This window comes from Pseudoalteromonas sp. C12FD-1 (genome assembly GCF_037414265.1).
Lineage (GTDB): Bacteria > Pseudomonadota > Gammaproteobacteria > Enterobacterales > Alteromonadaceae > Pseudoalteromonas.
Genome location: NZ_JBBEVD010000052.1, coordinates 57,672 through 270,751 on the forward strand (window position 1 = coordinate 57,672; position 213,080 = coordinate 270,751).

The window sequence follows — 213,080 nt, forward strand, 5'->3', positions numbered from 1 at the left end:
GGTGCGACCTCTTCACCTAAAAATTCTTTATTAAATGCAATTACCGCGGTTTCATAAGTAAAGCCAAACACTTCATTGCGCCATTTAGCCCATGCGGGGAGTTTCTTTGTTTGCTCAGAGCTGTAAGGCTGTGCGTAGCCATCGTTAACTAGCTTTACTTGTAAATTCATTGCTGAACTTAATAAAACGTCGGGCGGGTTATTAACGTCGGCTAAAAATTCGCTATACACTTCGAAGGTACTCAGCTCATAATAATCAACTTGTACAAATGGGTACTTTTTTTGAAAGGCCGATAAAAAAGGGGCAATTTCCATTTTATCGGCGCCGCCATATATTTTTAGTACTGACTTGTTTTCGCTTTGTGCAGGAAATACTAAAGGAGTTTTTGCAGCAACGAATGGCGAGCCTACAAAGCACGTAAAAACAACGGCAATATAAATCAGCGATAAAAATTTCAATGTTCGTCCTCTGTTAGCATGAGCGGAAAGTTTATTTCAAAAATAAGCCCTGACGGGGTGTTATCAAGCAGTTTAATCTCTGCTTTATGATGTTCTGCCACCTCCTTTGCAATACTTAATCCCAAACCACTGCCAGCACGTGGGTCGCCTTTACTTTTGTAAAAGCGTTCAAACACATGTTGTTTTTGCGCATCGGGTACACCTACACCTTGATCAGCCACACATAAACGGGCTATGTAACCACTATCTGTACTATGAAGCTCGGTAGACACATTTACTTCTTTATTTTGCGGGCTAAATTTAATCGCGTTTTCTAAAATGTTGCGTAGCATTTGGCTAAGTGCAAACGAATCGCCACTAATCATTAAGTTATCATCACCCTGATATGTGATGATCACGCCACGTTGAATCGCCGATACCGCAACATCTCTACACACAGACTTTACCAGCTCCGGCAACGAAAGCGTTATTAATGGCTGGCTATGAAAACGATGCGCAAGGGTTGCTTGGTTTAACAGTTGGGTCACGGTGCTGTCGAGTAAATCTGTTGAGTATAAAACACGATTTAACTGCTCTGTTCTTATTTTTTCATCGCTTTCTTCAATGGCATTTTGCGCTTGGCTTTTAAGGCCTGCAAGGGGCGTTCTTATTTGATGGGCCACTTCGCCGGTAAAGCGTTTTAAATGATTAAGCGAGACTTCTAATTGTGATATAAAATGGTTAATGGTTGACACTAAATCGGCCATTTCTTTAGGAACTGACATGTCAATCGGGCGTAAGTCAGTAGGCGAACGTTTGCGTATTTTTTTATTTATACTGTAAATAGGGCGCAAAATTTGATTCACTCCCAGCAATATAAGCACTATTGCGATTGCGAAAGTCAAAATAACCATTTGTATAACATTTAAATTCATTTCATAGGCGAGCTGATCGCGCGCTTGGGTTGTTTGGCCTATTAAAATATTTACATCGAACGATTCACCCACTTCATAAAGCTTATCTGAGAGTAAAATAAAGCGATAGTTTTCGCCTTTGTAATCACCTTCCCAAAATTGTATCAGTAGGTTATCTCGCGGGTCATACTCTGTACGTTGCCACTGAGTGTTGGCTTTTTGCAAAATGTGTTGGTATAAGCCTTTGTAGCCGGTTAAGTGCTCCCCTTGATTTTGCGTTATTTGATACACCAATCTGTCATTTGAGGCCATCGAAAGAGTTTCGAATGTAGCGCTGGGTAAATCAACAATAATTTCGTGGTAATCAATGTGGGTATTTTCAAATATTTGTAAAGCAGCACTGGCAAGTAGCCTATCGTATGAAATTTGGGCGGCGTTTTTACTGTAATTATTAGCCATAAAATAGGTAATAAGTGTGATTATAACCATTAGAGTAATGGTTATTGTAAGTAGCTGTCGGCGAATAGAGGGGAGGGTTTTGCTATTCATTACACTGTGCTAAAAGGTAGCCTAAACCGCGCAGTGTTTTTATATCGACACTGCTATTTACCAGCTTTTTACGAAGCCTTGCTACGTAGGTTTCTATGGCGTTAGGGCTAGGTGAGTCGTCAAACGAATATAAGTGATCGAGTAACTCATCTTTATTAAGCACTTTACCTTGATGAGTTAAAAATATTTCGAGTAATCTAAATTCGCGTTGCTTTAAATCAATAAGCTCTTTAGCAATAGTGACCGTGCATGATTTTCGGTCAAAATCGAGATTGCCATAACTAATAATGTCTTTACCTAAGCCTTGGTTACGCCTAAGTAGAGCGCGGCAACGGGCTTCTAATTCGCCAAAATCAAAGGGTTTTGTCAGGTAGTCGTCGGCGCCTAAGTCGAGTAATTCTATACGGTGCTCAACTTGGGCACGCGCCGTTAAAATTAATACAGGCGTATTTGATGAGCGAGCCCTGAGCTTTTTTAAAATTTGTTCACCGTTTAAATTGGGTAAGTTTAAATCAAGCAAAATAAGGTCGTACTTATGGCGTTTTAACAGCGAATTAGCCACATCACCACTGGTTACAAGATCTATACCTTGGCCCATTTTAGTGAAACGTTGGCAAATTGCTTCTCCTAATACTTCGTCATCTTCAACTGCTAAAATTCTCATTAAGCACACCTGCAAAGTCGCAATTAAAAAAATATCATTTTAAGTTGTGCAGACACTAAACAATTACTGCTAAGTTTACAATACGCAAATACCTTCCTTTATAACAAGATAAGCTATAGTTTTAGCTTAATAGCTAAAAAATACAATTGCCTAAAATGTAATTATCTTGTGACAGGTTTGTGACAGGTTTGCCCTGTAGATTGCAACATGAATACGCTGATACGCACTACACACAACTATAAATTTAATTAAACAAGGTAGCGGAGATAACTATGGCTCAACGGTTCTCTAAAATATTTGCAGTAACAGGCGCAATGTTAACTTGTGTTTCACTTCCTTCGTATGCTTCTTTTAATGGGCTTACAGAGCAAGACGAATTTAATATTAAGCTAAGGTCAATTTTCTTTGACCGCGATTACGACAACGACGCCAGTGACGACTCAACCTTTGCACAAGGTATAGAGCTCAATTATCAATCGGGCTATTTTAATGACTTAATTAGCATGGGTGTCTCTAATTATACTGTACTTAATTACAACTCAACCGGCAGCGCACAAAATAATATTTTACCTGCAGGGGATGAAAAAGGCGGCGTTGACGATAGCTTTTCTAAATTTGGTCAATATTTTATCGACGTTAAACTTGGCAATAATGGCCATGTAAAAATAGGCGGGCAAAAAACCAAAAGCATGCTGTTAAAAAGCTCGGGTAGCCGCGCAATTCCAAATACGTTTAGAGGAGTATTTGGTGACTACAAGTTTGGTAATACCAAAGTATATGGTTACGCCTACGATAAGTGGAGCCGCCGCCACGATGACAAATGGGAAGATTTTTCTACCGATCAGTCAGACAAAGGCGCGATTAGTGTAATTTGGGGGGTGGGCGCAAGCTACAAAAAAGAGGCGCTAAAAATAGACGCGGAGTATTTAAATTCTCACGATTACTTATCAAAGTTTGGGCTTAAAGGCAGCTACGCTATTAAGCTCGATCAAAGTAAGTTAACCCTTTCAAGCGGCGTATTTACCTCACAAGACGATGGTGATTTATTTGTAACCGGCGCAGAGGGGGGCGATTTAGATGATGAAGATGCACTCGGTGCGGTTTCAGGCGTTACTAAAAGTGAAAACGATGGCTTTGCCTACTACCTAGATGCGAATTGGAAAAAAGATATTTGGACACTAGGCGCCGCATTTACCAAGGTGAACGATGCCTGGATTGAAGATAATTTTAGTGGCGATCACGGGACTAACCCGTTTCCCACTCGTTCATTAATTGGCGCAGATTTAACAAACCAAAATGAGTCAACCTGGCAGGCTCGCTTAGGCGTTGACCTAAAAGCAGTGGCACCAGGTTTAACCACAAAATTTTATTACACCAGCGGCAGCGATGCAGAAAATTCGGCCCTTGGTAAGGCTGGTGGTACAGCCGATGAAAAGTACTGGGCAATTGATACACGCTATAAAGTAGCCACAATTAAGGGCTTAAGCCTACGCTGGTTATTTTTAGATTACACCACAGATGAAACTGGCAGTGTTGATGGTGTAAAAGGCGATAGAGCCGATCACCGTGTTTATGTAGATTACACCATTAAGTTTTAAATAACCCTTCGACAGGTTTTAGCGCGCACCATGCAAATGGTGCGCGCTTTTTAGTTTTTATAATAGTTACTTTTTTAATCAATTTTCAATTCGTGACAGGTTAGTGACAGTTTGGCTCCTTATTCTTAAAAAAAGGGCAACGTTTTTATAACGGCGTTACGTGTTTTTTATTGCATTGATAGGGCGAAATTATGAATTCATCACTTACTACATCTCAGTTAAAACCGATGCCGAGAGCGGTTCACTTTCGTGCTAATAGCAATCAAGTGACAGCAGCTACAGGGACTGCAAGTAATACTAATTTTGCCCCTCAATCTTTGCAAAGCAAACAAGAGCAAGTGCAAGAGTGCGTGGTTATTTTAAGTAATAACTAACCCATTTCTGCTCATTTAAATTGAATTAGAAGCTGGATTATTATGACTATTCAAAAAAAAATACCTTGTGTCATTATGCGTGGCGGAACGTCTCGCGGGACTTATTTTTTAGCCAACGATTTACCTAGAGAGTGGGAAAAACGCAAAGAAATTTTAACGGCAGCAATGGGCTCAGGCGACCCGCTACAAGTAAATGGTGTAGGTGGTGGTAATTCGCTTACCAGTAAGGCGGCTATTATTTCGCGCTCAACCGACCCTGATGCCGATATTGACTACTTATTTGCGCAAGTCTCAATTGAGCAAAATGAAGTAGATATAACGCCTTCGTGCGGTAATATTTTATCCGGTGCTGCGCCTTTAGCTATTGAGTACGGTCTAGTAACAGCAAATGATGGCGAAACAAGAGTAAGAGTAAAAAACGTAAATACAAACACGCTTATTGAGGTTGTAGTACAAACGCCTAACGGTTTTGTTGAGTACGAAGGCGATGCCACCATTGATGGCGTGCCAGGCTCGGGTGCCCCTATTTTGCTGAAGTTTTTTGATGTGTGTGGCACAAAAACAGGCGAGCTTTTGCCTACAGGCTCTGCCCGCGATACCTTTGATGGCGTAGAGGTTAGTTGTGTAGATGCTGCCATGCCAATGGTACTAATACCGGCGCAATCACTGGGTGTAAAAGGCTCTGAAACTAAACAAGAGCTTGATGCAAACAGCGAGTTACTGCAAAAAATTGAAAGCATTCGTTTGCAAGCTTCATTAAAAATGGGCCTAGGGGATGCCACCGGAAAAGTGATTCCAAAAGTCGGTTTACTGTCGGTTCCACAATTTGGCGGTACAATTACCTCGCGCTATTTTGTGCCGCAAAATTGCCATACCAGCCATTCGGTAACTGGTGCAATTTGTGTGAGTGTAAGTTGTATGTTGCCAGGTAGTGTGGCGTACGATTTGATCACCCCACAAACCTCAAATCAGCAAAGTATTGTGGTTGAACACCCCAGCGGTAAAATTGATTTACTCCTAGAGGGTAGCTTTGAGAACAATACACTCGATATAAAATCGGCAGGGTTAATGCGCACTGCCAGAATGTTATTTAAAGGCGAAGTACACATACCTGCAAAAGTATGGGATGAAAGTAAAATTGCTTAACTTATACCAACCTAAAAATAGCTCATTTAACTAAGCTAAATTGGTATAGAGCCTTAGTGCACCAACCTTAAATGCGATAACAGATTGTCTGTTATCGCATTTTTTATACCCTTATTAAAAATAATTAAAAGTAAATGCATTTAAAAACAATAGCTTATAAATAATTTTAAATTAATGGATAGTTTGGCATCGATGACAGGTAGATGACAGTTTCGGCTATTAGTCTAGCTGTTGTTAACTTCTTTTAACGAAATACTTTCATCTACGTAATAGATGCAATGACGTTATTAGGACCTATTTAAATAATTGCAGCGAATAACAGAGGTCAAATTATGAAGATTACATTTGGTACTTTTGCACCTAATCGACTAAAAGCAATGCTTGTTGTGTTAGCAGCAAGCACTTGTATCAGCTCAGCTTATGCAAACAATAACGACGAAGTAAGCTTTGATGGTGAGCGAGTAGAGTGGGTTGTGCCTTTTAAAGAAGGTGGCGGCTCTGACACATGGGCTCGTTTTTTTGGCCCGCGTTTTTCTCAGCACTTAAATGGCAAGCCTGTGGTTGTGGTTAAAAATATTCCAGGTGGTGGCTCAACTAAAGGCGCTAACCGGTTTGAGCGCCGAGGTAAGGCTAATGGTTTAAATGTATTTAGTACTTCTGCCTCTACGCAAATTCCTTACTTACTAGGTGACTCGCGCGTTAGATACGATGTAAAACGCTGGAATTTCATTATGGCCACACCGACGGGGGCGGTAGTATATGTGCGCCCAGAGCTTGGTATTAAAAACGCATCAGAGCTTGCAAAATTACAAGGTCAAAAACTTAAATTTGGTAGCCAACGTGCAGCATCAATGGACTTAGTGGGTTTATTAGCCTTCGACATGCTTGATTTAGACATACACGCCATTTTTGGTATGAAAGGCCGTGGCAGCGCCCGTTTATCGTTTGAACGTGGCGAGGTGGATATCGACTTTCAAACTACCTCTGCCTACTTAAAAAAAGTACAACCACTCGTTGATGAAGGCAAAGCCATTCCACTTATGTCGTTTGGTGTACTTAATAAAGAAGGCAAAATTGTTCGCGACCCAACATTTCCTGACTTACCACACGTAGGCGAAGTATACGAAATGATCCACGGCAAAAAGCCAACGGGCGTGGAATACAACGTATGGAAAACCTTTTTTGTAGCGGGCTTTGCAGCGCAAAAAGGCCTGTTTTTACCAAAAGGCACACCTGATGACGTTATTGCATCTTGGCGCAGTGCAGCTCAACGCGTAATTGATCAAGACAACTTTCAAGAAGAGTCTGAGCTAGTACTTGGCCAATACCCGCAACTTGTACACGAAGATGCGGTAAACACACTTAATTCAGCACTTACAATTTCTGAAACTGACAAGCAATGGGTAAGAAATTACCTTACAGAAAACTACAACGCGCGCTTTTAATAAGCCTTGTTGATTTGTTGTACACAAAGTGGCTCGCATTCGTGAGCCACTTTTTTAACCTAAGGAGAGCAGTATGTTAGATGCATTTTTAATTGCGCTACAAACTATTCTTACCCCAACACACTTAATGTATTTATGCGGCGGCGTTTTTTTAGGCTTGCTGATTGGTATTTTTCCGGGTTTAGGCGGCATAGCGGGTTTATCGTTATTACTGCCATTTTTATATGGTATGGACCCCATTTCAGCACTTGCGATGCTTATTGGCTTAGTCGCTGTTATTCCCACCTCTGACACCTTCACCTCGGTATTAATGGGCATCCCAGGCTCAAGTGGCTCTCAGGCAACCGTGCTTGACGGCTTTCCTCTTTCTAAAAAGGGCCAAGCAGCACGCGCGCTTTCAGCGGCGTTTGCCTCATCGTTATTTGGTGGCCTTTTTGGCGCAATTATTTTAACGCTGTTTGTACTGATTGCCCGTCCCGTTATTTTAGCATTTGGCTCGGCCGAATTATTTATGCTGACTTTGCTAGGTTTAAGCATGGTAGGCGTACTTGCGGGTAATAGCCTGGTAAAAGGCTTAAGCGCCTGTGGTTTAGGGTTATGTTTAGGGTCTCTTGGCGGCGCACCTGCAACAGGTGAATACCGTATGGTATTTGATAACGGTTATTTAATGGATGGAATTCCGTTAGTGGTTGTTGGTTTAGGTATTTTTGCATTACCAGAAATTATTGATTTACTGCGTCAAAATCGCTCTATTTCAGAAGCCTCTGAGCTAGGTAGCGGTTGGTTTGAAGGCGTAAAAGATGTTGTTAAAAATAAATGGTTAGCAACACGTTGTGCTGCTATTGGCTGTGTTGTTGGCGCATTACCAGGCCTTGGTGGCAGTGTGGTAGATTGGATCTCTTATGGTCATGCAGTGCAAACCTCTAAAGACACCGAAAACTTTGGTAAAGGCGATATTCGCGGTGTTATTGCGCCTGAGTCATCTAATAATGCTAAAGAAGGCGGAGGCTTAATTCCTACCTTACTATTTGGTATTCCCGGCTCTGGCAGCATGGCTGTATTTTTAGGTGGCATGGTGCTTATTGGTCTAGAGCCTGGCCCTGCGATGATCACCACCGACCTTGATGTTACCTACACAATTGTGTGGTCACTTGCACTTGCTAATGTAATTGGCGCGGGCGCGTGCTTACTTATCTCTAAATGGGTTGCAAAAGTAACCACTATTCCTTATACGCTAATGGCCCCTTTTATGGTGATGGTGATCTTTTTTGCAGCGTTTCAGGCAACGCGCGATTTAGGCGATTTAGTAGCACTTATAGGCATTGGTATTTTAGGTGTTTTAATGAAACGTTTTGGCTGGCCACGACCTGCATTTTTAATTGGTTTTGTACTAGCAAGCGGCATGGAAACTTACCTTTATCAAGCTATTCAGTTTGACGGCATAGAGTTTTTATTAAAACCGGGCGTTATTATTATTGGTGCTTTAACTGTGCTTTCTATTTTCTTTGCAGCGCGTCACTCAATCAAGGCCGCTAAAAAAGAAAAAGCCAATAAAAATACGGCTAGTGCCGAGGTAAAACCAACTAACCTAAAACCACAAATTGCGTTTTCTGGCTTGATTTGTTTGGTGTTTGCATACGGTTTGTATGACTCGTTCCAACGCTCATTTTTAGGTGGCATCTTCCCCGCGGTGGTGTGCTCGTTCATGTTAATACTCTCAGGTGTTGTGCTTATAACGCTTTTGCTAAATAAAGTAGATGACGCGGTAAATTACGATAACGAAGTATCCGCAGGGTATGTAAACGACTCAAGCGTAACCGGCCTTTGGCATTATGTATTTTGGCTCTGTGGTTTACTTGCTGGGTGTTTTTTAGTTGGTTATGTGATTTCTATAGCGCTGTTTTTTATTATATTTTTACTGGTAAAAGCGCGCATTTCGATTGTTAGAACATTAACGCTTACCACCTGCGCGTTAGCATTTTTACTGACCCTATCGCACTTTATGGTATTAGACTTACCCACAGGCTACTTGCAAGAAGTGGCAAGCTTTACAGCGCTTTGAAGGTTGACGTGTTGGGCATTAATGCTCAACACGTTTTTTAACTTGGCACCCTAAAAGCCGCTTAAGAAGGACATAGTTATGATTTCACCTAAGCTTATTTTAATGCCACTTTCTACAAGTGGACACGTTACAGAGCGTTTAAAAGGAGGCTTAGCTATTGCTAAGTATTTTAATGCGCACCTTGATGTTTTTCACACGCACCTAGACCCAAAACGTTTTTTACCAACAGGGCAGCTTGGTTTACCCTCTGAATTAGTACAAGAGCTAGACTCTGTAGCCGGGCGCTTCGCGACAACCGAATCGGCGAATTTAAAAGCTGAATTTGTTGATTTATGCACACAGCTACACGTTAAATACAGCAATGATAGCGCCGAGCATCCCATGCACCCAAGCGCAACATGGCATATTAACTTAGGCTTGCGTAGCGAGGTAATTGCAGAGCAAGGTAAGGTTGCTGATCTAATTATTATTCCGCAGTCTAAAAGTGGTAAATCAACCTCGACCTTTGAAGCATCGGTTATGCGAAGTGGTAAACCTATATTGCTGGTACCTAGGCAAATGACCCACTTTGATATAAAAACAGTGGTGATTGGTTGGAACGCAAGTACAGAGGCGTCGCGTGCGCTTAACTACAGCCTACCATTGTTGAAACAAGCAGAAAAAGTGGTTATTTGTACCAGTGCCAGCAGTGCCGATAAAATGCCAAACGGCCATGAAGTGGTTAAATATTTAGCCCAGCACAATATTAAAAGTGAGTTTGTAACTTTTAATAATGGCAGGCAATCAACCGCTAAAGCGTTTATGTCAGTAGCGCAAATGCATAATGCTGATTTAGTGGTAATGGGGGCATTTACGCATAGGCGTATTCACGAACAAATTTTTGGTGGTATGACTAACTACATGCTTGCAAACTCCACACTTCCAATATTTATGGCGCGTTAGTACTTTAAATTGATGAATTAAATTTTACCCAAAAGCCGATATTTATGTTCAATATCGGCTTTTTATTTTTAGTGACACTTAAGCTCACTGTGATAAAACTAACCATTACAATAATAAAAGTAATGGGGTGCAGGCTATGTATACGCTTTCGCAGTGGCAAACAAACGGGCAGTTTATTGATATAAATGCCAATCAAATTTTTACTAAAACAGCGGGGGATGCAAATAACCCCGCGCTACTTTTAATTCACGGCTTTCCAAGTGCAAGCTGGGACTGGGAAGGCATGTGGGATGAGCTAATAAAACACTACTTTTTAGTAACACTTGATATGCTGGGTTTTGGGCTTTCGGATAAACCAATAAACGCGACTTATAAAATTACAGAGCAGGCTGATTTATACACGCAATTTTTAAAGCGTTTAAATATTACCGATGTACACATACTAGCCCACGATTATGGTGATACCGTGGCGCAAGAGCTATTAGCAAGGCAAGTTGCTGCTCAAAGTGAAATACGTATACACAGTGTATGCTATTTAAATGGTGGGCTATTTCCACAAGTACACAAACCCTTATTTATACAAAAGCTGCTACTTTCAAAACTTGGTTGGCTAGTACCTAAGCTAATGAGCAAACAAAAGTTTGCTAAAAATTTAATCACTATTTTTGGCAAAAATACACCACCAGCCCCTATGGTAATTAATACCTTCTGGGCGTTGTTAATTTATAACAATGGTTTACGAGTGATGCCCAAGCTAATTAAATATATTACACAGCGACAACAAAACGAACAGCGCTGGGTTGGGGCAATGATTAATAGCGATATACCGATTACGTTTATTGCAGGTGAGCAAGACCCTATATCGGGTAAACACATGCTTGAGCACTATAAAAAAACAATACCTAATGCGCGCGTACAAGGGTTTGTTGAGCTTGGGCACTACCCACAAATAGAAGATGCCAAGGCTATAACCGAGGCTTATTTAAATTTTAGAAAGCAGATATAAAAAACGCGGCTATTTTAGGCCGCGTTTATAAATTAAAAAACGTGATACTGGCTACTTAGTACTTTCTCTTTTTAGGGATTTTTAACTGGCTTTCAAATTCATCAGGAAAAAGCACTGTACCGTCGTCATCTTCGGTAGGGAACACCGCAATCAGTAAGTCGTCTTCTTCAAGGCCGGGTGTCCAGCGGCTAAACCAATCTTTAGTCGGAATGGCCTTTGGTGTACAGCCTTCCCATTCGCCCGTGGCCCAAGCTTGTGCAAAATCGCGGGTTGGCCACACGGGTACACAGTCGTCATCTTCGTTGGCAAGCATTACGCAGCCATCATCGTCGTTTAAAATCCATACTTGTTTGTATTGCTGTACGGTTTCAAACATAAAAGCGAGTCGTTTTTTTGCCCCTAGCCCTAAAATTAGGGTTTGTTCTTCAGTCGCATTTGCAGTTGTCATACTTGGCTCACTCTTTATTACTTTAGTTTTACTGTTACCAGTATATCGAGTTATATGACAGAGTGTTGAAAAGTTATTATTTAATTTCACCCTTGCAGATCTAATTTTAAGATTGAACAGTATAAGCTCTCATAAATTTGAGCGATCATTCAAAATAACTCTTGAATGTTATTGAAAAGGCCGCATCTCATACACATACTTTAAAGAAGGATTGAAAAGAATGACCACAGATTTACTTTCACCGTTTAAACTAAACGACACACTCGAGCTTCAAAACCGTGTACTTATGGCGCCCTTAACCCGTTGTATGGCTGACGACAATTTAGTACCGACGCAAGATATGGTTGAATATTATGCGCGCCGTGCCGATGCCGGTTTAATTATTAGTGAAGCCACGATTATTCGCCCAGATGCACAAGGCTACCCAAATACACCGGGACTATTTACCAGTGAGCAGATTCAAGGTTGGAAAAAAGTAACCGACGCTGTGCATGCAAACGGCGGAAAAATGTTTGCCCAGCTTTGGCATGTTGGCCGTGTTGCTCACCCTCACTTTTTTGACGGCGACGTACTAGCGCCATCGGCAATTGGTGTTGAAGGCTCTGTACCACGTATGCGTGAGCTAACCTACATTACCCCAAAAGCGGCCACAAAGGATGATATTAATTCACTGATAGCCGACTTTGCTAAAGCGGCCGAAAACGCCATTGAAGCGGGCTTTGATGGGGTAGAAATTCATGGTGCTAATGGCTATTTAATTGATCAGTTTTTACATTACGCTGCGAATGAACGCACAGATGAATACGGGCAAACACCTGAAAATATGGCGCGTTTTGCAATAGAAGTGACCGATGCGGTTATTAATGCAGTAGGTAACGAGCGTACTGCAATTAGGTTATCGCCAGGGGCTTATTTTAATATGGAAGAAGATAAGCGTGATAAAGCGGTATTTGATTATTTATTACCGCAGCTAGATGAGAAAAAACTGGCCTATATTCATGGTGGTATTTTTGATGACAGCACCCAGTTTGATTCTTTAGAAGGTAAAACAACCTCGCAGTATTTGCGCGCAAACACTAAAACCAACTTAGTGGGTGTAGGCAGCTACAGTTTTGATGATGCAAAACAAGCAATAAACAACGATAAGTTTGATTTAATTGCGATTGGTCGCCCATTTATTGCCAACCCTGATTACATTAGCAAAGTGGCCAATAATGAAGAGCTTGTTGCTTATAGTGATGAAATGTTAGCTAAACTCTTCTAATAATTTAATATTTATATATAAATCAGCCTAGGTATTTATGCTTAGGCTGACTTACAAATGACATAACAAAGCCATAAAAGTCCCACAATTTTTTAACACCTCTGTCAATAAACTTCATTTTTGTTGTAATAATACGAAACCATACTGTGCCCGCTTTCATAATTACTTTAGATAATTAAAACCAAACGGGACAACAATGTACGCTTTAACAAATAAATCGATTTTGAGCATAGCAATTGCTATGGCTGTATCAACGTCAGCTTATGCAAATGACAACGAAATAGAAGAAATAACCGTTACTGCTAAACCAACCAGTTACGCAAATAATGTGATTGAGCCTGCAATGCTTGATCAACAAACAACGGTGTCGAGTGTGTTATCGGTTATTGATAACTTACCTGGCATTAGCATAAATGAAGGCGATGCATTTGGTGGCGATGACTGGTCTACCACTATTACTATGCGTGGTTTTAGTATTGACTCAAACCAACAGCAATTAGGGATGACCGTTGATGGTATTCCTAACGGTGGCTCAAACTATGGCGGGGGCGCTAAAGCAAACCGTTACCTAGATACCGAAAACCTAGCCACAGTAGAAGTAGGCCAAGGCACCTCAGATATTAAATCGGCCTCACTTGAAGCGCTAGGCGGTACATTTAATTTTGTAAGTAAAGCGCCAAGCCTTGATAGCAGCACCACTTTTGCTTACACCTCAGGTAGCCACGATGCGACCCGTTATTACGTTAAGCATGAAACCGGTACTATTTTTGATAATACACAAGCGTATGTAAGTTATTCACAAACCGATACTAGCCGTTGGATTGGCTCGGGTAGCAACGGCGGAAAAGATAACCAACACGCAGAGCTTAAATTTGTGACAACGCTTACAGATTTAACCATTACAGGGCGTTTATCTTACGATGATGTAAGCGAGACAAATTATAATAGTGTAAGCCTTGCGCAATTTGAGCAAACGCCAGAGTGGGATCAGCTAACGTGGGACTGGACCGGCATTCCACATTACGACCAAATGTTTGCCGAGGGCTGGGGTACACTGCGTGAAAATACGTTAGCGTATTTAAAATTTGAATATGCACTTTCGCCAACATCACTTATTACAGTGAGCCCTTATTATCATAAAAACTCGGGCCGTGGCGATTGGATCCCACCGTATTTAACAACCCCAGTAGATGAAAACGGCAACCCAACTACAGAGGGCGGCACTAATGCGCTCTCTTACGGCTTTGTTGATAGCGATGGAAATGCACTGGCACCAAACGAAGGCTGTACAGCAAGCTTAAGCTGGCCGTGGGAGTCGGGCCCGGGTTTAAACCCGGCGTGTTACGACGACACCGCAATACCTGTTATGTCGTATCGTCATACGCATTACAAAAAAGACCGCTTAGGGGTTACTGCCAACTACCAAGCTACGTTTGGTATGCACGACATAGAAGCCGGTTTTTGGTATGAGCAAAGCGACCGTGATGAGTCTCGTGATTGGCACAAAGTCATTAATGCCAGTATTTATCATCACTTTGATAGCACACCATACTGGACTCAGTATAAAAACACCTTTGAAACCGACACCCTAAAATGGTACGCGCAAGATTCAATGGCACTTGGCGATTTTACGCTTAACTTAGGTGTTAAAAAGTACCTTGTTGATATTGAAAAGTACGACCACTATCAAAATGCGACAACCGCTAAAGTAAATAGTGATTCTGATGTGTTGTTCAGTGGCGGTATTTTGTATCAGCTAAATAACTCAACTGAGCTATTTACTAGCTACAGCGAAAATTTTGCAGCTATTAAAGACGGTGTACTTGAGCGCGATAGTTCTGATTTATCAGCCATAGAGCCAGAAACTGCGGAAAACATTGATTTAGGTGTACGTTATCAAAATAACGCTTTAAAACTTACCGCAACAGCATACTCAATAGAGTTTGATAACCGTATAACCTTTATTGCCCCTGGCAGTGATACCGGCGGTATTGATTACACTATTGGTACAAATGGCTCTTACTTAAATGTAGGAGGCATTGAATCACAAGGTTTAGAGCTTTCGGCAAGTTATATGCTAAGCCCACAATGGAGCATATACAGCTCTTACACAAATAATGACTCACAGTACAAAGGCGATGCTCCCGGGTTTGAAGCCGGTGAAAAAGTAATAGACTCAGTAGATGACTTATTTGTGTTATCGACCGATTACTTTAGCGGCGATTTCCGCTTTGGTTTATCGGCTAAATATACCGGTGAGCGCGGCGAAGTTGATGGCTATACTGTGGTTGATTTAAACGCAGGTTACGCAAGTGATATAAACGCAGGGCCATTTAAAGCGATTGATGTTGCCTTTGTTGTTTATAACGTTACCGATAAAAGTTATTTAGCCGGTGGTACGGGTAATGGCAGCACTTACTTTATTGGTGCGCCACGTACAGCAGCACTGACATTATCGGCTACGTTTTAAGCTAATAAACCCGTTTTAAGCCCATCAATGATGGGCTTTTTTTATTAATAGCCATAGGTTAAAACTAATGTATGGCTGAAACGAGATTTTAAAATGAAGCAGTTAGTAAAACCTATTACACACGCCGTATTAGCATTCGGGGTAGCGTTTAGCGCAAACACTATGGCAGCCCCTTCAAAAATTTTATTTGGCTCGTGTGGGCATCAAGATAAAGACATTCCAATATTTGACACCATTAATAAAGAGCAGGGCGATTTATTTATATTTTTAGGTGACAATATTTACGGCGACACCAACGATATGACGGTACTTGCCAATAAGTACCAAAAATTAGGTGCAAAACCAGGCTTTAAAACATTAAAAGCGAATACCCCAATCATTGCGATGTGGGACGATCACGACTTTGGTCAAAACGATATTGGTAAAGACTATCCACATAAAGAGCAATCTCGCCAAATTATGCTCGATTTTTGGGGCGAGCCTAAACGCTCACCCAGGCGCACTCGCACGGACGGCATTTACACTTCGTATATGTATGGTGAAGATGAGCAAACCGTACACGTAATAATGCCCGATTTACGCTGGAACCGTGATGCGCTTAACCACGTAAGCGAGCTTGAATATTACACTAAGCGCAAGCTTAATAACCAAGGCCCGTATAGCCCAACAGAGGTGAAAGGTGCCTCAATGTTAGGAGAGGCGCAGTGGCAATGGCTTGAGCAAGAGCTTAAAAAGCCTGCGGCTATAAAGCTAATTGCCTCAAGCTTACAGTTATTACCCGATTTCACAGGGTGGGAATCGTGGGCTAACTTCCCAGAGGATCGTAACCGTTTATTTGCGTTAATTAAAAAACACCAAGTGAATGGGGTTATTATCATCAGTGGCGATACTCACTGGGGTGAAATATCAAAGTATCAGCAAAACCTTGATTACCCTTTAATAGAAATGACCAGCTCAGGTCTTACTGAAAAGTGGAAAGACGTCAGCCCAAATAAACACCGCGTTGGCGATTACACCCACAATGTGAATTACGGCGATTTAAGCATAGATTGGCAGCAAGCCGACCCCGCTATTTCACTTAAGCTTAAAGGGATAGATGGTAAAGTGATTATGCAAAGCGCATTTAGCTTATCAAGCATTAGCCCTTATAAATAAAATGGCCTGATAAATAAAACACACAGTGATTAAAATTAACGCTGTGTGTTTAATCCACCTGCTAACTCGCTGATTTATTAGTGCCAATTGACTGATTGCGCTACCCCTATAAATGAAAATATCTTAAACTGGTTTTACTTCAAGTAAGGACTCCAGTTGTATGCTCAATATTATTCAATCAAACCGTATGGAAGCGCTGCAGGCTCAATTTAATCAGCTGTTAAAAGTAAACCCGCTGCAAAGCCCATTCGATAAAGAAGTGGTATTAGTGCAATCGCCGGGTATGTCACAGTGGCTAAAAATTGGTTTAAGCGAAAACCTAGGCATAGCCGCGCAGGTTGATTTTCCGCTGCCATCGAGCTTTATATGGCAGTTGTACCAACAGTTATTGCCCAATGTGCCTAAAGAGTCGGCATTTAATAAGCCAAACCTTGCTTGGAAATTATTTACAATACTGCCCAGCTGTATAAATGAGCCGCTTTATTTGCCGTTAAAAACGTATTTAGAGGGCGACCTAGACGGGCAAAAAACCTTTGCGTTGTGTGAAAAAATTGCCGATGTATACGACCAATATTTAATGTACCGCCCACATTGGATTGCTACCTGGGATAGCGGCAAAGATGAACTTGACGATGTTGATGTAAGCATTGCCCCGTGGCAAAGCGATTTATGGCGAAAGCTGGTGGCGCACAGTAAAGCACTTGGTCAAAGCCAATTTCATCGTGCCAACATGCAAGGGCAGTTACTTGCAGCCCTTGAGAATATGGATAATAGCTTACTACCTAAGCGCATTAGTTTATTTGGCATATCGGCCATTGCCAGCTCACAACTTGAGGTGTTTGAAGCGCTGAGCAAAAAAACAGAGGTATTTTTGTTCTTTTTTAACCCAAGTGAGCACTATTGGGGTGATGTGGTTGATGAAAAAACAGCAGCCAAAATAAAGGCTAAATACGCCAAAATGCCACTTTTAGAAGCGCAGCAAAAAAAACAAACTAACCCTGACGAAGAATACTACTTTATAGGTAACCCGCTGTTATCGTCGTGGGGAAAACTAGGGCGCGATTACTTTGAGCAACTCGTACAACTTGATGCGCGCTGGATTGATGGCTTTATAGATGCGTTTGACGATAGTTTACTAGGGCAAATTCAAAGTGAGATTTACCAACTGGCATTTAAAGGCGAATCACTTACCGATAATAAAGAGTGGTTTATAAATAATGAGGGTAAACTGCCTATTAGCGACACCGACACCAGTATTACGCTAAGTGATTGCCATACACCGCTTAGAGAAGTTGAGCGCTTACACGATTATTTACTTACTTTGTTTAATCAAAACCCATCGCTCACCCCTAAAGATATTATTGTAATGATGCCCGATGTGGGTACGTACAGCCCGTATATTGAAGCGGTATTTGGCGGCGCGCAAAACACCAGCCGCTTTATTCCTTATGCTTTGGCCGATTTAGCCATAGAGCAAGAAAAACCTGTGCTTAGCTCGTTTGCCAGCTTGGCCAATTTGCCGTTTTCGCGTTTTGGTGTATCGGATATTCTCGACTTACTGCAAGTAACACAAATTGCCGAAAAATTTGGCCTTGAAGCGCACGAGTACGAGCAAATTCAATATTGGCTTGAGCGGGTAGGCGTAAAGTGGGGTATAAATGCTGAGCACAAAAGTAGCTTTGATTTACCCGCAATAGATTTAAATACCTGGCAGCATGGTTTAAATCGCTTACTGCTAGGCATAGCCCAGCGCGACGAGCAATGCCCGTTTAACGGCATTTACAGTGCCGATGAAGTAGAGGGCATGGCGCTTGATACCCTTAATAAGCTAGTGCATTTTATTGATGTACTGCAGCGCTTTAAAGATGAGCTAACCCCTGATGATACGCTTAGTAATAAAGCGGATATTTTATCTGAGCTCATAAATGCTATTTATTACAACGAAGGCGACGACAGTTGGGACTTACTGGTACTGCAAACTGTTTTAGAGGAACTTAAAAAACACCATGATAATGGCGATTACGACCAAGCTGTTTCGCAGCGTATTGTAAGCTACCTGATAAAACAAGGCATTCAAGAAAAAGGCGTAGGGCAGCGCTTTTTAGTGGGGCAAGTTAACTTTTGTACACTAATGCCTATGCGCGCCGTGCCGTTTAAAGTGGTGTGTATGCTTGGCTTAAACGATGCCGACTACCCACGTACAGTGCAGCCAATAGGGTTTGACTTAGTGCCGTATTCTAAAAAACAAAAAGGTGACCGTTCACGTAAATTAGATGACCGTTACTTGTTTTTAGAAGCTTTATTGAGTGCCCGTGAGAATTTATACATAAGTTACATTGGCCGTTCGTGTTATGACAACCAACCGCGTATGCCCTCGACCTTAGTAAGCGAGCTTTTAGAGTACATAGGTCGCAGCTTTGTGCTTACAAAAGACAGCGAAAAAACGTTGCCTGAGTGTTTAATTAATCAACAGCACTTACAGCCTTTTAATCGTGCGTATTACGCAGCAGACACTGAAGCCGATACAAAGCTGAGTAACCACAGTTTTAATCCTATTTGGCTGCCAAGCGAGCGCATTGACGCGCAGCCACTAACAGCCATTGATGTAACAGCGCCCGTGCAATTAGAGCTTGATGTATTTATTCGCAGTGTGTGCAACGCACAAGAGAGCTTTTACCAGCAAACATTAGGTTTACGCCTACCCGAATTTAGCGAAGTAGCAAAAGATGAAGAGCCTTTTAGTCTAGATGCGCTGCGCCGTTATTTTTACCTTGATGAAATACTTGAGGCCAACATTAATGAGCAACCTTTAAGTACAGAGCAAATATTGCAACGAGGGGAGCTGCCTCAAGCCAATGTGGGCAATTTAGTGTATGAGAGCATGGCGCACCGAGTAGATGCATTAGCCGGGCAAGTAAAAGAGCATATTAAAAGCGGCAAAACCGACCCGCTTGAGGTGTCTTTACGCATAGAAAATACTACTATTGAGGGCTGGCTTAATCATATTTACCTTCAAAAACAAGTGTTTTACCGAAGTGCCAGCATAAAGGCCAAAGATTTAATTAAAGGCTTTATATATCACCTTGTTGCACAAAGTATGGAGCAAAATGTAGAAACCTTATTACTGGGGCTCGATAAGCAAATTAGCTTTGCACCGTTGAGTAAAAATGAGGCCGATGCCTTACTCAGTGATTGGTTTGAACTATATAAAGCGTTGCGCAAAGAGCCGGTGGCATTTTATCCGGTAAGTGGCTATGAATATGTTAAAAGTGGTGGCGATATTGGTAAAGCCATTAGCAAGTTTAATCCACAATACATAGGGCGCGGCGAGGGCGAAAATCCGTATATTCGTTTAACGGTACAATCGCTCAATGACTGCCAAGAAGAATTTATTAAGTGGAGCGAAAAATTACTCTCCCCATTACATGCCCATGCAAAGGAGAGTGACCATGCAAGCGCTTAATCCGCTAACAATGCCGTTAAAAGGGCAAAGTTTAATAGAAGCCAGTGCGGGAACAGGTAAAACCTACACCATTACCGGGCTTTATTTACGTTATTTATTAGGCTTGCAAATACCAGGGCAGATAAACACCCCGTTAAGTGTTGAGCAAATACTTGTAGTTACCTTTACCGATGCTGCAACACAAGAAATTAAAGACCGCGTGCGCAGCCGTATTATTGCTGCGCGCGATGCATTACTTGGTCAAAGCCCAAACGATGAATTAATAGAAGGTGTAATAGCCGCAGTAGATGATAAACACCGTGCCTTTGATTTACTCGATGCCGCGGCTAAATCTATGGACGAAGCCGCTATATTTACCATTCATGGCTTTTGCCAACGCATGTTAAAGCAACATGCGTTTGAATCAGGCGTTGCCTTTAACCTTGAGTTTATTTTAGATGAGCGCGATATCCTACTCGACACAATTAAGGATTTTTGGCGCGCCTTTGTATACCCCCTCAGTAAAGAACGCACCGATGCTATTTTAGAGGTGTTTGCAGCCCCAGAATCGCTATTTAGCCAAGTCAGTAGTGTGCTAAATAAAGCCAATGCGAACATAGTGCCGCAAATAAACTTAGATGATGTATTTAAAGCTCGCGATGAGTACATTGCTAAAGTGCCGGCATTTAAAAAAGCGGTGCTAGAGCAAGAGTTTATAGCTGCAATAAAGGGCTCGGGCTTAAGTGGTTCTAAAACACCTGGGCGAAAAGGCAGTTTAGCGGCACTGGAAGCGTTTTGTTTAGGCGATGAGTTATTTTTTGAATTTGGCACCAATAAATACTCGTTTGAGGTATGGAGCAGCGAAAACTTAAGTGATGCCAGTAATTATAAAAAAAATCAGCCGTTATTTAGCCACCCTCTGCTTAGCCTGTTTGATGAGCTTGGCGCACTTAATACTAAAATTAATCAGGGCCTTAAAATTGCCGTTGTACAAACAGCAGCTCGATGGGTTAAACAGGCAATTGTAAAACGCAAGCAAGAGCAAAGTGTGATCACCCCAGATGATTTACTGACGAATTTACACAGTGCTTTAAATGCAGAGCAGGGCGAGGCTTTATCGCAAAAAATAGCGCAGTTATTTCCTGTTGCCATGATTGATGAGTTTCAAGATACCGATCCGATTCAGTATGGCATTTTTAGTAAAATATACGGCCAAGAAAACACCACACTGGCCATGATAGGTGACCCAAAACAGGCTATTTATGGCTTTAGGGGGGCAGATATTTTTACCTATATTGGCGCAAAAGAGTCGGTAGAGCCTGAGCAGCAATTTACTTTAGGTACTAATTTTCGCTCAAGCACCGATATAGTAAGCAGTGTAAACAGTTTGTTTTCTAAACATGCCAATAGCTTTATTTATAACGATGCCATACCGTTTAACGCAGTAGCAGCAAAAGGCAAAAAAGCCGATGAAACATTTACAATAGATGGCAAACCTGCCACCGCGTTTGAATTTAATGTATTTGTAGATGAAGCCGCAGATGAAAAAAGCAAACCCACCAGCAAAGGCGTTGGGCAAGGGCATTTGGCCAGCTATTTTGCCAATAAAATAGTGACACTGCTTGAACAAGCCGCGCAAGGGCGAGCGTGCATTGGTGAGCATAAAGTGACAGCTGCCGATATTTGTATATTGGTGCGCGACCGTGTAGAAGCGCAAATAATGAAAAAAGCACTGAGCAATGCCAATATTGCTAGCGTGTATTTATCACGCGATAGCGTGTTTAGCCAAGAGCTTAGCCATCATTTACTTAACTTTTTAACGGCACTGCATGGCCAATATAACGAGTCGTTATTGCGCGGCGTATTAGCAGGGCCATTATTTTGTTTAAGCTATAACGAAATTTACGCCCTTGCTGATGATGAAAATAAATGGCAAGAGCACTTAAACTTTTTTGCGCAACTTAGCCATATTTGGAACAAGCAAGGCGCAATGGCCATGCTTGAGCGCTTGTTAAGTCATAATCAGCTGAGCGCTAAGTGGCAAGGCCTTGGCTATAACGTTGAGCGTTGGTTAACCGACTTTAGACACTTAGGTGAAATACTGCAGCAAAAGCAAATAGAGCTAGAGGGCACGTTACGTTTACTGCGTTGGTTTGCACAAAAGGTTAGCCAGCAAGACGGCGAAGCTGTGCAAGTACGCCTAGAGAGTGACGCCAACTTAGTTAAGATTGTGACTATGCATGCCTCAAAAGGGCTTGAATATCCGCTGGTATTTATGCCTTTCGCCAGTGGTTATCGCGAAACTAAAGACGCGCTTTATCATCAAAACGGCCAGTTAGTTTACGATTTAAGTAACAACGAAGACGCCTTAGCACAAGCCGAGCAAGAACGCTTAGCTGAAGACTTACGCTTACTTTATGTTGCGCTTACCCGCGCGGTACATTTTTGTGCACTTGGGGTGTATAACATAGGGCAAGGGCAAAGCAGCCGCTTGGCTATACAAAGTAGTGCATTAGGGCATGTGCTATTTGCAGGGCTTGAGCTTACAAGTAGCCAAACGTGGCGCACCCACTTAAATGAATTTTGCGACGCTCACACCGAAATGCATTACCAGCAATTTACGGCTGAGCAATTGGCCGAGCAAGGCCAGTTAACACTTAATAACGCAGTGCAGCAAAGCCAAACGTTAAAGGTTAATACGGTTACAGCTAACATAGAGCGAGATTGGCGAGCAACCAGCTTTAGCGCGCTGAGCTTTAAAAAGCACACCGATCATATTGAGCCTGGGCGCAGCGATGAAGATCACGAAAAGGATGAATTTGCTAACAGCCAAGATGAAATACCCTCACCTTATAGTTTTCCAAAGGGGGCAAAGCCTGGTAGTTGCTTACATGAAATTTTTGAACAAATAGACTTTACCAGCGCGCAAGTACACCCTACAAATCCAGAGCAAAATTTAGCAGAGGTAGTTAAACAGGCGCTTGATAAATATCATATTAGCGAAAGCTGGCAACACGTGACCGAGCAATGGGTGCTTGATTCGTTAACCTGCCCCTTGAACAATGAGGGATTAAGCTTAAGCCAATTAGCCCCAGCAGATTGCCTAGTCGAAATGGAATTTAATTTACCATTAGATAGTTTAAGCGCGCCAAAGCTTAATGAGATACTGGTTAAACATTTTGGTTTTACCCAGAGCAAACTCGAGTTTTCTCATGTAAAAGGCCTGCTAAAGGGATTTATAGATTTAATTTTTTGCTATCAAGGGAAGTATTATATTTTAGATTATAAGTCTAACTACTTAGGTAATACGCCCGCGGACTATGAAAGCGACCTACTAGAGCAAGCCATGAATAGCCATCAGTATCATTTACAGTATTTAATTTATACTGTTGCGCTGCACCGTTTACTCAAACAACGCATTAGTGATTATGCAATAGAAACCCATTTAGGCGGGGTTTATTATACTTTTTTACGCGGCATGCCGGCGGGCAAAGGGGTGTATTTTAATAAGCTTACGGCAGAGCAAATCACACTATTAGATGGCTTATTTAGCCAAGGAGCCATGTTATGAGCGACTACCCTATGCAGCAAAGCCTGTTTGATGAGCCGCCAACACCGGTACAGCCGTTAAATACGGTGGAGTTGCTTGACTACTTAGTAGATGAAAAACGCATAAGAATGGTAGATGTAAAGCTTGCCTTAATGCTGTGTGACAATCAGCAAAACAACGTGTTTTATATAGTGTTATTGCTGTGTTTAGCACAGCAAAGCCAGCATAGCTGTTTAACATTAAAAGAAGTCGACTGGCAAAACCCGTTTAATTTACGCCAAAGCGACTTCACTAAAACTGAGGGCAATATACCAAATATTACATCGCCTTTTAACGAAGCCTTTAGCTACCTCGATGCGCTTAGCTGTTTAAGCGCCCATAACAGTGTGGGCGAGGGCAAGCCCTTACAGTTATTTAACGAACGGCTCTATTTTGCGCGCCTTGCTGAGTACGAACATACTTTAGCTACGCGTTTACTCGCGATGAGTGAGCGCCATTTAAATATAAATACACAGTTACTCAGCCAACTATTAAGTGACTACTTTAAAGATAACTCAGCGCTTGCCGTAGATTGGCAAAAAGTGGCCTGTGCAATTGCCGCAACAAAAGGCTTTAGCGTTATAACAGGCGGGCCAGGGACCGGTAAAACCACCACAGTAACAAAGCTGTTGGCAATTTTGCAGTCGCTTTATAAAAGCGCGCCTTTAAGTATTAAGCTGGTGGCGCCTACAGGTAAAGCCGCAGCACGTTTAAGTGAATCAATTTTAGGGGCTAAACAAAAGCTTGAAATTATTCCTGAGGATATAAAGGCCTTAATACCCGATAGTGCGCAAACTATTCACCGGCTTTTAGGGGTTAAACCCTTTACCAATAAATTCAAGCATAACCGCACTAACCCACTGCATTTAGATGTACTGATTATTGATGAAGCCAGCATGGTTGATTTATCACTCATGGCTAAATTAATAGAAGCACTGCCTGAGCATGCGCGTTTAATATTACTTGGCGATAAAGACCAACTTGCCTCGGTAGATACCGGCAGTGTAATGAGTGATTTATGCCAAGGGTTAGCACTAGGTGAAACGCCTAACTACTCGCAAGCGCGATGTGATGAGCTCAATGCATTATGTTTTAAAGGAGAGGCCAAATTAGCGGCACACGGGCATAGCGAATTTAAGCTGGCCGATTGCATTGCGTTTTTACAACACAGTTACCGGTTTGATGCACAAAGTGGTATTGGTCAACTTGCCCTTGCAGTTAATACTAACCACAACGGTATTTTAAACTATGTTGAGCAAGAAAGCGTACAAGGGCGCTTTAACGATGTGATTTTAGATTACGACTTTATAGCAAAACCCATAGAAAAATTAATAAACAGAGCCGCTAAACATTACGCTCATTATTTAAATTTAGTTGCTCAAGGGGCCGGTGTTGCTGATGTGCATGCCGCATTTTCTCAATATCAATTATTGGCGGCGGTGCGAGAGGGCGATTACGGCGTAAATAGTTTAAATAACCGCATTGAGCGCACGCTTGTGCAGCAAGGGTTAATATCGGTGAGCCCAAATCAACGCCATTACAGCGGCATGCCCATTATGGTGACCCAAAACGATTATCAACTTAAGTTATTTAATGGAGACATTGGTATTTTAATGCCCGATGACAATGGGCAATTAAAAGCAGTGTTTATTGATGAGCAAAACAATGTACGGGCATTTTCGCCTGCACGCCTACCTGCTCACGATAAAGTGTATGTAATGACCATACATAAATCGCAGGGCTCGGAGTTTAGTTATACCGCTATGGTTTTACCGCCACTTAAACACGCAAGTATGGGCGTAAATAGGCAGCTGGTATATACAGGCATAACACGCGCAAAAAATACCTTTGAGCTGGTGGCCGATAAAAAAGTACTGCAATTAGCCATGAGCAAAAGCGTATCAAGAGCCTCAGGATTGTATGAGCGTTTAAAATACTAATACCTGCTTATATTTAAAGGTTGAACTAATTACTAAAAACCTAACGTATTTCTATGCGTTAGGTTTTTTAGCTTCAGAACTGCCTAGTCTTTACTTAGCATGTGTAAATAATACTAAATATTGCAATTATTCAGATTTAAGTAGTTGAATATACAAATAATATAGTTTTAGATGAATTTAAATGATAATAAATTGTTGCATTTTTAAGCGTTGTTCCTAATACTGGTCAATGCATGTGCGCCTGCACATGTGTAAATGAATACCTTAAGTACATAGGCATAAAAATAAAACACTGAACACATTAAGGATTTATATGAACAACAATAAACGCACACACACGCTTAAATACTTACTTTGCGCCAGTTTAGCCGCATTAATGAGTTTTTCGGCAGCAAGTAAAGATCACAAAATTATACTTATTCACGGCTTGCAGGTATCGCAAATAACCAATAAGTCGGGCAGCGATGTAATAAACGACGGTGAAACCTATTGGCAAAGTTATTGGAATAATCGTGCCGATGAACGTATTGATTGGCCTGCCTATGAGCGCATTGAAGGTAAAATTGCAACTGATTGGGTATGGCCTAAATTAAAGCAAATGTCGCGTGCTAACTTATGTGCAGATGGCTGTGTGCTAGTAACGCACTCTACAGGTGATTTAGTTGCGCGCCATATTATAGATAACCAAGCCAATTGGCTTGAAAATGCGGGCCTTACACCACTTAATATTGTGGCAACCTTTGATTTGGCGGGAGCAGGGGGCGGCAGTGAGCTTGCCGATATTGCTGTAAGTGCTTTAACTGGTGCCGCATGGAACTTTGCAGTAGATGCTGCACTCAAATGGTGGTTAGGTAGTGATGTAACAGAAGCGGTGGGCGTATTACACGATTTAAAAGTAAATAACGCACGTAAAATTTCGCCGTTTCCAGATGCCCGTACGCCGCGATTACGCTTTGTAGCCGATGGTAATGCTTATCTAGGGTTAACAGGTGGGTTTTTAAAAGGCAATGATGATTCGGTAGTGGCTTCGCATTCATCGTGTGGGGCAAGCGCGGCTAAGTCATTTGGCAGTTGTAGCAGCAGTATTGATACAAATGGTCAGTTAAAATCGCAAGGTGATGCCGTTAATAGCTTTATGCCGCACCATTACCCAATGATGATGAGCGACAGCTATAGCCACAACGAAATTCATAACGCGCAGCGCAAAGGCAATGTCACGATTGCGATGAACAATATAAATGTAGATGGTCAAAATGTGGGCTTTAATACATTTGATAAAACAACGGGTACTTGGTTTTGGAAAAAACACTACCGCTATATTAAGGATTCAAACACGCAAAGTGCCTCGGCACTTATTTATAACGTGATCCCTTGATAAGTACCTAAATTTATAAGCGCGTTAGGTATTAAACGCTAGAGCGTGTAGTTATTTACTGCACGCTTTTAAAGGATTGATGCAACATGAAAAAGTTTTACATTGGTGCCGCTGTAGTCAGTATTGGGGTATTTTTACTCTGGTATACAAATAAAAATGCCGTTAAAACACTTGAGCCTCCCGCTGCACTGGCAATAAAAAAGAAGTCAGAGCCAGCAAGCCCAGATAAAAGCACCGTAATAACCATTGATGTGCCAAAACAAAAACAGGCTAAAAGCCCTCCCAAAATACATTATGATCAGAACTTAGCCAGTGCCGCTGAGCATGTGGCAATGCAATACCAAAATGCACTAAAATACCCGCCTTATTCGCAGCCCTTGAGCGCACTTGATGAAGACCGCTTAAAGCCTAATCAGTTTTACCCAGTTACAAGTCCCATTGACGATGCGGGTAATGCCCTCGTAGTTAGTTTAGATAAATACCGGTTTGTATATCCGCAAGAAATAACCGTTAATATTGCTGCGCAAAACCTAGCAGAGGTAAATGTAGCGCTTAGCAATACCGATACCAAAGCGTCAATTAGTGCAAAAACGACTACAGCACAACAAGGCGAAGCGACGGTGAGCTTTAAAGCCAGTGAAGACTACCCGCGTAATTTGCAGCTATTTGTAGAGGCGAATGTTGCTGGTAAAAAGGTGCCTGCTGTAGCGCAAATACAATATATGCCACCAAGTGCCACGCTGATTGATTTTGATAACGCTTATGCACAAAACGAAAACATGATAGCCACAGCGCATTTAAAGGTGATCAAAAGTGGCTTATATAGAATTAGAGCTAATTTATACAGTGATACGAGCCCACTTGCACATTTGGTGACTAAAAAGAAACTTTCACAAGGCAGTCAAACGGTGGATTTAAAGGCGCATTGGTCGGTATTACCACAAGGGGTAGTGAATATGCGTTTAAGTGACTTTGTGATAGAGCGAATGTCGCCAAGCCCAGGTGAACGTAATAGTTTTGGTAGCAGTGATATTGCTGAGTTTGAAATTACTGATTTTGCCTACGATAGTTTGCAACAACTGCCTTATCAAGCAAATGAACAAGAACGAATGAGTCTAGAGTTTTTAAAAGGATTAGCTGATAAAGGTTAATGGTAATAAATAAGGGGCATAAAGCCCCTTAACTGTATTTTTTAACCGTTAGCTTAGGTTAATAGTAACCACATCAGCTTGCTGATCTTGGGTTTCATCCTCATCGCTTACAGGCGCTTTTGGAATGTCTGGTTTATCCAGTGCTATATCGCCGCCATCAATAACATCGCCGGTTTTTAGGTTTTCAAAGTCAAATAGTTCTGTATCGGCTAGATGCGAAGGCACCACATTTTGCATTGCTGTAAAAATACTTTCGATACGTCCTGGGTGCTCTTTATTCCACTGCGCTAACATATTTTTAGTGTGTTTACGTTGCAGGTTTTCTTGCGAGCCACATAGATTACACGGAATAATAGGGTAACCTTGGCTAAATGCATATTTACTTATATCGGCTTCTTTACAATAAGCGAGGGGACGAATAACCATGTGCTCGCCGTTATCGCTCATTAATTTAGCCGGCATGCTTTTAAGTTTACCGCCGTAAAACATGTTTAAGAAGAGTGTTTCGATCATGTCGTCGCGGTGATGGCCAAGGGCAATTTTAGTTGCGCCCATTTCTTTGGCTGTACGGTACAAAATACCACGGCGTAGGCGTGAACACAGCGAACATGTTGTTTTACCTTCAGGGATGATATCGGTAACAATGCTGTAGGTGTCTTCTTCTACAATTTTGTATTCAATATCTTGTTTATCAAGGTACTCAGGTAAAACGTGTTCAGGAAACCCTGGTTGTTTTTGATCAAGGTTAACAACAAATAAATCAAATTTAATGGGTGCCACACGCTTTAAATGCTTAAGCATATCAAGCATGGTGTAACTGTCTTTACCACCCGATAGGCATACCATTATACGGTCGCCTTCTTCTATCATGTTAAAGTCCATGACGGCTTGGCCAGTAAGACGGCGTAAACGCTTTTGTAGCTTATTTAAGTTGTATTGAGCTTTGGCTTGAGCTGAGTGAGACACTACGCCCCCTTATAAAACAATGCGGCAAATTATTTGCTGAAAATAAAGGGGCGTATTATATACCCAAGTACTAGGGGTATTAAAGCGCTAGTTAAGGCTTTGTTTAACTTTTGGCAAGTGGGCTTACGTAGCCATCGGGTTTTAAAGCAAGTACATCACAGTCTAGGCTATCAATTACGTGCTCGGCAGTGTTACCTACTAACGCAGCGCTTAACCCTGTACGACCCACAGTGCCAATCACCACTAACTCGCTATTTAAGCGATTCGCTACATCGGGGATGACATCTTCCGGTAAGCCTTCTTCTATAAAACATTGCTCGCTAGTTAAATTAAACTCCTTAGCCAGTTCGTTAGTGGATTCTATGTGGTGTTTTTTTACGGATTCGTTATAAAGCCCTGGATTAAATTCAGGTATCTCTATGGCAATATTAATGGGTGTAGCGGGATAGGCATTGACTAAGTTAAGCTTGGCGTTGGCAAGTTCACATAAAAATTGTGCATCTTTAATAATGCGTTTATTAAGGGCTACATGCTCATCGTTTTCACTAACCGCATTCACTGCGGCTAAAATATTTCCTTGCTCAGGCCAGGCCATTTCTTTTACAAATAACACCGGTGTTGGGCATTTACGTACTAAGTGCCAATCTGTAGGGGTAAAAATAACCGATTTGAGCGCACCATGCTGATGGGTACTTTTAACCACTAAATCGTATTCTTGTTCAATAACGGTATTAATAATGGCTTCAAACGGCCGGTTATGCCAAACCACTTGGGTGGTGATGTTTATATCTGGGTAGGTGGAAATTATATCTTTAAGCCATAACTCTCTATCAGTTATAACGGCTTTTCGCATTGCTTCACGCTCTTCAAACGACAGCATAGTGGTCATTTCGTAAGAAAAGTCGTAAACAGTCATAAAGGCGGTAATACTGGCGCCTGACTTTTTGGCTAAATCAATCGAGCGAGCTAAACCGTGGTGATCATCCTTAGTGGGGTCAATAACGGCTAAAATACGTTTTATAGTGTTCATATGCTACTCCCTTTTTTAACTTACTTTCAGTGTAACGTAAATACACAGCAGTTAAAGGGGTAGCACACAAATTGTTGTTCTAAATCAAAGTAACAGCGGGTGTAAGCTTAGCAAGGCTTAACTATCGCAGCGGTTTTAGCGAGTGCATTGCTGTCTAAAATAGTAATAAATTTGCCTTCTACTTTTATTAAATTCGCTTTTTGAAAGCGGCTTAATAAGCGGCTGATAGTTTCAACGGTTAGGCCTAAATAATTACCTATTTCACCACGTGTCATGGTAAATCTAAACTCTTTGCGCGAAAACCCGCGCTCACCAAAGCGCTCTGAAAGGTTATAAATAAAGCTAGCTAGGCGTTCTTCTGCTGATTTTTTATTAAGTAATAACAGCATTTCCTGATCGTAGGTAATTTCACTACTCATCAAACGCATTATTTGCTGGCGAAGCTTAGGTAATTTGCCCGCTAGTTCGTCAAGGGTGTCAAACGGGATTTCGCATACCATTGATGTTTCTAGTGCTTGCGAAAAGCTCTGATGAGCCATTTTGCTAATAGCATCAAAGCCCACTAAATCGCCGGCTAAGTGAAAACCGGTAATTTGTTCATCCCCTTGCTCTGAGAGCGTATAAGATTTAAATGAGCCAGAACGTACCGCATAAATAGCATTAAGAGGAGCGCCGGATTCAAACAAGTAGTCACCTTTGTGAAGAGGTTTTTTACGTTCAATGATTTCGTCAAGTTTATCCATTTCTTGGCCATTTAACGAAAACGGCAAACACAATTGGCTGATGCTGCAGTTGTTACAGCTAATTGCACAATTATTTTTAGCGCGACTTTGAGAGAAATCCATAATTTAATCCGTTTTAATTTTTATACACAGTACTGAAAATAAACCGAGTGGCTTAATACCGCGGCGATTAATGTACTAGTTTATCGGTGGCAATGATCAATAGGTACATACCATACCAAATTATAATACTGCCTAACACAATACGCGTCCATGGGTGGTTAATAACACTATTAAGTTTTTGGGCGGCTAGGCCTAGGGTGATCATGGCCGGAAAGGTGCCAAGTGCAAAGCAAAGCATCACTAGGGCCCCGTCAAACGCACTAGGGCTGGTCATTGCCCATGTGAGCGCTGAATAAACCAAACCACAGGGTAGCCACCCCCACAAAGCGCCGTAACCCAATGCTTTAGCCGTTGAGTCTACTGGCATTAGATATTTATTAAGCTTAACTATATGCTGCCAAATAAGTGTTTTGCCTATTTTTTCAAGCCATTGCAAAGTGGGGCCTAAGCGCATTATATACACGCCTACTAGCAGCATAAAAATAGCCGCAATAAATGAAAGCGTAACGGAAAAAAACGTGTTTTGCTTTGCAAATTGGCTACTTATACCCGCAACAAGTGCGCCAGCCAGCATGTAACTACACGCTCGGCCAAGGTTATAAGCAAATGAATAAATAACAGATTGGCGCTTGTTACTGGCCAATTGTAAGGAGCTGGCAATACCGCCGCACATGGCAAGGCAATGCCCGCTACCAATTAAGCCCATTAAAAATGCGCTGGTGTAAAGTGGGTCAATCATTACTTTTGTTGTGTTGTTCTTTATCATCTTCAAACAAAATGCTATGCCCTTGTTTGTTCAAATCAGAGAATTGCTCGCTTTTTACGGCCCAAAAAAACACGCCAATGGCAATAATCACAAATAATATGGCTATGGGGATTAAAATATAAATTATGCTCATAACTTTAAAAGCCTTAGTGAATTACTAATCACAATAATTGAGCTGGCAGACATACCAATAACGGCCATCCACGGGGCAACAAGCCCAAGCGCTGCAAGTGGTAAAATAGAGGCATTATACACCAAAGACAGCGTAAGATTTTGCTTAATGATTCTTCTCGTTTGCTTAGCAACATTGAGTAGATGTGCAATAGAGGCTAAATCACTATTTAACAGCACTACATCGGCACTGTTTTTAGAAATGTCGGCACCGGTTTCCATTGCAATGGATAAATGAGCGCTTGCAAATACAGGGCTGTCGTTAATACCATCACCAACCATGGCAACTACTTCGTTTTGTGATGACCAATGCTCCACGGCGGTTTGTTTATCTTTAGGTGACAAAGCGCTTTGAGCACTGTTGAGCTTTAATTGCTTTGCTATTTTTTGTCCTGCATCTGATGCATCCCCAGTCAGCATATGACAGCTTAAGTTTTGTGCTTGTAAAGCACTGATAAGCTCACTAGCACCAGGTTTTACTTTATCTATAAAGTAAAAACGAGCAACCACGCGTTTATTAATGAATAGGCTTGCTTGGGCATTTGTTTTTTTAGTATCAAACCAGCCGCTTTTACCAACAGCATAATGTTCAGCACCGCTTTGCGCACTAATGCCCATTCCTGGATGTACGGTTATGTTTGTAAGGGTAAGCTCGGTGGTGGCGTACTTATTAAAAGCGCTGGCTATGGGGTGCTCTGAATAACGCTCTAGCTGAGCGGCAATATTAAGTGCTTGCTCTTTAGAAATACTGTCATCGAGTATATCAATGGCGTCTAAGCTAAATTTGCCTTGCGTAAGCGTGCCTGTTTTATCAAAGGCAAACAGTGTTAATTGTGAGAGTGTTTCGAGCACATGCGCTTGTTTAATTAACACCCCTTTACGGGTGAGGGTGGCTACCGAGCACGTTAATGCGGTAGGAATTGCAAGGCTAAGTGCGCAGGGGCAAGTGGCAACCAATACAGAAATCGTGATCCAAAAAGCGTGTTCTGGGTCAATTTGATACCAGCCAATAGCCGTTATAGAAGCAAATATAAGCAAGCAGGCTATAAACCACTGGGCTACTTTATCGGTTATTTCTACTAGTTTAGGGCGCTTAGTGAGCGCAGTGTGTTGTAAATGTATAATTTGGTTTAGTAAGGTATTTTGGCCAATTTTATTTATTTTTATTTCTATTACACCATCATGATTAACACAACCGGCATACACATTGTGACCAATAAACTTATTAACGGGTTGGTGCTCTCCGGTCATCATGGACTCATCAACACTCGTTTGCCCCTTGATAAGCTCTCCGTCGGCAGGAATAGTTTCACCCGCTTTTATCAATACCACATCGTTCAGCTTAAGTTTTTTAGCGGCAATAATGTGCTCTTGGCCGTTATCATCAATGGTGCGGGCAGTTAAAGGCAGTAACTTTTGTAAGTTGGCGGTAAACTCACTGGCTTTTAGTCGGGCTCTAAATTCGAGGTACTTACCTAATAATAATAAAAAGGTAAACATACATACTGATTCAAAATATACCTCGCCTACGTGCATAAACGTGGCATAACAGCTGGCGCTATAAGCCCCAAAAATAGCCAGTGAAACAGGTAAGTCCATATTTAACTGTTTTGCTTTTAAGCCATTAATAGCATTAGTTAAAAAGGGTAATGCGCTGTACAAAATAACGGGGGAGGCAAGCACTAGGCTTATCCACCTAAAGTATTGCTCAAAGTTATTATCCATACCCGAGAACATGCCAAAGTACATGGCAAAGGCAAACATCATCACTTGCATGGTCATCAGCCCTGCAACACCTAAGCGGCGTATATAGGCTTTTGCTGTTTGTTGCTTTTGTTGGGCTTCGTCATCGGCTTGAAACGGGTAAGCTTTATAGCCAATTTTGGCTAAGGAAGTAATAATTTCGCTCAGCGGGGTTTGGGTTTTATCCCATTGGATCATGGCACGGTTAGTTGAGGTATTAACATCAACGCGCTTTACCGTTTTTAAGCTAAGTAATTGCTTTTCTATAAGCCATGCACACGCTGCGCAGGTAATGCCTTCAACACTTAAAAGTACTTGGGATAAGTTATCGGTTGTGGCTATAAACTCATCTTGTATGTCTTCGTTGTCGTAGCTTTTAATAAACGCGAGTTGCTCAGGGACTAACTGCTCTACTTTACCAGCGCGTACGGTGCGGTATTTGTAATAGTCGGTCATACCTTGGTTTACAATATTTTGCGCAACAGCTTGGCAGCCAATACAGCACATAGGCTGTGGTGTATTATCTATTGTTACGGTTGCGCTAAATCCATTTGGCACACTTTCAAGGCAATGAAAGCAAGAAACGCTCATAGTGATGACTACTTATAATTTGGGGTAACTAATAAAGGTTGCTCGGTAGGAAGAGTAATATTTTCTTTTAACTTCCAACTACCATCCACCGGCTCTATAAATACAGAGTAAGTACCTGGTGTGTAGTTATCTAAAAGGGCAGTAAATTCTTTATTTGCATTAGGGGTAAGCGTAGCTTCAAAGTCATGCGCCTTAATGGTGCGATGATAAAAAGACAGCTTTAAAGCGTGTACGTTACTATAATCGCCTTTGGTAAAGGCAAAACTGGCACGCTCGTTTGTAACATTAAGCTTGCCATGTAAAAACAGTGCTTTGGCTTTTTCAAACTTAGTAAGTTCTAAGTTTATTGCTTTGCCTTTTTTATAGTAATCATCAACCACCATATCTGGGCCGTTGCCCACAGCAGTAATAATTAAGGTTATGCACCCAATAATGGCCGCTAGCGGAAAAAAGATTAAAAACCAAGGCCAAAAATTTTTATACCACGGAGTAGGTTGCATAGTTGCTCTAAAATTAGTTTAGGTCGGGCTATTTTATAGCAAATATTTGTAAAAGACTAAAAAAAAGCCTCCGACTGGAGGCTTTTTTGATCTGGATTAATCTGTTGAAATAAAAAGATTAATTAATAGTTAACTCGGTGTTTATTTATCTTGCGATAAACTGTAAACATAGGCAGTTAACAGGTGAATTTTATCTTCACCTAAAATGTCTTTCCATGCTGGCATTACACCGGCGCGGCCATGGTTAAGGGTTTCTTCAACAGCGCGTTGAGAGCCACCGTATAACCAAATGTTATCTGTAAGATTTGGTGCACCAAACGGTAAGTTATGTGCAACAGAGCCTTTACCATCTGCACCGTGACACGCGGCACACATCGCAAACTTAGCGGCACCCGCAGCGGCATCTTTTTGGTTAACAGTACGACCAGACAAGCTAAGTACGTGCGCTGTCATTTCTTTAACGCCTTGCTCACCAAGTGCTGCACTCCAAGAAGGCATTGCTGCTACACGACCATAAAGAAGCGTTTCTTTAATTTTGTCTGGTGAGCCACCGTATAACCAATCTTTATCAGTTAGGTTAGGGAAGCCAGTTGCACCACGTGCATCTGAACCATGACATTGCGCACAGTTTTGCGAGAATAAACGCTGACCAATTTCAAGTGCTAACTGGCCGTCAGTTTGTTCATGCTTTTCGCCATTTTCAAGGGCTACTTGCTGCGCTGCATCACCTTCAAATTTAGAATTAACTAAATCTAATACTGGTACTTGTGCAAGCTTGTTAAAAATAGGACCAAAGCGCTCTTGTGCTGCTTCGTATTCTTTATCAAGCTTTACATAGCGGCCTTCTTCTTTAGCTTTAGCCGTGGCTTCTTTAGATTCAGCTAAAGAAGTAATACCTTGGTTAGAGCTTGTCCATTTACCTAAGCCTTCCCAGTTACCTAAACCTGGATAAGCTGCTAAGTAATATACCGACCAAATAAATGTTGCGAAGAACATGTACGTCCACCATTTTGGTAGTGGATTATTTAGTTCGGTAATGCCGTCATATTCATGTCCGCAGTCTTCACCTTCTTTTACGCCCGCATAGTTTTTAAGGTTCCAAACTAATAAGCTAAAAATGATGATTAAGCAGGCTAGGGTTAATACAATAACCCAAATACTCCAAAAGCTAGTCATTTTTCAGACTCCTTTTCCTCGTTAGAGAGTGTGTTGTTATGTTTTTTTTCATCTTCGAAAATGGCATTAGCAGCGTCATCAAAACGATTTTTGCTACGCTTGCTGTATGCCCATACAACAATCACAATAAACAATACTAAAATTACCAGAGTCAAAATGCCTCTGTATGTTCCGTAATCCATAATAATTACTTCAAGTGGGTGCCAAGTTGCTGTAAATACGCGATTAGGGCTTGCATTTCTGTTGCGCCTTCGCCGTTATTCATAGCGTTAACTTTATCAACATCTGCTTGTAGCTCTTCGTCGCTGCCATAACCTAAACCCGGGTGTTTAGGGTTTTCTGGGTTAATAGCAAAAGTATCACGGAAAATTTGTAGTTTTTTCAGAGTCAGGCTGGTATCAACCTTAGTCTCTGCTAACCAAGGAAAACCTGGCATGTTCGACTCAGGAACCACGGCGCGTGGATCAACTAAGTGTGCATAATGCCAATCGTCCGAGTAACGGTTACCTACACGTGCAAGGTCAGGACCAGTACGTTTAGAACCCCATTGGAAAGGGTGATCCCATACTGATTCGCCCGCTACAGAGTAGTGACCGTAACGCTCAACTTCATCACGAAAAGGACGAATCATTTGTGAGTGACAGTTATAACAACCTTCACGTACATAAATGTCACGACCTTCCATTTCAAGCGCGTTAAGTGGGCGCAAACCTTCTACAGGTTTTGTTGTATCGTCTTGGAACATTAGCGGAGTAATTTCAACTAATGCACCAAAACTAATAGCAAAAACAGTCAGAATAGCCATTAGGCCAACGTTCTTTTCTACTATTTCATGTTTGTTTTGTGAATTTTTATTGCTCATCATCTCACTCCGTTATGCTAATTGTGCTTGCGCGTCTAACTTCAGTGATTCTTTCTCAGCTGAAATTGTACGCAGAACGTTATAAGCCATAACTAACATACCTGTTACGATGAATACACCGCCTACAAAGCGCATAATATAGAATGGGTGTGATGCTTCTAATGACTGTACAAAGCTGTACATTAATGTGCCGTCAGAGTTAACTGCACGCCACATTAGGCCTTGCATAACACCTGAGATCCACATTGCAACAATGTAAAGTACAACACCTACCGTATGTAACCAGAAGTGGGTGTTAACCAATTTAACGCTGTACATACGACCTTGTGCGAATAACGCAGGGATAAGGTGGTAAATAGCACCAATTGAAATCATCGCAACCCAACCTAGTGCACCTGAGTGTACGTGGCCGATAGTCCAATCTGTGTAGTGAGATAATGCATTTACAGATTTAATTGCCATCATTGGGCCTTCAAACGTAGACATACCGTAGAAAGACAATGAAACAACTAAGAAACGAAGTACTGGGTCAGTACGTAACTTATGCCAAGCGCCAGAAAGCGTCATAATACCGTTAATCATACCACCCCAAGATGGTACAAACAGGATAATAGACATAACCATACCTAAACTTTGCGTCCAATCAGGTAGCGCTGTGTAGTGAAGGTGGTGAGGACCAGCCCAAATGTAAAGTGAAATAAGTGCCCAAAAGTGAACTACCGATAAACGGTAAGAGTAAACTGGGCGACCTGCTTGCTTTGGTACAAAGTAATACATCATACCTAAGAAACCAGCAGTTAATAGGAAACCTACAGCGTTATGACCGTACCACCACTGAACCATTGCATCTACCGCACCTGCGTAGATTGAGTATGATTTAGTTAACGACACAGGCACTGCCATGCTGTTTACAATGTGTAGCACTGCAACAGTAATAATAAAGCCAGCGTAAAACCAGTTAGCAACGTATATATGAGATACTTTGCGTTTAATCAGCGTACCAAAAAATACCACTGCGTAAACTATCCATACTACCGCGATTAAAATATCGATTGGCCACTCAAGCTCTGCATATTCTTTAGAGCTAGTAATACCTAGCGGTAATGTAATTACGGCTAATACAATAACAAGCTGCCAACCCCAAAAAGAGAAAGCGGCGAGTTTGTCTGAGAAAAGGCGCGTTTGACAAGTACGTTGAACGACGTAATAAGACGTCGCAAAAAGTGCACTGGTACCAAATGCGAAAATTACTGCGTTCGTGTGTAACGGACGTAGTCGAGAGTATGTTAACCATGGTGTATCAAAGTTAAGTGCTGGCCAAGCTAATTGGGCAGCAATCAGAACCCCAATACTCATGCCAACGATGCCCCAAATCACTGTCATAATAGCGAATTGGCGTACAACTTTATAGTTATACTCAGTTTGTGATGCTACTGTTTGGCTCATTTTCTGGCTTCCGCTGCAATAAATGCGTTTAGAAATGAATTACCCACCGTTTAAAGTGGGGCCTACTATTTTCCCCAAGCGTATTACCTAAAACGTTCAAAGCCTGAATGCTTCAGAAAACAAACTCGAGAAACCCTTATTTTTTGCGGGTGAAATGATAAATTTTTTGGCCTAAAAAAGATAGGTCAATTACATAAAATTATGACATCAATCAAAGTTTGTGAGTTTGTTGTTTATTTTTTGATACAGATTGTACCTATATTAACCAAACATCACACTAGCTATTGTTATTTCAAAGCATGCTAATTAAGATTTGTTTTTATTTAGCGCGGATTTGTTATGCATATATATAGATTTACTTTGTTTTTAATGCTTATTTTTGTATTAACAGGCTGTGACAATACCAATCAAAAAGATCAAAAAGCACTGCTAAAAACAAATTGCGACGCTAATCAGCACTGTATTTATAATACCGGTGTTAAAGTATGGTTAAGTGATAAAAATATCACTCCCGAAACCCCCTTTAGTATTTACCTTGATTTACCCGCCCACCTAAAAATAGATAGCGCTAAGCTTGAAAGTATCACCATGTATATGGGTTTTATTCCGCAAAAGTTCACTAAAGAAGCAACTATTTATAAAAGTGACACTATGGTGGGCATCTGCTCTGAGAAAAATATGCTGTGGCAATTAGTGCTTAATTTAAGCAACCTTCAAACTGGCGAGCCAATCACACATTTTTATAATTTTTACGTTACGTATTAAACTAGCATTATTTTTACACTTTTATTTCCAAAGCGTAGCAAGTAATAAAATACCGTATTAAATAATATGCTTTTAGAGCTTACTTAGTTTCATAACCTGTTTTATGTTGTGTAATTGTGCCTGAAAAGCGAAAAGCGAAAAGCGAAAAGCGAAAAGCGAAAAGCGAAAAGCGAAAAGCCTCACTTCGTTAAAAATACCCCCCGATCTGAGCAGACGTTGAAGTCTCGCTGAACAAAAAATATTACCCAAAAAACTAAATAAATAGCTTAATAAGACTATTTAAGCGGTAAATCTGCATATTTATGGTTATTAATTTTATTACAGCTTTACGGTTTTACTAATGCGCTGTGATCAATATGTTAATTTTTCCAAAAAGGGTATTTTTATTCATTAATTACATTTGATTGCAATCTGCATAACTTTGATTTCAGATGTGTTTTAATTGCTTTGAATTTATTTTATCTCATTGATTTAAGTTTGTTTTTTTTGGTTAACACTGCAACAAGTTATAACCTTTGTACCTTTTTTAGTTATTCTTTTTTTGGTGTTGTATATATAACAATCCTTCATTAAGTTTTTGCTCAGTTAACTCGGCCTAAGTTGCCCCCCTGACTCACAATTCTTATAAAAAGTGAGCATTACCAATCAAGGTAAATTTCCAACAAGTAGGGTTTATTCATGAAAAAATCAACTCTTGGTTTAGCTGTAATCGCAGCAATCCCAATGTTCTCAAGTATGCAAGTAGTAGCGGCCGAAGATGGCGCAAACGCTATTGAAAAAATTCAAGTAACGGGTTCTCGCATAAACCGTACGGACATGGAAACGGCTAGTCCAATTACAATCATCGGTGATGATTTTATTGCTAAAAGTGGTTACACATCAGTTGCTGATGTGCTTTCAAACCAACCATCAGCTGCTGGTATGAGTTTAGGTGGATCAAGCAATAATGGTTCAGGCGGTTCTGCTACTGTAAATTTACGTGGTATGGGTTCTCAACGTACACTAGTACTTCTAAATGGCCGTCGTATGGTTTCATCGGGTACTGGTGCGGACTCTTCTGTTGATTTAAACACCATTCCAGTGGCGATGATCAAATCTATCGAAATCTTAAAAGACGGCGCCTCAGCGGTTTATGGCTCTGATGCCATCGCTGGTGTTGTAAATATTATTACAAAGAAAGATTTTGAAGGTACTGAGCTTAATGTTGAAGGTAGCAGAACTACCAAAGCAGATGGCAATAACTACGGTTTTAGCTTACTACATGGAATGCAAGTTGCTGATGGTAACTTAGTTGTCGGTGCACAATTTTCAAGTCGTGGGGAAGTAATTCAATCTGATAGAAGCTTTGTTGAGCCTGGTCAATCTTCTTTTATCCCTGAAGGGACTTTAGGTGGTAAAACTTACGAAGGTAATGGTGTTTTTGAAGATAGAACCACTTCATATGACTTTACTACATCAAGCTATGCGCAAACACCTAATGACTTATATAGTGTTTTTACGAGCTACGATACTGAATTAGATTCTGACACAACTTTAAATGTGGATTTAATGTATACACGTCGTGAATCTTCACAGCAATTAGCACCACAGCCTGCAAGTGTAGATCTTCAAACCGCAAATTTAGATACTGAATATACTTCTGCATTTGTTGAAGATGGTGCTTTAGCTGATACGTTAGAATACAGACGTAGAATGGTTGATGCTGGTCCTCGTATTTATGAGCAAGAAACAGATACTTACCGTGCTTCTGTAGCTTTACAAGGTACTTTAGACAACGATGCAAGCTGGGATATCAGTGCAACATATGGTCGAAATGATTCTAAAGATACGGTTCAAAACTCTATAAATGCAAGTCGTGTTGAAGAAAGTATCTACGCTAATCAAGCTTTATGGTTCAGTGGTGACTCATTAGAGCGTAGTTTCTTGACTGCAAATGACTCTATTTATACTGAGCAAAATGAGGGCGGAAATGAGCAGTTTATCCTTTCAGCTGGATACAGCAACGTAACTGAAAATGATATAGGCTATGCAATCGGTGTTGAAAATCGTTATGAAAGTGGTTTTTATACGCCTGATTTAATTACACAGCTAGGTGAGAGTACGGCAGCTCAACAAGACCCAACAGAAGGTGATTACTCTGTACAGTCAGTTTACTTTGAGACATCCGTCCCTGTTTTAGAGAGTGTAACTTTAGAGGGTGCAGCTCGCTATGATAATTACTCTACTTTTGGTGGTGAAACAACTTGGAAATTGGGTGCTACATGGAATGTTACTGATACGTTCATGGTGCGCTCAGTACTTGCAACAGGTTTCAGAGCACCAAATGTAGCTGAGTTATTTGGTGGTAACTCAGGATCATATGATTACCTTGCAGATCCATGGGGCAATGAGCAAGATGCTCAGATTTTGGTTAACTACACAAGTGATCCAGATCTTCAGGCAGAAGAGAGCCGCTCATTTACGTTTGGTACTGTATGGGAAATAACAGATGGTTTATCAACGACTCTAGATTACTGGAAGTTTGATATTACTAATGCTATTACCCGTCTTGATGTTCAAAATGAAATGAACAACTGTTTTGCAGGTGATGCAGAGTCTTGTGCTTCAGTAAATATTACATCATCGGGTGATTTATCTGACTTAAGCTCAGCACTTACAAATGTAGGCGCACAAGAGACGTCAGGTGTTGACTGGAATATTAGCTACTCAGCCGATAATTACCGTATTAACTTAGATACGACCTACCTTATCGAGTTTGAGCAAGATGATATTGACTACACAGGCACTATTGATGGTAATGTTGGTGGCTACTCTAAGATAAAGTCTAACCTTTCTGTAAGCTATGATATTACCGATGCATTTAATGTTCTTTATAATGCACGCTTTATACGTGGTATGGATGGTGATTACTACGGTGAGTCATTTAGCACTGATAACGTTATATATCATGATATCTCAATGAGTTATAACATTAATGATGCACTTCGTGTTACTGGTGGTATGAACAATATCTTTGACAAAGAGCCAGAAGAAGTACTAGGTGGTAATGATATGGGCACTGTTCCAGAAATTTATGACGTAGTGGGTTCTCGTGTGTTTGCCAGTGTTAACTACAAGTTTTAATTAGCACATTAATCGTATTAAGGCTCAGTGTTTACTGGGCCTTTTTTATTGAACAAAATTAAGGAGACCAGTACACTTATACACTCAATAAAAGGAGAGTTGTTTGATAAAACAAGACGAAAATTTATCTTTTGTCATAGAGCCAGAGCTTACCCCTCGCTCTGAGCAGCGTATCGACCTGTATTTTTCTATCCCCAATGAAATGGGTATAAACGTACAAACCCTCAGTGAAGAGTCTTATTTTAATAACCACTTTAAATCGCACTTAGCTTATAACGCTAACAACATACACTTACCCTTAGTGCGTAGCCGCTTTGTTAGTAAAAACAAAGGTGAGCAACAAGATTACCGCCAAAACCTAAATTTGTACTGTTATCAGGTGCGCTTAGCGCTTGATGCTGATATTAAAGATGCGTTAAAAATTCAAGAGGTAGAGGCTTTTTACGCCCGCGCACAAGAGCTGTTTGAGCAAAGTGAAGGGCTGTTAAAAAAGCTGCGCAGATATACCCCCGATGATGAAAAGCTGGTGCCGTTTTACACCAATGCCGATAACTATTTAAGTTGGCATGTTGAGCAGTCGTTTTTAAAACTACTAGATGAAGGCCCACGCAGTAGTGACTTTGCTAAAGAGCGCAACGACTTACTGCAATTTTGTAAAAACGAAAATACATACCGGTTTGAGCAAAATTACAATTCAGAAACCACGTTGCAAGATGGGAACCGAATCACGAATAAAATGCGCTTACTGCAGCGCCTTATAGAGCACGGCGTTATTTTGCATCGTAATACACGTTACTTAAATAGTTACCTAAAACGTTTAGTTAAAGGCACGGTAACAGCGGTAATTATGGCATTTGTGATGGTGGTTATACTAAATGCGCGCTCAACCTTTACCGAAGTTACCGCCACGCTTATTTTAATATTAGGGGTAATTTACGGGCTACGTGAAATATTTAAAGAAGACATTACACGGGTAATTTGGCGCGCTATTGTGCGGGGGCGCCCTAAATGGCGGTTTGTATTTAAAAACAGCATTACTAAAGACCGCGTTGCAAGTCAGTTTGTGTGGCTTGAGTACATGCGTTTTAAAAAAATTCCTAGCGAAGTAAAAACAATATTTTCAAAAAGGCGTCAGCAAAATAAGCTAGCCGCGCAGTGGCTTCACTTTGCTAGTGAAACGCGTGTGTCTGCTAAAGAATTTTTACCTGGCTACGACACGCTTCAACAAAGTATGCGTTTTAATTTGGCGCCCTTTGCACGGTATTTAAAACGTGGTGAAGGTAAGTTGTATCATTTAGATGGCAATAAAATATCTAAGCAAGCGGTCGAAAGGCGCTATCAGCTTAATTTGGTGATGGTATTAAAAGACGAAGAGAGAACCTTATACCAGCGTTACAAAATAACCCTCAATCGCAGTAAAATAGTGAATATTGAACTCATTTACTCTAAAAAATAAAAAGGGATGGCAACGGCTATCCCTTTTTAAAAACGTAAATATAGGCGTTAGCGTTATTGTGTAATACCGTGCTTAGAATAAATAGTTACCTTGTCTGAAACGAGTGTAATTTCAATGTTTTTAGACTCATCGCCCCATACACAATTAGTATGCAGCGTTTTTTCTACACAGTTATCAGCCGAGCCTAAAATAGCTTCAACTTCAGCTTTATCCATGCCAACTTCAATTTTTTCGTAGTTTTCTAGGCTTACTTTTGAACAAGCTGCCAGGCTTAACGTTGCTGCGATGATCAGGAGTTTTTTCATTGTTATGTCCTATTGATTTAGTGTTTATACTTTCGTATTTGTACAATCATGCCCATACGAGGATGATCAAAGTAATGGATTTCACCACTAATTACACGTTTAAATTGTGAAAAGCGGGCTGATTCAATATCCCCATTGGGTAGTTTTTCGTTTACATCAAAGTCCGCGGTGATGTATAGGTAGTGGCGTAAATGTATTTTAAATAAACCATCTAGTTCCCAATAGCTTAGGGGTTGTTCAGAGGTCTCAAACAGTTGTGGTTTACTTTGAACAAGGCTAATAAAGTCGGGGTTTGCATAATTTGGCGTGGTGTTAACATCGCGCTTTATATGCTCCCCAGAAATTAAGTGTACGCTTGGCGCGCGCGATTTACTTGCCCCTTCAAAACGCCAGCCTGTGTGCAGCAGGGGTGATAAACCTTTGCGGTCAAGCTCTCGGCGTTGAGCGTTAAATTGTAATTGTTCGGGAGCCAGTAGGTAAGGCTCATCCATTGTATCTTGCGGCGGTGCTAATGGCGTTACAGGTAGCTCGTCGTAACTTTGCATAAAGTCGATACTGTTATCACACACACCCGATTGCGGGTTGGCATTAACTAAAGAATCGGTAAAGGTGCGTTTTTGAAAACGACTATCGCCATCTATACACGCTTGCATTGCTTGCTCTGTGTATAAAGGAGTAAGTAACTCTAAGGTATTTTTAGCCTTAATGGGTTCGTGTTTTAAGCTAAAGTCTTCTTGTAAATAGGGTGCAGGGCGCTGTTTAAATATCAGCACTTCTACTTCAAACCAACGTTCTGCAAGTGCGGTGCTGCTAAATAAGCAACATAGCACGATAAGCGATTTTTTTAGCAACATTAATGGCTAACCTTTTTTTCGAAATCTGCAATCATTGCAGTGACCATTTTTAAGCGTTCACGAGGGTTTACCTCATTAATTGCAAAGCGCAATTTGTTTGCGCCATCCATTTTGTACACATGGGGTGCACTTTGTATCAAGCCTATGATGAAGCTAGGATTAACCTTGGTATTTTGACTAAACTCAAAGTAGCCTCCTTTAGGGTTTGCCTCTATTTTTGTAATGCCTAAATCGCTGGCACGCATTTTTAGTCGCTGCAAACTGAATAGGTTTTTAGTGGCATCAGGTAATAAACCAAATCGGTCTATTAGCTCTACTTGTAATTCGTCCATATCGGCAAGGTTAGCACAACTTGCTATGCGCTTGTACATACCTAAACGCGCATTAACATCATGTATGTAATCATCAGGTAATAAAGCAGGGAGTTTTAAATCAACGTCTGTTTGTTGCTGCAGCAAGTTCTCAAGCGTTGGCTCTTTGCCATTTTTAAGGGCATTAACTGCCTGCTCTAGCATTTCCATATACAAACTAAAGCCAATGGTTTGCATTTGCCCTGATTGATCATCGCCTAATAGTTCACCCGCACCACGTATTTCTAAATCATGTGTTGCAAGAGCAAAACCTGCGCCTAAATCTTCAAGTGACTCAATGGCTTGTAAGCGTTTAGTGGCATCTTTAGAAAGTGCTTTAGCATCACCAGTTAATAGATACGCATACGCTTGATGGTGGCTTCGTCCAACACGGCCGCGTAATTGGTGTAATTGCGCAAGACCAAGTTTATCGGCCCTGTCCATAATAATTGTATTAGCGGTAGGCACATCAATACCAGTTTCAATAATGGTGGTACATACCAATACATTGTATTTTTGATGATAAAAATCAGTCATTATTTGCTCAAGCTCTTGCTCGCGCATTTGCCCATGAGCAGAGGTGACACTGGCCTCAGGCACCCATTCGCTGATCTCTTGTGATACTCGCTCAATTGTCTCAACATTGTTATGCAAAAAGTACACTTGGCCGCCGCGTTTAATTTCACGCAGTATCGCTTCACGTATTAAGTCGCTGTCGCGCTGGCGTACAAAGGTTTTAACTGCTAAACGCTTAGCCGGTGGGGTGGCAATAATAGATAAATCACGCATACCGCTCATCGCCATGTTTAATGTACGCGGAATAGGCGTTGCAGTCAGTGTTAAAATATCTACATCAGCGCGCAATGATTTTATTTTTTCTTTTTGGCGCACGCCAAAGCGATGCTCTTCATCAACAATCAGTAAACCTAAGTCGTTAAACTTAATATCTTGCTGAATTAATTTATGCGTGCCAATAACGATATCTAGCTTACCGTCGGCCATTTTTTCGAGCGTGTCTTTTTGCTCTTTAGTTGAATTAAAACGCGACAACACACCCACTTCAATTGGGAAGTCGGCAAAACGGTCTTTAAAGTTTTCATAGTGTTGCTGAGCAAGTAATGTGGTTGGTACCAGCACAGCGACTTGTTTGTTGTCGTTAACCGCTACAAATGCGGCGCGCATAGCTACTTCTGTTTTACCAAAACCAACATCACCACACACTAAACGGTCCATAGCAAGTTTTGATTGCATATCGCCAAGAACGGCTTCAATAGCATTACGCTGATCGTCCGTTTCTTCAAATGGGAAGCTGTCGCTAAATTGGCGATAACTTTGCCCATCGAGTGCAAATTTATTACCTGGTTTTGCTTGGCGCTGTGCGTAAATATCTAATAGCTCTGCGGCCACGTCGCGTACTTTTTCGGCGGCGCGTTTTTTGGCTTTTTCCCAGGCATCTGAGCCAAGTTTGTGAAGCGGGGCGCTTGCTTCTTCACCGCCAGAATAACGGCTTAGCATATGCAGTGCCGATACCGGCACATACAGCTTTGCCTCACCAGCATAGGTGATGGTAACAAACTCAGTGATTACACCTGCTGCGTCAATTGTTTGCAGGCCTTGATAGCGGCCAACACCGTGATCAAGGTGAACAATTGGTTGGCCCTCTTTAAGCTCGGCTAAGTTGCGAATTAGCGCATCTTGGCTTGCTTCGTATTTATGTTTACGGCGCCTACGTTGCGACACCTTAATACCTAATAGCTCTTGCTCGGTAATAATAGAAAGGCTAGGTTTTGTACCCAGTACAACACTTTGCTCAAGAGGGCTTACAATTAAGCCTACATCGCTTTGGCTTTGTGTAAATTGCTGTAAGCTTTCAAATTCTTTAAACTTTAACCCACTTGGCTTAAGTACGCTTAATAAAGACTCGCGGCGACCATCAGACTCAACACTTAATAAAATGCGGCTTTTTTTCTTTTTTTGCTCTGCCACATAGTTAATAAATGCCCCGTAGGGTTCGTGTTGTTTATGATCGATTCTTACTGCGGGAAGCTCGCTCACATTTAAGTTTTTATTACCCGCTTTAGTGGATAATTTAGCTTGCGATAAACGTATTCGTGCAAACTTACCTAAATTAGAAAACAACTCATTAATAGGTTGATACAACTCGCTCGGCGCCAGCAGTGGGCGCAGCGGATCTACTCTACGGTTTTCGTAGCGTACGTTTACATCGTGCCAAAAGGTATCTGCGGCGTGTTCTAAATCACCTAATTGCATAACCGTAGTGGTGTTTGGCAAGTAATCAAAAATGGTGGCCAGCTTTTCAAAAAACAGCGGCATGTAGTATTCAATACCGGCAGGCCACGTACCTTTGCTTACTTGCATATAAACAGAGTCTTGCTCTGAGCTGGCACCAAATTTATCGCGATAATTTATTCTAAAACGCTCAACGTCTGCTTCGTTGGTTGGAAATTCATGCGCGGGAAGTAACTCAATCTTATCTACTTTTTCATCTGATCGCTGGGTTTCAACGTCAAATAAGCGAATAGAGTCGAGTTCATCATCAAAAAAGTCGAGCCTAAAGGGGTGTACACTGCCCATCGGGTACAAATCAACAATAGAGCCACGTATCGCGTATTCGCCGTGTTCCATTACCTGCTGTACGTTTAAGTAGCCTGCTTGTTCTAAATTACTACGCAAGTTATGAGTGTCGAGCTTATCGCCTACTTTAAAATTAAGGGTAGAGCCATAAATAAACGATGCGGGCGCAGTACGTAACATTAAGGTAGATACAGGCACTATAAGCACGCTTTGTTGCTCGTTTTTTAACGTATTAAGTGTGGCTAAACGGGCTGAAATAATATCTTGGTGTGGAGAAAAATGGTCATACGGTAAGGTTTCCCAATCAGGAAATACCATTACCGGGTTATCGGGGAGTAAGTATTCGAGTTCGGTTTCAAGTCGTAATGCGCTTGGCGTATCTGGTGTTACTATAAGCACTAAATCGTTTTGCTGTTTTACACCTTCTGCAATGGCTATACTTAATGCACTGCCAGTTAACTGCCCCCATTGAATTTTATCTTTTTGAGATTTTACCCACGGCAAGGCTGCCCATTGCTCAAACGCCATTTAGTGCTCCATTTTTTAGTGGCGTTTGCTCACAAACGCCATGCAGTTATTTAGTCTCGGTAAATTTTTGTTAAGTCTTGATAGTGATCAATTCTGCGGTCGCGTAAGTATGGCCATATACGTCTTACGTTTTCTGAGGCTTTTTGATCAAGTTCTACGACTAAAATTTGCTCATCGGAATTGTTTGCCTCTGAGAGCATTTCGCCTTGTGGGCCGGCAATAAATGAGTTACCCCAAAATTGTATACCTTTACTTTGTCCGCTCGGGTCATTTTCGTGGCCTACACGGTTACAGCTAATAACGGGTACGCCGTTGGCAACCGCATGCGCACGTTGGCTTATTACCCACGCGTCTTTTTGGCGTGTTTGCTCTGCGTTATCATCACGTGGATCCCAGCCAATTGCGGTTGGGTAAATTAATATCTCAGCGCCGGCCATAGCCATTAAACGCGCCGCCTCTGGGAACCATTGATCCCAGCATACTAATACACCTAATTTACCTACTGAGGTTTGAATTGGCTCAAAACCTAAATCGCCTGGGGTAAAGTAAAATTTTTCGTAAAAGCCTGGGTCATCAGGAATATGCATTTTACGGTACTTACCCGCAATGGTGCCGTCTTTTTCAAGTACAACCGCAGTATTGTGATAAAGCCCAGTGGCACGTTTTTCAAATAGTGAAGCCACAATAACGATACCAAGCTCCTTGGCAAGCTCACCCAATGTATTTGAGCTTGGGCCCGGAATTGTTTCGGCTAGGTCAAATACATCAACATCTTCTGTTTGGCAAAAGTACAGACTACGATGCAGCTCTTGTAAAACCACAAGTTGTGCGCCTTGCTTAGCAGCATCACGAATGCCAGCAATCGACTTAGCCATATTTTGCTCGGCATTATCACTGTTAGTTTGTTGCACTAGGGCAACGGTTAATTTTGCAGGGCTTGTCATTGTGCTGCTCCAGCTAAAAATCCACGAGGTAATTGCATAGTAATGCAATGCAAACTACCAAATTGTTCAATAATAGGTAGGCAATTAACGCCAATAATAGTGTGCGTTGGGTACGCTTTTTGAACTTGCGCTAGTGCTAGTGCGTCATTGTCATCGTTATACGTAGGAACTAAAACCGTATTATTGATAATCAAGTAATTTGCGTACGTTGCCGGTAATCGGGTGTTATCATCATCAAACACCGGTTTTGGCCACGGCAAATCAATTAATGTATATGGGGTATTATTTTGCGTTTTAAAGCTTTGCAGCTGTTTTTCCATCGCATCTAATGCGTTAAAGTGCTCATCTTCTTTCGTATCGCACTTAACATATACAAGTGTATTATTTGGCGCAAAGCGTACCAGTGTGTCAATGTGGCTGTCGGTATCATCACCGGCTAGATAGCCATGATCTACCCATAAAAAGTCAGTTGCGCCTAAATGCGTTTTTAAAATTGACTCAATATCGCCTGATGATAAATCTGGGTTACGATTTTTATTCAGTAAACATTCGCTGGTTGTAAGCAATACACCGTGTTCGTTAATTTCAATACCGCCGCCTTCAAGTACTATATCAAGGGCTTGGTACTCAGTGTTTGAATTACTCAGCTTGTTTACCAGTACTGCGTTAATTTTATTATCGAGGGTACTTTCGAACTTATTACCCCAGCCATTAAAGGTAAAATCGTAAATTTTAAGTTGCCGAGAGTCGTTAATATTTGCACAGGTAATAGGGCCGTGATCGCGCGCCCACGTATCGTTTGTTGGCGTAACAACAAAGTACACTTTGCTTAAGTTTATATTCGCTTTTGTTAGCAAGGCAGTAATGTGGCTTTTAAGTGCCGTGTTATGAGCAACAATAACAAGTTGTTGCACGGCTGTGATATGCGTTGCAAGCTCAACATAAACAGGCTCTACGCGTTCAAGCGTATCAGCCCAGTCAGTTTGTGCATGGGGCCAGGTTAGCATAACGGCGTCTTGCTCAGCCCATTCAGGTAAAAGTCTAAAGTTCATGAAGTTTTGATACAAATTACGGTGGCGCTAGTTTAGCATTTTACATGCATATGTCAGCTATTTATCGCTGCTTGTATCATCGCCAATTTGTTCAAGTTCTTGGCGTTTTTTTAGCTGGCGTGTTTGTGCGTGCAAGCTGGCTCTTACAACTAATTCTTGGTCTGTGGTTCTTATTGCAGTAAACAGTAATGTGTATTGGTAATGTTCGTTGTCTTGTTTTTCAATGGCAACAACTTCTGTATAGCAGTAAACGGCTGAGGCTTCGTGGTGCAAAAATAGCTTTGTTCTAAATGATTGGCCTATTGCGTATACATCCGGCGAAGTAAAGCGTATGCCGCCTCCACCGTAGCTATCACACTGGATGGCGTTATCTTGAGCTTGCTCTGAGGCTAAAATGTGGCTCATTATTAAATCAATTTTACGAGACTGTGCTTGTAAAAAAGCCGCCAGCTCTTGTGCTAAATCGCCTAAGTTTCTCAGGGGCCTTAAAGATGCCTGTTCAAGCTCACTGACTTCGTTAGCTAGCTTAAATAGAGGAGGTATGTCGTCTTCAAGCGCGAGTTCAGATTGCGGCACTAACTGATTTTCTACAGCAAATAAGTTTACTCGAATACTTTCATTTATTTGAAAGTATTCTTCAAATTCGCTTAATCTTTGACTGTTCATAATTATCTCCACTGCGTATTCATTAAATAGTAGCGTTGTGGGGAGTAAATTGCTAGCAGATAAAAATGCTAAATACTTTGTTTATACGTGGTTTTTAGTAATAAAAAAGCGGCCAACGTCATCCTGACATTGTCCGCTTGGGTATTGATTAATTAGCGCTGGGCGTGCTTATTTAAGTAGAGCGGCTAATTCATGTAAATCTTTCACAACATGGTCTGGTTTTTTAGCCAGTGGGTAAAGTGTTTTACCTGGGCGGGCTATAAAGGTTGTTTGTAAGCCGGCTTCTTTTGCACCTGCTACATCCCAACCGTGCGCCGCGACCATCATTGCTTCATTTGCTTTTACATTTAATTTAGTTAACACCCACTCGTAGGCACGTAAGTCTGGTTTATAAATTTTAATATCTTCAATGCTGTAGCGCTCATCAAAGAACGACATTAATCCAGCGCTCTCAAACTGGGCTTTAACGCCTTTGTTTGAAGAATTTGTCAGACTTACTAACTTATAGCCCTGTGCTTTGAGTTTTGCCAGTCCTTCTTTCACATCTTTATGAGGTGGCAGGGTTAAAAGCGGGGTAACAATGGCTGTTTTTGCTTGTTCGCTGGTTATATCAATATTGTTATTCTTAGCGACCATAAGTAACGAAGCAACCCCTATTTGACCAAAATCATGGTAATTGCCACTTACAGTATCAACGAGTGAATGATGCAACATGGTCGAGAACCACAGTGGTAATAAATCTTCACGCCCACCCAGCGCTTTACCAATAGAAGTGCGCATTGAGGTTAAATCAAGGAGTGTTTCGTTTACATCAAAAATAAGTACTTTAGGTTTTACCTGTGTAGGTTTTTCATCAGCTTGTGCTAAACCAGAAACTACACTGCTACCTATAAGTAGTGATAGGGTAAGTGTTTTTAACGATTTTAAAATAGACATTATTTGTGCTCCGATTCAAGGGCGGCCATTACATCTGCAGGCTCTGCGCGTAGGGTGTAGTCTTCGTTTAAAAAGGCATAAGTAATTATGCCTTTTTGGTTAATTACATAGGTTGCTGGTAAAGGTAATTTATAGCTTTTATCGCCGTAATATTTTTCAAAATCAATACCAAATTGCGTATAAAGTGCTTGAATACGCTCATCTAGTGTAAACAGTAAGCCAAATTGATCAGCCACTTTATTACTTACATCCGAGAGTACATCAAATTCAAGAGCATTTTTTTGCGCAGTAGAAAGTGTTTCGTCAGGTAGTTGTGGCGATATAGCAATGAGCTGAGCACTTTGTGTTTTAAATTGTGGCAAGTAGTTATTTAGTGCTTTTAGCTCTAAGTTACAATATGGGCACCACCCGCCGCGGTAAAAACTAATAATTACTGGGCCTTTATTTAGTAAGTCAGTAAGCTCAATAGTTTCGCCGTTATGGTTACTTAAATTAAAGTTACTTACTTTAGCGCCTACTTGTAAGGCGTTATTTTTAATGTGCTGAGCAATAAGCTCTTCATTCGTTTTGTCCATTAAGGCTAAAACATCAGCCGGTAATTTGGCTTCTTTTTGCACATTATATGCATCAATCTGCGCTTTTAAACTCATTGATAAATCCCGAATATAACTTTACGACGATTATGAGTGTTCTAGTTATTTAAATATATATTGCAAAAGTGAAAGCTTCATTCGAAAATATTAAACATTAAAAATTATTTAACCTACTGTATGTATAATTTAAGTGATCTAGAAACATTTATTGCCGTGGTAGAAAATAAAGGGGTACTTGCTGCTGCGCGTGAGCAACGATTATCGCCTGCTACAGTTAGCCACAGATTAAGCAAGTTAGAGCGCGAGCTCTCCACCGTATTAGTGTTTAGAGATAGCCGGCGAGTAAGGTTATCGCCTGCCGGAGAGCTATTTTATCAACGCGTAGGGGCAATTATAGAAGCGCTGCACGATGCAGAGCATAGCATTGGCGCACGAAGCTCATCGGTCAGCGGGTTATTACGTGTGACAATGCCACCGTGGGTTTTTTCAAAGTATGTTATGCCAAAACTGACCGAGTTTGAAAGCCAATACCCAGAACTAAAACTCGACTTTTTAATTACCGATCATTTTGTCAATGTGGTTGATGATGCACAAGATGTGGCAATTAGAGTAGGGCAATTAACCGACTCTGGCCTACTTTCTCGTAAGATTGTAAATAACTCTCGTATTTTATGTGCAGCGCCAAGTTATATAAAAAAGCATGGTATGCCTAGTACACTAAGCGAACTGAGCGCACACTACTGGGTGTGTTTGCCCTGGCAAAGGCAGTTAAAGCTGTATGATGAAAATAAAAAAATACACACGTTTAATGCTAAAACGCGCTTTACTATTTCCAATTCCGATAACATGACGCAGGCAGCGATTGCAGGGCATGGCATAGCCATTAAATCCAAAATAGCCATAAACGATGAACTAAATGCGGGTAATTTAGTAGAGGTTATGCCCAAAGTAATGGCACAAAGCGACGCACCCGTGTGGTTTTTACGCCCTCAAAATAGCTTAACAACCCGTAAAACCGAGGTGTTTTATGAGTTTATGAAGTCTTTATTTGCCAGTTATGAATAAGCGGGTATACCCGCGCTTAATAATGAACAAGGTTACAAAGCCAATAAACTCAGCAAAAATTGCAATAATAATGGCGCAAACAAGCGCTGCTATTATGGAGTCCTTTTTTAACACTATTTGCCCTTCAAAGCGTTGCCATACTTGCTTTTTAATGGTGAGAAAATCACTGGTTAAAGTAAATATATAGGGTGATTGGTTAAACTTATTAACTGCCGCTTGTAAGGATTGCTGCCGATTTTTTAGGGTGCTAATGTGATCAGCGCCTTTACCAATAATAGCATCGCCACTGTTTTCATAGTGTGTAATTAGCTTGTTTAAATCGTTATTAAAGTAGTTTTGAGCATCTTTTTGAAACGGGGCTAATGCGGTATTCGCTTCAATTAAATGTGCCTGCAAAGCGTGGCCGTAATCGCTGACTAATGCGGGTATTTGTACCCCTAATAGTAAACCAGCTGCAAAAAAGCTGAGCCTTATATAATCTAATAATTTACTCATTTGAACTCCTGTTTACTCAAAACCTACCTAAACAACGGCAAATTAACATTTACGCTTGTTTTTATGCCAAAAACTCGTAATCTATCGGTAATAAAAACAACAATAGGCCTATGTTAAGGATGACTACCAAAGTAAATATGACATCAACGTTTGTTGATATCACTAAGCAGTTAAAACGCTTTGTGTCGCGTATTGTACAGCCCGATGACGTAGAAGACATTGTGCAAGAAACCTTTATTAAAAGCTACGAAGCTGATTTAAAACAAGATATTCAGTTTAGGCGCAGCTACATGCTTAAAACAGCAAAACACTTAGCGCTTAATCATATAGCCAAGTGGGATAACAAGTTTAGTGACTCGTTAGAGCACGATGCAGAATTACCCCCGCTGCTTAAATCCTCACAGCTTGAGGATGAATACACTTCAAAAGAGCGTTTTTTACTTTTTTGTAGAGCAACGGATCAACTAAATTCTTCTACCCGTAAATGTTTTATATTTAAAAAAGTTTACGGTATGAGCCAAAAAGAAATCGCCCAGCACATGCAATTAAGCGAAAGCACAGTAGAAAAACACATTGCCAAAGGTTTATTACAAACCATGTTATACATGAAAGAACATGAACAAAATCATAATCAATCTTCGGCAAAAAATTCTGCCTGTAATCCGGCTCTATCTATTGAGAGGGCGGCAAAATGAGTAATGTTCATCAATTTACCTCAAAAGATTTAATTTTAGAAAAAGCTTGCCAGTGGATCAGCGCAATTGACAGAGGCTTAAGCGAAAATGAAAAAGAGCAATTTAAGCTGTGGATGATGCAAAGTACCGCCCATCAAGATGCCATATACGAACTTGCGCAACTGTGGGATGAATTGGCCGTACTGAACGAATTAAGCAGTTTGTTTCCACATAAAAATACTAAACCGCAGAAAAAACATTGGGCGTTTTCAAGTGCTATTGCCGCAAGCTTATTTGCAGCATTAATGGTGTGTAGTTACTTATTAATTAACCTAGAAAACGGCTACAACGAAGAGCTGGCTAAAATAAATTACACCAAAATTTATACTACCAAGGTGGGCGAGCAAGCCACGTATGTGCTACCAGACGGCACTATTGTGCAATTAAACACCAATAGCCTGTTAGAGGTAGCTTACAGTAAAGGTCGCCGGCAGTTGTTGCTTAGCAAAGGCGAAGGGCGTTTTAATGTAGCAAAAGATCCATCGCGTCCATTTAGTGTAATGGCTGGCGATAAAAGCTTTACCGCCTTGGGCACTGTATTTAATGTGCAGCGTAATACTTCCTCTGATTTAGAGCTGGTAGTAACTGAAGGCAAAGTGATGATCACCGACCCAAGTGTTGCAGTCAGTGCTAACGATTTTAAAGACTACCAATTGGCCGACAATAACGCTAAAAAAATACGAAATATTAATGCTAATATTGTTATCTCAGGCGAAAAAGCAATTATAGAACAAAGTATTACCAAGCCTATTACGCAGCTTTCAGTGGATGACGTACAGCGTGATTTAGCATGGCAAAATGGCATGTTAATTTTTAATGGTGAGCATTTAAGTGATGCGTTAAATGAAGTGAGCCGCTACACCTCTACACGTTTTGAGCTTTCAAGCGCTGGCCTTGCCAACATAAAAGTGGCAGGTGTGTTTAAAGCAGGTGACGTTGAAGGGCTGCTTGAGAGTCTACAAACTAATTTTGCAATTGAGCATAAGCGTTTAGGTGAACATATTGTAAGCCTAACACAGCAAACTAAATCATAAGAAATGTTATGCATATCAAACAAATGTTAGGTGAAGTTGCATCATTAAATGTTATTAGTAAAAAAAACTTTAAAAAAAAGATAAAAAACTATAGAGGAATTTTGTTTGTCAGCTGTTTATATAAATTGCGCAGTAACCAAACGCACTTAATAAGTGGTTTAAGTGTACTTGCTCCAGCTATTTTTAGCATGAGTGTGCAAGGGGCAACACAGACCACTGGGCAAATGGTGCAATTTGATATTCAAGCGCAGCGAGCAGACAAAGCCTTAATAGAATTTGCTAAACAAACAGAGCAAACTGTGATGTTTTCTTATGAGTTGGCAAAAAATTATCAAGCAAATTCGGTTTATGGTTTTTATACCCAACTAGATGCACTGCAAGCATTATTAACTGGGACCGAGCTCGATGCGGTTGTTGATCAAAATGGTTTACTGAGTATAAAACTCAAACAAATCAATAGGAAAGATAACAACATGATGAAGCTTTCAGGGGTTAGTGCAGCTGTATTACCAGCATTACTTGCAGCAAATTCACACGGTGTGAATGCAGCAGAGGATGTTGCACAAGAGAAAATAGAAAAAATTGCTATTGTAGGTAGCCGCGTAGCAGGGCGCTCAGTAGAAGACTTACCCGTACCCGTTGATATTTTAAGTGCTGAAGCACTTGAAAACACAGGCCAGACTGAAGTTGGCCGTATGTTGCAATCTATTGCGCCTTCATTTAACTTTTCAAGCTCGTCAATCAGTGATGGCACTGATGCCTTACGACCTGCAACACTGCGTGGCTTAGGGCCTGACCAAACATTAGTGCTAATTAATGGTAAGCGCCGCCATCAGGCAAGTATTATTCATATCAATACCTCAGTAGGACGTGGTACCGCAGGTACCGATATGAACGCTATTCCAGCCTCTGCTATTAAACGTATAGAAGTATTACGAGACGGTGCAGCAGCGCAATACGGCTCAGATGCAATTGCCGGTGTTATTAATATTGTACTAAAAGATGGCAGCGAAGGCGGCAAGGCTGCAATTAATTACGGCGAGTACTCAGAGGGCGATGGCGAAACCGTAAATGTAGATTTTAATAAAGGATTTGCCCTAGGCGATAGCGGCTACTTAAATGCCACACTTAACTACCGCGATCGCTCGCCTACTAACCGCGCAGGTTTGCACGGCTCGTGTCAGTTTTATGGCTGTACGGAGCTTAGCGACGGTACATTATTAGCAGGCGATCCACGTGAACTGACCGCAGATAGAGATACCTTTAGAATTGGTGATGCTGACTCGCAGCAGTTTGGCTTAACTGTTAATACCGGTTATGAATTGGGTGATGGCGAGCTTTACGGCTTTATTACATATTCAACGCGCGATAACGAATCAGCAGCGTTTTTCCGCCATAATGCAAATGCAGGTGGTAACCCGGTTTTACAAGATAACGATGCAACTATCCCGCTGGGCTTTTTACCTAAAATTAATACCACCATTGATGATATTTCTTACAACTTTGGCTACAAAACCGATTTTGATAACGACGCGAGCTTAGATGTATCGTACACCTACGGTGAAAACAGCATTGATTACACAACAAGCGATACTATTAACGCCTCGTACGCTAACTTTTTACGTTACGAGCAAGGTTTAAGTGCCGCTGATATTCGCAGCACCATCCCGCGTGAAGCTTATGCCTATGGCATGGAGCTATCACTGCAAACTATTAATATCGACTTTACCCAAAACTTTGATGACTACTCACTGGCTATGGGCGCCGAAATTCGTACCGATGAATACCGCATTTTAGAGGGCAGCGAATATGCTTATCGTGATTACGACACCCTTGATGGGGTAAGTATTTATAGTGGTTTAAGTGGCGGTGTAGGCTCTGAAGATGCCTCCGGCGGCACGCAAGGTTTTGGTGGTTCTTCACCGGCGTCATCGGTTGATGAGTCGCGCGATGTAATTTCGTTTTACCTTGATGCAGAAACCTACCTAATTGAAGATGTCATTTTATCAGGCGCACTGCGTTACGATAATTACAAAGGCTTTGGCGATACGGTAAACTTTAAGCTTGCGGGTAACTGGGCAATTACTGATGATGTGTCACTGCGTGGTGCATTAAGCTCAGGCTTTAGAGCACCTTCTATGCAGCAACTATACTTTAACAACATTAGTACACAGTTCGTTGTAGCTGAAGACGGCTCGCTTGTTGCCGAAGAGGTAGGCACATTCAGAAACGATTCAACCCTTGCGCAAAGTTTAGGTATTCCAAAACTTAAAGAAGAAAAATCGCAAAACCGCAGCTTAGGTATTGTCTACAACGTAACAGACAACATTAATGTAACGGTAGATTACTATTCAATTGATATTGACGACCGCATAGTAATTAGTAACCGTTTAGGCAAAGGGCTTTCTTCAAGCCTAGATGCTGCATTAATCAGCTCAGGCGCTGGTGCTGGTCAGTTTTTCTTAAATGGTGCTGATACCGAAACTTCAGGTATTGATTTTGTAGCTACTTGGAATACCGAGGGCTTAGGCGGCACGCTTGATTTTACTTTAGCAGCTAACTTTACAGAAACTGAGGTGGTGTCGTTATTTACGCCATCGGGCTCAGGGCTTGAAACCGTGCCGGTAGAAGATGTTTTTTCTGATCAAGAAATTTCAATTATTGAAGAGTGGCAACCAGAAGATCGTATTAATTTAAGTGCGCTTTACCAGCGTGGCGATTGGACTGTAAACCTTTCACTTAACCGCTTTGGTGAATACACAGTAGAAGATGGCGGGCGCCAAACCTACGGAGCAGAAATTTTAACTGACGTTAAGGTTAACTACTTTGTTACTGAAGATTTATCCGTAAACATTGGTGCAAATAACTTATTTGACGTATACCCAGATAAAAACACCATTGGTAACTCACGTTCGGGCACTATTGTAGATGCTAACGGTAATACAATTGTAAGCAGCGGTGGTGTATTTGAATACTCTCGCCGCTCTGCACCATTTGGTTTTAACGGTGCATACTACTACGTAGGTGCAGAATATCGCTTTTAATAAATAACACTCCCTTATGTTATTTAAGTTCAAAGGGCCGTGAGGCCCTTTTTTTGGTCTACCATCAATGTATATAACTACGTTATTCAGATATTAAGCTAATAGTGTAATCTTCATACTCTTTAATATTATCCATTACTCTCATTAATGTATTATGTTTACTGTTTTCGTGAGCCTTAATAAGTACAGCGCTTACTTTGTATTTAGCAGCAAACATAGCAAGATTGTTGGTAATTTGTTCTAAATCTATTAACCTGCCAGAAAAATACACCGCATTATGTTCATCAATACTAAAAGTAGCACTTTTAGTTTGTTTATTGATGGTGGGTTTATCAAGAGGTCGTTGTATTTCAATGGCTATAGGTTTAATAAATGATGTAGTTACAATAAAAAATATCAATAAAATGAATGCGATATCTAACATTGGTGTCATATCTACATCTGCATTATTTTGAGCTGTTTTATTTTTCATATTGGACCTTATGTTAATTAAATGCAGCGGCGCCACAGCAAGGAATCAGGTACCTATTACTAAAACTAGCACAGTAAAAATAGTGTGTGGTTAAATAAATATTCTATTAAAGTTAATTATTTGTATTGTTAATGTGTTTTTTAGGGAGTGAATGGGCTAATAGTTGCTTCAACATGATCAGAATAAGTAGAAGCTGAGTAAGGGGCCGTGTTTTGCTCACAACATGACTTATATTTGAATAGTCAATAAAAAACCCAGCTAAAAAGCTGGGTTGTAGTTTAAGCTGTTACGTTTAATGCTTTTGCATGCGGCTCATTTCTGTATGGCAACTTTGCATGGTTAGCAAAGTTTTAGCTAATGCAGCTTCACAATCTGCTGGCTGTGGTTTATCCATGGCTGCTTTAATTTCTTCAAGAGTTTTATCTTCTACTTCTTCAAGCTCTTTAACGTATGTTTTATCGTTATCAGAGCTAAACGTAGTGAGTAGCGCTGTGTAAGCTCTGCGCGCTTCTACAGCAAAAGACGAGCCGTCTTCACGCTCACCTTTTTCGTTAACTGCATAAGGCTGTAAGCGCTCAACACTTACTTTTCGTGCGTCAATCATGCGTTGAAATAATGCGCCAATGGCTGGGTCTGCAACTTTCTCTTGCGCTTTTTGATAAAAATCAATGCCACTGTTCATTACTTGGATGATGTCAGTAATATGAGTTGCTTCGGTTCCTTGATGGGTATTCATAATGACCTCTCTATACATGAATTTAAATTTCATAGTAAATAGAGCAAAGGCCATTCCAGTTTTATTTTTAATATTAAGCTATTGAAATTATTTAGTTTTGTATTATTTCTCAAGCTGCAAGGCTATTTAAAGTAAAATAACCTCGCAAATTTTACATGGCTTTTGTAATAAGGTTATTTAAGCTCATCCGCCACCTCGGCTACTTTTTGACGCAACCAAATATGACTTGCATCGCGATGTAGTAAAGGGCTCCAAATCATATCAAGCTCAAAAGGCGGTATAGGAAATGGCGGCTCTAAAATTTTAAGGCCTGCATCATCTAAGTAAATATTGGCAGCCTTTGAGGGTAAGGTTGCCACTAAATTTTGCTCTTTGGCTAAATGAATGGCTACGTGGTAATTACGGGTAAACGTGGCAATATTTCGGTGTTTACCAAAATGGGCAAGTGCTTCATCAACCCAACCTAGCTTTTGTACATCTTTAGGGTCCATACCTACGCCAACCCCAAAGCCGGTTTTACTTACCCATATATGGCGGGCTTTTAAATAGCTATCTAGGCTAAAGTTTTCAATAATTGGGTTGTCGGCTTTTACTAAGCAACAAAAGCTGTCTTTCCAAATACGTTTATGATGAAAAGATTGCGGTAAATTTTCAAAGCGGTTAATGGCCATATCCACTTTACCATTTTCAACATCATGAAACGTTACATCACTTGGCGTGAGAATATCTAAGGTTGTATCGGGCGCTTCTTCATGAAGTTTACTTAAAAGCTTTGGCGCTAAGGTACTGGCTGCGTAGTCACTGGCCATTATTCTAAATACACGTTTACTTTGGCTTGCCTCAAATTCGCGATTTGGCGCAAGGGTTTCTTCTAGGGTCATTAAAATACCGCGAATAACAGGTTGTAGCTCTATAGCGCGCTCGGTAGGCACCATACCTTCACTGGTGCGTACCAAAATTGGATCGTTAAACAAGTTTCTTAAACGCTTAAGGCCGTTACTCATAGCTGGTTGAGTAATGCTTAACTGGTTAGCGGCGCGGGTTACGTTACACTCCCGTAATAGGGTGTCGAGGTAAACCAGCAAATTTAAATCTATTTTACTTATGTTCATTGTGTGTCCTTTAACGCTTACCAGTGGTGAATAAAGCGTTGTGCTGTCGGGTATGGGTATATGTGACTAACATGACCCTTTTTTATATTTTGCTGAGCTTGCTTCCAATAGTTAACATCAACAAGCTCGGGATGTGTACTGAGCAAAAACTGTTTGTATTTTGGGTTTGGCATAACAAAGGTACACAGTTGCTCAGGAAAAACATCTTGCGGTGCAACCGAGTAGCTTTGTTCATCAGTTAAGTAATCGTCATAGCTTTTGGCCTTAGGTAAGGCCCTAAAGTTCATATCTGTTAGGTATTGAACTTCATCGTAATCATAAAAAATAATGCGTTTGTGTTTGCTTACCCCAAAGTTTTTAAGCAGCATATCGCCTGGGAATATATTTACCGCAATCATTTCTTTAAGTGCTTGGCCGTACTCTTCTATTGCATCGGCAGCACTTTCTTCACTGGCGTTTTCTAAAAATAAATTTAGCGGTGTCATGCGCCTTTCAATGTATAAGTGCTTAATAATAAGCCAGTCGCCTTCAATAACCATCGATGAGCCAATGGTTTTATGTAGCTGCGCCAGTAAATTACTATCAAAGCGTGCCAAAGGAAACACAACGTTAGAGTACTCTATGGTGTCGGCCATGCGGCCAACCCGATCATGGCTTTTTACTAGTTGATAACGTTTCAGTACGGTATCGCGGCCAAACGGTTTACTTTCGCCAAATTTATCTTTAATGATTTTAAATACATAGCCAAAAGAGGGCAGCGTAAATACCATCATCACCATACCTGGTGTGCCTGGCGCTATGATAAAGTCATCGTCTGAGTGAGACAAGTGATGCAAAAATTCACGGTAAAACTCAGTCTTACCTTGTTTATGAAACCCGATGGCATTGTATAGCTCTGCGAGTGTTTTATTTGGCATAAGTTGATTTAAAAATCGAACCATAGCTGAAGGGGCGTGGGTTTCAACCATAAAATAAGCGCGTGCAAAGCCAAAAATAACCCGCATTTGCGATGATTTTGTTAATAGTGCATCGAGGTATAACCCTTTATCTTCATGGTGTAATACGGCAATAATAAAGGGCTGCACACCACTTTGAGAGACCACTCGGCCGACTATGTAAGCTGCTTTATTACGATAAAAAGGCGCGTGCAAAATATCAAAGCGCATTTGCCAAGGCTGGTGATGAGTATCGGGCGCTTGCTTGTAAAATGCTTTCACGAGCAAACGTATATCGCGCTCTAAATTTACAAACGGGGCTTTAAAATCAAAATGCTCAATAATGCGCTTTATAGTGGGCTTTAAACCATCAACAACAGGAAAGTAGCTACGGTACTCTGCCTCAACAGGAATAGCAGGGGCATCTTTTAATGTGGCTTGTACAAATATAAAGTCGTTATGAAAATAGCGCCTGTGGTACAAACGGCAAAATACTGAGTTATAAAACGTTTCGGCAAGTTCAGCTTGGGGATGAAAGCATAAAAAACGTTGGTACAGTTTTTTCACTTCAAGCCAAAGCTGCTCATTTAGTTGTTCGGTTAGCTGTGCGTGCTTTAATGCTTTAGTGGTTTCGTTTACTCTGTCATCGTAATAACTAATACGCAGTTTACTAATTTCATTAATATGCTGCCAATCGCGGTTTGCAAAAGCAAGCGGTGCTTTTGCTGTGGTTTTTTGAAACAGCTGATAATGCTTTTTAAAACCCGTTAAAATTAATTCAGCTATATGGCGCGGTTGCATAAACACTCCTTAAAAAAGTGCATATAACGTTTTAGTACCAATCCGCATAATTAAGTGATCTATTTTGAGGATGGAAAAGCGTGTTGATAGCAAGGCAAAAAATTCGCTATTTAGTTGTTCTAAATGAGAATTTTTTAACACAGATAGCGACACGTTTAGCCCCTAAAAATGATTAAGTATTATTGCGGATTGGTATAATACAGCGGTTTTATATTTGTTGTGGTGCTGATACGTTATACACGTTAGAGCTCAAACTCTATAGTTGTTAAGGTTATGTTATTTTTAGATTAAAACCAAGATAAATATTCTCAGTTTTTATACTTTGAGCTTAATGCATAATTGCGTGTGATGGCAAAAGCCAGGTTATTGGTAAGAGGCTATTTTTTTCTCTAACTTTTTAATGCGCTTTTCAATTTCGGTGGTTTGCTTTTTATGATCTTTATTTATTATTTTTAATTGCTTGGTAATATCTTTGCTAATTAACTTTTTGTCCTCGTCATCTAAAATGCGATTAAGGCGCTGTTGCTGGTTGTATTCTGCGCGGTCTTTTTTACGTTTTATAATCGCTAATTTATTCGTATTACTTCTCAGCTCAGCTTGCAGATCAAGCACAATCCGTTCACGCTCTAATGCGTTTAGCTCTTTTGTGTAATTTTGCGCCGGTGCAGTATTAATTCCAGATACTGTATTAATTGTGTAGGCGGTAGCGTTATCGTTACAAGGGAATTGCGAAAAGGTAGTGCCGTTTTGTGTAACGCATTTATAGTAAGTTGTGGCATTTTGCGCATGCAAAGAAAGCGAACATACCATTAAAGCGCATAAAAAAAGTGTGTGTTTTTGCATTGTGTTCATCCCTGAGCGTTTACTGTGGTTTAGTAAATATAACCTAGCTTGGTGTTATAGCAAGCTAGGTTAAGGGATAGAGCTATTGTGTGTAGGTTTTTAGCTTTTTAATACTTTGTACTAAAAACGGGATATCGAGACTTTGCTCAATAGAAAAACCTTCAGCGGCAGATATGTTTTTATAGTTACCGTCTGAATCTATTAGTGTAATTCTATCTTTTTTGTAAGCAATAACTACGCCTTGAGAGTAATTCACGCCAGTGTCTGTTTTTTTCTTATACAGGTTTTCACCTAGCATGGTTTGTTTAACCACAGACTTACAGTTTAAGTATTGGCCTACACTGGTTGCAATAATGTCACTGGGTTGAATAAGTCCATCTACCTTGGCTATTCGCTTATCAGAGCTGTATAACACCGATGATGTAACTACTTCCGAACTATTATTAGCTAAGCTAAACGCAAAAATATGGGTGTCGTCACTGCGAGGAGACGGGTTATCTTCACCTTTAAAGATTTTGATTGCACTGTTTGAATGCGCTTGATCGTTTATAAAGTTTAGCTTTTCAATGCCAGCAAGTTCTATACTTCTGCGCTGACTTTGCCACGCAGGTAAGGTTTGCTCTGATAAAATAGCCATTTTATAAAAAGAAGGTAAGCCATACACTAAACTAAATAAGCTATCGCCATGGTGTGTTGGCTGTAAAAACTGATCTGTTTTATGTAAGTTTTTATGCTTAGCAACAAAACGACTTAACTGCTCGTTGGTATCAAATACAAAAATGTCTACTTGCTGCTCAGTGTAATCTTCACATTTTTGTAGCGGCGCAGGTATTTGATAATTAACGTTTTGGTTATTAATTCTAACATTGTGAGCTTGCTTATAGCTTTCAATATCGAGCAAATCATTTTTTGCTAATAAGCTTTTAGCGGTCGTAGGGTACGACAATGGTAAAACGTTATCTTGCTTTGTTATATCAAATTTTAAATTTGCATCTGCCCAAATGTGAATACTGTGGCTAAGTGCAAAACAAAGCACTAAAAACGAGCTGGCAAAACGGGCAAATTTAAGTTGTTTTAAACGTGCTAAGTGCTGCCAAGTATAGTTACTTACAACTAGCTGAAAGCCTAAAATGAGTAAAACAATCCCCCCAGCTAACAATGTAGTGAGGGCCGGCGAGCTAGTAAGGCGATGCCACAATAAGGAAATAATTTCCGGTAGCGCAGAAGAGCTTAAGTGATAGCCCAAATTAACGTATACATATGCATCAAGCGTTAAAATAGACGCCCCAAGTGTTGCAATAACAGCAGCCATACCGCGGATATGACGAGGATAAGGAAACACTAAGCTTAAAGGAAATACCGTCAGCACAAATGCTAAAAAAGCGATAAAGCTCGTATGGCTTAACCATGTCACTAACATATAGGTAATGCCCATAAAGCTAGTAGGCGGTGAATCTGCAAATAAAAAGCTTAGGCTAATAAAAAGCGCTAAACCAATATTTGCAAAAGTGAACCAGTGGCCCCAACTTAATAACTGACTCGCTTTAGACGAAAACTGATTGTGCTGCGATAAATTCATATAATTTATTTAACCGACTGAGCAAGTGCTTTAGCAAAGTTCTCAGTTACGGCTTGTCTTTTCCCTGCAGGTACATGCTCTTTTAGGATATGCGTGATAGAATTTCCTAAACACATAAGGCTTAAATCAACCGGCGCATTATGTTGCGTTAGCACATCAATGAGCTGATCGACGATTTGTTCTACTTCTTCATTAGAGTATTTTGATAAGATTGGCATCAGTTGGTTCAATAAAAGAGTTATATTCTCGTATTTTAACACCAGAGGCGTGAAAAACAAAGATGACAACAGACGTTAAAAAATTAGTCGTTCATTATGTAGACAAAAAAGACGACGATACGCAAATTCACCTACGAAACGATGAAATGGTGATAAACGATAAAGTCGCTGTTTTTATCGAACAACTGCATCATGCATACAATGGTAAGCCAGGCAAAGGCTACTGTGCATTCAGTGGTGATAAAAACAGTGTTGTCGCATCGGCAATGCAAAGCTATCGCAATGACGAGCTAGGCTTTTGGCACATGACCGAGCAAGCATCCACTGTTTTAAAAGAAGAGTTAGACAAATACGCCTTTAGCGAAACGGGTTACTTAGTATTTTGTCATTATCAGTATGTGGCTACTGATTACATGCTAATTGCCATGATCAACATAAAAGAGCACTACAGCATGACCTCTGAGCTTGATTTAGCAGCGTCGCGCCACTTAGATATATCGCGCATGCAATTAGCAGCTCGTATTGATTTAACCGCATGGGACACACAAGCTGACGATAACCGCTATATCTCGTTTATTAAAGGGCGAGCAGGGCGAAAAGTAGCAGACTTTTTCTTAGACTTTCTAGGGTGTGAAGAGGGCATAGACCCTAAACAACAAAGCCAAGTGATGCTTAGCGCTGTTGAAGATTATTTATCTGAGCAGGAATTTGATAAAACAGAAAAAGACGAACTACGTAAGCAAGTATTTGATTACTGTAACGACTGCGTAACCACGGGTGAAGATGCAAGCGTAAGTGAGCTTTCGGCAACACTCACTCAGGGCGATGACAGTCCGTTCGATAGTTTTTGTAAAGAGCAAAGCTATGACTTAGAAGAGTCCTTCCCGGTCGATAAAAAAACGGTGACCAGTATGGTTAAGTTTTCAGGCTTAGGAGGCGGTGTAAGTGTCAGTTTTGAACGTAAACATTTAGGTGAGCGTGTAACTTACAATGAAGCGACCGATACACTGGTTATTAAAGGCGTTCCGCCTAACTTAAAAGATCAATTACAACGCTTTATGGAAGATAAAAGCGAGTAAACTTATTTGATCTAAAGCAGATTTAAGAGCGCGATATTTATATCGCGCTTTTTTATTGCCTGTAATTTAGTTTTATTAATGCTCGAAAGCACAGTGTCTCTTATCCTCTTCGAGGATAACCTTTATTACAGGCTTTGCCCGGCACGCTAACAAGTTATGCGTCCACACGATAGAGTTTATACTGGTGCTAATGTAGCTGTAGGCGTGAAGCTTGCTCACGCTGGTGCTAATGTAGCTGTAGGCGTGAAGCTTGCTCACGCGAGAAGCAACGGAGCTGTTTATTTTTGCTAGTAAAGATCTACCGCACAAAGAGAAGAGAAAGAGGAGCAATTGAGAAAATACATTTCAGGACAAGCCAGGTATTAAAACAAAAAAGCCGCGCTATTTTTACATAGCGCGGCTTTTTAATAAGGCTAAGGGTTACTCAGCGCTCATTGTTTTAGTCATTGCAGAGCTCGCACGACCAGCTGGTTTAATTGAACCTGCACGTAAGCCACTATCAGGCACTAGCTCACGCTTATCGTGTGCCATAGCAACTGATGTATGCTTTACGTCGCTATCAGCAACTGGAGTCGGTTGTGCCATTGGTGCACTTGCCGCGCCTTTGGTGATAACCGTTTTTGCATTGGCATCTTTTGCAGGTGCACTTACAGTCTCAACTTGCTCAGCTACTTCAGGTTCTGCCTTTACAGACTCTGGAGCTACTGTTTGCTCAGCTACTTCAGGTTCTGCTTTTACAGGCTCTGGAGTTGCTGGTTGCTCAGCTACTTCAGGTTCTGATTTAACAGGTTCAGGTGCTGAAATAGGTTGTTCAGTAACAACAACTGGCTCTTCCGCTGTTTCTGGGTCAACAGTTTGCACTGCATCGTCATTTGCTGTTGTTTGCTCTGCTTTAGGAGCAGCTTCAACTTTAGCTAAGTCTTCTACAGCTAACGCTTGCTCAACATTTTCTGAAGCATCGTTTGAGGTTGGCTGTTCAGCTTTTGCTTTTAGCTCGGCCTCGTACTCTGCCGCAGCTTGGTCAGCTACTGGTACAAATACAGGTGCTTCATCTGACTTTTCTTCTGTAGCTTCACCTTGCTCAGGGCGGCGACGACGCTGACCCGAAGCGCGAAGGTGGCGAGGAGAACGGCGCGAACGCGTACGTGTTTGTCCTTGCTCATCTTCAGAGTTTGCTTGGTCGGTTGACGCTGCAGCTGCTGGCTTTTCTTCTTGCTCAGCTTGTGCCTTTGGTGCTTGCACTTTTACCGGTTCAGGTTTTGTTTGCTCAGACTTTTGCTCATTTGTAGCTTGCTTTGCCGTAGGCGCTTGTTCTTGCGCTTTAGGTTGCTCTACTTTTGCTGTTTCAGTGCTTTGCTGCGCTTGCTCAGGCGTATCAGATGCTTTTACTTGCTCAGTATTTTCATCTTGAATACGTACTTTTTTACGAACATTACGACGTTGACGGCGAACCTTTGGTTTTTGCTCTTTAGGCTCAGTACTTTGTTTTGCCTCAGTTTCATTCGCTTTAGCGTCTGTTTTAACTTGCTCTTTGTCTGCATTACGATTGTCGTTATTACGGTTATCGTTGCGCTTACGCGAGTTAGGATTACGACGACGCTTGTTGCGGTTCTCGTTTTTCTCTTGGCTTTCGTTCGCGGTAGAATCAGTTTTCACTTCTTCTTCACTAGGGCGTTCACCACGAGGTTTTGAGCGTGAGTTATTACGGCGACGTTGGTTGTTATTACGGCGGCGATTGTCACTGTTACCACGGTGATTGTTATTACGCGTTTGTTGTTGCTTTTCTTGCTCAGCTTTTTCTTTTGCTTGCTTTTCTTCTTCGCTTTCACCAGCAAATAAAGACTTAAACCAATTACCAATAGCAGCCAATAGGCCACCTTCAACCTTAGGTACAGCTACTGGCGCTGCTGGTTTGTCTACTTTAGCTTGTGGCGCTGGCGTTGAAGGCATAACAACACCTTTAAGCATCGGCTCTTCACGTACAGGCGCAGCTGCTGGTTTAGCCATTTCGAACGACTCTGGCTCAGGTGCAACTACTTGATCGTAACTTACTGTTTCCAGTGTTTCGTCTTTACGTAAACGCATTACTTCGTAGTGAGGTGTTTCCATGTGCTGATTAGGAATAATCACAACATCACATTTGTGGTGCTTTTCAATACGATGAACACTTCTGCGCTGCTCATTTAATAAATAAGCGGCAACAGCAACTGGCACTTGGGCATTTACTTGTGCAGTGTTGTCTTTAATTGCTTCTTCTTCAATTAAACGCAGAATAGAAAGGGCGATTGACTCGTTAGAGCGAATAGTACCTTGGCCGCTACAACGTGGGCATGGGCCTTGACTTGCTTCACCTAGTGATGGGCGCAAACGCTGGCGCGACATTTCAAGTAAACCAAAACGAGAGATTTTACCAATTTGTACGCGCGCACGATCTGGGCGAGCCGCATCTTTTAAGCGGTTTTCTACTTCACGTTGATGGCGCGGCGGTGTCATATCGATAAAGTCGATAACTATTAAGCCACCTAAGTCACGAAGACGTAATTGACGGGCAATCTCGTCTGCAGCTTCTAAGTTGGTATTTAGTGCTGTTTCTTCAATATCACCGCCTTTAGTTGCTTTAGACGAGTTGATATCAATAGAGGTAAGCGCTTCTGTTGGGTCAATTACAATTGAACCACCTGAAGGCAAACGCACTTCACGTTGGAACGCAGACTCAATTTGGCTTTCAATTTGGTAATGCGTAAACAATGGCGTGTCGCCTTGATACAGCTTCACACGGCTCATAAAGTCAGGGCGAAAACGCTCAATGTGCGCTTTAGCTTCTTCAAATACACGTGGTTTATCAATTAAGATTTCGCCAATGTCACGACGTAAATAATCGCGAATTGCGCGGAAAATTACGTTGCTTTCTTGGTGAATCAAAAACGGTGCTTTAGCACTGTCGGCTGCTTGTTGAATTGCATCCCAATGAACTAAAAGCGCTTTTAAATCGTAATTTAATTCTTCAAATGATTTGCCAACACCTGCGGTACGAACAATTAGCCCCATGCCTTTAGGTAACTCTAAGCGGCTTAACGCCTCTTTAAGGTCGGTACGCTCATCACCCTCAATACGACGAGAAATGCCGCCTGCACGAGGGTTATTTGGCATAAGCACTAAGTAACTACCCGCTACGCTGATAAAAGTAGTAAGGGCTGCGCCTTTTTGGCCGCGCTCTTCTTTATCTACTTGTACAATTACTTCTTGACCTTCTTTAATCACGTCGCGAATGTTAGGGCGACCATGAAAAGTGTAACCTTGTGGGAAGTAAGTACGGGCAATTTCTTTTAAAGGAAGGAAACCATGGCGATCGGCGCCGTAATCTACAAATGCCGCTTCTAAAGAGGGTTCAATGCGTGTGATTTTGCCTTTGTAAATATTGGCTTTTTTCTGTTCGTGACCTGGGCTTTCTATATCTAAATCATATAGGCGCTGGCCGTCAACCAGTGCTACGCGCATTTCTTCTTGCTGCGTCGCATTGATTAGCATACGTTTCATATTGTTACTCTACTTATTTATGTCGCTGACATGACGAAACGTGTTCGCCTGTTCAGTTGTTCCTTTTTTAGAATGTGCAGCCTCACGACTGGGTCTGTAACGGAACGCTCTGTAATGTGTACGCAGTATTTTTTAAATGCTGGCTAACAATAACGTACGCTTACGTTATTAAATTCTTTGTGGTGCTAAAACTGTCGGCTATTAAGCTCGTTTACAAGTTTTACCCAGAAGTTGGCCTGTCATATCAATCTTTTTAGTACGTTTATGTTAGGCGCGTAGGGCTCGTTAAGTTGCTTAAATACGATGAGTATTTTTTTATACACTTACGAGCAAAGTTCGCTGCCGAATGTTAATAAACGCTTATTTGCTAGATTTTTAGTTCTAAATAAGCTGCTGTACGGTACTACATGTGAGCAAATGCTGAACAACGTATTTACGTCGTCACTATCAAACAAATTATTTGTTCATTGCTTTTATTTTTACATTAAATGTCAATTCATGTTCAAACTTAATCAGTAATATATTACGCGCATTACTGTTAGTTGAGCGCACGTGTTAACTGAGTAGGCATAAAAGCTTTGGAAAACTTAACTCGGATCTGTATGATCGGCTACCCAGAATGTGCATCACGAATGTTTTAATGTGTTAAAAAGCACCGTTGTTATTTTGCAAATACTAAATATTTGCGCTGCTGATTATCCCACTATTATAACCGTGTTAGCAACTAAATTATTTTACTTAAATCAGTGATTAGGCAATGTCAGAAAAAACCGGCTTACAAGTAACTTTTGTCACAATCAACGAAGACCATTTGGGTCAGCGTATTGATAACTTTCTTATTACCCATTTAAAAGGGGTGCCTAAAAGCGCTGTTTATAAAATTTTACGCAAAGGCGAGGTCCGCGTTAATAAAAAGCGTATTAAGCCAGTTTACAAATTACAGCTTGATGATGTCGTGCGTATTCCGCCCATAAAAGTAGCAGAGCGCGAAGAGTTTGTGCCTAAAAAGCTAGATAAAGTAAAACAGTTAGAAGACGCAATTCTATTTGAAGATAAGTACCTTATTGTTATTAATAAACCCTCTGGTATGGCCGTACACGGCGGCAGCGGCTTAAGCTATGGCTTAATAGAGGCATTGCGCGTATTACGCCCAGAAGAGCGTAATTTAGAACTAGTACATAGGCTTGATAGAGATACATCAGGTTGTTTATTAATTTCAAAGCGTCGCTCAGTGCTCACCGCGCTACATGAACAACTACGCGAAAAAACCATGGAAAAAAACTACTGGGCATTGGTAACAGGGCAGTGGGATTCATCGGTTAAAAATGTGACCGAAGAGCTGCGTAAAAACACGCTCAAGTCGGGCGAGCGCGTGGTGCGTGTAGACAATAACGAAGGTAAACCTTCACATACTCGCTTTAGAGTACTGGAACGTTTTAACGCGTGTTCATTAGTGCAAGCTTCTCCTGTAACAGGACGCACTCACCAAATTCGTGTTCATACGCAGTGTAAAGGTCATCCTATTGCGTGCGATGATAAATACGGCGACCAAGGTTTTGATGAATCAATGCGAAAAATTGGTTTAAATCGCTTATTTTTACACGCTCACGATTTAAGCTTTTATCACCCTAAAAACGAAACCACCATGCGTGTAGAAGCACCGCTTGATAACGCACTCAAAAATTGTATTTTAAAATTAAGAGATGCTAAAGCGTAATGACCACCGCTGAATTAAAAAAGTATAAACTGGTTATTTTTGATTGGGATGGCACTGTTATGGACTCAATTAGCAAAATTGTTAATTGCATTCGTCACAGTGCGCTGGCGCTTAATATTGTGCCGCCTAGCGACACAGCAATTAAAAATATTATTGGTATGTCGCTTGAACTTGCTATTGAGGTACTATTTCCTGACGACGTAGCGCAGCATCCCGCATTAATTAACGGCTATAAACAACAATACCGTATTGATACTACCCCAACACCTGTATTTGATAATGTAGAAAATGTACTAAGTACATTAAAAGCACAAGGTGTGATTTTAGCGATTGCCACCGGTAAAGGGCGCGCGGGGTTAGAGCGTTTGCTTGATAAAAGCCAGTTGCGCGAATTTTTTAGTGCAAGCCGTACCAGCTGTGAAGCGCAGTCTAAGCCATCTCCCGACATGCTCTACCAACTTTTAGATGAGTTGAAAATTAATGTAGATGATGCGCTTATGATTGGCGATACAAAAATAGACATGGCAATGGCAAAAGCTGCGGGTATGGATAGGTTAGGTGTTACCATGGGTGTCCATAATGCGCAGCAGTTAAACGAATTTACCCCTGTTGCAACCGTTAATAATTACCAACAGTTGCAACGTATTTTAGTTGGTTAAGCTGTTGGTTGCTCGCCAAGTATATCAAGATTAAACTCAGCTAATAGCTGGCTGAGTTTAATCAGCGGCAAGCCTATTAAACTATTTGGATCGTCCCCGTTTAATTTTTCAAATAAACAAATTCCTAACCCCTCACTTTTAAAGCTCCCTGCACAGTTATAGGGCTGCTCCGCATCGCAATAGGCTTCAATTTGCTCTAGAGTAAGCGTTCTAAATACCACTTCAAATGGTTCGATTAATGTTTTTGCTTTATCGCTAACAATATCGTAAACACATAGGCCGGTTAAAAACGTAACTGTTTGACCACTAAATAGGGAAAGCTGTTTTATGGCGTTTTCTTTATTATGAGGTTTACCAAGTATTTGCCCGTTAAACACAGCAACTTGATCAGAGCCAATAGCTAAACCTAGGTCAAAATGTTTACGTGCGGCGCGTGCTTTGTTTTCGCTTAAGCGCTTTACTAGTTGCTCAGGGGTTTCGTTTAATAAGGCGGTTTCGTCAATATCTGGCGAAAAAGTACTAAAGGGCAGATTAAATTTTTGCAATAAAGACTGCCTAAATGGTGAGCTTGAGGCTAATATAAGCGGGTGCTTCATAAATTATTATCCTAATTAAAATTAGTTTGAGTTAGGATAAATCAGATCCGTAATGAAAACACGTGAAAAACCATGTAAAAATGCTTTTTTGCTTTGACTAACCAATTAACTATCTATATGATGCAGCCCCTATGCAAAAGGTAAAAATTCCCATCACTCTTCATCCTGGGAAAGCAGCGCAACACCGTTTATCTTACGATGGTATTGTACCGCTTGAAAAACTTGCTCGTTTACGAGGTGTTGTACAGGAAGAAGTAGGTGAAATAGCGGTAAAAATTCAGTGCAAAACTGATGAGCAAGGTTTAGTTGTGATTAGCGGCAATTTGTCCACACACGTAACTGTAACTTGTCAACGTTGTAATGATGATTTAGGGTTGGATTTGGATCAAGACTTTATGTATTCGCCAGTTGGTTTGGATGCTGAGTCAGATGATCTTCCTGAAGTTTACGATGAAGTAGAACTTGATGAAAACGGCGAAATTAACGTATTTGAGTTAATCGAAGACGAGCTAATTTTAGCAGTGCCATTAGTGCCTACCCACAACGAAGCTTCATGCAATTACTCATCAAAGCCTGCTAGCTTTGGAGTGTTAAAAGCGGAAGATGATAAACCAAATCCATTTGATATTTTGAAACAACTTAAGAAAGATTCTTAGGAGAAGACTAATGGCTGTACAAAAAAGCAAAAAGTCTCGTGCAAGACGCGGCATGCGCCGTTCACACGATGCGATCAACGGTCCAACTTTAACAGTTGACCAAACTTCAGGTGAGACTCATCGTCGTCACCACGTAACTGCTGACGGTTACTACAAAGGCGTTCAAGTAATTTCTAACTAAGAGATTGCTTTATGCTGACTAATCTAACCATAGCGTTAGATATGATGGGGGGCGATTATGGCCCCCGTTCATCTATCCCCGCTGCCGTTTGCGCAGTAAATGCTCATGCCAATTTAACGCTCATTTTATGCGGCAACGAGCAAGTAATTGCAAATCAATTAGAATCCCTCGATTCACTTTCACACCCACGATTAATTATTCGCCATTGCAGTGAAGTTGTTACTAATGCTTGCGAACCCGCGTTAGCCGTGCGCTCTAAAAAAGATTCTTCAATGCGCGTTGCCCTTGATTTAGTTAAATCGGGTGAGGCACAGGCTTGTGTAAGTTCGGGTAACACAGGCGCCTTATTTTTTATGGCTCACTATGTATTAAAAATGTTACCCGGCGTTAAACGCCCTGCATTAATATCAGCTGTGCCAACAGAGCGAAAAACGCCAGTATACCTGCTTGATTTAGGCGCTAATGTACATTGCGATTGTGAAATACTTTATCAATTTGGCATTATGGGCTCGGTAGTTGCGGGGCAAGCGCTCGGCTGTGATAACCCTAAAGTGAGTTTACTTAATATTGGCTCAGAAGATATAAAAGGCCACGAAGGCATAAAGCAAGCAGCGCAACTTATGCAGCAAAGCCCTTATATTAATTACACCGGTTACAGTGAGGGCAGTGATATATTTTCGGGTAAGGCTGATGTTATTGTGTGTGAAGGGTTTGTTGGCAACGTTGCATTAAAAACCTGCGAAGGCATTGCTAAACTGATCATAAAAAAATTTACGAGTGCACTTGAAAAGCACTTAATTTACAAATGCATGGCGTTTATATTAAGTCCTATCATAAAAAAACTCTATAATCGGGTGAACCCCGACCAGTATAACGGTGCTTCTCTGGTAGGATTGCGCGGTATTGTCGTTAAAAGCCATGGAAATGCATCAGCAAAAGCATTTCAAGCAGCAATCGATGAAGCGGTAAAAGAAGTTGAACGTCAACTTCCAGATAAAATAGCCGCTATTTTCGAAAAAACACATTCTAAAAACTCGGCGGCCGAATAAATTTTAGGTGCCGTAGTTACACTAAATTTTTGTTTAATTAAAAAGAGCAAAGTATGGCACAAAAAATTGCACTTCTATTTCCTGGTCAGGGCTCACAAAGCGTTGGCATGTTAAGCGAGCTACTAGAGAGCTCTGACATTGTAAAAACAACCTTTAGTGAAGCGTCAAGCGCACTTGGCTACGATTTAGCAGCGCTTGTACTAAATGGTCCAGAAGAAGAACTTAATCAAACTCACCGCACTCAACCTGCTTTATTAACAGCAAGCGTGGCAATTTACCGTCATTGGTTAGCCCAAAACCTAGATACAGACGTTGTAATGGCCGGTCACAGCTTAGGTGAATACTCTGCACTAGTATGTAGTGGTGTTATTAGCCTAGGTGAAGCGGTAAAACTTGTAGAAAACCGTGGCTTATATATGCAAGAAGCTGTACCTGCTGGTGTGGGCTCTATGGCGGCTATTATTGGTTTAGGTGATGAAGAAATAAAAACCGCGTGTAAAGAGTCTGCACAAGGTGAGGTTGTTTCACCTGTAAATTATAATTCGCCAGGCCAAGTTGTTATTGCAGGACATAAAGCTGCTGTAGATAGAGCCTCACAAGCGTGTAAAGATGCAGGTGCAAAACGTGCCTTACCACTGAGTGTAAGCGTGCCTTCACATTGTGAATTAATGAAGCCAGCGGCTGAAAAACTTGCCAGCGATTTAGCGGCTTTAACATTTAATACACCTAAGTGTGATGTAATTAATAATGTTGATGTAAAAGCACAAAGCTCAGCTGATGCAATTAAAGATGCATTAGTGCGCCAACTATACAGCCCAGTTCGTTGGACAGAAACAGTACAAGCGCTCGTTGCTCAAGGCATTACGCAAAGCTACGAATTTGGCCCAGGTAAAGTATTAACTGGCCTTGCAAAACGAATTGATAAAGCAATGGTATGTGGCTCAGTAAATGACGCTGCTGGCATTGAAGCTGCAAAATAAGAGTATATAAAATGACTAATTTATTTTCATTAGAGGGCAAAGTTGTCCTAATTACAGGCGCAAGCCGTGGTATTGGTAAAGCAATTGCAAACACCTTAGTAGCGCAAGGCGCAAAAGTAGCAGGTACTGCTACAAGTGAGTCAGGTGCAGCTAAAATTAGCGATTACTTAGGTGATAACGGTAAGGGTTATGCTTTAAACGTAACCGATCCTGCATCGATTGAGGCAACACTTGCTGCAATAAAAGCCGACTTAGGTGATGTAGACGTACTTGTAAATAACGCGGGTATCACCCGTGATAATTTATTAATGCGCATGAAAGACGGTGAGTGGGACGATATTATCGATACCAACTTAAGCTCTATTTTCCGTTTATCTAAAGCGGTATTACGCCCAATGATGAAGAAAAAGAACGGCCGTATTATTAATATTGGCTCAGTTGTGGGCACTATGGGGAATGCGGGTCAAGCTAACTACGCTGCAGCTAAAGCGGGTGTGATTGGCTTTTCTAAATCGCTTGCTCGTGAAGTTGCATCACGCGGCATTACTGTAAATGTGGTAGCGCCTGGTTTTATTCAAACCGATATGACCGATGAGCTAACTGAAGATCAAAAAGCAGCTACCCTTGCTAATGTACCAGCAGGTCGACTAGGTCAGCCTGACGAAATAGCAGCGGCAGTGTGTTATTTAGCATCTGACGCGGCTGCGTATGTATCTGGCGAGACTTTGCATGTAAATGGCGCGATGTACATGGTTTAATCACCATTGTAATAAGCAAACGCTAAAAATAACTTAAGTAAGTGACCTCAAAAACATTGAAATTTTTGTGATCTTGCTTTAAACATACTTGAAATCGCTGTGAAAATAAGCGATAAAAGACAAAACAAACACTCAGAGGTTTGACCAGACAATTATTTATGGTCAAATCATTGAATCAGAGAATTATGCGGCGTAAACTACGCCGCAATCTGAAAATAACGCATTGGCGTTTTTAATAAAGGAAAGAAGAATGAGCGATATCCAAGAACGCGTAAAAAAAATTATCATCGAACAACTAGGTGTTAAAGAAGAAGAAGTTAAAAACGAAGCTTCTTTCGTAGACGACCTAGGTGCAGATTCTCTTGATACTGTTGAACTAGTTATGGCTCTTGAAGAAGAGTTTGATACTGAGATCCCAGATGAAGAAGCTGAAAAGATCACTACAGTACAATCTGCAATCGATTACGTATCAGCTCACGCTGAGTAATTAATCGCAAATTAAAGGCAGCATTCGCTGCCTTTAATCTATATATCCAAACCACCTCAAAGTTCATGATTCAAATTCACCCGCTTTTACTCTCTACTGCATTCATTTGTAATAGCACATACTTAACTGAATTTGAGACTCGCACTTTGAGGTCGCTTGGGTATGAATTCCCTTTGTAATGCCAATAGATTTAAGCTTAGTAAGTTAAACGCCTTACTAAACTAATAATATATTAATCAATTGGTTTAAATATCCCTTATTGGAGGCAAACCGTGGCTAAACGTCGAGTCGTCGTAACTGGCTTAGGAATGTTGACGCCGTTAGGTAATGATGTGCAATCTACCTGGCAAGGCTTATTAGATGGTAAAAGTGGCATACAAAATATAACCCACTTTGATACATCAAAATTTGGTACTAAATTCGCTGGACTCATTAATGACTTTGATGCAACTGCATATATGTCGGCGAAAGATACTAAAAAAATGGACTTATTTATTCAGTATGGCATTGCAGCGGGTGTTCAAGCCTTACAAGATTCAGGTCTTGAAGTTACTGAACAAAACGCAACACGTATCGGTGTTGCAGTAGGTTCAGGCATTGGTGGACTAACCTTAATTGAAGAAAACCACATAAAGCTACTTAACAGTGGCCCACGTAAGCTTTCTCCTTTTTATGTACCATCAACCATTATTAATATGATCTCGGGCCATTTATCAATGATGCATGGTTTACGTGGTCCTAATATTTCTATTGTGACGGCATGTACAACAGGCCTGCATAATATTGGCCATGCCGCCCGTATGATTGCCTACGGCGATGCTGATGCTATGGTAGCCGGTGGCGCAGAAAAAGCCTGTACACCTATTGGTATGGGTGGCTTTAATGCTGCACGTGCGCTTTCTACACGTAATGATGATCCACAAGCGGCATCTCGCCCTTGGGATAAAGACCGCGATGGTTTTGTATTATCTGATGGTGCAGGGGTTGTTGTAGTAGAAGAATATGAGCACGCTAAAGCCCGTGGCGCTAAAATTTACGCTGAGCTGGTTGGCTTTGGCATGAGCGGTGATGCGTACCACATGACCTCGCCACCGGAAGACGGTGCAGGTGCGGCACTTGCCATGCAAAATGCATTAAATGATGCGCAAGTAAATGCAGACCAAGTAGGCTACATTAACGCACACGGTACATCGACCAATGCTGGCGACAAAGCCGAAACGCAAGCGGTTAAAACTATTTTTGGCAGTGCAGCTAATAATGTAATGGTAGGCTCGTCTAAGTCTATGATGGGGCATCTATTAGGTGCAGCGGGTTCAGTAGAGTCTATTATTTCTATTTTATCGCTGGCCGATCAAAAAGTATCGCCAACAATTAACCTTGATAACCCAGATGAAGGCTGTGACTTAGATTACATAGCTCACACTGCACGAGATGCAAAACTCGACTTTGCATTGTGTAACTCATTTGGTTTTGGTGGGACTAATGGCTCGTTGCTATTTAAAAAGGTATAATCTTTTTTAACAACGAACCAAATTATAAGAGCTCAGTTGTTTAACTGGGCTTTTTTTATGCAAGCCATTTAATATGCAAACAATAATAACAACCGGTGATACAAGCACGATCAATACGCGTGATAGAGGCCTTAACTATGGTGATGGCTTTTTTACCACTGCCAAAGTAGTTGCAGGGCAGGTAGAGCATTGGCATTACCATAAAGCACGCTTAGTAGAATGCGCTGAGCGCTTAGCGTTTCCGGCAATTAACTTTACTGAGCTTGAGCAACATATTGCAAAGGCGATTGCTGGCTGCCAATTAAATGTGCTTAAAATAGTTATTACCCGCGGAGAAGGTGGGCGAGGTTATGGATTACCACAACACACCCATTTAACCATTATAATTACAGTATCAGCGTTTCCACAAAACTACCCAGCATTAGCTAAAAGTGGGGTAAGTTTAGCACTAAGCCCAATAAAATTAGCATCCCAACCATTACTTGCGGGGTTAAAAACACTTAACCGTTTAGAGCAAGTGCTTATTAAAAATGCCATGGCAAGCCAACAGTGCGACGATGTTTTAGTGCTCGATCATCAAAACAATGTAATCGAAGCCTCTGCAGCTAATATTTTTGCTATTAGCGATAATAAACTATATACGCCAAGCCTTGAGCAATGCGGTATAAAGGGGGTTTATCTACAATCGTTATGTGATAAATTAGCGGTTGAATTTAAGCAAGTAAGCCTAAATGAATTAACCCAAGCACGCGCTGTATTTATATGTAATAGCCTAATGGGCGCTGTGCCCGTTAATCGTATAGAACAACATACATTTAATGTTGAGCAAAGCATGCATTTATTAAATGAATTACTAGCCAAGGAGGCTAAGTGTTAAAAGTTATTTTATCGGTATTATTGTTAGCTTTAGTGACAACGCTAGTAGGGTATCAACAATTACAAGCAACAATAGCAAGCCCGCTAAATATAACAACGGCTACGCAGTTTGAAGTTAAAAAAGGCATGGGATTTAACCAGCTATGTAAACAATGGCAAGCTAATAATTGGTTAAAAAGCTGCTGGCGATACCAAATAATTGCAAAGCTTGACCCAACACTAACCGACTTAAAAGCCGGTTTATACGAGCTAACAAATACAAGCGTTATTAATAATATAAAAAAAATAAACAACGGTGAGCAAATTAGTTTTAGCTTTACCATTATTGAAGGGCAAAACTTACGCGAAGTAATAGCAGCCATTAGTAGTGCGCCGCATTTAACTAATAATTTAAATGTAGAGCAACTAGCCCAACAAATAGTGGGCGAAAAAGGCCATTTAGAGGGATGGCTATTTCCAGATACATACCATTTCCACAGCGGTGATACTGCCAGTAGTTTATTAAAACGTGCGGCCGTTAAAATGCAGCAAACACTTGAACAAGCATGGCCAAAGCGTGCACAAAACCTACCGTATAAAAACGCATATGATGCACTGATCATGGCCTCTATTATCGAAAAAGAAACCGGCCTTGCTAGTGAACGCCCGCTAATAGCCGCTGTATTTATAAATAGATTAAACGCAAATATGCGCCTACAAACAGACCCAACCGTAATATATGGCTTAGGGGCGAATTTTGACGGTGATATTAAGCGAAAAGATTTGCGCGATTACACACCCTACAACACGTATCGCATTAAAGGGCTGCCGCCAACACCCATAGCTATGCCTTCAAAAGCCGCTATTTTAGCAGCGCTTAATCCACCACAAACAGAGTATGTGTACTTTGTGGCTAAGGGCGATGGAAGCCATCAATTTTCAACCACGTTAAAGCAACACAACGCGGCAGTAAAAACGTATATATTAAATAAAACGAATTAAACTTTATATGAAACCAAAATTTATTGTTATTGAAGGCCTTGAAGGCGCAGGAAAATCAACGGCTATTTCTTTATGCCAAGACTTTTTAAATAAAAAACAAATAGACTTTATTAACGTACGAGAGCCAGGGGGCACGCCGCTTGCTGAGTCTTTACGAACGCTTGTTAAAGCTGAGCATGAAGAAGACATAGCCTTCGAAACCGAGCTACTTATTATGTATGCGGCGCGCTCGCAGCTAATGCATAATGTAATTAACCCAGCACTTGATAAAGGGCAGTGGGTATTGGCCGATCGCCACGACTTATCGTCTCAAGCTTACCAAGGGGGCGGCCGCGGTATTAGTGCTAATACCTTATCGTCTTTGTCGTCTATGGTATTAAAAGGGTTAAAACCTGATTTAACCATTTACCTAGATATAGACCCAGTAATAGGCCTTGAGCGTGCTAAAGGCCGTGGTGAACTTGATAGAATTGAGCAAGAAGCCATTGAGTTTTTTCAGCGCACGCGTATGCGTTATGTCGAGCTGGCAAATGACGATAGCTCAATAAAAACGGTTGATGCTAATCAAAGTATCGATAAAGTACACCGCGATATAACCAATGTATTACGTACCTTTTTTGAAGGGTTAAAATAACATGGCTTTGCCATGGCTTAATAACGTAGAGCAACAGCTTGCGCAAAGCTATAAAGCGCAGCGTTTTCATCATGCGCAGTTATTATGTGGGCCTATAGGCGTAGGTAAGTTTGAGCTAAGTGAGCAATTAGCTAATAGCTTGTTATGCCAAAATATTAATACCCACATGCAGAGCGAAAACAGTAAGCTAGCCCCGTGTGGAAAGTGTAAAAGTTGCGCATTAACGCATGCGGGTAACCACCCCGACAAACGTGTAACGCAAGTTGAAGGGCAAAGCATAGGCGTGGACGATATTCGCGCTATAAGCGATTTTATGAACCACTCTGCTGCACAAAATGGCAATAAAGTAGCAATAATCGAAAACTGCGAAAAAATGACTACCGCAGCAGCAAACGCGTTATTAAAAACCTTAGAAGAGCCCAGTAATAGCCGCTTTTTAATTTTAACCACAAGCCATACTGCGCAGTTACCTGCCACTATTTTAAGCCGCTGTGCCAAAACAGATATAAAAGTTGCTAACTCAGAAGCAGCCAAAACCTGGTTAGCCGATTTAAATATTGGTGACTATGTGTGGTTGCCTTTGTTTTATACACAACCACTGTTAATTAAACAGTGGCAAGCGCAAGAGCAGCTGCAACACATTGATACTTTATATAAATTTGCAACTGAGTTTAAACAAAGCCATAATTTTAGTCCGCTTGTTAATATTATAAATAAACAACCTGAGCTAATACGCATTTTTACATTATTTTTAAGCGAGCAATTAAAACAGCAGCTTATAAAGGGTTTAAGTTTTGACGCGTACCAAAGTGCGCAGCAAGCGGTGAATGAATTTTTACAAAATAGCACCGAGGTACTTGGGCTTAATTTACCTCTAGCAGTGTCGCGTTTAGCGCATGCCCTGCGTCACATTTAATAGGAATACATATGCAAGAACTTTTAGTTGATGTAGACAACCTTGACGAGCTTTATCGCTGCTACATGCCATATTTAAAAAAAGGTGGCCTATTTGTGCGTACCAACATGCGCTACGAAATTGGCTTCTCTTTAGCACTAAGAGTGACGTTACCAGATGCACTAGAAGATGACGTTGTAACGGGCAAAGTTGCCTGGATCACACCACAAGGCGCACAAAGCTCGAACCCGCCAGGTATTGGCATAAGTTTTTTAGATGATAAAACAAACCTAAATGCTAAAATCGAAAAGCTATTAGGCACTATGTTAAACTCTGGTAACCCTACATATACCATGTAGCTCAATGGGCTATTTTGATCGTAAATTTGTAATACATACTTTGTGATCAAATATTATTGCAAATTGGTATAATTTAATTTTTTAAAACAATACAGGCCGTATAGTGATTGTAGATTCTCATTGCCATTTAGATCGTCTTGATTTTGACAAACTAGATTTAAACTTAGATCAAGTACTCAACAACGCTCGTGCAAAGCAAGTAGAGCATTTTTTATGTGTAAGTGTCACGCTTGATCAATTCCCAAGCATGCTTGAAAAAATTAAACATTACGACGATGTATCGGCATCGTGTGGCGTGCATCCGCTTGATCAAAAAGATGCTCTTAATAAACAGCAGCTTATTGATTTAGCATCGCATAAAAAAGTGGTCGCAATAGGCGAAACAGGCCTCGATTACTATTATTCAAAAGACACGCACGCAGTGCAGCAAGCCAGTTTTGTAGGGCATATAGAAGTAGCAAACGAATTACAAAAACCACTTATTATTCATACCCGCGACGCCCGAGCCGACACCATAAATTTAATGCGTGAGCACAAAGCAGAAAATTGCGGTGGCGTATTGCATTGCTTTACCGAAGATTGGGATATGGCCAAAAAAGCGATTGATATGGGATTTTATATCTCTATTTCAGGCATTGTTACCTTTAAAAATGCCGTAGAGCTTAAAGAAGTAGTAAAACAAATCCCACTCGATAGGCTACTTATTGAGACTGATTCGCCGTATTTGGCACCTGTACCGTACCGTGGTAAAACAAACCAGCCGGCGTATGTAGAAGATGTTGCCTACTACATTAGCGAACTTAAAGGCATTAGCTTTAACGAGCTTGCAAAAGCCACCACAGATAATTTTTACTCACTTTTTAAATTAGCAGCAAAAGGCTAACACATGACCACTCAATCGGCGCAACTCCCGCTTTTATTAATGGGGCCTATGGTGCGCCGAGCTGAGCAACGTAGTATATGTATTCAATTTGCTACATCGCGGCCTGGCAATTGCCAAATTACACTTGAAAACCAACAAAGCTACAGCGAGCAGCAAAGCATTGCACTAGGTAAACACCTTTACCTGCATTTTATAATTATAAAACCCGTTGATAACCAGTTTCCGCTCGATACCTTATTAGCGTATACACTTCACATAAACGAGCAGCAAATTGATTTATCGCCTTGGTGTTTTAAAGGGCAAACAGCGCCTTCGTTTGTAATTGCAAATAAGCTAACGCATATTTTACATGGCTCGTGCCGCAACGCACATCACCCTGCAAAAGACAGCTTAGTATCGGCCAGCGAGTGGCAAAATACACAACGCAGCAATAAGTTGCAGGGCGCACAACTTTTACTCCTTAGCGGGGATCAAGTTTACGCCGATGATGTAGCCGGCCCCATGTTACTAGCTATTCATCAGTTAATAGATGTATTAGGACTTTATAAAGAGCAGCCGCTTGCACTCAATTTACCAACAGATATAAATGACCAGCTTTTTAACCGCCATCATTACTTACCTAAAACGCCATGGAAAAAACGTTCTAAATTAGGTGTAGGGTATTGGCTAAAAAAAGACGAGCCTCATTTTTCTAGCGTAAAAGCGCATAATCATTTAATTCACTTTGAAGAATTTATAGCGCTTTACCTACTCAACTTTAGTGCCGCCGCGTGGCAATGCGTTGATATACAAAATATGCATTACACGCAAGGTAATGAAAAAAACAACGCCATTTTTAACGCCGAAAAAAAAGCGTTAATAGACTACGCTAAAGGCTTAAATAGCGTAGAACGTTTATTTGCTAATGTATCTACCTTGATGATGTTTGACGATCATGATGTTACAGATGATTGGAACCTAACAGCAGGGTGGGAGCAAGCAATAAATCAAAACCCAAGCAGTAAACGCATTATTAATAACGGGCTGATAAGTTATTGGCTATTCCAAGGGCTCGGTAACGACGCGCTACATAAAACAGGTGCACTAATAAACGACTTTAAACAAAGCCGCAGCGCTAATAATAGTTGGCAGTTTAAAGGCTTTGATAAACCCTTAAACGAATTTAACTATTGGCATTATGAGCTTACCACCACGCCTAAAGTGGTCGTGCTTGATACCCGCACGCACCGCTGGCGTAACGAAAGTAACTTTAATGAACCTTCAGGCTTACTTGACTGGGAACGCTTAACAGAGCTTGAAGAAAGCCTGCTGAGTCACAGCAAAGTAATTATTGTATCGCCAGCCCCCGTATTTGGCGTTAAATCAATAGAGGCAATACAAGCGGCGTTTAATATGTGTGGCCAGCCACTTATGGTTGATGTAGAAAACTGGATGGCACACGAAGGCTCAGCTAAAAAGCTACTCGATACCTTTAGGCGTACAGATACCCCAAACGAAACGCTTATTTTATCGGGCGATGTACATTATTCATTTTGTTTTTCGGTGCAAAAGCGTTTTGGCGATCACCCTAATAGAATATGGCAACTCACCGCCAGCGGAATTAAAAACGAATTTCCGCGTAAGCTCATTAATGTACTCGATAAGCTCGACTCAATATTATACGGCCCCAAAAGCCCACTTAACTTTTTCACCAAACGCTGGCACATGGAAGTAGATAAACACCAAACCAAAGGTGAAGGCCAAAAATACCTAGTAAGCGACTCCGCCATTAGTTTAATTACATTAGAACAGGGCGACTTAGCCCGCTATCAACTAATCCACGGCGACGGCCATTTAACTGAGTTTGATTTAGAGCATAAATAAAGCACATTATTGGTTTTGTAGACGTAGAGCTTGCTCACGTTAGAAGCGCAGCTTCTTGTAAAAGATCAATTGCACAAAGAGAAGCGAATGAGGAGTAAATGAGAAGACAAAGTTAATACAGCGTTTTATAAATTTAGTGTTTTAATTACTTCTCTAAAGCGGAGCGTCTCTTAAACTCTTTGTGAGTATTTGTTTTTAAAGATTAAAGTTTAGCTATCAAAGCCAGCAAATTAGTCATCTACGGGATGAAATTATGTATTTATTCGTAGACGTTGAGCTTGCTCACGTTAGAAGCGCAGCTTCTTGTAAAAGATCAATTGCACAAAGAGAAGAAAATGAGGAATAAATGAGAAGACATAACCAATCCTGGCATTTTATTTATCACGACTCTAAAGCGCAGCGTCTCTAAACCTCTTTGTGCAAATATTTTTAAAAATAGCTATTTAAAATCACGCCCTCGCTTAACAACTATTTTATTACTTAAAATAGCCAAACATAAAATAGCCATAAACAGCATTGAGTTGGCACCCGCTTGGAGCGAATAATCTACCGACGAATGAAGTAGCATATCTACAATAGCGATAGCACACCCAAAAGCAACACCCTGAAACAACGCTGTTTTACGTTTACGCATGGTTTGTACACACAACCATAAGCAATACAATATAAGTGCCCCTAAAGCTGACGTTACAGGAATGCCTAGCTCTACAGCAAATTGAATGTAATCGTTATGAGCATTATCGTAATAGCCAGAATACGGCTCAGACTGATACGCAGGGAAGGCTGTATAAAACGTACCACCACCAGAACCTAATAAAGGCTTGTCGAGTATTAACGGGATTGAATCACGAACCACTTCATCACGTGTTTCTGATTGAATACTGGTTTCGCTAATGCGTTGCTTTACTTTTTCAACATCAAATATTGCACCAATAATGATCAAATCAATTATAAAAAAACTAATAATAAGTAACTTAAACGCTTTAGGTTTTTTATTGTAAACAAACAAAGCTAATAAACTAACAGCCATCAGTGCTATAAAAAAGGCAGAGTTACCCATGCGGCTGCGCGTTAAAATTAGCGCAATAATTATAATAATTAACGATATACGCAAAATTATTTTTGAGCTTAATAGTATTTCTGTCCAAGCGCGTAAAGTTTGTTTAAATGTAAGAGCACTTGCATGACTACCACGCTTTAGCTCACTGACTAATACACCTATACCTAAACATAAGCATAGTGCTAAATAGTTAGCTAAAAAATTAGAGTAAGTAAATGTGCCTATAGCACGTTGTGTATGCTTATACCCAAAAATAGGGCTGAGCATATCAGGCGAGAGGTTTAGATAAGTTGCATACAAAGCTTGAAAAACCCCTGCTGCAATAATGGTATAAATAAGCTTTTTTATACGTTCACTATTGTTGCAATAAATAAAAATAAGCCAGCAAAAAAGTAGCATAAAGCTTGTTTTTAACAGCATTTGCTTTGTTTGAAAGGGGTCTAAACTTACGGTGTAAAATTGTAAAACACACACAGCACACACTAGCAACAAAGCTAAAAAAACAGGGAGTGAATAACGCTCGGGGTAAAGTTTTTGGTTATTAATAACACTATTAATTAAATGCATTAAAAAGGCGATACAAATTAAAATGCCCATAGCCATAATGGCCCAGGGTCGGTAGCTACCTAAAGGAAGGGGCAGCAAAAAAACAATTGCACATAGCAAAAAGAATATAAAACGGTTCACAGCTTTCTCAAAATCGAGCTAAAAATTAAACAACGTATTTAAACAAAGTGTTTAAAGTAAAAACGCAGCCATTAGGCTGCGTTTGTATTTAAAATTAATGATTGTTTAGTTGCCAACTTCAGAAATACCAGCATCACCACCGGTACCGCCAGCACCTTGTGGTACAGTTGTAGTAGGCAGAGTTACAATTACTGGGCCAGCAGGGGCTGTAGGCTCAGTAGGGCCGGCAGCGGTTGCTTCTGATGCTACAGTTGCATCAACCCCAGCAGTAATTGCTGCAAGCGTAACTGCATCGCTATCAACACCTGCTGCAACAAGTGCAGCTAAAAAATCAGCAATGAGCGGGCTGTCTGCACCTATTGCATCTACAACTACAGTCATCATAGAGTCAACTTGTGTAGGCGTACAGTCGGTACATACACCGTTGATGGCAGAAACTAAGTCAGCTTTTAATTGTTCTGGCGCAGTTTCTGGAGTGGCATCATTTAAAACGTTAACTAAATTTGCCATGCCTTCAGTTTGAACTACCGCATCTGTGTCCGTTTGTGCATAAGCAGGTAAAACTGTAAGTGCTGATGCGCTAGCAACTAAACTAGCTAAAATAAGTGATTTCATCTCTGATCCCTTGGTTGAATATCTAATTACAAAATTTTAGCGTATCGGCACAAAAAGTAAACTCTTTATTTGCGCCACTATTATTAGCTTTAATAACTTTAGAAGGCGGCATAATTAAATTACCTTGTACGCCATCACACCCTAAGTTTTCAAGTACTTTTAATGTCTCAGGTTTTTCTATTAAACAAGCCAAAACTTTAATGCCAAAGCCATGGCAAATATTATTAACCGTTTGAATAAAAAATTGGCTTTGTGTGTTATCAAGCAGGTCTTGAATATAGCTGCCGTCTATTTTTACGTACTCAATATCTAGCCCTTGTAAATATCTAAACGAGGTAAGGCTGGTACCAAAATGTTCAATACACACATTTATACCAATATCTTTAATTATATCTATGTGTTGTGAGGCAATATGTACATTGTAAAGCAAACTAATTTCGTGTAACTCAAATAATAAGTTAGTTTTAATAACAGGCTTGGTATGCGAATAAAGCGTTAACCATTCAATAAAATCAGTCGAATATAAAGACGCTTTACTTAAATTAAGTGCAAACACATCGTTTGGGTGTTGCTCTTTAACATTCACAAAATTACGTATTATTTTTTTATCTAGCTCTTCGGTTAAGTTAAGTTTTTCGGCCATAGCAAATAAATGCCCGTTATTAACTTTTTCGCCTTCAAAAATAAAGTGAGCAAATACCTCAAAATAACATTGTTTATTTTGTGAATTAGCACGCTTTACAGGTTGCACCGAAAAACTCACCTCACCCGATGCTAAAATAGATTGAATAAGCGATCGCCACTGGTTAACACTAAATAAAGTGTTTTTATCTACCTTGTTATTTGTATCGCCAATTGTACAGCCAGTATCTAAAGCCGATAGTACGTTACCAACAGGCATACCTTTTTCTACACTTACTAACGCAAAGTTAGCAAAACCATTTACGTGTAAGCTGTTTTTGTGTTGGCTAAAAGCATCGGTAATTTCTAGGCGCGTTCTATTTAAAAACTCACTATCGTAAGGAGCAAGGGCAATAAAAGTACTGCCATTTAATCTAAATACTTTTGCGTTTGTTAGCTCACCAAAAATAGTTTTAAGAATATTAGCTACTTCGTTTACGTGTTCATCGCCATCTTGATAGCTCACCGTTTTATTTATGTTTGCAAGTGAGGGCAGGGTAATCATCATGGCCGTAATAGGTGTTTCATCGCTAATAGAGTCGACGACCGAATTAAAATGGTTATCAAACGACTTACGGTTACCCAAACCAGTTAAAGGGTCTATGTAAACTTCTTCAGTAAGGGCTTGTGTTTGCTTAGTGAGCGAATCAAACGTACTTTGCAGGTTCATAACCATATTGTTAATCGCTTTAGTAACGGTGCGTAGCTCCCGAGCAACCGGTATTTCGTTGTTTAATGTAAAGCGCTTACGGGTCACTAAATGTGCTTGGTTTTCTACCGCTTTTAATGGTTTAAACACTGCTCGCAGTATTAAAAACGCCACTGCCAGCGACGCTGCTAATAATAAAAACGATCCATAAAAGCTACGTTTAGTGTGCTCCCAAAGCGTTAAATACGATTGCCCAACATGGCTTGTTACTTCAAGCCTACCGGCCATTATCCAACCATTATTTAACTCAGATTGCATAGTTGGTGCATTTAGCTTAACTGCACTTATAAACCAATTAGGCACCGACTCAACACGTTTAGGGTTTATAAGGTCAAAAACAACCTCGTTTTGAGCATTAGTAAATTTTATTTGCTTATAATAACCAGAGTCAAAAATAGCCGTAGCCATTGTTTGCGCAATCATAATGCTATCGTCTTCAAGGTAGGGCGAAATAGAAAGCCCTAAACTCGTGCCGGTGTCTTGGGCATGGCTAGCCATTTGCGTTTGTAAGTATTGGCGAGTGGTATCTACATCGGTAATTATTCGTACAAAAAACGAGATAACCGAAATAACAATAATCAGTCCATAAACTTGGGTTTTTAAGCTCAAGCCATTTTTAAAAAAAGACGACATAACTAATAGTTCCTTTAACGTTATTCTAAATGGGAGCAAGCTCACCTTGTTCAATTCGCTCTAGCATAGTGTTCCAAGCAGATACACCGCGGCTATTTTTTACTTTATTACCTAAGCCTTTCGATTTAGCTAACCACAAACCTTGGCCATTAAAACTATAAATAGGGGTTAAATCGCGGCGTTTATTAGCAGGCAGAAGTTTAGTATTAAAATTACCTAAAACATAAGGAATTTGATTTGGGTTTTCAATGTATATAAGCACCATATGCGGCTGATTAACCGTTTTTTGCCTAACATACATTAACCGTATTTTATCCTCAGGAACGCCCAAAGCCATTAAAGTAAAATACTTAGCAATTACGTAGTCTTCGCAGTCACCCATGCCAATACCTAAACTTTCGAGCGGGGTCGCCCAGTAGTCTTTTTGATTCCATAGGTCTTCGTCGGTTTTATATTTAATATGCTTATTAAAAAAATCATTAACTAAATGAATTTTTTGCCATTCACTTTTATCAGCAGACTCATCTATAAAACTTAACCAGTTTTTTATGCGTGCATGGCCTTCGCTACCATATTGTTTTTGCGCACGAGCAATTATATCGCTATTACGTAAATACATAAGCATATCTTGCGCGCATACAAAAAACGAAACCACTAATACTATGCAAAGCCCTAAACGCACACACGTTCCTTTAAGTTAGTATTCCCTAATAATAAAACAAGCCTAGTATAGTATTGTTAGCATTAAAAAGGTAGATCATATAAAAGCATGAGAAGCACTAAAACAGTGCGCTGCAGGCAAATTTGGTGCAACATAAATTTAACAAAAAAACAATATTAAAGGACGCTTTTTTTATTGAGTACATTGTTGTGGTGTGTATAATAATAACCTCACACGGCATGTGATACACGTAAAAAGGAATTTAGCTTTTAAACTAGCCTTTTTCGTTGTTTACAAAAAATAATGAAAGGAATTAAAGTGAAAGTTTTAAAAGCAGTATTACCTGTTGCTGGCTTAGGTACGCGCATGTTACCAGCCACAAAAGCCATTCCTAAAGAAATGCTGCCTTTGGTAGATAAACCACTTATTCAATACGTAGTTAACGAAGCCGTAGCCGCGGGTATTAAAGAAATAGTACTCGTTACTCACGCCTCTAAAAATTCAATAGAAAACCATTTTGATACCAGCTTTGAGCTAGAAGCCACCCTAGAGGCACGCGTTAAGCGCAGCCTGTTAGAAGAAGTGCGCTCTATAGTACCAAAAGACGTTACCGTAATTTCTGTTCGCCAATCAGCACCACTGGGTTTAGGGCACGCAGTATTAGCAGCGCGGCCAATAGTTGGTAATAACCCGTTTGCCGTAATGCTTCCCGATGTAATTATCGATAAATACAAATCAAACTTAAAAACCGATAACTTAAGTGAAATGATCAGCCGTTTTGATCAAACAGGCTACAACCAAGTAATGGTAGAACCCGTACCACAAGAATTAGTACATCAATACGGTGTGGCCGATTTAGCGGGTAAACAAATTAACGCTGGCGAAAACGCGACCATCAAAAACATGGTTGAAAAACCAAATAACGATGAAGCACCAAGTAACTTAGCAATTACAGGCCGCTATGTTGTATCGCCCACTATTTGGGACTTATTAGAATACACTCCACCAGGTACGGGCGGTGAAATACAGCTTACCGATGCCTTACTACAACTACGCCACCTTGAAACGCTCGAGGCTTATCACCTTAAGGGTAAATCTCACGACTGTGGCTCTAAACTAGGTTATATGCTCGCAAATGTAGAGTATGCAATGCAATCAAGCCTAATGGGTGAAGAATTTACCAAGCGCGTTAAGCAATTAATGGCGTAGATTAATTATTACTGTCTAAATGTGTTAATTAAAAACAACCGTATGGGAATATAAGTGAAGGGACAAAAAATTCAAAGTTTAGAGACCTTAAGAGGACTTGCGTGCCTTTTTCTAGTGCTTAATCACTTAGTGGGTACACCAATGGTTTCGGGTTTAAAGCTTCCGGAAGGTAATAGCTACTTTTTATTTAATACAATGCTTGAAAATGTCAGGATGCCTTTATTTGCTTTTTTAAGTGGCATCATATTCTCTTTTAGGGGCATAGTACCAAGTCAATTTAACATGCTCCTGAAGGGGAAGTTTTTTCGTCTTTTGGTGCCCTTAATAACATTAGGGCCCATATACCTAATCATTCAGGCTAACGCCCCAGGGGCGAATCAAACTGTAGAAGTGACTAGTTATTTCTATTATATTTCAGTTTTGTGGGAATCTAAATTCCATTTTTGGTTTTTACAATCGATGTTTTTAATTTTTGTACTTTACGGCATGATGTCTTTCGTAAAGGTTTCCGTAAAAACAGCCTATATATTATTACTTTGCCTTGGCATCGCTTTGTCTTTGTTGATGCCTACTAATATTTTGTTTTTCTCTTTGTCAGGTTTTTTCTTTCTACTTCCATATTTCGCATTAGGTACATTAATAGGTTTACGAGAAACACATAGTGAAAAGCTTAATTTCACTTTAATTGGAGTGTTAGCTTGTATATTTATTGGTTCATTAGTGTTCAAGTATTTAAGTATTAAAGAAGGTAATGATTTTGATAGAACAAGTATATTTGGCTTACTTATAGGATTTGTTGGCTGTTCGTTTTTTTACTTCAGTAAAATTAAAGTGAAAGCACTTGTCTACATAGGAAGTTTTTCATTTACTATCTATTTGTATCACGTGTATTTTTTAGTTTTTTCGCGTTTATTACTAAATCATTTTGGAGTACAGAGCGTTATTATTAATGTGTTGGTTGGTTTAGTATTAGGCCTATTTGGCCCCGTGTTGCTGGATTACTTACTCTCTAGCCATGATTTATTATCTAGACTGTTTTTAGGGAGAAAAGTAAAACAGCCAAAGATGGTCCAAGGATAATTTTATTACTTCATATTTGTAATTAATCAGAGCGAGCAATAAAGGTAGTTTTTATGTTTTTTACGGCTAATTGGTAAATCAATGTATAAGCAATTGATTAAAAAAGTAAATAACAATCAGATGTTTATGTTTAGTCTGTTGTTTTTTTCTTTTTTTTTACATTTACAATTAAGAACACCCTTAAATGGGATGTTGTTATATATATTACTCTCACTTTTTAGCGCTTTACTCTTAGCAAATGCAAAAAGTCTAAAGCAGTCATTTCGGAAAAATAGCAACTTAAACTATTTATTATTATTAAATGTTTGGGCTTTTTTATCAATTTCCTGGTCAGAAATAAGTGTGTTGTCTCTATATAGATTTTATTATCAATTTTTGATGTTACTTTCTGTAGCGCATATTTTAAATTGCCTTAGTTATAAAAAGCGAGAAAAGGTATTACTGGTATTTTTTTATGTGTTGCTAGTTATTGATCTATTTACAATATTATTCATACCGTCTCTTGGGCAGATGGGGAATGGTATATCTGGGCTTCACTATCATAAAAACCAATTAGGTGGGATTTTAGCTATTATTTCAGTTTTTTCTTATTTTAGTAGTCAATCAACTATTAAGGAAAAATTCTTTTCACTGATATTAATTGTTATTTGTTTCTTTATTGGTGCCAAAACAGCTTTTTTTACAGCGTCTATATGTATTTTAATGCCATTGCTTTTAAAACATGTGATGTATTACTTTAAGTTTAATTCACTGTTATATGTTGTTAAGTTCCTTTCTGTTTTATTGCTTTTTATCGTATTTATATTAGTGCCATTTTATATTGAAAATATATTAGATTATTTTGTTTATGATTTACCGCCTGAAATATTGACAGGCAGAGGCGCAATTTGGAGCTTGGCATTATCGTCTTTAGATTCCTTTTATGTGGGTGAGGGTTTTTCTTCTTTTTGGCAAGTAGATGAGTCAGTATCCGTTGTCGCAGAAAGTGCTGTTGATAATGAAACTATGTGGTTTTTGAAAATAGAGCAAGCTCATAATGGCTATATTGATATGTTGCTATCTTTAGGTGCAGTAGGCGTGTTTTTTTTAATGCTTTTAATCTACAAAACGTTAATCAATAGTTTAATAACCTTCAAGTATGGAAATTTACAACCGTTGTCAATTTGGCTTTTGACCATTTTATTCAATTTTACTGAAACCAGCTTTATGTATTATTTTTCTCCTGTTTGGTTTGTTTTTTTACTGTATACAATTCCAGCTTATAAAAAGTTAGACAAGGATAATTTACATGTTTAGCTATAAATCTTCGTTAGCTATATTTTTAGCCAAAATACTCTCTATGGCAGCAATATTTATATTTGGAGCATTTGTTGCAAGGTTTTATGGCGTAGAGAAATTTGCAAGCTTTGTATTTATACAATCGTTAATGTTCTTTTTATCTTTTATTTACCATATGGGAATAGATCAGCTTATATACAGAGAGCTTTCGCTTCATAGAAGCCCAGAAAATGTAAATTACTTAAACTTGGTATTTAAATATAAGTTAATTTCATTTTTAGCTTATGTATCAATTATTTGGTTAATATTATTTATATTGGATGAGACCCATTATGAGAGCATCTTCTTATCATTGATGTTCTATCATTTCTCTAAAGGAGTTATTATATTTAGGCAATCTCTTGAGACGAAGGCGTTGGGAATAATTATATTAGCTACTGATGTGCTTTCTTCGATATTTGCTATCCTGATATGTTGGTTTTTATATACTTATCAAGTCGCTAACTTCTTATGGTACTTTTGGCCCGTATACGTTCTTTTGAGTACTTATTTTCAATATATTTATATAAACCATGAAAAAGTTAACTATATATATGAAAAGAGATTTTTTGACCTAAAGCCTATTTTTAAAGAAGCATCTCCATTACTTTTTGCCGTTTTGCTAAGTGCTATTTTTATGCAATCTGATGTAATAATGTTGAAGTATTTTGGCTCACATCTAGATGTGGGAACATATGGTGTTGCTATGTCACTTATTCAGCCTTTTCTAATTATCCCTACAATTTTAATGACTGTCTTATTTTCAAAATTAACTTATTTTTATATGCGGGAAAAGCAAACGTTTTGGATAATGATGAAAAGCATTACAAATATTATGTTCTTCTTGGCTCTCGCAACGGTTACAGGGTTCTATTTATTGTCAGAGCTTGTAGTTCATACTTTTTTTGGTAAGGAATTTGATGCATCTGTTGAAGTCTTGCGCTTATTATCTATTAACTTTTTATTTACTTTTCCTGCAGCGGTCTATTCTCGCTATTTAATTTTAGAAAGAGAGACTAGGCATGAACTCAGAAAGACACTTCTTGCCGCGATGTTAAATATTATTTTAAATTACTTACTAATACCTCAATATGGCGTTAAAGGAGCTGTTGTGTCCTCATTGGTTGCTTATTTCATTTCTGATTTTGCGTATTATTTGCTTTTTTACAGAGATATTAGGCTTATTCGTATTTTGGTGAACTCTATGAACATCTTTTTAGTTTACTTTTCGTTAAATAGCCTAAGGAGTGCATTGAGTAATAAGTAAGTTAGCAAGTTTTATAATTTTGGCTTACTAGCTGAAGTTGTAAGCATAACTTTTTGATTTTTCCAATAAGTACTGAGAGGCTTAGTATGTATAAATTTGCCGTAGTAATAACAGCTTATAATATTGAAAATTACATTGATGAAGCGATTCGAAGTGTTCTCAATGCTGTTAAGTTATTTTCAAATGTACAAATAATTGTAGTTGATGATGGAAGCACAGATTCTACACTGAGTAAAATTAGAATGTATGAAGACTCCGATTTCTTCACCTTAATTTCTAAAGATAACGGTGGCCAATCTTCAGCTCGAAATGCCGCGTTAGATGTTATAAATTCAGAATTCGTAATGTTCTTAGATGGCGATGATTATATAGAAGAAAATATTTTTCTTAGTATTGATAAAATAATTACAACTCTATCACCTGATATTATAACTTTTGATGCTAAAGAGTTTTTAGATGATGGTTATGTTGATACGATTAGACCCCCAAGCTTTTCTAGACCTGAAAATTGTTATGGAAAAATTTTAAATAGCGTTGAGTATTTCAATCATTGTATTCAAGAAAATAAGTATAACGTTTCGCCTTGCATGTATTTTTTTAGAGTAGAGCTCTTAGATTTTGCATCTTTCCACGAAGGCATAATGTTTGAAGACAATCTCTTTACTACAGATTTATTATTGGGAAAGCGCAATTCAAAAGTATATTGTCTGAATGAACCATTATACTGCCGACGGTTAAGACCTAGCTCTGTTATGACTACGTTAAATTATGATTATTGGTTTACTAGTTTGAAAACAGTTTTGCTAACTTTAATTCGACAAAAGCCATCTAGGTTAGATGTGAGAGGTTATAGGCAATTTACTTCGAATATATTAACTACAGCATGCTTTACATTTTGGATGCAAGCTAACTCAGTAAAAAAATTTAAAGACTTTTCATCTTTATTAACTAATGTCCTGTTTAAATGGCCTGCCATATTTCTATCTTTCCGTTTCATTGCATCTTTAATTCTTGGAAAGAAATATATGGCTTTAGCTAGTTTTATAAAAGGAAGACTTTAAAGTGGATAAGAAGTTTTTTCATAAATTGCACAGTGATTCAAAAATAAAAAAAATACTACATTGGACTATTTATCGAATAGGGAAATTTAGAGCCCACAGTTTTGATGCCGGAATAGAGTGTCGATTTGGATTTCCGCTTTGGTTAGATGGTGCAAAAATTAAAGTTGGTGATTATTCATATTTGGGGCCAAGAGCCAATATTAATTCAGAGATAGTAATAGGATCAGGAGTGCTAATTTCTTCTGATTTTAGACTTGCTGGTAATGATCACGATTATAGAAAAGTTGGACAGCCTTTGAGAGTTGCTCCAGCAAACAAAATGATCAAAACAACTATTGAAGATGATGTTTGGATTGGTTCACGTGTCACATTAAAAGCAGGTATAAAAATTGGCAAGGGTGCTGTTGTAGCCACAAATTCATTTGTAAATAGGGATGTACCTGCATACTCTATTGTCGGAGGTGTCCCTGCAAAAGAGATATCTAAAAGATTCAATGAGAAAGAAATAATTACTCATGAGAAAACTATATATGGTGAAACACGGTGAACTGTAAAAATTTGACGATTATTGTCTTAACATTTAATGAAGAACTCCATATAAAAAGATGTATTGAATCATTTTCAAGTCTTGGTGCTAGGGTAATTATAGTTGATAGTTTTTCAAACGATAAAACTTGCCTAATAGCTAAAAGTTATGGCGCAGAAGTATTTACAAATCCATTTATTAACCAAGCACAACAATTTCAATGGGCGATGGATAACTGTAATGTTTCAACTGATTGGGTATTGAGATTAGATGCCGATGAAACAGTTGACAAAGTTTTAGTTGAAAATATTAATTCATTTATCTTAAACGATGGACATGGAAATAATGGCGCTATTTTCAATCGTAAACACATTTTTTTAGGTAAATGGGTAAAATATGGAGGACGGTATCCATTACCGATGCTGCGCTTATTTAGACGAGGTACAGCACACATTGAGCAACGCTGGATGGATGAGCATATCGTCTTAGATGAAGGAACCTCTTGTGTCTTAAATGGAGGCTTTGCTGATGATAACCTAAATTCGGTATCTTGGTTTATTGATAAGCATAATAAGTATGCTTCACGTGAGGTAGTAGATATCATGCTAAAGCGACTACTACCAAACTCGGATAGTAAAATAAATGCAGCTACTGGACTTTCTATTAAGCTTAAACGTTTTTTTAAGCAGTCTGTTTATATGAAACTTCCTTATTTTGTGAGACCTTTTCTATATTTTAACTTTCGATATTTTTTACAATTAGGTTTTCTAGATGGGGCAAGAGGTTTTGCATATCATTTTATGCAAGCATTTTGGTACCGTACTTTGGTTGACCTAAAGTGTATGGAAATCGAGAAAGAATGGATTAATGTCAGTACTAACGATGAAAAATTAGTGATTCTTGAGAGTATAAGCGGTTTTTGCTTGGAGAATTATAAATGAAGTTAATTTTACAAAGCTTGAATTATTCGCCAGAGCTAACTGGGATTGGCAAATATAATGGCGAAATGTGTCCTGAGCTAGTAAAGCGCGGTTTAATGGTAACAGCAATTGTTGCACCACCTTATTATCCAGAATGGCAGGTGCATGAAGGTTTCAAAAAATTTAGCTACCAGAGCGATGACATTAATGGGGTTAATGTTGTGCGTTGCCCACTTTATGTACCAAAAAATGTAACTACCATAAAGCGTGTTGCTCACTTAGCTACGTTTGCTGTTTCATCATTTTTTGCCCTAATTAGCCAATTATTTAAAAAGCCTGATGTAATTATGCTGGTACAACCCACCTTATTTTGCGCACCATTTACGCTGTTTTACGCAAAACTTACAGGCGCCAAAGCGGTAATGCATATACAAGACTATGAGGTAGACGCATTATTTGGCTTAGGTCTAATGGGCGAAGGTAAAGTTTCACGCTTTGTTAAACGCGTTGAAAGTTGGTTAATGAAGCGCTTTGATGCGGTATCGACCATATCGTACTCAATGATTGAGAACGCTAAACGAAAAGGCGTAGACGAAAGTAAAATTATTCATTTTCCAAATTGGTCCGATACTGACTTTGTAACCCCGCAAACATGTGGTGCGGCACTTAAACAAGAGTGGGGCTTTAAACCTACCGATAAAATAGTGTTGTATGCAGGTAATATTGGTAATAAGCAAGGCCTTGAGGTAGTGCTTGACGCTGCTAAGCATTGCCAATTGCAACCTAATGTTAAGTTTGTATTAGTAGGTGCTGGCGCATATGTAGATACATTAAAAGCAAATGCTAACCAATTAAGCTTAAGTAATATTGTGTTTATGCCATTACAACCATGGGAAAAAGTGCCGCAAATGCTGGCAATGGCTGATGTACATTTAGTGGTACAGAAAAAAGGCGCGGCCGATGCTGTGCTTCCATCAAAATTAACTAACATTTTATCGGCCGGTGGGCATGCATTAGTTACCGCAGAGCCGCATACGGAGCTTGGCCAAATAGCTAATAAGCATAACGGTATTTACGACTGTGTAGAGCCCGAAAACACAGCTGCTTTTATTGAGGGGCTTGAGCTAATTTTAAACCGAGATTTAACTACGCATAATTTAGTTGCTCGCCAATTTGCAGAAACTTATTTAGCAAAAAACAAAATACTTGCTCAGTTTGTTACAGATCTAAACAAACTAACAAACAACAATTTATAATATTTAACAGCTTAGAAAATTTAAAAGGAAATAACATGTCAAAAAAAATTGCGTTAATAACCGGTGTTACAGGCCAAGATGGCTCTTACTTAGCTGAGTTGTTACTTGAAAAGGGTTACGAAGTACATGGTATTAAACGTCGTGCATCTAGCTTTAATACAGAACGAGTGGATCATATTTACCAAGATCGCCACGAAAGTGACCCACAGTTTTTTCTGCATTACGGCGATTTAACGGATACGTCAAATCTTACGCGTATTTTAAAAGAAGTCCAGCCAGACGAAGTGTATAACTTGGGCGCACAAAGTCATGTAGCTGTTAGTTTTGAGGCACCAGAGTACACTGCAGATGTAGATGCAATAGGCACATTGCGTTTGCTTGAGGCAATTCGCTTTTTAGGGCTTGAAAAGAGAACCAAATTTTACCAAGCGTCTACCTCTGAGCTATATGGGGAAGTACAAGAAATACCGCAAAAAGAAACAACGCCGTTTCACCCGCGTTCACCTTACGCAGTTGCAAAAATGTATGCTTACTGGATTGTAGTGAATTATCGAGAGTCTTATGGTATGTATGCGTGTAATGGCATTTTATTTAATCACGAGTCGCCACGTCGTGGTGAAACATTCGTAACCCGTAAAATTACTCGTGCTCTAGCTAATATTTCTCAAGGTTTAGAAAAGTGTTTGTATTTAGGTAATATGGACGCATTACGTGATTGGGGCCATGCTAAAGATTACGTACGCATGCAATGGATGATGCTACAACAAGATGTTGCTGAAGACTTTGTTATTGCTACAGGTAAACAAATTTCGGTACGCGATTTTGTACGCTTGTCGGCTAAAGAGCTAGGTGTAACACTCGAGTTTAGTGGCGAAGGCGTAAATGAAATTGCAACGGTAGCCGCAATTGAGGGCGATAACGCCGCAGCATTAAATGTAGGCGACGTAATAGTAAAAGTTGACCCGCGTTATTTCCGCCCAGCGGAAGTTGAAACACTTCTAGGCGACCCTTCTAAAGCAAAGGCTAAACTAGGTTGGCAGCCAGAGATTACAGTAGAAGAAATGTGTGCCGAAATGGTGCAAAATGATTTAGGTAAAGCCAAACAACACGCCATTTTAAAAACGCATGGTTACAACATTAGTGTGTGTGTTGAGTAACATTTAAGTATTAATGCTGCACCTAACTGTGCAGCACACTTTACATGGATTTATTATGAAAACTATTTTTGTAGCGGGCCATAAAGGCATGGTGGGCTCGGCTATTGTTCGTCAGTTAGCGTTAAACCCCAATATAAATGTAATTACTCAAGACCGTAGCGAATTAAATTTACTTGATCAAACAGCGGTTAAACATTTTTTTGAAACCAATAAAATTGACCAAGTATATTTAGCGGCGGCTAAAGTAGGCGGTATTGTTGCTAACAATACATACCCAGCCGAATTTATTTACCAAAACCTAACTATACAAAATAATATAATACACAGCGCACATTTAGCGGGCGTTAACGACTTATTGTTTTTAGGTTCGTCGTGCATTTACCCAAAATTTGCCACTCAGCCCATGACCGAACAGGCTTTATTAACAGGCACGTTAGAGCCAACCAACGAGCCTTATGCTATTGCTAAAATTGCCGGTATAAAAATGTGCGAGTCGTACAATAGGCAATATGGCCGTAATTACCGCTCGGTAATGCCAACTAATTTATATGGTGAAAACGATAATTTTCACCCAGAAAACTCTCATGTTATACCTGCATTGTTACGCCGTTTTCACGAAGCTAAGCTTAATGGCGACAGCAAAGTGGTTGCGTGGGGCTCGGGTAAGCCTATGCGTGAGTTTTTACACGTAGACGACATGGCAGCAGCCTCTATTTACGTTATGAACCTAAATAACGAAACCTACCAAGCCAACACGCAAGACATGCTAAGCCATATAAACGTGGGTACAGGCGTAGATTGCACTATACGTGAATTAGTTGAAACCGTAGCACAAGTAGTGGGCTTTACGGGCACTATTGAGTTTGATGCAACCAAGCCCGATGGCGCACCACGTAAGTTAATGAATGTAGCGCGCTTAAAAGACTTAGGTTGGCAATACAGTATTGACCTTAAACAAGGCCTTACTAGTACTTACGATTGGTTTTTAGCTAACCAAAACAACTTTAGAAAATAAGGTTGTTACATGTTTTTAGATAAACAAACGTTTAGCACGGTTATAAAAAGTAGCCCGCTTGTATCTATTGATTTAGTGGTAATTAACCCCGACGGGAAAGCTCTTTTAGGGCAGCGATTAAACCGCCCCGCAAAAGGGTTGTGGTTTGTACCCGGCGGGCGAATTTTAAAAAACGAAAGCTTAGCTAATGCATTTAAACGCTTAACCCTTGACGAGTTAGGTACTGAGTTTGCTATTGAACAAGCAACGTTGCAAGGCCCGTATGACCATTTTTACGACGACAATGTATTTGGTAACGAGTTTACTACCCATTACGTGGCTATTTCGTTTGTTATAAAACTGACACAACCTCTTAGTAACCTACCAATTGATGTTCAGCATAATGGTTACAAATGGTTTGAAATTAACGATTTACTTAACGACACCGCAGTACATAAACATACTAAATGGTATTTTGAGTCATTAAGCAACAATAGCAGTGATTGCAAACTGTAAAATATACAAAGGAATAATTATGATTTTACCTGTTATTATGGCCGGTGGTTCTGGTACACGTTTATGGCCGCTTTCGCGTGGTAATTACCCAAAACAGTTTTTAGCGCTTGATGGCTCTAACCACACTATGTTGCAACAAACCATTAGCCGTTTAAGTGGTATTGAGCACGCACCCGCCATGCTTATTTGCAACGAAGAACACCGCTTTATAGCCGCAGAGCAAGTTAGGCAATTAAATGTTGAGCATTCGGGTATTTTTTTAGAGCCAGTAGGGCGCAATACTGCACCGGCTATTGCCTTAGCTGCATTTAAAGCCATCGAAAACAAGCAAGACCCGCTATTACTTGTGCTTGCTGCCGACCATGTTATTGAAAACACAGCGGCATTTCAGCAAAGTGTTACCCAAGCAGCCGCACTTGCTGAGCAGGGTAAGTTAGTTACTTTTGGTATTGTGGGTAATAAGCCCGAAACAGGTTATGGCTACATTAAACGTGGCGAACAATACCAAGCAGGTTTTGTGGTTGACCGTTTTGTTGAAAAGCCCAATTTAGCGACCGCGAATACCTATATTGAAAGTGGCGACTACTACTGGAACAGCGGTATGTTTTTACTTAAAGCAAGCCGTTACTTGCAAGAGCTAAAAGCCTTTAGGCCCGATATTTACAACGCGTGCGAACACGCCATGCAAGTACAAAACGACGACATGGACTTTGTACGAGTAGACAAAGCCGCATTTGAACTATGCCCCGACGAGTCGATTGATTACGCAGTAATGGAACACACAAAAGATGCCGTTGTAGTGCCTATGGATGCCGGTTGGAACGACGTAGGCGGTTTTGAAGCATTGTGGGAAGTATCGCAACAAGACGAAAACGGCAATGCGTTTAAAGGCGATGTAAAAGCGGTTGATACTAAAAATACTTTAGTATTTGGTGAAGACAAACTGGTTGCCACCGTAGGTGTAGAAAACTTAGTTATTGTAAACACTAAAGACGCCGTTTTAGTTGCCCATAAAAACGAATCGCAAAAAGTAAAAGCCATTGTACAACAACTTAAAAATGAGCAACGCCCAGAGGTTAAGTTTCATCGTGAAGTATACCGCCCTTGGGGTAAGTATGACTCGGTTGATTGCGGTGAGCGTTTTCAGGTTAAGCGCATTACGGTTAAACCCGGTGCTAAGTTGTCGGTACAAATGCACCATCACCGTGCTGAACACTGGATTGTGGTTTCGGGTACTGCCAAAGTACATTTAGATGGACAAGAGCAATATTTAACCGAGAACGAATCGGTTTATATACCTATTACTGCAGTTCATGCGCTCGAAAATCCAGGCAAAGTAGACCTAGAGCTAATAGAGGTTCAGTCGGGCTCTTACTTAGGTGAAGACGACATTGTCCGTTTTGAAGACCGCTATGGTCGTTCTTAACATACAAGAAATAGTATTTAGGTTAAGAGGATATAATGGATAGTTCTATAATTATTAAACAAAGCGGCATTGAGTTTGGCACGTCAGGTGCTAGAGGCTTAGTTATAAGCTTTACTAATGAGGTCTGTTTTGCATTTACATTGGCTTTCATCAATACGCAAGAAGACGTTAAACGCATAGCTATTGCTATAGATAACCGCCCTAGTAGTGCAGCCATGGCGGGAGCTTGTATAAGTGCAGCTAAATCGGTAGGCGTTGAGGTAGAGTATTATGGGGTATTGCCAACACCTGCATTAGCTTTTTCAGCTCAATGCGCAAAAATACCTGCGATAATGGTAACCGGTAGTCACATTCCTTTTGATAGGAACGGGCTTAAATTTTATACAAAGCAGGGTGAAATAACTAAACAAGATGAGGCTGCAATTTTAGCTAGCTCAGCCGAAGTGGGTGAGATTGATTTACAACCATTACCTTTGGTAGATCAAGCTGCTTTTGATAGTTACATTAATCGATACCTAAGTGTTTTTCCAAGTAATTTATTGAGCAATAAGCGCATTGGTATTTACCAACACTCAAGTGCTGGTAGAGAGTTATACCCTCAGTTATTTAGTGAGTTAGGCGCTGAGGTAGTGTGCCTTGGTTATAGCGATGAGTTTGTGCCAATAGACACAGAGGCCGTAGCTGAACCTGATAGAGAGCAAGCAAAAAAGTGGGCTGTTGAATTTAATTTAGACGCTATTTTTTCTACAGACGGTGACGGTGACCGCCCTCTTTTAGCTGATGAAAATGGTGTTTACTTTACTGGTGATATTTTATGTATGTTAGCAGCCAGAAGCCTAGGTGTAGAAGCTGTAGCTGTTCCTGTAAGTTGCACAACCAGTATAGAGGCAACGCATTCTTTCAAAAAGGTAACACGAACTAAAATTGGTTCACCATATGTTATTGAAGCATTTGGTGAACTTACTAGAGAATTTAATGCTGTAGCTGGCTTTGAGGCGAATGGTGGGTTTTTACTTGCTTCATCTATTTTTATTGATGGAAATGAACTATTAGCTTTACCCACACGGGATGCTCTATTGCCTGTACTAGCTGTGCTTAAATTAGCTGAAAGTATACCGCTTTCTAAATTATATAAAGGTTTGCCTTCACGAGTTACGTTTAGTGATAGATTAAAGAATATAGAGAGAGCAGTAAGTAATTCAATTATTGAAAATGGTAAATTAAACCCAAATAAATTAATCGAGGAACTAAGCTTAACGTTTTTAAATTTAGATTCATATGATGAAACTGATGGTTTACGGCTTACCTTTACCAGTAAAGATGTTGTTCACTTAAGGCCATCCGGAAATGCACCAGAACTGCGTTGCTACACAGAAAGTACTACTTTAGCTAAAGCCAAGCAATTATGTGAAATTACTTTAGGCTCAATTTCTTCGCGTATCACATAATATATACCAATAGTCGGGAGTTGATACGGTGGCTAAAATAACCAGTAAACTGCTGTACGCAGTTTACTCAACATAATGCATGAGGAAGTACAAAAAGCTTTAGTGAAGAGCAATTAGTTCACCTAAAAATTGCTATAGAAGCTAGGCAGTGGGACGCCATTCCATAGGCTCTAGAGGTGTTGTTGAATTCTTAAATAAGGAATTACTTTGTATTTTTAGCCGGTAGAAATAAGCGTGAACTGAGAAAGAAAAAAAGGTAGCCACTGTATCTCAATTAATTACTGTATCACTATTTAGTTTTATTTTTTTTAGTATATTACTATTGGTTGCTTATTTAGTTAAATCGGCTTTAGGAGTTAATATATTTAGTAACTACTCATTTGTCGTGTGGTCGTGGTTTAAGGGACTGTTTAAATAAAAGTAAGGTTAAAATATTGTTTATTAATGTTTACCTATGTTTTTAAAGTTTATATTTGTTTTGTTTTATGCAACACCCTCGCCACTTGAAAATATTTTGCATAATATTGTTATATATTAAACCAGACTTAATATTGAATACGTAAGTATGATGCTGTAACATTTCCCGCACAGTTTTGTGGAGCTTAGTTCACTTATTAAGATATCTATAGGGATACATAGTATGACATCTTCAAGGACGTTTAAACCTAATGGCTCGTCTGATGCTAATTTTTATCGATTATTCGATATTTTTGCATTGTTTTTGGCCTTTCAATGTTCTGCTGTTTTTTATAGCTTTGAACTCTCACCTACTTACATGGTTGCTGCATTAACCGTTGCGTTAAGCTTTTTGTATTGCGCTGAAATATTTTCGGCTTATCGCTCTTGGCGAGCTGGTAAATTTAGGACCATGGTTTTATGTGCTTGGGGCTCTTTATTTGTAGCCTTTGCAGTTTTATTTTGTGTGTCGTTTGCGTTTAAGTTCACAGAAGATCTCTCGCGCATTGGTTTAGGTTTGTGGTTTTTATTGAGCTTTGCTTTTATGTATGGCTGGCGATTAGGCGCGCATATGTTTAAGCGTAATAAGCGCAAGCTTGGTATGAACTTACGTAATGTTGCCATTGTTGGTGCAACAGAGTCGGCCGTGCATTTGTATAATGAAATTACTAAAAATGACGAGCTAGGTTTCAAGTTTTTAGGTTTTTATGACGACCGACAACCAGAACGTTTATTTGAAAATGCAACAAAGCATGATGTAGCAGGTAAAATTCAAGATGCGGTTGATGCTGCACGTAATGCTGAAATAAGTGTTTTATATATTGCCCTACCTATGAAAGCAGATAAACGCATAGCTGATATACTGCTGCAATTAGGTGATACCACAGTTGATGTACATATAATTCCTGACTTTTTAGTATCTAACCTTATACACGCCCGAATAGAGCATGTGGGAGAACTTGATACATTAAGCGTGTTTGAATCGCCATTTATTGGAGCGCGAGAATTTATAAAGCGTACCGAGGATGTAATAGTTGCTAGTATCATTTTACTGTTGATCTCGCCTATTTTAATTGCCATTGCATTTGCTGTTAAATTTACATCTAAAGGGCCTGTTATTTTTAAACAAGACAGGTATGGCCTTGATGGGCGAAAAATTAAGGTATGGAAGTTTCGCTCAATGACGGTTACCGAAAATAGTAATGTGGTAACACAAGCTAAAAAGAATGATGCGCGTATTACTCCGCTTGGAGGCTTTTTACGCCGCACTAGCCTTGATGAGCTACCACAGTTTATAAATGTGCTAAAAGGCGATATGTCGATAGTAGGGCCAAGGCCGCACGCTGTTGCCCATAATGAGGAATACCGTAAAAAAGTAGAGTTTTATATGTTACGCCATAAAGCTAAACCCGGTATTACTGGTTGGGCGCAAATTAATGGCTGGCGCGGCGAAACCGACACATTAGACAAAATGGAAAAACGTGTAGAGTTTGACTTGCACTATATTAAACATTGGTCACTATGGTTTGATGTAAAAATTATTTTTATGACAATTTTTAAGGGATTTAAAAATGCAAATGCATACTAAAAAACTTGTACCGCTTAGCGCTTTACTAAGTGTTGTAATAGCAGCGCCCGCGGCTGCTAATTTAAAACCGGGTAGCGTTATGACTAAAGATGGGGCCGAAATTACCCCCACGTTACAAACTGGTATTAGTAGTAACAATAACTTTTTTAGCACCCCGAATGATGAAGAGTCACGCTTAATTTGGACTATAACACCTAATGTAAAAGCGGTTATTGAAGATGGGCCAGATAGCTATAGCCTAGACTTAGGCACTAGCAGCTCGTTACATAATAAAGATACTGCCGACAACTTTACCCAAGTAAATATAGGTGCGGGCGTACATAAAGAGTTTACCAGCCAGCACCGCTTAGATATTAACGGCGATGCTGATTGGTTGTATGAGCCTCGTGGCAGTGGTTTAACCGAAGGCTTAGGCGATGCAGTAAACGAACTTGTAAAGTACCAACAACAAAATGTTTTAGCGCGTTATGAGTACGGTGCACAAAGCTCAAAAGCACAAGTAGCATTAAGTGCCGGTTTTTTTAGTAAAAAGTACCAAAATTTTAGAGAAGTATCGCAGTACCGTGACTACGATAAATCGTTATTAGGTGTTACTGGTTATTATAATACCCAAGCAGCTACACGCACCTTTGTAGAGATTAAACAAGAAAACTACCGTTACGATGTTTTAGCAAGTAGTGGCATATCGCGTGACAGTGATGACATAAAAGTACTTGCAGGTATGGAGTGGGAGGCAACTGCTGTTACTTCTGGCTCGTTTAAAGTAGGTTATCAGAATAAAGATTTTGACTCGAGTGAGCGTGAAAACTTTAGTGGCTTAAGTTGGGAGGCAGCCATTAACTGGCAGCCACTTACTTACTCTACCGTGCAGTTTATGACCAGTCGCGCAGCAAAAGACCCACTAGTACAAGGCGATTACATTAAAGAAAGCGTTTATGGTGTAAATTGGACTCACAACTGGAGTGATTATTTAAGTTCGCTTGCAAGCGTTAATTATATTGACGAGCAATATACAGGCGATGTTGGCCGTAAAGATAAAACTAAAAACTTACGCTTAGGTTTAAATTATGTAGCTAGCAACTTTGGCATGGTTTCTACCTATGTAGATTTTATGGATAAAAACTCTACGGTAAATACTATCGAGTTTGACCGTGTAATTGTAGGTATTAACTTTACATTTGCGTTAAAGGCTAATTAATGAAGTATTTTATTAGTTTAATGCTGCTTGTATTTAGCAGCATTTGTTTTGCTCAACCTGCGCAAAATTATGTATTAGGTGCAGGTGATAAGGTTGAAATTAAAGTATTTGGCCAGCCAGATTTAGAAGTTACTGCATTATTAGGTAATAGCGGTGAGGTTAATTATCCATTTTTAGGTAAGGTTAAACTTGCAGGTTTAAACACCTCAGAGGTTGAGCAAGTTATAACCGAAGGGTTAAAGCCAGATTACCTAGTAAACCCGAATGTGTATGTTCAAGTTGTAGAGTACCGGCCTTTTTACATACATGGCGAGGTTGAAAACCCAGGCGCTTACCCTTACCAACCCGCGATGACAGTTAACCAAGCAATAGCCCTTGCTGGCGGATTAACCGAGCGAGCATCTACCGATAAAATTTATATTTTTAAAGAACAAACTAAACAGCAGCAACAAAAAGGTAGTTTAAATAGCCAAATTGCAGCGGGCGATACTATAAAAATTGAACAACGCTTGTTTTAAGCAGTTTACAAGGCAGTAATTAATGAACCACACACCCGAAAATTTAAACAGTAATGAAGAGATTATTGATTTAGGTGCATATATTAACGTAATTAAGCGCGCCAAGTGGCGAATTTTAGGCTTTGCGACTGTAGTTACTTTATTAACTATTATGGTGGCACTTACTTTAGTACCTAAGTATGTTGCAACTGCCACATTACTCATTGAAGCAGAGCAAGCTAAAGCGGTTAGCTTTGAAGAAATATACGGTTTGGACTCAAATCAAAAAGAGTATTACCTAACTCAGTTTGAGGTTATTAAATCTGACAGTATAGCTCGTGAAGTTATTACAAAGCTTGATTTAAAAAACCATAAAGACTTTATTGCTAAGTCCACGGTAATTATTGAAGTTAAAGAGGCTATAAAATCGTACCTGCCTTTTTTAAATAAAAAAGAAGCAACTGTATATTCTGCTGAAGAGGCTGCTGAGCGTGAAATGTTAGGCTTACTAGCTGCGTTTAAGTCTAGGCTTTCTGTTTCACCCATTCGTAAAACTCAATTAGTTAAAGTGAGCTTTGAGTCGAGCGACCCAAAGTTGGCGGCACTTGTAGCGAATACAGTGGGTGAAGTTTACATAGAAAGCCAAATGCGTGCAAAAATGGGTATTACTCAACAAGCATCTAGCTGGCTAAACACGCGTTTATCGCAACTTCGTATTCAGTTAGATGACTCTGAAGTGCGCCTACAGGCTTACCGAGAGCAGCAAAAATTAGTTGATATTGAAGGGATAGCGGGTCTTGCAACGCAAGAGCTTGAGCAGATATCGCAACAATTAGTAGTAGCGCGTAACGAAAAAAATAACCTTGAAAGCATTAACCGTGTAATAAGTGAGTATGGTAATAATAACTTAGAGTTATTAGGCAGCATGCCAGAAATTACCTCACATAAAGTAATACAAGATGTAAAGCGTGAGGTTATATTAGTTGAGCGTAAGCTTAGTGATTTAAGCGAAGTATATGGCCCTAAACACCCTAAAATAATTTCTGCTAAGGCTGAACTTGCTACTGTAAAAAATAACTTAAATAAACAAATTAAAGGCCTTATTACTGGCATAGAAAAAGAGTTAAACCGCGTAACACGAACTGTTAGTGCGCTTGAGCGTGATTTGGCTAAAATACGCGCTGAGTACCAAGATATTACCCGCAAGGAAACACAATATAATCAGTTAAAACGTGAGGTTGAGACTAACCGTAATATATTTAATACGTTTTTATCTCGCTCAAAAGAAACCGAGGTAACAAGTGACTTTAGTTCGGCTGCTGCACGCTTTACCGACCGTGCCTACGCACCAAAAGACCCTGCTAAGCCAAATAAAAAACTTATTGTGGTTTTGGCTTTTGTTGCAAGTTTTGGTTTTGCAGTTGTAATGAGCTTTATATTTGATGCGTTAAACGATACCGTTAAAACTAAAAACGATGTTGAGGGTAAACTTGCGCAGCGTATGTTAGGTTTATTACCTAATGTACCTATGCCTAAAAAGAGCGTATTCCCAATACATGCATACCTTGACGACAACTACAGGCGTTTTGCAGAGTCTGTTCGTACGTTCCGTACTAGCTTATTGCTAACTCAGTTAGAGCGCGACCATAAAGTTATTGCTGTTACATCTAGCTCGCCAGGAGAAGGTAAAACAACTACGTCAGCTAATTTAGCTATGTCGCTCGCTCAAATGGGTAAAGTATTACTTATTGATGCCGATTTGCGAAAACCAAGTATAGCAAAACGGTTTGATATACCGGTGTTTCACCCAGGGTTAAGTAATTTGATTGTGGGAACTGAGCAGTTTAGTGAATGTGTACATGTTGATGGGCAGTCGGGTGTGGCTATTATGCCTAGTGGGCAAATACCTGGTAACCCGTTAGAGCTTTTATCTAGCTCGCGTTTTAACGAAGTGCTTGATGTATTAAAAACTAAGTACGATCATATAATTATTGATACACCGCCTACGCAAGCAGTGAGTGATGCACTTGTGATTTCGCAAAGTGCTGACTCGGTAATTTATGTAGTTAAATCGGATGTTACCCGTATTAAACCTATAAAAGCTGGAATAGAGCGACTGTTTGAATCTAAAGCGCATGTTGCGGGTATTGTGCTTAATAAAGTTGATATGAGTAAAAATAAAGATGAGCATAGCCACGGTTATTATGATTATTACGATTACTCACAAAAGCCTGAGCAACCAACTTCATAGTTGCTAATATTGTATGTTTGATATTCATTCGCACATTTTGCCTAATATTGATGATGGCGCTAAAGATTTAAGCGAATCTTTAGCGCTATTAAAAATGGCGCAAAATGATGGAATAACACATATGGTGGCAACTCCGCATATTCATATAGGCCGATTTAATAACTCAGCAAAAAATTTATACAGTGACATTGATGTTTTAAAGCAAGAGGCTTTAAATGCAGGTATTAATTTAAAACTTGCAGTAGCTGCCGAGGTTAGGCTCGACATTGAATTAATGGGTCTTGTTATGGCGGGGCAGTTACCTTTTATTGGTAAGGTAGATTCAGTTAATTATTTGTTGTTAGAGCTACCTCATTCGCATGTACCGCAAGGTTACGATAAGTTTATAAATTGGCTAGCTAAGCAAAATATAAAAGCGATAATTCCTCATCCCGAACGCAACAGAGATATTCAATCAAACCCATTTTACATTGAGCGTTTAAAACAGTTAGGTTGTGATTTTCAATTAACGGCCTCAAGCATAGAAGGGGCGTGGGGCGATACTGCTAAAGCAATTAGTCTTGATATGCTACAAAAAGGCTTGGTTAGTTATGTAGCCTCTGATGCTCACTCAGTTAAACGCAGGCCTCCACTATTGAGTAATACAAAAAAGCTCGTTAGCGATTTAATAGGTGACTTTGAGGCGCAAAATTTGTTTATTAACAACCCTAAGCGCTTAACAGAGTGTTTGTTTGATGAGTGATTTAAAAAAGCTAACTCAAATTACATTACTTGTAATTGTTACGTTATTGATAACTTTTGAGAGCATACAAAGCATGCGCGCCAATGCATGGTACTTTAATGCTTTAAATACGCTAAAGCAGCCTCGTGATTTAATAACACCTCAAGAGCTTAACCTCGCAAACGATGCAATAACACTCGCAACACAGCTAGAGCCATTACAAGCGCATTATTGGCAGCTAAGTGCTTATATAAAAATGCTTAGCTTAACTGATAAAAACGTTAACATTGGCAACCCTCCTAAAATATATGATCAAGTAGAGTTGGCGCTTTTAAATTCTTTAAAGTACAGAACGTCGTGGGCAGAAACATGGATGGAGCTAGCTAAAGTCACTAGCTATAAAGAGGGCCCAAGCGATCGTGTGTTTGGTTATATTCAGCAGGCTAAAAAAGCAGGCCCTTATAAAATAGATGTTCACTTAGGTGTGATTGAAATAGCGCTAGCTAACTGGCAGCAACTCCCTCCAAAGTATAAAGCTTTGTATGTTAACGAGCTTATGCTTGCAGCAAAGCACGGCTATAAATTTTCCAGTGCTTTTGATATTGCTAAGCAGAGAGATGCATTACCTATCTTATGTTTGTCACTTCAGTTTGGCGCGCAGTTTGAGTCAGCTAGAAATAGCTGGATGTTTAAAAAACATTGTAAATAGGTTTCTTGTTTAGGAAATATTTCAGATATTAGTTATTTAACCTCACCACCGAGAGTAAAGTAAGATTAGGTGTATTTACTTGTAGGCGTTGCATCTCACGTTAAAAGCATAGCTTCTTTTAAAAAGATCATTCGCGCAAAAAGAAGCAAATGAGGAGTAAATATGAAGACATTAGCCAAGCTGCTTAATAGCTTTGTTCGTCAACCCTCTAAAGCGAAGCGTCTCATGACCTCTTTGTGAATAATTTTACTGTAGGCGCCTTGCTTGCTGGCGCTTTAATTTTTTGAAAGCAGTTTGCTTTAAACAATTTTTGCGTGAGCAAGCTTCACGCCTACGAGGAATATGTTTAAGCTGATTATGTAGACGTTGAGCTTGCTCACGTTAGAAGTGCAGCTTCTTGTTAAAAGAGTATTTGCATTGAGAGAAGTAAATGAGAATATATAAAAAATTGATATATTTGAATTTTTGGCCAATCCTCCAAAGCTGTGCGTCTCTAAACTTCTTTTGAAAAATCACAAAATCTAACCACATAAAAAACCCAGAGCCATTGTTATTAGCTCTGGGCTACAAATGGCTCTTAGTTGAGCCTTGCGCTAACTAAATACACTTTCGTAATTCTTAGGGAGAAGAAGAAAGTACTTTCAAGTGTAGTCAACTAATTTGCAAAACTCTAAATTTTGTTCATTAATTAATCGTAAATAATAACAAAGGCTTAATAAAATTATGCACAGGTTAACCTTTGTGTTGAGTGGTTTATGCCCAGTTTATTAACTGGGTATTTTGCACAAGATCGCGTGGTAGAGAATTTTTGATCTTATTTTTTTGCCATTTACCCAGCCCGATTGGGCAGCCACATAAGGTTAATACTACTTCGCCGGTGGCTTTTGTAACGTCTTCTAAGCGTATGTCTTTACCATTAAAGTAGTCGTTTGCTTGCTCGTTTGTTAAAGCATACGTATTGCTTTTGCATTCATTACCAAACACGGTAGCAAACTCGTGGGTAAGCCTTACGCCATTTTTATGAATAATACCCAGCTGAATACCTAAACGTGCGTATTTAATTTTATTTTGCACGGCTTCAAAGCCATCTGGAAATAACCACAGTTCTTTATCACGTTGCATTAATTTACCTGGCAGCGTCTTTAAACCAAACTGCTTTTTAAGCTCGCTCATAAATAACGTGGTTTGTTTTTTATCAAACTCGTTAAACGGAAACGCGCCTTTTTTTACCGTTTGATTTGGATTACTACAGCCTGCTAGTTTTTTAAATTTAGCAATAAAAAAGCCTTCACTGTCGTACGTTTGCGGCCACACATGTAAGTAACCGTCAGTGGTTGTTGCTTTTTCTGCGCCTTCAAATAAATCGCTTAGTGGTTGCGGCTCAATGTAGTCGCCAAATTCACTCAGTAGGTAGTCGCACACGTTTTGGTTTTCGAGCGGGGTTAGCGTACAGGTAGAATACACCAGTGTACCGCCTGGTTTTAATGCGTAAAATGCACTTTTAATTAAGTCTTTTTGTACTTGGGCAATCTCAATATTTGATTCTATTGACCAGTTTTTGAGTGCGTCGGCATCTTTTCGTACTGTCCCTTCGCCTGAGCAAGGCGCATCGAGTAATATGCTATCAAAGCATTCAAACATGTAGTTACCAAATATGATGCCATCAAAGTGCGAAAGCGCACAGTTACCTACGCCCATACGTTTTAGCGTAGCGCTCAGTACTTTTAATCGTGATGACGAAAGCTCGTTGGCAATCAACACGCCTTGGTTGTTCATTATTGCGGCAAGTTGCGAGGTTTTAGAGCCAGGGGCTGATGCCATATCAAGCACATAGTTATTATTTTCGTCTGAGTTTTTAATACTGTGCTTTAGTGCCATAGGCGGTAGCATTGAGCTTGCTTCTTGCACATACATTGCACCGCTTAGGTGTAGGTCGGTATTGCCCAGCGCTAAATTTTGCTCCTCTTCGCTTGGGCGCTCTAGCCAAAAACCCTCGCTACACCAAGGTATAGGGGTAAGCTGCCAGTTTTTTTGTTCTGCGCGCTTTAAAAACTCTTCAACCGAAATTTTTAACGTATTAACACGAATAGACTTTCTGAGCGGGCGACGACACGCGTTTATAAAATCGTCTAAATTGAGGTGCGCTGGTAAATAGGTTTTTACGTCGTCAATAAAGTGCTCAGGAATATAAGTGTTGGCGTTCACGCGTTGGCTCGTATTAAAAAAATAAAGCGTGATATTAGCACTTTTAAGGCGCTATTTCAGCGTTAAATAGCGGTTTTATAACTTGCGAGTATGTCGACATATTGTGTTTTTAGTTTAATTTTAAAGCAGTTTTATACGACTTTAGATTAACTGTGTCGACAATGGATGTGTTTTTTGCTCATTTAGGTTGGGTTAAGGGTTGACATGTTTTTTTATTAAGCACATAGTTAGCACATTAATTGTCGACAATTTACTTATAAGCCATGACACAACCTTTTTTAATCGATACACCTATTACTACAGCTTCTGATCAAGTGTTTGTAGATATGCGCCGTGAAATAGTAGAGGGCAGTATAGAGCAAGGTAGTAAAATATCTGAGCCTGAACTTGCAAAGCGTTACGGTGTAAGCCGTGCCACCCTCAGAGAAGCATTAAATCGTTTAGAAAGCTGTTACTTAGTAGAGCGTAAAGCAAACGTGGGCTGCCGTGTAGTGGCACTCACTGCAGAGCGCTTAATTGAAGTATACCAAGTGCGAAGCTCTCTTGAAGGGTTGGCATGTAGGCTAGCTGCCGACAATATGGCCGCTGACGAGGTTAAAAGCCTAAAGCAATTACTCAATCAGCATTTACAAACGCAGCGTGTTAAAGAAGGCGAGTCGTACTATCAAGAAGCAGGCGATTTAGACTTTCATTATCGCATTATTAAAGGCAGTAAAAACGCGCACCTTATACATTTGTTATGTAATGGACTTTATCAGTTAATTCGTATGTACCGTGTGCAAATGGGTATGGTGGGGCCGCGCGTATCTAAAGCGTTTGACGAGCATTTAGCCATTATTAACGCAATAGAAAACCACGATGGTGAACTTGCAGAAATGCTGATGAAGCGACACATAAGTGCATCGCAAGCCAATATTCAAACCAAATTTGATGTATACCAATCAATATGAGTATTCGAACAATTTAACTGATTAAATCGCTCTATAACGTCGTTAAGAATTTTTTATTTAGAACCACTAAACATAAAAATTATTGCCTAGTTACAGAACGATTTTCTTAGCGTTAAATAGACCTCATACACATACAGATTGGTATTTGTCATAAACAAAAACTTTATAAAAGTTAAAAGTTAAAAGTTAAAAGTTAAAAGTTAAAAGTTAAAAGTTAAAAGTTAAAAGTTAAAGGTTAAAGGTTAAAGGTTAAAGGTTAAGGTTAAAGGCTAAGGCTAAAGGTTAAGGTTAAAGGCTAAGGCTAAAGGTTAAGGTTAAAGGCTAAGGTTAAAGGCTAAGGTTAAAGGTTGAAAGCTAATAGCTAACAGCTAACAGCTAAAAGTTAAAGGTTAAGGCTAAAGGCTAAAAGCTAAAAGCTAACAGCTAACAGCTAAAAGATAAAACAGTCACAATTTAAGATTAAAAATATAAGTTACTCCAAGTAGCAACCGTTCAAAGTGAGGAGAAAGTAATGTCAGCAGGATTAAAATTTAAACAGGCTATTGCTAATAACCGTCCATTGCAGGTGGTAGGTACTATAAATGCCTATACAGCCATGATGGCGGAAAAAATGGGCCACCAAGCTATTTATCTCTCTGGTGCCGGTGTAGCAAACGCGTCTTACGGTATGCCCGATTTAGGTATGACTAGCCTTGATAACGTGCTTGAAGATATTCGCCGTATTACTGGTGCAAGCGATTTGCCACTACTAGTAGATGCCGATACAGGCTGGGGCGGTGCGTTTAATATTGCCCGTACCGTTAAAGAAATGACCAAAGCAGGCGCAGCGGGTTTTCATATTGAAGACCAAGTAGCGCAAAAGCGTTGCGGCCATCGTCCTAATAAAGAAATTGTAAGCCAAGGTGAAATGGTTGACCGTATTAAAGCGGCGGTTGATGCGAAAACCGATAGCGACTTTTACATTATGGCCCGCACCGATGCGTTTCAAAAAGAAGGCTTAAATGCCGCAATTGACCGTGCAGCTGCCTGTGTTGAGGCTGGTGCAGACGCAATTTTTGCTGAAGCCGTGCACGACCTTGCCGATTATCAAGCGTTTTCTGACGCGTTAAACGTGCCTATTTTGGCTAACATTACTGAGTTTGGCCAAACACCTATTTACACCAAAGAACAGTTAAGTGAGGTCGGTGTTGAAATGGTGCTTTACCCACTTAGTGCGTTTAGAGCTATGAATAAAGCAGCGCTTAATGTGTACTCTGCGATTTTAAATGAAGGCTCTCAGCAAAGCGAAATTGAGAACATGCAAACACGCGCCGAGCTTTACGACTTTTTAGATTACCACACATACGAAAATACACTCGATAACCTTTTTTCATCAAAATCTGACAAATAATAACTATTAAAATAGATAACACACACAAATTTAAGATAGGAGAAGATCATGGTAGATAAAGCATTAGGCGGTGCAGGCTTACGTGGCCAAGTAGCAGGGCAAACAGCATTATGTACAGTAGGGCAAACAGGCTCTGGTTTAACGTATTGTGGTTACGATATTAGCGAACTTGCCGAAAAAGCACAGTTTGAAGAAGTGTCATTTTTACTTTCGCGCGGCGAGTTACCAACAGCCAGTGAACTAGCTGAATATAAAGCTAAACTAAAAAGCTTACGTGGTCTGCCAGATGCGCTAAAAACCGTGCTTGAAAATATTCCTAAAGACGCGCACCCAATGGATGTTATGCGTACCGGTTGCTCTATGTTAGGTAACCTAGAAATGGAACTTGATTTTAGCCAAGCAAACGATGCCATAGACCGCATGGTTGCGCTCTTCCCAAGTATTATTTGTTATTGGTACCGCTTTACACACGATGGCGTTCGTATTGAAACCCAAACTGATGACGACTCAGTAGGCGCGCACTTTTTAAATTTATTACACGACAAAGCACCGAGTGAGCTTTTTGCACAAGTAATGAATGTGTCGCTAATTTTGTACGCAGAGCATGAATTTAACGCCTCCACCTTTACGGGGCGTGTTTGTGCTTCGACCTTATCGGATATTCACTCGTGTGTAACAGGTGCTATTGGCACGCTACGCGGGCCACTACATGGTGGTGCAAACGAAGCCGCTATGGATATGATTCAAAACTTTACAAATGCGGATCACGCAGAGCAAGAAATTATGGGTATGCTAGAGCGTAAAGATAAAATTATGGGCTTTGGCCACGCTATTTACCGTGAGTCAGACCCACGTAACGTTATTATTAAAAAGTTCTCTGAAAAGCTAGCGGCTGAGGTGGGCGATGATGTGCTTTACCCAGTGTCGGTTAGGTGTGAAGAGGTTATGTGGCGCGAGAAAAAACTATTTTGTAATGCCGATTTTTTCCATGCATCGGCATATCACTTTATGGATATTCCAACCAAATTGTTTACGCCAATATTTGTTATGAGCCGTGTTACAGGCTGGACTGCACATGTTAAAGAGCAGCGTGCTAATAACCGTATTATTCGTCCAAGTGCAGATTATACAGGGCCAGAGGCGCGCAGCTACACGCCAATTGAATCAAGAGGCTGATTAGTTACGCATAATACCAATCCGTAATAATACTTAATTAAGCGCATTGGTATAGGGTGAGCAACACGCTCACCTTTTTGTCTTTTATTTCCCGTCACCTATTAGCGAACAGATATTATGACCATAATTAACAACACCCAATACCGAAAACCCTTACCCGGCTCAAATGTAGACTACTACGACACGCAAGCTGCGGTAGATGCAATAAAGCCAGGTGCCTACGCTACATTGCCTTACACATCACGTGTACTTGCCGAAAACTTAGTACGCCGCTGTGAGCCCGATATGCTAACCGATGCGCTTAATCAACTTATTGAGCGTAAACAAGATTTAGATTTTCCGTGGTATCCGGCGCGCGTGGTGTGCCACGATATTTTAGGCCAAACCGCTTTAGTTGATTTAGCTGGCCTGCGCGATGCCATTGCTGCCAAAGGCGGGGATCCGGCTAAAGTGAATCCGGTAGTGCCAACACAGCTTATTGTTGATCACTCATTAGCGGTTGAGCATGCCGGTTTTGAGCCCGACGCATTTGAAAAAAACCGCGCCATAGAAGATAGACGCAACGATGACCGTTTTCACTTTATAAACTGGACTAAAACCGCTTTTAAAAATATTGATGTTATTCCGCCTGGTAACGGCATTATGCATCAAATTAACCTTGAAAAAATGTCGCCTGTTATTCAAAACCGCGATGGCATTGCATTCCCCGATACCTTAGTAGGCACTGATAGCCACACCCCGCATGTTGATGCACTTGGCGTAATTGCTGTAGGTGTAGGTGGGCTTGAAGCCGAAAGCGTAATGCTTGGCCGTGCCTCGTACATGCGCTTGCCTGACATTGTAGGTGTTGAGCTTACAGGTACTCGCCAGCCAGGTATTACTGCAACCGATATAGTATTAGCTATTACTGAATTTTTACGCGCTAAGCGTGTGGTTTCGACCTATTTAGAATTTTACGGCGAAGGTGCCGATGCACTAACCCTTGGTGACAGAGCAACCATTTCAAACATGACGCCAGAATTTGGCGCAACTGCGGCCATGTTTTATATAGACGATAAAACAATAGACTATTTACGTTTAACAGGTCGCGATGAAGAGCAAATAGCGCTTGTAGAAAACTACGCTAAAACGGCAGGCCTTTGGAGCGATAGTTTAAAAACAGCAAAATACGAGCGGGTGCTTAAGTTTGATTTATCGAGTGTTGGGCGCAATATTGCTGGGCCTTCGAACCCACACCGCCGTGTATCAACGAGCGATTTAGCAAAAGAAGGTATATCAGGTATCGTTGAAAACAATGAAGGCTTAATGCCAGATGGTGCATGTATTATTGCCGCTATTACCAGCTGTACTAACACCAGTAATCCGCGCAACGTAATTGCTGCAGGCCTTATTGCGCGCAACGCAAATGCCAAAGGCTTGATGCGTAAACCATGGGTTAAAACCTCACTCGCGCCCGGTTCTAAAGCGGTGCAATCATACCTTGAAGAGGCAAACTTACTTCCAGAACTTGAAAAGCTTGGTTTTGGTATTGTGGGTTTTGCCTGTACTACTTGTAACGGCATGAGCGGCGCGCTTGACCCCGTAATTCAACAAGAAGTAATCGATCGCGATTTATACGCAACAGCGGTGCTTTCGGGCAATCGTAACTTTGATGGGCGTATTCATCCCTATGCTAAGCAAGCGTTTTTAGCGTCACCGCCATTAGTTGTAGCTTATGCTATTGCCGGTACTATTCGTTTTGATATTGAAAAAGATAGTTTAGGGCAAGATCAACACGGCAACAATATAACGCTAAAAGATTTATGGCCAAGCGATGAAGAAATAGATGAAGTAATAAAACAAAGCGTTAAGCCAGAGCAATTTAAAAAAGTGTACGAGCCTATGTTTGATTTAACCGTAGATTACGGTGAAGACAACGACCCACTATATGACTGGCGCGAGCAAAGTACGTATATTCGCCGACCGCCATATTGGGAAGGCGCCCTTGCAGGTGAGCGCACCATGACCGGCATGCGCGCTCTTGCTGTACTTGGCGATAACATTACAACAGATCATTTATCGCCATCAAACGCAATTATGGCAAGCAGTGCTGCGGGTGAATACTTAACTAAAATGAATGTCCCTGAAGAGGATTTTAACTCGTATGCAACCCACCGCGGGGATCACTTAACCGCGCAGCGCGCCACGTTTGCAAACCCTAAATTGTTAAACGAAATGGTACGTGATGAAAACGGGGAAGTTAAACAAGGTTCATACGCGCGTTTAGAGCCTCAAGGCACTAATACCCGCATGTGGGAAGCAATTGAAGCTTATATGCAGCGTAAACAGCCGCTAATAATTGTAGCGGGTGCCGATTATGGCCAAGGCTCGTCTCGCGATTGGGCTGCAAAAGGCGTAAGGCTTGCAGGCGTTGAAGTGATAGCCGCAGAAGGCTTTGAGCGCATACACCGTACTAACTTAATTGGTATGGGGGTATTACCCCTTGAATTTAAACCAGGCACTACCCGCAAAACCCTTAACATTGATGGCAGCGAAAGCTTTGATGTAAAAGGCGAGCCAACGCCTGGTGCTACCATTGATTTAGTAATCACGCGTAAAAATGGTGAGGTGCTAACTGTACCTATGAAGTGCCGACTTGATACCCAAGAGGAGCTTTCTATTTATGCTGCTGGTGGTGTATTACAGCGTTTTGCACAAGACTTTTTAGAAGCAACGCAATCAGCATAAGGGGTGTGCATTATGTTTAAACCACAAATTAAAGTACCAGCAACTTACATGCGTGGCGGCACCAGTAAAGGCGTGTTTTTTAAATTAACCGATTTACCAAAATCGGCGCAAGAGGCAGGTGAGGCGCGCGATAACTTACTGTTACGCATAATTGGCAGCCCCGATCCTTACGGTAAACAAACCGATGGCATGGGCGGTGCTACATCAAGTACCAGTAAAACGGTTATTTTAAGTAAAAGCGAGCAACCTAATCACGATGTAGACTATTTATTTGGCCAAGTGGCAATAGATAAACCCTTTATAGATTGGAGCGGTAACTGCGGTAACTTAACCTCAGCCGTAGGCGCATTTGCAATAACGAATGGCTTAGTCGACAAAAGTAAAGTGCCCGACAACGGCGTTGCTATTGTGCGTGTGTGGCAAGCTAATATTAAAAAAAGTATTTTAGTTCATGTGCCTATTACCAATGGTGAAGTACAAGAAACCGGTGATTTTGAACTCGACGGTGTTACCTTTGCTGCCGCTGAGGTAAAACTTGAGTTTTTGAACCCAGCAGACGGCGAAGGCGCATTATTTCCTACAGGCAATGTAGTGGATGACTTAGAAGTACCAGGAGTTGGTACTTTAAAAGCTACTATGATAAACGCGGGTATTCCTACTGTGTTTATTAATGCAAGCGATATTGGCTACACCGGCGCTGAGCTACAAAATGACATAAATAATGATACTGCCGCACTTAAAAAACTTGAAACAATACGTGCTTACGGCGCAGTAAAAATGGGGTTAATAGCTAATATTAACGAAGCGCAAACACGCCAACATACGCCTAAAGTGGCCTTTGTGGCAGCGCCATTAGATTATAACGCGTCAAGTGGTAAGTTTATTGAAGCTACAACAATTGATTTATTAGTACGCGCTATGTCTATGGGCAAGCTTCATCACGCCATGATGGGCACAGCCGCAGTGGCTATTGGCGCAGCCGCGGCTATTGAAGGGACGCTTGTTAATATGGCCGCAGGTGGCGGGGCATTGAACGAAATTAACTTTGGCCACCCCTCTGGCACGCTAAAAGTAGGCGCAGAAGCTAAAAAAATAGATGGTGATTGGCAAGTAACCAAAGCTAGTATGAGCCGAAGTGCTCGTGTACTTATGGAAGGGGTTGTAAGGGTTCCTCAATAGTCTACATTTTAATTAACGGCAACAAACGTTGCCGTTAATGTGTACCTCAAATTATGGATAAATATTTATATTTATTCATCATGTTCTAAACTTTATGTTTAGGCTCTCTTCAACAAAAATTTAGCTTCAAAGTCTAATGATTTTTCATTACATACTGCTGAATGAGCTTTTTTTATGTGTATACGCCGCATTTACTTGAAGAATATTATTAACAAACTAAATTAAATGTAATATTCACTTAATATTGTGAATATATTGTACGTTAGAGCGATGCTTCTTAATATTTTTAACATAGGTTATTGAAAGATAGTAAAGGTTATGAAGAAGCGTCGTTTAATTTGTGGTAAAAACATTCACTTTAAATGTATAAAGATGTAGCAAAAACTTATTACTTAATGTTACTTTAATCTATAAGTAACAAAGGTTGTTATTGTGTGTCAGTTTTTCTGTAAACTTTCACATGCATATTAACAAAATAATTTCTAATACTCATTGCAGGCTATCAAGGAGAAATAAATGGCACAGCGTATGACTAAAATTACCCCAATCGCAGCTTCTGTTGCACTAACATTAGGTTTAGCAGGTTGTGGCTCAGACAACGATAGAAACACTTATGTTCCTCCCGTTGAATCGGTAATATCATCTGATGACGCGCAATTTAACGTAGAAATAACAGGTAAAGCTGTTAAAGGCGCGATGAAAGGTGCCGTTGTTAGCGTGATGACACTTGATGAAACTGGGCAAAGTGTTCCAGTTGCATTTAGATTAGAAGCATCAGCAGAAGCAGAAACATTCACTGGAGAAGCAACGTCGCAAGATACGGCAGATGCGGCAGTGGAAGCAAGTAAAATTGCAGGTAACCCTGATGCGCTAGTAACTGGCGATAATGGCAGCTACAGCATTTACCTTGAAGATGACTTTACAGGCCCTGTATATATTACAGTTGCTACAGCTGAAGAAGGTGATGAGAGTTATTTACGTTGTGATGCTTACGTTGGTTGTGGAACTTACGATGAAGCGCCTGACGCTGACGATGTAAACGATGGTGATACTAACATTGAGTTTGGTGAATGGTATAAAGCAGACCTAGAGCTTTCGGTTGTTAAATATATTGCAGCAGCAGAAGCTGATGCGTCTGGTGCAAGTGGTGCAGCAGGTGATGCAAACGTTGCACGTTCGTTTAAAGCAAATGTTACCTTTTTAACGACGCTAGTTGCTCAAGCACTACTTGAAGCTGGTGACGATGTTGATGCCGATGCTATTGCATCAACAAGCTTAAACACGGTGATCCAAGTTTTGGGGCCAGATGCCGCGGTATTATTATCAGCGCTTATTGGTGACTTATCAAACGGTGGTGCAGTAGATTTAAGTGATGTTGATGGTGAAGAAGCGCTTTCGCAAGGCGTATTAATGATTGCGCAGCTGTCATCTTCGGTTCAAGGTTTACCATCAATTTCTGATGCTATAGCAAGCATTACAGCCGGTATTGCAGCAGGCACTTTAAGTACTACTGACATTGCAGCAACCTTACAAACAGCTGTTTCTAGCACTGCAAGCATATTTGTCGCTATTGCAACGGGTGATGAAGATGCTATTAAAGCGGCATTAGATGCAGCCTATTTAGCTAATAACCCGAATGCGTCAACTGAAGATATTGCTGCATTTGCACAAAATTCTGCAGGCATTGCAACTAAAGCAAAAGAAGCAAAAGACAACGCAGTTAAAAACGGCGCAGCCAGTGACGCTGAATTAGCAGAGCTTGCAGGTACTGTGCAAGAAGCCCTAGAAGAGCTTGGTTGTACGGGCGATGAGTGTGTTGCAGGCGATGACTTTTTTGTTGATTTAGCGGTTGCTCTATCAGCACAAATTGATGCATCTTCTACTGAGCTTACAGAGCTACAAGCATCGGTAGATGCTGCTGAGGCAATGCTTGCTGATGTTCAAGCGCTAGGTGGTGATGCAGTTACTGATGCAGCTTCTGCGATTGAATTTGCTAATTCTGTTGCAGCACTTGAAAATCAGGCTGAAGCAGCGGGTTTATCAACACTAGTAAACGTTTTATACGCAAAAGCACAAGACTATGTTAGCACTGCGGCTTTACTTGTAGAGCAAAGCTCTGATTATCAAGGCATACTAGATTCTGCAACTGATTTACAAGACGCAGCTTTAGTAGAAGTAGAAAATGTAAGCGCATATGATGCAGCAATTGCGCAGTTAGTAATTGATGCGCAAGACGCTATTACTGAGTACGAGGTTGAAGTAGCAGCCGCTAAAGAAGTTGCTATGAACACTGCCGATGTTGCAGGTGAAAAGAAAACAGCTGCTAATACTGCAGAAGCTGCTTCAACAAGTGCGCTTGATGCTGCACAAGCTGCTGTTGACTCGGGTGACGATGCTCAAGCAACGGTTGCTTTTGTTGATGCTGCGGTTACTGCTGCTTCTGATTTTTCTGCTGCTGTAGATGCGCTTGAACTTGCGATTGAACAAGCTTTAGAAGCAGCAACTGAATATAAAGCTGTAGCAGTGACTGAAGCTGATACGGCTGAAGCTGATGACTTAATTGCAAGCGCAAATACGATGGCTGAAGCAGCACAAATACAAGCTGATCTTGCAAACGAGCAACTTGTAACAGCACTTAGCTTACAAGCAGAAGCAGACCTTGCAGTAGCTACAGCATCTGTTAAAGAAACGTCAATGTCACTTTCTACAATGACGGTATTAACAAGCACGGGTAGCGATGCACTTTACGATACAGCTGAAGTGTTATTTGATGTGTTTGAAGAGCTTGCCGACATGGGGAATTCTGGTGAAGGTACGTCAACAACTCACCCTGAGTGGGACTACGATTACAGCCTAGACGACTTAACGCTAATGCTTATAAACTCAACAACTGGTAGCGAGATCACTGCATCAGCAGCGTATCAAGATGACCAGCTTGTTGTTGCTTGGGGTGGCAAGCTAGAAACCGACAGCGATGCAACAGTAGAGCTTGTAACAGGTGAGGCTGCAGCTGCACTTGAAGAGTGTCAAGCATTTGCTGATGGTACTATTACCGATTCAACACAAATTGATTCGTGTTTAGTATTTACCTTTGACGGTGCTGTAACCGCAGATACGATTGACGATGCTGAGCTGACTATGGCGCAAGCATGGAACCGTGTTGAGATTATGGACGGTGACTCAGGCTTTATGGGTACGCTAAACCTTAGCGGTATGGAAGAAACCGATTTTGCAATGTTAGAACTAGCAGGTATGTCTGGCGACTTAGACTTTAGCGTAATGTCTGAAGTGGATAGCAGTGGTGATGAAGATATGACCATGCTTGAAATAAAAGTTAATGGAGACGCTGCAATGGGTTACACGCTATCTATGTCGGGTACTGAGTCAGCTGGTTACATGGGCGACGTTAAAGCAATGTACGACGGCATGATGATGACCTTTGGTACAGCAACTAAAGTTACAAATGGTGTTTCGATTACTTACATTGATGATGAAGTAATTGAGTACACAGATGTGACTTTAATTGACTCATCTAACTAATACTTAAACTATAAAAGGGAAAAGCGCTGCGCTTTTCCCTTTTTTTATAGAAAGCGATTAAATTATGAAAAAAAAAATTCTCTTGTTAGGATTTTCAACTGTTCTACTTTCACCTCTAGCTTCTGCAAATAATCAATTTCAAATATTTACTCACTTTGACGCCGAAATTTACACTGAGGCACAGCCAGTACAAGCATTTGTAGATGATTTTGACGAGCCTATTAAATCTGGCGATAGTGCATTTACTTATAATATTTTTGAAATTGGGGTAGGTTACAACAACTTTAAAGTTGGTCTGCAAAGCCGCTATGACTATGTACTTAACTTTGATCCAGACACTGCACTTTATACATATTTAGAAAAAAACGATTTACCCTTTGAAGAGCGATTTTACACGTACCAATTAGATGCAAAACAAGTTACCTCTAATGGGGTATTTGTTTCATACGATTTTAAGTTTTTAGATAAAAACGCGTTAACTATCACACCTAAAGTGTCTGTGTTTGCTAGTACACATTTTCAAGATGCCTCTGTAGATGGGCGAATATTTAGTGACGATGTTGAAGGTAGCATTACAGCTGATTATAATTTTTCGAAAGATATTTTATTTAAAAAATTTACCCCCTCTGAAAACCCAGAAGGCTTAGGTTATAGCTTAGATATTTTTGCTGATTGGCAAGTAAATGACGATTTAAAAGTAGGCCTAAGTGTAAAAGATCTACTTTATAAAACTGATTTTGATGATACCGGCTCGGTAAAAGGGCAAACAACAGAAATTCCTTTTAGTGAAGATGAGAATGGGAGTGTTGTATCAACACCTACTGTGTCACTACAAACATCTGCTTTTGGTAATACCCAGTCGCACACACTTGATATGGAAATGCGTATTACCGCTTTTGCTGACTACAGAATTAACTCTCGATATTCAACTGCGCTAACAATAAAACAATATGACGAAGATACGTTTAGCCAGCTAAAAGGACGTATTCACTTTTGGGATCATTGGAAAGTACAAGCTGGCTATGAAACAAAAAGTGAAGCGTTTTTAGTCGGAATTGAAAACGAGTACTTTGGCCTTAATTTACAAACCGACAGCTTAGATTTAGATAAAGCTTATTATGCGAATGTAAATTGGTACATGAACATTAAGTTTTAAGGAATGAAGATGTTAAAAAAACTTTTACCTTTGTCAGTTGCTGTAGCGCTTAGTGGCTGTGGCGGCTCTTCAAATGATAGTAATGACGAAGTGGTTGAAATAAGCGTTGCATCTACTGCTACCGTAAACTTTTATGTGCCTCAGTGGCAATCAGCTAAAGGTACACTTAATCAATTAGACAGCCAAGGCAATGTCGTTGAATCTGTTGCAGTTGAAAATATAAATACCGCTAGCGTGAGCGTATCGCCTCTTAATTTTTATACATTTGAATTTATACCTGACGATAGTGCTTTGCCATGCCCACGCTTTACAGGCTGCGGCAGAACGTTGCGCGGCGATGTAAACGATATAAACGAGAACCGTTTAATTGATTTTGAAGAGATAACCGGTGTTAATTTAAATTATGCCGCCCGTGCTTATGTTGCGCCTGGCGTTAATGAGGTGTTTTTCTCGCCTTTAAGTACTGTAATTAATGAAGCTAATATTGATGCTACTCTTGCTAGTTTATCGGCAAGCCCGTTTTATCAACTCACACACAGTAACTTAAGTAATACCTTAGAGGCTGAAATTGTTGCTAATGCATTTACCTATGGTGCAATTGTAGCTGGCGTGGCTGTTGATGACTTTGATTTAGCTACTGCATTTAATGATTTTATTACCGAGCAGGATGACACCAGTGCTTGGCAAACCTACAGTAATTTAGCTGATCAATACATTGCAGATAACCTTTACAGTGAACAAGGCAATGGTTTAATTCAAAGTGTAGCTGGTCAAGTTAAGCAAACTATTGCCAGTGTGACTAGTTACACCAATTGGCAACAAAAAGTCGAATCTGAGCAACTACTAGAGTCACGCGAATTACTTGAAAATGTAAGAGATGTACTTGGTGTTGTTCGTTTACAAGACACAACCTACGCTGACGATTTAGACGTAAAACTTGAGCAATTAGAAAGTGCACTTGATGATGATACTCAAAAAGCGATTACTGTACTTGCTGAAGTAATTAATGAAGTACTCATTAATTACTCGCCGCTTGCGGAAGTTTCAGCAAGCGAAGGGCAGTACACGTTACGCAATCTTGATATTAGTTACTCTACATCACCCTACGAATGGCTAATTACAGGTACTTATGACGGTTTGCCTGTAAATATAGAGATGTCTATTCCTACCTTTAGAGTCAGTGGCGTACTGGGTGATAAAGTGGAAGGGGTAATGAGTGCTTTTGTTGTTAACGGCGATACGCGTTTAGATGTTGATGTAAGTGAGTTGCTGGTTGAATTTGATGGGACAAGTGAGCAAAGTGAATTATTACCCGATGCGCAAACAGGTATCGCTAATATTACAACTGATGTTGTTATTGCTAAGCAATCTGGTGAGCTTACAGGTGAGTTATCATTAGATCTAAATCGATTTGTTACTGCTTTTGCACAGGAAGTGACCTCTTTATCTGCATTTGATTTTGAAGGGCAGTTTCAAAGTGATATTCAAACGACACCTTTTCATATTACGGCATTAGAAGCATCGCCACTCACTGGTGAGGAAAACGATGATTTAATGTTTGGCTTAGAGCTAGCTTTGCCGTTGGGTGGTGCGAGTGATTTTAGCTTAGCGTATGTAGGAGATGTTATTGATTTATCGCAGCTTACCAGTAGTGATGTTTTTATTAGCGTAAAACAAAAAGCCTTAGATTTGCGTATTAGAGAAGTAAATAGCAACATTAGTTTAACTGCAAAAGGTGAAAACGGTCGCTGGCTAGATGTTAAACAAGCGGGCAGCAATTACCGCGGTGGCTTGTATTTAGGCGATACAAAAATTGCAGATGTAACCGCAGTACGTGGTATTCCAGGGGTATTATTTCCTAACGGTGACTTTGAGTCGTTATTTTAATAGCGGTTTAAACCTAAACTCAAGCCCAGCAGGTTGCACATACTTGCTGGGTTTTTTATTACTCGTGCTTATATACTGCTAACTAAGCAAATTTGCATAAGCTATAACAGCTCTATTTCTACGGTTTCGTCTTTCGCAATATTGCCACTTTCGGCTGGTACCACAATAAGGCAATTTGCTTGACTAAGCGATGAAAGCACCCCCGAACCTTGTTTGTTTATAGGCGTTACCAGCAGATTATTGTTTTCGTCGGTGCTGGCTACACCGCGTTGAAAGTCGGTACGGCCAGGGCGCTTTTTGATCAGCGCTGTGGTAGTTGCTTTTAAGCGTAATTTAGCGGTATGTTCATTACCTGAAAGTTTTGTAAGAGCGGGTTTTACAAGTCGCTCAAGCGTAACGGCTGCCGATACGGGGTTACCTGGTAAACCAAAAAAGTAGCTGTTAGGTAATTTACCAAACGCAAAGGGTTTGCCCGGTTTCATGGCAATTTTCCAAAAGTGTATATCGCCAATTTCATTTAGTACTTCTTTGGTAAAATCGGCTTCACCAACTGATACACCACCAGAGCTAATTACAGCATCTGCCTGCTCATTTGCTTTTAAAAATGTATTTTTAATCAAGTTTTTATCATCAGCGATAATGCCAAAATCAATTACTTCTATATTGCTATCTTGCAGCTCACTTAAAATAACTGCTCGATTACTTTCATAAATAGCGCCAGCGGGAAGCGCATCGCCGGGCTCTATAAGTTCATCCCCTGTAGAAAACACCGCAACTTTAAGTGTTTCATATACGCTTACTTGGCTAATGCCAATAGAGGCAAGTAAGCCTACATCGACTGCTTTTAGTTTTCTGCCCGCTTTAAAAACAATGCTGTTTATTGCAATATCTTCGCCGGCAAAGCGTACATTATTATTGAGCTCAATATTACCCGTAAATGTTATTTTGTCGTTATCCGCAGTGGCGTTTTCTTGCATCACGACTGCATTAGCGCCAGAGGGCAGTGCCGCGCCGGTCATTATTCTAACGCATTGCCCGGCAGATAAAGTGCCTTCAAAGGTTTGCCCTGCAAACACGCTGCCTACTTGTTGATAGGTGGTTAGCCCTTCACTTAGGCATAGTGCATACCCATCCATTGCCGAATTATCGTGAGCAGGCACATTAATACTAGATTTAATATCACTTGCTAAAACACGGCCAGCGCTGCGCATAATAGAAATGGTTTCTGCTGCTTTATTGAAGCTAATAGCGCTTAGCATGTTACTTATTGCGGTTTCTACTGGTAATAAACCAGGTGCATTGCATACATCGTTCATATATATTGTTTTTTATAATGTGACTGATTTTTAAAACAATACTTATAATGTTAAAGCTTTACAATACATGGTGTGGTTATTTGTTATTACTGTTAGTGGTATTTAGCAAGCCTCTTAACGCAAAAGAAACACTGCATATCGCAGTGGCGAGCAATTTTAAACCTGTGCTGCAAACGCTGGTAACTAACCCAGCCCTGAAAAATATTAATATTAAAATATCAGCTGCTTCTAGCGGCGTATTACACTCACAAATTATGCACGGTGCACCGTACGATATATTTTTATCAGCCGATGCGATGCGTCCACAAGCACTGATCAAAGATGGCTTTGCGATTAAAGATAGCTTAACCACCTATGCAATAGGTTTATTAGCGCTTTGGCAGCCAAGCAACTCAATTATTAATAATAAATTGGCTATTGCTAACCCTCGGTTTTCGCCTTATGGGCAATCATCAGCACACTATGCTAAAAACTATATAAAAACACCTTATGAGTTTGTGTATGCAAATAATATTACCCATGCGTTTCAGTTTGTAGAAACAGGTAATGCTGCTAAGGGCTTGGTCGCGTTATCTACGTTAAAGTCTGCGTATCGTAAAACTAAAAATAAAAAATACTTAAATTACTCGCTTATCGACACTGCAAAATATCCTCAAATAACACAGCAAGGCGTAATTATTAGCGCTTCTAAGCATTTAACAACAGCGAAAAAGTTTATGGCTTTTTTAAATGATCCCTCAACCGCAAAAACATTATTAGAACTAGGCTACAAAGCAAAGGAAAGTGATGTTAGCAAGTGATATTACGGCGCTGTGGCTTACAATTAAACTCGCCTTTATAACGGCCGCTATTTTGTTGATTATATGCATTCCGCTTGCATGGCAGTTGGCCAGTTATAAAGGTAAGTTAAAACCTATATTAGAAGCGCTTATAGCAATGCCTTTGGTGCTACCGCCTACGCTAATGGGGTTTTATTTATTGGTGTTGTTTTCACCTACTCATGCATTTGGTCAGTTTTGGTTTTGGTTAACGGGGACGCAACTTGCGTTTAGTTTTCAGGGGGTGGTTATTGGCTCACTCTTTTATTCACTTCCTTTTGTGATGCAGCCTTTACTGGCTGGTTTTAAACAAATAAATACCACCTACAATCAAGCTGCAGTTGCTTTGGGTATTAGCCCATTTAAACGATTTATGTATTTAACTTTACCGCTATTAAAGCCAAGTATAGGCAGTGCCTTTGCGTTGGGTTTTGCCCATACATTAGGGGAATTTGGTCTAGTGCTTATGATTGGTGGCAATATACAAGGCGAAACCCAAGTGGTGTCTATTGCGTTGTACGACCATGTAGAGTCACTTAATTATGGGGCAGCTCATCAATTGTCATTGGTATTATTGGCCATTTCGTTTGCGTGTTTAGTGTTGTTGTTTAAATTTAATAAAACCGTGATAAACGGAGCTGCTAATCGTGCTTAAAATAAAATGTCATCAACGTTTGGATGATTTTGAACTAAATATTGATTTAACTATAAATCAATTTGATATTTTAGGGGTGTTTGGCCCTTCGGGCTCAGGTAAGTCGAGTTTATTGCAAGCTATAGCGGGTTTATCTGACTCGCAAAATGTGTGTATAAATGATCACAACATTACTCATTTAAACCCTGATAAACGCCTTCTTACTTTGCAGTTGCAGTCGTGTCCGTTATTTCCACATTTAAATGTGATGGGCAATTTATTGTTTACTCACAAGCATTGTAAAAATAAAAGCAACAACCTAACCCCTGAGTTGGTGATTGATTTATTAGCGCTTAAGCCATTGCTAAATCGTGATGTGGCGGGGTTGTCGGGCGGAGAGCGTCAGCGCGTAACTTTTGCAAGAACACTGCTAAGTGGGCAATCTGTAATTTTACTTGATGAGGCCTTTAGTGCACTCGATTGGTCAACGCGTTTTACTATGTTGGGGGTAGTGCAACAACTCAATAAATCCCATGGTATTAAATTTATTATTGTTAGCCACTCTTTAAAAGAGCTGCTTTATTGTAGCGATACATTAATACATATAACGAAAGGCAAAGTGCTCAAGTTTGGGGCAACACAACAAGTGGTGCAAAGTATTTATACAAATAAGAGCCAAACGCCACTGAGTATACTTAGCTACAGCAAGGCTGAGTTTAATGATGCTTTTGGCCTATACCAGCTTACTCTTAGCAATAGCTTACAGCATTTATATGTATTGCCTTCGCTTGTAAAACAAAGTCATAAATTAATTATAGAAAGCAGCCAAATTACCTACAGTAAGGCAAAGCCGGCCAGCGAGAGTAGTGCAAACGTACTAACAGGGCTTCTCGAAAATGCTCAGCAGCTCGATGAGCAGTGGTTACTTACTGTAAATGTAGATAAGCAATTGTTATATTGCGCGGTCTCTAAAAGGCAATGGCAGCAAAGCACTGTGCAACTTAGTGAGCAGGTTTATTTGACAATAAATAATTTAGAAACGCTAAGTTAGGCTTATAACAGCAGTCATGAATTTTAAATGTATTAAATCAGGCATTGCAAACTGAACAATGCTTATTTTTAACAATGTTAAAACGGTTAAATTCCATACTTAAACCATCTACAAGTAATAACTGCTCAGTGAGCTTACTGTTAAGCCCTGCAATAATTTTAAGGGCTTCAGTTGCTTGAATACTGCCAATAAGGCCTACAATAGGGGAGAGCACGCCTGACTCTGAGCAGCTTTGAGTTTGTTCGCCAAAGAGTTGTGACACGCACCCGTAACAATGGCTATTGGGGGCCATTGTAAAACAAGCAACTTGCCCCTCAAACCTAATAGCAGAGCCAGAAACCAAAGGCGTACTAGTATTATAGCAAGCACTGTTGAGTAAATTACGTGTTGCTAAGTTATCAGAGCAGTCAATAACAACATCTACTTTGCTAAATAAGTGCTCAAGGTGCGAGCTTTCATCTAAAAACTCATCAATTGTGTGTATTTCTATTTCATTATTTAAAAGAGTTAATTGCTTTTTTGCACTGTGGGTTTTCAAGAACCCTACATCGCTTGGCTTATAAAGCACTTGCCTTTGCAAGTTAGTTGCTTCAACCACATCGTTATCTACAAGCGTTAAACGCCCTACGCCAGATGCCGCTAAATACTGCGCAACTGGACAGCCTAATCCACCTAATCCCACTATAAGAACATGACTTTGCCATATTTTTTCTTGTCCATCGATATCCAGCTGAGGAAGCATAATATGGCGTGAATAGCGTAATTGCTGCTGATAGGTTAAAGGCGGTTTTTGCATTTATTTTTTCTCATAATTTTTTTAAACAATACCAATTAGTTAAAAGCTAGAGCAAGTAAAGCTTAAAAATTCTTTGCACTGTTTACGCTCATTGCGACTGCTTAAATAGTGCAAAGCAAAATAAATAACATTTCCAAAAAATCTAAGCCCTTGAAAAACATAACTAATAATTATTGGCTTAGTAATTGCTGAAAGCGGTTAACGTTAATTTAACAATAGTCGCAGTGTTATTACTACTAAAGTTGTACCCGCTGCTTAAAACAATAATCGTTACAAGGAAAAAATTATGCAACCGAATACTGGGTTTAATCTCATATCGTTTAGCGGAAAAATGAAAATACTACATTTAAGCTGGATGGTGTTCTTTATCTCTTTTTTTGTATGGTTTAACCATGCGCCATTACTAGGTGCCATAGCGGGCTCGTTAGGCATAACGATGGCACAGGTAAAAACGCTATTAATTTTAAATGTAGCTTTAACTATTCCCGCGCGTGTTGTTGTAGGCATGCTAACAGATAAATTTGGCCCCCGTATTGTTTATGCCGCCTTACTGATTTTATGTAGCATTCCGTGTTTTATGTTTGCAATGGCCAGCACATTTGAACAAGCCGCTATCGCGCGTTTTGCAATGGGCTTTATTGGTGCGGGCTTTGTAGTGGGCATTCGTATGGTGAGCGAATGGTTTCCGGCTAATGAACTTGGCACAGCTGAGGGTATTTACGGCGGCTGGGGTAATTTTGGCTCGGCAGCAGCGGCAATGTTACTGCCAGTGTTAGCACTTATGTTTGGTGGTGATGATGGCTGGCGCTACGCGATTGGCTTAACAGGTGTATTAAGTGTAATTTTTGGTGTTATTTGGTATTTAAATGTATCGGACACACCTAAAGGTGGCACGTACTTTAAGCCTAAAAAAGTCGGCGCAATGGAAGTTACAAGTAAAGGTGACTTTGTATTATTACTAATTATGAAACTGCCTATGTACGGCGCATTAGCGTTACTTACATGGAAATTATCACCATCGGGTGCAAGTTTACTCTCAGAAAACTTTGTCATTGGCACATATGCATTTTTAGTACTGCTTTACCTTTATGAAGTTTATAAAACTTATGACATTAATGGCCATATTTTTAAACAACCCGTGCCAGAATCGCACCGTTACGAGTTTAAGCAAGTTGCTGTGTTAAATATTCTCTACTTTACTACTTTTGGTTCAGAGCTGGCTGTAGTCTCAATGTTACCGTTATTTTTTAGTGAAGTATTTGGCCTTGATATGGTGTACGCGGGTTTACTTGCATCTGCTTATGCATTTATGAACCTAGCCTCGCGCCCTGGTGGTGGTTGGATCTCAGATAGAATGGGCCGCCGTAAAACACTTATTGTACTTACTTCAGGTTTAGCTGTTGGTTACTTTGTAATGGGTTTAGTTGATGCTAGCTGGCCACTTTGGCTTGCGGTAGCAGCTGCTATGGCATGTTCGTTCTTTGTACAAGCGGGCGAAGGCGCTGTTTTTGCTGCTGTGCCACTAATTAAACGCCGTTTAACAGGGCAAATTGCTGGTATGACCGGTGCATACGGTAACGTAGGGGCGGTTGTGTATTTAACGGCGCTATCATTAGTTGATTATCAAACCTTCTTTATGATTATCGCTGCAAGTGCATTGTTAGGTTTAGCTGCATTATTTTTTATGAAAGAACCAGATGGCCACATGACAGAAGTAAACGAAGATGGCTCTGTTGAACTAATCTCAGTTACTTAAGGTAGCGTTTACAATGTTTGATGAAACCCAACATGCTAAAGTGCGCAAAAATACGCTGGATGTTTCTTTTGGTGGTCATAGTGCCGCGGGTATAAAAGATGAAAATCAAGATGCGTTTGCGGCTTTAAATACTGAGCACGAACAAAAAGAAACAAAAGGAGCTGTTGCTTGCCTAGCAGATGGGTGTTCATCGGCAAAAAATGCCAAACAGGCATCGCAGCTTAGTGTTACTCATTTCATAAATGAGTATTTAAATACACCCGACAGCTGGGCTGTTAAAAAATCAGTGTCTAAGGTATTGGCTAGTTTAAATCAGTGGTTATATTCGCAATCAAGAAACTATAACTATTTAGGGCAACGTCAAGCTGATTGGATGACCACCTTTACAGCGCTTATTTTAAAATCGGCTACGGGGTATATATTTCATTTAGGGGATACACGTATTACGCGTTTACGTGATAATCAAATAGAGGCGATAACGCGCGACCATAAAGTAAATGATACGCTTACTCGTGCTTTAGGCGCTCAGCCACATCAAGAAATTGATGTTTACGAAGTTGAGTTAAAAGCCGATGATATTTACGTACTTACTTGCGATGGTGTACACGATGTATTGCCTTACAGTGAAATAGTTAACGAAATAAACGCCCACAGCAATTTAGAGCTTGCTGCTAAAGCTATAACCTCACGTGCCATAGCACAAGGAAGCGATGATAACGTGAGCTGTTTACTAGTAAAAGTAAACAGTATTGCGCAGCAGAATCTAGATGAGCTTTATCAAACGTTAACGCAGCGAAAAATTCCACCCGCGTTAAACGTTGGACAAGTAATTGATGGATACACGGTAATTCGTAAAATCAACGAAAGTAGCCGATCTCACATTTACTTAGTGCAACAAGCGCCGAATACGCCACCGGTTGTATTAAAGGCACCGTCGGTAAATTTTGAAGACGATGTACACTATCTTCAAGGTTTTATACGCGAAGGGTGGGTAGGGCAACGTATTGATCATCCAAATGTTATGAAGGTTTTAAATACGCAGTCGCAAAGCCGATTTTTATATCATATTTGCGAGTACATGGACGGGCAAACCCTCAGTGATTATAAACACGATGTACCGTATTTAGAAATAGCTAAAGTACGCAGTATTGTTGAACAAATAGTGCATGCGCTAAGGGCTTTTCAGCGATTAGATATGGTGCACCGTGATTTAAAACTCGATAACATTATGATAGATACACACGGTAAAGTAACGTTAATCGATTACGGTACCGCAAGTGTTGCTGCTATGGATGAATCGGTTAAGCAAATAGCCGATGAGTGCCCGCAAGGTACGGTAGATTACACGGCTCCTGAAACACTTATTTCGCTGCATGCTGATTTTAAAAGCGATATGTTTTCGCTTGGGGTGATTGCTTACGAGCTATTGTGCTCAAAGCTGCCTTACAAAACATTGCCAATAAATCATACCCCCATTGATTACAGCCATTGGCAATACACAAGTATTCGCAAGTACCGAGCAGATATACCTTTTTGGTTAGATCAGGCTTTAATGAAAGCACTTGCGCCAAAGCCAGAGCTCAGATACCACGCATTTTCTGAGTTTTTAACAGATATTACTAAACCTAATCCACAATTACAGAGTTCAGCCAACAAAATTTCAATAATGAAACGCGATCCAGTATTAGTCTGGAAGAGCATTTCGATGTGTTTATTTATCATTTTATTGTGCGTGCTCATAATTAAAAACTAAGAGACCAACATGTTAAATTATAAAAATAACTTACCTATTATTTTAATGATAGGGTGCATTGCTGCGCCTTCAATTAGTGTTGCAGCGCAAACCGACCTTAATTTTAGACTGCGTTTTGAGAGTGCTGAGCAAGATAACGCATTAAAAGATGCAAGTAGCCTAACGCTGCGCACCCGACTTACGCATAAAACTGACGAGGTAAATGGTTTTTCTGCTTTATTAGAGGTAGAAGATAGCCGAAGCCTGTTAGGTGTAGACGATTACAACAATACCTTGGGCAAAAATACTAATTATTCAGTAATAGCCGACCCAGAAACCACAGAGGTCGATCAGGCTTTTGTTAAGTACGCTAAAGATGCGTTATCAGTTAAAGTTGGTAGGCAAGTAATAGCGCTTGATGGACAACGATTTGTGGGACACGTTGGCTTTAGGCAAGACAGGCAGACCTTTGATGCGGCAACAGTCAATTACACATTTAATGATATTAACTTGCACTATAGCTACATAAGCAAGCGCAACCGTATATTTGCCGATAGCAAAGATATTGATTCATCCGATCACCTTATTAATGCAAGCTTTAAAACAAGCGTAGGTAAAGTGGTTTTATACAGTTACTTACTGAGTAACGACGCAGTAGATGATGACAGCTTAGATACTTATGGTGTTTCATTTAAGGGTAATAAAACACTCAGCGATACTAAGGTTTATTATAAGGCAGAATATGCAACGCAATCTGCCTCAACTAACGTGAGTGATTTTGACACCGATTACTATGCGCTTGAAGGCGGTATTGATTTAGCCGGTTTAGGCATTGAAACTGTTACATTAAAAGCCGGTATTGAGTCACTGGGTTCTGATAATGGCGATTATGGTTTTGCTACGCCGCTTGCCACAATGCATAAATTTAATGGTTGGGCAGATACATTTTTAGCAACACCTGCACAAGGACTTGATGATATTTATGTAAGTTTAAGTGGTAAAGCCTTTGACGGTAAATGGTTAGTGGCGTATCACAACTTTGATGCAAACGACAGCGTCAATGGAGTTGATGATTTAGGCTCAGAGCTAAACGTGCAATACGTTAAGCCTATTAATAACACCTATGCCGTTGGCGCTAAATTTGCCGATTATTCTGCAGGCGATAGCGCTGCAGGCAAAGTTGACACCCAAAAGCTTTGGGTTTGGCTAAGCGCTAAGTTTTAAGTCTTTAACCTGAACTCTGGATAATAAATCTATCTCAAGCAGCTATTTCCAGCGCTAACTACGTTGAATTTACTTGCAATAGGCTAGCTATTGACGCGTAATTTCGCCTTGTTTTCACTGTAAATCTCTGGCTAGAGAAAATAAACATAAATATCACTTTTGATTCAATACGTTAGTAAATCTCTTAACCAGAGTTCAGGTTATTTAACCTAAACTCTGGTTATGTAATCTAACGCGGTACAAGTTGGTGCAATAGCGCCAGCTTGTGGTGCTTTCACCTCATCTTCACTGCACTAATTTGGTTAAGTTACTGAAAGTTAAGGCTTATATATCTGGCTTGCATATTGCTATAACAAATACATAACAAATTATACGTTTGAAGTATTAATTTATGCATTGATACTTTAAACAAAACAGGTGAATTTAATGCCAAGCAAGCAGCGTGTTGTCGTCGTCGGAAATGGAATGGTGGGGCATCATTTTGTACAACAGCTAGTATCACAACAAGGTGATAGCAAAAATGTTGATATTACCGTGCTCAGCGGTGAAGACCGCCTCGCTTATGACCGTGTTCAGCTTTCATCATTTTTTAAAGGTAAAACCGAAGACGATTTAGCTCTTACTTGCAGTAAAACCTATCAAGATTGGCAAGTGTGTTTTCATACCCATTCAAAAGTGGTTGATATAAACCGTGAAGCAAAAACGGTTACTACCTCCAAAGGCAAAACATTTGCGTACGATAAGTTAATACTGGCAACGGGGTCATTTGCATTTGTGCCACCGATTCCAGGTAAAGATCGTGAGCATTGCCTAGTTTACAGAACCATTAATGATTTACACGCCATAAAAAAATCAGCACATGCCAGCAAAGTGGGCGTGGTAATTGGTGGCGGTTTATTAGGGCTAGAAGCAGCCAACGCTTTAAAACAGCTTGGTTTGCAAACCCATGTAATAGAATTTGCGCCACAACTTATGGGCGTTCAAATAGACGCTGCTGGTGGGCGGTTACTGAAAAATAAAATTACTGAGCTCGGCGTTACCGTTTATACCTCGGTGGCGACAGAGCAAATTATTGAGGGTGAAAGCAGCCGCTATAAAATGTGCTTTAAGGGGGGGCAAAGCCTAGAAACCGATATGATTGTTTTTTCGGCCGGTATTCGCCCATATGATAATTTAGCCCGCGAGTTTAATTTAGAAATAGGTGAGCGCGGCGGCATTGTTATTAATAACCATTGCCAAACGAGTGATAAAAACATATACGCCATAGGCGAGTGCGCCCTTTGGAATAACTTTATTTTTGGCCTTGTAGCACCGGGCTACGCTATGGCAAAAGTAGCGGCGGGGCATGTTTTAAAACAGCTTTCTTCAAGTACAGCTTCAAACACACCTTTAAGCAACTATTCAAACAATACGGATGAATTTAGCGGCGCGGATATGAGCACCAAGCTTAAATTAATGGGTGTTGAAGTGGGCTCAATTGGTGATGCCCACGCACGCACTGAAGGCGCAGTTAGCTATTATTTTGAAGATCAGCCAAACGGTATTTACAAAAAAGTAGTCACTAATGAGCAAGGCAACAAACTTATAGGTGCTGTGCTGGTTGGCGATACCAGCGAATACGATAACTTATTGCAGTTCCACTTAAATAGTATAGAGCTTAGTGTGCCTGCAGAGTCGTTAATAATGCCGCTTGCAGGTGAAACGGGTGAACTAAGCGCTGATGATTTACCAAGCGATGCCATTATTTGTGCATGCCACAAAGTTACAAAACACACTATTGAACAAGCTGTAATACAAGGCTGTAGCGATTTAAACAAGGTGCAACAAGCTACTAAAGCAAGTACAGGCTGTGGAGGCTGTGAAAAATTAGTGCAAAGCGTTATTAGTCGTGCACTTAATAACAAAATTGCCACCCTTATCCCTGTCGATGAACCTGTATCACAGAGCGCTTAACGCCAACAATAAGAGAGTAGTATGGAATCTTTAAACACATGTTCAAATAAGCCTTTGCTTAAACAAACTACCTGCGCTTATTGTGGTGTAGGCTGTGGGGTTGATATTTCATTATTAAATAATACGCCAACAAAACTTGAGGGCACGCGTGAGCACCCCGCTAATTTTGGCCGCTTGTGTGTTAAAGGCACGCATTTGCTTGACACCACCGGCACTGATAACCGCTTAACATTGCCCCTTATTGATAACAAACCTGCTAGCTGGGATGCAGCAACACAACACGTTGCTAATAAATTTAGCGCTATTATTAAAGAGCATGGGCCGGATTCGGTTGCGTTTTATGTATCGGGGCAGTTACTCACAGAGGATTACTACGTTGCTAATAAACTAATGAAAGGCTACATAGGTTCAGGCAATATAGATACAAACTCAAGGCTGTGTATGTCATCGGCGGTTGCCGGTTATAAACGAGCGTTTGGTGAGGACGTAGTGCCATGTACCTACGAAGATTTAGAGCAAACTGAGCTACTTATTTTAATTGGCTCAAATGCAGCATGGACACACCCGGTGCTATACCAGCGTATGGAGCGCGCAAAAAAACTTAATCCAAACATGAAAGTAGTGGTTATCGACCCGCGAAAAACCGATACAGCCGAACTTGCCGATACCTTTTTAAATATAAAACCAGGTAGCGACGCAGCACTTTATAACGGCTTACTTAATTATTTAAGTGAACAAAACTATTTAGATACGCAATTTATTAATGAGCATACAAACGGCTTTGATAGTGCGCTTGCAGAGGCGAAAAAGTGGAGTGTAAAAGCGGTAAGTGACTATTGTGATATCGACGCGCAGCTAGTCAGTGACTTTTACGCCTTATTTGCAAAAAGCCCAACCGCCATTAGTTTTTATTCAATGGGTATTAACCAATCAAGCTCAGGGGTTGATAAGTGTAATGCGATTATAAATGCGCACTTAGCGTCGGGTAAATTGCTAAAACCTGGCTGTGGCCCGTTTTCAATAACTGGGCAGCCTAACGCAATGGGGGGGCGTGAAGTAGGGGGCTTGGCAAATCAATTAGCAGCACATTTAGACATTGAAAACGACGCGCACCAACAGTTAGTGCAGCGTTTTTGGCAATCACCAACAATAGCTAAAAAAGCAGGGTGTAATGCGATTGATATGTTTGATGAAATAGCCAAAGGGAAAATAAAAGCTATTTGGGTAATGGCAACCAACCCTATGGTGAGCCTACCTAATAACGCAGCAATACAAAAAGCACTTGAGCAATGTGAGCTGGTGGTTGTGTCTGACTGTATTGCCAAAAGTGATACGCTAAAATTTGCTAATGTGGCGTTTCCATCGACCGGATGGGGCGAAAAAAACGGCACAGTGACTAACTCAGAACGCAGAATATCAAGGCAACGCCCGCTAGTTAAGCCTTTCTCCGGAGCTAAAAACGATTGGCAAATAATGTGCTTAGTTGCACAAAAAATGGGTTTTGAAGGTTTTGATTTTACAGACCCAAGCGGCATTTTTGAAGAATGGGCACAACTGACTGATTTTGAAAATAACGGCAGTCGATTATTAAACCTTTCTGGCTTAGTTGGGCTCACAAAAGCGCAATACGATAACTTAAAACCCGTTATGTGGCCCGTACTAAAAAATGAGCCATATAAAAACGGGCAGGTTTTTACTAATAATCAATTTAGCACTGCAGATAAAAAAGCCCGCTTTATACCTATAACGCCCAAACTTCCTGTGCAGCAAACATCAAGCGATTACCCTTTTGTAATGAACTCAGGGCGAATACGCGACCAATGGCATACAATGAGCCGCACCGGAAAAAGTACAGCGCTTTCTACTCATATAACCCGGCCATACATTGAAATAAACCCCATTGATGCCGGCAGATTAAATATAAAAGCAAACGATTTAATAATTGCCAATGCTAAAACTGGGCAGGTTACAGCGCATGCCAAAGTAACGGATGCCGTGCGTAAAGGTGAGTGTTTTATGCCTATTCACTGGAACAAACAATTTGCCTCATCCGCTACAGTAAGTGGGCTTTATCAATCGGTTGTAGACCCTATTTCGGGCCAAGCTGAATGTAAACATGGTGCCGTTGATTTAGTTAAAGCGCAGTTTGCTCAGTACATGCAACTTTTTAGTAAAACAGAGCTTAAAATAACCAGTGATTTTTGGCTTAAAGTTAACGCAAGTAATTGTGTAAATTACCAATTAGCACTTAATGAACCAGAAAATGACTTACTATATTATTGCCAAACCCTTACAGGGTTACAAGGGCAGTGGTCGGCAATGGGCAGTGAAAAAGCAATGCATGTTCAATGTATTCAAAACGAGCAGCTAGTGTTTGTTGCGGTTATTTCACCTGCTCAAAAAGACATATCACTTGAGTGGATAAATCATTTATTTGCAGAGCCTGTAATAACCTTTAGCCAATTACAGTCATTGCTGTACGCCACGCCCGATGAAGAGTTTACCCAAGGCGCGCAAGTATGTAGTTGCTTTAAAGTACGTGAGCAGCCCATTATAAACGCCATTAAAAGTGGTGAAAATACAGTAGATAAATTGGGGGCTAAACTAAAATGCGGTACAAATTGTGGTTCGTGTAAAACCCAGTTAAGCCAATTAATAAAGCAACATGGTACACAAAACGCTAACAGTATTGATGTTGCAGTTGAAATGTAAATAAACAAGGAAGCATATGCTTAATGATCAATTTGGTCGGCAGTTTAACTATTTGCGCCTCTCAATTACCGATGTGTGTAACTTTAGTTGCACCTATTGTTTACCGAATGGGTATCAGTGCGATACCCCGCGTAACTTTTTAAATAAAAGCGAAATAAACACCTTAGTAAATGCGTTTGCGCAACTTGGCACAAAAAAAGTGCGTATTACCGGCGGTGAGCCGTGTTTACGCAGTGATTTAACCGACATTATAAAGCAATGTAAACACACCCCAGGCATAGAAAAAGTCGCCATAACAACCAATGGTTTTAACTTATTTAATAAAATTGATGAGTTTTACAGTGCTGGCTTAGATGCGCTAAATATTAGTATTGATAGCTTAAACCCGAGCATGTTTAAATTAATTACAGGACACGACAAGCTAACCCATATTTTAAAAGGGATAGACCGGGCAATTGAGCTGGGCATAAAAGACATAAAAATAAATGCCGTGCTGGCTAAGCAGTTTAATAAAAACCAATTGAATGATTTTTTAGACTGGGTAAAACATAAAAAAGTAACGGTACGCTTTATCGAATTAATGGAAACAGGTAATGGTGCCACCTTTTTTGAACAAAACCATTTAAGCGGGCAAAGTGTTAAAACGCAGCTTTTAGCAAAAGGTTGGTTACAGGTAGTGAGAGGTAAATTAAACGGCCCTGCAGAGGAGTTTTGTCATCCCGATTTTGAGGGGCGCATAGGCTTAATTATGCCCTACAGTAAAGATTTCTGTAAAAGCTGTAACCGATTAAGAGTATCGTCATTAGGCAAATTACATTTGTGCTTATTTGCCGAGCAAGGTATAGATTTACGAGCGCATTTAAATGCGCAAGATACGCCAGCCACTGTAAAAGCAATACAAGCAGCAATGGGCAATAAAGCCATTAGCCATGAGCTTGATAAACGCTTAACGGGCGCCACAACCCATTTAGCTATGTTGGGCGGCTAAAATGAGTAATAAAGCCGTGTTTACGGGAGTTGTACTCGCCGGAGGGCAATCTTCAAGAATGGGCAGCGATAAAGCCAATCTCATTTTAAAAAATAAAACATTACTACAAAATGCATGTGAATTATTAACAGCAGCAGGAGCTAGTAATGTACTTATAAGTCGTAATGTAAAAAGTGCTAATGGGCAATATATACCTGACATATACCCAGATTCTGGCCCGCTTGGGGGGATTTATTCAACCTTAATGGCAACAGAGCAAGATATACTTGTAACTGCTGTTGATATGCCGTTGCTTACTTGCACGTTATTATCGCAAATTGTATCTGCAGGAAGCGATAATTCCTACTTTCAAACAAATCAGCCACAAATACATGCGTGGCACTTTGAAAATGAACCGTTACCCCTGTATATTCGTAACACCCAAAGCGTTAAACGTCATTTAAAACAATTACTCATAAACGCAAATAGTCATAAATCAATTAAACAGTTTACCCTTAGTATTGGTGTGAAAACGCTAAAATGTAATACAGCGCACGCACTTGTTAATACCAATACACCGGCGCAATTTAGAGCTGTTAATGAACAATTTGACCAACATAAACCTAATTTATTGAGAAGAACCCTATGAGCCATACCACTGAGTCACAAATCGCACTAAACATTGCCGTAATGACAGTAAGCGATACACGCGATGAAATTACGGATACCTCAGGCCATTATTTAATTAAAGCGCTAACTGAGGCGGGTCATCACTTAGCGGATAAAGACATCGTTAAAGATGATGTTTATCAAATGCGTGCCGTTGCCTCGCAGTGGATTGCCGATGACACCATTCACGCTATTTTAGTCACCGGTGGTACGGGCTTTACTGAGCGCGACTCAACACCAGAGGCATTTGCACCGCTGTTTGATAAAAGCGTAGATGGATTTGGTGAACTATTTAGACATATTTCGTACGGCGAAATTGGTAACTCAACTATTCAATCGCGTGCGTTGGCAGGCCTTGCCAATAACACCGTTATTTTTTGTATGCCAGGCTCTACAGGCGCATGTAAAACAGCCTGGACAGGTATTATAAAAGATCAGTTAGACTCAATGCACAAACCATGTAACTTTGCCCCGCATATTACGATTGGTAAAAAATGCGAATCGCGAGAGCAATAATATGCTGAGCCACGTAGACGAAAACGGCCAAGCAAACATGGTTGATGTATCGCTAAAAGAGGTTACTCTGCGCGATGCATCTGCCGAGGCCTACATTAAAATGAGCAAACAGGCTTTTGAGCAAGTGTTGCTTAATCAAAATAAAAAAGGTGACGTGCTAGGCGTAGCCCGAATTGCGGGTATTCAGGGCGCTAAAAAGTGTGCCGATTTAATTCCGCTTTGTCACCCGCTTGCACTGAGTAAAGTGGCTGTTGATTTTGAACTTGATGAAGCAAATAGCCAAATTAAAGTTACCAGCTACTGTAAACTAGCAGGTAAAACGGGCGTTGAAATGGAAGCGCTCACCGCCGTATCTGTGGCTAGCCTTACACTATTTGATATGTGTAAAGCCGCCGATCCGCTTATGGAAATACACGGTATGCGTGTAACGCAAAAAGCAGGAGGCAAGCATGGCAGTTGGCAGCGAGATTAATTTAAATAATACTAATGTAGCTGCAGGGCATGTAAACGTACTGTTTTTTGGCCAACTTAAAGAACGCCTAAAGTGCGATAAGTTAACCGTTGATATAGCGCACACCCTTAGCATTACAGCGTTTAAACACATGCTGGTTGAGCAAAACCCGCATTGGCAGGCATGGCTTGAAGAGCGTGATGTATTGTGTGCGCTTAATCAAACTATGTCATCAAGCGATAAGCTTGTAAAAGCAGGGGATGAACTTGCTTTTTTCCCACCCGTGACAGGTGGCTAATGAGTATAAACATTAAAGTACAAACGCAGGACTTTTCAGTAGGCGAGCAACATGGCGCACTTTGTAGTAATAACAAAAGTGATGGTGCAGTAGTTACTTTTACAGGGCTTGTGCGAGAATTTAGTAGCGGCGATAACGTAATCGCCCTTGAGCTTGAACACTACCCAGGTATGACTGAGCAACTACTGCAATCGATTGCCGAGCAAGCGCAAACACGCTGGCAACTTGCCCGCATAAGCATTATTCACCGAGTCGGTTATTTAGCCCTTGGTGAGCAAATTGTATTTGTTGGCGTAACCAGTCGTCACCGCCAAGCCGCCTTTGAAGGCGCACAATTTATAATGGATTACTTAAAAAACCAGGCTACGTTTTGGAAAAAAGAACATTTTAAAGACTCATCAAACTGGGTTGAGTTTAAACAAAGCGACAAGCAAGCGTTAAACAAGTGGGAAAAGTAGGTCTGTGTAAGCTTAAATAAATGCGTTTATAAAACATTAATGAAAAAATTCATCTCAAAAAGAGAATCAATAGAGTCAGCTTACCTTTGGATAGCGGCTCTACTTATTTTTATAATTATGCTAGAACTATTAACTGGCTGGTCAATAGGGTCCAAAAGCTCGCCGAGTCAATCGTTAAACATTAATCCGGAACAGTTTTGGTTTGAAATAAAACTTCACTGCAGTTTAGTTTCATGGGCAATTTTTAGAGCTTTTATTACATTCCCACTTTTTAGATCGACTTACAATGGCATGCTTCGCTTTAGAGAGAAACACAAAGCCATAGCAAATATCCTTTTCTATGTGCTTACCCCTGTATTTGTAGTGTTTCTTATTTTAACGTTGTTATATATTTTTGACTTATAATCTTACTTTGTTGATCATCAAGGATGAATGATGAAAATTTACACTCTGTTACTATTGGCTATTTTTTTACAACCGTTCTGTATTTACTTTGCGTTGTACGCAAAAGCCAAATATTCATCAGAAAATAAGTCAATTAACCAACTTGTATTGGGGGTTACGCCGAGTCTTGCATATCTATCGGCAGACGATTTTTGGGGTTCATTCGTTTTACTATTTATAATTACGGTAGTGTCACTTTTTTATCGTTATCACTAAACTTTAAATATGTGATGACAAGAAAAATAAATACGAGCACTATCCTAACTTCAATTGTTTCATTTCTTTTAGCATTTGGGTTCTTTTATTGGTTAATTGGTCATTTTATAGTTGAAAACTGGTATGAAACATTTTGGCCCTCATTTTATTTTTTTGGACTACTTGTTAGTGTTTTTATTATAAAAATCATCGAAAAGAAGCGACAAATTAAAGACGGACTGAGCAATATGCTCGTGCTAGCTTTATGCATTGCTGCGTCAGTTATTTCAGCATTTGGGGATGCATTTATTTTATGCACATTTATTAATATATTATTACTTATTCCAATAGGCGGAGCTATTGTGAGTAGTGGTGTTGATAAAACTTCTGCTGGGGGTATCGCCTTTTTTTATGGTTATGTTTTTATTTTGAGCTTGCCTCTTTCTGGGCTACTGTATATTGCACTTAGCTCTAGTTAATGCCTGTTAATATAGGTTATTGATAATAATATAATTTAGTTGGCGTCTATTTAAAGTTTTAATCACAGGTTTTATATGAAAATAATTTCTACCAATATATCTAAAATAAAAACGGTTATTCATAACGGCAAAGAGGTTAAAACTGGTATTTTTAAAACACCAATCAATGAACCTGTGGTTATTGAAAAGCTTACAATAGCGGGTGATGAGCAAGCTGATTTAGTTAACCATGGCGGGGTAGATAAGGCGGTTTATGCGTTTTCTCATAATCATTACGATTACTGGAGACAAACTCTAAACAATAATGATTTATCTGCTGGTGCCTTTGGTGAGAACTTTACTATTTCAGATCTAGATGAAGCTAATATTCATATAGGCGATCGTATTCGCGTTGGCAGCGCACTGCTTGAAGTAAGCCAACCGCGTGTGCCGTGCTTTAAATTGGCTATTGCACTGAACAATAAACAAAGCCTAAAATTGTTTACTCAGTATTACCATACCGGTGTTTATTTTAAAGTGCTGGAGCAAGGTGTTGCTAAAACGGGTGATGCAGTTACTATTGAGCAAAAGGCCACCCATAATATTACTGTTAAAGCGTTGTTTCAGGCTTTTTACGATAAAAAATACCCAGATTATGAAAGCGTATTACTAGCCGCACTTGAACTACCCGAACTTGCGCTTGAGTGGCAAACTAAAATCAAAAAGAAATTGGGGCATTAAAAGAGCGTTTTAAAGCAGTATTACGCTTAATAAAAGCTCACTTTTAGCTGTATTATTTAGTTTGTTAAGTGAGCGAGCGCTGATATGTATTTGCACACCAATTGGTTTATTGTGTCGTATTGCTGTTTGTTACTTACCGGCTTACTAAAATCGCTACTTACCGCCACAGCGCATGCCCCCGCTGCAAACCAATGTGTTAGGTTCTCTAAATTAATGCCGCCTACGGGCATTAATGGCACATCAGAAAAAGGCCCCGTTAGCGCTTTAAAGTAATTAACTCCCATACTGCCAGCAGGAAAAACCTTAATAATATCGGCGTTATACTCTATGGCATTGGCAACATCGGTAGGAGTGAGTGCACCCATTAATACAGGTAAACCATGGCGATGGGCAAGCTCTACAACGGCTTGATTAGTATTTGGTGTAACTATAAATTGTGCACCTGCATCAATCGCTTGTTGCGCAAGGGCAGTGTTAATTATTGTGCCAGCGCCAATGAGTGTATTTTTATAAGCTGCGCGTGCTTTTGCTATTTCTTGCTCAAAGCTAGGTGTATTTGATGTGATTTCTAGCGTGCTAATGCCTGCATTAACTAAGCAATTAATTAAAGGGGCTACATCGCTTTGTTGCTTTAAGCGAAGTATAGCAACTAACTTATGTTGCTTTATTTGGTTGCTTATTTTTATTCTGTTGGCATTTAAAATTTTATTCATAATGTTACTGCACTTTATTTAATCCAGAGCCGCACGTATAACAGCAATCCATAATAATACTTAATCATTTAGGGGTAAAACGTGTTGCTACCTGCGTAACAAAGTCCTCATTTTGAAAAACTAAATAGCGAATTTTTTACCCAACTATTAACACGTTTTTCCATCATCAAAATAGATAACTTAATTAAGCGAATTGGTATAAACGTTTCTTTTCTCATAAAAAAAACCGCTGAAATATCAGCGGTTTTTTATAAGTAATAAATTACATTACACGCATACCTGGCTCTGAGCCATCGTCTGGGTTAAGAATGTAAATTTCTTTACCGCCAGGGCCTGCAGCTAATACCATACCCTCTGACATACCAAAGCGCATTTTACGTGGTTTAAGGTTTGCAACCATTACAGTAAGTTTGCCCTCAATGTCTTCTGGTGCGTAGGCCGATTTAATCCCCGCAAACACTTGGCGTGTTTCGCCACCTAAATCAAGTGTAAGTTTAAGTAGTTTATCGGCACCTTCAACGTGTTCTGCTTTAGCAATTTTAGCTACGCGTAAGTCTACTTTTGCAAAGTCATCAAACTCAATTTCGTCGCTAATTGGCTCTTTTGCAAGAGGGCTATTTGGGTCAATTGTTACTTTTGATTCTAGACTTTCTTTTGATTCTTCAACCATTTTGTTCACTTTATCCATTTCTACACGTTGCATTAACGGCTTAAACTTATTAATAGGGTGGTTTATTAGTGCATTTTGAACACCATCCCACGCTAAGTCGTCATTTAAAAAGGCTTCTACGTTTGCAGCCATACCAGGCAATACAGGTTTTAAATAGGTAATTAAAACGCGGAACAAGTTAAGACCAAGCGAGCATACGTCGTGCGCTTCTTGCTGTTTTGTCTCGTCTTTAATAAGTACCCAAGGTGCTGCGGCATCAATAAATTGGTTTGCTTTGTCGGCAAGCGCCATAATTTCACGAATCGCGCGGCTGTATTCACGGTTTTCATAATGAGCAGTAATGCTTGGAGCAGCAGCTTGAAATTCAGCTAAAAGCTCAGGCTGCATAATGGTGCTACTTAGCTTGCCATCAAACTTTTTAGTAATAAAGCCTGCACAGCGGCTCGCTATGTTTACTACTTTACCTACTAGGTCTGAATTTACACGCTGTGCAAAGTCTTCTAGGTTTAAATCAAGGTCAATAATGCCGCTGTTTAATTTAGCTGCGTAGTAATAACGTAAATATTCTGGGTCTAAGTTATCAAGGTAAGTACGTGCTTTTATAAACGTACCCTTAGATTTAGACATTTTCTCGCCATTTACAGTTACAAAGCCATGTGCAAACACGTTAGTTGGCTTTCTAAAATTAGCGCCCTCTAGCATGGCTGGCCAAAATAAGCTGTGGAAGTAAATAATGTCTTTACCAATAAAGTGGTATAGCTCAGCATCAGAGCCTTCAGCCCAAAATGCATCAAAGTCTAGGCCTTTTTCGTCACATAGGTTTTTAAAGCTTGCCATGTAGCCAATCGGCGCATCAAGCCATACGTAGAAGTATTTACCTGGTGCATTTGGAATTTCAAAGCCAAAGTATGGGGCATCACGGCTAATATCCCACTGCTGCAAGCCATCGGTAAACCACTCATCTAACTTGTTAGCCATTTCTTGTTGAATAGAGCCTGAGTGTAACCACTCTTTTAGCATGCCTTCAAATGCTGGAAGGTCAAAAAAGTAATGCTCAGAATCTTTAAGTACAGGCTCAGCACCTGACATTACAGAGCGCGGATTAATAAGTTCGGTTGGGCTGTAAGTTGCGCCACACGAATCACAGCTATCGCCATTTTGGTTTTCAGACTTACACGTAGGGCAAGTGCCTGTTACAAAGCGGTCGGGTAAAAATATGCCTTTTTCAGGGTCGAATAACTGTGAAATGGTGTGCTTTTTAATATGGCCTGCATCATTAAGGCGATTATAAATAAGCTCACTCAACTCTTTATTTTCTGCGCTATGGGTGCTGTGATATTTATCAAACTTAATGTTAAAGTCGGCAAAGTCGCGTTGGCGTTCAATGCTTACATTTTTAACCATTTCTTCAGGCGTGATCCCTTGCTTTTGCGCATTAAGCATAATTGGCGTGCCGTGAGCATCGTCGGCGCAAACATAATACGCTTCGTGGCCTTGTAGTTTTTGAAAACGTGACCAAATATCAGTTTGAATATATTCCAATAAATGGCCTAAGTGAGTAGGGCCATTTGCATAAGGTAATGCGCTGGTAATGAGGATCTTTCGCTGCGTCATAATCATTCCGAATTGAGGATAAATCACCATTTTTACTACAAAAACGGCGGTTATCATTAATTTATCCATAAGCTTTGGACTAACGGTACGCGCAGCTTATGGATTTTTGTTAATTGACTGGTGTTAATGCCCTGAATGTTACATAATTCTGGGGCACTTTTCATCAAAGAAACGCTATTTAATTGCTATGTTTGGACTGTCAAAACTATTCTCCTCTAAATCGGTGCAAAAACAACCGATTATTACTGCCTTAGCGGCGTATCGAAGTGCGGCATTTGCCGTAGGTATTGATGAAAGTTTTATTGAGACCATTTCACAAAATGACGATAAATCAATACACATTAAAATAACGCTACCATTTGCGGCTCAATCAGAAATGCCGTTAGTTGAGCAGCACGTTAGTGAAAGTATAAATACACCGGTTACCATAGACTCTGTGGTGGCTATAAAAGAGCCTGCAAAATTTAAAGCCATTAAACATATTGTGCTTATTGCCTCGGGTAAAGGCGGTGTGGGTAAATCAACCACCGCGGTTAATTTAGCAGGCGCGCTTAAAAATGAAGGCGCAAAAGTAGGCATTTTAGATGCTGATATTTATGGGCCGTCTATCCCAATGCTTTTAGGGCTTGTAGGTGCAGAGCCACAAACCAAAGATAACAAACTACTACAGCCGTTTAACGCTAATGGGATCCAAGCGCAATCAATCGGTTTTTTAGTACCAAGTGATGATGCAACAGTATGGCGGGGCCCAATGGCATCGGGTGCGCTCAATCAGTTATTAAACGAAACTGATTGGGGCGAACTTGATTATTTAATTGTTGATATGCCACCGGGTACGGGCGATATACAACTTACAATGAGCCAAAAAGTGCCTGCCAGCGGTACGGTTATTGTGACTACGCCACAAGACTTAGCTTTAGCCGATGCACAAAAGGGTATTGCTATGTTTAATAAAGTAAACGTACCTGTGCTTGGTTTAATTGAAAATATGAGCCATTACATTTGTACTCACTGCGGTGAAGCAAACCATGTATTTGGTAAAGACGGCGCTGAAAAACTTGCCCATAAACACGGCGTACCGGTGCTAAGCCATATTCCACTTGCTATAGATATTCGTGAATATTCAGAGCAGGGTAAACTTATTGCCAGCGATAACACCGCGGCTATTAGCAATACATACAGTGCAGCGGCAAGACTGATTGCCAGCACGCTTTTTTATCAGCAGCACCAAAACAGTGTTGAAATTGTGATTACAGAAGATTAATTAAAATGAGACTTTCAGACACACATATTAAAGAATACTTAAATGATGGCCGCATTGTGATTGAGCCTGCGCCAACGAGCGAAATGATTTCAGGCGTGACTGCCGATTTGCGCTTAGGCAACAAATTTAGAACCTTTAACGCGCATAATGCAGCGTATGTAGATTTAAGTGGCCCTAAAGATCAGTTAAATAAAGCCATGGAATCAATAATGAGTGAAGAGATTGAGCTTGCCGACGGGGAAGCTTTCTTTTTGCACCCAGGTGAACTTGCACTGGCAATTACCCATGAAAAAGTGACATTACCTGCTGATATAGTAGGCTGGTTAGATGGGCGTTCATCACTTGCCCGCTTAGGTTTAATGGTGCATGTAACAGCACACAGAATTGACCCAGGTTGGAGCGGTAATATTGTTTTAGAATTTTATAACTCAGGTAAGTTACCACTGGCGCTACGCCCATTAATGAAAATTGGTGCAATGAGCTTTGAAATGCTTTCTGGCCCGTGCGAAAACCCATACAACATTCGTAAAGATGCAAAATATAAAGATCAAAGCAGTGCGGTAGCAAGCCGTATTAGTGACGATAACTTATAACAATATATAACTATTAAGCGTTTAAATGCCCGCTGTGTTGGCTAGCTTAAACGCTTAATTATTTAACTGGGCGAACTGATATTAAAAACTTTTTTTATTTCTGGCTTTATAAACAAGTAAAAGCTCTACTACAATAGATAGTAAAATTACAATAATTACAATACCTTGAATAGTATGTAGCCTTTTAACTCGATCAACACTTTCTTTTTCGTACTGCATAACCACCGTATTAAATGCTTTTAAAAGTGGCTCTTTTGCTAAAGAAAAAAAGCTTTCTTGGACTGTATCTAAATTAAGTGTTTGTGTTTTTATCTTCAGTACCTCTTCAACTCTATCTGAAAACATCCTTAATTTTTTATCAACATTAATTGGCTCTTTAAAATACATTGCTAACAACTCGTCTGATAACGGGCTTTCATCGCCTAATACCTGTGCTCCATAGTGCTCACTTAATAAGTATTTATGATTGTTTTTTAAAGAGTTTAAAGCATTAATGGCCAGTAATTTAGAATCCTGCGAGCCATACATTAAGTACTCTAAAGTAAACATGCTGACTCGCTGTGAAAGCATTCTTTGTTGACCACTTACATTGACTATTTTTCCTGTATCAGATTGTGCTTCAATTACTTCATCAAGCATAAAGTGAATACAGATCGATAAAATAGCTATAACAGTTAAGGGCGCAATATAAATAAAAGAGAAAGCGCTGCGCTTTTTATATGTAGAATCAGTATTTACCATTTAAATGCTACTTATTTAAAATTATTAATGCTTTAGGATAGGATAGATTAAATATAAGATTTTTCACGTAAATAAAGATTTATATCAATGCGCAAAATGATTGAGTACTATTGCGAATTGGTATTACAAGGTAGTTTATGAGTTATTTTGAGTTATGAAGCGCATAGCCCAGTAGTTCAAAATACTTATTAAGCGCTTTATTTGCTTTATCAATATGCTCTTTATCTGGGTAAATTAAATTACTGTTTTTTAAGCCACTAACTAAAAAGCTATTTTGAATCGTGCTGTTAGCTTCTATACAGGCTTCAAAGCAGCGGGCTGCTAGTTCCTCAGGCATGCTCATGTAATTCATATTATGTGCTTGGTCGTGCTTTATACACGCTTGTACAAATTCATTTGCGTCATGCCCGCCTTCATCTAAAAACACCTCTTTGTAAAAATTATTAAGCGCATTATTAAGCGGGTGAACTAAGTTAGGTATGTTTGAAAGCCACAGTTTTGAAGCAAACCCAAAGCGAGGTTTTGCGTTAAATAAATGCTCGCTTATGTGATGATCAAATGCGTGAAACCATTCGTGGGCTAGTGCGCCACCGCCGGCATTTTTAGCAAGGGCAAGCGTTTGTGAGGCTGCGTTATAATGCGCTTGTACGCCTTTTTGACCGCCATGCCCAAAGGCAAAATTTAGTTTGCCGCGCAGGCCAATGGCTTTGGGCGGTAAATGTAATATTTGAGCAAGGTCGGCGAGAGCATCGTAAATTAAGTTTGCACTAATGAAATGCTCTTCTTTGGTTACCCATTTACCTACAACCATAGATCTAAAGCCAAAGGTATCTCTAATATCGCTAAAGTCAACTTGGTCGTCAAAGCGGTAGTCAGGTCCTTTTCGATTGAATCCGCGTTTTAATCTGTTTGGGTAATTACGCATTTAAGTTTAATTATGGCTAATTTAAGTAACGTGCTTTTACGTGCTTTGGCATGTGTTGGGTTTGTTTTTGTATTAATTCATCTAATAAATTGTAAAGTGGCGCAGGGTTTAGTTGCTCTATTAACCACAAACTATGTGCAACAGCTTCAAGTGTAGAGAGGCTATCGGCTCTGGGGGCTTTTCGAATAGCGTAACGGCTTTGCGGTAAGTGCTTAAAGCTCACTGTGTTAAATTTAGTGAGTAGTGGGGTGAGCTGTAAAATTTTATAAGCTTTTTTCCAAGTGCCATCAATAACGATTAAGTGCGTAATGTTACTTAATGCCGGCTTTGAGTTTGCATCATCTAAGTTGGTGGCGTGCTCATTAGGGTAGAGCAGTACAGTGGACTCTACAGGTAAAGAGTTGAGCAGGGCAAAGTCGGTGTTATTTTCCCCTTTGATTATTTTGCAGTCAGTTAGGCTCAAGTTAAGCAATTTTGCCGTGTTTTTCGCTATTTTTTCTTCACTGGGGTGTTGTAAAATAACCACACTAACTTTATTTGTTAAATGTTTAATGGCCCCGCATATACAGGTAGAGGGCGTAAACAAACAGCGTTCACAAACTTGGCGAGTCATTAATTAAACTTTTTATTGTGAGTATATTTTGATAATTATACATTTATAAACTAATTAAGTTGGATTTTTTTACGCATAGATATACAGTAATACTATTAATTATAAAATGACACGGAATGTTTAGAAGGGCTTAAAATATGACAGAAGTACAAATAGATAAGGCTGCTTTAGAAAGCATGCAGTCGTTACTTGGTGAGCAGTTTAAAGATACACTTGAATTTTGCTGCAGTGAATTTGAGCGCCTTGGTAATGAAGTTATTGCAACCATTGGTAACGATAAAGAAGCGGCGATTCGTCATGCTCATAGTTTAAAATCGAACGCGGCTCAGTTTGGTGCTACGAGCTTATCTGATGTAGCCCGTGATGTTGAACTTAACCTAAATCAAGATAACTTAGCGCAAGCCGTAACGGCATCTAATGATTTATTAGCGCAAGTAAGTGGTTCACAGGCCGAATTAAGAGCGTGGGTAGAATCTAATTAATTTGATTTGTTAACGTGAATTTATTTCAGTATTAAGCAATTAATTAGGCTAGTATTTTGCGCCTTTAATAGGTTAATCTATGCCTTAACTAGGGCGTGTTTGGCCTTTCGGGAATAATTTTTTCAAAGTGTTTAATTTTTAAATTACCTAAAGCACATGTGTTGTTAATGTATAAAACAATAACAACACATAAAACTATATTTAAGGGCTGTTTAAGCCACTTTCTCCCTCGAATTACCAAACCAAATCAGGTTATATCTCACGCGCTGCGAAAACCCCTCCCTAGATTTAACAAATTTTGATTTAATAAAGCCACTACGCCCAAAGAGGTAGCAATGTCAGATATAAAAAAGAGTCACAAATTAGAAGGTGTATGTTATGACATTCGTGGGCCGGTTTTAGCGCAAGCTAAAAAAATGGAAGACGAAGGTCAAAAGGTTCTTAAATTAAATATTGGTAATCCGGCTGCATTTGGCTTTGATATGCCAGAAGATATGCACCGTGATATTATTCGAAATTTGTATTCGGCCCAAGGTTATTGCGACTCTAAAGGGTTATATTCAGCCCGTGTAGCGGTTTATCAGCATTATCAGCAGCGCGGTTTACATAATCTAGATGTAGATAATATTTATATTGGTAATGGGGTGAGTGAGCTTATTCAAATGATCACTCAAGCGTTATTAAATAACGATGATGAAGTACTAATACCTGCCCCAGATTACCCACTGTGGACTGCATCAGTTAAATTAGCAGGGGGTAACCCTGTTCATTATTTATGTGATGAAGAGCAAGATTGGTTTCCGGATATTGCTGATATAAAAAGTAAAATTACTTCAAAAACAAAAGCACTCGTACTAATTAACCCTAATAACCCAACCGGCGCGGTTTATAGTGACGATTTACTGTTAGAGTTAATTAATCTGGCGCGCGAGCACAAGTTGTTATTACTTAGCGATGAAATCTACGAAAAGATTTTATACGATGGCATAACCCATACCTCGATTGGTGCACTATGCGACGATGTGCCCATTATTACCTTTAATGGCTTAGCTAAAACCTACCGTGCGGCGGGTATGCGAATGGGCTGGATGGTGCTAAGCGGGCGCACCTCGGCAATGGAAGATTTACGTAAAGGGCTAGATATTTTATCATCCATGCGCTTGTGTGCGAATGTACCCGCGCAATATGCAATTCAACAAGCATTAGGTGGCGTGCAATCAATAGATAGCTTAATAGATCCAGGCGGGCGATTATATGTTCAGCGCGATATTGCTTGGCGTGGGCTTAATGCCATTGAAGGGATAAGCTGTAAAAAACCAAAAGGGGCGCTTTACGCGTTTGCTAAAGTAGACACGGCTCATTTTAATGTCACTGATGATGAAAAAATGATGTTTGATTTGCTAAAAGCAGAAAAAATATTATTAGTGCATGGGCGTGCCTTTAACTGGCCAGAGCCTGATCACTTTAGGTTAGTGTTTTTACCTAACAAAGACGATTTATCGAGTGCGATGCTTAAAATGCAGCGCTTTTTTAAAGACTATCGCCAAGTTTAGTCAATACCAATTGACGTGTTATGAAATATAAAAAACGAGCTCAATTAGCTCGTTTTTTATTAAAGCGTTAGTGCTTATATAGCTCGTTAATACGCGCGGTCAACTCTTACGGTATTATCACTTAAATACACTAACCGTACGTTATCACCTTTACTAAAGCGCATTGACTGGTCTTGATCTTGTACCACCATGTATTGATCGCCATTTTCTACCTGGATCAATAACTCGACTAGGTGGGTTTGCTTATAATAGCTTTTTTGCTGATTATTATGAGCAACGCTTCCGCCAATGACTGAGCCCAAAATAGTAGCAACGGTACGACCGCTCCCACCACCAAATTGATTACCTACAACACCGCCAAGCAGAGCGCCGCCAAAGGTTTTCCAGCCATTGTTTTTGTCTTGAACAAGCTCTTGTTCGGTAATTTTGCGTACCGATTTTACATCACCAAATAAAACCTGTTGCACAGGCACGGCTTTGTTTCGCTCATAGTTTGCAAAACTGGGTGCACTGAGCGTAAGCAAAGCGCACATTGCTATGGTTAAGGCTTTCATAGATGTCTCCTGTTGGTGCTACGCAAAGGCAATTTTTTGCCTTCGCGTGATAATTAATTACCAACCAAATGTCGATTTTTCTTTCGTTTTACGAATTTCAGTTTCATCTGCCCACTCTACTAGGCCACTTTCCATATCCATTAAGCGCATTGTAAATTTGTAATACACATCAGATTTATCAGCATTTGACTTAACAATGCTCGAAAGGTTGCCATATAACATGTATTGCGCACCAATTTGTTTACCAAAGGCAACGGCAGTTGCAGGGTTTACAAGGGCATCTTCGTTTTGAAAGTTAAGCTGCTCACGCACTGATTCAACACGGGTCATATCAACAAAACGAAACTTACCGCTGCGCAGAAGTTGAGTAGAGATTGAGTCGGTAATAGATTCAGTGTCTATGTGCTCGCTGGTTTTATTTTTAATGCGCTCAACAAATACCACAGGGCGTTTGTTTTGCGTCATTGTGCCTACAACTGGCGAGCTAAGTAATGAGTCGGTCATTTGGCTGGCTACTTTTTGCAAATCGGTAGAGCCGAAGTTTATATCGGTTGTTTCTACTGCTTGCGCGTCTCCATAACTAACTACGGCTTTATTAGCACAACCGCTTAAAATGAGCGCGCTAAGGCCAATAACTGCATAACTTGATAATGTTTTAAATTGCGTAGTGATCATCTTTATAACCCTTATTCTTTAAATTCTTGTGCGTCGGTAGACACTTCTCTTACAGCGAGAGAAAAGGTAACCGCATCTGGTGTTGGCGCTAAGCCGGGTAATTGTGTTTTAGAAAAACCAAACAGTGTTAAGGCTTGCCAAGGTGAATGGTTTCCTTCAATTACAAACCCGTCTTTGTCGTACCAGTTAAACTGATACTGCAAATATTGCGACTTTTTATATTGGCTGCTTAGTGTTACTACCACGTCGGTTAACTGGTTTGTTTGGCGTGTTTTAACATCGGTAATGGCAAGCTTTTTACCTAGAGCAGGATTATCAACATGTAACTGCTCGTTAAATGTATTTTTGCTTTGCTCAACCGAAATGCCTGATGTGTCCGGTTGGCTTGCACATGCACCAAGCATTAATGCGGCCATTAATGGCAAAGTATATTTCATGATGACTCCTAAAGTTGAACCACATGGTAGTTAAAATAGTTATTAATAGAGGTTAGGTAAATTAAGGTTAACCCTTGCTTACTAACGGTAAAATTAATAGGCGTATGGTTACCTATTAAAAGAGTATGCGATCCTGCATTTAAACTGCTTCGTGCCACGCTTATTTGATTAGGTAAAGTAAGCCAGCTACGTGTATCTGCTTGCTCAGACGCCAAGTTATAAATATTAGCAATAATATTACCTACATCGCCTGTACTGCGAGCAAGCTCTTCGCGAACTTTTTCTTTGGCTACTAAGCGTAATACTTGTCTAGATACGCGAGCCGGTATTTGTTGCTCTAATGTTTTAGCGGCGAGTGCCTCTATGTGTACCAATGGGTTTAGCTGTAAATTTTGCGAACCTACCTGTACACCAGTAAGATGAGATATAAACGCATTATCTTTATAAACCGGCATCGCTAAACTGTAAAAACGCGCATCGCCACCTGAGGTATAAATAGGCAAACGTAATTTAAACTCATCTTGCTTGGGCACTAAGCCTTGTTCAACCAATATAACTACTTCACCGTGTTTGGCGGATAAAGGTTGTAATGGACTAAAGCGGCGCTCAAACTCTTCTAAATCTTGGTTAAAGCCTTGCTTTTTAGCTAAACGCATAACATCTTGCTGTAAGTAGTGATTGTCAGGCTGAATCTCTAGTGCTTTTTTATAATCAATGTAAGCATCATCATATTGTTTATCACTTTGGTACAACAGCGCAGATAAATAAAACGTAAAGGCATTCTGAAAGCCATTTTTAATACCGCGCGTTACATTACTCATACTTGGGTAATGCTGTTGTGCTTGCTCTATTGTGTCGTTTATTTGTGCTTGATTATCAGCAAGTGCATCTACTTGCACTTTGTTAGCGCGGCGTATTTCAACTAAGGCGCTTTCTAAATCACTGCTGTATACATAATTAAGTGCTTTGTAGCTATGTAGCATGCTCATTTCGTATGCTGGTGGTACATAAGTAATGGCAGAGTCGTTAGTAAATAAGGCATTACTTTGTTCAAGCCCTGCACTTAATTGAATTTTTGCAGCTTCTCGTTTTGTTTGTACCTGGGTATATACGTTTTCAAATTGTTGTTGTGAAACACTTTGCTCGTTAGCAAGGTCTTTTAAACGGGCTTGCTCTAATTGGTTAAGTAAATAGCTACTGTGTAATTTACTGTTATTTGCAATAAGTGATTTGGCCTGTTCAATATTGTTATTTTGAATTGCGTTTCTTACAGGCGTCATTTGGCTTGCATAGTCGTTAAATAAATCATTAAAGCCTATGGTGCTGCATCCACTTAATATAAAACAAACACTTAAAATTATACTTTGGCGCACTGAGCACTCCTATATAGTTAGGTTTTAAAGATTAACATACTCTGGTTTTAGATTTGTGTGAAATAGTGTAAAAAAGCGTAGCCTACTTAAGGGCATATAAAACAGTGAGGATTGAAAATTATTCTCCCTAAGGTCAGCCCTAGTTACGTGTATTTAAGGTAGGCAAATCATCATGAATAGCCTGTGAATAGCCTGTGAATAGCAGAGAATAGCTGCGTAATTACAGCAATTGAGCAGTATAGAAAGTTATAATGCATCGATTAAAAGTATAGTAAATACAATAATGCGGCTTTACAGCTAAATGGCTCAGCTGCTTAAATACACTGCTGGCTAAGCAAGCCAATTTAAAGCATTTCATTATAAGGTTTTTTTGCTAAGGAGCGATTTTGAAAGCCACTTTATACACCCTAGTTGCATTAGTAGCCTTTGCAGCAAACTCTTTACTTTGCCGTATGGCGCTCGCGCAAGGGTATATTGATGCGTGGAATTTTACAATAATTAGGCTACTGAGCGGAGCCGTTTGTTTAGGCTTAATTATGGCTGTATATACGTATAACCTAAAACGTAAGGGCGTACTTAATAACGCTATTTTAAGCGACACGGGAAGTTGGCGTAGCAGCATTAGTTTATTGATATATGCACTTTGTTTTTCTATTGCTTATATAGAGCTAGATACAGGCACCGGTGCGCTCATTTTATTTTCGGCGGTGCAACTGACCATGATTGGTTGGGGCATATATAAAAAAGAGCAGCTGAGTAAGTTGCAGTGGGGAGCTTTTTTTGTCGCGTTAGCTGGATTTGTTTATTTAATGTTGCCCTCTGCGGCAGTGCCTTCTTTGTTAGGGGCATCACTTATGGCGTTAAGTGGCGTTGCATGGGGTGTTTATAGTATACGTGGTAAAGCGTGTGTATCGCCTCTGCGTACCACCGCCTTTAATTTTATAAGAAGTTTAGTGGCTATTCCTGTTTTATTACTTGTAGCAATAGGATATTTAAAAACAGTGAGTATAGAAGGAGTGCTACTGGCGTGTGCTTCGGGCGCTATTGCATCAGGCATTGGCTACAGCATTTGGTATGTGGCCATGCCACTACTGAAAAGTACACAAGCGGCGGTTGTACAGTTATGTGTGCCTGTACTTGCAGCATTTGCTGGGGTTATATTTTTATCTGAGCAGCTTACTTTTGAGTTTTTAATAGCAAGCTCACTGATTTTAGGTGCTGTTTTGGTCTTTATTTTAAATAAAAAATAAGCCCTATTATGGCGGGCTTACATTTGTTATGAAGCGTTTATAGAGCGTGGGCAAATTATTTAAAATAGCTGACTTACCCTCTAAATCGCTGTTGCTTATACATTCGTAAAGCATCGCTTCGCTCAATGTATTTACTAACTTTTGAGATTGCTTAATATGGCTAATGTGCCAAAGCTCAGGTGCTACACCGCCTAAATCCTGTTTGTAGGGGCGATAAAAACCATATTTTGCTAAGTTATTATCAAGCCACTGGCTAAGTGGCGCAAATGGCCCTCCTTGTTGATATTCATCAGGGGTCAGTTGCAGTTTATAATCATCGCTAATTGCGGCGCTATCATACACATCAAGGTCAGTGCCTAAATGATGCCGACTAGCACCTGGCAAGGCAGAATAGAGCATAATAGCCGTGCATTTTTCCAGCTCATTTAGCTGGCTTAAATCAATTTCCTGCTGCTGTTTATTAAAAACAGGGCGTAGGCCTAAAAACTTATTATTCCAAATCATAGCTTGGCGATCAAAATCGCGAAAACTAGAGGCAATAGTTAGCTCAAACCCAGCTTTTTTAGCGCCATTTTGCAATGCTAAAAAGTCATCAATAATATCAGTATGTAACCGATGCGATTGAATCGTGGTGAGATGTGTATCACTTTGCCCAGTGATACACATTGCTAGTGTATTAGTAACGAGTGCCATTAGGTTAACAATTGCTCTAAAATTTGCTCGTAAATATCAGCCAAAGCAATTAAATCATCGGTGCTTACACATTCATCAACTTTATGTATAGTGGCGTTGCGCGGGCCTAGTTCAATAACTTTTGCGCCTGTTTGCGCTATAAAGCGCCCATCTGACGTACCTCCGGTCGTTTCGAGGTTAGTGGTTAACCCCGTGACAGATTTAATCGCATTTACGGTGGCATCAACTAACGGGCCGTGCTCGGTTATAAACGGCAAGCCATTTACTATCCAGCTTAATTCGTAGTTTAAGTCATGCGTTTTTAAAATAGCATTAACACGTTCTTGCAGCTGTTGATGAGTTACTTCGGTACTAAATCTAAAATTAAATTGCACCTCAAGCTCGCCTGGTATGACATTACCGGCACCTGTACCACCGTTTATATTTGATACCTGAAAGCTGGTTGCAGGAAAAAATTCATTGCCTTTATCCCACACTGTTTGGCTAAGTTCAGTGATGGCGGGTGCAGCCAAATGAATTGGGTTTTGTGCTAAATGCGGGTAGGCTACATGGCCTTGAACACCTTTGACTTTTAAAAAGCCTGTAAGTGATCCACGGCGCCCATTTTTTACTACATCGCCAAGTATATCTCGCGATGAAGGCTCACCTACTAAGCACATGTCAATTTTTTCACCGCGTGCTTCAAGTGTGTCTATTACTTTGGTTGTACCGTTGATAAATGGGCCTTCTTCATCAGAGGTGATTAAAAATGAAATAGAGCCTTTATGGTTAGGGTTTTTAGCAACAAAGCGCTCAGTAGCAACAAGCATTGCCGCAAGAGAGCCCTTCATATCAGCTGCGCCTCGGCCATGTAGTAAACCATCTTCAATTAAGCCTGAAAATGGCGGATGTTGCCAGTTTTGTGCAGGGCCTGTGGGGACCACATCGGTATGGCCTGCAAAACAAAAGTGCGGCGACTCGTTACCTTTTCGGGCCCATGTGTTGAGCGTATCGGTAAAAAATAACGACTCAATATTAAAGCCTAGAGCTTCTAAACGTTCGTTCATCATTTGTTGGCAACCCGCATCTTCAGGGGTAACCGACTCGCGCTGAATAAGCGCTTGTGCAAGTGCAATTACGTCATTTGTCATTACTTAAATATCTCATCGTATTGCGCAGCTTTAAAGCCTAAGTGGTAGCTGTTGTCATTAACAAGCACAGGGCGCTTGATCATAGCTGGTTGCTCTACAAGTAATGTAATAGCAGTGTCTTTGTTTAGGCTTTGCTTTTGCTCGTCAGAGAGTGCGCGATAGGTTGTGCCACGCTTATTAACTAATTGCTCCCAGTCAATATGCTCAGCAAATTCGCTGACAAGCTGCTCGTTTACACCGTCTTTTCGGTAATCGTGAAAGGTAAAGTCTATGTTGTTATCGGCGAGGTATTTTTTGGCTTTTTTAATGGTGTCGCAATTACTAATGCCGTAAAGAGTGATCATAGGTTTAATTCTTCTTAATAATAGTTAAAAGGGGGTCTACACCCGCATTTACTTGCGTGTGTGAATAATGAAATGTGCCTAAATTATGGCCATTCAAAAGCACCAAGCTGGCCAGTAAGGGCGATTTAAGTTCGCGTAAATCAAAATAAGCTAAGCGCTGGCCTTTGCTTATTTTGCTGCCATTGAGCTGTGCAATATGTGTGTGTGTAATAGGCTGCTGCGCCGGTAGTGACAAGTTAATAAGAACCTTTAACCCGTTATTTGCTTGAAGAATAAATTCACATCCTGCATTTTTAACCTGCACTAAAGTGCCATCAAAGGGCGCTAAAATTTTATGATTACTTAATGCAACCAACACGGTTGGTCCGAGGGTAGAAAATTTAAAAAAGGGCTCAGGGTGCTGGTTTAATTCAATAACTTTGCCGCTAAAGGGGCTAGTAATTTTTAATGCGCTGGTGGGTAGCTTATTTTGCGCTAAAAACTCGATAGAGGCCGCTCTCATTATTGATCTACTACTAAATTGTAGCCATCGTTTTTAAGTGCAGTGATGGCTTGTTGCGCGGTGTGTTTTTTTACCAAAATATAATCTGTGTCGTAGGTTGAAATAGAAAAAATAGAAATATTAGCCTTTGCAAGTACGCCAGATATATTGGCCATAATCCCCGTTAAAGAAAACCCCAACGGACCTACGACTTCAAGTGCTTGCCAATCAGGCTCAGTATCTAAACAGTTAATAGTAAAATCACTAGGGCAAACAATAGAAAGCTCATCGTGAGTTTTAGAAATAAAAAATAGGGGTAACTTTAATAGCGCTACAGGAATGTCTGCATCCACTTCTAAACTATGAATTGACAACAGCGTGCTGTGTAATTGTAATGTTTGTTTTGACATTAATAACCTGCAAACAGCGTATATAGTCAGTTAATAGTATAGATTATTGGCTTTAAATTAAAGGTGCAACAGACACTAAAATAAGAGTTGGTTAGCTTTTGTGATAGAGATTTAAAACTTACCCACAATTTCTGTGGATAAGTGTGGGAATTGGTAGGTATAAATAGCCTAACCAACTAATTAATAAGTAAATATTAGTTAGGCTATAAAAAGCACTAGTTTAATTTACGCTTTTTCGAGCGCTTCAACTTGAGCTGCTTGAATAGCAGTAAGTGCGATGGTATACACTATGTCATCGACTAAAGCGCCACGGCTTAAATCGTTAACAGGCTTTCGCATACCTTGTAGCATAGGCCCTATGCTGATTAAATCGGCACTACGCTGTACGGCTTTGTAGGTTGTGTTACCGGTATTTAGATCAGGAAAAATAAATACCGTAGCCTTACCTGCGACTGGACTATTTGGTGCTTTTTTAAGAGCAACATTTTCCATAATTGCAGCGTCGTATTGCAATGGCCCATCAATAATTAAATCTGGACGTTTTTGTTGAGCAATTTGCGTGGCTTCACGCACTTTTTCTACATCAGCGCCAGAGCCTGAAGTACCTGTACTGTAGCTGATCATGGCAACACGTGGCTCTATGCCAAACGCGGCAGCAGAGTCGGCTGACTGAATAGCGATATCTGCTAACTGTTCTGCATTAGGGTCGGGGTTAATTGCACAGTCGCCGTATACCAGTACTTGGTCAGGCAGCAGCATAAAAAATACAGACGATACAAGTGATGACCCTGGTGCGGTTTTAATCAGCTGTAGCGGTGGGCGAATTGTATTAGCTGTTGTGTTTACAGCGCCAGATACTAAGCCATCAACTTTACCTTGCTCAAGCATCATAGTGCCAAGGACAACATTATCTTGTAATTGCTCTTGTGCAACAACTTCTGTTAAGCCTTTACTTTTACGAATTTCGACCATAGGTGCAACATAGTCGTTAATTATCGATTTTGGCTCAACAATACTTACGTGCTCGTTAAGTTCAATACCTTGTTGCTCGGCAATACGCATAATCTCATCACGGTCGCCAAGTAATACTGTTTTTGCAATACCACGTTGTCCACAAATAGCCGCGGCTTTAATAGTACGCGGCTCATTTCCTTCAGGAAGTACCACTGTTTTAGCCGCCTTACGGGCTTTATCAGTAAGTAAATAACGAAACGCAGGAGGAGAGAGCTTACGTGTTTTGCCAACATTTTTTGCAAGCGTGTCGAGCCAATCAGAATCGATATACTCTGCGTTATGATCTTTTACTTTCTCAATACGTTGGTCATCATCGCTTGGGACTTCCATATTAAAATTATGTAGCAGTAATGAGGTACGCCATGTATCGGCCTCTGTGGCTAAAATAGGCAAGCCTGTTTGCATTGCTTGTTCACATAGCGCCATTATACGCGGCTCTGGCTCAAAACCACCGGTAAGTAAAATGGCGCCAATTTTAGTGCCATTCATCGCAGATAAACACGCAGCGACCAAAATATCTGAACGATCGCCTGGGGTGACTAATAATGCACCTGGAGTAAAGTGGTTCAAAATGTTTGATACGGTACGCGCACAAAATGTAATACGGCGTAAGCGACGGTGTAGCATGTCGCCTTCGTTTATAATGGTGGCTTTTAAATACGCGCTTAAATCTTTAACGCGCGGCGCAACTAAATCAAAGTCCCACGGGATGGCGCCTAATAGCATAAATGGATTTTTTCTAAAAATAGGTAAAGACGCTAAACGATTTAATTCGTTATCGAGCTCTTCAGGCTTGTATGAATCCACCAAATCTGCGCGAGCACGGCCTTCTTCATCAAGGGGAGCATTTACTTTGTTAAAAATACAGCCTAAAACGCGCGGGTGATCAATTCCACCATAATACCCAGCAGCAATTTCTAAACGGTCTTCAATTTGTGTAATAGTGTAATTACCAGGGGTTAATACAAATACAATATCGGCACCGAGTGTTTGGGCTATTTCGCGGTTTACACGACCTGCATAAGGTTGGCGGCGCGTAGGCACCATACCTTCAATAATAGCAACTTCATCATCGTTAATTTTACTTTCAAAACGCTCGACTATTTCTTCAAGTAAATCATCGCCTTTACCATCACCAATCATTTGTTCTGCATAGTTTAATGCAAAAGGAATAGGAGGCGTAATTGATGAGCCTTGCATAATAATTTGAGTCGACTTTTCAGGCCCTGTTTCACCCGTACGTGGCTGGGCAATTGGCTTGAAAAAGTTTACTTTCACGGTTTTTTGCTCAAGCGCACGTACTAACCCGACAGAAACAGATGTTAAACCAACACCAGTAGAAACCGGGATTAACATAATACGACGTGCCATAATTAAAGCTCCTTCACAATGTTAGCAGCATCAAGGGCGATTACCCATTCTTCATTAGTTGGCATGACAACCGCTTTAGTTGCAGCACTAGCCGAGCTAATAACGCCTTCATTACCAAATCGCGCATCTAGATTAGCTTGTTTATCGCAATCTAAGCCTAAAAACGCCAGTTGTGTAATTACTTTTTCACGGATAATGTCTGAGTTTTCCCCTATACCGCCGGTAAAAATAAGTGCATCTAATTGCTGTAATGGCACCATGTAGGCGGCAATCTGTTTCGCAAGGCGGTAGCAAAAAATATCAAGCGCAAGGGCGGCTTGTTCATGGCCTGCTAAAGCGGCTTCTTCAATGGTTCTACAGTCGTTAGACAGTTCACTAATACCTAATAATCCGCTTTCTTTATTAAGTAAGTTGTCGATTTGTTTTGCATCGTAACTAAGTTGTGTCGTTAAAAAGTTAAACAAACCAGGGTCGATATCACCACTGCGGGTGCCCATTACTAACCCCGCAAGAGGAGTTAAACCCATGCTAGTATCTACACTTTTACCGCCTTTAATTGCACACACAGAGCAACCATTACCTAAATGCGCACTAATAAAATTACTTTGCTCAACAGGCTTATTAATTAATTTAGCGGTTTGCCCAGCTACATAATAGTGGCTTGTGCCATGCATACCGTAACGGCGAACACCATGCTCTGTGTATAGCTTGTAAGGGAGTGCATATAAGTAGGCTACTTTATCCATGGTTTGATGAAATGCCGTGTCAAACACAGCAACCTGTGGCAAACCAGCAAACGAAGCCTGCGCTGATGAAATACCGAGTAAGTTTGCATGACCATGTAAAGGGGCAAGGCTTGAAGCATCTGAAATACCCGCAATGACTTTTTCATCCACTAATGCAGATTGAGTAAAGTGCTCACCACCGTGTACAACACGATGGCCTACGGCAATTAAATGCTCATCTAAGTGGTGATCTTTAATTAGATTCACAAGCGTATTAATTGCTTCACCATGCGCTTGATTAGCAGCTAAGGTAATAACGGTTTTATCACCTTGGTATTTATATTTAATAGATGGATTTTCTGAACCTAGGCGTTCAGCTAAGCCCGAAATAATTTCATGCCCGTTATCAGCATCAATAATGGCAAATTTTAAACTCGAACTACCACAGTTTAATACTAAAACGTGTTGTGATTTAGAGGGCGTAGTTGGCATAGATACAGTTTCCATAAACAATAAATTTAGTAAGTGTACGTTAAGACATGAGCAATACACTTAAGGTGCAAATTAAAGGTAAACTTAGCCACCATATAGATGATAAAAAAGCGACTAAAGTCTAATTTTTAAAGTAACTATTTTAACCCAGTTAATATATTTAGTTTAGTGTTTAGTTGCTTATATATACAAAAACAATAACTTTTATTGCTAAAGTGCGAAGCTAATTATTTGTGTTACACTTACAGGCAGTGGCAAGCAGGCGCTACGGGTTTAAAAGTTTAGATGTGAGGAGTCATGATGCAAAAAAGTGTGATGTCACAATTACAAACGGGTAGAGTATATGCAAAAAAATGGCCTATGCGTAAAGAGTTAGCACCGTTGTTTAATGAATTTAAAGTCATTAAGGCAACCGAGCTGGCCATTACTGTTATGCCAATATTAGCCATGCTTACGTTATTTTTTCAGCTTAACTATTTAGGTCCCGATTTTTTACCGCAAGCGATTGCCAGCGCATTGTTTTTTTTGTCATTACCGTTGCAAGGGCTGTTTTGGTTAGGTAAGCGTGCCGAAACACAATTAGAGCCGAGCATGCAAAAATGGTATAACGAGTTATATACCAAAATGGTGGCAAATGGCTATCAAGCCCAATTAAGTGAAAACAAGCCCCGTTATATGGAGCTTGCACACTTATTAAATGACATGTTTGATAAAATGGATAAAGCGTTTACGAAAGAGCAATTTTAGAGCGCATCTATTGAAAATTGTATGAGCAGAGCGCACGCTTTGCTCAATTTATTTATAACGTTCCCTCTGGATATGAGCTAACTCAATATAGCCAGTCAGTAATTTCCTCTTATACCAATGCGCATAATTAAATGATCTATTTTGAGGATGGAAAAGCGTGTTGATAGCAAGGCAAAAATTCGCTATTTAGTTGTTCTTGGCAATTGCTCCTGCATTGCTCTACCTTCTGCATTCATACAGTCGTAAATGAGATTTTTTTAACGCATATAGCGACACGTTTAGCCCCTAAAAATGATTAAATATTATTGCAAATTGGTATTACACTCGTTATTAAAACATCAATCGGCTTTACTAAACTCGGTAATGTAAAACGATAGGGTAACGCTTTGGGCGCCTTTTTCTTCAAGAGCTTGCCAATGTTCAGGTCTAAATTTCCATGCAAACGGTGTCATCATTATTAAATTTTTAATATCTGAAAAATTAAGCGTAACCTGCTCTGTAATAAGCTTTTGAGCTGCTTTTATAAAGCCGCTTGGCGTATCAATTTCAGTGTGTTTTGCTACATCTGCATATATATATTCTTTAAGCTCTTTTAAATGCCATGGCCCTGGGCTTGCAACTACTAATGTGCCATTAGGCGCTGCTAAACGCGCCAGCTCTTGTTCAAATAAAGGCGCAAAAACACTAAGTAACACATCTGCCGTGCCTGATTTAAAAGGCGCTTGGCTAATTGATGCAACGCTAAATTGACATTGTGGATAACGCTTTGCTGCATATTTTACGGCTGATTTAGAAATATCGACGCCGTATACCTGAGCCTCTATTTTGTCGGCAATGGCATGAGTGTAAAACCCTTCACCGCAGCCTAAATCTATTAGCACTTTGGGTTTGCGCTCACTAATTATATTACTTAATGCGCGCTGTAAAAATGCATAAAAGCCTTGTTCTAAAAAAGCACGCCTTGCTTGTACCATTTCGAGCGAATCCCCCGGTTGCTTTGAGTTTTTGTGTTGCACCGGTAATAAATTTACATAGCCTTCTTTAGCAAAATCGAAGGTGTGATTATTGTCACATCGAAGTGATGAATTGTGTTTTGAAAGTGCGTGGTTACATAAAGGGCATTGGTATTGCAGACTCATGAGTCTAGGTAGTCCTTATCATAAAAAGTTTTGACCCAGTGTGGCCGATAAGTGATCAAAAGCGTAATGGCCATACCGTTGAGCATTGCCTCAGGAAACCAAATGATAGCACTTAGGTATACGTAATTATCCGCCAATTCTTGCCAATTATATTGCCCTATGAGCAAATAAAACAAAGCCCCTAAGCTTATTTTTAAACATGCAATAAAGCCTGCCAATATAAAAGAGCAGACAAAAATATAAACAAAAAAATGGCGCGGTAAATACTGATAACTCATTATAAAGCCAAGGTAGCTTAATAATGTAGGAATAAATGCACCAAACAGTATTTGCATGGGCAGAAGATTGATATCAATGTTTGCAAAAGCCGCTAATAGGGCAATGGCTAGCAGGCTACTTAAAATAGTAAGGCGCCACCCTAAAATAAGCGTTGCGGCAGTGACACCTAAAATGTGTAAATCAAGACCGCTTAAAATACCCGCTTTAATTTGCCATAACATTGCAAATACTAACGCACACGCAAGTACCCCTATTTGTCGTGCAGGCGTATTATAAAGTGCTTTATAGGTAGTTTTTTCTACGCTAATAAAAGTAATAATGATAACAAGGGCCCAAAGTGGCCCTTGTATTTCAAGCGTTAACATGGCAATTATTTAAAAGTTGACCAAATTGGTGCATGGTCAGAGGGCTTTTCTATGCCGCGTAATTCGTAATCTATACCGGTATCAATACAGCGCTCAGCTAGGGCATGAGTAGCAAGTACAACATCAATGCGTAAACCACGATTATCCACAAACCCTTTAGAGCGATAATCAAACCATGAGTATTTGTCGCTTGTTTCAGGGTTTTGCTCCCTGAAAGTATCTTTAAAGCCCCAATTCAATAATTTAGCAAGCCATTCACGCTCTTCTGGTTGAAACGAGCACTTACCTGTTTTAAGCCAGCGTTTAGCGTTTACATCACCAATACCAATATCTAAGTCGGTAGGTGAAATATTGATATCGCCCATAACAATGACGTCTCCATCTGGCGTATGGTTTGTTTCTAAATGGGTCATTAAATCTTTGTAAAACTGGCGCTTATAAGGGAATTTTGTTTCGTGATTTATATTATCGCCTTGCGGAAAATAACCATTCATTACCGTTAGGTCGCGGCCATTTTCTTGCTCAACTGTCACACTTATCATGCGTTTTTGTGCTTCTTCAGTGTCGCTGGCAAAACCTTTTAAGACCGATTTAGGCTCATTTTTGCATAACATTGCCACACCGTAGTGTGCCTTTTGACCATGAAAATAAACGTGGTAACCCATTTTTTGTACGTCCTCGAGAGGGAACGCCTCATCATGAACTTTAATTTCTTGCAAACCAATAATGTCTGGCTGGTGTTTATCTATAATTGCTTGTAACTGGTGTAAGCGTGCTCGCAGACCATTGATATTGAAAGAAATAACCTTCATAAAATATACCTTTAATTAGACTCTGTTTTTATAACTAAATTGTATCAGTAAATAAGCCTACATAACACGCTCGAAATGAGAAAATAGCTGCGCAAATGTTGATCAATTGGTGCGTAAGGTTTAAACATTGTAAATGCTTTATTAATTATTTAAATAAATAAAAAATTCAATTGATCTCGTAATTATTGAATATATAATGCGCAAAAATTACTTGTTTAGTCGTTCAAATAGGATCTCTCTCATGAAAACACAATTACTTTTAGCTACTGCTTTATTAGCCTCTGCGTCTGTATCAGCAAAAAGCAACACTTACTTCAGTCAAGATAACAAACTTGAATCTAAATTATGTGTATTAAGTGCAAATGAAGGCTTTAGCGCAGCACGCAAAGAAGCAGCACAGCACGGTGTATACTTATCGCGTTTTTCTAAAAGTGTTTTATGTAATGGTCAGGATATTCGCGACATTGCTAAAAAAGTAACGTCTAACCAAGCTGCTGAATCAAAAGTTGAAGTGTTTGCAAAAGATGCACAACAAGAAACACAGTTATGTATCACTGCGTTAAAGAAAGGTCTTGCGCCTGTTCGCCAAAAAATTGGTAACTTAAACTCATTAAAGTGTAACGGCCAAAATGTCACTGAATTTGTAAAGCGTTATCAAAACGCGGCAATCTAATTGCGCAGTAACATATAGATTAAAATAATACCCAGTTTGTACTGGGTATTTTTTTGCAAAAATTACAAGGTAGGCAGCAATCATTGCAAAGCTAAGTAATTGATTAGTGTATATAAAATAAACTAAACCTACATAACTTATTGATTATTGGTGGCTTGCGTACTTTGGCACTGGACTTGTATTAGTTAAAGTGACATTTACTAACTACAAGGATACGTCTTATGAAAAAGTTAACACTCGCAACAACTATTTTAGCTTCGTTAAGTTTAGCCGCTTGTGCCTCAAACCAAGGCCTTGAAAAAATCGATAGCGATTTTGCAAGTTTAGATAACGACAGTGATGGTTATATTTCAAAAGTAGAAGCAGATGACGATAGCATCTGGGGTCACTTTTCAAATATTGATACCAATATGGATAATGAGATCAGTCGTAAAGAATTTAACACTTACATGCAGTTAAATACCGGTAAGGTAGCGACTGACAGCGAAGTAAGTGAGTCGGCATTTAAAGCTAAAATAGCTAAATTTGATAAAATTGAAAATGATTTTAGAAGTTTAGATAACGACAAAAATGGTTACATCTCAGTAGAAGAAGCTGATGATGATGATATTTCTAACCATTTTGGTTATATGGATGGCAACAATGATAAACGCATCAGTAAAGGTGAGTTTAAAGGCTACATTAACAAATACGGTAAAGCCGTTGCTGAAGATGATGCACTAAAGCATTATAAAAACAGCTAATGTTAGTTAAATACGCTACATACAATAGCCAGCATTAATTGCTGGCTTTTTTGTGCATTTAATTTGTTTTAAAAGCAGATATATTTTCCCCCTTTTGCGATGTTCTGTCATAATAGATGGCTAAGTATTTTAAAGGGCAAAGCAAAATATTATGGCGGGTCGTCGAATTAGTGATGAACAATTAATTGAGATCATTGAAGCGGCTATATTTGTCTCAGACAAACCTGTTAGCAAACGCCACTTAAAAGATACAGTACTGGCTGATTTAGCTATTTCTATGTCACGAATTAACACTGCAATTGACGCTATTTATACTCACTATCAAACACGTGGCATTAAGCTCGTTGAAGTAGGCAGTGGTTATCGTTTTCAAGCGTGTAGTAGTTTAAGTCCTTGGCTTAGTAATTTATGGCAAGAACGGGCACCTAAATATTCTCGCGCACTATTAGAAACATTGTCGTTAATTGCTTACAGGCAACCAATAACGCGTGGTGAAATAGAGCAAGTAAGAGGTGTAACAACCGGATCGGCAATTATTAAAACCCTCCTTGAGCGAGAGTGGGTTAAAGTAGTAGGGCACAAAGAGGTACCTGGTAAACCAGCACTTTATGCAACTACAAAATTATTTTTAGATTATTTTTCGTTAACCGGTTTAGAGCAACTCCCTGCATTGCCAGCAAAGCAAGAAAGCAAAATAAACCAGTTATTAAGTGATCCTTCTGTGAGAGAACCATCCGAATGAGTATTCAAGGTGAAAAGTTACAAAAAGTCCTAGCCCGTGCCGGGGTAGGCTCACGACGTGAAATGGAAAAATACATTGATGCAAACCGCGTTAGTGTTAATGGTAAAGTGGCTAAATTAGGTGACCGTGTTGAGGAAACCGACTTAATACGAGTTGATGGCCACACAGTTAAAATTGAAGAAAAAGCAGACCGCATTTGTCGTGTAATTATGTACAACAAGCCAGAAGGTGAGTTAAGTACACGTAAAGACCCGGAAGGTCGCCGTACTGTTTTTGACCGTTTACCTCGCATAGACGGTGAACGTTGGATTGCGGTTGGTCGATTAGATATTAATACGGCGGGTTTAATGTTATTTACTAACGATGGTGAGTTAGCTAATCGATTAATGCATCCAAGTTATGAAGTTGAGCGTGAATATTCAGCCCGTGTATTTGGTGAAGTAACCAATGAAACCATTAAAAACTTAACACGTGGCGTAGAGCTTGAAGATGGACCTGCTAAATTTTTAACAGTTAAATCACTGGGCGGCGAAGGTATTAACCGCTGGTACAATGTAACGCTAAACGAAGGACGTAACCGCGAAGTTCGCCGTTTATGGCAATCGCAGGATGTAGAAGTGTCTCGTCTTATTCGTATTCGTTACGGAAAATTAGAGTTAGATAAACGCCTACCTCAAGGTGGCTGGGCTGAACTTGATTTAGAAACCGTTAACTATTTACGTAAAACGGTTAAATTAGGCCGTGAAACACAAACTAAATTGTCGGTAATGCCTGAAAAACGCAAAGATAAGCGTGCTAAAATCAACCAAATTCGCAAAGCAGTTAAAAAGCATAACCAACGTGTTAAGCAAACAAAGCGAAAATAGCTTTTACAATTAGTAACTAAAAAGCCGCAATTTATTGCGGCTTTTTAATGAGAAAAATAAAATTTTACTTTTTAGTTTGTGCGTCGAGTGACTCGCCATTCACCTTACTTGAATCATCACTCATAAGGTATAAATACGTTGGCATTATATCTTCAGGGGTTGCCAGCTTATCACGATCTTCTCCCGGGTAGGCCGCTGCACGCATAGAGGTACGCGTTGCACCAGGGTTTATACAATTTACACGGATATTGGTTTTCCCCACTTCACAAGCCCAAGTTTGCATCATACCTTCAACGGCAAACTTAGATATTGCATATGGTCCCCAAAATTCGCGCCCTTTACGCCCCACACTTGATGAAGTGAAAACAATAGAGGCATTATCTGACTTACGCAATACAGGAAATAGTGCTTTGGTGATCATTGCTTGTGCGGTCACATTCACTTTCATGATGTTTTCAAACGTAGAAGAGCAAAAGTGCTCAAGAGGGCCGAGCGACCCTAAAATACCCGCATTATTCAATAAGCCGTCTAATCGGCCAAATTGACTTTCGATTGTGGCTGCTAAATCGCGGTAGTTTTGCTTTGTCGCGCCTTTTAAATCCATTGGCACAATAGCCGGCTGTGGGTAACCAGCATTAACAATCTCATCGTAAACGCATTCTAACTTATTTGTAGTTTTACCCAGTAAAATAACTGTTGCGCCATGCTTTGCATAGGTAATAGCAGCTACGCGGCCAATACCATCGCCGGCACCTGTAATTAATATTACTTTATTTTGAAGTGCATTTTGAGTTGCTAGATAAGTTTGCATATAAATACCAATTTATAAAATTTTTTTGATTTTAACATAGCAAATCGTCAAGTAATCGAATTTATTGAAAATTTAGGTGGCGGAATTATAAACTTTACGTTAAGTTTAACTGGTCTAATGTCTCATTAATAAACTGATTACATTGTTTTAACTTTACTACACTGATTAAACACACTTACTTTGAATGAACACACTATAAAAATAAAGATATGTGCGGAGCTAAAAATATGAAAAAAATGCTACTCTCACTCTCAGTTACAGCTGCATTAGCAGGTTGTGGCGGCGGAGAAACATTAGAAGATGTCAAAAACGATACTGCAACCATAATACCTAATGCTACGGTGACCTTTGACCCTGCTAATGGGGTTTTATCTGTCCCTAACGATTTATTAATGAGTGGCACTCAAGATGGCACAATTAATATTCCAGGTGAATTAGACGACGATAACGTTTCTGTGCCCCGCACTGCTTATGCAGATCCGCAGTTAGCGTTAGGTGCTTTAGATGGCTGGTCATCACAAGTACCTTACAAAATTGATTTAACTTTCCCGACTGGTGTATCGCTTGATGAAGCTTCTGCGGCGTCGCCTGGTACGGTAAGAATTTTTGAAGTTGTGATGGGCGCAAGCCTTACGGATGCAGAATGTTCTGTAGTTACCGCTGGTACAGCCTGTAAATTGGTTGGCGAATTAACCTACGGCGTAGATTTTATTTCCCAAGCCTCTGGCGATGCTGTGGCTATTATTCCATTAAAGCCATTCACACCGGGTAGTTCATATATAAATGTATTAACTACAGGTTTAAAGGATTCTCAAGGTCGCTCTATTCAGCCTTCTTCTACTTACGCATTAGTGAGCGAAGAAGCGCCACTAATAACAGATGCTCAGCTGGGCCTTCAAGCGGCTGTAAATAGTTATGAAAATGTAGTGGTAAGTTCAGGAGATATCACTAAAGATGACATTATATTTTCTGCGGCAATGACCATTCAATCAGCAGGGCCTGTGCTCGGTACAATTAAAAACTTACTGGCTGCTAGCTTACAAAACGACGCATTACCAACCCCAATGGTCAGTGTACCTGAACAAGCTATGGTTAATGTACAGCAAGTATTTGCAGCTGCGGGTGTGAGCGTTTCGGATGCATTTTCAGGTGTGCAATACTTAAAAGGTAGCGTCATGCTGCCCATGTATTTAGGGACGCCAACCGGCACTGAAATAAGTGATTTAAATGATACATATTGGCAAGGTATGTGCGACAACGCGGTGGCTATTTTAGGTTACAAAGCGGCCGCAGGCGAAGCGTTTCCGGCAGATCCAATTAGTGAAAATGATGCACTTTGTGCTGCGCTAAGTAACGGGCAGTTACGTGATTTAGGGCTAGACTCTACGCGTCATTTAACTAAGTATAACTCTATCCCTAAAGTACAAAGCATGGCGAATGTGCCAGTGCAAATAACTAAACCGATTTTACCGGTTATTAATTTTATACGAGATTCACAAGGCCTTGACCCCATTGAAATGCCTGAAGCTGGCTGGCCAGTTGTTATTATGCAACACGGTATAACAACAGACAAAGAAAGCATGTTGGCGCTAACAGCACAACTTTCAATTCAAGGTTTTGCTACCGCTGCAATTGATCACCCTCGCCATGGCGAACGGGGTGTAGATGTTGATGCAGATGGTACAGATGACTTTAATGCTACAACAGGCTCAGTGCTTAGTTACATGAATTTAAACTCGCTATTAGTTGCGCGTGATAGCTTACGCCAATCATCAGCAGATTTATTAGGCTTACGTTTAGGTTTAAACTTTATTAATGATGCGACTATTAACGCGCAAGATGTAACCTACGTTGGTCACTCGTTAGGTTCTATTGTTGCACCTGCATTTATAGCACAGGCTAATAGCCCGCTTGCAGACACAGTTGACCCGTTATTTAAGGTCAACACTGTAGCACTTGCCAGTGGCGGTGGTGGTATAGCAAGCTTTTTACTTGAGTCGGCTGCGTTTGGGCCATTTATACAAGGTTCTGTATTATCTCAAGCAGGTACTGCTGAGTCACAAGAGTTTAACGAGTTTCTTCAAGCAGATGCTATTTCAAACTGTGGTACATTCCTACCAGATATGGAAGCGTTTTTAACCTGTGGCTATCAGGCGTATGTAACATCACTTACTACGGCAGGCGAAACTACAAAACTTGCAAACATTCAAGGGGTAATGACCGAGTTTGCTTTTGCTGCGCAAACAGCACTTGATAGTGGTGACCCAACAAATTACGCGGCAGCGGTAAACGCATTAGGTACACCTGTATACACCAATGTAGTTGTAGGCGATGACGTAGATAACAAACCTGACCAAGTTATTCCACCTGCAGCAGCGAATAACCCAATTTCAGGAACGATTCCATTAGCAAACTTTATGGGGCTTGAAACAGTAAGCACTTCACAGCCATTAAGTGAAACAGCGGGAAGCTACTTAGTTAAATTTACTAAAGGACATCATGGCTCTATTTTAACACCAGCCCAAGATGAAGCCCAAGCGGCTACAGTTGAAGGCAGTGCTGCCGCAAATGCTGAAATGCAGCTGCAAGTAGCAACGTATTTAGCTGCACGCGGACGCATGTTACTAGTTAGCAACTCAGAGGTGGTGACTGATTAATCAGCAAATACCTTATTAACCTTGAAAAGCCACTGTTTAGTGGCTTTTTTTTGTTATAAAGCATGATAAATTAGCTTAAATTTATAAATGGAGAAACCAGTTGGAATTTTTATACGAATACGGTTTGTTTTTTGCTAAAACGGTTACCTTTGTTATTGCCATTGCAATTATTTTAACGCTTATTGTTGGCTCAGCGGTCAAGCCAAAAACTAAAAAAGGGGCGATAGAAATAGACGATTTATCTGAGCAATTAGATGATTTAAAAGATAGTTTTTTAGAAAATACGTTAACTAAAAAAGAGTTAAAAGCGCACCTTAAAGCGCAAAAAGTCGAGTCTAAAAAAACAGCAAATGATGAGCCAAAGCCACGCCTATATGTTATTGACTTTATAGGTAGTATGGATGCACACGAAGTTGAAAGCCTACGCGAAGAAGTGACTGCAATTATTGCCATTGCTAACCCTGAAAAAGATAAAGTATTAGTTCGCTTAGAAAGTGGGGGCGGAGTGGTGCATGGCTATGGTTTAGCTGCATCGCAATTACAGCGTTTTAAAACAGCAGGGATTAAACTATCTGTATCAATAGATAAAGTTGCAGCTAGTGGCGGTTACATGATGGCCTGTGTGGCCGATGAAATATTAGCCGCTCCTTTTGCTATTGTTGGCTCTATTGGTGTAATTGCACAAATACCTAATTTTAATAAAATTTTAAAGAAAAACGATGTGGAGTTTGAGCAAATTACCGCAGGCGAATTTAAACGTACGTTAACCTTGTTCGGCGAAAACACAGATAAAGCCCGCGAAAAGTTTCGTGACGAAATAGAGCAAACACATGGTTTGTTTAAAGAGTTTGTAAGCAGCCAACGGCCAACACTTAATATTGATAATGTGGCAACGGGTGAGCACTGGTTTGCAACACAAGCAATTGAAAAAGGCTTAGTTGATGTCATTAAAACCAGTGATGATGCGTTATTAGAGCAACAAGCTGAGCGTCAAATATACAAAGTAAAATACAAAATTAAGAAAGGATTAAGTGATAAGTTAGCAATTGGGCTTAGTAGTTCTATCAATAAAGCAGGGGTTAATTTAATGTCGCGCTTTAAAGCAATGAACCCATAAAGCGTTATTATATCCATCCTCAAAATAGATCACTTAATTATGCGGATTGGTATTTAAGGTAATAAAAAACCCTTGCATAGCAAGGGTTTTTTTATGGGCTTGAATAATTACTCAGTAGATTTGTGGTAATCTTCTAAATCTTTAGCGGCGTTCGGGTCGTTAAATATTTTTTCATCTAATTGACCTTCTGATTTAGCAACCACACAAGTTACCATACAGTCGCCTGTTATATTAACTGCTGTGCGCGTCATATCGAGAAGCCTGTCAACACCAATGATAATGGCAATACCTTCTACTGGTAAACCTACTTGGTTAAGTACCATGGCAAGCATAATTAAACCCACACCAGGCACACCCGCGGTGCCTACCGAGGCAAGCGTAGCGGTTAAAATAACCATTAAGTAATCAGATATTGTTAAATCAACAGCAAACACTTGTGCAATAAATACCGTTGCAACACCTTGCATAATGGCTGTGCCGTCCATGTTAATGGTGGCACCAAGCGGAATAGTAAAAGAGGCAACTGAGTTGTTTGCACCCAGTTTTTTGGTCGCAGTTTCAAGTGTAATAGGCATTGTCGCGCTTGAACTTGAAGTACTAAAGCCAAATAAACATGCGTGCTTCATTTTAGCTAAGAAAATTAGTGGGTTAAGGCCTGTAAGAGCTTTCAAAATAATACTGTAGTTAATAAAAGCATGAATCAATAATGCCGCCACTACCACTAAAAAGTATTTAGCAAGGCTGACTATTAATCCCATTTCGATAGTAGTAAAAAGTTTGGCCATTAAAAAGAACACGCCGTAAGGTGCAATGTTCATTAGCAGTGTAACAAGTTTTAAAATAACCGTGTTTAAATCTTCAAATACGGCAGCTACACGTTTACCTGCTTTACCACTTAGTGCCATTGCAACACCAAATAAAAGTGCAAACACAATAACTTGCAGCATGTTGCCTTTAGCCATTGCTTCAAATGGGTTAGTAGGAAACATATCGATAATAACGCGAGCCAGTGTAGGGGCTTCTTTTGCGTTAAAGCTTGCATCTGATGGCAGTGCAATACCTTGGCCTGGGTTAAATAATAACGCCAATGAAATAGCTACCGTGATAGCCACGGCAGTAGTCACTAAATATAAGCCAATAGATTTACCGCCTAAACGGCCTAATTTTTTAGGATCGCTTAAGCTACACGTACCACATACAAGCGAGACGAATACCAGCGGTACAACCAACATTTTTAAGCTGGCAATAAAAATTTGTCCGCCAACATGGAAAAGGCCATCTACAAAAAAAGCTTTAATTGGCAAAGAGAATAACCCAAGAGGAATTAGATAATCGTCTTCACCAGCTAATATAGCTTGAAATAAAAAGCCTACTGCAATACCTAGCCCCATACCTATCATGATACGGGTAGTTAAACTCATTGAACGTATTTTAGACATATTCCCTAATCTATTTTTTCAAATTTGCCATAGACTACCAGCAAGGAAATATTTACTACAGAAAAAAATAACCTTTGCGGAATTTTTTACATAAAAAAGTGATAAAAAACTGTGATATTAGACTAAGTTATAGGTTAATATTAGGTAAACAACTATTAGTAAATAATAACAACGCTAGGGAGAGGTCCATGCCTTTAACGCGACTACTCAGCATTACACTATTTAGCATCATGCTTTGCGCTTGTGGTGGTGGTGGAACAATCGAAAAAGACGGCACCATCGGAGATGATGACGATTCTACAACAGAAACATCCACTTTTACGGTAACCTTAAAAGGTTATTTACAATCTAGCGACACTGAGTCAAACGCAGTTACAGCCAGTGCTCCTTTAGAACTTAGAGCTACTTTAGAAGATAATGATGGCGATGCGGTTTCGGGCGAGCGAATTACTTTTACCCTTGCAGACTCAATAGGTGAATTAAATCCTACAGCAGGCACTGCGTTAACTCAATCAAATGGTATTGCGACAATAGAGCTTACCGCAGGTGAAAATGCGGGAGCTGGTGAAGTAACTGCAACCTATACAGTTGATGGCGTAAGTTACACAGACACATTTGCATTTGAGTCAGATGGCGCTCAATCAACAGATCCACAATTAAGCGTCTCGCTTGTTGATTCATCAGGTGGAGCAACTCGAAGTGTTGACTATTTAAACCCCGCCACTGCTCAAGTTGAACTATTAATTAATAATGAGCCAGCTGCTTATGAATTAATTGAATTCGTGCTTACTGGTTTAGGCACTATAAACCCTACTAATGGTACTGCTTTAACAAATGAACAAGGTATTGCCACAATTAGCTTGCTAGCAGGGACTGAAGCGGGTGCTGGCTCAATTGTTGCCACTTACACAGATAATGAAAATACAGTTTTTAGCTCGGACGGTTATACGTTCACGACTGAAGGCGATGCGCCCATTCAAGGTGAGTCGCTAGACTTTTCTATCGGTTTAAGCCTTACCTCTTCAACGACTTTATCAGAAATTAGTACAATCAGCGCAGCTGACAGTGCGGTAGTTAAAGCAACTATATTAGACGGTGATGGTGTTGAAGTTGAAGGGGCGGTTGTAAACTTCTCATCAACATTAGGAAACTTAATTCCAAGTATTGGTACAGCACTAACAAATGGCAGCGGTGTTGCATCAATTAATTTAACGTCGGGGACTGTAGAAGGGGCAGGTGTTATAACAGCTCAATATGAAGGTGTTGAACAAACTTTGGGTTTTTATACAAAAGGCGATGCTGTAAATCCAGACCAAAGTACTGCCGATATTAGCTTTTCTATTTTACAAAATTGTCCAGCAGACTTTAAATCACAAAGAGATGCAAGCCAATGTGACACAGTGACGAGTATTTCTGGTGATTCAACTGCGATTCTTTATGTACAAGTAACAAATGAAAATTCGACAACACCACTTTCACAAACTTTGGTAACAGCAAGCACAACAATTGGCTCAATTACACCTTCAACTGGTACAGCAATTACCGATGCAAACGGTATTGCACTTTTAGATATAGTGCCAGGTCAAGATGTAGGCGCTGGTGAGATTACTGTGTCAGTGCTTGATAGCGATTTAACCAAGGCATTTCAAATTGCTGCTGTAGATGTTGAAATTGCTATTAGCAGCTCGATTGCTGACGATGAGCTATTAGCTGCAGGTGCGACAGCACTCATCTCAATAGAAATTTCAAAAGACGGTGAGCTTTATACCACACCACTTACTGTTGAGTTTTCATCTGGTTGTGTTGGCTCTGGTCAAGCACTTATAGATGAAACAGTAACCAGTATTGGCGGCTTTGCGCGCTCTACATACCGCCCACTTACTTGTGTGGGTGGCGATATAATTACAGCCACGGTGATCACCGGTGGCGATACGGTTTCTGCGAGCACGACTATAAATGTATCACCAGCCAATATTGGCTTTTTACAATTTGTAGAAGTGACCGAGCCAGTAATTGCATTAAAGGGCACAGGTGGAGCTGATAGAACAGAAATATCTGAAGTAACATTTAAACTTATCGATTCAAATGGCAATGATTTAGCTTCAAGAACGGTTAACTTTGAACTGTCTACGGCCGTTGGTGGTATAACGTTAGGCACCGCCAGCGCAATCACTAATGCCAGTGGTGAAGTAACGACTTCAGTACAATCGGGCTCAATAGCCACGCCTGTACGTGTCATTGCATCGAGTGAAGAAGAGGTTGATGGCAACACTGTTATTGTCACCGCGCCTTCAGATACCCTAGTTGTTAGCACAGGTATTGCTGATCAAAACAGCTTCTCGTTGTCGCGTTCCATTTTCAACCCGCACGCATTAAATGTTGATGGTAATACGGTATCGGTTAACGCTCGTTTAGCTGATCACTTTAACAACCCTGTGCCAGATGGAACTGCAGTTAGCTTTATCACAGAAGGGGGCGTAATAGAGCCAAGTTGTACCACAACTAATGGTGCGTGTAGCGTAACATGGACAAGTAGTAACCCACGTCCATTTACTGACTCTATGTATGAAAATACTATTACACAGAAGTGTGATGGCGGCTTACCATGCCCGTTAGGTATTTTAAATAATGACTTAACGGTAGATTTACCCCTAGGCGGACGCGCAACGGTACATGCTTATGCGATTGGTGAAGAAACCTTTTCTGATTTAAATGGTAACGGTTACTTCGATAGCGAAGACTTTTTTGATGATTTATTTGATATTCCAGAAGCCTTTATCGATAACAATGAAGATGGCACTTATGGTGGCAAAGACTGTAATGATGGTACAGATCCATGTTCACGTGATAACTCTACTGGTGACGAGTTTGAAGAGTTTGTTGATTTTGATGGTAATGGTACATGGACCACTGAGAATGGGCTTTACAACGGTTTACTGTGCCGTGAAGAAGAGGAACTTGCAGGTATTTGTAGCCGTCAAATGGTTAACGTGTTTCAAAATCAAGAAATCGTGATGTCTGGTGATACTGCTTTCTTTAGACTCGTTACGTACGCTGATGATTGCTCTGCTATTGTGGGTGCAACTGCTTCAGAGGTTCGTGTAAACAGCGACCCTGCAAGCCCACTTGTACGCCGTGTACAAAACGATCCAACCAGCGCGTTAATGTGCCAGGTTGATGCAATAGACTTAACCCAAACTACGGGTGCATCAAGTCTAAACCTTACGGTATTTATTGCTGACCTTTATAACAACCCAATGCCTGCGGAAACTACTATTTCTATTGATACAGACAATGGTATTTTAACGGGTAGTGATAACTACACTTACCCAAATACGACAAGTATTGTGCCTGTAGGCCTTTCGTTTGGTATTACACGTGAGGATTTAGATGGTGGTAATGAGCAATTTAGCGGTATTTTAACTGTCACAGCTGAGGCGCCTTCTGGGCTTGAAAGTACTCTTTCTGTTAGCGTCAGTGACGATTTATAATAGATAGAATGTAAAAAAAGCCAACCTTTAAGGTTGGCTTTTTTATTTGTGTTCTATATATTCCTCAGCAATTATTCTAAAAACACTAGTTTGTATAATTTAACAACAAAAATTGTTTGTTTATTCAGTAAATACTGAAAAGTTTGTATTAAAAGCTTGTAACAATAGGTGTTTGTAGATATACCTATAAATATTCGCGCCGTTTATGTCGGCAAAACACATTTAAATATTTGGTTAGAAATAGGCAACTATGGGCAAATCGCTAGTAATTGTAGAGTCACCTGCTAAGGCTAAAACAATTAATAAATACTTAGGTAAAGACTTCATCGTAAAGTCCAGTATTGGACATGTGCGTGATTTACCTACTTCAGGTTCGAGCAAGGCTAAAGTACCGGCGACTAAAACGCCAGCTGAAGTTCGTAAAATGGAGCCTGAAGAAAAGGCAGCGTATAAACAGCAACGAGATTACACTAATTTAGTTGCACGTATGGGTATTGATCCTGAAAAAGGGTGGGAGCCACATTACGAAATTTTGCCGGGTAAAGAGAAAGTAGTTCAAGAGTTAAAAAAGCTGGCCGAAAATGCAGACCAAGTTTATCTCGCAACGGATTTGGATAGAGAAGGGGAAGCAATTGCTTGGCACCTTCAAGAAATTATTGGCGGTGAGCCTGAAAAATATAAACGCGTTGTATTTAACGAAATTACAAAAAATGCGATTCAACAAGCGTTTGAAACACCCGGCGAGCTAAATACCGACATGGTATATGCACAGCAAACACGCCGCTTTTTAGACCGTGTAGTTGGCTTTATGGTATCGCCATTATTATGGGCTAAAGTAGCGCGCGGGCTTTCTGCTGGGCGTGTGCAATCGGTTGCGGTACGCTTATTAGTAGAGCGCGAGCGTGAAATTAAAGCGTTTATTCCAGAAGAGTTTTGGGATATCCACGCCGATGTTAAAAATACTGAGTCACAATTACGCTTAGAAGTCACCAAACAAGCAGACAAGCCATTTAAGCCCGTAAATGAGGCTGAGGCTACAGCCGCAGTTAAACGCCTTGAGAGCGCAGAATATAAAGTAATTAGTGTTGAAGAAAAACCAAGTAAAAGCCGCCCAAGTGCACCTTTTATTACTTCAACTATGCAACAAGCCGCCAGTACCCGTTTAGGCTATGGCGTTAAAAAAACCATGATGCTTGCACAGCGCCTTTACGAAGGCGGTTACATTACTTATATGCGTACCGACTCAACTAACCTGTCAAAAGATGCGGTTGAAATGTGTCGTGATTATGTAACTCAAGAGTTTGGTGCAAAATACTTACCTAAAGAGCCAATTAGCTACAGCTCAAAAGGTAACGCACAAGAAGCGCACGAAGCGATTCGTCCTTCAAGCGTAACAGTACTTTCTGGACATGTAGAAGGCGTTGATGCGGACGCTAAAAAGCTGTACGAATTAATTTGGCGTCAGTTTGTAGCCTGTCAAATGGTGCCTGCAGAGTACGATTTAACAACGCTTACTGTGGCCGCTGATGAGTTTCAACTAAAAGCAAAAGGGCGAGTACTTCGTTTTGATGGTTGGACAAAAGTGCAACCTGCGGTACGTAAAAAGAATGAAGAAGATCAATCGCTGCCAGCAGTAAAAGAAGGCGAAGTACTTAGTTTAATTGAGCTTGATCCTAAGCAGCACTTTACTAAACCGCCAGCGCGCTTTAGTGAAGCAAGTTTAGTAAAAGAGCTTGAAAAACGTGGTATTGGTCGTCCATCTACGTATGCATCAATTATTTCAACAATTCAAGATCGTGGTTATGTACGGGTAGAAAACCGTCGTTTCTTCGCTGAAAAAATGGGCGAAATAGTTACCGACCGTTTGGTTGAGAACTTCACCGATTTAATGAACTTTGACTTTACGGCTAAAATGGAAGGTCGTTTAGATGATATCGCCGAAGGCGAGCGTGTATGGACTCAGGTGCTTGATAAGTTTTATGCTGATTTTTCTACGCAATTAAACATAGCCAAAGATGAGCCAGAGCAAGGCGGAATGCGCCTTAATCAAATGGTCGAAACCGATATTGACTGCCCTACATGTGGCAGAAAAATGGGTATCCGCACAGCATCTACAGGGGTATTTTTAGGGTGTACAGGTTATAACTTACCGCCTAAAGAGCGTTGTACAACCACGATGAACTTAGTTTCAGGGGATGAAGCGGTTGCCGCAGATGTTGAGGACATTGAAACTGAAACATTAATGCAAATGAAGCGCTGTCCAATCTGTGAAACGGCTATGGACTCTTACCTAATAGACGAAACCCGTAAATTACATGTTTGTGGTAATAACCCTGCTTGTGAAGGGTACATCGTTGAGCAAGGTACCTTTAAGATTAAAGGGTATGATGGCCCTATTATCGAATGTGATAAATGTGGCTCAGACATGGAGCTTAAATCAGGCCGTTTTGGTAAGTATTTTGGTTGTAACAACGAAGAGTGTAAAAATACGCGTAAGTTACTTAAAAACGGTGAAGCTGCGCCACCAAAAGAAGACCCAGTACACATACCAGAACTTGAATGTGAAAAGTCAGAAGCTTATTTTGTTTTACGTGATGGGGCTGCAGGTATTTTCTTGGCGGCTAACACTTTCCCTAAATCACGCGAGACGCGCGCGCCTAAAGTGGCTGAGCTAAAGCGTTTTAGAGACCGTATTTCACCTAAGTTTTATTACTTAGCTGATGCGCCAGAAAAAGATCCTGAGGGTAATTTAGCGGTAGTACGTTATAGCCGTAAAAATAAAGCGCAATACGTGATGACTGAAGTGGACGGAAAAGCCACAGGCTGGACTGCTCACTTTGAAGCAGGTAAGTGGGTAGAAGAAGCAAAGAAAAAAGCAACGCCGAAAAAGAAAGCGCCCGCAAAAAAATCGCCGGCTAAGCCTAAAGCAAAAAAAGAAGCTGAATAAACGTTAAAATTTATTTACAAATAAAAACCGGAATGCACAGCTTGTGTCATTCCGGTTTTTTTATATTAGGCTAAGTGTCGCAATGGCTTTGTTAGCCACATAGCCTTATACCAATCCGCAATAATATTTAATCATTTTTAAGGGCTAAACGTGTCGCTATCTGCGTTAAAAAGTTCTCATTTAACAACTAAATAGCGAATTTTTTGCCTTGCTATCAACACGTTTTTCCAGTCTCAAAATAGATCACTTAATTATGCTAATTGCTATTAATAAAAGATTTAAATTTTAACAGATGAGACTTTTTTATAGCCTTCAGACTCTAATTCGTCATTTACGCACTGTAATACATATGCATATAAATCATCGTTAGTTACGTCGTCGTCTTTAGCCCAATTTATACACATATCTGTGTATTCTGTTATTGTTTGTGCAGAAGCTGCAGGTGCATCGTCTGCGACTGCATATGTTGCAGATACAGCAAAAAGTGGTGCTACTATTAATGCTAGCAATGCTTTATTCATTTGTTTATTCCTAAATAAATGGTTTGACGATTTAAATACATTTTAATGCTGTACTTAAATAGTGCCCAATGCAGAACAACTCTGTTGGTATGGTGATTTTTAATCGAATTGAAAATAAAAGATAACGAAAAATTTTTATCGTTAAGATGAGTAAATTACTCACAAATAATTATATAAGTAATTGTGCTTAAATAAATTATAAGCTAAGGTCGCTTTTTTATAAAAAGATAAATTAATGTTAGAAGATCAAGTAAAAGCAGCTAATACGGCCCGTAAAATACACAAAGTAGAGCAGGGCTTAGAGTCATTTATATTTAAAGGTCGCTGGTTATTGGCGCCGTTTTTTGTGGGCTTACTATTTGCTGTAATATTACTGCTTATTAAGTTTTTTAAGCAGCTTTATTTAATGGGGATTGCCACTTTTAGCGCGACTAACCAAGAGCTATTGGTAGGTATACTTACGTTGGTTGATACCGCCTTATTGGCAGGTTTATTACTTATTATAATTTTTAGTGGTTATGAAAATTTTGTATCTAAGCTTAATATTGATGGCCATGAAGATAGGCCATCATGGATGGGCAAGGTTGGCTTCTCTGGTTTAAAAATGAAGTTGATCAGTGCAATAGTCGCTATATCGGCAGTGGAGCTTTTAAAGGTATTTATTAATTCAAATATTCACTCAAGTGATGAGTTATTTTGGAAAGTGATAATCCACGTTACCTTTGTTAGCTCAGGCGTATTATTTGCGCTCACTGATTATTTAAATAGTAAAACACAATCACATTAAAAAGGTTAAATTAGTGTTTTGACGGCCGGTATTTCCTCTTAATACCGGCTGTAGCAGCCCCACGATTTGAGCGCACAAAAAAGCCCGATAAAATCGGGCTTTTTTGTATTGTTAGTCAGGGCATTCTCATTTTACAAAAGCAAAATAGCACCCAAAACCGCTTATGCTTAACGTATTACCTTCTAAAGTGGCACTACAATGAGATAGTGAGTCATGCGCTTCAGTCACTGTTTTAGTCAGCTCAACTGTTTGATTGGTTTGTGCTAAATTAAACACACACAGCATTGTTTGCTCATTTAATGTTCTGTAAAAAGCGAGTATAGGCTCGGCCGTCTTAATAAACTCAATGTCGCCTTCTAATAACACAGCATGCTGTTTACGCCATGCCATAAACTCACGGTAGGCATTAAGTATAGAGTCTGAATCTTTATCTTGAACAGATACAGCACTTTGAGTGTGCGCGTTATCGACAGGTAACCAAGGTTTTGCATTACTAAAACCTGCATGTTCTGAGCTATTGTCATCCCACGGCATTGGTGTTCTGCAGCCATCACGGCCTTTAAAGTTAGGCCAAAAAGTAATGCCGTACGGGTCTTGTAAGTCTTCAAATGCAACAGAAGCTTCACCTAAGCCAAGCTCTTCACCTTGGTACATGCATACGCTACCACGCAAAGAAGCAAGTAGGGCTGTAAGCATTTTGCATTGTGCAGAGTTAATTTCACCACTTTGGCTCCAGCGGCTCGCTACGCGCTCTACATCGTGGTTGCTAAACGCCCAGCATGGCCAACCCTCAAGCATACGTTGCTCCAGTGTTTGTACTGTTTCTCTAATGTATTCACTTGAATAATCATCAGTAAGTAGTTCAAAGCTGTAGCCCATGTGCAGCTTATCACCGCCTTGGGTATATTCTGCCATTGTGGCCAATGAATCTTCTGATGAAATTTCACCTAACGACACAGTACCTGGGTACTTATCAAGTAATGCACGTATGTCTTGCATAAACTCAATGTTTTCTGGCTGAGTGTTATTATAATAGTGATACTGAAAAGCATACGGGTTATCTTCACTAAAGCCACGGCCTTGGCGCTTATCTTTTGGCTTTGCTGGATTATCGCGCAGTTGTGCATCGTGGTAGCAAAAATTAATTGCATCTAGCCTAAATCCATCAACCCCTTTTTTAAGCCAAAACTCAACGTTATCAAGCACTGCTTTTCTTACTTCTGGGTTATGAAAGTTTAAATCAGGCTGTTCGGTTAAAAAGTTATGTAAATAGTACTGACCACGACGAGGCTCCCATTGCCACGCGCCGCCACCAAATATAGATAACCAGTTATTTGGCGCTGTACCATCGTCTTTAGCATCTGCCCATACGTACCAGTCGGCTTTATTATTGTTTTGGTTTTCGCGGCTATCTAAAAACCATTGATGTTGGTCTGATGTATGGCTTAACACTTGGTCAATAATAATTTTAATACCGCGTTTGTGAGCTTGATCTATTAATTCGTCAAAGTCGTTCAAGTCACCAAAAATAGGGTCTATGTCGCGATAATCGCTAATATCATAGCCAAAATCTTTCATTGGCGATTTAAAAAAAGGAGAAATCCAAATAGCGTCAACGCCTAAGCTTTTAATGTAATCAATGCGATTAATTATCCCTTTAAGATCACCAATACCATCGTTATTGCTATCTTGAAAGCTTCGCGGGTAAACCTGATAAATAACCGCACCTTTATACCACTGCTGTTGGGCCATGCTTTTCTCCGTCGTTCCACACAGTATTTATATTGTTATTAGTTCGATTGAAACAATCGCTAAATTTTCAAAAAGCATACGTGAAGGGGGCTACTCTGTAAAAAGCCTGCATACGTATGCAGCTAATTTACTCACTTAAAAGTACTTTTAAGAAGGTGTATTTAAGGTGCTGTATTTTTATTGCTAGCTTTACCAATCATGCTTTTTACTTATAAATAAAAAGGTGCGATCTGTTTTGGTGCTTATTTTAAAAGGCTTGCACGGTATTGGTGAAAGTGTCGAATGGTCTTACCAATTTCATAAAACTCAAATTATTAAAATAACTTATGTAAATATTAAAAAATGCCTTATTTAACGCTAGTTACACGCTGTATCGTAAGTAATTCATACTGCGCACAAATGTATTTTTATAAAACTCATTAACAATCATGTTGCACCATAATAATAAATTTAAAATCAATAGGTTAGCCTTGGGTTTGTGAACTTATTGTTAATTTTTAATGCGTTGCATAGTCTTGAATACGTATGCATAAAGTTGTTAATAAAATAATTCGAGCGTTAATATTGATGCTGACAACAAAATTAGCTCGCCTGTTTGACTATCACTCAAATAAAGAAGCGGGTATCACAATATGGGTAACGGGAAAAACATCATGTCTATGTTCAAACCAAGTATATTAACTTTGGCATTAGCAACTGCAGGTTTAGCAAGCTTTACCTCTGTAGCAGCGCAAGAAGATACAGTTAAAAATGATGACGTTGAGGTTATCGAAGTAAAAGGCTTTCGTGGCAGTGTTGTTGAATCTATCAACACCAAACGCTTTTCTACACAGGTTGTAGAATCTATTTCTGCAGAAGATATAGGTAAACTACCTGACTCATCAATTGCTGAGTCTATTGCACGCTTACCTGGTTTAACAGCGCAGCGCCTAGATGGTCGTGCAAGTAGAGTATCAATTCGTGGTTTTGGTGAAAACGAAAGTGGTACTACGTTTAACGGCCGCGAGCAAGTATCTATTGGCGATAACCGCGGCGTAGAGTTTGACCTTTACCCTTCAGAAATCATGAGCGGCGTTACTGTATATAAAACACCTAACGCAAGTATCGAAGCCGAAGGTATTGCCGGTGTTATTAACATGCAAACCGTGCGTCCTTTAAGTAAAGGCGAGCGTGTATTCCAAGTTAATGGCCAATACGAGCAAACCAGCTTTGATAAACTAAACCCAGACGGTAACGACGACGGTTATCGCGGTACTATTTCATACATTGATCAGTTTGCTGATGACACTATAGGTGTTGCATTTGCACTAAACACCATGAGTTCACCAAACCAAGAAAAACGCTGGAACGCTTGGGGCTACCCCGAAAGAGAAGTAGGTGGCCAAACATATTCAATTTTAGGTGGTGCAAAACCATTTGTGCGTTCATCAACACTTGAACGTGATTCAGCCATGCTCGTACTAGAAGCGGCACCCACTGACAAACTAAATATGACGTTTGATGCATTATATGTAGATTTTACAGATGAAAAAATCTTACGTGGTATCGAAATTCCATTTGCATGGGGGCAAGGCTCAATTGACCCTGCAAGCGTAGCTGTAGATGATGCAAGCGGATTTATTACCAGTGCTGTTACTAATGGCCAGCGTGTAGTTGTTCGTAACGATTATGAAGAGCGTGAAGCAGAGCTAACCGCATTTGGTTTTAATACTAAATACGATATTGACGATGCTTGGTCAGTTGAGTTTGATGCAAGTTACTCGCAAGTTGATCGTAAAATTTGGAGCCTTGAAAGTTACTCAGGTACAGGGCGTGGTGATTCACGTGGCGTTGCAGATAACTTAGGTTACACATTTAACGGTGGTAATACTGGCGCTACGTTTACTCATGACTTAGATTACAGTGACTATAGTTTGATTCAATTAGGTGGTCCACTTTCTTGGGGGTCAAACAAAGCATTGAATAATAAGTATGGTTTAGTTGATGCTGATGGAAATGATATTTCTGGTTATAAAGATCAGGCACAGGATGGATTCATCAATGCCCCAACCATTGAAGATGAGCTGTCTACGTTAAAGCTAGCGGCTTCTAAAGTATTAGAAAACGAATACTTTAGCTCAATTGAATTTGGCATGTCTTATAAAGAGCGCGAAAAAACCAAAGATTCGCAAGGCTTTTATATGACACTATCGGGTTTTTCACTTGATAATCCTGGCATGCTAGCTGTGCCAGAGCAGTACCGAATGGGCAGTGTCGATTTAAACTTTATTGGCATGGGCGATATGATTGCCTATAACGCTAACAGTTTATTAAACGATGGCTATTATACACTCGTTGACCAAAGATTAGCAGACACAAGTCACTTAACTAAATCGTGGACAGTAAAAGAAGAAATTACTTCGGCGTTTGTACAAGCTAATATTAATGCTGAAGTGAGTGGTTTAGCATTAACAGGTAACATTGGTGTACGTTATGTACATACTGACCAGTCTTCACAAAGTAACGCTTTTAATTCAGACGATGATGGTAATATTTTTGTTACGCCGACAGATCTTAGCCACGATTATTCTCACGTATTACCAAGCTTAAACTTATCACTAGCAATTGATGAGCAGCAAACAGTGCGTTTTGGTGCAGCTAAAACAATCTCACGCGCCCGTTTGGATGAAATGAACTCATCTGTTGATGCGTCATACAACACAACACCTGATGAAAATGGTAACTACTGGTCTGTATCGGGTGGTAACCCTAATTTAGAGCCAAAAGAGGCAACGGGTTACGACTTAACATACGAAAACTACTTTAGTGATGAAGGTTACTTCTCTGCTGCGTTTTTCTACAAAGACATAACCCAGTGGATTTTTGACGGCACATACGAAATTGATATGTCGGGCGTTGCTGACCCATCAACAGGTGAAATTCCTGCAACATCTGAGGGGACGGGCAGTGGTAAAGTTAATGGCGGTGGGGGTGACCTATACGGTTACGAGCTATCTCTCGCGCTACCATTTAAAATATTCCACCCGTCACTTGAAGGCTTTGGCTTAATTGCCAGTCATACCGGTATTGAATCTGACATAGAAGATCAAAACGGTAACGAGTACGAGCTACCGGGTCTATCAGATAAAATTCAAAGCTTAACGGTTTACTACGAAATGAATGGTATTCAATTACGTACTAGTATGCGTAAGCGTAGTGACTTCAAAGGTGATGTATATGGGCTAGGTTTTGATACTCAACAAGTTGATATTCTGGGTGAGACTATTTGGGATGTGCAAGCAGGATATGACTTCTCTGAAGCCGGTATTGAAAGCCTCGAAGGTTTATCTATTCAGTTCCAAGTTCAAAACTTAACAGAAGAGCCGTTTACATCGCTTTCTGGCGATAACGCGCTACAAGTTCGTGACTACCAAGATTACGGTCGTACTTACTTGTTAGGCTTTAGCTACAAGCTATAATAAAGGTTGTGTGTAGGAGCCCTTGTAATTTGTTTTACAAGGGCTTTTTTATAGCTACTTTATCAAACTTAACAAAGCTTTAAACTGTAAACGTGGACAATAATATGAAATCAATAAAACACGTCGTAATTGCTGGTGGTGGCACGGCAGGGTGGATAACAGCCGCATTGCTTAATAAAGTGTTAGGTAAAGTAATTAACATAACGCTGATAGAATCAAGCTCAATAGGCACTATAGGTGTTGGTGAAGCAACAATTCCGCCTATTATTCAACTTAATAACGCGCTGGGTATAAACGAGCAAGATTTTATAAACGCCACCAATGCATCTATAAAATTAGGTATTGAGTTCGAAAATTGGAAAACCCTCTCTCATAGCTACATGCATGCTTTTGGCTCATTTGGAAAAGATTTCCCCTTTTGTGATTTTTACAATTTTTGGGTAAAGGGAAAAATTACAGGCTCTGAAGATAGCCTATGGGATTTTTCGTTAAATTACCAAGCGGCAAAACAGCATAAATTTGCTCCCCTAAATACTATACCTAATACGCAACTGCCTGGCTTGAGTTATGCGTATCATTTTGATGCAACTTTATATGCCGATTTTTTAAAAAAGATCGCAACATTACGGGGTGTTGAGCATATTGATGCCAAAATAGAGCAGGTAGAACAATGCCCTCTATCAGGCAATATAAAATCATTAACCCTTGATAATGCACAGCAAATAAATGGCGACCTTTTTATAGACGCTACAGGCCAGCGCGCCTTACTCATAGAGCAAACCCTTAACACAGGTTTTGTAGATTGGTCTCATTACTTACCATGCGATAGCGCCGTTGCTGTGCAATCTCGTGGTACTGATTCGCTAAAACCTTATACGCGTTCAATTGCACACAGCGCAGGCTGGCAGTGGCAAATACCGCTGCAAAGCCGAATAGGTAATGGCTTGGTGTATTGTAGTCGTTACTTATCTGACGATGCGGCAACGCAGTTATTATTAAATAATTTACCCGCTGAGCCCATTACTGAGCCGCGGGTGATTAAATTTAAAACAGGACGGCGGTTAAAACAATGGCATAAAAACGTGGTGTCGGTTGGCCTTGCAAGTGGCTTTTTAGAGCCGTTAGAGTCTACCAGTATTCATTTAATACAAAGTGCCGTAACCCGTTTAATAAAGCTGTTTCCGCATAATGGTATTAGCGATGCGTTAGTTGCAGAGTTTAATAAGCAAAGCGTAACCGAAATAGAGCACATTCGTGATTTTATAATTTTGCATTACAAACTAACAGAGCGAGAAGACTCTCCATTTTGGCGACAATGCAAGCAAATGGATATTCCCGATTCATTAACCCATAAACTCAATTTATTTAAACACACAGGCAAAGTAGTGCGTGAAAACGATGAACTATTTGCCGAGGTTGCTTGGCAACAGGTTTTTATTGGCCAAGGGCTTATTCCCAATGATTACAACAGTATTGTTGACTCACTCAGTAGTGAACAACTTAACGATTTATTTTCCACATTAAACACGCTTATTACTTCAACGGTAGAGCAGCTACCTCCTCATAAAGAATTTTTAGCAAAAATTAAAAAGGTCTAATGATGAAATTTTTAAATAAACTTTTACTCGTAGGTGCATGTACCTTACCAACCATTAGCTACGCACTTGACGTTGAGCCAGCTAATTGGTGGGTTGGTATGAACAAAAATACCATCACCGTCATGGTGCATGAGCAAAACATTGCAAACGAGCAAATTAAATTAGCTAAATACAACGGCGTTAAGTTAAATAAAGTAACGCGCACAGATAACCCAAATTATGTGTTTTTGAATATTACTGTTAGCGATGCTGCTAAAGCCGGAACGCTTGAATTTAATAGCAGCAAAACACGCAATAACTTTGAGTTTCCACTTCTTGAGCGAGATAAAAACAGCGCTCAGCGTCAAGGGTTTACATCAGCTGATACGCTTTATTTAATTAACCCAGATCGCTTTGCTAATGGTGATAAACAAAACGATACGGTTCCAAGCATGTTAGAAGCGGCAAACCCAAGTATAAAGGGCGGGCGCCACGGTGGTGATATTCAAGGTGTTATAAACGCATTACCTTACTTAGATGATTTAGGTATAACACAGCTTTGGCTTACCCCAGTACTTGAAAACAACATGCCAGATTATTCTTATCATGGTTATGCAATTACAGACTTTTATAATGTTGACCCACGTATGGGCTCAAACCAGTTATACAAAACGTTATCAATAAAGGCAAAAGAACATGGTATAGGGCTGGTAATGGATATGGTACTAAACCATTTTGGCTCTGAGCATACATGGGTTAAGGATAAACCCACTAAAGATTGGATTAACTTTAATGGCGAGTTTAATAAAGGCAAAAATGCTACTAGCCATGCGCGACAAACCATACAAGACCCACACGCCAGTGAATACGACAAGCGCCAGTTTAACGATGGCTGGTTTGTAGAAACCATGCCTGATTTAAATCAGCGCGAACCACTGTTAAGCGAATATTTAATTCAAAATTCGATTTGGTGGATTGAATACGCGGATTTAAGCGGTATTCGCGTTGATACCTACTCATACTCAGATAAAGCATTTTTGAGTGATTGGACAAAAGCCATTATGCAAGAGTACCCAGACTTTAATATTGTTGGCGAAGAGTGGACGTCTAACCCAGCTATTGCCTCTTACTGGCAACGTGGCAAGCATAACCAAGATGGCTATACATCAAGCTTACCAAGCGTGATGGACTTTTCTTTACAGGAGTCTGTAATTCAAGCACTAAATGAAGATGAAAGTTGGAATACCGGTTGGGTTAAAGTATATGAATCGCTAGCTAATGACTTTTTATACCCTGATACCAATAACATTATGGTATTTGCCGATAACCACGATATGAGCCGTGTTTATACCGAACTTGGCCAAGATGTTGCTAAAACAAAAATGGCGATGACGTTATTTTTAACCACACGTGGTATAGCGCAAATGTATTACGGCACCGAAGTACTGTTAGATAACACCCCAAGTAAAGATCATGGCGATATTAGAATCGATTTCCCAGGTGGATTTGAAGGCCAAACGAGTAATGCCTTTACAGGTAAAGGGCTCACGGCGCAGCAAAAAGACATGCACAAAACAATTAGCACCTTGCTTAACTTTAGAAAAGATAGCTCTGCGCTAGATAAAGGCAAACTAGTGCACTTTACGCCTCAACAAGGGGTGTATAGTTATGCCCGCATTAGCGACGAGCAAACGGTGTTGGTATTTATGAATAAAAATACTCAAGCGCTACAAAAAAACATTGAGTATATGCAAGAGGTGATGCCTAACAGCACCACAGCATTTAATTTATTTACTCAACACACACAAAAGCTTGGTAAAACCATTGAATTACCAGCCATGAGCGCAACGGTACTCGTTATAAATACGCCACAATAGTGACCTGAATACGTATGCAGCAACTGTATGGTTGCTGCAGTAATCTTTAGTATAAAGTTAATAACAATACTGACAAAAAAGACACACAATGAAAAAATCAGTTTATGTACCCGCAGTACTGTGTAGTGCACTTATTGCTACAGGGTGTTCAGAAAATAACAAACCTGAACAACAGCAACCACCTGCACACACACAAAATGAACTTACAAAGCCGGTTGTATATCAAGTATTTACCCGTTTGTTTGGTAATACCCAAACAGCCAATGTGCCATGGGGCACTAAAGAGCAAAACGGCGTAGGTAAATTTGCCGACTTTAACGATGCAGCCCTCAAAGGCATTAAAGAGCTAGGTACCACGCACATTTGGTATACCGGTGTATTACACCATGCGTTAGTGGGCGATTATACCGACTACGGCATTTCACAAGATGACCCCGACGTAGTAAAAGGGCGCGCAGGTTCACCGTACGCAATTAAAGATTACTACGATGTTAACCCTGATTTAGCTGTTAATGTGACAAACCGCATGGGGGAGTTTAGCCAGCTTATAGAGCGTACACATAGCCACGGTATGAAAGTCATTATTGATATAGTGCCTAACCATGTAGCACGAAATTACCAATCACTTGGAAAGCCAAAAGGCGTAGAAGATTTCGGCGCACAAGACAACACCAGTAAAACGTACGATAAAAATAACAACTTTTATTATGTCCCTGGGCAGTCATTTCAAGTGCCTACTTCTACAACCTATACCGTATTAGGTGGAAAGGCTCACCCGCTTGCAGATGGCTTTTTTGATGAAACACCCGCTAAATGGACAGGTAACGGTGCCCGTGCACCAAAACCCGATATTAACGATTGGTACGAAACAGTAAAAGTAAATTATGGCGTAAAGCCAGATGGTAGCTACGATTTTGCTCAATTACCAAATGATTACAAGGACAAGGATTACCGTGCTCATTATGCGTTTTGGCAAGACAAAGAGCTACCGGATAGCTGGTACAAATTTAGAGACATTGCGCTTTTTTGGCTAGACAAAGGCGTTGATGGCTTTAGATATGACATGGCCGAAATGGTACCTGTAGAGTTTTGGAGCTTTTTAAATTCATCAATAAAAATGCACAAAAGCGATGCCTTTTTATTGGCCGAAGTATATAACCCGTTAATGTACCGTGCCTATATTCAGCAAGGTAAAATGGATTACCTTTACGATAAAGTCGGTTTTTACGATACCTTAAAAGCGATAATGCAACTTAAACAACCTGCCACTAGTATTTTTGATGCGCATCAAAGTGTGCTCGATATAGAGCAGCACATGCTGCACTTTTTAGAAAATCACGATGAGCAACGCATCGCAAGTCCAGACTTTGCAGGTAATGCCCAGTGGGGTAAACCTGCTTTAGTAGTTTCTAATTTAATTAGCCGCGCGCCAACGCTTTTATATTTTGCTCAAGATGTGGGAGAAGATGGCTCTGAAAACGCAGGATTTGGCACAGCCACACGTACCAGTATTTTTGATTACATTGGCGTGCCAGCGCACCAAGCATGGATGAATAACGGCAAGTTTGACGGCGCTAACTTAACCGCAGAGCAAGTAGCACTGCGTGACTACTACAAAGCAGTTATGTCACTTAATAGTTTACCTGCTGTAGTGGGCGGGGAAATGTCGGCACTTAACTTTGAAGGAAGTGAACGTGTTGTTGGTTTTACCCGCTCTTTAGGCCAGCAAAGTGTGTATGTGTTAAGTAACTTTAGCGAACAATCTCAAACAGTTACGGTTAATTTATCAAAGGCACAATTAGGTGCAATGAGTGAAAATACACTATTAAATGATTTACTTGAAAATCACACCCCCCAGCTTAAAGCTCACCCGCAAGGCGCTACATTTAACCTAACACTTGATGCATTTAGCAGCGCAGTATTAACAAATAAGGCTAGCAATGAATAATCAAAATTATACCGATAAGCCAAATTTAAGTTTTTGGCAAATATGGAACATGTGCTTTGGCTTTTTAGGCATACAATTTGGTTTTGCTTTGCAAAACGGCAATGTGAGCCGAATATTTCAAACATTAGGCGCACAAGTTGATGATATACCCATTTTATGGGTTGCAGCCCCACTTACAGGCTTAATTGTGCAGCCTATTATTGGTTACTGGAGCGACAAAACGTGGGGCCGTTTTGGCCGCCGCCGTCCGTTCTTTTTTATAGGCGCGGTGTTAACAACGCTTTCATTATTTATTATGCCGCATTCCCCTACGCTTTGGATTGCCGCCGGTATGTTATGGATTATGGATGCGTCAATTAACGTAACCATGGAACCGTTTAGAGCACTTGTAGGCGATAACTTGCCAGAAAAACAACGCGCTACCGGTTATGGTTTACAAAGTTTTTTTATTGGTATTGGTGCAGTGTTAGCCTCGGCGCTACCTTGGATGATGACCAATTGGTTTGACGTAAGCAATACCGCAGCGCCAGGGCAAATTCCTGAGTCTGTGAAATACTCATTTTATTGGGGCGGGGTGGTGTTACTTGTTGCTGTGCTTTGGACCGTGGCGCGAACTAAAGAATACAGCCCAGAACAATTAGCAGCTTTTGAAAAGCAAAGCGCTCAACCTACATCTAGCAAAGTGGTTGATATTAACTTTAATAAAGGCGCTATTATTTTTGTGGTACTGGGTTTAGCAACTCTTGCATTAGTAATTGGGTTATCGCTTGAAAAGGAGCTTTACCTACTTGCTGGTGGTTTATTAGCGTTTGGGATTGTGCAGTGGATTGCAGCAGCGCTTAAAAGTGCTAATAAAACACAAGGGGGTTTTTACCAAGTAGTACAAGATGTATTTACTATGCCAGAAGCTATGAAGCAGCTTGCATGGGTGCAGTTTTTTAGCTGGTTTACGTTATTTGCCATGTGGATTTACACCACCGCAGCAGTAACAAGCTTTCACTATGGGAGTAGCGATGCAACCTCTAAAGCCTTTAACGATGGTGCAGATTGGGTGGGTATTTTATTTGCCGCTTACAATGGTTTTGCCGCTATTGCCGCTATGTGTATTCCGTTTTTAGTTAAAAAAATGGGATTAAAAGGCGCGCATTGCTTTAATTTATTACTGGGTGCGTTAGGTCTTGCAAGCTTTATGTTTATTCAAGACCCTAAGATGTTACTTATTCCTATGATTGGGGTGGGTTTTGCGTGGGCATCTATATTATCGCTACCTTACGCCATGTTAAGTAACGCACTACCTAGTAACAAAATGGGCGTTTACATGGGTATTTTCAACTTCTTTATTGTTATACCGCAGTTACTTGCCGCCAGTATTTTAGGGCTTATTTTACGTCACGCATTTTCAAATCAGCCTATTTACGCATTATTAATTGGCGCAGCGTCGTTTGTTGTTGCCGGCATTGCGGTAATGCGCGTTAAAAATTCTAATTAAGGACACACAATGAAAAAATATAACCTTATAACCGCCTCACTTTTAACATTAGGCTTAACAGCTTGTGGCGCACAAAACACAAGCACAGCTAATGAAAGCACCACAGCACAAGTTAAATCGGCACCTGGCGCACCAGGTGTAGAGCCATTTTGGGCTTATGCAGGTAAAAGCGGTATTGGTACGTCTTACGAGCAATACCAAAAAGGCCAGTACAGTGATTCAGCTGCAACGGGGGATGTGTCTAAAGTATGGTTTTCAATTGCTAAAGGTATGATCACCGAAACCATGTTTGGACTTATTCACCAAGCGCAAATAAAAGATATGCAGTTTGTTGTAACAGGTAAAGACTTTACCGTTAGTGAAGCTGATGAATTAGATGTCAGCATAGATTACTTATACAAAGATGCACAAGGCCGCCCACTTTCGCTTGCTTATAAAGTAACAAGCACTGATAGAAAAGGCCGCTTTAGTCTAGAAAAACACATATTTACTGACCCTGACGGGCAAACCCTGTTTGTACGCAGCATATTTAATACTGAGCTTGAAGGACTAAAAGCGTATGTGTCTGTTAATCCGTACATTAATAATAACGGCTTAGATGACTTTGCTAGAACAACAGAGCAAGGGCTAGTTGCATGGGAAGATGATAATTATTTATCACTTCAATCAGCAACTCCTTTTAAGGCTAAAACAGTTGGCTTTACAGGTAAAAGCGATGGCATTAACGCACTTAAAACAACGCAATCTTTACAAAACCAGTACACAAATACTGGCGAAAATGCTGGTAATGTAAGCATGTTGGCTGAGCTTGGTGAAATAAGCGCTAACACCACCTTTGATTTAGCATTGAGTTTTGGAAATACGCAGCAGCAAAGTATTCAGCAAGGTGAACAAAGTTTGGCAAAAGGGTACCAAGCAGTGCTTGATCACTATAATGGTATAGGTGAAGCGCTCGGCTGGGAAGATTACCTACAAAGCCTAAAACCGCTTAATACCATGGTTGAACAAACTGCCGATAACGGCAAGCTTTTATACACCAGCGCCATGGTTTTAAAAGCACAAGAAGATAAAACACACGCCGGGGCATTAATTGCCTCTTTATCTAACCCTTGGGGCGAAACGGTTTCAGCAAAAGAAGGCTCAACCGGTTATAAAGCGGTATGGGTGCGCGATTTTTATCAAGTAGCTATGGCATTTATGGCGCTCGGTGATACCGCCACCGCAAAAACAGCATTCGAATACCTTGAAAAAGTACAAGTAAACAGCAAAACACCAGGTAATAACGGCGATACAGGCTGGTTTTTACAAAAAACACATGTAGATGGTGAGCTTGAATGGGTAGGTGTACAGCTTGATCAAACCGCTATGCCTATTATGCTCGCCTGGAAGTTACATAAAGCTAATGTACTTAGCGATGAAGAGCTAAAAAGCTGGTACGGCAAAATGTTAAAACCCGCGGCCGATTTTTTAGTTGATGGCGGCCTTGCTAAAATTTTATGGAACGACACGCAAATTACACCACCTGCAACCCAACAAGAACGCTGGGAAGAGCAAGAAGGTTACTCACCTTCGACTACTGCGGCAATAGTCGCAGGCCTTATTACCGCCAGTGATATTGCAACACTAAGTGGTGATGATAAAAACGCAAAGCGCTACCTCGCAACGGCTAAAAAGTACAACAACGATATTGAATCGCAAATGTTTACCACTAAAGGTAACTTAAAAGGCGATAATAGCGATGGTGAATACTTTATTCGTATAGGCCAAGATACCGATGCAAATTCAGACACTAAAATTAACGCTAATAATGGCCGCGAAGGGTTTAATAAAAAGCAAATACTAGATGGCGGGTTTTTAGAACTAGTACGCTACGGCGTACGTGGTGCTAACGACGAAAGCATTGTTAAAACACTGCCTGAGTACGATGACGAAACGCTTGAAAATAACCTGCAAGTTAAATACAGCTTTAGTTTTGACGATGGCAGCGGCACATTTGCAGGCTACCGCCGATATGGTAACGACGGCTACGGCGAAGATGAAGTAACAGGCACTAATTACGCAGAGGGCGGCAGCAATACACCAGGGCAACGCGGTCGTGTATGGCCATTTTTTACAGGTGAACGTGGCCACTATGAAATAGCTGCAGCCAATGCAAACAACGCCCTTAATGATGCAAAACAAGCCCAAATTAAAAACAGCTATGTTAAAGGCTTAGAGCAATTTGCCAATAACGGCCTTATGTTACCTGAGCAAGTTTGGGATGGCGTAGGAGTCAACAAAGCAGGTTATAAGCTAGGCGAGGGCACTAATTCAGCAACCCCATTGGCATGGACACATGCTGAGTACGTTAAACTGGTACGATCATTGAGTGATAAACAAGTATGGGATCATTACCCAGTTGTAGAGAAAGCCTTAAAGTAGAGTTACTTTGAAAAATTTAAAAGCCATGGTTAATAGCCGTGGCTTTTTTGTATTTAATTGGGGTTTAATGTTGAGTAAGGACAATGAAGTTGAGTGATAAATTTTTAACTACTACCCCTAGCAATTAATACCGGTGGCAAAAGGGTGCTTTGCACTTCTTCTTCACGTATTAATTTAAGTAGGTTTTCTACCAGCATTTGCCCTGCAACGGTGGTGTCTTGCGCTATGGTAGTAAGCGGTGGATTTATATAGCTTGCAATAGCTATGTTATCAAAGCCTACAACGGCTACATCGGTAGGCACTTTTATGTTGGCTTCCTTTAGGGCGCGTATTGCACCAATGGCTATTAAATCACTGGCGGCAAATAAGGCGTTAAATTTTATATTATTAGCAATAAGTGAGCGTGTTGCATGATACCCCGACTCCTCAGTAGAAATTGCATTTGCCATTTTTCGCTCATTTATAGCTACGTTATTAGCTAATAGCTCGTCTTTAAAGCCTTGAAAGCGAGCAAAAAACTCTGGGCTATGATCAGATGCATCACCAATAAAGGCACAATCTGTACGGCTATGCGCAATTAAATGGCCTGCTGCAAGTTTACCCCCGCCGTAATTATCACAGCATACGGTGAGGTCAGGGCGGTTATCTACAGTGGCGCCCCAGCAAACAAACTTGGTGTTTTGATCAAGCAGGGTTTTAAATTTTGGCTGAAAGTCTATGTAATCACCGTAGCCGAGTAAAATAATGCCATCGGCTCTGTGGCTATCCTCGTAATCGGCTTGCCAATCAGCACTTGCTGATTGAAACGAAACCAGTAAATCGTAACCTTCTTTTGCACACGCTCGGGTTATGCTCCCCAGCATAGATAAAAAGAATGGATTTATTTGTGATTCATCAGAAGTAGGGTCTTCAAATAATAATAAGGCTAGCGTGCTACTTTGTTGGGTACGTAAGTTGCTGGCATTTTTATCAACTTTATAGTTAAGCTGTTTTGCTATATCGTGAACGCGCTTGCGTGTTTCTTCATTAACAAGGGGGCTGTTACGTAAAGCACGAGATACCGTTGATTGTGAAACCCCTGCATAATGGGCAATGTCAAATGAGGTGGCTTTACCTTTCATTGTTACAACTTACTTAAATGCTAAATAATTGTGTCATTTTCGACTATTAGTGAATTATTTCAAGCTTTTTGCGATTTATTATTGATCTAATCCTGACACCGGTGTCATAATGCTAATGTTTTATCATTTTGTTGTCAAAACGTATTAGCTGCTACTTACTAGTAGCAGCCTTTTTTTACTGTGATAGCTACTTTGAGGTGATAGCTCAAAGTGTATAAATAACAACGCAATGCCGTTGTAAAATAATAAGCATAAGCCGCTTACACAAAAGAGATAATACCATGAGCCAAAATTCGTCTGCCCAGTTTACTCCCATTTTAGTCGCCGATATAGGCGGTACTAACGCTCGCTTTGCATTAATCACCGATTTTAACGAGCAGTCAAACCAATTTGTTATTGAGCATATTAACATATTTCCCAGTGCTAATTTTGGATCTTTAGAAAGCGCGCTTGAACAGTATTTAACAACTATTCCTCATGTTACACCTACTCGCGCATGTTTGGCGGTTGCGGGCCCAATAAAAGCAGGCCAAGTGCATTTAACAAATTTAGGTTGGCACTTTAGTGTGAGTGAATTTAAAGCACATTTTAATTTAACACAATTAGAAGTCATTAATGATTTTGCAGCATTTGCCTACGCAGCGCCTTATTTAGATGCTACGCAAAATATTACAATTAAGCCAGGCCAGGCTGATGCAAATGCAAATATTGGTGTTATGGGCCCAGGTACAGGTTTTGGTGCTGCGTGCTTAGTGCGTACTACTGCGCAATCTACGGCAGTGTTAAGCTCTGAAGGTGGCCATATGACGCTTGCTCCAGTAAACGAGCTTGACTCTTTATTAATAAATGAGCTTCGTAAAGAGCATCCTCATGTGTCAATCGAAACTGTATTTTCAGGCCCTGGTATTGCACATTTATACAAAGCAATGGCAGCAGTGAAAGGGATTCCAGCTAAAAACTTAGATGCAGCGCAAATTAGTAGCTTGGCTAATAGTGGCGAGTGTGAAGTATGTGATGCAACACTTAATCAGTTTTGTGATTGGATAGGCAGCGTGGCAGGTGATTTGGCGGTAGTATACGGCGCATTAGGTGGCCTATTTATAGGCGGTGGCATTTTACCACGCATGCAAAGCAGATTATTAGAAAGCCGTTTTGTAGAGCGCTTTTCGCAAAAAGGGGTAATGTCGCAATATGCAGGTCAAATTCCGGTTACGTTAGTAACACAAGATAACATTCCGCTTATTGGCGCTGGTGCGTGTTTATTTAACAGCAAATAGTTTTTTGCTTAATGGTTGTATTTGGATAATGAACAAATGAAAAAAGTAACCATAAATAGTGTAGCAAGCCATGCTGGGGTTTCTAAAAAAACCGTGTCGCGGGTTTTAAATAATGAGCCTAACGTAAGTGCGGCTACGCGCGAAAAAGTGCTTAAAGTATTTAAAGAACTTGATTATACGCCAAACCCAATAGCACGAGGCCTTGCCCAAAATCGCAGCTTTATTATTGGTTGTTTATACGACAACCCCAGTAAAAGTTATATAACACGTGTACAAACGGGTGCGCTTGCTGCGTGTAAAGAGAATAACTATAACTTACTAATTCACCCATGCGAATTACGTGGCGACGATTTAATAAACGATATAGAGCAGCTATTACAAACATCGCGCCTAGATGGCGTTGTACTCACACCACCATTTGGTGATTTTGAAAAGCTTGCTAACTTTTTGAAAGCAAAAAAAATCCCGTATGCACGGGTTGCATCAGCACTGCTTGAAGATGATTCAATTTCGGTGCGCAGCAATGACGAGCAGGGCGCCTATGAAATCACCGAGCATTTAATTTCGCTTGGACACAAATCTATCGCCTTTATTAAAGGTCACCCAGATCACAGTGCAACTCAGCAGCGCTTTAAAGGTTACAGACGCGCTTTAGCAAGTCACGGTATAGAATTTGACGAGCGACTAGTAGAAGAGGGTAACTTTAGTTACCACTCAGGTGTAGACAGTGCGCGTAGTATTTTAGATCTATCACCAAGGCCTACGGCTGTATTTGCATCGAATGATTACATGGCGGCGGCGGTACTAAAGCTTGCCACACAACGCCAATTACGCGTACCGGATGATATATCTATTGCAGGGTTTGATAACGCACCAATTGCACGCCATATTTGGCCTGGTTTAACAACAATTGCACAACCTGTAGAAGAAATGACTAAACAAGCTGTAACGCAGCTTATATCGCATATTTCACAGCCGCAAGAACAGCCTTATCAGGTAACACTTGAATCACGTTTAATCACCCGCGAGTCAACAGCTGCAATAAAATAGCCCCCATTTTTGTTTTTCACAGTAACCCGAATTTGAGTGACGCTTATTCGGGTTTTTTTTGTGCGAATTTTAGCAAATAAACTAAAATTAGCGTGGTCATTAATTGTTCACGTTAAATTTTTAGACTATTTTTGTTACTCAGGGTTGACACCGGTGTCAATGCTATGCGTTAATACAGTGACACCGGTGTCAGGGTTGTTGTGAGAGGCTCCCTGGTAGCGTACCTTTGAACGGGTAAATCAAAGATGCTCAGTGCAGTTATTTACGTGGAGTCTGTAATTGCAACTGAGCCTTTTTCCTCTAACTAATAGAGATGAGCTAAATTATGTTGCACCCTCGCATTGAAGAAGTCACCCAGCGCGTTATTGAACGCAGTAAACAAACCCGTCAAGATTATTTAGATCGTATTTCGCACGCAAAAAAACAAACAAGAGTTCGTGCCGGACTAGGCTGCGGAAACATCGCTCACGTTATGGCGGCATGTAGCAGCGACGACAAAGCGCGCTTAAAGGCTGATGAGCAGCCAAATCTTGCTATCATCAACTCATATAACGATATGCTTTCGGCCCATGTGCCATACAAAGACTACCCAGATTTAATTAAAGACCTTGCAACTAAGTACGACGCAACAGCACAAGTTGCTGGTGGCGTACCTGCAATGTGTGATGGTGTTACGCAAGGGCGTGACGGCATGGAACTATCGCTTTTCTCTCGCGATGTTATTGCAATGTCTACAGCGGTTTCATTATCGCATGATGTATTTGACGGCGTTTTTTGTTTAGGCGTATGTGACAAAATTGTCCCAGGTTTATTGATTGGCGCATTATCATTTGGCCACTTACCTGTGTTCTTTTTACCAGCAGGGCCAATGCAATCGGGTATTCCTAACAAAGAAAAAGCACGTATTCGCCAAAAATTTGCACAAGGCTTAGTAAGCCGTGAAGACTTGCTAGAAGCTGAAAGCGCGTCTTACCACAGCGCAGGTACTTGTACGTTTTATGGTACTGCTAACTCAAACCAAATGCTTATGGAAATAATGGGCTTGCACCTTCCTGGTAGCTCGTTTATCAACCCATACACAGAGCTTCGCGATGGACTAACAGGTAATGCTGTAGAAACTATGCTGAAGCAGCTTACAGATGATAAAGAAAGCCCGTGTCTAGCAGATGTGATCAGCGAAAAAACCATTATTAATGGTTTAGTTGGCTTACTATCTACAGGCGGCTCTACTAACCACGCTATTCATATTGTTGCCATTGCAAAAGCGGCGGGTATACAAGTAACGTGGAAAGACATGTCTGATTTATCAGAAGTTGTGCCACTACTTACGCGTATTTACCCTAACGGCTCAGCAGATGTAAATCATTTCCAAGCTGCAGGCGGTATGGGCTTTTTAATGCGTGAATTAGCTGGTGCAGGTTACTTGCATACTGATGTTAAAACAATGCTTGGAGAAGGCTTAGCGCCTTACATGATGGAGCCGCGTTTAGATAAAGACGACAGCTTAATTATGAGCAACTCTACAGGTCCTTCTAAAGTTAAATGGGTAGATTGCCCAGAAAACTCACTCGATGAAGAAGTGCTGCGTCCAATTAGCAATCCATTTAGTAAGCAAGGTGGCTTACAATTACTTACGGGTAACCTAGGTAAAGCAGTAATTAAAGTCTCTGCGGTAGCAACTGAGCACCAAGTAGTAACAGCCCCAGCTAAAGTATTTAGTTCACAAGGCGAACTGCAAGAAGCATACAGCCGTGGCGAGTTAAACCAAGACTTTATTGCTGTGCTTAAAGAGCAAGGCCCTAAAGCTAAAGGTATGCCAGAGCTTCATAAATTAACGCCAGTAATGGCAACTCTTCAAGACGAAGGCTTTAAAGTAGCCATTGTGACTGATGGCCGTATGTCGGGCGCATCAGGTAAAGTGCCTGCTGCTATTCACTTAGCACCAGAAGCTGTTGAAGGTGGCATTATTGCAAAAATTCTTGAGGGCGATTTAGTAACACTGGATGCGCCAAACGGAATATTAAAAGTACATGTTAGCGACGAAGAGCTTGCTAAGCGTGAACTACAACTTAGCCAACCAAGCTTAACCTTTGGTACTGGCCGAGAGTTATTTACTGGATTTAGAAATATTGTAAGCAGCGCCGATTTAGGTGCGAGTGCTTTTGGACTTGAATAATAATTGCCACACACTGGGTAATGAGGAACAAGTAATGAGTATTGAAAAAATCTTAGCGTCGGCACCTGTGGTGCCAGTGGTTGTAATCGAAAAACTAGAAGATGCAGCACCACTCGCTAGAGCGTTATACAACGGTGGCCTAAAAGCACTTGAAATTACGCTACGCACGCCTGTTGCAGTTGAAGCTGTAAAACTAATGAAAGCAGAAGTTCCAGACGCTTATGTTGGTACAGGTACAGTGGTTGATAAAGCAAGCTTTGATGCTTCAGTAGAAGCAGGCGCTGATTTTATGGTTAGCCCAGGTGTAAGTGATGAATTATTAGCATTAGCTAAAAATTCAGACATTCCCTTTTTACCAGGTGCAGCAACTGCGAGCGAAGTTATGCAGTTAGCAAGCCATGGCTTTAAGTATTTAAAATTCTTCCCAGCTGAAGCTGCTGGCGGAACAGCAATGCTTAAGTCGATTGGTGGCCCATTACCACATATTACTTTTTGCCCAACAGGTGGCATTAGCCTAGCAACCGCACCTAACTATTTAGCACTTAATAACGTTATTTGTGTTGGTGGTACGTGGATGCTAGATAAGCAACTAATTGAAAACAAAGACTGGCAAGCCATTGAAGCGCTTGCTCGACAAGCAAGTGAAGTTAAATAGGAGTCTAAAAATGATTAATGTAGCAATTAATGGCTATGGCCGTATCGGTCGCAACGTATTACGTGCACTTTACGAGTCAGCACAAAACAGTGAAATTAAAATTGTAGCAATTAACGACTTAGCACCGGCTAACGTAAATGCACACTTAACACAATTTGACTCAGTTCATGGTCAATTTTCTCAAAAAGTAACACTTGAAGATAACACCATGTTAATTGGTGATGACGTAATTACTTTAACGCAAGAGCGTGACCCTGCAAACTTACCGTGGAAAGAGCTAAACGTAGATATCGTTTTAGAATGTACAGGTTTTTTCACTAAGCGTGAAGACGCCGCTAAGCATATTACAGCAGGCGCTAAAAAAGTTATTGTATCAGCACCAGGTAAAGACTTAGACGCAACGGTAGTACACGGTGTTAACAGCGATGTAATTAACGCTGATAGCAATATTATTTCTAACGCTTCTTGTACCACTAACTGTTTAGCGCCAATTGCTAAAGCAATTAACGACACAGTAGGTATTGAGCAAGGCAGCATGACTACAATCCATGCTTACACAAACGATCAAAACTTATCTGACGTCTATCACCCAGATCTATACCGTGCACGTAGTGCAACACAATCTATGATCCCAACTAAAACAGGTGCTGCTGCCGCTGTTGGCTTAGTACTTCCTGAGCTTGCGGGTAAATTAGACGGCATGTCGGTACGTGTACCTACTATCAATGTTTCTTTAGTAGACTTTACGTTTATTACTAAGCGCGACACAACAGCTGAAGAAATCAACGAAGTAATGAAAGCCGCAGCAACAGGTTCAATGAAAGAAATTTTAGAGTATAACGAGCTTCCGCTTGTATCTATTGATTTTAATCACAACCCTGCGTCGTCAATTTTTGATGCAACGCAAACTAAAGCTGATGGCAAACTAGTTAAAGTAATGGCTTGGTACGACAACGAATGGGGCTTCTCAAACCGCATGTTAGACCAAGTTAAAGCATTAGGTCAGTACTTATAATTGACCCTATAAAAGTTTAGCTTTATCCAACCAAGCCTGCATTATGCAGGCTTTTTTATTTTGATTACTTTATACCAAGTTGTTTAATAAGGTGCTTAGCCCTTTAAAACTAGGGCGCGATGCAATAGCTGTATTTACAGCACGCGCTGCTATATCGGACATTTTATCAAACAGTTCGTTTTGCTTATCGTTAAAGCTTACAGTACTTAGTAAATCCTCAATTAAACACCCAAAAGCGCGAACTTCAATTAACTGTATTTGCTGTTGCTGATACTTGCTAAGCATGGCTAAATTTGTTGCAGCACCAAAGTCGCCAAATAAAACATCGTACTGTTCATTTATCATGGTGTTGTGTGCGTAAATATCGCCATGGCTTACGTAATTATCATGTAGGTGAGTTAGCGTATTTGCCATCTGTTTTGAAATTTTATAAACAGCTTCAATAGGGTAATTACAACCATCATTAAATGTATCGCGCGTACACGTTTCTAAACTTGGTGGTAAACCCAAATTTGTATAATTGGTATCTATTAATTCCATTACTAAGCCAAGCTGTGTGCTTTGCTCTATGTAACTTAATACGTTTATTAAATTTTTATGGGAGCCTACTTGTAAACAGCAATTTACTTCATCAAGTGGGTAGCCATCGCTCGTTATTGCCCCTTTAAACAATTTTACCGCCACATCGCGGTTTGCTGTTTTAGCTAAATGAATAACGCCCGATGCACCTTGGCCAATTACTTTTTTAAGTTTAAAATTTTCAAGCGGCGTGTTTTGCAAACGACTGTTAGTTAAGCACTGCGCTTTATTAAATGTATTACCGGCAAAGGCAAGCCAAGCAAGTTTTGGTAATTCTAATAGCCAACCATCAAGTTTTGTTAGGTTATTAGCAGAGAGCCTCACAAGCTCTAGATTAGTACAGTTAGCCATACTCTCGGGTAGGTGTTTTAGGCTATTTCCTGCAAGGGCGAGTTTTTTAAGTTTGGTGTAATTACCAAAGTCTTCAGGCAACGCGCTTAATTTGTTATCGGTCAGTATTAACCATTCAATATTTTTAGGTAAGCTGTTTAATGCAAACTGTGTTATTTGATTGCCTTTAAAGGCAACCATAATTAAAGCAGGGCACTTAGCGAGTACTTTAGGTATATGTTTAAACTGGTTAAACGATAAAAACACCCGTTTAAGCTTTGTTAAGCTTGCAAATTCATCAGGTAGTGTAGTGAGATTATTGTTTGATAAATCGAGTACTTCGAGGGTGTCTGCAAGGGTTAAAATTTCTAAAGGAAACTCAGTTAAGCCATCAACAAGTTGTAAGCGAGTAACACCATTCAACCTACCAGCTTTAAGCTGTGCAAGGGTATTCATAAATTTTCACAAGCCTTTTAAAATAAAAAAGCCAACATGGCTGTTGGCTTAAAATAAATACGTTTAGTAAAGTTTAAAATTGCGCGTTATGGTAAACGTTTTGCACGTCGTCACAATCTTCAAGCATGGCTAAAAAGCGTTCCATTACTTCTACGTCTTCACCTTCAATTGGGGCTTCAACTTGTGGTACAAACGAAATCAAGTCTACGTCAAAATCTGTAATCCCCATTTCTTCAAGTGCTGTGCGTGTGTTGTTGTATTCAGTATGCGGAGCAAAAACCGTTACTTTGCCGTTCTCTACTTCTACATCTGTAACATCAACATCGGCCATCATAAGGGCTTCGAGTACAGCTTCATCGTCATCGCCGTCAAAAACAAAAATAGCGAGGTGATCAAATAAATGTGATACCGAATTTTGCGCGCCAATTTTAGCGTTTGCTTTGGTAAAACAAATACGTACATCAGCAAACGTGCGTTTATTGTTGTCTGTTAAACAGTCAACAATAATCATACAGTTGCCAGGGCCGTAACCCTCGTAACGTGTGGCTGCGTAATCTTCACCGCCACCGCCTTTCGCTTTTTCTATTGCGCGTTCAATTACGTGTGCCGGTACTTGGTCTTTTTTAGCGCGCTCAATTAAACGGCGTAGCGCAAGGTTGCCATCAGTATCGACGCCACCGTTTTTAGCACATATGTATATTTCTTTACCGTACTTAGAATAAACTTTAGTTTTAGCACCCGCAGTTTTAGCCATTGAATCTTTTTTGTTTTGGTAAGCTCTTCCCATCTGCGTTTCGCCTTAATATATGTAAATTATTGAATAAAATTGCAAGTCGGTATTCTAAAGGTAAAGCGGCAGTATCGCCAGTAAATGGCTGTAATTAACCAAAGTTCAAGTTAATTAATCTTCCTGCTGTTGTAATTGCCACATTTGAGCGTATTGAGCTTTTTTTGCTAAAAGTGCTGCATGTGTGCCTTGCTCTACCAGCTCACCGTTGTTAAATACCAGTATGTTATCGGCATCGATAATAGTAGAGAGCCTATGCGCAATCACCACGCTAGTATGGTTTTGAGTAACTGCACGCATTGCGTTTAATATTGCTTGTTCAGCGTGCGAGTCGAGTGCTGAGGTTGCTTCATCAAAAATTAAAATAGGGGAGCGCTTTAAAATAGCGCGTGCAATGGCAATACGTTGTTTTTCGCCGCCAGATACTTTTAAACCGCGCTCGCCAACCAGTGTTTTATCGCCTTGCGCTAATGTTGAAATAAAGTCTTTTAAATGGGCCATTTCTATTGCTTTATCTATTTCAGCATCGCTCGCTGAGGGTCTGCCATAGGCTATGTTTTCTCGTATAGTGGTATTAAATAGCACAGTGTCTTGTGGCACTATAGCAATGGCACTGCGCAGGCTATTAAGTGTAACTGAATCTATGGCTTGGTTATCTATAGTAATAGTGCCCGAGTTCACATCGTAAAAGCGATACAGTAACCGTGCTAATGAGCTTTTACCCGCGCCACTTGCCCCTACAACAGCTACTTTACTGCCTGCTTTTACTTTAAAGCTAATGTTATTTAGTATTGGGCGACTGGCATTGTAACTAAAGCTTACATTATTAAACGCTATATCGCCTTGGGTAAGTATTAGGTTTTGTGCATTAGGTTGCTCAACGACTTGTGGCTTTTTATTAAGTAAACCCAGCATGTTTTCTAAATCGGTAAGCGCGCGCCTTATTTCTCGATACACAAATCCCAAAAAGTTAAGCGGTAAAAATAATTGGATCATGTAGGCGTTTATCATTACAAGTTCACCAATTGTTAAAGCGCCAGTTACCACTTCTTTGGCGCCTAACCACATCAGCGCCGTTATAGCACTTGCTATAATTAGCGCTTGGCCAGAATTAAGCGCAAGCAACGACATTCTATTTTTCAAGCGGGCGGTTTCCCAGTTTGCTAAAAAGGAGTCGTATGTTTTTGCCTCAAATTCTTCGTTATTAAAATACTTTAGAATGTTATAAATTAGGAACTGTTATAAATAAGTGTAGAAATAATAAATATCTAATAATGCGATTTTTTGTTAGCTGTATAAGTGGGTGTGAAATCCATAAGCGCTCAGTGAGCTTTAAGTTTTAAAGTAGCACCCAGACACTTCTTACCCCAAAGAGTAACGATACACCTTGACGGTGTGAGAATTGAACTTCCTAGCTTTCACTAGACAGCTTTTAACTCAGAATACTACGCTTCTTCAAACTTAGAAGTTCAGTAAGGATAGAACAGACATTAAATATATAAAGACTTTTGGGTTTTCTATCCGCAATTAAGCCTTTGGTAAAATGATAAGATTAAGCTTGTGATGAACCTAAACAACCTTTTCAATTTCGAGAGCTAAAGCTTTTGAAGATAACCAAGGGTTATTCATGGTTAAATTATCATATTGAGTGGTTTTAGTTAGCAACATAAAGAAAAACGCTACTAGCATTCTTCTCTGCGCAGCAGAGGCAAGAGCAAATTGTTCAAAAGAAAAAAACAACAAATATACTAATTCCCTTAAAAAATTTTCTTTACCTATTCCACGACAATACAGTCATTTATTTAAATAAGTAG

The 213,080-nt window shown here is 40.2% G+C and carries 174 protein-coding genes and 1 pseudogene (1 of these 175 only partly in view); 108 read left to right on the forward strand and 67 right to left on the reverse strand.

Going from position 1 to position 213,080, the window contains the following annotated elements:
• The 3 genes in view from WDB87_RS07575 to WDB87_RS07585 are tightly spaced (each overlapping or abutting the next) and all read right to left on the reverse strand, a layout consistent with a single transcriptional unit that may run on beyond the window.
• On the reverse strand, positions 1–458 hold the 5' portion of the coding sequence (locus WDB87_RS07575; protein ID WP_337849499.1) for an ABC transporter substrate-binding protein. It extends 610 nt beyond the left edge of the window; 458 of the gene's 1,068 nt are visible here — the first part of the coding sequence; it begins with the start codon at positions 456–458; the stop codon falls past the left edge of the window.
• The gene (locus WDB87_RS07580) at positions 455–1,900 is read right to left on the reverse strand and encodes a sensor histidine kinase (protein ID WP_055015689.1); all 1,446 of its coding nucleotides are present in this window, start codon (positions 1,898–1,900) and stop codon (positions 455–457) included. The genes WDB87_RS07575 and WDB87_RS07580 overlap by 4 nt, the downstream gene beginning before the upstream one ends.
• Positions 1,893–2,564, reverse strand: a complete 672-nt coding sequence (locus WDB87_RS07585; protein ID WP_286246959.1) for a response regulator transcription factor — start codon at positions 2,562–2,564, stop codon at positions 1,893–1,895. Before WDB87_RS07585 ends, WDB87_RS07580 begins: the two co-directional genes overlap by 8 nt.
• A gap of 272 nt (positions 2,565–2,836) precedes the next feature.
• On the opposite strand from WDB87_RS07585, the gene WDB87_RS07590 reads away from it, so the two are divergent.
• The 7 genes from WDB87_RS07590 to WDB87_RS07620 all read left to right on the forward strand — a co-directional run bounded on the left by WDB87_RS07590 (position 2,837) and on the right by WDB87_RS07620 (position 11,137).
• Positions 2,837–4,162, forward strand: coding sequence for an OprD family outer membrane porin (locus WDB87_RS07590; RefSeq protein WP_337849500.1), 1,326 nt, complete (start codon positions 2,837–2,839; stop codon positions 4,160–4,162).
• Positions 4,163–4,353: 191 nt separating this feature from the next.
• A complete protein-coding gene (locus WDB87_RS07595) occupies positions 4,354–4,536 on the forward strand; it encodes a hypothetical protein (protein WP_286246963.1) in 183 nt (60 codons plus the stop codon).
• A gap of 42 nt (positions 4,537–4,578) precedes the next feature.
• Positions 4,579–5,682, forward strand: coding sequence for a 4-oxalomesaconate tautomerase (locus WDB87_RS07600; RefSeq protein ID WP_286246965.1), 1,104 nt, complete (start codon positions 4,579–4,581; stop codon positions 5,680–5,682).
• A 332-nt stretch (positions 5,683–6,014) separates the two neighbouring features.
• On the forward strand, positions 6,015–7,127 hold the full coding sequence (locus WDB87_RS07605) for a Bug family tripartite tricarboxylate transporter substrate binding protein (RefSeq protein ID WP_337849501.1): 1,113 nt from the start codon (positions 6,015–6,017) through the stop codon (positions 7,125–7,127).
• Positions 7,128–7,200: 73 nt separating this feature from the next.
• Positions 7,201–9,189: a tripartite tricarboxylate transporter permease gene (locus WDB87_RS07610; protein ID WP_337849502.1), complete on the forward strand. Its 1,989-nt coding sequence runs from the start codon at positions 7,201–7,203 to the stop codon at positions 9,187–9,189.
• Between the two features lie 78 nt (positions 9,190–9,267).
• Positions 9,268–10,131 (forward strand): universal stress protein, encoded by an 864-nt coding sequence (locus WDB87_RS07615; protein ID WP_337849503.1) that lies wholly within the window; start codon positions 9,268–9,270, stop codon positions 10,129–10,131.
• Between the two features lie 136 nt (positions 10,132–10,267).
• Positions 10,268–11,137, forward strand: coding sequence for an alpha/beta fold hydrolase (locus WDB87_RS07620; RefSeq protein ID WP_337849504.1), 870 nt, complete (start codon positions 10,268–10,270; stop codon positions 11,135–11,137).
• 55 nt (positions 11,138–11,192) lie between these two features.
• Here WDB87_RS07620 and WDB87_RS07625 read toward each other — a convergent pair whose 3' ends face one another.
• Positions 11,193–11,585 carry a DUF2750 domain-containing protein gene (locus WDB87_RS07625; RefSeq protein ID WP_337849505.1) on the reverse strand — a complete coding sequence of 131 codons (393 nt, stop codon included), beginning with the start codon at positions 11,583–11,585 and terminating at the stop codon, positions 11,193–11,195.
• Between the two features lie 220 nt (positions 11,586–11,805).
• On the opposite strand from WDB87_RS07625, the gene WDB87_RS07630 reads away from it, so the two are divergent.
• The 8 genes from WDB87_RS07630 to WDB87_RS07665 all read left to right on the forward strand — a co-directional run bounded on the left by WDB87_RS07630 (position 11,806) and on the right by WDB87_RS07665 (position 27,971).
• Entirely contained in the window at positions 11,806–12,849 is a 1,044-nt protein-coding gene (locus WDB87_RS07630) for an alkene reductase (RefSeq protein ID WP_286246977.1), read from the forward strand.
• A gap of 196 nt (positions 12,850–13,045) precedes the next feature.
• Complete coding sequence (locus WDB87_RS07635) at positions 13,046–15,319, forward strand: TonB-dependent receptor domain-containing protein (RefSeq protein ID WP_337849506.1); 2,274 nt, start codon at positions 13,046–13,048, stop codon at positions 15,317–15,319.
• Between the two features lie 93 nt (positions 15,320–15,412).
• Positions 15,413–16,474, forward strand: a complete 1,062-nt coding sequence (locus tag WDB87_RS07640; protein ID WP_337849507.1) for an alkaline phosphatase D family protein — start codon at positions 15,413–15,415, stop codon at positions 16,472–16,474.
• Between the two features lie 160 nt (positions 16,475–16,634).
• Positions 16,635–19,937 (forward strand): exodeoxyribonuclease V subunit gamma, encoded by a 3,303-nt coding sequence (gene recC, locus WDB87_RS07645; protein ID WP_337849508.1) that lies wholly within the window; start codon positions 16,635–16,637, stop codon positions 19,935–19,937.
• Complete coding sequence (gene recB, locus WDB87_RS07650; RefSeq protein WP_337849509.1) at positions 19,924–23,487, forward strand: exodeoxyribonuclease V subunit beta; 3,564 nt, start codon at positions 19,924–19,926, stop codon at positions 23,485–23,487. Before recC ends, recB begins: the two co-directional genes overlap by 14 nt.
• Positions 23,484–25,445: an exodeoxyribonuclease V subunit alpha gene (recD, locus tag WDB87_RS07655; protein ID WP_443197904.1), complete on the forward strand. Its 1,962-nt coding sequence runs from the start codon at positions 23,484–23,486 to the stop codon at positions 25,443–25,445. Before recB ends, recD begins: the two co-directional genes overlap by 4 nt.
• Before the next feature lie 313 nt (positions 25,446–25,758).
• Positions 25,759–26,820 (forward strand): hypothetical protein, encoded by a 1,062-nt coding sequence (locus WDB87_RS07660; protein ID WP_337849510.1) that lies wholly within the window; start codon positions 25,759–25,761, stop codon positions 26,818–26,820.
• Between the two features lie 86 nt (positions 26,821–26,906).
• Positions 26,907–27,971 carry a hypothetical protein gene (locus WDB87_RS07665; RefSeq protein ID WP_337849511.1) on the forward strand — a complete coding sequence of 355 codons (1,065 nt, stop codon included), beginning with the start codon at positions 26,907–26,909 and terminating at the stop codon, positions 27,969–27,971.
• Between the two features lie 48 nt (positions 27,972–28,019).
• Here WDB87_RS07665 and ttcA read toward each other — a convergent pair whose 3' ends face one another.
• The 11 genes from ttcA to ccoN all read right to left on the reverse strand — a co-directional run bounded on the left by ttcA (position 28,020) and on the right by ccoN (position 38,067).
• Positions 28,020–28,937, reverse strand: coding sequence for a tRNA 2-thiocytidine(32) synthetase TtcA (ttcA, locus tag WDB87_RS07670; RefSeq protein WP_286246993.1), 918 nt, complete (start codon positions 28,935–28,937; stop codon positions 28,020–28,022).
• A 103-nt stretch (positions 28,938–29,040) separates the two neighbouring features.
• The gene (gene uspE / locus WDB87_RS07675; protein ID WP_286246995.1) at positions 29,041–29,967 is read right to left on the reverse strand and encodes a universal stress protein UspE; all 927 of its coding nucleotides are present in this window, start codon (positions 29,965–29,967) and stop codon (positions 29,041–29,043) included.
• 107 nt (positions 29,968–30,074) lie between these two features.
• Positions 30,075–30,812 (reverse strand): FNR family transcription factor, encoded by a 738-nt coding sequence (locus tag WDB87_RS07680; RefSeq protein ID WP_337849512.1) that lies wholly within the window; start codon positions 30,810–30,812, stop codon positions 30,075–30,077.
• Between the two features lie 67 nt (positions 30,813–30,879).
• Entirely contained in the window at positions 30,880–31,551 is a 672-nt protein-coding gene (locus WDB87_RS07685) for a sulfite exporter TauE/SafE family protein (protein WP_273604232.1), read from the reverse strand.
• Positions 31,544–31,711 carry a cbb3-type cytochrome oxidase assembly protein CcoS gene (gene ccoS, locus WDB87_RS07690; RefSeq protein ID WP_002963071.1) on the reverse strand — a complete coding sequence of 56 codons (168 nt, stop codon included), beginning with the start codon at positions 31,709–31,711 and terminating at the stop codon, positions 31,544–31,546. The genes WDB87_RS07685 and ccoS overlap by 8 nt, the downstream gene beginning before the upstream one ends.
• A complete protein-coding gene (locus tag WDB87_RS07695; RefSeq protein ID WP_337849513.1) occupies positions 31,708–34,083 on the reverse strand; it encodes a heavy metal translocating P-type ATPase in 2,376 nt (791 codons plus the stop codon). Before WDB87_RS07695 ends, ccoS begins: the two co-directional genes overlap by 4 nt.
• A gap of 8 nt (positions 34,084–34,091) precedes the next feature.
• The gene (locus WDB87_RS07700) at positions 34,092–34,583 is read right to left on the reverse strand and encodes a FixH family protein (RefSeq protein ID WP_337849514.1); all 492 of its coding nucleotides are present in this window, start codon (positions 34,581–34,583) and stop codon (positions 34,092–34,094) included.
• Positions 34,584–34,724: 141 nt separating this feature from the next.
• A complete protein-coding gene (ccoP, locus tag WDB87_RS07705; protein ID WP_054982343.1) occupies positions 34,725–35,759 on the reverse strand; it encodes a cytochrome-c oxidase, cbb3-type subunit III in 1,035 nt (344 codons plus the stop codon).
• Positions 35,756–35,941, reverse strand: a complete 186-nt coding sequence (locus WDB87_RS07710) for a CcoQ/FixQ family Cbb3-type cytochrome c oxidase assembly chaperone (RefSeq protein ID WP_004588824.1) — start codon at positions 35,939–35,941, stop codon at positions 35,756–35,758. Before WDB87_RS07710 ends, ccoP begins: the two co-directional genes overlap by 4 nt.
• A gap of 5 nt (positions 35,942–35,946) precedes the next feature.
• Positions 35,947–36,621, reverse strand: a complete 675-nt coding sequence (gene ccoO / locus WDB87_RS07715) for a cytochrome-c oxidase, cbb3-type subunit II (RefSeq protein WP_004588825.1) — start codon at positions 36,619–36,621, stop codon at positions 35,947–35,949.
• A gap of 12 nt (positions 36,622–36,633) precedes the next feature.
• Positions 36,634–38,067, reverse strand: coding sequence for a cytochrome-c oxidase, cbb3-type subunit I (gene ccoN / locus WDB87_RS07720; RefSeq protein ID WP_004588826.1), 1,434 nt, complete (start codon positions 38,065–38,067; stop codon positions 36,634–36,636).
• 339 nt (positions 38,068–38,406) lie between these two features.
• On the opposite strand from ccoN, the gene WDB87_RS07725 reads away from it, so the two are divergent.
• The 3 genes from WDB87_RS07725 to WDB87_RS07735 all read left to right on the forward strand — a co-directional run bounded on the left by WDB87_RS07725 (position 38,407) and on the right by WDB87_RS07735 (position 43,411).
• The gene (locus tag WDB87_RS07725; protein ID WP_337849515.1) at positions 38,407–38,832 is read left to right on the forward strand and encodes a hypothetical protein; all 426 of its coding nucleotides are present in this window, start codon (positions 38,407–38,409) and stop codon (positions 38,830–38,832) included.
• Between the two features lie 678 nt (positions 38,833–39,510).
• On the forward strand, positions 39,511–41,955 hold the full coding sequence (locus WDB87_RS07730) for a TonB-dependent receptor (RefSeq protein ID WP_337849516.1): 2,445 nt from the start codon (positions 39,511–39,513) through the stop codon (positions 41,953–41,955).
• Between the two features lie 103 nt (positions 41,956–42,058).
• Positions 42,059–43,411: a hypothetical protein gene (locus WDB87_RS07735; RefSeq protein WP_337849517.1), complete on the forward strand. Its 1,353-nt coding sequence runs from the start codon at positions 42,059–42,061 to the stop codon at positions 43,409–43,411.
• 53 nt (positions 43,412–43,464) lie between these two features.
• Here the strand turns inward: WDB87_RS07735 and WDB87_RS07740 are convergent, their stop codons facing one another.
• The 8 genes from WDB87_RS07740 to WDB87_RS07775 form a co-directional block, all read right to left on the reverse strand.
• A complete protein-coding gene (locus tag WDB87_RS07740) occupies positions 43,465–43,716 on the reverse strand; it encodes a hypothetical protein (RefSeq protein ID WP_004588905.1) in 252 nt (83 codons plus the stop codon).
• Between the two features lie 17 nt (positions 43,717–43,733).
• The gene (locus WDB87_RS07745) at positions 43,734–44,570 is read right to left on the reverse strand and encodes a peptidoglycan binding protein CsiV (protein ID WP_286247032.1); all 837 of its coding nucleotides are present in this window, start codon (positions 44,568–44,570) and stop codon (positions 43,734–43,736) included.
• Positions 44,570–48,043, reverse strand: a complete 3,474-nt coding sequence (gene mfd / locus WDB87_RS07750; RefSeq protein ID WP_337849518.1) for a transcription-repair coupling factor — start codon at positions 48,041–48,043, stop codon at positions 44,570–44,572. Before mfd ends, WDB87_RS07745 begins: the two co-directional genes overlap by 1 nt.
• A gap of 50 nt (positions 48,044–48,093) precedes the next feature.
• The gene (locus tag WDB87_RS07755; protein ID WP_337849519.1) at positions 48,094–48,987 is read right to left on the reverse strand and encodes a carbon-nitrogen hydrolase; all 894 of its coding nucleotides are present in this window, start codon (positions 48,985–48,987) and stop codon (positions 48,094–48,096) included.
• Positions 48,984–50,039, reverse strand: a complete 1,056-nt coding sequence (locus WDB87_RS07760; RefSeq protein WP_337849520.1) for an agmatine deiminase family protein — start codon at positions 50,037–50,039, stop codon at positions 48,984–48,986. The genes WDB87_RS07755 and WDB87_RS07760 overlap by 4 nt, the downstream gene beginning before the upstream one ends.
• A gap of 57 nt (positions 50,040–50,096) precedes the next feature.
• Positions 50,097–50,705, reverse strand: coding sequence for a PilZ domain-containing protein (locus WDB87_RS07765; RefSeq protein WP_337849521.1), 609 nt, complete (start codon positions 50,703–50,705; stop codon positions 50,097–50,099).
• 168 nt (positions 50,706–50,873) lie between these two features.
• The gene (locus WDB87_RS07770; RefSeq protein WP_286247044.1) at positions 50,874–51,641 is read right to left on the reverse strand and encodes a haloacid dehalogenase type II; all 768 of its coding nucleotides are present in this window, start codon (positions 51,639–51,641) and stop codon (positions 50,874–50,876) included.
• Positions 51,641–52,291: a peroxiredoxin-like family protein gene (locus WDB87_RS07775; RefSeq protein ID WP_337849522.1), complete on the reverse strand. Its 651-nt coding sequence runs from the start codon at positions 52,289–52,291 to the stop codon at positions 51,641–51,643. Before WDB87_RS07775 ends, WDB87_RS07770 begins: the two co-directional genes overlap by 1 nt.
• 120 nt (positions 52,292–52,411) lie before the next feature.
• Between WDB87_RS07775 and WDB87_RS07780 the strand changes: the two genes are divergently transcribed.
• Complete coding sequence (locus WDB87_RS07780; RefSeq protein ID WP_337849523.1) at positions 52,412–53,299, forward strand: LysR family transcriptional regulator; 888 nt, start codon at positions 52,412–52,414, stop codon at positions 53,297–53,299.
• Here WDB87_RS07780 and WDB87_RS07785 read toward each other — a convergent pair.
• A complete protein-coding gene (locus WDB87_RS07785; RefSeq protein ID WP_286247049.1) occupies positions 53,279–53,794 on the reverse strand; it encodes a DUF2937 family protein in 516 nt (171 codons plus the stop codon). The two genes, WDB87_RS07780 and WDB87_RS07785, sit on opposite strands and share 21 nt — an antisense overlap.
• A gap of 119 nt (positions 53,795–53,913) precedes the next feature.
• Between WDB87_RS07785 and WDB87_RS07790 the strand changes: the two genes are divergently transcribed.
• Genes WDB87_RS07790 through WDB87_RS07800 form a run of 3 tightly spaced genes read left to right on the forward strand, consistent with a single transcriptional unit; the run spans position 53,914 to position 58,606 of the window.
• Complete coding sequence (locus tag WDB87_RS07790) at positions 53,914–54,489, forward strand: RNA polymerase sigma factor (protein ID WP_286247051.1); 576 nt, start codon at positions 53,914–53,916, stop codon at positions 54,487–54,489.
• Positions 54,486–55,562, forward strand: a complete 1,077-nt coding sequence (locus WDB87_RS07795) for a FecR family protein (protein ID WP_286247053.1) — start codon at positions 54,486–54,488, stop codon at positions 55,560–55,562. Before WDB87_RS07790 ends, WDB87_RS07795 begins: the two co-directional genes overlap by 4 nt.
• A 23-nt stretch (positions 55,563–55,585) precedes the next feature.
• Entirely contained in the window at positions 55,586–58,606 is a 3,021-nt protein-coding gene (locus WDB87_RS07800) for a TonB-dependent receptor plug domain-containing protein (RefSeq protein ID WP_337849607.1), read from the forward strand.
• An 82-nt stretch (positions 58,607–58,688) separates the two neighbouring features.
• Here WDB87_RS07800 and WDB87_RS07805 read toward each other — a convergent pair whose 3' ends face one another.
• From WDB87_RS07805 to WDB87_RS07835, 7 genes are all read right to left on the reverse strand, one after another.
• On the reverse strand, positions 58,689–59,078 hold the full coding sequence (locus WDB87_RS07805) for an ExbD/TolR family protein (RefSeq protein WP_337849524.1): 390 nt from the start codon (positions 59,076–59,078) through the stop codon (positions 58,689–58,691).
• Between the two features lie 292 nt (positions 59,079–59,370).
• Positions 59,371–59,814, reverse strand: a complete 444-nt coding sequence (locus WDB87_RS07810; protein WP_337849525.1) for a ferritin-like domain-containing protein — start codon at positions 59,812–59,814, stop codon at positions 59,371–59,373.
• A gap of 173 nt (positions 59,815–59,987) precedes the next feature.
• The gene (locus tag WDB87_RS07815) at positions 59,988–60,926 is read right to left on the reverse strand and encodes a LysR family transcriptional regulator (protein WP_024032602.1); all 939 of its coding nucleotides are present in this window, start codon (positions 60,924–60,926) and stop codon (positions 59,988–59,990) included.
• A gap of 17 nt (positions 60,927–60,943) precedes the next feature.
• The gene (aceK, locus tag WDB87_RS07820) at positions 60,944–62,662 is read right to left on the reverse strand and encodes a bifunctional isocitrate dehydrogenase kinase/phosphatase (protein WP_286247059.1); all 1,719 of its coding nucleotides are present in this window, start codon (positions 62,660–62,662) and stop codon (positions 60,944–60,946) included.
• 363 nt (positions 62,663–63,025) lie between these two features.
• Entirely contained in the window at positions 63,026–63,505 is a 480-nt protein-coding gene (locus WDB87_RS07825) for a DUF4124 domain-containing protein (protein ID WP_337849526.1), read from the reverse strand.
• Positions 63,506–63,587: 82 nt separating this feature from the next.
• Positions 63,588–65,084, reverse strand: a complete 1,497-nt coding sequence (locus WDB87_RS07830; protein WP_286247065.1) for a DUF3413 domain-containing protein — start codon at positions 65,082–65,084, stop codon at positions 63,588–63,590.
• A gap of 5 nt (positions 65,085–65,089) precedes the next feature.
• Entirely contained in the window at positions 65,090–65,302 is a 213-nt protein-coding gene (locus WDB87_RS07835; RefSeq protein ID WP_004588923.1) for a DUF1414 domain-containing protein, read from the reverse strand.
• Positions 65,303–65,364: 62 nt separating this feature from the next.
• On the opposite strand from WDB87_RS07835, the gene yejK reads away from it, so the two are divergent.
• Positions 65,365–66,381, forward strand: coding sequence for a nucleoid-associated protein YejK (gene yejK / locus WDB87_RS07840; RefSeq protein WP_337849527.1), 1,017 nt, complete (start codon positions 65,365–65,367; stop codon positions 66,379–66,381).
• Positions 66,382–66,801: 420 nt separating this feature from the next.
• Here yejK and rne read toward each other — a convergent pair whose 3' ends face one another.
• Positions 66,802–69,918: a ribonuclease E gene (gene rne, locus WDB87_RS07845; protein ID WP_337849528.1), complete on the reverse strand. Its 3,117-nt coding sequence runs from the start codon at positions 69,916–69,918 to the stop codon at positions 66,802–66,804.
• 757 nt (positions 69,919–70,675) lie between these two features.
• Between rne and rluC the strand changes: the two genes are divergently transcribed.
• Together rluC and WDB87_RS07855 are read left to right on the forward strand one after the other, a co-directional pair.
• On the forward strand, positions 70,676–71,635 hold the full coding sequence (gene rluC, locus WDB87_RS07850) for a 23S rRNA pseudouridine(955/2504/2580) synthase RluC (RefSeq protein WP_337849529.1): 960 nt from the start codon (positions 70,676–70,678) through the stop codon (positions 71,633–71,635).
• Positions 71,635–72,294, forward strand: a complete 660-nt coding sequence (locus tag WDB87_RS07855) for an HAD-IA family hydrolase (protein WP_337849530.1) — start codon at positions 71,635–71,637, stop codon at positions 72,292–72,294. Before rluC ends, WDB87_RS07855 begins: the two co-directional genes overlap by 1 nt.
• Here the strand turns inward: WDB87_RS07855 and WDB87_RS07860 are convergent.
• On the reverse strand, positions 72,291–72,890 hold the full coding sequence (locus WDB87_RS07860) for a Maf family protein (RefSeq protein ID WP_337849531.1): 600 nt from the start codon (positions 72,888–72,890) through the stop codon (positions 72,291–72,293). The two genes, WDB87_RS07855 and WDB87_RS07860, sit on opposite strands and share 4 nt — an antisense overlap.
• A gap of 131 nt (positions 72,891–73,021) precedes the next feature.
• Between WDB87_RS07860 and yceD the strand changes: the two genes are divergently transcribed.
• The 14 genes from yceD to WDB87_RS07930 all read left to right on the forward strand — a co-directional run bounded on the left by yceD (position 73,022) and on the right by WDB87_RS07930 (position 85,003).
• Positions 73,022–73,546, forward strand: a complete 525-nt coding sequence (gene yceD / locus WDB87_RS07865) for a 23S rRNA accumulation protein YceD (protein WP_055015064.1) — start codon at positions 73,022–73,024, stop codon at positions 73,544–73,546.
• A gap of 10 nt (positions 73,547–73,556) precedes the next feature.
• Positions 73,557–73,727 (forward strand): 50S ribosomal protein L32, encoded by a 171-nt coding sequence (gene rpmF, locus WDB87_RS07870; protein WP_004587686.1) that lies wholly within the window; start codon positions 73,557–73,559, stop codon positions 73,725–73,727.
• Positions 73,728–73,738: 11 nt separating this feature from the next.
• Positions 73,739–74,776: a phosphate acyltransferase PlsX gene (gene plsX, locus WDB87_RS07875; RefSeq protein ID WP_286247089.1), complete on the forward strand. Its 1,038-nt coding sequence runs from the start codon at positions 73,739–73,741 to the stop codon at positions 74,774–74,776.
• A 53-nt stretch (positions 74,777–74,829) separates the two neighbouring features.
• Positions 74,830–75,756: an ACP S-malonyltransferase gene (gene fabD / locus WDB87_RS07880; RefSeq protein ID WP_337849532.1), complete on the forward strand. Its 927-nt coding sequence runs from the start codon at positions 74,830–74,832 to the stop codon at positions 75,754–75,756.
• Positions 75,757–75,767: 11 nt separating this feature from the next.
• Entirely contained in the window at positions 75,768–76,514 is a 747-nt protein-coding gene (gene fabG / locus WDB87_RS07885; RefSeq protein ID WP_004587689.1) for a 3-oxoacyl-ACP reductase FabG, read from the forward strand.
• Between the two features lie 250 nt (positions 76,515–76,764).
• Positions 76,765–77,001: an acyl carrier protein gene (acpP, locus tag WDB87_RS07890; protein ID WP_004587690.1), complete on the forward strand. Its 237-nt coding sequence runs from the start codon at positions 76,765–76,767 to the stop codon at positions 76,999–77,001.
• Positions 77,002–77,273: 272 nt separating this feature from the next.
• Positions 77,274–78,512 carry a beta-ketoacyl-ACP synthase II gene (gene fabF, locus WDB87_RS07895; RefSeq protein ID WP_337849533.1) on the forward strand — a complete coding sequence of 413 codons (1,239 nt, stop codon included), beginning with the start codon at positions 77,274–77,276 and terminating at the stop codon, positions 78,510–78,512.
• A 73-nt stretch (positions 78,513–78,585) separates the two neighbouring features.
• The gene (pabC, locus tag WDB87_RS07900; protein WP_337849534.1) at positions 78,586–79,389 is read left to right on the forward strand and encodes an aminodeoxychorismate lyase; all 804 of its coding nucleotides are present in this window, start codon (positions 78,586–78,588) and stop codon (positions 79,387–79,389) included.
• Entirely contained in the window at positions 79,383–80,369 is a 987-nt protein-coding gene (mltG, locus tag WDB87_RS07905) for an endolytic transglycosylase MltG (protein WP_337849535.1), read from the forward strand. Before pabC ends, mltG begins: the two co-directional genes overlap by 7 nt.
• A gap of 7 nt (positions 80,370–80,376) precedes the next feature.
• A complete protein-coding gene (tmk, locus tag WDB87_RS07910) occupies positions 80,377–81,003 on the forward strand; it encodes a dTMP kinase (protein WP_004587694.1) in 627 nt (208 codons plus the stop codon).
• 1 nt (position 81,004) lies between these two features.
• Positions 81,005–81,919, forward strand: a complete 915-nt coding sequence (locus tag WDB87_RS07915; RefSeq protein ID WP_337849536.1) for a DNA polymerase III subunit — start codon at positions 81,005–81,007, stop codon at positions 81,917–81,919.
• 11 nt (positions 81,920–81,930) lie between these two features.
• The gene (locus WDB87_RS07920) at positions 81,931–82,257 is read left to right on the forward strand and encodes a PilZ domain-containing protein (RefSeq protein WP_337849537.1); all 327 of its coding nucleotides are present in this window, start codon (positions 81,931–81,933) and stop codon (positions 82,255–82,257) included.
• A gap of 103 nt (positions 82,258–82,360) precedes the next feature.
• The gene (locus tag WDB87_RS07925; protein ID WP_337849538.1) at positions 82,361–83,140 is read left to right on the forward strand and encodes a TatD family hydrolase; all 780 of its coding nucleotides are present in this window, start codon (positions 82,361–82,363) and stop codon (positions 83,138–83,140) included.
• A gap of 3 nt (positions 83,141–83,143) precedes the next feature.
• The gene (locus WDB87_RS07930; protein ID WP_337849539.1) at positions 83,144–85,003 is read left to right on the forward strand and encodes an alkaline phosphatase D family protein; all 1,860 of its coding nucleotides are present in this window, start codon (positions 83,144–83,146) and stop codon (positions 85,001–85,003) included.
• A 439-nt stretch (positions 85,004–85,442) separates the two neighbouring features.
• On the opposite strand, the gene WDB87_RS07935 is transcribed toward WDB87_RS07930, so the two are convergent.
• The 4 genes from WDB87_RS07935 to WDB87_RS07950 form a co-directional block, all read right to left on the reverse strand.
• The gene (locus WDB87_RS07935; RefSeq protein ID WP_337849540.1) at positions 85,443–86,750 is read right to left on the reverse strand and encodes an O-antigen ligase family protein; all 1,308 of its coding nucleotides are present in this window, start codon (positions 86,748–86,750) and stop codon (positions 85,443–85,445) included.
• Between the two features lie 105 nt (positions 86,751–86,855).
• Positions 86,856–87,365: a hypothetical protein gene (locus WDB87_RS07940; protein WP_337849541.1), complete on the reverse strand. Its 510-nt coding sequence runs from the start codon at positions 87,363–87,365 to the stop codon at positions 86,856–86,858.
• A 22-nt stretch (positions 87,366–87,387) separates the two neighbouring features.
• A complete protein-coding gene (locus WDB87_RS07945) occupies positions 87,388–89,388 on the reverse strand; it encodes a bifunctional diguanylate cyclase/phosphodiesterase (protein ID WP_337849542.1) in 2,001 nt (666 codons plus the stop codon).
• 25 nt (positions 89,389–89,413) lie between these two features.
• Positions 89,414–90,070 (reverse strand): transglutaminase-like cysteine peptidase, encoded by a 657-nt coding sequence (locus WDB87_RS07950; RefSeq protein ID WP_337849543.1) that lies wholly within the window; start codon positions 90,068–90,070, stop codon positions 89,414–89,416.
• A gap of 297 nt (positions 90,071–90,367) precedes the next feature.
• On the opposite strand from WDB87_RS07950, the gene galU reads away from it, so the two are divergent.
• The 19 genes from galU (at position 90,368) to WDB87_RS08045 (ending at position 111,646) form a co-directional block, all read left to right on the forward strand.
• Entirely contained in the window at positions 90,368–91,258 is an 891-nt protein-coding gene (gene galU, locus WDB87_RS07955; protein WP_337849544.1) for a UTP--glucose-1-phosphate uridylyltransferase GalU, read from the forward strand.
• Between the two features lie 54 nt (positions 91,259–91,312).
• Positions 91,313–92,338 (forward strand): acyltransferase, encoded by a 1,026-nt coding sequence (locus WDB87_RS07960; protein WP_337849545.1) that lies wholly within the window; start codon positions 91,313–91,315, stop codon positions 92,336–92,338.
• A gap of 81 nt (positions 92,339–92,419) precedes the next feature.
• Positions 92,420–93,634, forward strand: coding sequence for an O-antigen ligase family protein (locus WDB87_RS07965; RefSeq protein ID WP_337849546.1), 1,215 nt, complete (start codon positions 92,420–92,422; stop codon positions 93,632–93,634).
• Positions 93,627–94,922, forward strand: coding sequence for an oligosaccharide flippase family protein (locus tag WDB87_RS07970; protein WP_337849547.1), 1,296 nt, complete (start codon positions 93,627–93,629; stop codon positions 94,920–94,922). The genes WDB87_RS07965 and WDB87_RS07970 overlap by 8 nt, the downstream gene beginning before the upstream one ends.
• An 86-nt stretch (positions 94,923–95,008) precedes the next feature.
• Complete coding sequence (locus tag WDB87_RS07975) at positions 95,009–95,983, forward strand: glycosyltransferase family 2 protein (protein ID WP_337849548.1); 975 nt, start codon at positions 95,009–95,011, stop codon at positions 95,981–95,983.
• A gap of 1 nt (position 95,984) precedes the next feature.
• Complete coding sequence (locus tag WDB87_RS07980; RefSeq protein ID WP_337849549.1) at positions 95,985–96,530, forward strand: acyltransferase; 546 nt, start codon at positions 95,985–95,987, stop codon at positions 96,528–96,530.
• Positions 96,527–97,450 (forward strand): glycosyltransferase family 2 protein, encoded by a 924-nt coding sequence (locus WDB87_RS07985; protein ID WP_337849550.1) that lies wholly within the window; start codon positions 96,527–96,529, stop codon positions 97,448–97,450. The genes WDB87_RS07980 and WDB87_RS07985 overlap by 4 nt, the downstream gene beginning before the upstream one ends.
• A complete protein-coding gene (locus tag WDB87_RS07990; protein ID WP_337849551.1) occupies positions 97,447–98,685 on the forward strand; it encodes a WcaI family glycosyltransferase in 1,239 nt (412 codons plus the stop codon). Before WDB87_RS07985 ends, WDB87_RS07990 begins: the two co-directional genes overlap by 4 nt.
• Before the next feature lie 35 nt (positions 98,686–98,720).
• Complete coding sequence (gmd, locus tag WDB87_RS07995; RefSeq protein WP_337849552.1) at positions 98,721–99,842, forward strand: GDP-mannose 4,6-dehydratase; 1,122 nt, start codon at positions 98,721–98,723, stop codon at positions 99,840–99,842.
• Between the two features lie 55 nt (positions 99,843–99,897).
• Complete coding sequence (gene fcl, locus WDB87_RS08000; protein WP_337849553.1) at positions 99,898–100,857, forward strand: GDP-L-fucose synthase; 960 nt, start codon at positions 99,898–99,900, stop codon at positions 100,855–100,857.
• A 9-nt stretch (positions 100,858–100,866) separates the two neighbouring features.
• Positions 100,867–101,352, forward strand: coding sequence for a GDP-mannose mannosyl hydrolase (locus WDB87_RS08005; RefSeq protein ID WP_337849554.1), 486 nt, complete (start codon positions 100,867–100,869; stop codon positions 101,350–101,352).
• 19 nt (positions 101,353–101,371) lie between these two features.
• Positions 101,372–102,778 carry a mannose-1-phosphate guanylyltransferase/mannose-6-phosphate isomerase gene (locus WDB87_RS08010; protein ID WP_337849555.1) on the forward strand — a complete coding sequence of 469 codons (1,407 nt, stop codon included), beginning with the start codon at positions 101,372–101,374 and terminating at the stop codon, positions 102,776–102,778.
• 35 nt (positions 102,779–102,813) lie between these two features.
• The gene (locus WDB87_RS08015; protein ID WP_337849556.1) at positions 102,814–104,226 is read left to right on the forward strand and encodes a phosphomannomutase; all 1,413 of its coding nucleotides are present in this window, start codon (positions 102,814–102,816) and stop codon (positions 104,224–104,226) included.
• A 640-nt stretch (positions 104,227–104,866) separates the two neighbouring features.
• On the forward strand, positions 104,867–106,270 hold the full coding sequence (locus tag WDB87_RS08020; protein WP_337849557.1) for an undecaprenyl-phosphate glucose phosphotransferase: 1,404 nt from the start codon (positions 104,867–104,869) through the stop codon (positions 106,268–106,270).
• Positions 106,254–107,468 (forward strand): outer membrane beta-barrel protein, encoded by a 1,215-nt coding sequence (locus WDB87_RS08025; RefSeq protein ID WP_337849558.1) that lies wholly within the window; start codon positions 106,254–106,256, stop codon positions 107,466–107,468. The genes WDB87_RS08020 and WDB87_RS08025 overlap by 17 nt, the downstream gene beginning before the upstream one ends.
• Positions 107,468–107,986, forward strand: a complete 519-nt coding sequence (locus tag WDB87_RS08030; protein WP_337849559.1) for a polysaccharide biosynthesis/export family protein — start codon at positions 107,468–107,470, stop codon at positions 107,984–107,986. Before WDB87_RS08025 ends, WDB87_RS08030 begins: the two co-directional genes overlap by 1 nt.
• A 22-nt stretch (positions 107,987–108,008) precedes the next feature.
• Positions 108,009–110,216, forward strand: a complete 2,208-nt coding sequence (locus tag WDB87_RS08035) for a GumC family protein (RefSeq protein WP_337849560.1) — start codon at positions 108,009–108,011, stop codon at positions 110,214–110,216.
• 13 nt (positions 110,217–110,229) lie between these two features.
• Positions 110,230–110,958, forward strand: a complete 729-nt coding sequence (locus WDB87_RS08040) for a tyrosine-protein phosphatase (protein ID WP_337849561.1) — start codon at positions 110,230–110,232, stop codon at positions 110,956–110,958.
• Positions 110,951–111,646 carry a VpsP family polysaccharide biosynthesis protein gene (locus WDB87_RS08045; protein WP_337849562.1) on the forward strand — a complete coding sequence of 232 codons (696 nt, stop codon included), beginning with the start codon at positions 110,951–110,953 and terminating at the stop codon, positions 111,644–111,646. Before WDB87_RS08040 ends, WDB87_RS08045 begins: the two co-directional genes overlap by 8 nt.
• 753 nt (positions 111,647–112,399) lie before the next feature.
• Here the strand turns inward: WDB87_RS08045 and rsmF are convergent.
• Positions 112,400–113,851 carry a 16S rRNA (cytosine(1407)-C(5))-methyltransferase RsmF gene (rsmF, locus tag WDB87_RS08050; RefSeq protein WP_337849563.1) on the reverse strand — a complete coding sequence of 484 codons (1,452 nt, stop codon included), beginning with the start codon at positions 113,849–113,851 and terminating at the stop codon, positions 112,400–112,402.
• Positions 113,852–114,114: 263 nt separating this feature from the next.
• Between rsmF and WDB87_RS08055 the strand changes: the two genes are divergently transcribed.
• From WDB87_RS08055 to WDB87_RS08090, 8 genes are all read left to right on the forward strand, one after another.
• On the forward strand, positions 114,115–114,801 hold the full coding sequence (locus tag WDB87_RS08055) for a GntR family transcriptional regulator (RefSeq protein ID WP_337849564.1): 687 nt from the start codon (positions 114,115–114,117) through the stop codon (positions 114,799–114,801).
• A 511-nt stretch (positions 114,802–115,312) separates the two neighbouring features.
• Positions 115,313–116,191: a methylisocitrate lyase gene (gene prpB / locus WDB87_RS08060; RefSeq protein WP_286247153.1), complete on the forward strand. Its 879-nt coding sequence runs from the start codon at positions 115,313–115,315 to the stop codon at positions 116,189–116,191.
• Positions 116,192–116,239: 48 nt separating this feature from the next.
• Positions 116,240–117,367, forward strand: a complete 1,128-nt coding sequence (gene prpC, locus WDB87_RS08065) for a bifunctional 2-methylcitrate synthase/citrate synthase (RefSeq protein WP_337849565.1) — start codon at positions 116,240–116,242, stop codon at positions 117,365–117,367.
• A 117-nt stretch (positions 117,368–117,484) separates the two neighbouring features.
• Positions 117,485–120,094: a Fe/S-dependent 2-methylisocitrate dehydratase AcnD gene (gene acnD, locus WDB87_RS08070; RefSeq protein WP_337849566.1), complete on the forward strand. Its 2,610-nt coding sequence runs from the start codon at positions 117,485–117,487 to the stop codon at positions 120,092–120,094.
• 12 nt (positions 120,095–120,106) lie between these two features.
• Positions 120,107–121,273 (forward strand): 2-methylaconitate cis-trans isomerase PrpF, encoded by a 1,167-nt coding sequence (gene prpF / locus WDB87_RS08075; RefSeq protein ID WP_337849567.1) that lies wholly within the window; start codon positions 120,107–120,109, stop codon positions 121,271–121,273.
• Positions 121,274–121,789: 516 nt separating this feature from the next.
• A complete protein-coding gene (locus tag WDB87_RS08080) occupies positions 121,790–124,813 on the forward strand; it encodes a hypothetical protein (protein ID WP_337849568.1) in 3,024 nt (1,007 codons plus the stop codon).
• 64 nt (positions 124,814–124,877) lie between these two features.
• Positions 124,878–125,969, forward strand: a complete 1,092-nt coding sequence (locus WDB87_RS08085) for a hypothetical protein (RefSeq protein ID WP_337849569.1) — start codon at positions 124,878–124,880, stop codon at positions 125,967–125,969.
• A 9-nt stretch (positions 125,970–125,978) separates the two neighbouring features.
• A complete protein-coding gene (locus WDB87_RS08090) occupies positions 125,979–127,856 on the forward strand; it encodes a hypothetical protein (protein ID WP_337849570.1) in 1,878 nt (625 codons plus the stop codon).
• Between the two features lie 101 nt (positions 127,857–127,957).
• On the opposite strand, the gene moeA is transcribed toward WDB87_RS08090, so the two are convergent.
• Positions 127,958–129,172, reverse strand: coding sequence for a molybdopterin molybdotransferase MoeA (moeA, locus tag WDB87_RS08095; RefSeq protein ID WP_337849571.1), 1,215 nt, complete (start codon positions 129,170–129,172; stop codon positions 127,958–127,960).
• Between the two features lie 47 nt (positions 129,173–129,219).
• On the opposite strand from moeA, the gene modA reads away from it, so the two are divergent.
• The 3 genes from modA to WDB87_RS08110 are packed head-to-tail and all read left to right on the forward strand — an operon-like array spanning position 129,220 to position 131,675.
• On the forward strand, positions 129,220–129,972 hold the full coding sequence (modA, locus tag WDB87_RS08100; protein WP_337849572.1) for a molybdate ABC transporter substrate-binding protein: 753 nt from the start codon (positions 129,220–129,222) through the stop codon (positions 129,970–129,972).
• Entirely contained in the window at positions 129,959–130,645 is a 687-nt protein-coding gene (modB, locus tag WDB87_RS08105) for a molybdate ABC transporter permease subunit (protein WP_337849573.1), read from the forward strand. The genes modA and modB overlap by 14 nt, the downstream gene beginning before the upstream one ends.
• On the forward strand, positions 130,638–131,675 hold the full coding sequence (locus WDB87_RS08110; RefSeq protein WP_337849574.1) for an ATP-binding cassette domain-containing protein: 1,038 nt from the start codon (positions 130,638–130,640) through the stop codon (positions 131,673–131,675). The genes modB and WDB87_RS08110 overlap by 8 nt, the downstream gene beginning before the upstream one ends.
• A gap of 37 nt (positions 131,676–131,712) precedes the next feature.
• Here WDB87_RS08110 and WDB87_RS08115 read toward each other — a convergent pair whose 3' ends face one another.
• Positions 131,713–132,471 (reverse strand): HesA/MoeB/ThiF family protein, encoded by a 759-nt coding sequence (locus WDB87_RS08115; RefSeq protein ID WP_337849575.1) that lies wholly within the window; start codon positions 132,469–132,471, stop codon positions 131,713–131,715.
• Between the two features lie 286 nt (positions 132,472–132,757).
• On the opposite strand from WDB87_RS08115, the gene WDB87_RS08120 reads away from it, so the two are divergent.
• From WDB87_RS08120 to WDB87_RS08180, 13 genes are all read left to right on the forward strand, one after another.
• A complete protein-coding gene (locus tag WDB87_RS08120; protein WP_286247176.1) occupies positions 132,758–134,227 on the forward strand; it encodes a NarK family nitrate/nitrite MFS transporter in 1,470 nt (489 codons plus the stop codon).
• Positions 134,228–134,240: 13 nt separating this feature from the next.
• Positions 134,241–135,980, forward strand: a complete 1,740-nt coding sequence (locus WDB87_RS08125) for a bifunctional protein-serine/threonine kinase/phosphatase (protein ID WP_286247177.1) — start codon at positions 134,241–134,243, stop codon at positions 135,978–135,980.
• A gap of 9 nt (positions 135,981–135,989) precedes the next feature.
• Positions 135,990–137,183, forward strand: a complete 1,194-nt coding sequence (locus WDB87_RS08130) for an alginate export family protein (RefSeq protein ID WP_337849576.1) — start codon at positions 135,990–135,992, stop codon at positions 137,181–137,183.
• Between the two features lie 426 nt (positions 137,184–137,609).
• Positions 137,610–139,136, forward strand: a complete 1,527-nt coding sequence (locus tag WDB87_RS08135; protein ID WP_337849577.1) for an FAD-dependent oxidoreductase — start codon at positions 137,610–137,612, stop codon at positions 139,134–139,136.
• 21 nt (positions 139,137–139,157) lie between these two features.
• On the forward strand, positions 139,158–141,848 hold the full coding sequence (locus WDB87_RS08140) for a nitrate reductase (protein WP_337849578.1): 2,691 nt from the start codon (positions 139,158–139,160) through the stop codon (positions 141,846–141,848).
• 16 nt (positions 141,849–141,864) lie between these two features.
• Complete coding sequence (gene moaA, locus WDB87_RS08145; RefSeq protein ID WP_337849579.1) at positions 141,865–142,836, forward strand: GTP 3',8-cyclase MoaA; 972 nt, start codon at positions 141,865–141,867, stop codon at positions 142,834–142,836.
• A 1-nt stretch (position 142,837) separates the two neighbouring features.
• The gene (locus tag WDB87_RS08150; protein ID WP_337849580.1) at positions 142,838–143,464 is read left to right on the forward strand and encodes a molybdenum cofactor guanylyltransferase; all 627 of its coding nucleotides are present in this window, start codon (positions 142,838–142,840) and stop codon (positions 143,462–143,464) included.
• Complete coding sequence (moaB, locus tag WDB87_RS08155; protein ID WP_004587753.1) at positions 143,461–144,000, forward strand: molybdenum cofactor biosynthesis protein B; 540 nt, start codon at positions 143,461–143,463, stop codon at positions 143,998–144,000. The genes WDB87_RS08150 and moaB overlap by 4 nt, the downstream gene beginning before the upstream one ends.
• 1 nt (position 144,001) lies before the next feature.
• Positions 144,002–144,472: a cyclic pyranopterin monophosphate synthase MoaC gene (moaC, locus tag WDB87_RS08160; protein ID WP_286247193.1), complete on the forward strand. Its 471-nt coding sequence runs from the start codon at positions 144,002–144,004 to the stop codon at positions 144,470–144,472.
• Positions 144,450–144,749 (forward strand): MoaD/ThiS family protein, encoded by a 300-nt coding sequence (locus tag WDB87_RS08165; RefSeq protein ID WP_337849581.1) that lies wholly within the window; start codon positions 144,450–144,452, stop codon positions 144,747–144,749. Before moaC ends, WDB87_RS08165 begins: the two co-directional genes overlap by 23 nt.
• On the forward strand, positions 144,749–145,207 hold the full coding sequence (moaE, locus tag WDB87_RS08170) for a molybdopterin synthase catalytic subunit MoaE (RefSeq protein WP_337849582.1): 459 nt from the start codon (positions 144,749–144,751) through the stop codon (positions 145,205–145,207). Before WDB87_RS08165 ends, moaE begins: the two co-directional genes overlap by 1 nt.
• Before the next feature lie 671 nt (positions 145,208–145,878).
• Positions 145,879–146,325 carry a hypothetical protein gene (locus tag WDB87_RS08175; protein ID WP_286247198.1) on the forward strand — a complete coding sequence of 149 codons (447 nt, stop codon included), beginning with the start codon at positions 145,879–145,881 and terminating at the stop codon, positions 146,323–146,325.
• 75 nt (positions 146,326–146,400) lie between these two features.
• Positions 146,401–147,045 (forward strand): MOSC domain-containing protein, encoded by a 645-nt coding sequence (locus tag WDB87_RS08180; protein ID WP_286247199.1) that lies wholly within the window; start codon positions 146,401–146,403, stop codon positions 147,043–147,045.
• 56 nt (positions 147,046–147,101) lie between these two features.
• Here WDB87_RS08180 and WDB87_RS08185 read toward each other — a convergent pair whose 3' ends face one another.
• On the reverse strand, positions 147,102–147,758 hold the full coding sequence (locus WDB87_RS08185; RefSeq protein WP_337849583.1) for a bifunctional 4-hydroxy-2-oxoglutarate aldolase/2-dehydro-3-deoxy-phosphogluconate aldolase: 657 nt from the start codon (positions 147,756–147,758) through the stop codon (positions 147,102–147,104).
• Positions 147,759–148,020: 262 nt separating this feature from the next.
• The gene (metG, locus tag WDB87_RS08190; RefSeq protein ID WP_286247205.1) at positions 148,021–150,042 is read right to left on the reverse strand and encodes a methionine--tRNA ligase; all 2,022 of its coding nucleotides are present in this window, start codon (positions 150,040–150,042) and stop codon (positions 148,021–148,023) included.
• Between the two features lie 187 nt (positions 150,043–150,229).
• Here metG and apbC point away from each other — a divergent pair, with 187 nt between their 5' ends.
• Complete coding sequence (apbC, locus tag WDB87_RS08195; RefSeq protein WP_337849584.1) at positions 150,230–151,306, forward strand: iron-sulfur cluster carrier protein ApbC; 1,077 nt, start codon at positions 150,230–150,232, stop codon at positions 151,304–151,306.
• A 5-nt stretch (positions 151,307–151,311) separates the two neighbouring features.
• On the forward strand, positions 151,312–151,899 hold the full coding sequence (gene dcd / locus WDB87_RS08200; protein ID WP_286247209.1) for a dCTP deaminase: 588 nt from the start codon (positions 151,312–151,314) through the stop codon (positions 151,897–151,899).
• A gap of 81 nt (positions 151,900–151,980) precedes the next feature.
• On the opposite strand, the gene WDB87_RS08205 is transcribed toward dcd, so the two are convergent.
• From WDB87_RS08205 to WDB87_RS08215, 3 genes are all read right to left on the reverse strand, one after another.
• Positions 151,981–152,538 (reverse strand): type IV pili methyl-accepting chemotaxis transducer N-terminal domain-containing protein, encoded by a 558-nt coding sequence (locus WDB87_RS08205; RefSeq protein ID WP_337849585.1) that lies wholly within the window; start codon positions 152,536–152,538, stop codon positions 151,981–151,983.
• A 244-nt stretch (positions 152,539–152,782) separates the two neighbouring features.
• Complete coding sequence (locus WDB87_RS08210; RefSeq protein ID WP_286247213.1) at positions 152,783–153,565, reverse strand: CLCA_X family protein; 783 nt, start codon at positions 153,563–153,565, stop codon at positions 152,783–152,785.
• Positions 153,566–153,581: 16 nt separating this feature from the next.
• Positions 153,582–154,178 carry a tRNA-uridine aminocarboxypropyltransferase gene (locus tag WDB87_RS08215; protein ID WP_337849586.1) on the reverse strand — a complete coding sequence of 199 codons (597 nt, stop codon included), beginning with the start codon at positions 154,176–154,178 and terminating at the stop codon, positions 153,582–153,584.
• Between the two features lie 137 nt (positions 154,179–154,315).
• Between WDB87_RS08215 and WDB87_RS08220 the strand changes: the two genes are divergently transcribed.
• Together WDB87_RS08220 and WDB87_RS08225 are read left to right on the forward strand one after the other, a co-directional pair.
• Positions 154,316–154,660 carry an Hpt domain-containing protein gene (locus WDB87_RS08220; RefSeq protein WP_286247216.1) on the forward strand — a complete coding sequence of 115 codons (345 nt, stop codon included), beginning with the start codon at positions 154,316–154,318 and terminating at the stop codon, positions 154,658–154,660.
• A gap of 335 nt (positions 154,661–154,995) precedes the next feature.
• On the forward strand, positions 154,996–156,213 hold the full coding sequence (locus WDB87_RS08225; protein ID WP_286247218.1) for a pyridoxal phosphate-dependent aminotransferase: 1,218 nt from the start codon (positions 154,996–154,998) through the stop codon (positions 156,211–156,213).
• An 86-nt stretch (positions 156,214–156,299) separates the two neighbouring features.
• On the opposite strand, the gene WDB87_RS08230 is transcribed toward WDB87_RS08225, so the two are convergent.
• Genes WDB87_RS08230 through WDB87_RS08245 form a run of 4 tightly spaced genes read right to left on the reverse strand, consistent with a single transcriptional unit; the run spans position 156,300 to position 159,252 of the window.
• Positions 156,300–156,767, reverse strand: coding sequence for a glycine zipper 2TM domain-containing protein (locus WDB87_RS08230; protein WP_004587767.1), 468 nt, complete (start codon positions 156,765–156,767; stop codon positions 156,300–156,302).
• Between the two features lie 57 nt (positions 156,768–156,824).
• Positions 156,825–157,442, reverse strand: coding sequence for a penicillin-binding protein activator LpoB (gene lpoB / locus WDB87_RS08235; RefSeq protein ID WP_286247222.1), 618 nt, complete (start codon positions 157,440–157,442; stop codon positions 156,825–156,827).
• Between the two features lie 11 nt (positions 157,443–157,453).
• Complete coding sequence (locus WDB87_RS08240) at positions 157,454–157,879, reverse strand: YcfL family protein (protein WP_337849587.1); 426 nt, start codon at positions 157,877–157,879, stop codon at positions 157,454–157,456.
• A gap of 8 nt (positions 157,880–157,887) precedes the next feature.
• The gene (locus WDB87_RS08245) at positions 157,888–159,252 is read right to left on the reverse strand and encodes a COG3014 family protein (protein ID WP_337849588.1); all 1,365 of its coding nucleotides are present in this window, start codon (positions 159,250–159,252) and stop codon (positions 157,888–157,890) included.
• Positions 159,253–159,638: 386 nt separating this feature from the next.
• Between WDB87_RS08245 and WDB87_RS08250 the strand changes: the two genes are divergently transcribed.
• Entirely contained in the window at positions 159,639–160,502 is an 864-nt protein-coding gene (locus WDB87_RS08250) for a DMT family transporter (protein WP_337849589.1), read from the forward strand.
• Between the two features lie 6 nt (positions 160,503–160,508).
• Here WDB87_RS08250 and WDB87_RS08255 read toward each other — a convergent pair whose 3' ends face one another.
• The 7 genes from WDB87_RS08255 to WDB87_RS08285 form a co-directional block, all read right to left on the reverse strand.
• Positions 160,509–161,195 carry a M15 family metallopeptidase gene (locus tag WDB87_RS08255; protein ID WP_286247229.1) on the reverse strand — a complete coding sequence of 229 codons (687 nt, stop codon included), beginning with the start codon at positions 161,193–161,195 and terminating at the stop codon, positions 160,509–160,511.
• Positions 161,195–162,325: a succinyl-diaminopimelate desuccinylase gene (dapE, locus tag WDB87_RS08260; RefSeq protein ID WP_337849590.1), complete on the reverse strand. Its 1,131-nt coding sequence runs from the start codon at positions 162,323–162,325 to the stop codon at positions 161,195–161,197. Before dapE ends, WDB87_RS08255 begins: the two co-directional genes overlap by 1 nt.
• The gene (locus WDB87_RS08265; RefSeq protein WP_286247232.1) at positions 162,325–162,669 is read right to left on the reverse strand and encodes an ArsC family reductase; all 345 of its coding nucleotides are present in this window, start codon (positions 162,667–162,669) and stop codon (positions 162,325–162,327) included. Before WDB87_RS08265 ends, dapE begins: the two co-directional genes overlap by 1 nt.
• A 4-nt stretch (positions 162,670–162,673) precedes the next feature.
• On the reverse strand, positions 162,674–163,171 hold the full coding sequence (locus tag WDB87_RS08270; RefSeq protein WP_286247234.1) for a PTS glucose transporter subunit IIA: 498 nt from the start codon (positions 163,169–163,171) through the stop codon (positions 162,674–162,676).
• A complete protein-coding gene (locus WDB87_RS08275) occupies positions 163,171–163,560 on the reverse strand; it encodes an ACT domain-containing protein (RefSeq protein WP_286247236.1) in 390 nt (129 codons plus the stop codon). Before WDB87_RS08275 ends, WDB87_RS08270 begins: the two co-directional genes overlap by 1 nt.
• Positions 163,561–163,785: 225 nt before the next feature.
• Positions 163,786–165,945 (reverse strand): phosphate acetyltransferase, encoded by a 2,160-nt coding sequence (pta, locus tag WDB87_RS08280; protein WP_286247237.1) that lies wholly within the window; start codon positions 165,943–165,945, stop codon positions 163,786–163,788.
• 2 nt (positions 165,946–165,947) lie between these two features.
• Positions 165,948–167,162: an acetate kinase gene (locus tag WDB87_RS08285; RefSeq protein ID WP_286247698.1), complete on the reverse strand. Its 1,215-nt coding sequence runs from the start codon at positions 167,160–167,162 to the stop codon at positions 165,948–165,950.
• Positions 167,163–167,462: 300 nt separating this feature from the next.
• Here WDB87_RS08285 and yfbV point away from each other — a divergent pair, with 300 nt between their 5' ends.
• On the forward strand, positions 167,463–167,909 hold the full coding sequence (gene yfbV / locus WDB87_RS08290; RefSeq protein ID WP_286247700.1) for a terminus macrodomain insulation protein YfbV: 447 nt from the start codon (positions 167,463–167,465) through the stop codon (positions 167,907–167,909).
• A 338-nt stretch (positions 167,910–168,247) separates the two neighbouring features.
• Here yfbV and WDB87_RS08295 read toward each other — a convergent pair whose 3' ends face one another.
• The 3 genes from WDB87_RS08295 to xthA are packed head-to-tail and all read right to left on the reverse strand — an operon-like array spanning position 168,248 to position 170,504.
• Complete coding sequence (locus WDB87_RS08295; RefSeq protein ID WP_337849591.1) at positions 168,248–169,048, reverse strand: putative RNA methyltransferase; 801 nt, start codon at positions 169,046–169,048, stop codon at positions 168,248–168,250.
• The gene (locus tag WDB87_RS08300; RefSeq protein ID WP_286247241.1) at positions 169,045–169,692 is read right to left on the reverse strand and encodes an energy-coupling factor ABC transporter permease; all 648 of its coding nucleotides are present in this window, start codon (positions 169,690–169,692) and stop codon (positions 169,045–169,047) included. Before WDB87_RS08300 ends, WDB87_RS08295 begins: the two co-directional genes overlap by 4 nt.
• A 5-nt stretch (positions 169,693–169,697) precedes the next feature.
• Positions 169,698–170,504, reverse strand: coding sequence for an exodeoxyribonuclease III (gene xthA / locus WDB87_RS08305; RefSeq protein WP_286247244.1), 807 nt, complete (start codon positions 170,502–170,504; stop codon positions 169,698–169,700).
• A 241-nt stretch (positions 170,505–170,745) separates the two neighbouring features.
• Between xthA and WDB87_RS08310 the strand changes: the two genes are divergently transcribed.
• The 4 genes from WDB87_RS08310 to rluB all read left to right on the forward strand — a co-directional run bounded on the left by WDB87_RS08310 (position 170,746) and on the right by rluB (position 173,528).
• The gene (locus tag WDB87_RS08310) at positions 170,746–171,177 is read left to right on the forward strand and encodes an exonuclease III (protein ID WP_286247246.1); all 432 of its coding nucleotides are present in this window, start codon (positions 170,746–170,748) and stop codon (positions 171,175–171,177) included.
• Between the two features lie 221 nt (positions 171,178–171,398).
• On the forward strand, positions 171,399–171,920 hold the full coding sequence (locus WDB87_RS08315; RefSeq protein ID WP_286247248.1) for an EF-hand domain-containing protein: 522 nt from the start codon (positions 171,399–171,401) through the stop codon (positions 171,918–171,920).
• A 151-nt stretch (positions 171,921–172,071) separates the two neighbouring features.
• Positions 172,072–172,662 (forward strand): SMC-Scp complex subunit ScpB, encoded by a 591-nt coding sequence (gene scpB / locus WDB87_RS08320; RefSeq protein ID WP_286247250.1) that lies wholly within the window; start codon positions 172,072–172,074, stop codon positions 172,660–172,662.
• Complete coding sequence (rluB, locus tag WDB87_RS08325; protein WP_055015003.1) at positions 172,659–173,528, forward strand: 23S rRNA pseudouridine(2605) synthase RluB; 870 nt, start codon at positions 172,659–172,661, stop codon at positions 173,526–173,528. Before scpB ends, rluB begins: the two co-directional genes overlap by 4 nt.
• 64 nt (positions 173,529–173,592) lie before the next feature.
• Here rluB and WDB87_RS08330 read toward each other — a convergent pair whose 3' ends face one another.
• Positions 173,593–174,339 carry a YciK family oxidoreductase gene (locus WDB87_RS08330; RefSeq protein ID WP_286247253.1) on the reverse strand — a complete coding sequence of 249 codons (747 nt, stop codon included), beginning with the start codon at positions 174,337–174,339 and terminating at the stop codon, positions 173,593–173,595.
• Between the two features lie 227 nt (positions 174,340–174,566).
• On the opposite strand from WDB87_RS08330, the gene WDB87_RS08335 reads away from it, so the two are divergent.
• The gene (locus WDB87_RS08335; protein ID WP_337849592.1) at positions 174,567–176,996 is read left to right on the forward strand and encodes a VolA/Pla-1 family phospholipase; all 2,430 of its coding nucleotides are present in this window, start codon (positions 174,567–174,569) and stop codon (positions 176,994–176,996) included.
• A 100-nt stretch (positions 176,997–177,096) separates the two neighbouring features.
• On the forward strand, positions 177,097–178,113 hold the full coding sequence (sohB, locus tag WDB87_RS08340; protein WP_337849593.1) for a protease SohB: 1,017 nt from the start codon (positions 177,097–177,099) through the stop codon (positions 178,111–178,113).
• A gap of 107 nt (positions 178,114–178,220) precedes the next feature.
• Here the strand turns inward: sohB and WDB87_RS08345 are convergent, their stop codons facing one another.
• A complete protein-coding gene (locus tag WDB87_RS08345) occupies positions 178,221–179,552 on the reverse strand; it encodes a dicarboxylate/amino acid:cation symporter (protein WP_286247259.1) in 1,332 nt (443 codons plus the stop codon).
• Between the two features lie 188 nt (positions 179,553–179,740).
• On the opposite strand from WDB87_RS08345, the gene WDB87_RS08350 reads away from it, so the two are divergent.
• Together WDB87_RS08350 and topA are read left to right on the forward strand one after the other, a co-directional pair.
• A complete protein-coding gene (locus tag WDB87_RS08350; RefSeq protein ID WP_337849594.1) occupies positions 179,741–183,043 on the forward strand; it encodes an Ig domain-containing protein in 3,303 nt (1,100 codons plus the stop codon).
• A 250-nt stretch (positions 183,044–183,293) separates the two neighbouring features.
• Complete coding sequence (gene topA, locus WDB87_RS08355; protein WP_286247263.1) at positions 183,294–185,990, forward strand: type I DNA topoisomerase; 2,697 nt, start codon at positions 183,294–183,296, stop codon at positions 185,988–185,990.
• Positions 185,991–186,268: 278 nt separating this feature from the next.
• Here the strand turns inward: topA and WDB87_RS08360 are convergent, their stop codons facing one another.
• On the reverse strand, positions 186,269–186,511 hold the full coding sequence (locus WDB87_RS08360; protein WP_286247265.1) for a hypothetical protein: 243 nt from the start codon (positions 186,509–186,511) through the stop codon (positions 186,269–186,271).
• Between the two features lie 235 nt (positions 186,512–186,746).
• Here WDB87_RS08360 and WDB87_RS08365 point away from each other — a divergent pair, with 235 nt between their 5' ends.
• Positions 186,747–187,298 carry a TIGR00645 family protein gene (locus WDB87_RS08365; protein ID WP_337849595.1) on the forward strand — a complete coding sequence of 184 codons (552 nt, stop codon included), beginning with the start codon at positions 186,747–186,749 and terminating at the stop codon, positions 187,296–187,298.
• A gap of 126 nt (positions 187,299–187,424) precedes the next feature.
• Here WDB87_RS08365 and WDB87_RS08370 read toward each other — a convergent pair whose 3' ends face one another.
• Positions 187,425–189,050 carry an alpha-glucosidase family protein gene (locus WDB87_RS08370; protein WP_286247269.1) on the reverse strand — a complete coding sequence of 542 codons (1,626 nt, stop codon included), beginning with the start codon at positions 189,048–189,050 and terminating at the stop codon, positions 187,425–187,427.
• Positions 189,051–189,703: 653 nt separating this feature from the next.
• On the opposite strand from WDB87_RS08370, the gene WDB87_RS08375 reads away from it, so the two are divergent.
• The 6 genes from WDB87_RS08375 to WDB87_RS08400 all read left to right on the forward strand — a co-directional run bounded on the left by WDB87_RS08375 (position 189,704) and on the right by WDB87_RS08400 (position 201,820).
• A complete protein-coding gene (locus WDB87_RS08375; RefSeq protein WP_337849596.1) occupies positions 189,704–192,508 on the forward strand; it encodes a TonB-dependent receptor in 2,805 nt (934 codons plus the stop codon).
• A 104-nt stretch (positions 192,509–192,612) separates the two neighbouring features.
• Positions 192,613–194,106, forward strand: a complete 1,494-nt coding sequence (locus tag WDB87_RS08380) for a tryptophan halogenase family protein (protein WP_337849597.1) — start codon at positions 192,613–192,615, stop codon at positions 194,104–194,106.
• Entirely contained in the window at positions 194,106–195,962 is a 1,857-nt protein-coding gene (locus tag WDB87_RS08385) for a glycoside hydrolase family 13 protein (protein WP_337849598.1), read from the forward strand. The genes WDB87_RS08380 and WDB87_RS08385 overlap by 1 nt, the downstream gene beginning before the upstream one ends.
• A gap of 88 nt (positions 195,963–196,050) precedes the next feature.
• On the forward strand, positions 196,051–197,910 hold the full coding sequence (locus WDB87_RS08390; protein ID WP_337849599.1) for an alpha-amylase family glycosyl hydrolase: 1,860 nt from the start codon (positions 196,051–196,053) through the stop codon (positions 197,908–197,910).
• Positions 197,903–199,399, forward strand: coding sequence for an MFS transporter (locus tag WDB87_RS08395; protein ID WP_337849600.1), 1,497 nt, complete (start codon positions 197,903–197,905; stop codon positions 199,397–199,399). The genes WDB87_RS08390 and WDB87_RS08395 overlap by 8 nt, the downstream gene beginning before the upstream one ends.
• Positions 199,400–199,408: 9 nt before the next feature.
• The gene (locus WDB87_RS08400) at positions 199,409–201,820 is read left to right on the forward strand and encodes a glycoside hydrolase family 15 protein (RefSeq protein ID WP_337849601.1); all 2,412 of its coding nucleotides are present in this window, start codon (positions 199,409–199,411) and stop codon (positions 201,818–201,820) included.
• A 104-nt stretch (positions 201,821–201,924) separates the two neighbouring features.
• On the opposite strand, the gene WDB87_RS08405 is transcribed toward WDB87_RS08400, so the two are convergent.
• The gene (locus WDB87_RS08405) at positions 201,925–202,941 is read right to left on the reverse strand and encodes a LacI family DNA-binding transcriptional regulator (RefSeq protein ID WP_337849602.1); all 1,017 of its coding nucleotides are present in this window, start codon (positions 202,939–202,941) and stop codon (positions 201,925–201,927) included.
• A gap of 281 nt (positions 202,942–203,222) precedes the next feature.
• Here WDB87_RS08405 and glk point away from each other — a divergent pair, with 281 nt between their 5' ends.
• The 5 genes from glk to gap all read left to right on the forward strand — a co-directional run bounded on the left by glk (position 203,223) and on the right by gap (position 209,114).
• Complete coding sequence (gene glk, locus WDB87_RS08410) at positions 203,223–204,218, forward strand: glucokinase (protein ID WP_337849603.1); 996 nt, start codon at positions 203,223–203,225, stop codon at positions 204,216–204,218.
• Positions 204,219–204,254: 36 nt separating this feature from the next.
• Entirely contained in the window at positions 204,255–205,268 is a 1,014-nt protein-coding gene (locus WDB87_RS08415; RefSeq protein ID WP_024034047.1) for a LacI family DNA-binding transcriptional regulator, read from the forward strand.
• Between the two features lie 325 nt (positions 205,269–205,593).
• Positions 205,594–207,444 (forward strand): phosphogluconate dehydratase, encoded by a 1,851-nt coding sequence (gene edd, locus WDB87_RS08420; protein ID WP_286247288.1) that lies wholly within the window; start codon positions 205,594–205,596, stop codon positions 207,442–207,444.
• A gap of 34 nt (positions 207,445–207,478) precedes the next feature.
• Positions 207,479–208,099 carry a bifunctional 4-hydroxy-2-oxoglutarate aldolase/2-dehydro-3-deoxy-phosphogluconate aldolase gene (gene eda / locus WDB87_RS08425; RefSeq protein ID WP_286247290.1) on the forward strand — a complete coding sequence of 207 codons (621 nt, stop codon included), beginning with the start codon at positions 207,479–207,481 and terminating at the stop codon, positions 208,097–208,099.
• 10 nt (positions 208,100–208,109) lie between these two features.
• Positions 208,110–209,114 (forward strand): type I glyceraldehyde-3-phosphate dehydrogenase, encoded by a 1,005-nt coding sequence (gap, locus tag WDB87_RS08430; protein WP_055014983.1) that lies wholly within the window; start codon positions 208,110–208,112, stop codon positions 209,112–209,114.
• Positions 209,115–209,183: 69 nt separating this feature from the next.
• On the opposite strand, the gene WDB87_RS08435 is transcribed toward gap, so the two are convergent.
• The 3 genes and pseudogenes from WDB87_RS08435 to WDB87_RS08445 form a co-directional block, all read right to left on the reverse strand.
• Positions 209,184–210,479, reverse strand: coding sequence for a leucine-rich repeat domain-containing protein (locus WDB87_RS08435; protein ID WP_337849604.1), 1,296 nt, complete (start codon positions 210,477–210,479; stop codon positions 209,184–209,186).
• A gap of 73 nt (positions 210,480–210,552) precedes the next feature.
• Positions 210,553–211,266, reverse strand: a complete 714-nt coding sequence (locus WDB87_RS08440; protein ID WP_055017806.1) for a YebC/PmpR family DNA-binding transcriptional regulator — start codon at positions 211,264–211,266, stop codon at positions 210,553–210,555.
• A gap of 114 nt (positions 211,267–211,380) precedes the next feature.
• Positions 211,381–212,499: pseudogene (locus tag WDB87_RS08445) on the reverse strand (ATP-binding cassette domain-containing protein); the annotation flags it as partial.
• Positions 212,500–213,080 lie beyond the last annotated feature (581 nt).

What these genes read in the sequence shown, in the direction of transcription:
- WDB87_RS08295 (WP_337849591.1), bottom strand. Translation starts at nt 169,048, where the DNA reads ATGAGTCTGCAATACCAATGCCCTTTATGTAACCACGCACTTTCAAAA.
- gap (WP_055014983.1), top strand. Translation starts at nt 208,110, where the DNA reads ATGATTAATGTAGCAATTAATGGCTATGGCCGTATCGGTCGCAACGTA.
- moaA (WP_337849579.1), top strand. Translation starts at nt 141,865, where the DNA reads ATGCTTAATGATCAATTTGGTCGGCAGTTTAACTATTTGCGCCTCTCA.
- WDB87_RS08390 (WP_337849599.1), top strand. Translation starts at nt 196,051, where the DNA reads ATGAAAAAATCAGTTTATGTACCCGCAGTACTGTGTAGTGCACTTATT.
- WDB87_RS07605 (WP_337849501.1), top strand. Translation starts at nt 6,015, where the DNA reads ATGAAGATTACATTTGGTACTTTTGCACCTAATCGACTAAAAGCAATG.
- apbC (WP_337849584.1), top strand. Translation starts at nt 150,230, where the DNA reads ATGTTTGGACTGTCAAAACTATTCTCCTCTAAATCGGTGCAAAAACAA.
- WDB87_RS08265 (WP_286247232.1), bottom strand. Translation starts at nt 162,669, where the DNA reads ATGATCACTCTTTACGGCATTAGTAATTGCGACACCATTAAAAAAGCC.
- WDB87_RS07970 (WP_337849547.1), top strand. Translation starts at nt 93,627, where the DNA reads ATGTTTAGCTATAAATCTTCGTTAGCTATATTTTTAGCCAAAATACTC.
- acpP (WP_004587690.1), top strand. Translation starts at nt 76,765, where the DNA reads ATGAGCGATATCCAAGAACGCGTAAAAAAAATTATCATCGAACAACTA.
- WDB87_RS07790 (WP_286247051.1), top strand. Translation starts at nt 53,914, where the DNA reads ATGACTACCAAAGTAAATATGACATCAACGTTTGTTGATATCACTAAG.
- WDB87_RS07765 (WP_337849521.1), bottom strand. Translation starts at nt 50,705, where the DNA reads ATGAACAGTCAAAGATTAAGCGAATTTGAAGAATACTTTCAAATAAAT.
- moaC (WP_286247193.1), top strand. Translation starts at nt 144,002, where the DNA reads ATGCTGAGCCACGTAGACGAAAACGGCCAAGCAAACATGGTTGATGTA.
- acnD (WP_337849566.1), top strand. Translation starts at nt 117,485, where the DNA reads ATGACCATAATTAACAACACCCAATACCGAAAACCCTTACCCGGCTCA.
- WDB87_RS08395 (WP_337849600.1), top strand. Translation starts at nt 197,903, where the DNA reads ATGAATAATCAAAATTATACCGATAAGCCAAATTTAAGTTTTTGGCAA.
- rpmF (WP_004587686.1), top strand. Translation starts at nt 73,557, where the DNA reads ATGGCTGTACAAAAAAGCAAAAAGTCTCGTGCAAGACGCGGCATGCGC.
- WDB87_RS08035 (WP_337849560.1), top strand. Translation starts at nt 108,009, where the DNA reads ATGAACCACACACCCGAAAATTTAAACAGTAATGAAGAGATTATTGAT.
- WDB87_RS08275 (WP_286247236.1), bottom strand. Translation starts at nt 163,560, where the DNA reads ATGTCAAAACAAACATTACAATTACACAGCACGCTGTTGTCAATTCAT.
- eda (WP_286247290.1), top strand. Translation starts at nt 207,479, where the DNA reads ATGAGTATTGAAAAAATCTTAGCGTCGGCACCTGTGGTGCCAGTGGTT.
- WDB87_RS08165 (WP_337849581.1), top strand. Translation starts at nt 144,450, where the DNA reads ATGGCAGTTGGCAGCGAGATTAATTTAAATAATACTAATGTAGCTGCA.
- WDB87_RS07755 (WP_337849519.1), bottom strand. Translation starts at nt 48,987, where the DNA reads ATGACAAGCCCTGCAAAATTAACCGTTGCCCTAGTGCAACAAACTAAC.
- edd (WP_286247288.1), top strand. Translation starts at nt 205,594, where the DNA reads ATGTTGCACCCTCGCATTGAAGAAGTCACCCAGCGCGTTATTGAACGC.
- WDB87_RS08210 (WP_286247213.1), bottom strand. Translation starts at nt 153,565, where the DNA reads ATGCGTAATTACCCAAACAGATTAAAACGCGGATTCAATCGAAAAGGA.
- WDB87_RS08335 (WP_337849592.1), top strand. Translation starts at nt 174,567, where the DNA reads ATGAAAAAAATGCTACTCTCACTCTCAGTTACAGCTGCATTAGCAGGT.
- WDB87_RS07780 (WP_337849523.1), top strand. Translation starts at nt 52,412, where the DNA reads ATGTATAATTTAAGTGATCTAGAAACATTTATTGCCGTGGTAGAAAAT.
- WDB87_RS08360 (WP_286247265.1), bottom strand. Translation starts at nt 186,511, where the DNA reads ATGAATAAAGCATTGCTAGCATTAATAGTAGCACCACTTTTTGCTGTA.
- WDB87_RS08045 (WP_337849562.1), top strand. Translation starts at nt 110,951, where the DNA reads ATGAGTGATTTAAAAAAGCTAACTCAAATTACATTACTTGTAATTGTT.
- WDB87_RS08405 (WP_337849602.1), bottom strand. Translation starts at nt 202,941, where the DNA reads ATGAAAGGTAAAGCCACCTCATTTGACATTGCCCATTATGCAGGGGTT.
- recD (WP_443197904.1), top strand. Translation starts at nt 23,484, where the DNA reads ATGAGCGACTACCCTATGCAGCAAAGCCTGTTTGATGAGCCGCCAACA.
- WDB87_RS07585 (WP_286246959.1), bottom strand. Translation starts at nt 2,564, where the DNA reads ATGAGAATTTTAGCAGTTGAAGATGACGAAGTATTAGGAGAAGCAATT.
- WDB87_RS07795 (WP_286247053.1), top strand. Translation starts at nt 54,486, where the DNA reads ATGAGTAATGTTCATCAATTTACCTCAAAAGATTTAATTTTAGAAAAA.
- WDB87_RS08255 (WP_286247229.1), bottom strand. Translation starts at nt 161,195, where the DNA reads ATGGCACTCGTTACTAATACACTAGCAATGTGTATCACTGGGCAAAGT.
- WDB87_RS08085 (WP_337849569.1), top strand. Translation starts at nt 124,878, where the DNA reads ATGAAAAAAAAAATTCTCTTGTTAGGATTTTCAACTGTTCTACTTTCA.
- rne (WP_337849528.1), bottom strand. Translation starts at nt 69,918, where the DNA reads ATGAAACGTATGCTAATCAATGCGACGCAGCAAGAAGAAATGCGCGTA.
- prpB (WP_286247153.1), top strand. Translation starts at nt 115,313, where the DNA reads ATGTCAGCAGGATTAAAATTTAAACAGGCTATTGCTAATAACCGTCCA.
- WDB87_RS07700 (WP_337849514.1), bottom strand. Translation starts at nt 34,583, where the DNA reads ATGCAACCTACTCCGTGGTATAAAAATTTTTGGCCTTGGTTTTTAATC.
- WDB87_RS07745 (WP_286247032.1), bottom strand. Translation starts at nt 44,570, where the DNA reads ATGTTGCTAAAAAAATCGCTTATCGTGCTATGTTGCTTATTTAGCAGC.
- plsX (WP_286247089.1), top strand. Translation starts at nt 73,739, where the DNA reads ATGCTGACTAATCTAACCATAGCGTTAGATATGATGGGGGGCGATTAT.
- ccoS (WP_002963071.1), bottom strand. Translation starts at nt 31,711, where the DNA reads ATGAGCATAATTTATATTTTAATCCCCATAGCCATATTATTTGTGATT.
- recC (WP_337849508.1), top strand. Translation starts at nt 16,635, where the DNA reads ATGCTCAATATTATTCAATCAAACCGTATGGAAGCGCTGCAGGCTCAA.
- WDB87_RS07830 (WP_286247065.1), bottom strand. Translation starts at nt 65,084, where the DNA reads ATGAATTTATCGCAGCACAATCAGTTTTCGTCTAAAGCGAGTCAGTTA.
- WDB87_RS08240 (WP_337849587.1), bottom strand. Translation starts at nt 157,879, where the DNA reads ATGAAATATACTTTGCCATTAATGGCCGCATTAATGCTTGGTGCATGT.
- WDB87_RS08185 (WP_337849583.1), bottom strand. Translation starts at nt 147,758, where the DNA reads ATGAATAAAATTTTAAATGCCAACAGAATAAAAATAAGCAACCAAATA.
- modB (WP_337849573.1), top strand. Translation starts at nt 129,959, where the DNA reads ATGTTAGCAAGTGATATTACGGCGCTGTGGCTTACAATTAAACTCGCC.
- WDB87_RS08180 (WP_286247199.1), top strand. Translation starts at nt 146,401, where the DNA reads ATGAAAATAATTTCTACCAATATATCTAAAATAAAAACGGTTATTCAT.
- WDB87_RS08020 (WP_337849557.1), top strand. Translation starts at nt 104,867, where the DNA reads ATGACATCTTCAAGGACGTTTAAACCTAATGGCTCGTCTGATGCTAAT.
- WDB87_RS08230 (WP_004587767.1), bottom strand. Translation starts at nt 156,767, where the DNA reads ATGAAAGCCTTAACCATAGCAATGTGCGCTTTGCTTACGCTCAGTGCA.
- WDB87_RS07725 (WP_337849515.1), top strand. Translation starts at nt 38,407, where the DNA reads ATGCATATATATAGATTTACTTTGTTTTTAATGCTTATTTTTGTATTA.
- WDB87_RS08310 (WP_286247246.1), top strand. Translation starts at nt 170,746, where the DNA reads ATGAAAACACAATTACTTTTAGCTACTGCTTTATTAGCCTCTGCGTCT.
- WDB87_RS07760 (WP_337849520.1), bottom strand. Translation starts at nt 50,039, where the DNA reads ATGAACTTTAGACTTTTACCTGAATGGGCTGAGCAAGACGCCGTTATG.
- gmd (WP_337849552.1), top strand. Translation starts at nt 98,721, where the DNA reads ATGTCAAAAAAAATTGCGTTAATAACCGGTGTTACAGGCCAAGATGGC.
- rluB (WP_055015003.1), top strand. Translation starts at nt 172,659, where the DNA reads ATGAGTATTCAAGGTGAAAAGTTACAAAAAGTCCTAGCCCGTGCCGGG.
- WDB87_RS08040 (WP_337849561.1), top strand. Translation starts at nt 110,230, where the DNA reads ATGTTTGATATTCATTCGCACATTTTGCCTAATATTGATGATGGCGCT.
- WDB87_RS08285 (WP_286247698.1), bottom strand. Translation starts at nt 167,162, where the DNA reads ATGCCAACTACGCCCTCTAAATCACAACACGTTTTAGTATTAAACTGT.
- WDB87_RS08220 (WP_286247216.1), top strand. Translation starts at nt 154,316, where the DNA reads ATGACAGAAGTACAAATAGATAAGGCTGCTTTAGAAAGCATGCAGTCG.
- WDB87_RS07680 (WP_337849512.1), bottom strand. Translation starts at nt 30,812, where the DNA reads ATGGATTTCTCTCAAAGTCGCGCTAAAAATAATTGTGCAATTAGCTGT.
- WDB87_RS08215 (WP_337849586.1), bottom strand. Translation starts at nt 154,178, where the DNA reads ATGACTCGCCAAGTTTGTGAACGCTGTTTGTTTACGCCCTCTACCTGT.
- topA (WP_286247263.1), top strand. Translation starts at nt 183,294, where the DNA reads ATGGGCAAATCGCTAGTAATTGTAGAGTCACCTGCTAAGGCTAAAACA.
- WDB87_RS08150 (WP_337849580.1), top strand. Translation starts at nt 142,838, where the DNA reads ATGAGTAATAAAGCCGTGTTTACGGGAGTTGTACTCGCCGGAGGGCAA.
- lpoB (WP_286247222.1), bottom strand. Translation starts at nt 157,442, where the DNA reads ATGATCACTACGCAATTTAAAACATTATCAAGTTATGCAGTTATTGGC.
- WDB87_RS08435 (WP_337849604.1), bottom strand. Translation starts at nt 210,479, where the DNA reads ATGAATACCCTTGCACAGCTTAAAGCTGGTAGGTTGAATGGTGTTACT.
- WDB87_RS07860 (WP_337849531.1), bottom strand. Translation starts at nt 72,890, where the DNA reads ATGAAGCACCCGCTTATATTAGCCTCAAGCTCACCATTTAGGCAGTCT.
- WDB87_RS07855 (WP_337849530.1), top strand. Translation starts at nt 71,635, where the DNA reads ATGACCACCGCTGAATTAAAAAAGTATAAACTGGTTATTTTTGATTGG.
- WDB87_RS07940 (WP_337849541.1), bottom strand. Translation starts at nt 87,365, where the DNA reads ATGAAATCACTTATTTTAGCTAGTTTAGTTGCTAGCGCATCAGCACTT.
- WDB87_RS08345 (WP_286247259.1), bottom strand. Translation starts at nt 179,552, where the DNA reads ATGTCTAAAATACGTTCAATGAGTTTAACTACCCGTATCATGATAGGT.
- WDB87_RS08130 (WP_337849576.1), top strand. Translation starts at nt 135,990, where the DNA reads ATGTTAAATTATAAAAATAACTTACCTATTATTTTAATGATAGGGTGC.
- WDB87_RS08385 (WP_337849598.1), top strand. Translation starts at nt 194,106, where the DNA reads ATGATGAAATTTTTAAATAAACTTTTACTCGTAGGTGCATGTACCTTA.
- WDB87_RS07825 (WP_337849526.1), bottom strand. Translation starts at nt 63,505, where the DNA reads ATGCAAAAACACACACTTTTTTTATGCGCTTTAATGGTATGTTCGCTT.
- WDB87_RS07580 (WP_055015689.1), bottom strand. Translation starts at nt 1,900, where the DNA reads ATGAATAGCAAAACCCTCCCCTCTATTCGCCGACAGCTACTTACAATA.
- WDB87_RS07710 (WP_004588824.1), bottom strand. Translation starts at nt 35,941, where the DNA reads ATGGATTACGGAACATACAGAGGCATTTTGACTCTGGTAATTTTAGTA.
- WDB87_RS08400 (WP_337849601.1), top strand. Translation starts at nt 199,409, where the DNA reads ATGAAAAAATATAACCTTATAACCGCCTCACTTTTAACATTAGGCTTA.
- WDB87_RS07660 (WP_337849510.1), top strand. Translation starts at nt 25,759, where the DNA reads ATGAACAACAATAAACGCACACACACGCTTAAATACTTACTTTGCGCC.
- WDB87_RS07835 (WP_004588923.1), bottom strand. Translation starts at nt 65,302, where the DNA reads ATGCCAATCTTATCAAAATACTCTAATGAAGAAGTAGAACAAATCGTC.
- WDB87_RS08350 (WP_337849594.1), top strand. Translation starts at nt 179,741, where the DNA reads ATGCCTTTAACGCGACTACTCAGCATTACACTATTTAGCATCATGCTT.
- yfbV (WP_286247700.1), top strand. Translation starts at nt 167,463, where the DNA reads ATGCAAAAAAGTGTGATGTCACAATTACAAACGGGTAGAGTATATGCA.
- recB (WP_337849509.1), top strand. Translation starts at nt 19,924, where the DNA reads ATGCAAGCGCTTAATCCGCTAACAATGCCGTTAAAAGGGCAAAGTTTA.
- scpB (WP_286247250.1), top strand. Translation starts at nt 172,072, where the DNA reads ATGGCGGGTCGTCGAATTAGTGATGAACAATTAATTGAGATCATTGAA.
- WDB87_RS07665 (WP_337849511.1), top strand. Translation starts at nt 26,907, where the DNA reads ATGAAAAAGTTTTACATTGGTGCCGCTGTAGTCAGTATTGGGGTATTT.
- WDB87_RS08330 (WP_286247253.1), bottom strand. Translation starts at nt 174,339, where the DNA reads ATGCAAACTTATCTAGCAACTCAAAATGCACTTCAAAATAAAGTAATA.
- WDB87_RS08025 (WP_337849558.1), top strand. Translation starts at nt 106,254, where the DNA reads ATGCAAATGCATACTAAAAAACTTGTACCGCTTAGCGCTTTACTAAGT.
- moaB (WP_004587753.1), top strand. Translation starts at nt 143,461, where the DNA reads ATGAGCCATACCACTGAGTCACAAATCGCACTAAACATTGCCGTAATG.
- ccoP (WP_054982343.1), bottom strand. Translation starts at nt 35,759, where the DNA reads ATGACTAGCTTTTGGAGTATTTGGGTTATTGTATTAACCCTAGCCTGC.
- WDB87_RS08005 (WP_337849554.1), top strand. Translation starts at nt 100,867, where the DNA reads ATGTTTTTAGATAAACAAACGTTTAGCACGGTTATAAAAAGTAGCCCG.
- WDB87_RS07800 (WP_337849607.1), top strand. Translation starts at nt 55,586, where the DNA reads ATGTTAGGTGAAGTTGCATCATTAAATGTTATTAGTAAAAAAAACTTT.
- WDB87_RS08225 (WP_286247218.1), top strand. Translation starts at nt 154,996, where the DNA reads ATGTCAGATATAAAAAAGAGTCACAAATTAGAAGGTGTATGTTATGAC.
- WDB87_RS08375 (WP_337849596.1), top strand. Translation starts at nt 189,704, where the DNA reads ATGTCTATGTTCAAACCAAGTATATTAACTTTGGCATTAGCAACTGCA.
- WDB87_RS08140 (WP_337849578.1), top strand. Translation starts at nt 139,158, where the DNA reads ATGGAATCTTTAAACACATGTTCAAATAAGCCTTTGCTTAAACAAACT.
- mfd (WP_337849518.1), bottom strand. Translation starts at nt 48,043, where the DNA reads ATGGCGTTTGAGCAATGGGCAGCCTTGCCGTGGGTAAAATCTCAAAAA.
- WDB87_RS08010 (WP_337849555.1), top strand. Translation starts at nt 101,372, where the DNA reads ATGATTTTACCTGTTATTATGGCCGGTGGTTCTGGTACACGTTTATGG.
- WDB87_RS07915 (WP_337849536.1), top strand. Translation starts at nt 81,005, where the DNA reads ATGGCTTTGCCATGGCTTAATAACGTAGAGCAACAGCTTGCGCAAAGC.
- metG (WP_286247205.1), bottom strand. Translation starts at nt 150,042, where the DNA reads ATGACGCAGCGAAAGATCCTCATTACCAGCGCATTACCTTATGCAAAT.
- ccoN (WP_004588826.1), bottom strand. Translation starts at nt 38,067, where the DNA reads ATGAGCCAAACAGTAGCATCACAAACTGAGTATAACTATAAAGTTGTA.
- glk (WP_337849603.1), top strand. Translation starts at nt 203,223, where the DNA reads ATGAGCCAAAATTCGTCTGCCCAGTTTACTCCCATTTTAGTCGCCGAT.
- WDB87_RS07695 (WP_337849513.1), bottom strand. Translation starts at nt 34,083, where the DNA reads ATGAGCGTTTCTTGCTTTCATTGCCTTGAAAGTGTGCCAAATGGATTT.
- WDB87_RS07775 (WP_337849522.1), bottom strand. Translation starts at nt 52,291, where the DNA reads ATGAGTTTAAAAGCGCAGATTGATGCATATAATGTGCAAAAAGAAGCC.
- WDB87_RS07635 (WP_337849506.1), top strand. Translation starts at nt 13,046, where the DNA reads ATGTACGCTTTAACAAATAAATCGATTTTGAGCATAGCAATTGCTATG.
- WDB87_RS07610 (WP_337849502.1), top strand. Translation starts at nt 7,201, where the DNA reads ATGTTAGATGCATTTTTAATTGCGCTACAAACTATTCTTACCCCAACA.
- WDB87_RS08080 (WP_337849568.1), top strand. Translation starts at nt 121,790, where the DNA reads ATGGCACAGCGTATGACTAAAATTACCCCAATCGCAGCTTCTGTTGCA.
- WDB87_RS08365 (WP_337849595.1), top strand. Translation starts at nt 186,747, where the DNA reads ATGTTAGAAGATCAAGTAAAAGCAGCTAATACGGCCCGTAAAATACAC.
- WDB87_RS07740 (WP_004588905.1), bottom strand. Translation starts at nt 43,716, where the DNA reads ATGAAAAAACTCCTGATCATCGCAGCAACGTTAAGCCTGGCAGCTTGT.
- WDB87_RS08090 (WP_337849570.1), top strand. Translation starts at nt 125,979, where the DNA reads ATGTTAAAAAAACTTTTACCTTTGTCAGTTGCTGTAGCGCTTAGTGGC.
- WDB87_RS07930 (WP_337849539.1), top strand. Translation starts at nt 83,144, where the DNA reads ATGACCACTCAATCGGCGCAACTCCCGCTTTTATTAATGGGGCCTATG.
- moaE (WP_337849582.1), top strand. Translation starts at nt 144,749, where the DNA reads ATGAGTATAAACATTAAAGTACAAACGCAGGACTTTTCAGTAGGCGAG.
- fcl (WP_337849553.1), top strand. Translation starts at nt 99,898, where the DNA reads ATGAAAACTATTTTTGTAGCGGGCCATAAAGGCATGGTGGGCTCGGCT.
- WDB87_RS08205 (WP_337849585.1), bottom strand. Translation starts at nt 152,538, where the DNA reads ATGCTTGATGAAGTAATTGAAGCACAATCTGATACAGGAAAAATAGTC.
- WDB87_RS07945 (WP_337849542.1), bottom strand. Translation starts at nt 89,388, where the DNA reads ATGTCGTCTTTTTTTAAAAATGGCTTGAGCTTAAAAACCCAAGTTTAT.
- WDB87_RS07990 (WP_337849551.1), top strand. Translation starts at nt 97,447, where the DNA reads ATGAAGTTAATTTTACAAAGCTTGAATTATTCGCCAGAGCTAACTGGG.
- WDB87_RS08120 (WP_286247176.1), top strand. Translation starts at nt 132,758, where the DNA reads ATGCAACCGAATACTGGGTTTAATCTCATATCGTTTAGCGGAAAAATG.
- WDB87_RS07965 (WP_337849546.1), top strand. Translation starts at nt 92,420, where the DNA reads ATGTATAAGCAATTGATTAAAAAAGTAAATAACAATCAGATGTTTATG.
- tmk (WP_004587694.1), top strand. Translation starts at nt 80,377, where the DNA reads ATGAAACCAAAATTTATTGTTATTGAAGGCCTTGAAGGCGCAGGAAAA.
- WDB87_RS07595 (WP_286246963.1), top strand. Translation starts at nt 4,354, where the DNA reads ATGAATTCATCACTTACTACATCTCAGTTAAAACCGATGCCGAGAGCG.
- aceK (WP_286247059.1), bottom strand. Translation starts at nt 62,662, where the DNA reads ATGCAACCGCGCCATATAGCTGAATTAATTTTAACGGGTTTTAAAAAG.
- rluC (WP_337849529.1), top strand. Translation starts at nt 70,676, where the DNA reads ATGTCAGAAAAAACCGGCTTACAAGTAACTTTTGTCACAATCAACGAA.
- WDB87_RS07785 (WP_286247049.1), bottom strand. Translation starts at nt 53,794, where the DNA reads ATGAGTAAATTATTAGATTATATAAGGCTCAGCTTTTTTGCAGCTGGT.
- WDB87_RS07600 (WP_286246965.1), top strand. Translation starts at nt 4,579, where the DNA reads ATGACTATTCAAAAAAAAATACCTTGTGTCATTATGCGTGGCGGAACG.
- WDB87_RS07630 (WP_286246977.1), top strand. Translation starts at nt 11,806, where the DNA reads ATGACCACAGATTTACTTTCACCGTTTAAACTAAACGACACACTCGAG.
- WDB87_RS07590 (WP_337849500.1), top strand. Translation starts at nt 2,837, where the DNA reads ATGGCTCAACGGTTCTCTAAAATATTTGCAGTAACAGGCGCAATGTTA.
- prpF (WP_337849567.1), top strand. Translation starts at nt 120,107, where the DNA reads ATGTTTAAACCACAAATTAAAGTACCAGCAACTTACATGCGTGGCGGC.
- WDB87_RS07810 (WP_337849525.1), bottom strand. Translation starts at nt 59,814, where the DNA reads ATGAATACCCATCAAGGAACCGAAGCAACTCATATTACTGACATCATC.
- WDB87_RS08270 (WP_286247234.1), bottom strand. Translation starts at nt 163,171, where the DNA reads ATGAGAGCGGCCTCTATCGAGTTTTTAGCGCAAAATAAGCTACCCACC.
- WDB87_RS07770 (WP_286247044.1), bottom strand. Translation starts at nt 51,641, where the DNA reads ATGTCTATTTTAAAATCGTTAAAAACACTTACCCTATCACTACTTATA.
- WDB87_RS07975 (WP_337849548.1), top strand. Translation starts at nt 95,009, where the DNA reads ATGTATAAATTTGCCGTAGTAATAACAGCTTATAATATTGAAAATTAC.
- fabG (WP_004587689.1), top strand. Translation starts at nt 75,768, where the DNA reads ATGACTAATTTATTTTCATTAGAGGGCAAAGTTGTCCTAATTACAGGC.
- dcd (WP_286247209.1), top strand. Translation starts at nt 151,312, where the DNA reads ATGAGACTTTCAGACACACATATTAAAGAATACTTAAATGATGGCCGC.
- WDB87_RS07815 (WP_024032602.1), bottom strand. Translation starts at nt 60,926, where the DNA reads ATGAACATAAGTAAAATAGATTTAAATTTGCTGGTTTACCTCGACACC.
- WDB87_RS08380 (WP_337849597.1), top strand. Translation starts at nt 192,613, where the DNA reads ATGAAATCAATAAAACACGTCGTAATTGCTGGTGGTGGCACGGCAGGG.
- WDB87_RS08055 (WP_337849564.1), top strand. Translation starts at nt 114,115, where the DNA reads ATGACACAACCTTTTTTAATCGATACACCTATTACTACAGCTTCTGAT.
- pabC (WP_337849534.1), top strand. Translation starts at nt 78,586, where the DNA reads ATGCAAACAATAATAACAACCGGTGATACAAGCACGATCAATACGCGT.
- WDB87_RS08115 (WP_337849575.1), bottom strand. Translation starts at nt 132,471, where the DNA reads ATGCAAAAACCGCCTTTAACCTATCAGCAGCAATTACGCTATTCACGC.
- WDB87_RS07625 (WP_337849505.1), bottom strand. Translation starts at nt 11,585, where the DNA reads ATGACAACTGCAAATGCGACTGAAGAACAAACCCTAATTTTAGGGCTA.
- uspE (WP_286246995.1), bottom strand. Translation starts at nt 29,967, where the DNA reads ATGAACACTATAAAACGTATTTTAGCCGTTATTGACCCCACTAAGGAT.
- WDB87_RS08440 (WP_055017806.1), bottom strand. Translation starts at nt 211,266, where the DNA reads ATGGGAAGAGCTTACCAAAACAAAAAAGATTCAATGGCTAAAACTGCG.
- dapE (WP_337849590.1), bottom strand. Translation starts at nt 162,325, where the DNA reads ATGACAAATGACGTAATTGCACTTGCACAAGCGCTTATTCAGCGCGAG.
- WDB87_RS07920 (WP_337849537.1), top strand. Translation starts at nt 81,931, where the DNA reads ATGCAAGAACTTTTAGTTGATGTAGACAACCTTGACGAGCTTTATCGC.
- WDB87_RS08125 (WP_286247177.1), top strand. Translation starts at nt 134,241, where the DNA reads ATGTTTGATGAAACCCAACATGCTAAAGTGCGCAAAAATACGCTGGAT.
- WDB87_RS08015 (WP_337849556.1), top strand. Translation starts at nt 102,814, where the DNA reads ATGGATAGTTCTATAATTATTAAACAAAGCGGCATTGAGTTTGGCACG.
- WDB87_RS08030 (WP_337849559.1), top strand. Translation starts at nt 107,468, where the DNA reads ATGAAGTATTTTATTAGTTTAATGCTGCTTGTATTTAGCAGCATTTGT.
- WDB87_RS07805 (WP_337849524.1), bottom strand. Translation starts at nt 59,078, where the DNA reads ATGAAAAATAAAACAGCTCAAAATAATGCAGATGTAGATATGACACCA.
- xthA (WP_286247244.1), bottom strand. Translation starts at nt 170,504, where the DNA reads ATGAAGGTTATTTCTTTCAATATCAATGGTCTGCGAGCACGCTTACAC.
- pta (WP_286247237.1), bottom strand. Translation starts at nt 165,945, where the DNA reads ATGGCACGTCGTATTATGTTAATCCCGGTTTCTACTGGTGTTGGTTTA.
- WDB87_RS08370 (WP_286247269.1), bottom strand. Translation starts at nt 189,050, where the DNA reads ATGGCCCAACAGCAGTGGTATAAAGGTGCGGTTATTTATCAGGTTTAC.
- ccoO (WP_004588825.1), bottom strand. Translation starts at nt 36,621, where the DNA reads ATGAGCAATAAAAATTCACAAAACAAACATGAAATAGTAGAAAAGAAC.
- yejK (WP_337849527.1), top strand. Translation starts at nt 65,365, where the DNA reads ATGACAACAGACGTTAAAAAATTAGTCGTTCATTATGTAGACAAAAAA.
- modA (WP_337849572.1), top strand. Translation starts at nt 129,220, where the DNA reads ATGTTAAAGCTTTACAATACATGGTGTGGTTATTTGTTATTACTGTTA.
- moeA (WP_337849571.1), bottom strand. Translation starts at nt 129,172, where the DNA reads ATGAACGATGTATGCAATGCACCTGGTTTATTACCAGTAGAAACCGCA.
- WDB87_RS07730 (WP_337849516.1), top strand. Translation starts at nt 39,511, where the DNA reads ATGAAAAAATCAACTCTTGGTTTAGCTGTAATCGCAGCAATCCCAATG.
- yceD (WP_055015064.1), top strand. Translation starts at nt 73,022, where the DNA reads ATGCAAAAGGTAAAAATTCCCATCACTCTTCATCCTGGGAAAGCAGCG.
- fabD (WP_337849532.1), top strand. Translation starts at nt 74,830, where the DNA reads ATGGCACAAAAAATTGCACTTCTATTTCCTGGTCAGGGCTCACAAAGC.
- WDB87_RS07640 (WP_337849507.1), top strand. Translation starts at nt 15,413, where the DNA reads ATGAAGCAGTTAGTAAAACCTATTACACACGCCGTATTAGCATTCGGG.
- WDB87_RS08315 (WP_286247248.1), top strand. Translation starts at nt 171,399, where the DNA reads ATGAAAAAGTTAACACTCGCAACAACTATTTTAGCTTCGTTAAGTTTA.
- WDB87_RS07620 (WP_337849504.1), top strand. Translation starts at nt 10,268, where the DNA reads ATGTATACGCTTTCGCAGTGGCAAACAAACGGGCAGTTTATTGATATA.
- WDB87_RS07615 (WP_337849503.1), top strand. Translation starts at nt 9,268, where the DNA reads ATGATTTCACCTAAGCTTATTTTAATGCCACTTTCTACAAGTGGACAC.
- prpC (WP_337849565.1), top strand. Translation starts at nt 116,240, where the DNA reads ATGGTAGATAAAGCATTAGGCGGTGCAGGCTTACGTGGCCAAGTAGCA.
- WDB87_RS07685 (WP_273604232.1), bottom strand. Translation starts at nt 31,551, where the DNA reads ATGATTGACCCACTTTACACCAGCGCATTTTTAATGGGCTTAATTGGT.
- WDB87_RS08300 (WP_286247241.1), bottom strand. Translation starts at nt 169,692, where the DNA reads ATGTTAACGCTTGAAATACAAGGGCCACTTTGGGCCCTTGTTATCATT.
- WDB87_RS08415 (WP_024034047.1), top strand. Translation starts at nt 204,255, where the DNA reads ATGAAAAAAGTAACCATAAATAGTGTAGCAAGCCATGCTGGGGTTTCT.
- WDB87_RS08135 (WP_337849577.1), top strand. Translation starts at nt 137,610, where the DNA reads ATGCCAAGCAAGCAGCGTGTTGTCGTCGTCGGAAATGGAATGGTGGGG.